We start from the raw sequence: 195,760 nt of genomic DNA on the forward strand, positions 1-195,760 counted from the left end.
AAATTATTTTTTCCTTCCCATTCTATACATAGTCTGGTCCGATACGCTGTTGGGGGATCGGGAACGGAAAATATTTCACCAGTTTGTGGACAGGATAAGCTGGCTGGACGATGCCGATAAGGAAAATTTGTTGGAAAGAATCGCCTCTAATAATCCCCCACAACGGGATGAAATAGAACAGTGGCACCAAATAATCCATGCTACGGCTTCGGATATTAAAGAACCGGAACGTCTTTCTGTATTGGGAATAACTCTTGCCAAAGATCAAACTGGGCTAAACATTTCTGCGGAGGAGAAGGATCAAATTCAAAAGGACTTGGAAGTGCTGGAACAGGATTTGGGAATTATTGGCAAATCTGCCATTTATTTGTTTAAGAAAGTACACCCCACCATTACCACCACACATCAGACTGCTGTAGATTTCGATATACAAGAACTAACAGCCTATCTAGACGGAAATCAAGCAGCTACCATCAAAAAGGTAAAAGACCTTCTGCAGCGGCCCGAATTCGACTATGTAGATCCGGGAAATTTAAAAAACTACCGTAACCAAGTGCTTGCCTGGTGCCAACTAATTGCCGATGCCGGTTTTGGTTCTATTGCATACCCCGAGGAAAATGGAGGTAAAGGCGATATGGAGGCATACTTTACGGTAATGGAGACGCTGAGTTACCACGACCTAAGCATGGTCATAAAGTTTGGTGTTCAGTTTGGTCTTTGGGGCATGAGCATTTTATCACTGGGAACCGGATCCCACCACGCCAAATATTTGCCAAAAATCGGAACACTTGAATTGCCGGGCTGCTTTGCCATGACTGAAACCAATCATGGGTCCAACGTAAAAGGGATTGAAACCATGGCATCCTATCAAGCTGTTGATAAAACCTTTATAATTCATACCCCCCACTCCCTCGCAAGAAAGGAATATATCGGAAATGCGGCCATGCATGGCAAAATGGCAACAGTTTTTGCAAAATTGGTTTTAAATGACAAAGATTATGGAGTATGTGCCTTTGTAGTACCGCTGAGAGATGATGAGGGAAATACGCTTCCGGGAATTACGATAACAGATTGCGGTAGAAAAATGGGCCTTAATGGCGTAGACAATGGGCTGATAGCTTTTGATCACGTGGTCATTCCCAAAGAAAACATGCTCAATCGGTTTTCGGATGTCACGGAAGAGGGGAAATTTGAAACGCCAATCGCCAGTGACAATAAACGGTTTTTCACCATGCTGGGCACATTGGTTGGAGGAAGAATTGGCATTCCGCGTTCTGCACTTTCAGCTTGTAAGAGTGGACTCACAATTGCCATCCGCTATGGGGATACACGTCGTCAATTTGGTCCTGAGGGAGGTGAGGAAGTTCCAATTCTTAATTACCGCATGCATCAGCGTAGACTTATGCCCTTATTGGCAAAAACCTACGCCGGACATTTTGCCATGCAATACATGACAAACCGGTTTATGAACCGAAAGGAAGAAGAAATGCAGGAAATAGAAGCATTGGCGGCCGGACTAAAAGCAACTCTTACCTGGCACACCACTGCATCTCTCCAAGAGTGCCGGGAAGCCTGCGGAGGTAAGGGTTATCTTTCGGAAAACCGGATAGATGCGTTAAAAAACGATACCGATGTTTATACCACTTTTGAGGGGGATAATACAGTGCTTATGCAATTGGTAGCAAAGACCAGATTGGGAGCTTACAGAGCACAGTTCGAAAATATGAACTTGGTTACTATCTTCAATTATGTAGCGTCAAGGACAAAAACATCTATTACTGAAAAAAACCCACTAATCGTACGAAATGTCGATGAGGGTCATTTGCTAGACTCTTCTTTTCATCTGAGCGCGCTAGAATATAGAGAAAAAGATCTGGTGGACTCTGCGGCAAAGCGAATCAAACGGCTAATTGATGAAGGCATGGACCCCTTTGATGCATTTAATGTGTGTCAGCATCATCTTGTTTCAGTTGGTAAAGCTTATATAGACCGGATTATGCTGGAGCAGTTTGTCTTTGCGGTTCAGGCTTCGGAGGGAAAATCCTTTTCCAAGGTGCTAAAGAAACTCTGTGACCTGTACGCCCTATCCAATATAGAAGAAAACAAAGGCTGGTACTTGGAACAGGGATATCTGGAAGGAGTCAAGACAAAAGGTATCCGAAAAATGGTCAATCAGCTATGTTGGGAAATCAGAAAAGACGCTGTACCTTTAGTTTCGGCTTTTGACATTCCGGACTCCTGCCTTTCGGCCCCAATAGCCTTTACCTAAATCATCGTATTTTTAAATATGGAACAAACCGTAGTGTTTGCCTCCTTAGGGGTGGCTTTGATACTTTTTATCTGGGGCAAACCCCGTTATGATATTGTGGCATTGTTGGTTTTGATATTTTTGACGGCTTGGGGAATTATACCTCGTGAGGAGGCTTTTCTTGGATTTGGACACTCGGCGGTCATTACGGTAGCCGCCGTGTTGGTAGTAAGCAAAGCATTGGAGAACTCCGGCTTGGTCAACATCATCGTGAGGATTATGGACAGGCTTGGGAAGAACACCACCTTGCAAGTCGCTGCACTTTGTACGGTGGTAGCCCTTGCCTCCGGATTCATGAACAACATTGGTGCCTTGGCCATCATGATGCCTGTCGCTATCCAACTCGCAAGAAAAAACAATTATTCTCCCTCCTACATCCTTATGCCTATTGCATTTGCTTCGTTATTGGGCGGCATGAACACATTGATTGGCACGCCTCCGAATATCATAATTTCAGCTTTTCGATCAGAAGCATTAGGGAGTCCTTTTAAAATGTTTGATTTCAGTCCAGTTGGTATTTGCATTACGCTTCTAGGGGTTGCGTTTATATCTTTCATCGGATGGAGGTTTTTACCTAAAAGACAGGCAGCGACTACGAGTGATGATTTTTTCTCCATAGACAATTACATTACTGAGGTAAGTATTCCCGAGGGTTCAAAACTTATCGATCAAAAAGTAAATGATATCAATACCAATAAAGACCATGATATCAAAGTATTGGGCATTGTGCGGTTTAAGCAGCGCATCCATGCTCCCAGACCCAATTTATTACTTAGGCAGGATGATATCTTGATATTGGAAGGTGACACAAATGACTTGACAAAATTTCTGGATGAGTCTGGGGCGGAATTGGTAGGTGATGAGGCTTTGTATAAGGATGCTGAGGGATCCAAGGATATTGAACTGATGGAAGGAATCATTCAAGAATATTCACCCCTTATTGGAGAAACTGCGGTAAGTTTAAATATGCGGTCTCGTTTCGGTGTAAATTTACTGGCTATTTCAAGAAGGGGCAAAACCTTCCGTCAGCGCATAGATCACGTACCATTTCAGTCAGGAGACGTATTATTATTACAGGGTAGGTCTGCGGATATGCCCGATATCTTTCAAACACTTGGTTGTTTTCCTTTGGCCCAAAGGAGTCTGTCCATTGGGAAACCCAAACGGACCATTTTCGCATTAACCATTTTTATACTTTCCATAGCGGCAGTTGTGCTGGAATTGTTGCCAGTAGCTGTTGCTTTTACCCTTGCGGCCATTTTAATGGTTATGAGTCGGATATTACCCTTAAAATCCGTGTATCAAAATATTGATTGGCCTGTTATTGTCTTGCTTGCCGCAATGATTCCCGTAGGTCTTGCCTTTGAAACCAGCGGTGCGGCTGAGACAATTACTGTACAGATGCTTAGGCTAGGCGATGGTTATCCTATTTGGGTGCTTGTGGGGATGCTGCTGCTGGTTACAATGCTTTTGTCAGCGGTGATCAATAATGCTGCTACTGTTGTTTTGATGGCTCCTATCGCAATTTCCATTGCCAATAGCATTGATGCATCTGCCGACCCCTTCCTGATGGCTGTAGCTATCGGAGCATCCGCGGCGTTTCTAACGCCAATTGGTCATCAATCCAATACCCTTGTGATGAGTCCAGGAGGCTATAAGTTTGGTGATTATTGGAAGTTAGGATTACCGCTTACTATTTTGATAATGGCTGCAGGAATCCCCCTTATCCTCCTATTTTGGCCCGCATAAATCTGCGAAAATCAGCGCAATCCCGAAAAACCGGAACAAGTTCTGCGGGCCATCCTTTTTGGAGATTAAATAGAACACGGATGATGCGGATGACTCGGATAATGCGGATCTTTTGGTTTCTGAATTAACAGTCGTCGTCTATGAAAACAATCTGCGGAAACCCGTACAATCCGTAAAATCTGCGTTCCCTCCAATTCATACCAAAATGGAACACGGATGAAGCGGATGATGCGGATCTTTTGGTTTCTGATTTAACAGTCATCATCTATAAAAACAATCTGCGAAAACCCGTACAATCCGTAAAATCTGCGTTCCCTCCACTTCAAACTAAAATGGAACACGGATGAAACGGATAATGCGGATCTTTTGGTTCTGAATTAACAGTCGTCTTCTATAAAATCAATCTGCGAAAATCCGTACAATCCGTAAAATCTGCGTTCCTTCCACTTCATAATTCAGATGCATATAACTTAAAGATTGGGTTTGGAACTCGGGAATTTTCCATTAGTGCTTTCATTTCTTTTATACGCTCCGGATATTGGGCAGCGAGGTTGGTTTGTTCTCCGGGGTCATCTGCCAAATTATATAATTCAATAGGCGGGTCCCTATCTTTGTTTAAATTCACCCGGATTGCTTTCCAATCCCCTTTTCGAATGGCTTGTTTTCCACCCTGCTCGATAAATTCCCAATATAGGTGTTCATGGGTTTTTTGATCGGATAGGTTTCCTGTTAAGGTAGGTAAAAGAGATATTCCGTCAATATCTTTGGGTGTAGCTTGATTGGTCAATGCTGCCATAGTGGGGAAAATATCCCAAAAAGCCGAAATATGGTCTGATGTGCCGGGGGTTATGCTCCCAGGCCAGTTTGCAACCATGGGAACCCTAATCCCTCCTTCATAAAGATCCCGCTTGTAGCCCTTCCACGGACCATTGCTGTTGAAAAAATCAGGGTCAGCCCCTCCTTCCCGGTGGGGCCCATTGTATATAAAAATGTGTATCCTGTGAAAAATAAAATAAATTGGAGTGATATGTAATTTCCCTTTGGTTTAGATTCAATCATTTTGAGATTTGATTTAAGAATTTTTTTTCTTGCAATTACAGTTTGTTTTTCTGTAAGTAGATCTTCACCTCCATTGTACTTTGCCAATTCTTACTTTGTAATTGACAAAAGTCACTATCCACTTAAGTTACAAGCTGATGCTTATTTATGTAATCGGGATCTATAATTATTCCTGCCCCCGGCCCGGTTGGCACTTTTACTATCCCCCCATCACTAGTCAAAGAGGAAGTCGGGCATTCCAACGGCATTTCGTTGTTAAATCCCTTGAATTCGTGAAATGGCCCTGCATTGGGCACGGCAGACACAAAATGCATCATGTAGAGATACCCAAGCCCCGAACCGGAAATATGCGGGGTACAAGGCTTTCCTTTAGATGCCGCCATGCGGGCAACACGCATGGAACGAATCATCCCCCCAAAATAAAAAATATCTGGTTGCACAATGTCCAGTGCATCATTCTTGATTAACCAGCGAAACCCGCGCATACTTGGTTCCTGTTCCCCTCCTGCGACAGGAATAGCCAGGGCGTTAGCAACTTCCAGTGTTTCCTCATACCAATCAAATGGCACAGGCTCTTCGTAAAAATCAAATTGATATTCCTCCATCAATTTGCCTATCCGAATGGCTTCATCCGAGGTATAGCTTCCATTAGAATCCGCATAGATTACCATTTCCTCACCAAAACGCTTACGAACAAGCGGAATGAGTAGGTCACTTCGTCCGGTAGGATCATCAGCATTATTGCTCATTCGACCACCCACCTTAAATTTTAAGGCTTTGGCCTGTGTTTCTTTCACATGGTTTTCTATCAGATCAATGGATTCCTCGGCTGATTTACCACGGTAGTTGTTAGCCTGGTAAACAGCGATATCCGTATGATGGATTTCCCCTATCAATTCCCCTATGGATTGATTCGCCATATTTCCAAGTAAGTCCAGCACCGCAAATTCCAAGGTTGCCAGCGGCACCCACAATGCCAGATTCTGCATTTTATAATTGCTCTGGTAGACATACACCTCATCCAGCAGCTTTTCCCAGTCTCTTAGATCTTTCCCCTTAAAAAAAGGTTGAATACGATTTACAAAAATGGGGTAGAGATGTACCATCATCATATTGTTGCTAACGGATATGCCCTCGGCTCCATCTGTGGACCTTACTCTACACAAAAAGTTGTTGCCATATCGCAACAGTTCCACACTTTCAACAATAATGGGATCCAAAAACCGCTCTGTTTTTAATACGGGCTGCTTCAGGATTTGGTCTAATACCTCATAGTTAGATTCATTTTGGGGCGGATACGCGTTAGAGTTGAGAATTCCTGCTCCGGACAAACCTCCAAGAGCAGCCTTCTTGATGAATTTGCGTCTGTTTAGGGACATGGTTATAATTTACCTGGGACTTTTACTTTAATACTATACAGACCTGTGCGGGCGGTTACAAATAATGTTTTCATATCAGGCCCGCCAAAGGCGATGTTTGCCGGTGATTCAGGAAATGAAATAGTGCCTAAATGCTTACCATCCTCTGAAAAAACCAATACTCCCCCGGGGCCGGTAGCGTATAAATTTCCTTCTGTGTCGGTCTTAATCCCATCCGGATTTCCCTGACCTTCTAAGGAGGAGGCATCAAAAAACAAACTTCCCTTACCTACCTTGCCTCCTTTGCTGACTGGATATTTCATGTATTTTTTAGGGCTGCCAGAATTGGCTACATAAAGGGTACGCTCATCAGGAGATAGTGCAAGCCCGTTGGGACGGTACAAGTCATCGGCTATTAATGTGGTTTTGCCCTTATAGTGCCTAAATACCCCATTAAACCCTAAGGTATCTACAGCAGCCTTATCCCTTCCATAGGGAGGATCGGTGAAAAGTATCGCTCCCTTGGAGTCTACAATCACATCATTTGGACTGTTAAATTTGATACCTTTAAAACTTTCCACCAAAGGTTGATAGGCACCACTGGGACTAAGCTTTCCGATCTTTCGACCACTATGCTCTGCAATAATCAGGTTTCCCTCCTGATCATATGTCAGGCCATTTGCATTGTTGCTGGGAGTGCGGAAGGGTTCAAGGTTGCCGTCAGGGCTCCATTTAAAAATGGTATTATCAGGAATGTCAGAAAAAAGCAGGAAATTTCCATCTGAATTCCAAACTGGACCTTCGGTAAATTTTAAGCCACCGGCAAGTTTTTCAATTGAAACATTCGGATCAACCAAGCGTTCCAAATCGTTGTTCAATACTTTCACATGTTGCCCGTACACTTGTTGAAAAAACAAAGTGTGAGAAACTAATAGGCTAATTAAAATTATGAGTGACTTCATGGTTTTGGGTTTTCTTGTCTGTCAATTGGTCAAAGAATTCATAATTTCACCCTTTTTTCTGACTAAACAAAACCCTAAGGGTTAAAAAAACACGTGTTAATTTGTCCCTGAAAACACTAAAAGGCCTGATTGGCCTTTTAGTTTTACAATTTTTAACTCCGACATAATAAACCAATAAGGATATTGGAAATGTAGGTAGTGTCAAGGCAACCGTGAGCTTTTCATATATTTCCCGTAGAACTTGTCCCGAATTTTCGGGATATACGCAGAATTTATCAGCGCAAATCAGCGGGAAATTAAACGTTATTAAATTCTTGACACGACTCTAGAATAAAATCTGGTTAAACTTTCTTTGGAGGCAAATCAAAGGCAACCGCCTCATGTTCGAAGTGGCCCTTGTGCGAACCGTCACAGAATGGTTTGTTAGCCGATTGCCCACATCTGCAGATGGACACAATTGTCCTTCCCTGAAGTCCATAGGCATTTCCTTGCATATCCACTATCTCAAAATCTCCGTCTATTTTTACAGATCCGTTGTTATTAATTGTTAATTTTACTTTCGACATGTTATTTTTTTTTATTTTGCTACGCAAAAATTAATTAAATTGAAGATAATTAATTTATTTATCATTCACCTAGAAAGAAAAACTAAATTTTAATTTAAGGTTAAATAAAAGAATATTACCTAATAGTTAGAATCTAGGATAAAACGTAGATTTTAAATTTAATCGGACAGCTACTTTGTTTATCCAAACCGGGAATTTTTAGGTATTTTCGGATATTAAATAATTTTCTTTCGATGAATAGACTTATACCATTAGTTCTCTTTTTTTCCTGTGTGGTTTGGCCTTTTAAAACTTTCGCCCAATCAGTAAATACGCTTTATGAAGTAACCGGTACTATTTACGCAAGTTCTACCGTTGCCAGCTCTTCCGCCAACTTGGCCATCGACGGGAATCTTAATACGTCCTGGGTGTCGGACAATCCTTTTCCGAATCTTTTCTATGCCAACTCGGATCAAAATATGCTGCTAAATAAACCCCTGTCCACACCTTCTGGTATCAATCTTTTGAACGCAACAGACGGAAACCTCGGGACCTTTACCCCCTCCATTCCGCTTGTGAATGGTAATGCGGTGGCAACCTTTTATTTCACGCAGCCTACACCTATTTATATAATAGGTCTTCGTCTTGGAGGAGTCACATCAGCAGTCAATATCGAACTATTGGATGAATTCGGAAATTCAACCAATCAGGTATATTTTCCATCCCAAAACAACGCCAACGTACGTTACACACCCAACCTCAACGGTATTGTTCAAATAAACCTTCAGAGTACAACCTCTTTTTTTATCTATGACATCGCTGCGCTGAATGCGCCTGCAGAAGAATTCATAACCTTGGACTTGGAAGAACCCCAATGGATAAAAGAAATCCATACCAGGCATTGGACAGGTACAGGAAATGCTAGCGCTACCTCAATGTTACTTGGAACCCATCTGGATAGCCTGGTGCAGGTGGCCACCCTTAATCCGGGAGACCTCACAGTTAAAGTCACCACTTTGCCGGAAGCTATAAAGGCTAGATATATACGGGTAGCTCACACACTAGTACAGGAGAATTTTAAAAAAGTAACCGTATTTGAAATAAATGCATTTGCCGAACCGGCACCAGAACCACCCTTGGCTGCAGTTTGGGATTCCTTTGCCGGCGTCTACCCATCACTTTCCTCCGGCGAAGCTGTAACCGCTTCAGCCAGCTCAACAGTGGGCTCCGGACCATTCAGTCCCGAGAGAGTGATAGACAATGATTTCTCCACATCATGGGTATCGGACAACCCGCTTCCGGATCGGTATGTCTCAAACCCCATGCAAAATATCCTCCTCGGCACTCTTGGAAGCTCCTCGAATCAGGCCAGCATGGGGAACGCCACGGACGGCTCTTTGGGAAATATGACTCCTATAATTCAACCTGCCGCCGGAGAATCTGTCGCTTGGTATTCACTTTCCATCCCAGCATCCCGCATTCACCGTTTGGGATTGCGGATCGCTGCCAATTTTAGCCACGATGTACAAATTCAGGTAATATCTACCACCGGCCAAGTCAAAAATCTCAGCTATCCGGTGGGCACTTCCGGACATCAGCGGTTTGTGGTAGAACTGGATGACGTAAACCAACTTTACCTTTCTTCCGCAGGGAATTTCAGCATTCAGGAAATGGCAGCCTACAGTCACCCGTTGACGGAACATGTCACGGTTGATTTGGGAGAGGTTAAACCTATTACATGGATACGCACCCGCCACTGGAACGGCAATAACAATTCTGTCGCAGCACAATTACTCGTGGGTGCTACTTTGGAGGATTTTACCGAAGTTGAGACCCTAGATCCTTCCCGTCTGGATTTTCAAAACATTATTCTTTCAGCCCCCATTAATGGCAGGTATATACGTATTGCCCATCAATTGGTAGACGAAAACTTCAAAAAGGCGACTGTTCAGGAAATCACTGTTTTTGATGAATTTGGGAATTACGGACCGGCTCCTACTCCAAAACCTCAGGAAAGAAGTTTTGGGGAATTGTTTGGGGTAAACACCGTTTGGGCTTGGGGCACCAATAAGGTTCCCAACATGCAAGGACCTACCGAAGGCGCAAATAAATTCAACCGTGTGGCTTCCCAGGCCAGAAACTACCACAATATCCACTGGGATACGGAAGATCCGGATATAGCTCCTAATTATGACCCTGCCAATCTTCAGGTGAGGTATGTCTGGACTCAATACCGTCAAGATTATTCCGACTGGCAAAATAAAGGATTTACCGTGGATGCCACCTTCACGTTTGACAGGTTTCCCGAATCAGCATGGAATACACCGTATGCTTCGGCCTACGCCTTGGGACAAGCATTTGGCAGTTATTTTGGCCCGTCCAACGAAAACCTAATCCGGACTGTTGAGATAGGAAATGAACCTTGGACCTACAGTGATTCGACCTATACCCAGATTTTGGAAGGAATGGCCCAAGCTATTAAATCTGAAGATCCGGAATTATTTGTATTGCCCTGCGCCCTTCAGGCATCCAATCCTGAGGCTGGAAATACGGGAACGATTAAGGATTTTATGGGATATAAGATTTCGGAAGCAGCGGCTCCCTATTTGGATGGAATTAACCTTCACTTATATAGTTATATCCGCAATGATCAAGGCATCAGGTTAGCAGTTCATCCCGAACATCCCGCTTCTGAGATGCGTGCGCTGTTTGCCGGTCTACGATTTAGGGATACAAATATGCCAGGTAAAGAAGTGCATGTAACGGAATGGGGATGGGATTCATCCAGTACCAACGAAACAGCTATCAACAGTGAGGCAGTCAGTGCGGTATCCCAAGCCGTCTATGCGTTGAGAGGTTTGTTTTGGCTAAGCCGTATGGGCGTGGACAGAGCGCATTGGTATTTTTTTGCAAATGTCAATGTAACTCGCGGCGATACGCCTAAAAACTATGACCGATCCGGCTTGACCGAATCCCTAAGAGAAAATTTTAAAGAAAAACGTTCATTTACGGCAGTGGAAGCTCTAAAAAACAAAATGGCAGACCTGCATTTTCAGGAGGTAATCAGGGAGGATGATACTGCTTATATTTATCTGTTGAGAAATCAAAACGGAGAAAATTCCCACCTAGTAGCCTGGCGACCAGTTGTTGGTGACGACACAGTTGCTATATCAACACCTTTACCTTATGATTTTGCAGCAGATTCAGCCTGGCACCTTTCAGGATTAGATCCTCAGGGCGAGGCTGTTTCGGTAACCTACGAAAACGGTAGATTAATACTACCCCTTTCGTCCAAACCCCTACTTATTCAACTGACTCACCCTAATGCGAGTGCACTGCGACAAGACCTCACGGCTACTTTAGCGACAAGCAAAGAGGAAACCAAACTTATTTTAAAGACCAGTGTCCCAGTCGATGATATTGGGCAAATTTCCTTAACTCAAGGAACTGAACAGGGGATTACTTCACTACTATGGGAAAAGCAAGACGAGCAAACCTGGACAACATCCATCAGCCAGCTAATTCCTGGAAACTACTCCACGCAAGCACTATTGGAAAAACACTTGGTGGAAACGAATACGGTACATTTTGAGATCGAGGGGTCTCTGGCCTTATTCCCCAATCCAACAAATGGACCTACCCAGTTGGTTTTGAAACAAACCTTTGAGCAGGCAAGTCAGGTAACTATCATCCGCTTAGATGGGTTGGTGGTCAAAGCCCTTACCGTCCCGGCACATACCAAGCAAATTGACCTCCCACTCGAAAACTTGCAAAAAGGCACTTATGTCCTTCAATTGGAAAATGGAAGCTACATAACAAAAGTGAAGTTCCTCAAAAAATAAACTTACGTATATCACGCTACAATTACAGAAGCCTGGAGGGCTTCAACGACAATTACCCAGGGCCAAACTCGGGGTTTGCGATCCAATCCACCCCCCTGACACCCTAGGGGGGTGAACAAAGTCCTGCCTATGATATACCCGATTTTGGATATTTATTTCTTTCCTTAACACTGCCTTATGTAAATAAGGTAAAGCAAAAACCCCAAGGAAAATATTTCCTTGGGGTTTTTAATTCCAACATTCGAAATAACCGGGCTCCTCATAAAAAAACCTAATACATTTATCCAGCTTTATTGGATTGAAAAACCCGAATGTAGTCTACTACCAACTGTTGGGGGAAAATGGTCGTAGCGTCCGGGCTTCCCGGCCAGTTTCCACCTACTGCCAAATTCACCAATAGGAAAAAAGGTTTCCGAAATTCATCCATAAACGCAGGGCTAATGTCTTCCCTGTGAAATTCTACGTCATCCAATAACCAAACGATTTTTTCCGCATCCCAGATGATGGAAAACACGTGAAATTTATCATTGAAGATACCCTCAGCAAGTGTATGTTGTCCCCCCGTATAGCGATAGGTTCCGTTTTCATCATAATGGATCGTTCCATGGACCGTATTGTTTCGACCGTTGGCATTTCCACCCACCATCTCCATAATATCAATCTCACCGGAAGCAGGCCAATTGATTTCAGTAATGCTTTCTCCAAGCATCCAGAAGGCTGGCCATATCCCCTGCCCTTTCGGCAACACAGCACGTATATCTATCCGTCCAAACGTAAAAGACTTTTTCCCCTGCGTTTTAAGGCGTGTAGATGTATAGTTTTTTCCACCAAATTCCTGCTGTTTGGCTTGGATAATCAAATATCCATCCTCAACAGTTGTATTCTCCCTTCGATAATATTGAAGTTCATTATTACCCCATCCGCATAGGTTTGGACAACCGTCTCCGATTTCATATACCCAATCTTCTGATAACGCTGTGCCTTCAAATTCATCCTGCCATACCAACGAATACCCCTCATAGCTAAGCGGGGACTCAAAGCCAGTTTCAGGAATTCCCTGACCTAACATTTGTTCTGTGATAACCACCTCCCTCGTGTCTGATATAAAATCAGCTTCCGTAGTGTGTGCTTGGACAGTAACTACAAAAGTGCCGGGAGTTTGGTAGCTATAGGTAACTGATTCTTCTTCTACCCTAACTGGAAGTTGCCCCGGCAATCCGTAATCGATTTTAAAGAAATTTGCGTTTGCGGCGTCAAAATTTATCGTCACCTGACCATTCTGAAGGTATTCCACATCAATTTCCAAATTGCTGGGAAGCTGCAAGGGAATTTCCTCTGTTGCTTCTTCACAGGCGTTACTTCCGCCCAAAATGGTAAGAAGCAAAGCCAGTGTTTTTAATTTAACTAACATAAGTATCATTCAGTTTCCGCAGGAACAAGTACGAAGGACCAAAAGACACCCCCATCAGGGGCTACGTCAATGGTTATGGTCACTTCTTCAGTTCCATCTTCGTTTATGTAGTTGATCACTTCATAAGTGACCGATTTATCATCCTCAGGAGGTCCGGCGGTATATTCACCACCGTTAAAGGCTTTGGGTAGGACTAAAAAGGCACCTGTTCCTGTCACAGTAATGGTGGGATTGGTGGCTCCACTGCCTGGGGTAAAAGAAAACTCATGAACTCCTGAAGCCCATTCAGCGCCCGGTAGACCTTCCAAATTGGACTCTGGCTGACATTCGTCGGAACTTACGCCCATATATACTTCACCAAATATATCCCCCTGCGCGTCATATTCCATTGAGCCATCCTCACCGAAAGAAAAGAGATCATTGAACAAGCAAGCCCTTTCTTCAGATAAATCAGCACCTCCGGGATACCATTCGTCGCTACCCGGATTGGGGCCAACCCCGAATGCTCCTGCGGCGGGCTTTAATTTCCACGTCTTTGAACCTTCACCAACAAGGTCGGCTAAGGTGAAATTAACATCCCCTGGCTCGGGTTCCGGTTCTGGTTCCGGTTCAGGTTCTGCACCCGAGTCGAAGCCTGCCGGAATCAAACGAATATACCATGCTAATCCTTCGTTGGCCTGATCAACAAAACGTAAGAACAGCTCATTCTCTTCTATATTAACGATCTGGTAGGTTCTGCCTCCGGCAAAATATCCGATAAACCCACCATTAGCGATAGTAAGTAACGGATAGTCATCAGCAGGCTCCACAATGGACCAAGAAAGTGTAGCTGGAGGCGTGTAGGGCGCCCTTAAATCCCCAACACCGGAATCTTCAGCTCCCGGAAAACTGGCCCCTTGCGCTGCATTGATGTAGACATCGCCGTTGGTTTGCATTACAAATCCAAAGTCTGCTAAAATAAACGTATATCTATCATCATACATTCCTCCTCCAGCTTTTTCGTTTGGTTGAGCTTGATACCACTCTGGGAAATCCCCTGCTTGGGATGGATCTGGACCCACACCAAAATGGCCGGACCTCGCAGAATCCAATACCCAAGTTTTACCTTCAGTAGCGGATGGACCTCCGGTAAGTAAATTATAAAGCGGCTTGTCCAACAAAACCGGATCGGTTTGATCGATCGTAATAACTTGGCTGTAGGCCGCACTGCCTCCTGCATTGAAAACGGTAAGGGTCACCGTGTATTCTCCCGCTAAAGGATAGGTACCTGTCACAGTTTTTCCTGATACTTGGCTTCCATTGCCCAGATCCCAATTCATCATGAAGAAGTCTCCATCGGCACTGAAATTCAATATATTGTCACTTTCTGTTGACGCGTGAAACCCAAATTGGGCATCCTCCGCAGACGGAGGAGGGGCATCCAGCGAATATTCTTCTACGCAGGCCCATACCAAAAACAGGGTTATGAAGCCTATAAAATAGCTATGTCTTTTCATGTGTTTATAATTGTTTTTTAATGGCCACATGGAATCTCGCAATAATAATCATCCTAGTGTGTGACGATCTCGTCATGCTCGATTTCATCTGTTTATAATTGTCTTTTTATGGTCACCCCGATTAGTCGGGGCATGCTATGAAATCTCGCCAGAATAATCATCCCATTGAGTGACTTCCATCATACTCGATTTCATAATAGTTTTTTATTAATACCCTGGGTTTTGTGTCCAATTGCCTCCAGCAAGGTCAATCTCAACCTGCGGTATAGGAAACAATTCGTTTCTGTTTGTCTGAAATCCTTCGATCTCAGCAGCGGCTCTCCCTGTTCTCACCAAATCAAAGAAGCGATAGCCCTCACCGGAAAGCTCAAACCTTCTTTCTAAGAGAATATCATCTAATAACTCAGCACCTGAACTAGTTACTGGGGACATGTCCACTCGCGCTCTTACTTTATTAAGTTCGATTCTCGCCCCTTCATCATTGCCAGTTTTCTGGAAAGCCTCCGCAGCCATCAACAAGACATCTGCAAAACGGATTACCCTGTAGTTCAACGGGCTCGTCAAGTCATCATCGGGCAGTCCACGTTCATCCAAACGCTTTATATACTTGTTGTTGTAATAACCGGTGTGGCCACCGCCGCCTATCGCGTAACTTATCGCATCGGGATTGGGTTGAGCTGCAATAAAGGCATCAATGTCTAAGATCGTAGCGTCTCGCCGGGGGTCACTTTCATCGAATGCGTCATAAAGATCCTGCGTAGGTAGATTGTAACTGTTTCCATCTCCGTAGAGTGGTCCGTTATATTGCCGAATGCTGTGAAAACCAACTGCCGCATTTCCTTCCAGACATGCAAAACAACCATAGCTACCACCTTCCTGACCGGAATATTGAATCGTAAAAACGTCTTCATTTACATTTTCATTTTCCAAATAAAACAATCGGCTGTAATCATTAAAGAGGCCATATCCGGCTTGATTGCTGGTGATCAAATCACCCAAAACAGCCGCTGCCTCGGTATTTTTACCCTGATATAAATACACCTTACCCAGTAAAGCCATTGCAGCTCCCTTGGTTATGCGACCGATTACGGGGACATTCCATTCCAATACATCGATTGCAGTTTGCAGATCGCTCTCAATTTGTGCGTAAACTTCCGCTTTGGGTGTTCTGTCCAAACCGCTAAGCTCATTAATGGAAGTTCTTCTATCCACCAGCAAGGGCACATCACCAAAATAGGAAACGAGCACGAAGTAATAGTATGCCCGAAGAAATGAGGCTTCGGCCATAATTCGTTCCTTGCCATCAAAATCGATGTTGTCTCTATTTTCGAAAATATAATTGGTTCTGGCGATTCCTGCGAAATTAAACCGCATCAAGCTCCTCAGTTCCTCATTTACCCCTCCGTGCGTCATGCTTTCTATTTCATGAAGGCCTCTGCTGTCGTTCACACTTTCTCCGCCTGCGATGGCATTGTCAGAAGCGATTTCTCCTATCCAAACCTGCAGGTAGGAAGTCTGCATCAAATCATATGCTCCAATCAAAGCCCTTTCATAATCCTCAGGAGTATTGAAAAAACTTTCAGCATCCTGGCTAAATTCAGGATCAATGTCCAATAATTGATCGCAGGAGGAAAGAAGTCCTAATACAATCAATAATTTTAAATATATCGTTTTCATGTGTTTATAATTGTTTTTTAATGGCCACATGGAATCTCGCAATTATAATCATCCCTCCGTGCGTCGCCTGCGTCATGCTCGATTTCATCTGTTTATAACTGTTTTTTAATGGTCAGACCTGACTGCCGTCAGGCAGGTGGAATCTCGCTACGATAATCACCCCACTTTGTGACGTTCTCTTCATGCTCGATTTCATGTATATCAGAATTTAAAGTTAACACCCCCCATAATCGTTCTGGCTTGCGGATAAATTCCCCCATCAACGCCAGCGAACAACGGATTGCCGGATCCCACATCGGGATCAAAACCCATATAATTGGTCAGAGTGATCAGATTGTTGGCCGCTACATAAAACCTCATGGATTGAACGCCGATTTTTTGACTAATTGAATTGGGTATGGTGTATCCCATCTGAACATTTCTCAACCTGACAAAAGAGCCGTCCTCCACATAGAAATCAGAAAACACGTTGTTTCTGGTTGCTCCAGTAGTCAGTCTGGGATAGGTATCTGTAGTCCCCGGTCCAGTCCAGCGATTAACGTTATAGGCAAGTTGATTGGCAAAAGGCTGTTGGCGCTCGTAATTTCTGATAATGTCATTTCCGATAGAAGCAAAAACTGCCGCTGAAAGATCAAGCCCTTTGAAATTAACTGAAAGGTTCATTCCCATTATCATATCTGGAATGGGTGAACCAATCATCGTTCGGTCCGCATCATCTCCAAATGAAATCATGTTGTCTCCATTCTGGTCTACAAAGCGAAGATCTCCAGGCTGCGCTCCAGGCTGTGTAACCGGACTGGAAGCGATTTCTTCCGCAGACTGGAATATTCCGTCGGTTTGGTAGCCAATAAAATAACCAATGGGAAACCCTTTTTCGAACCTTGTCGCTACATTCCCTCCTACGCTGAATCCGGCACCGGGAATAAAGTCAAAACCATCCGGTACTTTGGTAACTTCATTGTGAAGAAGCGTCAGGTTGTAATTGGCTTGAAATCCAAAGCCAGAGGAGAAACTTTTGGCGTATCCCAATTCAAGTTCCAAGCCACGGTTAAGCACATCTCCCGCATTAATAACCGGAGGAGATCCTCCCGCCCCATACGTTCCCAAAAGGGCAGAAACTTCTGGTTGAAATAACAGGTCACGGGTGTTTTTGATAAAATAGTTGGCGGTGATATCCAAATTTCTAAATAAGGAAAAATCCAATCCTATATTGGTTTGTATAGTTGTTTCCCACTTAAGATCCGGATTGCTAGCTGCTCCAATTGCCGCCCCACGAACTATCAGGTTGTTGAGTACATAATCACCCTGTCCATTTAACAAGCCCCTATATCGGAATAAACCGATCTGGTCGTTTCCTGATATTCCAAAGCTGGCCCTGAGTTTCAAAAAATCTATAAAGCTGGCGTTGAAAAATGACTCGTCAGAAACAATCCACGCAGCGGAAATGGAGGGAAAATAGCCGATACGGTTGTTTGGTCCAAAATTGGTAGAACCATCCCTTCTCAAAATTCCCGAAACAAGAATTCGCTTTTCATAATCGTATTCAGCCCGGACAAAGCTGGAAGTCAACCGCTGACGGGTTTGAAAAGAACCTACATTATTTAAAAAACCACCCGGCGCTTGGTTGGCTGAGATATCAGCAAGGTCTAAGGAATTATTAGGAATATTAAAACCTGTGCCATTTAACCCCAAACTCCTATTCCCGATATAGGATACGCCCAAAGTACCCCGTACACGGTGAGAATCCCCAAATGTTTCGTTATAGTTTACGAATCCTTCAAAGTTATAATCCAGGTAGGTGGACCGTGACTCGCTTACATTCGCACCTCTTTCGATTTCCAATTCCCCTATTTCAACTATAACAGGATCTAAATTGGCATTTAATGCACTGTTGGCAAATTTGCCGGTTCCGTACCATACCAATGGAGAAAACGTCTTGGTATCTACCAAGGCATAATTATAACCGGCTCTACCTGTTGCCGTAAATTTGTCATTGATCGTATATTCTATCTCTTCCTTGCCCACAAGTTTGTTTACCCATGCATCATTATAGGTGTTTTCCACCTGCGCTAGGGGATTGATAATATCGGCTACATCATCAAGGTAAGAATACCTGCCATCGGTAAAGATGGGTTCTGTGGGATACGCATTGACGGTATTATACAAAACAGATCCAATTCCTCCTTGCGCAATACTGTTGCTGTGCTCATTGGTATATAGCATCACATGCGTCAATTTTACTTTAGGAGCGAGTTCGGTAGTGAAGTTGATACGGCCGTTATACCGCTCAAAATTGGCTTTTGATCCTCCGACGATCCCCTGTTGGGAAAAATAAGAACCCCCTATGGAATAGGTGGATTTTTCTGATCCCCCCGTGACGGTCAAATTGTATTCTTGAATGGGAGAATCCGTAAATACCGCCTGTTGCCAATCTGTACCTTCTCCCAAATTGGTATTGTTAAACGGCATCGGCTGACCGCCCGCTGCAAACGCTTCGTTTTTTAGGATGGCATATTCCCTGGCATTGAGCAAATCCAGTTTCCGTGCAGTTTGCTGGGTACCATAATAAGCACCAAAATCCACACTGGGCTTGGTATTGGCCTTACCCTTTTTCGTTTCAATCAAAATTACCCCATTGGCAGCACGGACACCATAAATACCTGCTGTACCGTCCTTAAGTACGTTTACGGATTCAATGTCACTGGGATTCAATGCATTTAATCCAGCAGCGTCATAAATGACTCCATCGACCAAAATGAGTGGGTTGTTATTCCCGAAAGTTCCAATACCCCGAATTCGAATATTGGAAGTTCCGCCAGGTGCCCCGGAGTTGGTAGATATGTTTACCCCCGCCAATTGTCCTTGTAGCGCCTGATCTACCCGGGGCATATTCATTTTTTCAATGGCATCTCCCCTAACCTGAGAAGTTGCACCGGTCAGTTCCTTTTTCGTAGCGGTGCCATATCCTACTACAATTACCTCACCTAATGAAGTAATTTCAGATTCCATCGTAATTTCAAGTAGCTGACTGCTACCTATAGCTATCGACTGGGACCTGAACCCTATATAACTTAATCGAAGAACATCTCCTGTAGCCGCCTCGATTGAGAAATTGCCATCCAGATCTGTTACTGTTCCCGCCGAAGAATTCTCCTTGATGATACTGACACCAGGTAATGATTCTCCTTGCTCATCGGTGACTCTGCCCGTTACTGTTCCAGTCTGCGAGTAACCACTTACTCCTAGAAACATAACCAAACAAATCCATAAAACTTTTTTCATACTTTATCTTGGATTACGTGAATAATTGAGGTCACAAGCAAGCCAAATTTTATTGTCAAAGCAAAAAATTGAATACTACATAAATACATCATAGGGCATTTTTAACCTATACAAAAATTCATCAAATCGGAAGAAAAACGGCTCATATAAGTCTTATAACATGTTATTATTGTTTTTCCTAGATTCTCAAAAAACCTATAAGGTATACATCATTAAAATAATTCTTATCTTGTTGCCAAGAGTAATAGAATCGCTGATGAGAAATTTTATTTTCACATTAATCTTGTTGTGTTTTTATCAATCCGCATCCGCACAAGTTCCGGGGTACCCGTTTTCGACTTACTATTCCAGCCAAATTTATCAAGGGGGAATTCAAAACTATGCCATCTCCCAAAATGAATGGGGATTGATCTATGTGGCAAATAATTTTGGTATGTTGGAATATGATGGAAGCTCTTGGCGTAGGTTTTCATTGCGAAACAGTACCAAGGTGCGGGATGTACTGGTGTTGGATACGCAAACTATCCTTGCTTCGGGTCAGGGAGAGTTTGGTTACTTTCAACTAGGTCAGAATGGAAGACTTGATTATCATTCACTAATAGACCAGCTCCCTGACTCCCTGCAAAACCTCGATGAGGTCTGGAAAATCTACAGATTGCACGATCAGATAATTTTTTGCACGCTGGACGTATTATTGTTGTTCGATCACCAATTAAACTTCGTATCTACGGTTAAAAAGGAGGGCGGTGCATTTGAAAGCTTTCATTTTCAAAACAACCAATTGATCATTAACCATAAGGAGGCTGGGCTACTAATTTTGGAAAATGGCACCCTTTCAGGGTTGGAAATGGCTACGGATTTTAGGGAGAATATCATAACAGGAATTCTAAGTCTTTCCAATAGCAGGAAATTGATCTTCACCCGTGACGACGGCATTTTTCTATACACACCTTCCGGACACCAGGCTTGGAGTTCTGATTTATCAAAATTATCACTGCAGATTAATAACGCTATTAGACTAAAAAGCGGAGATATTGTCATAGGAACCCAACGCAACGGCCTTTTTATATTAGATGAAACAGGCAGTATACGTATGCATATGGATAAAAGCAGTGGGCTGGAGAACGAAACGGTACTTTCACTTTTTGAAGACCTCTCAGGAAATCTCTGGGTAGGGCATAACAATGGGATTTCCCTTATAGAACTCTCCCTACCCTTTAATCGGATTGATAGATCCATTGGTCTCAGCGGGACCGGATATACTGCAAACTTTTATGATGGCAAACTCTACTATGGCACCAACAACGGTCTCTCCTATCAGCAATTGTCACAAGGTGGATTTGAACCATTAAAAGAAGTTTCTAATACAACGGGACAGGTTTACCAAGTTGTAAGCGTTCAGGACATCCTTTTGGCCGCCCACAATGACGGGGCCATGCAAATCAAAGACCCTTCTGCGGAAAAAATTGAAGGGCAGTCAGGAGTGTGGAATTTTATTCCACTAAAAGACCATCCGAATTATTTGATAGGTGGATTGTATAGTGGTCTTGCCCTTTACGAAATTGATGGACAACAAGTGAGGTTTGTCCGGAAAATAAATGGATTTAATGAATCCTGTAGGATTCTTCAGCAAGACAGAGATGGCATTATTTGGATGACTCACGGATATAAGGGGGTATATCGGCTTGAGTTAAATGATTCGCTCGATGAAGTAGAAGCTTCTTTTTATGGCTCAGAAAATGGGCTCCCCTCCCAGCTTTTGATAAGTGTATGGAAAATAAACAATCGACTGCTTTTCACTACCGAATATGGAATTTATAGGTATAATGCCCAACTTGACCGCTTTGAAAAGGATCGCTTTTTTGCTCCCTATTTCGAAGATGATCTGTTGATAACAAGCATGGTGGAAGACCCTCTTGGAAATATATTCTATATTGGCAGCCATGAAGCCGGGGTTTTAGAAAAAAAGATCAATGGCGAATATCAAAAAAACACGGCCATTTTCAACAAAATCCTACCCTATCTAAACGATGACCTACAAAACATTTCCTTGTTGGGTGCCAATGAAGTTTTGTTCGCGGCAAAGGACGGGTTTATTTGGTATAAATTGGGAAGTAACAGCCTGCCAACTTACAGCTACCCCACATTGATTCGCTCCGTGGTTTTAACAGGTTCAAGCGACTCGTTGGTTTCATTAACCACCTCTGCTTATTCCAATTCGGATAAGACATTAAAAGTGTCCTATAACCAGGCAAACTTTCGATTCGAGTATACGAATGCAATTCCCAACCAGGAGAATAATACCCAATTTCAGGTTTGGTTGGAAGGCTTAGAAGAGGGTTATGGAGAATGGACAAACAGCCGAGTGAAGGAATATACCAACCTGAGGGAGGGCCAATACCTGTTTCATGTCAGGAGCAAAAATATTTATGGCCAGCTTGGGTTGGAAGATTCGTATTCCTTTGTTGTCAGGCCCCCTTGGTATCGGTCACGAGTGGCCTACTTAGCCTATATTTTGTTGGGACTTGCAGGCGGGGTTTTGGGATATGTGTGGATAGAGAAAAGTTATCGGAAAAAAACCGCAAGGTTCAAAGCAGTGCAACAGAAAGCCCTTCAACAAAAGGAATCCGCATTAAAGACTTCCAAGGAGGAAATAGAGCGATTGAAATTTGAAAAACTGCAAGTAGAAATCAAAGGGAAAAATAAGGAACTGGCTTCCGCAACCATGCACTTGATCAACAAAAACAGCTTTATCGACCATGTGAAACTACATCTCAACTCTATCATAAAGAAGAGCAAAAACAACGAGGTAAAGAATGAACTGCAAAAAGTAGTTGTCAGCATAGACAGGAATATTGCCGACGATAAGGAATGGGAACAGTTTGAGATTCATTTTGATCAAGTGCATGGTGACTTTATTCAGCGGTTTAAGAAGTCACATCAGACCCTCAGCCCGCAGGAAATCAAACTTAGTGCCTATCTACGGATGAATCTTTCCTCCAAAGAAATTGCCGCATTGATGAATATTTCTACCCGGGGAGTGGAAATCGCAAGGTATCGGTTACGGAAAAAACTTGAGATGGAAAGGTCTGACAATCTGCAGGAGTATATTTTGAAGTTTTAGGGAGGAAACTATCTTTTGATCCAAAGATCTTGGCAGTTTCAGTGTTGGAAAAGGGGGTTTTTTCAAACTACCTTATCTAACTTAGCGTTATTCCAATTGGTGTTGTTTTGGTTAGGTATTTCTAGCAAATAAAGTAGTTTTAAAGAATACACCATTAATAGTATGAACTTTTGAAAATATTACTTCCTAACCCCAAAGATTTTGAAAATAGTAGCTATAGAAATTACATGAAAATACTACTGGACATAAATGACGAAAAAGCTATGCATTTGCTGGAAGTACTCAAAAGACTTTCAGACGTGAAAACCAAGCAACTTACCGATGCCAGAGACTCAGCTTATGAGTGAGATCAGGGAGTCAGTAGAAGAAATGAAGCAAATCCGAGCGGGTAAAAAACAGGCCCGTGACGCAGAAGATTTTATCAATGAGTTGTTTTCCATATCATGAAATCGAGCATGGCACAAGCGACACACAGTGGGATGATTATCATAGCGAGATTCCATCTGACCATAAAAAGACAATTATAAACAGATGAAAAAAATTACAATAAACATACCCGATAACAAGTATTCCTTCTTTCTGGAACTGGTCAAAAATCTTGGACTGGAAAAGGTGAAGGAAGAACCAGTAAACGCAAACCAAGACGCTTTGAAAGGACTTGAACAGGGCTTCAAGGAAGTAAAAATGATCCAAGACGGTAAGATGAAGGGTACACCGCTTAACGAATTTCTTGATGAGCTTTAGTGTAAAGGAGAAGGATTTAAACCCCCAATACAATAGACGCTTCAATATCCAATTTTCGGCTTATTTCACGGGCAACTTTTAGGGTTGGTTCACTTTTACCGTTAAGATATTCGCTAATCCTAGAACTACTTACTCCCAAATATTGGGAGAGTGCTTTTTGGTTTAATCCCCGTTCATGCATTCGAAGCTTTATGGCTTCGGAGAGTGTTGGAGGCTGAATAGTATGATACTTTTCTTCGTAATCCGCAACCATATCGGACAGTAGATTCAGCTCAACGTATCCCTTGGCCTCTGGATTTTCAATATTTTCAGGAACAGAAAGTAATTCCTCGATTCTCTTCACTATAGCAGAATATTTAATTTCGGATTTGATCATGGTTCCAATACTCGCAATAAAGTTACAAAATATAAATTTCATCTTCAATTATACCTTAAACGTTTTAGATTCAGCCAGTCAAAAAAAGAAGTGCTGCGATCTTCTTCTGGACGGTAGGTAGATATTACCTAATAGAATCAGTCATTCAAGTCCTTAACAAGACTATCTCTTCAGCTTCCCCAACTGATTGGATTTTTTCTAATATCAGGATGTTGTGGAAATCAACCCAATTAAGGAATCATTTTTTATCAAAAATTTCTCGGTAAATAAACTGTGGAATTAACTTTTTGGCTTGTTTTGGTGAGACTTTATTGAACCGCTGAAAGGACTGCTCCTCTTTAAATTTTTCTAAGCCTCCTTTTCTTTTTAAAAGTACATCATTATCATGTCCATTTAGAATATAATTTAAAGAAACGGAGTCGCCTATCTCCGTTACATTAAAACTTTTATAGTCAACCCATAGATCATTAGTCCATGAATGTATTTCGCCTTGTTCTCCGTTGATTAAAATCGCATCACCATGAATAATTCTTTTGTGATGGATATAGATGCCACTTAACTCTTTGTTTGATGAACAACTTAGAGAAAAGAGAAAAACTACCAAGAATTGAAAAAGCTTCAAACCATCCATTTACAACCTAGTTTATAACTCCACGCTGATATGCAATTTTCCTCCCAAACCATCTTCAACAATCTTTTTCAGCGTTGAGATTCTAATATCACTGACCGCTCTTTCAATTTTGGAGATATAAGTCCTTTTAACATTCAACCGCTGAGCCAATTGTTCCTGGGTTAAATCAGCCTTCAATCTGGCATCCTTCACCAATTCAGCAATCATAAACGCCTGGGCCTTTTCCTCAAACGTTTCCCTAGTACTACTGCCAACCTCACCATATTTTTGGTTAAAATGGTCGTTAATCGTTTGTGGATTTTTTATCTTCATAATATTCTCGTCTTAACCGTAAAGCTTTTTCTATTTCATTTTTAGGTATCTTTTGAGTCTTCTTTTGGAAACCGTTCAATAGGATCACCAGTTTACCGTCATCAAAGAAGCAAAATATGCGGTAAATGTCGCTTCCAACTTTTACCCGTACCTCGTAAATCCCATCCTCTACGTGTGTAAAGAATTTCTGTGGGATATGGTGAACGTTCATCACAATATTCAACGCATAATCTATTTTCTCCCGAACAGCCAGTTTTTGACCATTATAAAACTCCCAAAAGTAGTCCCGGAAAACTTCGATGATTCTCATAGTGTAATACAACAAATGTAACCAATTAGTTTCTTTTGAAAGTCACTTTTTGGTTTCTTTTTTTCATAATGGATAATATATAGTTGGTTTTTAAAAACAAAAACATGAAGATGAAATCTTCGCTCGGCGCAGAAGCTTATAATTACTTAAAATTGAACACCAATTTCTACCACCTCACCTTCTCAAATTTCCATTCAGGATGATATTTCTGCATCTCCACCTCATCGTCCCTTTTTGTAAATCCGCAAGCCAAATAAGTCTCATGCAGTTTTTGAAGCGCGTCTCTATCAAGTTCTACGCCTAATCCCGGTCCACTTGGAACGGCAACGGCACCCTCCTCTATGGGTAGGTGGCCGCCTACGATAATCTCTTCCGACTGCCAGGGATAATGGGTGTCCAAGGCATAAGGTACCTCCGGCAAAGCCGCTCCCAGATGAACCATTGCAGCCATGGATATCCCTAAATGGCTGTTGGAATGCATGGAAAGATCCCTGCCAAAGGTCTTGCATAACTTACTCAACTCCATAGATGCCCGCAATCCACCCCAAAAATGGTGGTCACTTAGAATAATATCCTCCGAACCCAATTGGATACTTCTGGGGATATCTTCAAAGGAGGTCGTACACATATTAGTCGCCAAAGGTGTCTTTAACTGCTTTCTTAGATTGGCCATATTTTCCTGGCCCCTCACTGGATCTTCCAAATACTCCAATATCCCCTCCATCTCTTTGCCATATTTAAGCCCGGTCTCCGGTGTCCAGATGGCGTTGGGATCAAAACGTAGAGGAACCTGATCCCCAAATTCTTTATGCAAGGCCAACATACAATCTGTTTCCAACCGGGGCTCAAAAGCGCCCCCCTTTAACTTGATCGATTGAAAGCCAAAATGTTTGCACATTGCAATGGCCTGATCTACTATTCCTTTTGGATCTACAGCGGCTTCTTGGCGTGCCGCAGCCCAACCCATAGCATTTGGATCCTTCCCGTTTCCCCAACTTCCGCCTGCTCCTTCATACTTGAAAAACAGATAAGCTGCAAAGGGTACCCTATCCCTCATTTTCCCCCCTAGCAAATCAACTACCGGACGATTCGTTAGCTTACCGATGATGTCCAGACAGGCAACTTCCAACGAACTAAAAACATGGACCAGCTTGCGCTGATCCCAAGGAGCATCCCCGCGTTGGGCGGCAGTTTCCGTTCCGAAATGGGCCTCCAGTTCCCGCTGTAGTTGGTTAAGGTGATACGGGTCTCGGCCGATCACCAAAGACCTTGCAGATGCCAAAGCGTCGTCAATGGCCTTATTCCCGGGTATTTCGCTGATGCCGGATATGCCGTCCTCCGTGACTAGTTCCAATACCGTCCTGAGAGCGTAAGGTGCGTGAATACCGGCTGCATTAAGAAGTGGTGGATCCGAAATGGCTATGGGCGTAATATGCATTTCCTTAATCTTTGGAGCCTTTCCGGAATTCTTAAATAATTGATTCATTTGTTGGTTGTTGGAGGGCAGAAGTTATTTTATATTTGCAAGTTGCTCCATCAGAAGCGCTAGTGAACTGTGATCGTATTCTCCTTTGCCGGAGGCCAAGACCGCATCCATATGGCTGGCGACCAAGGCAGAGCCATAAAGTGGAACGGAAAACTCCTTACCTGCCTCCAAGGCAATATTCATATCCTTTCTATGAAGTTTGATTTTGAAACCAGGGTCAAAGTTTCGATCAATAATTCGTTGCCCGTGAAGATCTAAAATCCTGGACTGGGCAAAGCCGCCTAGCAGGGCTTCTCTCATTTTTTCCAAATTCACTCCGGCCTTTTTAGCCAAGGTAAAGGATTCGGCAACTGCTTGAATAGTCATGCCCACGATCATTTGATTGCAGGCTTTAGTCATTTGTCCCGCTCCGGCATCACCTATCAGGACGGCACTTTTGCCCATCACCTGAAATAGTGGCATAACCTCGTCAAAAGCAGCTTGACTTCCTCCACACATGATGGAAAGGGTGCCTCCCTCTGCCCCTACTTGACCACCGGATACTGGCGCATCCAATGCTTCTACTCCCTTTTCTTTTAATGAATCATACACCTCACGAGCAGTAGAAGGGGCTATCGTGGACATATCTACGAAAATAGCTCCAGACTTAATCCCTTCCAAAATGCCGTCCTTTCCATAGACCACTTCCTTTACCTCGGGCGAGTCTGGAAGCATGGTGATAACAATATCTGAATTGGCGGCAACTTCTTTGCAGGTGGAAAAAGCCTCAGCTCCCTTGTGCGTCAGGTCTCCGGCTGATTTATTGGTATCCAATACAATCAGGGAGTACCCCGCATCCATTAAGTTTATTGCCATGGGCTTACCCATGATTCCCAATCCTATAAATCCTACTTTCTTCATTTTTATGTGGCTTTAACTCAAAATCTAAATTTCATTATATCTTTTCAAGAACAATTTCAACAAAACAAATGACTAAAACGAATATAAACGCCAAAATTGGCCGATTTCCTTACAGGTTACCGACCAATCTTGAAATTTTTAAAACATCTTTTAAAATCAGCCTTCCGTATCCACCGCCTGAAGCAACGCACTGATGTGCCCGTATGCGAAGGAAAAGGCTTGGAGGTTTGCTCCAGGAGCATCTGAATAAGGAACATGGTCCGGCATAACCATTCCGTCAAACTCCACATCCCGAAGTGCCCTCATCACATGGAAGAAATTCATATCCCCATTGTCCGGATAAACTTCTTGGAAGTTGTTCCAGCCTCCCTTAATATTCCTCAAATGAATATTGAAAATTTGCTTGCGCTGACCTACCCATTCGATAATTGGGAAAATTTCCGTGGCCGGATCTTTAAGCCCTTCCGCAATGGAACCGATGCAGAAGTTAAATCCATGATAAGGGCTGTCATATAACTGTGCAAACCGCTTGATACCCTCAAACACATTCGGACTATTCCAACGGGTAATCCCTCTAAACCCTTCCGGAGCAGGCGGATCAGCAATATGGTTGGCAAGCTTTACCTTATACTCTTCGGCAACTGGGAGAATCCTGTCCAATAAATAGGTAATCCGCTCAAACATATCGTCAATACTTACATTTCCGGCAACAGTGAGCGGTTGCTCTTTCTTTATGGCTTCCTCATAAATCCAGGTACTATAAGACGCATTCCCTCGCTTAGGATCAATTGTGCGCTCTGTCCGCAGTACGGGCAAGATGGTGGTGTTATAGTTTAGGACCTTAATTCCGGTTTTTGCGGAAACTTCGATCATCTGCTGTATCATCTCAATTTCCCGGTCCCTTTCAGGACTTTTCCCAAGCATGATATTTGGGACTGAAACCCGGTCAATGCCTGCCGATGTGAGTGGTAGGTGATAAGCGTCCAGATTGATGTTATACTTTTCACAGGCTTCCTTTTTTCGCAGGGAATCTTCCAAATCCCAGCCTTTACCTTCTATCATAGCCGGCATTCCTCCATCCAAATGATAGACGCCATGTCTGGCTTTAAAGGCCAGGTTTTCTTCAGTTGTACCACCGGACTGACAGCCCAGCTTCATCAAAACTTTTTTCTTGGGTTGTGAGGTGCCTTCAATCGACTTTTCTTGGGGAGAGGCGCAACCCCCTAGGGTTTGACCTAGCGCAACCGCTCCCACAGAACCCGCGGACAGCAGCTTTACGAATTTTCTGCGCTGAATGTTTTCAGCGTTTTTTTCAGAGGATGTTTGGGTTTTCATAGCTATTTATTGTTAATCGTTTTATAGTTCAGTTTGATTTATATCAAGGGAAAGAGCTTGGCTGCAATAAGTATAGTCGCCAAGCCCGCAAACCCCATGATGGTTAGCAAGGGGGAAAAGGTGCGCAATGCCTCTTTTTCTGTCAGGTTGCTCATTTTGCATACAATCCAAAAACCGCTGTCGTTCATCCAGGGCACCAATTTGGATCCGCAGGCGATTGAAAGACCCAAATAGAGTTGATGATAATCCAGGGAGGTATTTGCCATTCCTGCCAGGATCCCGGAGGCGGTAATCATGGCGACAGTGGCTGACCCTTGTGCGGTACGTACCAGCGCTGTAATGAAGAAGGCTAGCGGTATCAACGCCATTTGATATCCCTCTGTCAATCCTGCAATGCGGAGACTGATACCTGTTTGTTGCAGCATTGCACCGAAAGCACCTCCAGCAGCAGTAATCAATATAATAACCCCGGCACTCGTCAGGGCCGCCTGAACGGATGAAATCACCAGTTCCCTGTCTTCTCTCTTCTGAATAACTACCGTCAACAAGGCTGCTCCCGCACCAAGGATAAGTGCCAGATTTTTCTCTCCCAAGAAATTAACCGAATCTACCAACCAACCTACAACCAAATTCCCTTCCCCTGTTTCCGATCCGATGGCAAATGATTCCATCGCTGCTTTGGCGCTTATAAGGAAAAGGGGGATGAAGATTGGTAGTAGGGAAACACCAATGCCCGGTAAGAGAGATGTACTCTTTTCAGAAAGGGCTTGTATGTCTTTCAATGGAGCTTCCAATGAATCCCGTAAGGGGATTTCCCACCGCTTATTCGCCCATACCGCAAAGGCATATCCTACCACTATGGTAACCAAGCCTACCAAGGTGCCACCTACCATCATCATTCCGATAGGTATATCCATCTCCACAATGAGAAATAGGGGTCCCGGCGTTGGTGGAACCAAGGAGTTAGCCATGGCTGCACCTGCGGTCACACACAGTACAAGCAGTAGGTAACTTTTTTTAAGCCGCATGGCCATGGCCTTTGCCAAGGGTATCATCAGGTAAAACACGGTATCAAAAAACACCGGGATACCCAGAAAAAAGCTGCTGGTTAAGAAGGCTAACGGAGCATTTTTCTCCCCGGTGACCCCTAAGATGGATCGGACGATCCGTTCTGCCGCACCACTGACCAGCATGCATTTGCCGATAATTGCGGCCATAGCGATTAAAATCCCGATCTGACCAGCTGTGGTACCAAAGGCAGTAGCAATCCGATCGCCGATGGGGCGGATTGACAACGCTTGCGCAGCATCTTGGCTCATCCCTTTGCTCAATCCAAACTCAATAATAGAAGCAGCCGGAGTCATCCAGGCTACCACTAGCGCAGCAATCAATAGTGCCAAGAAAGGATTAAGCCGAAAACCAATGATCCCCCCCACAACGATAAACATTCCAACCAATAAAATAACTAAAGGATCATGCAGCATAAAGGCTTAGTTAGTCCCGTAGGTGGTTTTCATTTGATTTAGTTTTTTTGCCAATTCCGCAGCCCCGTTAGCTACAAATGTGGCATCCGAACCGCAGGCAATAAGCTGTATTCCCATTGCTTGGTAGGACTCAAAATCCTTGGGATCAAAAATTAGGATTCCCGTGGCTTTACCTGCTTTTTTTGCCGCCGCTATAATCCTGTCTAACGCCTTGATAAATAAGGGATGATCGAGTTGACCAAATATCCCAAGAGACATCGTCAAATCCGCTGGACCAATAAACAGCACATCGACACCGTCAATTTCAGCAATGGTTTCCACATTTTCCAGTGCTTCCACCGTCTCAATTTGGATGATGCCTACAATATCGGATTGTGTATTTGCAGCATAGGAGTCGAAATTTTTTCCGAATCCAGTCGCCCGCACCATTTTGGCCACTCCTCTGTGACCAAAAGGCGGGTAATGCATTCCCTTTACGGCGGTGATGGCATCTTCCACAGTTTTGATTTGCGGACACATTACTCCTTCCGCCCCTACATCCAGCACCCGGTGAATACGTTGTTTGGCAACACTCTCGACCCGAACAACTGGGGCAGCCGCAGTGTTGCTCAGCGCCTGAAGTTGGTGGAGCAGGTCTTTGGGTTCTCCTGCTCCATGCTCCAAATCCAGTAAAACCCAGTCAAATCCGGCTAGCCCGACAATTTCCGCTGTCAATGGGCTGCCCAGGTTTAACCAGCATCCGCTCAGGGTTTCCCCAGCGGCCAATCTTTTCTTCAATCCTTTCATCTGTTTGTTGTTTGTTTTTCAGCGGTCAGATGGAATCGCAAAACCAAGTTTTCATTTTTATGAATGTTTCGATTAATTGCGATTCCATGCTATTGGGTTTATGATTATTTGTTCGGCTTATAAATTAGCAATTAAATCTAAAATTCACTATTTCACATCCCACCAAACCCTTGTATCCATGATATTCGGTCCCTGACGGCTGATAGCGGCCTGAACGTTTGCCGCATTCACGTTGGATTCGGCATCTGTATAGCTTAATCTCCGAATAAAATCCTCTGTTTGTAAATCGCTGCCACCAAAGGTATTTGGTGAAAGCTCGGGGAAACCTGACCTCCGGAAATTAGCCCAAGATTCAGGCCCATGAAGAAATGTCGCCACCCAATATTGGGTATTAATTTGTTCCAATTCCCTTCCTGTTTCCAAGGGGTTGGCATCCAAATAAGTTTCAATAGCAGGCCCTGCTATTTCTGTGTTTTCACCATAGGTTGCCAATTGCTGCATATGGGCTTCGATACCTTGCCTATATGCCTCCGCAGCACTCCCCGGAGCCCAGTTTCTATGCCTCGCTTCTGCTAGCAGCAATTGTGTCTGCCCATAAGTCACCAAAAAACTTGGGGCCTGTATTGCCGCCATCCGTGTCCTGTCCAGCTGGCTGTAATCCCAGAGACTGGCTAACCCGCTTGCCTGCACTGCGGTTGAAACCGTGGTATTGTCATAGCCCAACGGCATGCCGATTTGCAAGCTTGGGTCTCTAGTGGCATTTCCAGGTACCTGGCCCGCTCCGCTGGTCGCACCCACATAGCGGACAGCAATCGCGGCTAATCTTGGATCGTCGTTGTCTATCAAGTAAGAAACAAAGTCCTCTGCCAAATAGAAAAAGGCTGACTGGCCGCCATTAAGCGAGGCACCAATGTTGTTGGTGAAGTTTGCCGTATGCCGAATTACGGCGTTGTCCGCATTGGACTGCATAAGGCCACCCGCTACTGCTTTGGCTACATATTCGGCAGCTTTGGTCGGATTAACCTTTGAATGCCGCATGGCAGCACGCAGCAACAGCGAATAACCAAGTCGCTTCCATTTGTTTAAATCTCCGGAGTATAATACCTCTGCAGAAACAGGGGCACCTGCAGGATTTATTGAAGCCGATGCGCTTTCCAATTCTTTAAGAATGTCGTCATATACCTGCTCTTGCGGATCATATACCGGATTGGTAATTCCCTCCAGAAATACCCTTCCCGCCTCAAAATAGGGTATGTCTCCATAGGTATCAGTCAATACCATAAAAGTGTACGCTTTATAAATACGGAGAATATGCCGGAGATTTTCATATTGGGGCATTCCCTCCGTGCGGTTAAGCGCATCCGCCAGGTTTTTAATCCCTTCCCTGTAGCCACGCTGCCAGTTTCCCGCCGCCACGTTCCGGTTGTCCTGATTAAAATTTGCTGCTGCCCCTACCCCACTAAACGGAGTAATCATCTGTTTGACGATTGTCGTCTCATAACTTAAGTTGCCATATTGGGGGGCGGATTCAACGATCGCCGTATTTAACTGAAAAACTGGCTCCACAGCGGTTAACGCATTGGGGTTGATGTTCATTTCATCAAATCCGCTGTCACACGCAACCCCAAAAATCACAAGGATTGCAATAAATAGTTGTTTATTAAAACGTCTCATTTTCTTGGATTTTGGGTGATTAAAACTTAAGATTCAGGTTAAAGCCTATGCTTCGGGATACAGGCAAGCCCGTCGCTTCCAAGCCCATCAGGTTATCGGAGGGAAATCCAAACTGATCGGGGTGGATATGGGGCACCCATTTTTTGATTACCGCCACATTGTTGGCTACCACATTTAGGCGAACTCCCCTCACGGGAAAGTTGGCAGGAAGCAGTTTGGTGAAATCATAGCCCAAACTGATTTGCCTCAACTGCCATGAACCCGCATTGAATACCGACAATTCAGAAAGCCTCAAACTTCTCATAACCTCATAATACTGTTGCACTGGAGCTTGAGCTGTATTTACTTCGCCATTCTGATTAACTCCTTCTCCGACTACATAGCCCACGTCCCTTCCAGGTAGAGTTGCTTTGTCCAATCCATGCCTATATGCGTTAATATGTGTACCGGAAATCATCTTATGTCCCAGTTTAAAATCAATTAAAAATGACAAATTGATTCCTTTATAATCAAATCCATTCGTTATACCACCTACCCAAGTTGGAATTGCACTTCCGAATTCAAGTTGGTCGGCACTTCTTAAGGGTCGTCCGTTTCCACTGTTATGTACCACTCTTCCCTGATCGTCCCGTAAGAGTCCAAACCCATAAAGTTGGGCCATGGGTCTTCCGACTACATGTCGAAGTTCTCCGTGAAAATCGGCGGTACCTACCGTAATGCTGTTGTCACTTACATCCGGCCCCAAATCAAGCACTTCTGTGATGTTATACGCCGCATTAAAACTTGAATTCCATCGGAAATTTTCGGTAGCGATCGGATTGAGATTAAGCATCATTTCGACTCCCTCATTGCTGCTTTCTCCCACGTTGATCAATTGGCTAAGAAAACCTGTCGCATCGGACATTTGCGCCTGCAGGATCTGGTCCTTGGAAATTTTGTGATAGTAGCTCACCTCAAATCCTACCCGGCTGTCAAACAACTGCATTTCCAAACCAAACTCCCTTTCCTGTACCATCATGGGTCTCAGGTTTGCGTTTGGCACAGTGGAGCCGGATATACTCGCCAAGGGCTGAGGGGTTCCGTTGGAATTGGGGAATTGCTGTGCATTAATTCCGTAAAACAGGTTGTTGGAATAGGGCTGTACATCGGTATCACTACCCACCTCGGAGTAACCGGCACGGATTTTACCAAAAGTTATCCATTCCGGCAAAGAAGCTCCAAACGCTTGGGAAAACACAAAGCTACCTGTAATAGAAGGATATAGAATGCTGCGATTTGCGGGTGATAGGGTTGAAAACCAGTCATTTCTTACTGTGCCGTTCACGTAGAGAAACTCCTTGTAGGAAATCTCTGCTGACCCATAGAGGGAGTTTACCTGTCGTTCGGAAAACTGATATATGGGATCCCTTAACCGGCTATTACCGATGGTATACAGATCCTGCGAGAAAAAATCCTGTACAAATACATTGTGTCTGCTAAACCTTCTGTACATCTGATTCCCCCCGGCATTTACCAATAAACCAAAATCGCCAAAGGTTTTATTTGCGCTTACAAGAAAATCGGCATTTATTTCCCGAACGTTAGTTGCATCCTGTACATATTGCCCATTAACAAATCCTGCTGGAGCAGGTACCTGCCGTTGGGTACCGTGGGGAAGGTTATATTCTTGCTCTCTGGCATAGAAGTCCTGACCTACACGTGCTTGGACAAACAACCAATCTGCCAGATCGTATTTTGCAGTAATATTTCCAAACACTCGATCCCGATCAATATTATCGAAACGCTTGAGTGCGAAATAAGGGTTGGTTCGGTTGGTAAACCGTGACCAAACGTTTTCGTTGCCATTCGGGGCTTCTGCATTATCCCTTAGTACGTCCATTGGCATAGAGTTAGCCAATGTATATATGATCACGGGGCTATAGTCCTGCTCGGCTAGGTTAGGTGGGTTTCTCCGTTGTTCTTTAGAATAATTGATATTTCCGGAAATAGTTAGTTTCTTGGCTAATGTCTGCGTAAAACCGAAGTTGACCGTTTTCCGATTAAAATCTGAGTTCGGCATGATTAACTCATTGTCCATATTGGAAATCATCAGGTTGAATCCGCCATTTTCTCCCGAAGAAGCCATGGAAACCGAGTTTGTCCAAGTATATCCTTTTCGGTAGAATTGATTGAACTGGTCTTTCTGAGGTTCATAGGGCACTTCCAGTCCGTCAAAAAGAACATGGGTCATTCCTGGCTGGAATTTTTCACCAAAGCTCCATACACCCGAGGTGGGAAAAGGAGAAGTTGGCCGGACCCCGTTCTCCCCCTGTCCGTATTCAAACTGATAATCCCTGAAGTCCATTGGGGTATCATGGGTGAAATTGGAATTAATTTCTAGGCTTACACCCCTGCCGGTTCCTCTGTTTTTGGTCGTAATCATAATCACACCGTCCTTGGCACGGGATCCATACAACGCAGAAGCTGCTCCACCCTTAAGTACGGTCATGGATTCTATGTTATCTGGATTGATACTATTCAACCCATCGCCACTGTCTGAAGTCCGGTTACTCCCTCTATCCGAAAAATCACCCCGAGCTCCAAAATTGGTGTTGTCAATGGGAACCCCGTCCACTACAATCAGCGGCGAGTTATTACCCCCAAAAGATGACTGACCGCGAATCCGGATTTTGCTGGTTCCAGAAGGCCCGGAGCCCAGGGAAGTGATGTTTACTCCTGCCATTTTTCCCTGCAGGGCATTCATGAAATTTCCGGTTCGGTTGATAGTCATTTCGTCCTGACTGACGCTGGAGGTGGCATATCCCAAGCTTTTTGCCTCCCGCTTAATACCCAAGGCCGTAACAACCACCTCATCCAATCCGGAAATATCTTCTACCATGGTCACATTGATCACGCTCTGGGTGCCAATAACCACACGCTGATTGCGGAAACCGATAAAAGAAAAGACCAATGCCCCACCATCAGGTGCGGTAATGGCATAATTACCATCCAAATCGGTCACTGTTCCCTGTGTTGTTCCCTCCACGAGGACAGATACTCCGGGGAGTGGGATGCTGTTGGCGTCTACTACTTTACCGGTGACATTAATATCTACGGCATTATCCACCAAAACACCATTTGACCCATTAACAAGCCTGACATTAATATGCTGGTTAACCTGCTTGAATCTAAAATCTGATTGGGAAGAAATCTTGTACAGTAAGTCATATACGGAGATCATATTTTCGTTTACCGAAATCAGCACATCGGATTGAGTAACTTCCCGATCAAACACAAATTTAGCCCCGGTTTTGGCTTCCAACAGTCTAAACAGTTCCTTGGCTCCGACATTCTCCACATTAATGGATACCCTATTCTCCATTAATGTAGATTTGGAAGACACTTGAGTTTTGGTACTCGCAACGGCAAGCGCGGTGACACTCTGCGCTAAACCTATCTGAGGCAGCATGATTTGAAAAACCAAACCAAAGATCACTGCCCATTTTAACTTACGATGGAATGGTACATCTTTTTTCATAATTTTGGGTTGTTAATTGATAAAATAAGTTAACTATAACTTGGCCTGATTAAGCCGGGTATTTGCTTCACCATGTGAAGCATTTTGAAGATTTCTTAATTATTTTCCCACATATTAATCATTTATTTTAATCCAAATATTTTTCCCTTTAACTTGATATTCAATGTTATATACAAATTTTAATCCTATTAGAATATCCTCCAGCATTTCGTTTTCATATCGGGCGTTTATTTTCCAAGGTTTACCGGGTCTGCCAAAAATCTGAATGTTTACACCATACCATTTTTCCAATCGATTAATAAATTCCGTCATGCTGGCATCCTGGAAAAGCATAATACCATCTTTCCAACCGACGATCTGTTCCACATGAAAGGTTGTAACTGTAAATTCACCGGACCTTCGATCTAACCCTACTTCGTGACCGGGGGAAAGTATTTGATTTTCCAAACCTTCCCGCTGATCTAAAAAATTGACCAAAACTTTTCCCCGAACTAAGGAAACCCGGGTTTGGTAATCCTCCTCCGAAGCCAACACATTAAAGCTTGTCCCCAATACTTCAATCGACATCCCCTCCGTCAAGACAATGAATGGCACACTATCATGATGGGCCACGTCAAAAAATGCTTCACCAACCAATTCTACCCGTCGGTCCGTACCACCAAATTGCCGGGGAAATGTAAGCGAGGATTCATAGTTTAGATGCACCTCGGTACCATCAGGCAAGGAAAAGGTAGATTTTAAACCCCTTGGGTTTTCAACGGTTCTGAGTGGGATTTCCACCGCAATGGGGTCTGCCTCCAAAGTCGGATATATCCGCTCTATAGAAATCCCGACCAAAAAACTTACCAACAAAATAGCTACTACCCTTATCCATTGTTTCTGGACCAACCGAGAAAACTGTAAGCTTGGTTTACTCCATTCAGCTTTATAGTAATATTCCTTGGCCAACACCTTACCTAACAGGTCATCCATTTCTTCCGGCAACAAATAATCATCTTTAAACTGTAGACGCTGTATAAATTCTCTCGCTCTGAGGATTTCATGATGCGCATCTGAATTGCTTAGACTCCAGTTTTGCCAAAAAATTTCTCTTTCCTCATTGGGATGATTGACCCAAAGAACAAAGTCTCTATTGGAAATCAATTGAATGAAAATATGGCTTAAAGGGCTTATCACAGGTAATTATATGTTCTATTTATATAAGGGAGAAATCATGAAAATGATACCGGAATTTTAAAACTTTTTTTTAATACTTTTTTGGTAGCATGAAAAACAATGAACAGATAGGGAAATATTTATGTTAACGGAGCAATGGAAATCGGATTAGGAATTAAGGATTCGCCTTTGAACTAGTATGAATTCGGCGGCTTAATTCTAATAAATGCGCCGGTCATTATTGCCGTCCCATAGATTATCCGTAATTTTAATTCTCAAAGAAAATAGTATCGGCATGGAAATAAAGTTGTTTGGAATCACCAAAGATATTGTTGGAAGAGATATGTTGCCGGTGCCTGCAAACATTCAGGTGCATACAGTTACGGAATTGAAAGAATGGCTGTATCAACAGTATCCCGGATTGGAAAAACTTTCCGCACTCGCTGTAGCTGTAAACCAAACCTATGCGGAGGACGGCACAGCCCTTGATTCCACGAAAGAAGTAGCACTAATCCCGCCAGTAAGCGGTGGATAAACCAATGATCAAACTAGTTACCACCATAGACATCAACGAAGCCTATTCCGCCCTTCAACATCCCGAAGCCGGAGGTATATCCCTTTTTATAGGAACCGTACGTAATCATGCATCTGGAAAATCCGGGGTTACCCAACTGGATTTTGAAGGCTATGAACCCATGGCGCTAAAAGAAATGGAAGCTTTAGCTGAAACCGCCAGAGTCAAATGGCCCATCAAAAAACTGGTTATGATCCACACCCTTGGCACCAAAAAAGTCGGAGAGCCAGTCGTTATAATCGGAACTTCTACTGCGCACCGAAAAGATGCTTTCGACTCCTGCAAATTTCTGATCGATGAGTTAAAAAAATCTGTTCCGATTTGGAAAAAGGAATATTTCGATGATCAGACAGTCTGGGTAAATTCCCATCCTTAATTTACCCAAACGACATTTCTGAATACCATTAACTCTATGACAAAGAAACTAATAGATCAATACGGAAGAACATTGAATTACCTGCGCCTTTCAGTAACGGACCGGTGTAATTTCCGGTGCTACTATTGCATGCCGGAGGAAGGGATGAACTTTGTGGACCGAAAGGATTTGCTTTCTTATGAGGAGCTTGAGTATCTGTTGGATATTTTCAGTTCCTATGGCGTAAACAAAGTCCGGATTACAGGTGGCGAACCCTTTGTCCGAAAAGGCATCATGGATTTTTTGGAAAAGATGAGCCAAATAGAAGGCATCAATCAAATCACGGTCACTAGTAACGGAACCCTCAGCAGGGATCAAATGATCGAGCTTAAACGTCTAGGCATAACCAAAATAAACATCAGCTTGGATTCCCTAAACAAACAGCGATTTTTCGAAATTACCAGAAGGGATAAATTTGATGAAGTTTTTCAGTGCATTTTGGATCTACTTGAGTTAGGGTTTGAAGTCAAGCTTAATGCCGTGGTGGCAGATGAAAAAAACATTTCCGATATTATACCCTTTGTGGAGTTGACGAAATATTACCCCCTGTCCGTTAGGTTTTTAGAGGAAATGCCGTTCAACGGGTCCGGGAAATTTGAAGTACCAAAGTGGAACCACGTCGTGTTATATGAATATATAGCCACTGCATATCCTACTATTGTGAAGCTTTCGGATGAAAAAAACAGTACTTCAGCCAATTATCAAATTCCCGGTTACAAAGGAAGTTTTGGCATCATAGCCTCCTTCAGTCGAACTTTTTGTGGGACCTGTAATCGCATCCGGCTATCTGCCACGGGTGAGTTCCGAACCTGCCTCTATGGACCTGCTGCTGTCAACTTACGGGATGTACTTCGATCGGGAGCAAGCCGTGAGGAATTGGTTCAGGAAATAATCATGGCCGTAGCTAAAAAAGAAAAAGACGGTTTTGAAGCAGAATCATTACAAGCAGAAGCACCTAAAAAGTCTATGTCATTCCTTGGCGGTTAATACATGCAGACCGAAAATAGATATATCCGACAAATTCAACTTCCCAATTTTGGAAGGGAAGGGCAGGTAAAACTTCGTTTGGCAAAGGTTCTTGTAGTTGGCGCTGGGGGACTGGGCGTACCGGTGCTTCAATACCTCGCAGGAATGGGAATAGGAACTTTGGGCATAGTAGATGGGGACACCGTAGCTGTTAGCAACCTTCATCGACAGGTAATTTACGACATGGAAGATGTTGGGACATTGAAAGTGGCAGCCTGTAGGAAAAAGCTCTCCCGGCAAAATCCTGAGATTATCCTGCAGACCTATCCATTTTTTTTGACCACCGAAAATGCCCTGGAAGTAATGTCCGATTACGATGTGATCGTGGATGCTACCGACAATTTTGCCGCCCGTTACCTGATTAATGATGCCTGTATAATTTTGGGAAAACCTTTTGTGTATGGAGCGCTCCAATATTTTGAGGGACAGGTCAGCGTATTCAACTATCAGGGTGGTCCCACCTACCGCTGTCTTTTTCCTACACCGCCCGATGCAGGACAAATTCCTGATTGCAATCAGGCAGGCGTCCTGGGAATTGTTCCCGGGATTATCGGTTCCTACCAAGCGTTGGAAACAGTGAAAATTGTTGCAGGTCTTGGCAAGGTGCTATCCGGTGAGTTACTCATCCTTGACCTTTTGGGACACCATAACTATAGGATGAAATTGAAAACCAATCCTGAAAATCAACTTATAACACGGTTGGCAGATGATTACGATTCTCCAATCTGTGAAACTATTGCATCCATCAGTCCCGAAGAACTTCTGACTTGGTATGAAACAAGGCAGGATTTTTTATTAATCGATGTGCGGGAATCCCATGAGTTTGCTCAAGGCCATTTGGAAAACGCACAATCTATTCCCCTTTCAAAGTTGGAAAGAATTCCAATGGTTGACCTAAGGAAGCAGCCCGTGGTCATTATGTGTCAAATGGGATCAAGAAGCGAAAAAGCTATTCAACTAATTCAAAACAAACTACCTGACGCAACTTTACTCAACCTAACCGGCGGCATTAATCAATGGTATCAGGAAATCGGTGAAGCATATATTCAATAATAATGATTCAAGTAAAAGAAGCCCAAAAACTCATTCTGTCCCAAGATCTTCCAAGCAGTACTAGCAAGATACCTCTTCAGCAGGCCGTAGGCAGGATCTTGGCCCAAGACATTAATGCGGACAGGGATTCCCCTCCTTTTGACCGGGTGACCATGGATGGAATAGCCATTCAGGCATCCCGATTTTCCCCAGAAAAATATTTTTTCATAGAAAATACCCAAGCGGCTGGGCAGCCACCGCTTACGCTTTCTGATCCGGAGCATTGCCTAGAAGTTATGACAGGGGCTGTATTACCCCTTCAGACAGATTGTGTTATTCCCTATGAATGCGTGGTAATCGCTGATGGGAAAGCCCGCATTGATTTAAGCGATGTAAGTGCCTTTCAAAACATTCATGGCCAAGGTACAGATGCCCGCAAAGGAGACGTACTTATCCCAAAGGGAAGTACAATTACTGCCGGTATGGTCGGGGTTATGGCTGCTGTTGGATATACGCATGTTTCCGTTGTTTCCCCTCCTAAGGTGGTAGTATGCGCTACCGGCGACGAACTGGTACCCGTGGATCAAACGCCTCTACCCCATCAGATTCGCAATTCTAACTCCTATATGTTGCAGGCAGCCTTATTGGCATTGGGAATAAAGGCCGATACCGTCCAAATTGCTGACGATAGGGATAAATTACGGGATGGATTGAAAAAACTTGTCGGAAACTACGACGTGTTGATGTTTTCCGGAGCGGTATCGAAAGGGAAATTTGATTACCTACCCGAGGTTCTTGAGGAGTTGGGTTTGGACAAAAAAATCCACGGAGTAGCCCAGCGGCCCGGAAAACCCTTTCTATTCGGAACCGTCGGCAAAACCCTAGTATTTGGCTTTCCGGGCAATCCCGGCTCCACCTTGGTCTGTTTTCATGCCTACTTTAAGCCTTGGCTCCGAAAATACCAAGGTCTGGCTGAAAAACATCTTTATGCAACGCTCACGTCAGACCTGGTTTTCAAAAAGCCACTGACCTACCATTTACTGGTCACTTTCGAAGACAAAGATAGCGTTCTTCTTGCTTCCCCGGTTGATCATTCAGGATCAGGAGACTTGGTTCATCTGGGGCTCGCGGATGGATTTGTTTCCCTTCCCGCAGGAAAAGATTTTTGGAAAGCGGGCAGCCTTGTACCGCTTATTCGATTTGATTAAATCGCTACAAGCAATTTGAATTCTTTGTTCAAATTGAAAAAATATTTGCATTAAGCACCCAATCGATGAAAGAGATAAAAGAAATTATCCATGCCTTTGGCCGGGCCCAAACTCTGGGAGAACAGACTGCTTTGGCAACAGTAGTCAAGGTAGACGGATCTTCATACCGGCGTCCGGGTGCCCGAATGCTTGTAACGGAAAACGGTGCCCTAACAGGTGCCATCAGCGGGGGATGCTTGGAAGGGGATGCACTGAAAAAAGCCCAATTGGTAATCTTTCAGAAAAAATCCATGGTGGTGACCTACGACACCACCGATGACGATGATGCCAAATTTGGGGTAGGTCTCGGATGTAACGGAATCATCCATATCTTGATAGAACCAATCGATCCCGAAGCGACTGACCATCCCATAGCATTGCTGAAGCAAGCTATGGAAACTCGGGAACCAAAGGTATTGGTGACCCTTTTTGATCTAAAAAACAAAAGGGAAAAACAAGTGGGTACCTGCCTGCTTTTCACTAATGGCAATTTTTCGTCCGTTCCTACGGCTGTTACGCCTTGGCTGTCTGAAATTGAACGTGGCATATCCGATGTGCTCAAAGTCAACCAATCCATTATCAGCCAATATCCCGGTTCCCAACCCATTAATGCATTTATAGAGCTGATCCAAGCTCCCATATCGTTAGTAGTAGTAGGTGCGGGAAACGATGCCATACCCCTCTGCAAATTGGCCGATGTCCTAGGCTGGGAAGTGACCTTGATAGACGGGCGTTCCAACCATGCCACAGCTGCGCGTTTCCCTACCGTTCACCAAATCCATGTTGCCAATGCAGAGGAAGCCATTACCCGCTTTGCAAAAGACAGCCGAACAGCCGTGGTGTTAATGACCCATAATTTCAACTATGACTTGGCCATTATGGAAGGCCTTTTGCCGATAACCCTCCCCTACCTGGGTGTTTTGGGTCCGAAGAAAAAGTTGGAAAAGATGCTGGAAAATCTGGAACACAAAGGTGCAGTGGTTGGATCTGAAGATCTGAAGAAAATTTTCGGTCCGGTTGGGCTACACATTGGTGCCGAGGCACCGGAAGAGATAGCGCTTTCCATTGTCAGTGAGATAAAAACAGTATTGGGAGGTGGAGATGCCGGGTTTCTTCGGGATAGGGAAGGGCCGATTCATAGGGAGGAGAGGATTAATTAGGTTTTTTGATATTTATGGATATTGGATATTTGTGGATATTATTTAATGGAAATATGGTTGATATATGGCCTATGGCCGAAATATAGCCTACGGCTGAAATATGGTGGAAATATAGTAGAAATCGGAGCGAAGCGGTGACCCTCGCGGTTCAGGGTATGGCCTACGGCCGAAATATTTGTAACTAATATTTGTGGATATTAGATATTGATGGATATTTGGGAGGATTGAAATATAAAGGCATTGTCCTGTTTAAGGTTAAATTTACTGTATTCGATACACAAAAAGATGTTTGGACAAACTTCTGGTTTGGCATTTTTGATTCTCTGTTGAAATCTAACGATATTTGGATAAATTTCTAAGAAGGCGTGAGCCCTGACTCAGCAAACGGCTTAACTTAAAGTTTAGAAAATAATCCCTTAAAAAACTGATGATAAACAGCTCCGAAATATTGTCATTTTTAAAAGAGAATAAAGCGTTACTATTTGATGAATGCCAATTGGTTAGTATTGGTTTGTTTGGATCATTTTCAAGAAATGAGGGAACAGAAAACAGTGATATTGATTTGATCGTTGAATTTCAGCCCAACACAGAGAATTTGTCTGAAAAAAAATCCAAAATTAAAGATTTGGTCGCTAGAAGGTTTGACAGAGATGTTGATTTGTGCAGAGAAAAATACATCAAACCTTATTTCCGAAACCAGATAATTCAATCCGCAATTTATGTCTGAGAAAGATAAAGGGAATTTATTGGCAATAATTGATAGTTGCTTGAAAATCGAAAAATTCGTTGAAGACATATGCGATGTGGATGCATTTTTTGAAGATGAAAAGACATTTGATGCAGTACTCATGAATTTTGTGATAATTGGAGAGGCAGTCGGAAGATTATCAGAGCAGTTGAAAGAAAAAGAGCAGCAAATCCCTTGGACAAAAATCCAAGGTTTCAGAAACATTGTGGCACATGATTACTTTGGGGTTGATGCGGAAGAAGTATGGCAAATCATAAAGAATAACCTTCCTGAATTAGCAATCCAAATTAAGATAATAATAGAAGAAAATTAGCCCCGTGAGCAATCGAAGTAATGTATTCAATGGAGGTTAATATGTGAATTCTTTTTAGAAGTTAACGTTACCGTCCAGTACCTTCGGGTTCCCCCGCTAGGTGTAGTTTGGAACCCTCCCTATCAATAGGAGTTTTTAATTCCAGTTAGTATATAAATATGATGTGGCAAATAGCAATTCGAATTTTTATATATTGCAATATGACAGAGCTAACGACGATAAAGCATATATTGACTGGCTTAAAAGGCGAATTAGCCGCCAAGTATCATGTTAGTTCTCTAGGCCTTTTTGGATCTGTTGTACGTGATGATTTTAATCCTGCAAGTAGCGACATCGATATTATTGTAGACTTTTCCAGTCCCATAGGTATCGAGTTCATTGATTTAGCCGAATATCTCGAGAGTGAGCTCAATAATCCGATTGATCTAGTATCTAAAGCAGGCGTAAAGGATAAATATTATAAAGAAATAGAGCCTGAGATTATTTATGTCTAAGCGTAATGCTGAGTAGTTAATAGAGGATATCATTGACAGTGGCAATAAGATACTTTCTTATACAAAAGACCTATCATTTGATGAGTTCGTAAATGACAGCATGGTTGTTGATGCTGTTGTTCGAAATTTTGAAATAATTGGAGAAGCTGCGAATAGGCTACCGACAGAATTTAAGGACCTATATGCTGACATCGATTGGCATCGAATCCGAGGTTTTAGGAACAGGATCGTTCATGACTATTTTGGCGTTGATTACCAGATTGTTTGGGTTGTGAAAGAATCATTTCTTCCTGACTTGATTTCAAGACTGCAATTATTAGGCAAATGATATTTGACACATACCTCCCTGCGGTTTCCATGAGGATGGTGGAATACAGTTATTGATGTATCCACCGGAACTACTCTCAGATAATACAAAGGAAGAAACCAAATAGCTTAATCATCTCCCAGCTACCCGTAGTCTGACCCCCGCTAGGTGTAGTTTGCAAACACACCTCCCTATCAAAAGGAATTTGCAATTCAGGTTACGATGTAATACCTCCATCATCGAAGAGAAAAGAGCTTAGAAAGAAATATGAAGAAAAGTATCTCCGAAAAAAAGATCCGGAGTGGACGGTTTTTGACAGGGATAGCTTCCCTTCCAATAATTTTAACAATGCAGTTAACAAAGGTGAAAATTCAAGACCAAAAATTAATTGTGCATGAAAATTTTATCTTAACAAAAAAAATCCCGGCAGAAAACTTCTACCGGGATTTTTTAATACCTGATCCACAATTACCGATTAGGGATAATCAGGATTTTGAGGAGTCAAGTTCGGATTGTTTTGCATTTCAGGAAGCGGATAAGGCATCAATAAATGCATGTTTCGGAGCGTCTGATTGGAGCTTAAGTTGACGTGGCCCACGAAATCATCGAAACCGTCTGTCAACTCATTATATGCCTTCCGCAAACGCAGCATGTCAAACCATGTAATCTGCTCGTAGCAGAGCTCATGCCATCTTTCTTTCCATACAGCTTCCCTAAAGGAATCCGTTGTAAATTCACCCAAGGCAGGTGTCTCAAGTTCTGCCCGGTCACGGATCCTCTTAAGGCCTTCATGAGCCAACGCATTGGGTCCGCCTACTTCGTTTTGAGCCTCTGCATACATTAATAACACCTCAGCGAATCGAATCAACGGCACATTGAGGTTATTCGCCCGGTTGCCGGGAACCCCAGCCGTACCCAAAGCAGCTCTGTTAAAATGTTTGAAAATGTAGGGAGCACCCAGATCAAACGGTTCGCCGCTTCCATTGGTATAATAAGACGTGTAAAAGAAGCCCTCCTGGTTTACCGCTCTCTTATCCCCCTCTTCAAAGGATTCATAGAATGCAATGGTAGGAACGGTACTTCCTGTACCCCCTGGTCCCTGGAACGTAACAGGCTTAAAGTTAGGGAACATATTATTCATGGGATTGCCTGCTACAATCACATTGTATTGAATCATGAACAAATGTTCCAATCGGTTACCGTTTGTCTCATCGTGCAAGTCTCCATATTCGGGGAACAGATTGATAGAGCCGGGGTTTCCGTTGGCATACTCGATTACTTCTAGCGATTTGTTTGCAGCTAGGGTATAGTACTGTGTGCCAAGGTTAAGGGGGAAACCTGCCATAGTCAGGTAGACTTTAGCCAACTGGGCCTTGACAGCGGCCTGAGAAACACGTCCACTTTGGTCCATCCAAGGCAAGCCTGCACTTTCGGCTGCCAGCAAGTCTTCAACAATCAAGTCGTAGATTTGCTGCTGTGGAGCTGGAGAAGGCCTAAAGTCTTCTGAGCTTGCCGTTTGTGGAGCTGTAATCAACGGAACATTTCCCCAGAGCCGTACAGCGTAGAAATAAGCCCAAGCTCTAAGAAATCGCGCCTCTCCCAAGATTTTTCGCTTTTGGTTCTCGTCCATAGGTGTGATCGCAGGAACTCTGTCCAATACCAAATTTGCTTGTGCAATTACCCTATAGAGACCATTCCACCAGTTAATCACGTGTTGCGTCCTGCCGTCATAAATCAACCCATATAAGTTGTTTAAGTCGGAATTCTGAGCCGTCTCCGTTGTTGAAGTACCAGTAGTAGCCTCCATAAGCTGCCACGTAGAAGAGAAAATACCTCCATCACCTCCATAAAATCGCATGTCCGCGTAAACTGACGCAAGTGCAGCTTCTGCATGATCCGGAATGGTATAAAATGACTCCGGTGTCAAGTTGGATGGGTCCTCCTCGCTGAGGAAATCCGCACATCCAGTATTAAAGGTAAGAAGCGCCAACCCTAGGGAAAGGAAGGAAAGAGCTTTTCGTTTTATATTAAATTTCATCTATGTTATCATTTTAGGTTATTACCGAAGGATTAAAGAGTTACCTGCAGGCCTAGCATATAGGTTGTAGGCTTGGGATAAGCATGCCAATTCATACCTTGGGAAAAGGCATTCTGCGCATTTCCTCCACGAATCGGAGCCACTTCCGGATCACCGATAATGTCGCTGCCAGTCAGTAAGAAGAAATTTTGAACAGTAGTATATACCCTCAATCTGCTTAACTTAACCCGGTTAGCCACTTCGGAGGGGAATGTATATCCAAGAAGTACGTTTCTTCCCCTTAAAAAGGATGCATCTTTTACCCAGTGGGAATCAACATTCGTAACGTAACCCGCCCTAGTATCTCTAATTTCCGCAACCATTGTATTTTGATTGGTAGGAGTCCATGCGTTTAAAACGGTACGATAGCTGTTTGCAAGGGCTTGTCTATCTTCACTTGGATGCAAGTTCATGTCCAACAGGTCATTTCCATACATATACTGTAGTTCAAGTGTCAAATCCCAATTTTTAAACGTAACATTATTGTTCATGGCTCCCCACATATTTGGGTTTCCGTTTCCTATGATCTGCCTATCGGAATCATTGATAGCTTTGTCTCCATTTATATCCAGGTACTTAATATCACCGGGAAGTATGGTTAACCCGTTTCTATAACTTACGTATTCGGCAGCTTCACTTCTTTCAGCCTCACTCCAAGTACCCAATCGAACTAGACCCCAGAATGAACCTACAGGTTCTCCTACACGAATGATATTTGTCTGGTTGGTGAAATTGGGCCCACCCACTCCGAAAATATCCGCAGGCGTAGCTAAGGACAATACCTTGTTTCTGTTTGCCGAAAGGTTAAAAGATGTATTCCAAGTGAAGTCACCCTTTTCTACATTGACGGTATTAATGGTAAACTCAATCCCTTTATTCTCCATGGAGCCTACGTTGCTTCGGATAGTGGCGTATCCGCTGGTTCTCGGAACTGGAGAATCCAATAACATGTCTGTAGTCTTTCTGTAATAAAAATCCAATTCAACGGACACTCTGTTTTGGAATAATCCCAACTCTAATCCAATATCACTTTGTGCTGTTTTTTCCCATCTAAGATTAGGATTGGCTAGTCGGTTAAGACCTGTCCCTCCTACCTGCGTTTCATTGTAAATCGCAGAGTAATTGGAACTAAGCAAAGCAAGGGAAGCGTAAGGGGGAATTTCAGAGTTGCCGGTAAGACCATAGCTGGCTCTCAATTTCAAATTTGAAATTGTAGCATTACCTTTCAGAAATCCTTCCTCAGAAAGTCTCCATGCCAAAGCTGTGGAAGGGAAAAAGGCATATTTGTTATTTTCACCGAATTTGGACGCGCCATCGGCTCTACCTGTTGCTGTAAACAAATACTTACCATCCAAGCTGTAGTTTATTCTGGCAAAATATGAGTTGAGTGCATGTCTATTCGCGCTTGAACCTACCCGGGGCAACTGGGAACCAGCTCCCAAGTTATCGAAGGTAAAGAAATCCGTGGCGAAGTTCTGTATACTGGCACTCATGGAGGTGAACGTATTTTCCTGCCAGGAGATACCCAATAATCCAGTAAAGGAATGTCGGTCTGCAAACACTTTATTATAGGTCAGGTAATTTTCCAACGACCAAAAGCTATCTCTCATCATGCTTTTTGATGCCGTACCGTTTTGGGCGATAGCCAAGGTCCGTGTACTTGATTGACTGTTTTCCTGGGTCATGATATTGACGCCAAGAACAGTCCGCATTTCCAACCCTTCGGCAAACTTGATATTGGAGTATGCACTACCCAAAGTCGTTTGTGTATTAAGAATATACCTACGTCCGTAAAGCCGGTGCATGGAACTCATAGTACCTTCAGCAAAAGGATAGTCCCTGTTGTTGGCAAATACTCCGTCATCATATCTGACAGGCAAAAATGGGAAATCTTCCACAATCTGACGTGGAACTGCATCACTTACATCCACCAAATTTTCTTCCTGTGTGTTGTAGCTGAGGGTACCTCCAACGGTCAACCATGATTTTACCTTGTCTTCAATGGTAAATCGAGTGGCGTATCGGGTTAAATAGGAAGTCTTCAACAACCCCTGATCATCCCGGTATCCTAATGAAAGAGAATAAGTGGTTCTTTCATTGCCACCAGTAAACCCTAACTGATGGTTTTGTGAAATTTTATTTTGAGTAGTTTCTTCCAGCCAGTTTGTGTCATGTAAGGGGTTGCCCTGACTATCGAATACTCTGGGGTCAGTACGACGAAGGGCAGGGTTAAGGTATGCCCATCTGCCGTCATTCCATCCGACCGGATCATATTTTTCCATATTTCTCCATGCCAAGTCTTCAACCATCATATATTCCGCAGCGTTCAAAACCTCCGGTCTGTTGGGACCTATAGTGTTTACACTCATGTCCACATTGTAAGTCAGGGTTCCTTCACCCGCTTTTCCTTTTTTGGTGGTAACCAAGATAACACCATTTGCACCTCTTGAACCGTAGATTGCGGTGGATGAAGCATCTTTCAATACTTCCACAGACACGATATCGTTGGGGTTGATGTAATCGATAGGGTTACTGGCTTGGTCCATGGTACCCATGGGAAGCATTACCCCATCTACCACATACAAGGGGTTGTTGGAAGAGTTGATGGAGCTAAATCCACGGATCCGAACGTTTGTTCGTCCTCCTGGACGACCTGAGTTGGTGTTTACCTGCACACCCGCTACCCTACCTGCCAGAGCTTGGTTAAGTGATGGTGCAGGTCTCTCACTAAGTTCTGCAGAACTTACAGACCCTACCGATCCGGTAAGATCGGATTTTCTCTGGGTACCGTATCCAATAATGACTACCTCCTCAAGAGAAGATGAATCTTCCTTTAGCGTGACATTAATTACCGTCTGGTTTCCAACCCGGATCATTTGGGTTTCGTATCCGATAAAGGAAATAACCAAAGTAGCACTTTCAGCAACATTAATGGAATATCTACCGTCTATGTCAGTTACTGTTCCCTGAGTAGTTCCCTGCACAGAAATGGTTGCACCCGGCATGGGATCTCCCGCTGGGTCTGTAACGACACCTGAAACGACGACATTTACTTTGTCGCTCACCTCTGAATTAACGAGTAAGCGTTCGACTCGGTCCGTGGAAACAGCCGAGGCAGTAAACGTGAAAGCACCTGAAAGGCAAACTCCGTAGAGCATTCCCTTCGTTGATTTCAAGAATACATTTTGTAATCCTTTTTTCATTTTTTTAGGTTTTTGTAATGATAATAATTGACTTTAAATACTTGGCAGACTGAATTATTCAACTGACAGTAGTAGCAAGAAGATTACTTGCAGGCATTGAGAGGGATAGGTTATTACATATGCGACTTTTTAGGGTAATTTGGAGTAGAAGGATTCCCTCTGCTTTAATCGTTCGTGGTACAATAAGTCGATTTGGAAATATGCTGATTGCTTGGGAATTAGAGTTTATTTTTAAAAAAAATAATTCGCTAGATCAGTTTTTTTAGATTTTGGGTTATTTTATTTATTTTTAATTAATCAAAATATTTAATTGAGTTTTTTGTTTTTAAATAGATATCAATACTTTAATTACTAAATATCCAAATATTATTTAAATAAAACTTAAAATTTTTATAAGCAGTTTGAGATTGTTTGTTGCTTACAAGAAAATTTTACGAGGCATCCATCTTGCATCATTTTATTTCCAAATGTAAAAAATTTTCAAACAATACCCGTATAATAAATCCATTTTTTAGTTTATCTTTTTGTTAAATAAAGAATGCTTCCACTGCTGTAGAATTTTTTGATTCTGACGAAATGATTTTTAGCTATTATTGATGGTCAAGTTAATTTTAAAACCCAAAAACTACCTATTATTTCATATTATTTATGTTATATTTAATATTTAATGTAAATTGAATAAAATTAATTTAACTACCTTTTTTTAAATATTTAAAAATTCGACACCACTCCTTCGAATTTAAAATTCTTTTTTTAGACTAAAGGCAATTTTTCAATTTAAAAAAAATCGCTGGTAGGATAAAGTCTCACAAGCCAGCAAATTTAATTTTACACACCAGGCAATAGGAATATAAGTATTCTTCTACGTAAAAATTAGTCAATTTTAATTTTAATGAAATCGGTTGCATTATAAATTACCAATGTCTAATATTAGATTTTTTAAAACAAAATTTGTTTTGAGGATCAATTAATTTAAACAATAGCCTATGGGAAAATAAAGGGGAAAAGTAATTCGTGATAATATCAATTAACAGTTTAAACTCAAAAATTATGAAAAGAATGATACCCATTCAATTAAAAAATCAGAGTTGGGCTTGGTTGTTTTTAGCCATCCTGTATCTCAGTATTCCACATTACGTTCAAGGCAGCAATACCCCAAGTCTAATTAAGGAAGGAAGCTCTTCTAAATTATCTCCGGATGTAGCTGAAATCACCGTTACCGGAGTCGTCACCGAAGAATCGGGAGAGGGCATACCAGGTGTCACTGTTTTTATTGCCGGAACTGGTGTAGGCACTGCCACCGATATTGACGGACGGTATTCCCTCACAATACCCGAAGATTCAGAACTTACATTCTCCTATATAGGGTTTGTCACCCAAGTCATCCAGGTAGGAAACCGAAGTGAGATTAACATTACACTGATGACCGATATGGCTTCCCTAGAAGAGGTTGTCGTAATCGGTTATGGAACGGCAAGAAAGCGTGATATTACCGGTGCCGTATCCTCTGTGACAGCTACCCGATTGGAAAATGAAAACCCAAATTCAGTACAAGATGTACTTCGCGGAAACATCGCTGGACTCAATGTAGGACTTAATACTTCTGCAAAAGGTGGGGGTGGTCTCGAAGTACGGGGAAGAACTTCTCTAAATGCAGGAGGAAGCCCGCTTATCGTTTTAGATGGTGCAATTTACTACGGTCAACTTGCAGATATAAATCCCAATGATATTGAAACGATAGATGTATTAAAAGATGCCAGCTCTGCGGCTGTATTCGGAGCAAAGGCCGCCAATGGGGTGGTCCTTGTAAATACAAAAAGAGGTAAACTGGGTAAGCCTGTTATTAAAATAAACACCAACTGGGGAACTCAGGGAATGGCCAAACATGAGCCAGTTTATGACGGCCCTGGGTTTCTTTCTTGGAGAGAGGATGTGATGGAAAGTATCAACGCAGGTGGTTTTGAGCCATATCGGTTTTCCAATCCCAGCACATTACCATCAGACATATCTATGGACACCTGGTTATCCTACGACGGTTCCGAAGGTGATCCCGAAACTGTTTGGCTTCAGCGCTTAAACATGCAGCCACTTGAAATCGAAAATTATAAAAGGGGCCAAACCACAGACTGGTACAGCATGATGTTTCAGAACGGCTTGCGGCAGGACCATACAGTTAGCCTCTCCGGCAGAAGCGAGGACTTTCAGTATTACTGGTCGATGGGGTACTTGGATAATGACGGCTTGATCGTGGGAGACAAATTCACCACTATCCGAAGTCGGTTTAATATTGAAGGAAATGTAAACAAATGGCTGACTGTAGGCATGAACACGCAGTTCGCTGACAGGGACGAAAGCCAGGTTCCGGTAGCATGGGGAAACCTGACAAACCTTTCACCTTGGGCGGAACCTTTCCTAGAAGACGGTAGTCTTCGATTTATGCCTAATGAAGAAGTGAGCGGGGGAAGACACCCTTATTATACTCCAAGTTTTACTGATAGGCTTCAAAGAGAAACTACCATAAACTCTACCCTATTTGCCGCAATAAAACTCCCTTTTGGTATTAAATTCCGAACTAACTTCACACCTAGATATGAGTTTTACGAGCGATATAATCATGAGATGGCGGGTCACCAGGATTTCGAAAATATGGGAGGTCGTGCAAGCAGGCAACAACGCAAGGTATACTTTTGGCAAGTGGACAATATTCTTAGCTGGAATAAAAGCATCAATGACATCCATAACTTCGACGTAACCTTTTTGGCCAATGCAGAAAAATTTCAAAGCTGGGACAACACGATGACCAATACGGGCTTTGAGCCGCATGACAGATTGGGTTTTCATAATATTGGAGCAGGAATCAATCCCATCATCTCAAGCAATGACCAGTATCATACCGCTGATGCCTTGATGGGAAGGTTAATTTATTCCTTCAATGACAAATACGTCACCACTGTGTCAGTTCGAAGAGACGGGTATTCAGCGTTCGGTCAAAGTAACCCCAGAGCTACATTTACATCGGCTGCTTTTGCGTGGATGTTTACTGATGAGGACTTTGTAAATATTCCTTGGTTGGATTTCGGGAAGTTGAGAGCCTCCTGGGGTAGCAATGGTAACCGGGATATAGGTCGGTATGCAGCATTATCGGATCTAGCGACTGGCAAATACTTTTACCAGCGACCAGCCGGTCAGCTATATTTTGTCAGCCAATTATATGTCAACAGAATGGCAAACCAGAATCTGCAATGGGAAAGGACTGCTTCCGTCAATTTAGGGCTTGATTTCTCCATGTTCAAAAATGTAATTGACGGATCAATAGAAATATACCAGATGAATACCACCGATCTTCTTGTAGAAAGAAGCTTACCGGATATTTTAGGTTTTAATTTTGTGTCTTCCAATTTGGGCGAAATACAAAACAGAGGAGTTGAAGTATCCCTCAATAGCTTGAATATGCAGCGGGCTAACTTTACATGGCGGTCCAATTTGAATTTTCAGATGAACCGAAATAAGATCTTACGTCTTTACGGTGATTTGGATAAAGATGGCAACGAATTGGACGATATAAGAAACCGTTGGTTCATCGGAAGGCCCATTGATCAGATTTGGGATTATAAGGCTCTGGGAATATGGCAATCGGATGAAGCCGAACAGGCTGCTGACTATGGGGTGAAACCCGGCGATTTCAAAGTGGAAGATGTCAACAACGACGGGGTATTTACAAATGATGATAGACAGTATTTGGGGTACAGCCAACCAAGGTCCCGCTGGAGCTTAAGAAATGAATTTAAGCTGTACAATAATTTTGATATTTCCTTTATGATGTATGCTTATTGGGGGCATATGGGAACATTCAATCAGCTGCAAAACCGGCAGGGATTTTTGGACCGTTCCAATTCCCACATTTTGCCTTATTGGACAGAGGAGAATCCAAATAACGAATGGGCGAGACTATACTCCAGTCAAGGAGGTGCCAGTCCGCTTAACGTCTACAGAATGCGTTCATTTATTAGGTTTGAAAATATCTCATTTGCGTATTCAATGCCAAAGCAAATTGCAGAGCGGCTTAGTATGCAAAATGTCCGGATTTATGGCAATGTCAGAAACGTGGGCTTTTTTGCCCCAGAGTTCAACTTCTGGGATCCTGAAACTGCCGCACCAACTCCGCGCCTATTTACTATAGGTTTGGATTTGACCCTGTAATTGTTGGAAACCAAAAAGAAGAAAAAATGAAAAATCATATAAAACAATCATCAATACTGCATTGGATGCTTGGCTTGGCTGTCTTGCTCTTCACTCCCTCATGTGATGACGAATGGCTCCAGCCTAAACCTTTGTCCTTTTATGCTCCGGAAAACACCTATAATGCAGCCAGCGGGCTTTGGGGAGCCCTCGTAGCCTGCGAAAGAAATATGAGGCACGAATATACTGGCGATGGACCTCCGATACTTACCGAACATATATTTTCGGAAGTAGCCATAGAAGGTACCACCGACAAGTCAGGGCCCGCACAGGATCTTAATTTACTGATAACTCCGGATGCTAACCTAAACAGCACTGATTTTAATCGTATAGGTTGGTATTGGTATGAAGGATACAGAGGTATAAGATATGCGAATACGGTTATTTCCCGTATCGATGAACCAACCGACTATGCCAACGAGGGAGAGAGGAACCATATCTTGGCAACCGCCTATTTCCATAGGGCCATGAGATACTATCGCCTTACCAATCAATTTGGCGATGTACCCCTAATCCTTTATGAAATCACGGAACCCCGGTTGGATTTCTTCACTACTGACCGGGAAGTCATTCTTCGTAAAATGAAGTCCGATTTGGAATGGGGGGAAGAGTGGATTCCTGACGTTATGGACCGAGGTCAAGTTCCAAAGGGAGCACTTCAGCATTTGTTAACTAAAGTTAATTTGGCATTGGGGGAATTTGACGATGCCATTGCATCTGCCAATCGATTGATTGACGGAGGGACACATGCGCTAATGACAGAACGTTTCGGCTCTGTAGCCAATGACCCTACCCGTAATATCATTTGGGATTTGCACCGTCCCGAAAATAAATCTTTAGGAATCAACAGGGAAGGGATTTTGATGGTGATGGACCGTATCGAAACAGAGGGTAATTCAGGTGGTATGCAATCCATGCGACAAGCTCTTCCTTTTTGGCATACAAATATAAATACCCCGAATGGAAACCGTGGAACAATAGATCAGCCGGGAATTGAATTTGATCAGGTGACCAACTACGGAAGGGGCATTGGGAGAATGCGTGGCACATGGTACCATCAAAGTATGATCTGGGATGATGATGACGACTTGCGCCACGCACCGGGCAACTGGATGAATATGGAAGATCTGGTATACAATAATCCAGCTCTTAAAGGCACGGATGACTATTATGGTAAGCCACTTCAGTTTAGAAATGACGCCGGACAGGTTCTGGTAGTTGATTCCATAAGAAGCTGGTTTTCATGGCCTCATTACAAAGTATTTGTGCCACAGCCACAAAATATTCGACCAGGCGGTGGACACAGTGACTGGTACATCTTCCGGCTGGCTGAAACTTACCTTTTGCGGGCGGAAGCCCATATGTGGAAAGGAAACGCGGCGGCCGCTGCCGCTGATATCAATGCAATCAGAACCCGTGCTGGTGCCGCTCCTTATGGGCCGGAAGAAGTTACTTTAGCGACAGTACTGGATGAAAGAGCCCGAGAGTTGTACTATGAGGAACCTAGAAATACGGAATTGACTCGGATTGCTTTTATCTATGCCAAAACAGGTATTCCAGCCTATAATGGCAAAACCTATAATATGTCCACATTCTCGGAAAATAATTTCTATTACGACCGGATTATGGAAGTGACAGACTATTACAATAAAGGTGTATTCACCCGTCACGGTGATACCTACACCATGAGTCCATACCATGTATTATGGCCAATCCCCGCCAATGCGATCAATACGAACACGCAGGGAATCATTAACCAAAATAAAGGGTATTCCGGTTATGACAACAATGTTCCACCATTGACTACTTTAGATGAAGGGAAATAATTAATGAATTGATTAACCACCCAACTTTTGCCTCCAAAAATTCTGTTTTGATTTTTGGGGGCTTTTTTTATTTCACCTAAAGCCTGCAAACTTTCAAGGTTTTGGTAACAACAGTTAATTGTTCAAGTAAACTGGTGAAACCTGGAAGGTTTTTATTCATCCTTCAAAGGCATCAAATTTTCCAATGCCTCTTCTATTTTAATCCCGTCACCAAGTACTCCCAGAAATAGGTTCGGCATGGCTTTTATCCGTTCTGGCATGGTAAAGATAGTGAAGTCCCTCATATCAAGTCCCGCTTTTACTTCCTTCCATTCCAAAGGAGCTGAAACGGTAGCGCCTGGCTTCGGCCGGACACAGTATGGTGCCGCCAAAGTTTGCCCTTTTCTGTTCTGTAGGTAATCGAGGTATATTTTCCCTCCCCGCTTATCTATTGTTCTTTCCATGGTGCACAGCGCGGGAAGTTTCTCCTCTACCAAATAACAAAGTACCTTGATAAAATCCCTAACGTCTTCATACGCATACTTCGCTGAAAAAGGCACATAAATATGTAACCCTTTGGAGCCGGAGGTTTTGCAATAGGCATCTATTTTACCTTTTTGAAGAATTTCATAAGCCATTTGCGCTACTTCGATTACCTCCTCAAAAGTAGTTTTCGGGGATGGATCCAAATCAATAATACCGTAATCGGGGTTTTCAAGAGATTCAATTCTGGAATTCCACGGGTTAATTTCAATACAGCCCAAATTTGCCATATATAGAAGGGTAGCTTCATGTTGGCAGATAAGGTATTCAATATCCTTTTCCGACGAAGAAGAATAAATTTGGACAGTTTCTATCCAAGGCGGAAATATGCCGGCTGTATCTTTGTGGTAAAAACTGGGAGCGTCAATTCCATCCGGATGGCGGTGCATATTTTGGGGTCTGTCCTTCAGGAAAGGTAATATATATTCCGAAATGGAAAGATAATAATCCAGCAGTTGAAATTTGGTAATGCCTGAATCTGGCCAATACACTTTATCAAGGTTAGATATAGGCACTTCAAACCCATCTATCTCAAGAATTTCTGATTTGGAATGTTTATTTTTACTACCTGAGGCTGATTCCACCGATTCTACCGGATGTATTTCCCTAGCTAGCTTGTCAGTTCTTATCCCTTTGAAAGAGGGATGTCGCATCATGCCACTTTTTGTCCAATTGGCAAACTTTACCTCCACTATAAGCAGAGGCTCCAACCAATGGGGTTTTCTGCCTTTGAGGTTAATTTTTTCGTCAAAAGGGGATTTGTCTCTTTTGAGAGGTTGAAACTTTTCCCACAGTTCCTTCTGCGTCTGATCATCGAATCCAGTGCCACAGTTTCCCACATAGGCCAATTTACCGCTCTCGTAAACAGCTAAAATTAAAGATCCAAAATGCCTACCATCTGATTCCGTATATCCTGCTATCAAAGCCTCTTGACTTTCAACAGACTTAATTTTTAACCAGTTTTCCGTTCTTCGGCCAATATCATAAGTCGAATCAGCTTTTTTTGCCATTACTCCTTCCAGGCCGGAAGAGACTGCCTGTTCATAAAACGCATTTCCCAGACTCTCGATATGGTCACAATAATAAACAAGCGGTATACCTTCTATTACTTCTTTAATCAGGCTTTTTCTTTCCAATAACGGTAAATGGGTTATGTCGTGCCCGTTCAGGAAAAGCATGTCAAACACATAATACCTTAACTCTCCCTCTCCTGTCTCCGCATAGTGCTGGAGCTTTTGAAAATCCGGCTTACCTTCTTCGTCCACGATTACTACCTCTCCGTCCAACACAACATCGTGTGGTATGCCGCTTAAGTTTTGGTGGAGGGATCGGAAGTGTTGGTTATAGGATATTCCATTCCGGGAGTAAATTTCAGCTTTCCCATTGTGAATATTTGCTAAAATTCTATACCCATCCCATTTGATTTCAAAAATCCATCCTGCTTTGCTAAAAATAGAGGTTGTCTTTCCTGCTAGCATTGGGCTAACCATCCGACGGATATCCAGGCCTGAAGATCTGGTTGAGCTTTCATCTTTGGTTTCTAGCCATTCTTCGGCATCATAGGCAAGTCCTGTTGCAAATTCATCTTCCTTTTTGATCAAAAGCCATTGGTCATTTTTTTCCCCTCCCCTTGTATGCACCAAGGCAAAATTCCCAAGTAGTTTGGTGCCAAAAAATTCAAGCTTTAAGTCTCCCCTACTATATTGATCCGACAAATCCCCCTTGCTTCCTGGTGCCAATCTAAATGTTCCTTCATCCCATATCGCCATACTTCCCGCACCGTAATTTCCCTTGGGAATGATCCCTTCAAATTTCAAATATTCTATAGGGTGATCCTCCGTATGAATGGAAAGCCTTTTATCCTTGGGGTTCATGGAAGGACCCTTGGGGACCGCCCAGCTTTTAAGGACTCCTTCCATTTCCAATCTCAAGTCATAGTGCAACCTCCGAGCCTTATGCCGCTGAATTACAAACCTGGACTTGGCGGTTGGTATTTCTAAATCTGAACCGGAAGGTTCAGGTGTTTTTGAAAAATCCCGTTTATCAGCATATTTATCAAGTGCCATTAGGAAGCTTTTTTCTTTTTCTCCAGACTGGCTTTAAGTTGAGCCATTAGGTCTTTCGCGGGGGTGGTTTCTCTATCGAATTTTGTCTTCTCCAACTTCTTTCCACTTGTTTTGGATTCTATAATTTTCATCAGCTGGTCATTATATATATCCTTGTACTTGCCAAAATCGAACTTCTCCGTATACTGTTCTATCAGCGAAAGTGCCATATCTACCTCTTTTTTAGAAACCTTCGTTTTCGGTAATTTCAGTTCTGCACCATCTCTAATTTCATCGGAAAAGCGAATTACATTTAATACCAAGATGTCATTATAAACACCAATCAGACTCAGGTTTTCTTTTTGACGCATCACGAACGTTGCTAATCCAAGTTTTTTCGTTTTCTTCAAGGCATCCCTTAGTAAATTATACGATTTCCCTCCTTCCTTTTGAGGTTCTAAAAAGTAAGGCTTTTTGAAAAGGACATCCGCTACTTCATCTTGGTTTACAAAAGCCTCAATTTCAAGAGTTTTACTTTTTACAACATTGGCCTGTTCAAAATCTTCTTCTTCAAGTATAATGTAATTATCCCCCTTTTTATACCCTTTCACGATATCTTTCCATTCTACTTCTTTGCCTGTATCTTCATTTATGCGTTTGTACCTGATTCTAGCATGGTCATGACTATCCAACATGTCCAACGACAATCGCCTGTCCTCTGAGGCAGAATACATTTTGATCGGAATCGTAACTAAACCAAAACTAATTGAACCATTCCAAATTGATCTCATAAGTCACTAAATGTATATTTTACGGGAGAAATTCCCATGTTGAAGAATAGCTAAATTTATACCAAAAAATAATCGTAGATAACGGCAACTAATTAGGGAATGTATCAAAATTGCGGTACTTTTAAACTAGTCCATTCTTATGGTTAGCCTAGATTATCAATGTTTTCAAGGCGATTTCAGCTACACAAGGCCTATTTATTCTTACTTGTTCACCCTGTTTGATTGGGAAAAATAATTCCGCATTTGAGGAAAAATGGCATGTTAAAATGTTTAAGTGAAAAAAATTAAATTCTAAAAAACAGCCTGAATAATAAAACATTAGTCCTATTTTAATGTCTAAAAATGATAATTTCAAAAAGTTTTTCAATTTGGTAAAACAATTGTTAATGGGATATTAAGTATTGATTAAAAAACTACGATATGAAAACGAATAAAATTATGTTTGTGGGTGCAGCCTTTTTGATAATGATATCCTGTGACAATAATTCTATTTCCAACAATAACGAAAACGGTGGAGTTGCAGACCTCTCCCACATCCAAACCGAAGGGGAACACTCAATTTCCGTCAGACCAACCGATGTATCCTATTCATCTTTAATCAATGATTTACGGGCCCTTCATTTCTAAGCACGGCCTTTGCCAACGCACTGAGTTAATCAAATTCATGGGTCTTCTATCATATTTTGACAGGCCCGGGAAAATCGACATAAGGCGGAAAATTTTAGTTAAACTATTCAAACAAATTTTTACAAGTATATGGAAACATCGAAATATCCCGGGATGGGAGCAGTAGTTACTCCTGAGGGCATCACATTTCGAGTATGGGCACCTAATGCGGAGCGTTTATTCGTGATGGGAAGCTTTAATGATTGGAATGAAGAAAATTGCCCTATGGCCCATGAAGATAACGGATATTGGAGTTGTCATTCGACGGATGCCAAACCCGGGGACGAATATAAGTTTGTTATACACAATCATGAGAAGGTGCTGCATAAAACTGATCCGTATGCAAAAAAAATGATACACAGTGATGGAAATGCGGTTATCGTTAATCTGAGGAAGGATTGGAAAGATCATGAATTCAAACCTGCCCCACTGAATGAATGGATCGTGTATGAACTTCATGTGGGCACATTTAACAGGGAGGGGGTGGAAGATGGTAAAGTGGGGACTTTTTATTCGGCTGCCGAAAAACTGGATTATCTACGGGATTTGGGAATAAATGTAATCGAGTTAATGCCGGTTTCAGAATTTCCCGGAGACAATTCTTGGGGTTACAATCCTTCCCATCCCTTTGCAGTGGAGACATCGTACGGCGGTCCGGAGGGGATGATGCATTTTATTTATGAGGCGCATATCAGGGGAATCGCCGTAATGTTGGATGTGGTATACAACCATTTTGGTCCAAGCGACATGGATCTCTGGCAGTTTGACGGTTGGGAAGAAAACGGAATGGGAGGCATTTATTTTTTTAATGATTATAAGGCAAAAACTCCTTGGGGGGATACGAGACCAGATTATGGAAGACCCGAGGTCAGGAACTACCTTCGTGATAATGCGATAATGTGGTTGGAAGATTACCAATGCGACGGATTACGGTTGGACGCCACCGCTATAATCAGACTATTGGATCATGAAAATGGTGATGATAGTGATGAATTGGTAGAAGGTGGAGCATTTCTGCGGGAGCTAAACGGAGAGATCCGGGAAAAATTCCCTTATAAGATAATGATGGCCGAAGATCTTAAAACTAACAGGACGGTAACAGAGACGGTTGAAAATGGAGGATTGGGATTTCATTGCCAGTGGGGTAACGGTTTTGCCCACACAATTAAAAAAATATTAACTGAACAGGAAGATCGGAATATAAATCTTCAGTCTCTAGTGGACGTTTTGTTTAGAAATTTCAATAATGACGTATTCCAGCGGGTGATATTTGGTGAGTCCCATGATGAGGTTTCCCAAGATTTCTCCCGCTTGCCTGATGAGATCCAACCCGGAGAAGCGGAAGGCGAATTTGCCAAAAAGAAATCCACCTTGGGTGCACTGACATTACTTACAGCACCTGCCATACCGATGCTTTTTCAGGGTCAGGAGTTCTTGAGCTATGAATATTTCAATGATGAAATACCTCTTGATTGGAGCAGGGTAGAGAATTTTGACGGGATAGTGACTATGTATAGAGACCTGGTAAATCTGCGAAAATCCAAAGATGGATTAACAAGAGGACTAAATGGCCAACATACCGAATTGTTTCACCACAATGACGAAGGATTAGTATTGGCGTATTCCAGGTGCCATCAGGACGATGTACAGAATCCGGTCATCGTGATTCTCAATTTTGCATACGAAACTAAAAAAGGATATCGAATAGGATTGCCTTATGAAGGCAACTGGAAGGTGGTTTTTAACAGTGGTTGGAAAGGGTACGATGAAGTATTTGCCCAGGTAGAATTGTCTGAAATAAATAGTATGGAAGGCGTAGACGGATTGCCACATTCTATCATGGTAGACATACCCTCCTACGGAGGTTTAATCTTGTCAAGGTGAACCCGTTAATTCTTCACATCGGCGATGAATCCATGTGCCTTCAGCGGAAAAAAAGAGGGAGGGGTTTTATTTACCTAGATGAAAAAGGCGAAAAATTGACGTCTAAAAAAGTATTGAACAGAATTAACGCTTTGGTTATACCACCGATGTGGACAGAAGTGAACGTATGCAAATTTGAAAATGGTCATATTCAGGCAACCGGAAGGGATTTAAAGGGGAGGAAACAATACATTTACCATACAGAATGGGAAAGGCACCGGCAGGAAGAAAAGTTCTTCCGGATGGCAAACTTCGGCAAAAAACTTCCTAACCTCCGGAAACAAGTTGCGACAGATTTGCGGAAAAAAACGTGGATGAAGGAAAAGGTACTTGCCTTAATGGTGGAGATATTGGACGAGACTGGTATTCGGATTGGAAATAAAATCTATGAAAAGACCAATCAGACCTACGGCCTTTCTACCCTACGAAGAAAACATCTACAGATCGAAGGAAGCCGGTTAGTGTTAAAATATAAGGGGAAAAGCAATAAGGAACGGGAAATCTCCATTGAAGATCAAACATTAGCGAGGTATATCAAGAAAGTTTCCCAAATACCGGGTTATGAATTATTCAAATACTTGGACGAAAATGGCAGAACACAGAGCTTGGACAGCCAAGATGTGCAGGAATATATCCAGGAAATAATTGGCAATACATTTTCCTGCAAGGATTTCAGAACTTGGGTGGGTAGCCGTCTGGCTGTCGAATTATTACCCGTGGCAATGAAAATCCAAGCAGCCTCCCCTAGGAAAAAGTTAGAACCAACACTCATCCAGCTTGTATCAAAAGAACTAGGCAACACCCCGACCATTTGCAAAGGATATTACGTACATCCTCTGATCCTTTCCAAAATGGAAGCGGGTGAAATACCCTTAAAAAACCCATTTCGGGAAAGCAAATCCCCAACTGGGCTTTCCGCTTCTGAAAAATTACTCTTGAAATTGCTGGAAGAATAGAGCTTTTCTGCCTTCTACTTATTTTTTAGAGGATTTGTGATTTTTCCATCATGAAAAGTTATAATTCCACTTTTTGGAATGTGCATTGCAAGTTGATAGTATTGCCAGTTTTATTAGTTCTAATCTAAAATAAGAGTTTGATTTTCAAAAATCTTATCACAGTCCCAGAACTGAGCTCTATTTCTTTTACCCAAAAAATAAAAAAACCATGGAAGAAACACCACAATCAGAAAACCCTAAATTAAGAGATCTGGAAAAAAACATCCTGAAACACGAAGAGTCGGCAATGACTACGGATCAGGGTCTGAAAATTAACGATGATCACAATAGCTTGAAGGCGGGGGATCGGGGACCCTCACTTTTGGAGGATTTCATCTTAAGAGAAAAAATTACACATTTTGATCATGAGCGTATCCCTGAGCGGATTGTGCATGCAAGAGGTTCAGGTGCGCATGGAGTTTTTAAGCTCCATGAATCGCTAAATAAATATACCAAGGCGAAATTGTTTTCAGAAGTCGGAAAGGAAGTTCCTGTCTTTGTGAGGTTCTCTACTGTTGCTGGTTCTAAAGGCAGCACCGACTTAGCCCGGGATGTACGTGGTTTTTCGGTTAAATTTTATACTGAGGAAGGCAACTACGATCTGGTGGGAAATAATATTCCCGTATTTTTTATCCAAGATGCCATGAATTTTCCGGACTTGGTTCATGCAGTGAAACCAGAACCCCATAATGAAATCCCACAGGCAGCATCGGCACACGATACTTTCTGGGACTTTATTTCGCTTATGCCTGAAAGTATGCATATGATAATGTGGGCCATGAGCGATCGGGGTATTCCAAGGAGTCTTCGGATGATGGAAGGTTTTGGCGTACATACGTTTCGATTTATCAACGAAAATAACCAGTCTACATTTGTTAAATTTCACTGGAAGCCAAAGCTCGGCGTTCACTCTGTAGTTTGGGATGAGGCTCAAAAAATTTCCGGAAAAGATTCAGACTTTCACAAAAGGGATTTGTGGAATGCCATCGAATCAGGAGATTTCCCTGAATGGGAACTTGGTGTACAGTTGATAGCGGAGGAAGATGAACATAAATTTGATTTTGACATATTGGATGCTACCAAATTAATCCCGGAATCTGAGGTTCCCGTACATTTAGTGGGGACAATGACGCTGAACAGAAATCCTGATAATTTTTTTGCGGAAACGGAACAAGTAGCCTTCCATCCCGGACATCTTATTCCAGGTATCGATTTCACGAACGATCCGTTATTACAGGGGAGACTTTTCAGTTACACGGACACCCAATTGAGCCGTCTAGGCAGTCCAAATTTTCATGAGATCCCCATTAATCGGTCTATTAACCCTATACGAAATAACCAAAGGGATGCCCACATGCGCATGCAGATAAACAAGGGTGCAGTTAGCTACCATCCAAATACAATCGACGGAGGTTGCCCTTTTCAGGCAATGATGAAGGACGGCGGGTTTCACAGCCATGAAGAACGAATCGATGCCAAAAAAATCAGGAATAGATCAAAATCCTTTATGGATCACTTCAGTCAGGCAAGATTGTTTTACAATAGCCAAACCAAAACGGAACAACAACACATTATCAATGCCCTACAGTTTGAGCTTTCCAAGGTTGAAAGACCCCATATTCGGGAAAATACAGTCAATCAACTGACCAACATTGACTTGAAAATGGCCCAGGAAGTAGCAAAAGTGCTTGGCATACGCGTACCTGAAAACCGGGTAGCCCCTGTGAATGAAAGTAAACCGGCTGGTGCGGATGAGTCTCATTACGCTTCGGAAGTAAGAGACCCCAAAACCAAATCTGACGATGCCTTAAGCATTATAAAAAATGTGAAAAACGCATCCAAATCCAGGAAAATTGCCTTTATCTCCATTGGAAACCATACCGCTGAAAAATTGAAATCCATATCAAATCAATTGGAGGAAGCGGGTTCAAAATTAAAGGTAGTTTCCTCCCAACTAGGAAGTCTCAAAAGCCGGGAAGGACATGAAGTGAAGGTGGACGAAACTTTATTCAATACCGCTTCGGTCCTTTATGATGCAGTTATAATCGGCGATGAAAGCAGGTCGGGTAAAGAAATCCTCAACAATGGTAAAGTTAAAGAATTCGTCATGGATGCCTTTAACCATTGCAAACCTATACTTGTCCTGAGTGATAGCAAGACTTTCATAGAAGAAATGGGATTCCCTTGTTGTAAAAATGAATTGAAAAGTGCTGAGGAACTTTATATTGATACAACAACAGAAGGTTTTCTTAGATCCTTAAGTAAACATAGGCACTGGGACCGCGAAGAGCTCATCTGACCTATTCTATCCTGTATTAAAATAAACCTACTTCACCGCCCATTCTGTTTGCGACACACAGAATGGGCTTTATTGTTACATTATGACCAAATCAACAAAATTTCCAGCACAAAGTCAGGACTTGCCCGGCAAAGAGAGTAAGATGAATCCAGAGCCGGAAGTCATCCGGAAATCCTACAAAGGAGGGGGAAAACTAAACGGCAAAACTGTGTTAATTTCAGGCGGAGATAGTGGGATCGGAAGAAGTGCAGCCGTACACATGGCTAGAGAAGGAGCAAATGTTGCGATAGTTTATCTAAGTGAAGAATCTGACGCATTAGAAACCAAATCCATGGTTGAAAAAGAAAAAGCATCTTGCCTTTTAATAAAAGGAGATCTTCGAAAAGAATCTTTTTGCAAATTAGCAGTTAAAGAAACCTTGGAGGAATTTGGGAGTATAAATGTGCTTGTAAACAATGCGGCAGTTCAACATCCAAAAGATTCAATAACCGAAATCAGTAAGAAACAACTTGAGGAAACATTTGAGACTAACATTTACTCTTTCTTTTATTTGGTGAAAGAGGTGCTGCCACAAATGAAAAAGGGTGACACGATCATAAACACCACGTCGGTAACGGCATATAGAGGAAGTGAACATTTGTTAGATTACGCTAGTACGAAAGGGGCAATCGTTTCCTTTACACGTTCATTGGCCGCAAATCTCGCCGAAAAGGGAATTCGAGTAAATGCAATAGCACCCGGTCCCATCTGGACTCCATTGATTGTAGCCACTTTCGATGACATTGAAGAATTTGGAAAAAAAACACCAATGGGACGCGCCGGACAACCGTCAGAGGTCGGGCCAGCCTATGTATTTTTGGCCTCAGATGACAGCAGCTATATCACTGGCCAAGTCATTCACATTAATGGGGGGGAAATAATTGGGGGCTAATTACCCCCAGTTGTTTGATTGGGAAATAAATTCTCATGAAGCGTATTTCCTGAGGAAAATTATTCCCGATATTAATTTTTTAAAAACAATTTTTATAGTTTTAGTTATATTTAAACTAAATAAATTATATTAGATGACTTTTTATATAGGATCATAAAATATAATCCATTTGGTATTCTTCTTGCAACCTTAGTTATAAAATTAACTATTTGCACTTATGAAGTTTTCAAATATATCAAACTCCACGAAAAATGGAATCCCCTCATTAATAGGAGACACTCCGTTGGTTCATCTTTCCAAGCTTTTTCCGGAATATGAGATTTACGGTAAAATGGAAATGCTAAACCCTGCAGGTAGCATCAAGGACCGGACGTCGAAATTCATTATCGAAGAATCATTAAAAATGGGATTGATAGATAGAGATACAATTATCTTGGAAAGTACCTCCGGGAATATGGGTATCGGATTGGCTCAAATATGCATGTATCACGGTTTAAAGCTGCATTTGGTGGTAGACCCTTATATCAACCTACAAACATTTCACCTCTTGCATGCTTATGGGGCTAAAGTAGAAATTGTAACGGAAGCCGATGAATCAGGTTCTTATTTGAAACAGAGAATAGCCCGTGTTTACGAATTGTTGGATGAATATCCCAATTCATTTTGGACCCAGCAGTACGAAAACCCCTTAAATCCCCTCACCCATCATCAGACTGCTAAGGAGATTGTTTCCCAACTGGGAAATGCTCCGGATTATATATTTGTCGCTACAAGTACCTGTGGTACTTTGATGGGATTTGCTGATTATTGCAGCCTATACCATAATAACACCTCGGTAGTTCCGGTAGATGCCCAGGGAAGTGTAATCTTTGGGGGGAAATCGGGAAAAAGAGTTATCCCGGGTTTTGGCGCATCCAAACCCTCTAGTTTTGTGAATAGGGAAATATTGGCAGAGCCAATAATGATTGAAGAATGGGAAAGCATAACAGGCTGCAAGCAACTATTGAAGCACGAAGCCATTTTAGCAGGCGGATCTACAGGAGCTTTGGTAGCGGCCGTTAAGAAGTCAGGCATAATGCCCGGGCAAAATGCTGTCATTATTATCTGCGACAGGGGTGAACGCTATTTGGATACCATTTACTCGGATGATTGGATCCGAAAAAATTATGGTAACAAAACCTTAGAAAAAATAAACAAATCCGTACATGAAGATCTGGTCCAAACAGGCGTTCTCCAAGATTAACCGACGAAACCAAGAAATTCTTCAAGAAAACTTGTTCAAAGAAATGAAACCCACTTCGAGTTTTCGAGTTGGCATTGTCGGGGGCGGGCCGAAAGGGGCTTACGCCATAGAGCGGCTGGCCAGTTTTTGGCATTCGCATTTGCCTGACGAAAAGCTTGAAATTATTTGTTTTAACAATAATGAACACTTCGCAAGTGGTCCCAATTATTTACCTGAACAGCCTGATTATTTGTTGATTAATTACAGTTTGGGAAATGTTAATTTTTGGACCGAAGAACCTGAACAGTTGGTGAAGGATAGAGTTTCTCTCCTAGACTTCATAAATAAATATCAGGAAAAGGGTGGGCTTGTTGCCCATCCGGAAGATTTTTGCTCAAGAGCATTAACAGGCATCTATTTACAATTTTGCCTTTGTCAGGTAATCTCCTCACTGCCCGATACAATTAGCGTGAAGTTGGTTCCAGGTGCCATAACTTCCCTGGATATTGATGGTGAGGTACTGTCCCTTTCTTCGGGAAATAGGGAATTTCACTCCTTTACGGAAGTCATTCTATGTACTGGCCACAGTTACTCTTTCCAGGATGAATTGTCCAAGAAACTAAAAAGCGATGCGGCAGATAACTCTTATTTGGAGCACATTTATCCAGTTACGCGCTTTAGAAGAATTGATTTTGCCGGAAAAGACGTGCTTATTCAAGGGATGGGATTAACGTTCGTGGATGCGGTATTAGGCTTGACTGAGGGTCTGGGAGGAAGATTCGAATCTTCAGAAAATTCAATGACCTATATTCCTTCAGGATTAGAGCCAGCTACAATATATCCTTTCTCGAGATCGGGTCTTCCGATGCTTGCACGTAAAGCAGGGGGATCTGAAAACCTTCCATTAAAATATTTTACTGACAGCTTTGTCGAAAAGTTACTAGAATCCGGTAATAAGCTGGACTTTAATGCGGATATCTATCCAAATATTGAAAATGAATACCGCTATCAATTTGCCAAAAAATATCTGAACCAATATGACGGCTTATTGCAGTCAGCGGATTCAAGCCTTGAGGAATTGGAGGATTTGGCCCATTCGGTAATACCGGATTTCGTACCCTTCGATCTGGAAAAATTTTTATTGCCAACAAATACATCAAAGTTTGATCACAATGCTATTTTAGAATATATAAAGCAATCTATCGCACCTGACCGGTTTTCCACTGAGAATCAGTCCACTCAGGAGATGTCAGCGGTATGGCGTGCCATATATCCTGGCTTTCGCAAACTCTATAATTTCGGAGGCTTGTCAGGGAAAAGTCAGGAGCAGGTAGATCAAATCTATTTCGGGAGATTCCAGCGGGTCAGCTATGGTCCCCCCATATGGAACATGCGAAAAATCTATGCGCTTGCGGAGGCGGATATCATTCGCTTTGATATTGGACCAGCTCCAAAACTGGACGTTGATAGGAAAACCCAAATGTTCAACATTAAATCAAAAGATTCGTTAAAGCCTATTAAAGGGGAAATTCTGATAAACGCACGCATTGCCAAGATGGCCGATTTCAATTCACAGCCACCCATCTACAAACATCTTCATGAAAAATATAGAATTGGAGCCTATCAAAATGGCAACTATAGTCCGGGCTGCTTCAAACTAGATAAGGAAGGAGCCCTGTTAAACTTAAAGGGTGTCACCCTAAATGGCACCCCTACAGAGGGTTGGACTTTGGACAATGAAAGTCTCTCCCGTACTAATAATAATTTCATCACGCCATGGGCAAAAAAAATCATCACTAATTATGTCAACACAAGCTCCCAAATTAACCCCTATTGTTCATCCATGGATTAAAGACCTAACATCTCATGGTTCATTACTCCATAGTTGGATTGAGAAATACGGCTCTCCGATAAATATCCATAATCTTATTTCATTTGGTCAAAATTATTTAAGGTTCAACCGAATATTCCACAAATACGGTGTGAGCAGTAATGTGTTTTTTGCCCGCAAAGCCAATAAGTGCAAATGCTTTGTATGGGCAGCAAAGGAATATGGATTTGGAGTAGACACGGCGAGTCTAAATGAGATTAAAGAGTGCATTCAAGCTGGATTAAGTTCCGAAAGGATTACCATAACCGCAGCGGTTAAGAACAGGGAACTGCTAACCTATGCTGTGGAACATCAAATCCCGGTTGTCTTAGACAATGAAGATGAATGCGATTTGCTGCAGGAAATATTAGAGGAGAAAGAAAATACATTGTCGGTGGGTTTTAGGATAGGGGGATTTATCCATAATGACAAAAAATTATATTCGAGATTTGGTTTTGATATAAGTGTATTACCTCAATTTCTTCGAAACAATCTACATCCGTCCGGTAAGTACAACAGGTTTAATTATAAAGGGTTGCATTTTCATTTATCCGGATATTCAATTGAAGATCGAACAGCGGCACTTTCACAGGCACTTGATTTAGCAAAATTAATCTCGAAAGACAAATTTAAAACTTCATTCATTGATATGGGAGGAGGCATATTGATGAACTATCTGCGTTCTTCCTCAGAGTGGCATCAATTTCACCAAGCTCTAAGAGAATCCCTCAGTCCTGACAACGAAGAAATTACGTTTAGAAAAGAGCCATTAGGGCTTATTCAGTTAGAAAATAAGGTTTATGGGGAAGCTAAAGTCTACCCATACTTCAATGAAATTAACCAAGATAAATTCATTGAAAAGATAATAACTGGTCAGAAAAATGGTCTTCCTCTATTTCATCATCTCAAGCAAAAGCATATTGAACTAAGAATAGAGCCAGGTAGATCCCTTTTAGATCAATGTGGGATAACTGTTGCAAAGGTGGCGTTTCGTAAAAAGGATGCCGAAGGCCGAAACCTAATTGGTTTAGAAATGAATAGGACTCAAATGTTCAGTTCTAGTGCTGACTTTCTACTAGATCCACTGTTTATCCCGAAAACAAAAAAGGATACGGAGGAATGTGAGGTCTATTTTGTAGGTGCCTATTGTTTGGAACAAGAATTAATTTTAAAGCGAAAAATAACTCTTTCCCAATTCCCGGAAGTTGGAGACTTGGTTTGCTTTGTAAATACGGCAGGGTATATGATGCACTTTTATGAGAGCGAAGCACACCGTTTCGATTTGGCCAAAAACCTAGTTGTAGAAAAAATCGACAAATGGCAGGTTTTTGAAGATGATAATTACATAACAGCTGAAGAATTAGTCTAAAAAACATTAACCTTAAATCATTAATCCCTCGATATTTATCGGTTTGTATAAGTAAATAGTTTATAACTTTCATCAAAAACGAATTATATATAAAAATTAACTCTATAAATGAGTTAAAATAATCCCAGTAACTTATATGGATTTACCATATTAAAATTTCGAAACGACGTAAAAATAAATTAACTTGTAATTACAAAAAAAAAGGCTACTAGAAATTCTGGTAGCCTTTTTATATTATTTAATATTTAGTCTAACTTAACATACAAAAGTAGTCAAGTTAGTATTAAATACTGTCAATAAACTTCTGAACTTTCTCTTTGGATTCTCCAGTTTTCTTCTGGATCCTGCCAATAAGCTCATCTTCTTTACCTTCAGCATATGTAAGATCATCATCGGTAAGATCAGCATATTTCTGCTTTAACTTACCTTTTATGACATTCCAATTTCCTTTAAACTTATCTCCTGTAGCACTCATTTTATTATTATTTAAGGTTTAAAATGATTTAATTAATTAAAAACTGATCAGGAACTGTGCCGATTAATCATAAACTTAATGATTCCATACAATTATCTGTATTTCAAATAGTTGAATAATATGAAATGTTAAAAAAGACAAGTTTTTCTTGTATTTCATATTGGAAATAATTCCTCAAAATGGGGAATTAAATCAAAGATCAATTGATTCTTAAATAAAATGTCCGGTCGAAAATTTGATAATTAAAATCAGTTCAATTTATAATTAAAACACTATTCAAATAAATAATTTAAAAAAAATTGAATAATAGGTTAATGCAATAATTGAGTTAAAAGAATAAATTAAAATACCCGAATCAATAATATCAACATGTAACCTAATTTAGCTTATTCGGTAATTTGAGGTAATCACTAATTAAACTGAACATTTGATAATGAGATTTTCATCAGTTATGAGGAGAAATTTCCTCATAATAATATAACGCTTAAAAAAACTATTGTGAAAAATATTTTTAATCATATGCCCATCAGTAACTTGCGTTATGATGAGTTTTTAGTTTATCTAAATAGTTGTTTGGTACATATTTTGAGTAAATATGTAGGAAAGGGCAAAAGGGGATACTAGTCCAGATACGTCGGATCATGAATCAACCTTTCACACTGAATCCCTTATCCATATGGATAGAATAGAATCAATATTAAGACAAATTCTAACGTTCAGCAAAGTACAGACGATACGGTAGATATTATGGAAGATGGAGAAACGACGGAAGTAAGTTTACTCTGGTTGGAAGAATACTTCGAATGGTTGACTCCCTACCTCCAAGAAAGATACAATAAGGTGAAAGCAGCTCTCAGAGTTAATTAGAGACCTGCTTTTATGTAAGACAGGGTGATTTTTATGCTATTTAACTTTTTAAGGCTGAGGACAATTTAATAAGACATGGCCTCATTTTTAGAATATTTTTCTTAAAGCCTTTTTCTGCTTTGAATCTTTCAGGAGAAATCAAACGTGATAAAAAAAGTAGTCCCTACATTCACTTTACTTTTCACCCTAATGGAACCCCCATGGCTAAGGATTATATTTTGTGTATTTGTCAAACCTAGACCTGATCCGGTTGGTTTGTTTGTGTAAAAGGGTTCAAACAGTCTATCTACGTGTTCCGGAGATATTCCACTTCCATTGTCTGTAATTTCAACGATACATTTTTTGTCTTGGGATTTGGTTTTAAGTTTCAGAATTCCCTTTCTCTGCCCCATAGCTTCTATTGCATTTACAATAAGGTTTGTAAATGCAATCTTTACCTTTTCGCCATCAACTTTTATGGAACAAATTTCCTTTTCATAATCCTTAACAACCTCTATTTTTTGTAGAGAAAGTCTGTCTTTTGCCGTTTCAAGTGACTCATCCAGCAGCGTATTGATATTATAATCCTGAATATCCAATTCTGTAAACCTGGTTGATTCTAGTAACTGCATAATAAGTTGATTGATTCTTGTACAGTTTTTCTTGATTACTTCTACCAAATCACCACTTTCCTTCAAAACGTCCTCGGGTAGCTCAAAACTTAATTGTTCTGCGGAAAGTAGTATCGTGGTCAGTGGGTTTTTTACCTCATGCGCCAATATTCTTGCGATCCTTCCGGTAGAAGAAAACTTCTTCATGTTAAAATGATCCTCCTCTTGTGCTTTAAGTTGGGTTAAATCCTTGATCATCAACTGGAAGAGTTCATGGTTGGCCTCATCCTGAGCAATACTTATAAGCGCTTCAATATTCTGCCCAGAGGGTATTTTTAACTTTGCCTGAAAATCGGAAAAATCGGAAATACACCCTAGAAGCAGGGTGAAATTTTCACTATCCTTATCCTCAACGAATAAATTCCTAAGGTAAAAGGGATAAAAGTCCTCCTTAGAAGGGTCATATCCGAATTTTTTACTGAAAGAGGGATTGGCATCCAGAACCAATGAATCTGCGTTTACCAATACTATGGGGTCAGCAGATCGTTCAAAGATATTTTTGAATTTCTTCCCTGCTATTTCAAGGCTTTCATGCAAGGCCGCATCTCGGATGGCATATCGGATGGTTCTTTCAAGCATGGGCGCGTTGAAGCCGCCTTTTACCAAATAATCCGAAGCCCCAAATTCCATGGCCTCCCTATCGGCATGCCCACTATCCATTCCAGTTAGGATGATTACCGGTGCATGCTTAAGTTTACTCCTTACCGCCTCCAATACATTTATTCCCGTTTCCTTTCCCAGTTTGTAATCTACCAGAAAAACATCGAATTCCTGATTAAGCATCTGCAATGCCTCTTGGTAATTGATTGCGTTTGTAAGCTCAAAACGGGTTGACTGGCACTGCTTTAACATGGACTGCACCAACAAAAAATCATCCATGTCATCGTCTACATAAAGAACTCGAATTAACTTTTTATTCATTTAACAATTTCAATTTAAGCTGGCAATAAAACAGTGTTTCCCCAATATTTTTCCAATTCTTTTCCAAGTGCTAGCAACCCTTCAAACGATCCGGGCTTTGTTATGTAACTGTTGGAACCCATATTGTAGGTTACTGTAATATCATCCTCGTGTTTTGAAGTAGTAAAGATAATAACGGGTATTTTTTTCAGTAGATTGTCAGATTTTATTTCTTTCAATGCTTCTCTTCCGTCCTTTTTAGGCATATTTAAATCCAGAAGGATTAATTGGGGAAAAGGAAACTTGACATCATCCTGATATTTTCCCTCTCTGCGAAGATACTGTAGTAGGATTTCGCCATTCTCCACGCACCTAAGGACTGCTTGACTAAAGCTTTCTGTTAAAGCTTTGGTAATCAGCATTCTATCATCTACATCATCCTCAGCGATGAGTAGCGTTAATTTTTTTCCGGTTTTCATGTGGAGATATGAATGTGAATTACCTTTATAAAGTGTGAATTATGCAAATTTACAACGAATTTCTACAAAACCTTAGTGATGATTCATTTATTTACATTTAAAATACCTTTATATACATAGTTACTGTCATCATCCATATAATATTCTCTATATATACCTTTTTAATTTTGATCATTTGGGATTTGCTCGAAAGGCACCAGAATATGAAAAGAGGACCCCTTTCCTATCTCCGAAGTTGCGAAAATCGTCCCTCCGTATCTTTCTACAATTTTTTTACATATCGCTAGACCTATCCCGGTTCCCTCGTATTCATCTTTACCGTGTAATCGTTGAAATATTGTAAATATTTTGTTTGCATATTCAGTATTGAAGCCTATCCCATTGTCTCTCACTTCCAGATGATGAAAGGCCATATTCGGTGAGTTGTTCGCAACATACTCAGATACCGTCTTTTTCTCGGCGATTCTGTAGGTTATCCTTAATCTGGGGTGCTCGTTTGATTTACTGAATTTCAACGCATTACTGATAAGATTCTGAAATAGCATCCTCCAGTCGGACTGATGGGCAAATATTTCCGGGAGTTTGTCAACTTGAACCAATGCGTTTTTTTGCTCGATCTGAATACTTAAATCATCTAAGATTTCATTGACGATCGCATTTAGATTGATTAACTCTTTATCCTCGGCATATCTTCCAGCACGACTGTACTCCAGTAAATCTGAGATCAATTTCCTCATCCTTGTCGCCGCATATGCTATTCGCTCCAAGTAGAGCTTTCCGTCACCTTCTAATGCGTCCTTGTATTGATCTTGCAACAAATCATTAAACGAAGTTATTTTTCGAAGTGGCTCTTGCAAATCGTGTGAAGCTACGTAAGCAAATTGCTCCAACTCCTTATTCGTACTATTAAGTTGTTCAATTTGAATTTTTAATTTATTTTGATAATCCTTTATTTCCTGATCTGATGCCTTTTGCGCCAAATTATATTGATAAATGGAATAAAAATTCAATACAGCTGCCGATATACCTCCCAACGTAATAGTTAGAATGATGATGCTTAATGCAGACAAATTGGTAAGTACACCTAGATCCCTCTCCATTAATTTTTCACGTTGTTGAATAAGAATCGCATCGGTTTGTTCCCTTATTCGCTTGCCAAATCGGAGATAATTTGTTTTTCTGTTGATTCTGACATTTTGCAGGAGATCTTCAGCTGTGGGATTATTCATAATAGAGGAAGCAAAAACATGATGGCGTCCGACCAGCAACGATCTAATTGAATCCAACCTGTTTTCCTGAAATTCATTATCCCTTACCAGATTAGACAGATCCTCAATATCCAAGTCCATTTTGGTTCTGATCACACTCATACTGTCTAGAAATACGGAATCGTATGTAGTCGCAAAACTTAAAATTGTGATTTCATATTCCAATACTTTAGTTTGAAGATCATTGGTAATCCTAATAATTTGTTCGGTCGTTTTACTTTCGCTGTTCAAAAAATTGACCCGGTAGATGGTATAAACTGAAATTGACCCACATAAAAATATAAGGGCTAAGGTGATTATGGTGTACGATTTAATCTCTTTCATAATATTTGGGGAATAAAATCCCCACTTAAATTATTGTTTAAATAAATATTCCCCAACAATGTTTGAATAGATCAAATCAGCCCCCATTTCTTAACGGGCATGCTATTTGGATATTGGATATTAACTGAAATGAAAAATATACATTAAAACTAAACTTAAAAAGAAATGGGAAATTTATTGTATTTAATAGCTGTAATTTTAATAATCGGATGGATTCTAGGAGCATTTGTTTACAGCGTTGGCGGACTTATACACATTTTACTGGTATTAGCAATCATTGCGATTCTTTTTAGGGTAATCAGCGGTAGAAGGCCTGTTTAGATTTGTTTGGCAAAAAATGATTGGGTTTTGACCAAAAAGTGATCATTTAGCTAAACTGGTAAAGCATACCAACTTTCAAAGATAGAGATGAAGCTTGTTTTCAACGGATTTGTGGGAAAGGGAAAACACAAAAGGTGCTGATGGCACCTTTTGTGTTTTTGTTTCATAGGCTTGAATAACATAAAGTAAATAAGTTTGTTTTTACATTATACTTTATTTAGTTCAATTATGGATTTAATGGATAAAGCAGTCATACTCCTAGTAGATGATGAGATTGAGATCCTCGGACTTTTATCCAGGTTTCTCAAACGTCAGGGTTTTGAGGTATATACTGCTAATTGCCTTGAGGACGGTAAAGAGCAACTTCTCGACAAACATCCTGATTTTATGTTTTTAGATGTAAACTTGCCTGACGGTAATGGATTGAAGTCTATTCCTGATTTTAGGAAAATTGATAAGGAGGTGAACATCATTCTCATGAGTGCGTACAATGATAACGAAATGCAAATCCACGCCAGAGAGCTTGGGGTAAAATCCTTTTTGAACAAACCTTTCACATTCGACGAAATTAACCGAATTATATCTTAAATTTCCAACATGGCAAACATTCTAGTTATTGACGATAATCTGGACATCTGTCAACTATTGAAAAGATTCCTCTCGAAAAAAGGACATGAAGTAGACACCACACTTACTGGGCCTGAAGGAATCGATTTGATAAAAAATAAAAATTATGATCTGGTACTTTGCGACTTCAAACTAAGAAAAATGGAGGGCCGTGAAATACTTCAACAAGTCAAAACAATCAGCCCAGAAACCAAAGTAGCGATTATTACCGGTTACGCTGATGTGCGTATTGCCGTCGAGGTGATGAAGAAAGGCGCTTTTGACTATGTGGTTAAACCTTTGATTCCGGATGAAATTCTCAGTTTAATAGACCGAGCAATTAAAGAACCGTCAAAGGTCATTCAATCTGATACCACAAAAGCATCTACCCAAATTAATTCAGCCCGCAAAAGCGGAACAAACCCTGAATATATCTGGGGAAAAGATAAGGCTTCCGCGCAGCTGTTAAATGAAGTGAGCTTGGTGTCGCCAACCAATTTTAGCGTGATTATTTATGGCGAAAGCGGGTCTGGAAAGGAGAATATTGCCCGGACTATCCATGAAATGAGCGAAAGAAAAGGGAAACCCTTTGTTGCGATAGATTGCGGCGCACTCACTAAGGAACTGGCTGGCAGTGAACTTTGGGGGCATGAGAAAGGGGGCTTCACTGGTGCGGTAAGTGCGAAACCGGGCCAGTTTGAAGTAGCAGACGGGGGTTCGATATTTCTGGATGAAATATCCAACCTTTCTTACGAAACCCAAGTGGGGTTACTCCGGTTGGTACAAGAGAAAAAACTTCGGCGAATAGGAGCGATTAAGGACAAAGAAATTGATGTGCGGATCATTGTCGCGTCCAATGAAGATTTGAGAGAAGCTGTCAAAAAAGGGAAATTCCGTGAAGACCTCTATTACAGGTTTAATGAATTTACGATTAACGTGCCTCCTTTACGGAAAAGAGGTGCGGATATCATGGAATTTGCCAACCATTTTCTGGGGCTTGCAAATGAGGAACTCAATAAAAACGTTTCGGGATTTTCGGGCGAGGTGATTAACTTATTCAACACCTATGATTGGCCGGGAAATCTGCGGGAAATGAGAAACGTAATCAGACGATCACTTTTATTGACCGATAAAGGTGAAATTAAGCTCTCCTGTATTCCCCAAGAAATAGTACATTCATCCAAATTCACCTTTGCTGATGATGAATCCAAACCCGAAATATCGAATAAGTTCGACTTAGAGGATACTCAAACTGTACAAAAAGAAAAAACCAATGAACCAATAAACTTAAAAGACATCGCAGCGAATGCCGAAGCCGAAGTAATTAAAAAAGTGTTGGAAGAGACCCATTACAATAAAACAAAGGCTGCCCAGCAATTGGGTATTGACAGAAAGACCCTTTTCAACAAATTGAAGCAGCATAATATTCAGTCGTGAAATAATTGAATATTTGTTGTCAATTTCACTCGGATCTAGAAAGTAGATTCAGATAAGTTGAAATAGCAAGGAGACCCTTCATCTTGCAGTGGCATTTTTGAAGGGCCTTCCTCTTTCCTTAATTCGATACTCTAATGTAAAGGCAGTTTTTTGATTATGTGTTAGATTTTAATTTTCTTTAGTGGATCAAAGGCATTTAGTTTATCGCCTTCGATAGTTTGGATTATTGATATTTCTCCTGTGGTTTCCAATATCATTATACCCACCTTAGAAATATCTTCTATTCCTTGATTTCTGGCAGCCATTTTTATTTCTTCAATAGTAATCCGTTCCTTTTTCATCACTTCTTCCAGCGTCTCTCCTTTATAAACCAGCATTGAAGGGCTGCTTGTTATTAGATTTTTAACCGTTTTACTTCTAACGGACAGCCATGTCAAAATAAATTGCAAGAAAATCAATAGAAAAAAGCATGTCATCCCATCCACCAAGGCAATGTTTTTATTCAGACAGACAGCCGCCAAAGTGGACCCTAACGCCACTGTAATGATGAAATCAAACGCATTCATCTTAGTCAATGTCCTTTTACCGGAAATCCTGAGAAAGAAAACCATACCTATATAAGCGAGAATCGTAATTACTACGGTTCTGATTAAACTATGCCAGTCATCAAAAAAGATATTTTCCATAAATTCAGATAGTTGTATGTGATCTCTCCGCTAATTCCGAAAACTACATGTGCCAAAATCAAATGAACGTAATAATGTTTAAAGTCCAACTTGGGGGGGTTGGGGTGAATCCAAAAAGTAAATTGCCACCCGATTACTCCCAAAATTCCCGCAGCAAACCCCATTATACCTCCGGATAACAGCGTTGCCTCAATTTCCATAAATTCCCAAATCAAATAGAAAACAAACATGAAAAAGACTCCGACCAAATAATGAATAACCCAACCTAACAAACTGCTTTTTGTGAGTTGTCGGAATGCATTTGTCCACCTCATCAAAAGAATATTCAATAATTCCGGCTCACGAAATTGCTTTTTCACGATTGCACTGAAAATGTAACTAAATACTGTCATTGCAGAAGTAGCAACTAGTGCCGGGATTAACACCAAAGTCATTTCCATTTCAAATAATAATGAGTCCGTTATCTCAGATGCAATAGTAAAGCCAAAATTGAAAAGTCTAATTAGTTTATGGCTTAGTATCCTCTGCTCCCGTTTGACTTAGGAAAAATGAGAAGCTGCTTTGTAAACTTATATTTCAACCACTACAATTAGAAATTCAGATCTATCATTTCGCCTAATTATTTATCGGCGTCATAGGTAGCAGACTCCCCAAATGGATTCACATCTAATACAATTCCTACCTTATCCATCTTTCCTTTCAATTCTCCGTAATTCAAAGATTGTAAGGGGATTTGACGCCTGATGGCCTGGTCTGCCATTAGTGCTGCGGACTGCCCCAACACCATGAACGTCCATTCTATCCGTATGGCACCATAAGCGATATGGCTACTGGAAATGCATGTAGGCGTAATGAGATTGGTACATTCGGACGCGTTAGGAAGCAATGCACGATAGGAAATAGGCAAGGGCCTCCAAGCATCCCCACCAAAAACAAATCCCTCATTGTAAGCATATCCATCCTTCACAATTCGTCTTACATGATGAACATCAGGCGGCCAAAAAGCCAATGCCACTGCATCAGTTACGGGCTTAGGGTTAACATTTCTAACGTGGTGCTCGGTAATTACATAGTCCGAAACCATCCTTCTTCCATCACGCACATAAAAATTCCTGGGCCATCCTTCATTGTCTACGAATTCGTCCTTTGCCAAGCCCCATGTGGCCCAGGCCGTTTGAAGGGTTGAGTCAAGTGTTCCCACCTCGGAATCTGTAGCCAAAAAGAAAAAGAGCCCTTGGGTAAATTCCCGATGATAATCTACAATTTCCTGCCTTCTCTGGTAGGAAGCTTCCGGATAACCCCTATTCATCCCATACAAATTATGGGAAAGGTCGTGCCAAGCTCCCAGATCGGTTTTACTATTCGGTAAAGTTGCCCTTGGGGTATAGAGTTTGCCTCCTGCACGTAGATACCTGAGGTAAATTTCATAATCCCCTCTCTGATAAGAAGGAGGTGCTTGAAATGGTAGTTGATTGGCTGGATCTTGGGTGAGGCATACCCGAAAGCAAAATGCCTGCAACCGATCATCTCCCTCACCTGGTATTCCAAAAATTTCGTCTTGAACAGTGGGAATAAGGCCACTTTTAGGATCTCTAGGAATCCGGTAAGGATCTACATTGACTTCAAACTGGCGGTATGTATTTTCACCCCGGATGCCATTGAGCGTTTCTCCATAGGTTGCATTGCTCTCCCGACCTACAGTATAACTGATTCCAGCAGCAGCCAACAAATCCCCTTCGATCGTTGCGTCAATGAATACCTTTCCATCAATTTCCATCCCACTTTCAAGGGAGATGGAAATAATTCTTCCATCGACCAAGGTTACTGCCCCCTCCCCTTCTATAAGCCTTTGGCCGGATAGAATTTTTATTTGGGGATATTCAGCCAGCCATTCCATGATGACCTGTTCTGCTACACTACTTTCAAAGCGCCAAACCGAGGGGTCCTTTATTCGCTCTGCAACAACCTGATCAAATTTTTCGAGTCGGTTATACTTTTTGGCTAACCTGCGGTGAAATTCCAGTGCCAATCCGCTTACTGCAAAACTATTTTGAAAATTGCCGTGATTGTCTATGTCTGAACCACCTAAGCCTTCAACAAGCATTCCTCCTAAATGATCGGAGGGTTCAATCAGCAGGACCCTGTGCCCCAACTTTGCACCCTGAATACTGGCGGTGACACCTGCTGATGTCGCCCCATAGATGACCAAATCCTGTCCCAGCAACGGGAAATTGACGGTTACAGCATAAGCTAGTAACAGCCCAATTAACATCCCGTAAAACCGAAATTTTCTCACTTTAAACAGCTTATTCTATGACAAACTTCATCGAACCTTTATTTTTTGGATCAATCAGTTCGAAATTAACCCGATAAATAGTGTCCCCCCATTTGGTGAGAATCCCCTTATCCTCAGGTGCTACCAAGGGTATCTTTTCGATCTGGGGTGTCATACTTTTGGCATCATAAGTTAGAGTAAAGTTGCGGGTACCTCCATTTTTATCTTTGAAAGGTATGGTTAATGTTCCCGGGCTGGTAACCTCCGGCGGATAGATGGTCATCAGATGCTGGGTAATATTCTCAGCTTTGGACAAATCAAAGCTATCACTTATTACCACATTTTTACCCCGGTTCAGCGTGACGGTACGCTTCCAAGAGTTGAGCGCAGTGTTCCTTGGATAGGCATTTGAAATATCCAAGGTCATGCTTGAAGCATTTGTTTTGGCGGAATGGGAAACATTGGTTGCTTTAAACTGGCTTCCATCCACTTGGGCCTGCCTATTGATGCTTGGCAAATTGTGGTAATCAGAACGGTTGTACCAAATGGAATAGCGCTCCGGTCCGAAGGTTTTGCGGGTATAGGTTCCCCTTCCCACATCTATTAGAAGCGGCAACCCATCGTAGAACACCACAAAATTCCCAATATCGTTGTGATTATGGCTCTCGTCATTATGCCCGCCCTTGGCGGCAACAAAAAACCCGTCCGTACTCCCTTCCACATCCCTGGCTACCATCACCTGAATGTCTTTTAACCACACATCTTTGGGCAAGGGTAATCCCTGTTCGGCCTGTTCAAACTCTTCCTGCAAAAACAACTCAAAGAAATTTCTGAAATAATGAAAACGGGCTAAGGTACCATCGTGGGGTTTACGATAGAATGCACCGAATTTCATCATATCCGGGTCTTCAATATCTTTGCCGTAGCGGTATATCATAGCGGCAGACATTTTGGGTTGGGGATCGGCGTCAGCGAAATTCAGGAAATAGGTTTCACTGATCTGCGAGCGGTAAATAAACCTACCCATATTTTTTACTTTTTCATCGGCATAGACATACCGGAAGGAATCATTGGAGGCTAAATTTAACAGCGAAATATTATCGTACAATGACGCCGCAGCAGCACCCCAATAGCTGGGACCTTCGTCACATCCTCCGTCCTCAGGATAGGGATCCAAAAATTCATCGAGAACCTGAATGGCTTTATATACAAGCGCAGTACGTTTTTCATCGTCATCCTCCAGCAGCAATGCCGAATTGATCCAGTTGGAAACGATCCATGGATTCCAGTTATTGGGTGGCCTACCATTTTCATTGGCAGACATCCATCCGTGATGTTGGTTCATCAGCGGCTCAAAAATCCGAAGATTTGTTTCATGCCTTATTCGCTTCCTGATCTGTGGGGATACGGCGTCAAACTGATCTCCTAGGAAATAGTCTGCCCATGCTAAGTAAGTGGCTGTCTCAGCAGCAAAAAGGTCTACGAAGGGTTTGGACACATCCATCAATCCGGAGTATTCGTCGGTCTTCGGCAAATGGGCCGGAACACCCCAAAAGGATTCCTCGCAAATAGACCAGATACCGTTAATGATTGGGTCAATGAAACGGCCTTCGTTTTCAAAGATTTCCGCCATTATCATACTACCCAGTACCTGCCGTTTTTGAAAAGTAATCGACTGGTATTCGTCCCGGTCACCAGTCCTATGAATCAGAAGGGATTTGGTGGCTGGGATATAGGGCCATTCGAAATCGATTTGCTTGTTAGCTGTCTCCAAATATGCCTGCATGGCTTGCTGATCTGCCGTATTCCACGACGCCCGGTCATTGATCTTTGGAAAGGGCATCCATTCACCAATAGGAACCAATATTTCTCTCAGCTCTTCCTGGCTGAATTTACCGCTGACCAGACTTTGGGCGGGCAGTGTGACTGACATACCTAGCAGGGCAATCAGGAGGATAGTCGAACTTTTCAGGTACATTGGGTATTTCTAGGTTAATTGACGTTTTTTCATAAACTATTAAATTTACCCCCACTGGAGCTAAATTTCTATTGCTAATTAAATCTCGAGACATTACTAGCTCTCTCAAAGTATTAAAGCTTGGCTATTTCTGACAATATTTTCCCATCCTGCATAGTCAGCATGCGGTCCGACATCTGGGCCAGTGCCTGATTGTGGGTGACAATAACGAAGGACTGCCCAAACTCATCCCTTAGTTTAAAGAAAAGTTCGTGAAGTGCCTGCGCATTGTTTGTATCCAAATTCCCACTGGGTTCATCGGCAAAAATTATTGAAGGATTGTTGATCAATGCCCTGGCTACAGCCACACGCTGCTGTTCACCCCCCGATAGTTCAGATGGCTTGTGCTGCAACCTGGAGCTGACTCCAAGGAGTTCCCCCAATTCGGCCGCCCTCGCCTTCAATTGCTTCTCATTCTTTCCGGCAATCAGACCGGGGATGATTATATTTTCCTCCCCGGTAAACTCCGGAAGAAGGTTGTGAAACTGGAAGATAAAACCAATACGTTCATTGCGGAATGAAGCGAGCTTATCCCCTTTCAGTTTGGAAAGTTCCACATTATCGACTGACAAACTGCCCTGATCCGCCTCATCCAATGTGCCCAGAATATGCAGCAGTGTACTTTTTCCCGCTCCTGAGGCTCCTACAATGGATACAATTTCCCCACTTTTGATGGTCACATCTACGCCTTTCAGAACATGAAGATCCCCGTAGTGTTTGTGTATGTCTTTGGCTATTAACAGCATTGGTTATTATTATACAATTGAAATCCGGTTTTACATGCAGCAATAGCCGCAGGCAACAAAAGTTAAATTTATATTATTTTTTTGAATTTCTGAGACCGGGACGAAGTATTGGAAACAAGTCAAATCTATCCCCTTGATTGCTAACCTCATACACCTGAATAGATTTGAAGGTAACAGAAAAAATTAATACTTTTTAGGAAAAAGCCCAATGGAAACCTTGAATAATCGAAGTTAAGCCGTTAACTTCGGGCAAAAATTTTACAAGGATGAATATACACGAATATCAGGCAAAAGAAGTTTTAAAGTCTTTTGGTGTGAAGATTCAGGAAGGTATCGTAGCAGATACACCGGAACAAGCACTTGAAGCAGCCAAAAAACTAAACGCGGAAACAGGTACGTCATGGTATGTATTGAAAGCGCAGATACATGCAGGTGGTCGTGGAAAAGGTACCGTGAAGGAAACAGGATCCCGGGGAGTGGTGTTGGCCAAGTCTCAGGAACAGGTAGCTGAAATCGCGAAAGACATCCTTGGAGGAACCTTGGTAACTATTCAGACAGGTGAAGAAGGTAAAAAAGTAAAGAAAATCCTTGTTGCGCAGGACGTTTACTATCCCGGCGACTCCAAACCCAAAGAATATTATTTATCCATACTTCTTGACCGGGCAACCGGAGGAAATGTAATCATGGCTTCTATTGAAGGCGGGATGGACATTGAAGAAGTGGCCGAGCATTCTCCAGAGAAAATCATCAAGGAATGGATAGATCCGCAGCTGGGAATTCAGGGTTATCAGGCTAGAAAAGTGGCCTTTAAGTTGGGCTTGGAAGGCAATGCCTTCAAAGAAATGGTGAAATTCATCATCTCCCTGTATAATGCCTATGACAGCATAGACGCTTCCCAGATTGAGATCAATCCGGTATTGAAGACATCAGATGATCAGATCCTGGCTGTAGATGCAAAGGTCAACTTGGATGACAATGCCTTATATAGAAATAAAAAATTAGCCGCACTTCGCGACCTGGATGAAGAAGATCCGTTGGAAGTCGAAGCCGGAGAATCAGGATTGAACTACGTCAAGTTGGACGGAAACGTGGGCTGTATGGTCAACGGTGCAGGCTTGGCAATGGCAACCATGGATATGATCAAGCTTTCCGGCGGTGAGCCTGCCAACTTCTTAGACGTAGGAGGTGGAGCAAATGCCCAAACAGTAGAAGCTGGATTCCGTATTATTTTGAAAGATCCAAAGGTAAAAGCTATCCTAATCAATGTATTCGGCGGCATCGTAAGATGTGACCGCATAGCTAGCGGAGTAGTAGAGGCCTATAAGTCTATTGGTGACATCGCTATCCCAATCATTGTACGTCTTCAGGGCACCAACGCAGAGGAAGGCGCTAAAATAATTGATGAGTCAGGCTTAAAGGTTACCTCAGCAATTACATTGAAAGAGGCTGCGGAAAAAGTTCAGCAAGTTCTTCAAGGAATTAACAAGTAAATTTCAAAATGGTGCAAAGATTTCTTACCTTTGCACCACAATTCGCACTCGTAGTTCAACTGGATAGAATATCGGATTTCGGCTCCGAGGGTTGAGGGTTCGAATCCTTCCGAGTGCACAAAAGCCATCTTGTCTGACAAGGTGGCTTTTTTTAATTCTTGGCGTTGCCTTATCTGTGCTGATCTATCAAAATCGGATTGCCATCCGGATCGGTGATCATCATGCTGGCAGGACCTTGATGGGTCTCATCTACCTTATTCTGCGGTTCGATTCCATTTTCCTTGAGATGTCGGTAGATTGACCGAATGTCATCAAAGGGATCAACGTCTTTTGCGTTTTCATCCCATCCCGGATTAAAAGTCAACATGTTTTTTTCAAACATCCCCTGAAAGAGTCCGATGATGGCATTTCCATTTTTCAGTATCAGCCAGTTTTGAGAAATATCCCCTGCAAATTCAGAAAAACCCAGCTTCTCGTAAAATGATTTTGACGCTTGGATATCCTTTACATTCAAGCTTACGGAAAACGCTCCCAATTTTAATTGATTCATGATTGCAGTCGGTTAAATTGTACAAAATCTAATCATTACTTCGAATAGCGAATTATCCAAAATTAGTATATCGACCCGCCCTATCTCTTCAACACCTTAAATCCTATATCCCTGCCATGCCCCTGATTTAATGCCAAATTGATCCAAAACCGGGCAAATTGTTCCATAAGGTCAAATTTATCATTCCCGCCAATATCATAACAAGCCCCAAATCCGGCATCATGGGCCAAATCAATGGCGACCAACTTACCGTGGGGACTGTCCCCGGCCACAAACATATCAAGCTTTTGATCCCCATACGCCGGGTCTTTCATATTGTTGTAACCCGTGGTGTTAAAACATTTCACCACATCGTCTGTCGCCGTATAGGCTATAATGGCTTCAGTCACGGATTCAAACCCTCTTGGCCCCCTTCCGTTGACAATATTCGCCGCATCAATAATCACTTTTCCCATGGTATCACCAAGGGATTTTGTTGTTTCAATTGCCGTAATGGCTGGAGTGGCCATTAAGACAACTTCACTTAGTGCTACTGCTTCCTGAATTGTATGTAGGCTGGTAGTTGGATTTTGGAGAAGGTCCGTACCTTTGAAGTTAGATACATCCCTGACCCCAAGAAAAATTTCATGGCCGGCATGAGCCCATTTTGTTGCAAGCGCTCCACCTACATTTCCAGTTCCAATAATTGCTATTTTCATAAGATATGACTTTCAATTTTTCGAGTAGTTCTATTTACAAAGGAATATTTTTCAAGCACAACAACTTAGGGTTGAAAATTAAAGAGGCAGGTTTGGCGCAGTAATATAGTGAATTTCAAAAAATAAAAAGCTATTTTTTTGCTTCCATCACTACTCTAAATCCCACATCATATCCATTTCCTGGGCCTGCACCATGGAAAAAATAATGGGCATTGACCACGTCTGAGGTAAAGCTGCCTCCCTTAAGTACATGTTGGGTTCCTGTAGTGGGTGGTGTTGGCGAGGCAAAGAGATCGTCGTTGTAAAAATCCTCCACCCATTCCCAGACATTTCCCAACATATCGTACAATCCCCAAGCGTTTGGTTCCATCTGGCCAACCTCCTGTGGACTTCCCTTATCAGTGTCTTGAATCCAAGCAACCTTTTTTGTAGCGGCCCAAGACAACAACTCGGACTCCCCTGCCCTAGCCGCGTATTCCCATTCAAATTCAGTAGGCAACCTATAATGGGTTGAAGAATCCAGTTCATTCAGTTTTTGGGTAAACTTCTGCACATCTTTCCAGGTTACTTTTTCTACAGGAAAATTATCGGTAGACACCCCCAGCTTATTCTCCTGAAATACTGACGGGTTATCTCCCATAACCGTTTCCCACTGTTTTTGCGTCACCTCAAACTTACCGATATAATAGGGGTTTTCGATCTTCACGCTAAATCCCGGCTGGGAATGCAATGCGATTAATTCCTGACATTTTATGTAATCGAAATCCATCCAGTCGGCATCTGAAGGTGTATATGGGCTTTCCGGTGGATCTGGACATTGTAACTCAAGACGCCCTACAACCATAGTGCCCGGTTGAATCAGTATAAATTCCATCCCAAGCATATTTGTTTGGGTTGGTGGGTTATTCTCCTGCGCCAAAACAACCTGGGGTTCCAGTAGCTGCATGAGGAAAAGACCTATTAAATATATAATACATTTTTTCATACCCTCTATCTTTCCAGTAACCGAATATTCCTATAGGAATGACTTGCGCCGGGTTTCCAAGAATAGGCACAGCAACTTCCGCCAGGGACGGGAAGATGGGTCGAGCTCCAATGAAGCTGCAAGCCAATCATCCCCTCGGTGACATCGCCCAGGAGGTCATTTCTTTCCATTTGGATTTCCCACATATGTACGCCATTGATCCATAAATTAACCAAGGGAACGATGCCTTTAATCTCAATATGAATGGCATTCCAATCTCGTTTTTTCCAGATATCCGTCAGGTTTGGCGCAGGAACAGTAGTCGAGGTCCGCAGCATTTCGCCAAAAAAAGCCCCCGTACCCTTTTCTCCATCACCGACAATTTCCAGCTGATACCCAGATCCACTTTCTGATGACCTCAGGATAACCCCTCCGTTGGTACCCGGCGTACCTTTATAATCTAGATATAAATCAAAATCCGTATAGGCACTATCCGTCAACAAAATTCCTCCCATGCCGTAGGGATTCTGCTTCATCACTAATCTGTCGCGCTCCCAGTGAAAATCACCCTTAGTTCCATGATGTGTTGTCTTGCTGGCATGCCAGCCGGACAGATCTTTGCCGTTAAAAAGTGCCTTTTCTTCATTTAAAGGGCGCTGATTTGGACCTTTGCTACTAGCGCATCCTACTAGAACAAGAAGTGATATCCACCAAATGGAATTTAATGAAATTATTCTGATACTTATTTTGATCGACTCTACCACTTCCTGCATTTAATTATTGATGAAGAAATTCAATACCAGTAATGATCACCAAAGCGTCACTTTCCTTAGACGAAGCATTGCTAATACGGATATAAATATCCTGCAACCCTTGGATATCGGACACATCAACCGAAGCCGGTTTTCCCGATGCCTCTCCAAAGAAGGGTCCTTCTCCATCCTTTGTCGGGATAGGCAATATGTCTTGCGGAGATCCAACCAAGGTACCAGAAGGTGAGCCAAGTCTTATTTCCAGAGTACCCCCAATAAAGTGAGACCAATGCCAAAACCTCGTTATGGCTCCAACCCGGATGGTATGAACTCCCGTCAGGTCCACTTGATGAAAACCGAGATACCCACCCTTTCCGGTAATGATAAATCCTGGATCATCCGTAGAGGGAGTAAAGGAGATTCCCTCATCGGAAAATTCATCCGCAGATTCCGGCGCAAATAATGGATAACGAAGCAGCCTGATATCCTGACCTGTCAAATTTAGCCCAGGTACTCCTTCAATACCCTGATCTTCATATTGGGAAATAAACAGGTAGGCTCCAGGTTCAATATCAAACCTATAAAATTTACCCAACCGATCTACCGGCCTAGTTAATTCCCGTGGTGACAACTTGAAATTACCAGCTCTTTCCAATTCCGTCAGGGACGATTCATTTCCTGCCAAACTTAGTATATAAGCTGAAAGTTGTGCCCGTTCGCTGTCTGAAATCATTGGATGGGGTGGCATATGTGCATCGCCCCATTCTCCAGTACTTCCCTCAGCTATGCTTTTTACCAATATCTCATCAGCATTGGCCATTCCCATATATTTTCGGGAAACCTCCCGATAGGACGGACCCACTAACTTTTCCTCCTTTCGATGGCAGCTCAAACAGTTGAAATTTTCCATTAATGTTTCGGCTTTGAGGTGGGTGACCGGTACTCCCGGCTTAAGCAAATTATCTTTGCGCAACTGATTTAATTGCCCGATAGTCAATCCGGACGGAATATATTCCGCAGTCACGGTTAGCCTACTTTGGGAAATCTCCGGATCCTCCCTGTCACTTACCTGAACCCGAAAATCTATGGATTCATTCGGGAAAAAGAAGGTTTGATTCCCCTTTATTATATCGAAGTTTACCACAGGAGGCTGGTTTCCCACCACTAGTTCCAACATTGTAGTGTCGGATAACGCTTCCGGATCTGAGACTTTTAAGGTTACTGTGTAAAGTCCTTCTCTATCCGCCTTCCATATAGGATTGGGGGAATCGAAAAACACCTCCTGCCCCATCCCGGTTATCGTCCAATTGTAATTCAATTCACTTCCATCATAATCTAGGGAACCTTCCGCAGACAATTTTACAGCCATGGGATCATCTTGGTATCCGCTAATCGCTGTTGCTTGGGCAATGGGCGGGCGATTACCGTCATTATAGACAATTTTTGAAATCTGACCAGATATGCCATATTCTACTATATATAAATCTCCCGAAGGACCAAAATCCATGTCTAACGGCTGTTTATGTTGCAATAGATCTTGGGGCAGTAAAGGCTCAATATGCAGCACCTTTGACCTTTCTTCATCCATTGTCAACACCATGATCCAATTCCTGACATAATCCGTAACCAGCCATTTCCCTTCGTAATAGGAAGGGAAAACACGTTTTCCCACCTCATCTGAAAAATCGGCCTGTCTAAATACCGGTCCCCCTACAGCGGAACGGGCCGCACTTCCCAAAATCGGCCAGTCTTCATCTACCCTGTAGGGATAGGACACCAAAGAAGGCTGTGCTGCAGGAAGCTCCTTTATTCCAGAATTGTTCGGAGACTTGTTGACAGGATTCTCAGGATCAAACGGCTCCCCATAAGACTCCTCCAAATAATCATAACTGGAATAGGGAAGGTTTTCTCCGATAAAGTAAGGCCATCCAAAATTTCCGGGACCTTTCGCTATATTAAATTCGTCATACCCCATAGGTCCTAAACGCTCTGAATCCATTCCCGCATCAGGCCCCACTTCCCCCCAATGTAAATATCCTGTCTTTGAATCCATCGAAACCCTCCAGGGATTTCTATTGCCCATCACATAGATTTCAGGCCTGGTATTCGGTGTTCCGGGTGGGAAAAGATTTCCATCCGGAATGGAATAAGTCCCGTCAGGATTTGGTCTGATACGGAGAATAGAACCTCTAAGATCGTTGCTATTGCCTGCTGAACGTCCAGAATCCTGACCTCTGCCCCCTTCATTCGTAAAAGCGAACGGAGCATATTGAGAAGGTGCCGTGTCACACCCCACTGACAAAAGTAAATTCCCATCCTGGTCCCAAGTCATACCCCCGCCGAAATGCTGGCCATCCGGTTGTTCCCAGAAAATTTTCAACACGACTACCTCTGATCCTTTAACCAAGTGGCCCTCATCATCCAAATCAAACCGACTCAAACGCATATACTCACCTTTATCCACCGCAGCTGAAAAATATAAATAAATCTGCCGAGTACGTTCAAAATCTTTATCAACCAACAATCCAACCAAGCCCGGAGCATCTTCCGTGGCAAGAGCCACTCTTCCAAGTACGCTAATTTGACCCAGCGTTTCATCTAACCGCTTTACTGAACCCGTCCGCTCTATCCAATAAACCCTCCCCTTTTCGTCAAAATCCAATTGGATTGGTTCTTCCAAGTCTTCGGCCAAAAGTTCATAAGTAAACCTTGTTGGTTCGGGTTTAATTGAAGGTTCCGGATTTTGAGGGGCACATGAAAAACACAAATAAAAATATATGACTGGTAAGCCTATTCTATAAAAAGGGATGAATATAGATCTCATAATGTAAAATTAACCCATTACTTTAGTTAATTGAACCATTCTGATAAAAAATATAGGTATACCGACTTCAGCTACCTTATTTTACTGATACATCGTCCCATTCTACCTAGCAAAACGAATTTTTTAATTTTTATTAAATTTTTAGTTGTAAACTAAAAAATTCTTATTAACTTTATCATGCCGATAGAAAGATTTAGTTCCCTTAATTTTTGCTTTATTAAAACTAAACGATTAATTTGTAAAAAAAACACCATGAAAACATTAACTAGAGCAGAAGAACAGATTATGCAGATCCTTTGGGAGTTGAAGGAAGCATATGTAAAAGACATCCTGGAGCGGATGGATGACCCAAAACCCGCTTACAATACGGTATCAACGTTTATCAGGATACTTGAAACGAAAGGCTTCGTAAAGCATCACCCGATCGGGAAATCGCATCAGTACTATCCTATTGTCACCAAAGATGAATATAGAAGCTTTTCCATAAAGCGGCTGTTGTCGGGTTATTTCGGAGGTTCATTTACCAAAATGGCAAGTTTCTTTGCCAAAGAAGAAAATTTGAACTTGAAAGAATTGGAAAGAATCATGGATGAAGTCAAAAAGGATGTAAAATGATCAGGTGATGGCTGAATTTATCAATTACTTTTGGCAAAGCTTTTTCTGTCTTTGCTTCTTTTTCGGGATCTATTGGGTCTTTCTGCGGGATGAGAAATCGTTTCGCTTCAACAGGGCCTATTTACTGATCACCCCTGCCCTGGCCCTTTTATTTCCAATGATGGAAATCCCCGTAAGTTTTGATAAACCCAGCATCTCCCTCGAGCACACCGACCTATTAAGGGCACTGAAAGAACAGGCTGATGTCGAAACCATTGGCACCTTCGGTCTTCCAGAATTCACCGTGACAGACACCAAACTTCCTCTGCTGTGGGAAATCAAAGATTATCTGCTTTTCACCTACCTAAGCATTGTGGTTCTATTGTCATTCAAATTGTTTTGGCAATACCTACAACTACGGCAGATGCAGGAAAAAGGCTGGTATCAGACGGTCTTCAAATTAAAAGGAGACTATTTTCTGATACCAACCTTTGGTCTGGCACCGGTGTTTTCATTCTTCAACAGGCTGTTTTGGGACGATACCCAGGTACTCACACCTGAGGAAGAATCCCATATCATTCAACATGAACTCGAACATATTCACCAAAAACATACTTGGGATGTGCTCTATTACCAGGCACTGAGCATCTTGTTTTGGTTTAACCCCGTCATCCACCTGATGCGGCTTTCGCTGGTGGATCTGCATGAATACCTGGCAGATGAAAAGGTGCTGGGAAAAATCGAAAACAAGTCTAGCTACCCCAAATTGATCGTCAAAATGGCATTTAAGGGACTGGATCTTCCTATCGGCAATTACTTTATCCGATCTACTACCTTAAAGAGAATAATGATGATGAAAAAGTCAGCTAAAATAAACTGGTTTAAACTGGCCATGGTATTGCCCCTCACGGGGATGCTGTTTGGCCTGGTAAGTATGAAAACCGAACGCGGGTTGGTGCTTTTCACCAATTACGAGACAGCAAATATCCGTACGATCAAGCAGCAGATGCTGGATTTCCAGGATTCCCTTAATGTGGGGATAAAGGTTAGAAGTTTGAAAAATCCCGTACACTATGAAAAAATAAATCCTCTGGAAAATGGCATCCTCAAATCTCAACTGGGTGAATTGGAGTATGAGTTTTCCGGTATTAAATCCGATGCAGACTATCTGAAAGTCCGGGAGCTTATCCAAATCCTGCGGGCTAATTCCCAAATGAAGAAAACCTACGAAAATGCCATGAAGCCAATGGAGGTACAGAACATACCCAAACCCGTTGATGGCTGGAAGGCATGGGAAGATTTTCTCAGGTCCAAAGTGACTGTTCCTGAAAAGGAGGAAGCCTTGGGCCTTGCCGGGGTCGTGGAACTGGAATTTATAGTAGATCAGGAGGGAAAGATACAGCATCCGGTCATTCGCAGAAGCTTTGGAGGCGGATTGGATGATCAACTAATTGCCGCCTTGAAAGGCAGTGAGGTTCCTGCCTGGGAGAACGGTACAGCTGATCAGAAACCTGTCGCTGTCGTCATGACCTATCCTGTGGGATTTGATTTCCGAAAGGATGACCAACCCCAAACTGCCTTTTTCCCCCAACCAAGTTCTGTACTGAGGTCACAAAACTACCCTCGAGGAGGATCTAATGATACTGAAATTTTTGACGTGGTTGAATCCATGCCCGTACCTCCCGGAGGAATGGAAGGTTGGAATGCTTACTTGAAAGAAAACCTGAAGTACACGCAGACAGGCAAAGATCAAAAAGTAGAAGGTACCGTCTACGTGGTTTTCGTAGTGGACAAAGAGGGTAACTTGCAAAATCCGGAAATTCTCAGGGGAATCGGAGCCGGCTTGGATGAAGAGGCTATTCGGGTGGTAAAAGAATCTCCGACATGGAAACCCGGAATGCAACATGGCCAATTGATGAATGTGAAAATGCGACTGCCTATACGATTTAGATTGCCTGAAAAACCCGTCGGTCAGGACGACCGTGTGGAAGAACTCAAAGCCGAAAATGCCGATTGGAAAAACGGAGCTATACAACCTGGAGAAGTATTTAATAAATATTTGCAACGGAACTTTAACTTTCCTAAGGAATCCCGGAATCAAGGTACTACTGGGACCGTACTCTCCCGACTTTCTTTTGACAGTAACGGGAAAATAAATAATGTCACTGTAATCAAAGGACTGGATGATGATATTAACGAAGAGGTAATCAAGCAAATGAAATCCGCTCCAAATTGGGAGGTAAAAGAGCCAAAAGGCAGTTTCGAGGCCATCTTTCCCGTTACCTTTAAACTAAACAATCAACCCGTTGATGGGCCAGATTTTCATTCTGTACTTGGTAAGGGTTTAGTAGTTCATGGGTACGGCCCGCAATCAAAATTTCAAGAACCCAGTGCAAAAAACAACAACATCATTACCATTAAACTAATCAATGACCAGTTGGTCAACTTCAATGGATTGATATTACCGGTTAATCCGAAACTATCTGACGCCATCCAAGCAACATTGGATGAAACCGGATTAAATCCCACTGATATAACCGCCCACCTCAGCGCAGAACCTGATGTGAAAATGGGAGTTATCCAAGAAGTGCAAGCCGCCCTGAGAACAAATCGGATTAATAAGTTGCTCTACACCAGCTCCAGACTAAATGACGGTCGTCCGAAGAACAACGGTTCATTTACCCCGCTGGAAAACCAACCCTTGGTTGTCCTTGATGGAGTTGTAAACGCCTCCTTGGATGACATTGATCCAAAAAATATAGAAAGCATTTCCGTCATAAAAGATGGAAAAGCAATAAACCTTTATGGCAGTGCTGCCAAAAACGGAGTAATATTAGTTACCTCAAAGAAATAACCTATTTATACCAACTATTATTGGGTACCTTTTGCCACCAACATTTATCCGGGCTGTTCTTCGAAGATGCAGCCCGGTTTTTTTTCGATCAAAGAGAAGCCCCTCCACATTGGTGTTCTTTGATATTTCCCATATGCGGTAATGACCCATTCAAATTATTTTTCCGTCCTTAGATCATAATTTCCCTTTTTTGGGATCTATATAAAACTGAAACTTTGGGATTGTTGATAACTCAGTTATATACCTTAATTCCGCAGTACTTCCCAGTAACTAGTGATCCTTATGATGAAAAACCATCCAGGTCTCACCCGTTTAAATTGAACAACTAGCAGATTATCAACAAAACCTAGCAGGTTTGCGGATTTTAGGTATATATTTGAAATACTTCAATTACAACTAAACTCCCCCTTCGATGAAAATAAATGCGTTGAGCCTACTAATTTTTTGTTTCTTTTTGATAGGAAATATTTCAGTAATAGCACAGGATGAGTTCAACTACGATGAATCCAAGGTGCCGGCCTACTCACTACCAGACCCTTTCGTTTCCCAGTCCGGAAAAATAATTACCAACGCGAATACTTGGGAGTTTGTCCGCCGACCGGAAATCATAACCCTATTTGAAGACCATGTCTACGGACAAGTTCCAAAAGATTTTGACGCCATTACCTTTGAATTAGCTGGTGAAGACAAATCTGCCATGGGAGGCCAAGCCCACCTGAAAGAGGTGGATATCACTGTCACCAAAAATGAGAAACAAATAACCATTCGGCTAATCCTTTTCTTACCAAACGGGCAAACCACACCGTCACCTGTTTTCCTATTGATCAATCACCGCAATCATGAAAACATTGACCCTACCCGTCAGGTGAAAATGGACTTCTGGCCTGCGGAAAAACTTATTGAACGGGGGTATGCAGCTGCGGCATTTCATGTGCAAGACGTTTCCAACGACAACAAAGATACCTTTAAAGAAGATATTCTGGAGACACTCTATCCCGAACAACTGCAAATGGCAAACGGCATGCGGGGATTGGGAGCCTGGGCTTGGGGTGCGATGCGTGTCATGGACTATTTTGAGCGGGATCCGCAAGTAGATGCTTCGAAAGCCGGTGTGGTGGGTCACTCAAGGGGAGGTAAAGCATCCCTTTGGACCGGGGCTCAGGATACCAGATGGGCCATCACCCTCAGCAATGATTCCGGTTGCGGAGGCGCAGCCATCTCCCGAAGAAAATTCGGGGAAACGGTAAAGCGAATTAACACCAATTTTCCGTATTGGTTTACAGACAATTTCGACAAGTACAACGACAACGAGGATGCCCTTCCCATTGACCAACATATGCTGATTTCAAGCATCGCTCCCAGAGCGGTCTATGTTGCAAGCGCCGTTGAGGACGAATGGGCTGATCCCAAGGGTGAATTTCTTTCTTTAAAAATAGGAACCAGAGTTTATCGGGATATATTTAATCTTCCGGTTGACCTGCCTGCACAACTTCCCGCAATCAACCAACCGACCCATCTCCCCTATGTAGGTCATCATATCCGTGAGGGAAAACATAACCTGACTGCCTATGATTGGGAACAGTTTATGGATTTTGCTGATTTGCTTTATGCCCGTTAACAAACATGCCCATGAACCGAAGAAGATCATTCCTGAAAAAAAGTGCGGCTGTAGCAGCCCTCTCCCTAACCGCTTCACCTAGATCCATCGGTAGCAATAGGAGTATATTTGAGTTAACTGCAAAAGATATGGGATTGGACATGTGTTTGGCCTATTTCTGGGGAATTGAACCCCGCAAGGTAGCTTTGGCGAAACAAATGAATGTACTGGGTGCAGTGGGAGGAATCAATCCCGGTATGGCTAACCACCAAGGATCAAATCCATGGGACTTGGACGTAATCAAAGGAGTCAAAGCTTCCTGGGAAAATGTGGGATTACGGTTAAAAGTAATTGAAGGGCCTCCCACCTTAGGTACAGCCACCAAATTGGGGTTAAGCAGCCGTGATGAGGAAATTGAGAATTTCATTACCCTAATGAAAAATCTTTCCTCAGTGGGCATAGACATTATCTGCTATAACTGGATGCCAGTAATCAACTGGGCAAGAACTTCCTTGGATAGGCCTTCACGGGGTGGAGCATTGGTCAGTGCATTTGATATTGAGGATATTCAGGATCAGGAAAAAATTACGGAATTTGGCGAGTTATCACACGATAAGATGTGGGAAAATCTAGAATATTTTCTCAAGGCAGTTATTCCGGAAGCCGAAAAGCACGGCGTCAAACTGGCCTTACATCCCGATGACCCACCGATAAGTGATATGCGGGGAATCCCCCGGATAATGACCTCGGTAGATGCGTTTAAGCGTCTTATTGATATTTACCCCAGCCCTAGCAATGGGTTAACCTTTTGCCAGGGGAGTTTTGCCTCCATGGGAGAAATGGATAAGGGAGTAGATATTCCCGCCGCCATCCGCTATTTTGGAAAGCGGGATACCATCCATTTTGTTCATTTCCGGGATGTTCGGGGGCATGCGACCAACTTTGAGGAAACCTTTCATGATGACGGCAAGACCGATATGTATGAGGCCATGAAATGTTATTATGAAGTTGGATTCCAAGGACCTATTCGCCCTGACCATGTACCGACGATGGCGGGCGACAGCAACGACAAGCCCGGCTACAGTACCATCGGAACCCTATTCGCCATCGGCTATATGCGCGGATTGATGGAAGCTGTGGTTAAAGAAAACGGATAAAAGAACAATCCATAGGAGAGCATGCCCAACAACAAAATCACAATAAGAACCACCTTCAGTACTTTTAAAATCATAGGATAATAAATAATTATGAAGGTTTTTTTCAGTTTATCTAAGATCCGAAAGACTTTCCCCTAACGTGGAAATTCTTAATAAAGAAAAACCTTCCAGGTTTCACCTATTTAATTGCCTACCTAGAGAATTATCAACAAAACCTGAAAGGTTTGCACAGCTTAAGTATTACTTAATTTCCCAAACACACGGCCCTTAAGCAATGGCTATTTGTTCCATTATTAGTTTTTCCAGCGATAAAAATCCATTTAGTTATCAAGGAATTGAAAGGTTTTTTGCGATTTTGTCGCATTTCTTAGGGTCTTACGCATGGGAATTGCTATATTGGTTTGCCTAAAATAACTTCAAAAAACTAACCGATTTTTATACATGCTAACCACAGAACAGAAAACTCAAATCCAAAAACAGGGCATGGACCTGATATTGGTGGAAGAACAGATTAAGAATTTTCGGGATGGATTTCCCTTTCTTCACATTCACACCCCAGCCGCCATTGGTGATGGTATCAGGGTGTTGGACGAAAAAACACTGGAAGCCGCTTTGGGGACCTATAAAGAATACTCCCCGCAAAAATCCATTGTCAAATTCGTCCCCGCAAGCGGTGCTGCCAGCCGTATGTTCAAAGACCTCTTTGGGTTTTTGGAAAGCGGACACAACGATTTGGAAAAAGACACCTTTACAAAGAAATTCATCGAACAGCTTGGAGGCTTCGCCTTTTATGAAGACTTGGATAATAGTCTAAAAAAGGCAGGAAGCAGTATTGAGCAGGCGATTGCTGAGCAAAACTACCAGCTGATCGTCCAGCATCTACTCAATGAGGATGGATTGGAATATGGAACCCTGCCTAAAGGATTGCTGAAATTCCACGCTTATCGGGATGGAAGTAGAACGCCGGTACAAGAACACTTTGTTGAGGGAGCGCAGTATGGACTGGGGCAAGGCAAAGTAGTGCGGCTGCACTTTACTGTTTCCCCGGAACATCAGGAAAAGTTCGAGACACATATAGCGAATATTAAACCTAAAATGGAGCGCCATTTTGGGGTTACTTTTGATATTTCCTTTTCCCAACAAAAAACATCCACGAACACGATTGCGGTGGATATGGACAATAACCCGTTTGTGGAAGAAGATGGGGAAATCCTTTTCCGGCCAGCCGGACACGGCGCGTTGCTTGAAAACTTAAACGACATCGACGGTGATATTATATTTATAAAGAATATAGACAACGTAGTTCCTGACCGTCTAAAGGAACCAACAGTCAGATTCAAACGTGCAATAGGCGGCGTATTGTTGGATGTACAACGTGCAGTCTTTAGGTCCTTGGAATCTCTGGACAATGAGGTGAGCGAATCCACCGTTCAAGAGGCAAAAGAAGTCTACACAAAGAAAATCGGATCCAAGCTTCCTGATGGTTTTGAAAGCCGTACGCTGGAGGAACAAGCTACATTCCTTCGCAACAAACTAAACAGGCCGATTCGGGTATGCGGCATGGTGGAGAATACAGGTGAGCCTGGCGGCGGTCCATTTTGGGTCAAAGAACCGGATGGGTCACTCTCGCTACAGATCGGAGAGACCGCTCAGTTGGACCTCGACAATCCAGAGCAAAAAGAAAAATTCAAAAAGTCCTCCCATTTCAACCCCACCGATCTGGTATGCGGAGTGCGTGACTATAAGGGCAACAAATTTAACTTGCTCAAGCACCGGGACCCGAAGACGGGTTTTATCACTGAAAAGTCAAAAAGTGGCCGTGCCTTAAAAGCCCAGGAGCTGCCCGGCCTATGGAATGGTTCCATGTCGGACTGGAATTCAATTTTTGTTGAAGTCCCTTTGATTACCTTCAATCCGGTAAAAACAATCAACGATCTTTTAAGAGACGTGCATCAATAATTCACAAAAAAATGGCAGCAGGTTTATTTCTCATAACTAGCTGCCATTTCTCCCTTTAAATCCCAAACTAATTCATCCATGAAGCTAAACCCTATTCTACGACATATTGGTCTCTTTTGTGTTTTGATATTTATCAATGGTATTTCATTTGCCCAAGTCGGGGTGGGTGTGAAGCCTCCTAAAGGAGCGGAGATGCTTATTGACGGATCGAAGAAAATGCTGCATAAAAAATGGCAATATTGGGAAGGACCCCGGTTTTCGGCGGAACCTCCTATCAAATGGGAAATCGTAAAAGACCCTGTGGACAAAGGTAATGCTGTCAGTTCAAATGACCCAGCAGGGGCCGGTGGAAAGTATGGAGCAGCAGACATAGTAACCAAAGAGGAGTTTATGGATTTTAGGCTGCATGTGGAGTTTTTGATTGCCAACGAAGGTGGTAACAGTGGTGTCTATTTGCAGAATCGGTATGAGATTCAAATTTTAGACGGGGACACTACTTCTCACGGCATGGCAGCCATCATCAACGAACACGCCGCCCCTTATCATCCGTATAATGGAGTTGGTGCCTGGAATGCCTATGACATTACCTTTAAGGCAGCCCGCTTTGACGACAAAGGCAAGCTGACTGAAAAGGCACGTGTAACCATCTATTTTAATGGTGAGAAAATTCATAGTGACCAGTCCATACAGCAGGTCTGGGGAGGACCTAATTCCGGAATGGACGGGGGAAACGACGGAGGTAAGGGAATAACCGATCGGCCTGGAGGTATAAAACTCCAAGCGGAGGGTCACGAAGTGCTCTATCGAAACATATGGATTAAAAAACTAGACTTAGAGGATAATGACACGGATTTTTAATATAGTATAATTTGGAAAGCGTATTAATTACAATTTTTTACTTTAAACATTAAATTATCACGTTTGGAATCAATTTTGTTTAGTTAAATCTGAAACGAAAAGTTAACTAACAATCTATTCCATGAAAAATTTATTATTTAACACGAAAAGATATAGTAAAAGCTTAATTGCATTTGCTGTATTATTTCAAGCTTCTATATTGGGTTGGGCCCAGGTTGAGGCCACCAATGAAATTATTGAAGAAAATATCTCAACAGAAGACGCATCTGTCAGCATCACCAAAGTCGTAAAAGGCTTGGAACACCCCTGGGCAGTTGCTTGGCTTCCTGACGGAAAGATGTTGGTCACAGAAAGACCCGGCGGCCTGTATCTGATCGATGGCGAGCGGGTGATTAAACTTGAAGGGATTCCTAAAATAGATCCCACCGAGGATGACATCTCCCCTACGGAGGGTGGTAATCAGGGTGGATTATTGGATGTGGTTGTGCATCCGGATTATGCCTCTAACGGATGGATTTACCTCACTTATTCAAGCCCCGGCGATGATGACTCGGTTACCAGTGGAGAAGATGACTATGGAACAGGTACTGCCCTTGCACGTGCTAAAATCGATATTGATAACGCAACACTAACAGACCTGGAAACCATTTATGCGCAGGTACCAAGGACTAATCCTGGAAGGCATTATGGTTCAAGAATATTATTTCCAGGTGACGGAACAGTATTATTTTCCATTGGCGACAGGGGGTTGAGATGGAATTCCCAAGATCTGACTGATCCTGCCGGGTCAATTATTAAAATTGCGGATGATGGAAGTATCGTAGAGGATAATCCATTTGTAGGCGTGGCACCGGGAAACCTCAGACCGGAAATATTCAGCTATGGACACCGGAACAACCAAGGATTAGCCATGAATAAAGAAACAGGAGAAATCTGGGCTACCGAACATGGTCCAAATGGTGGGGATTTACTTCACCGTATTGAGGCAGGTAACAATTATGGCTGGCCACAAATTACTTTTGGGAAGGAGTACTCTACAAATGAAAAAAGTGGATTAGCAAAAAACAAGGCACCGGGAATCACCCCGCCAGCGCATATATGGGAGGAAAATATGGCTCCTTCGGGACTGGCATTCTACCATAATGGGAAGATTAACTCCTGGGATGGAAACCTGTTTGCCGGGTCATTGCTTAAGGAGCAAGTTCAGCGCCTGGTAATCGAAGACAACAAAGTTGTTCATGAAGAAATACTCTTCACTGAAAAAATCGGTAGAATAAGAGATGTTAGACAAGGCCCTGATGGGTTCCTTTATTTGGTTACTGACGAAGAGGACGGCGGAGTGTACCGGATTATCCCTGCTGAATAATGCTTGAAAAATGATCTTTTATTTAACCACATAGTTCACAGTAGTTCACATAGATATTTTTGATTTCCTTAGCGGCTTCTGAGAAACCGTTGCGTCCGCCGCGAGAAAAAAAGTGAACCACAAAAGGGAAGGAAGTTACTCAAAGGACATGGAGGAGTTTCATATAAAACTTTGTGGTCTTTTTTACTATGTGTACTATGTTACTATGTGGTAAAAAAATCATTTGGACCGTCCAGGTCTTCGTTGCACCCGTTGCGAGAAAAAGGGGAACCACAAAGAGGCCACGGAAGACACGTAGGATTTAAAAAAAACTCTGTGCCCTTTGTGAATTCTTTGTACTCTCCTTTGTAGTCATTTTTTAACCACATAGTTCACAGTAGTTCACATAGATATTTTTTCTATACTTTAAAGATATTTCCGCTTATCAAAATCGCAATAATCAAAATTGGATGTTTGGGGAATTAGAAGTATGTTTAAGCTATAACTTTGAACATGATCGTTTCTTTTAAAGTCGATGACCTTCCGAATAAACCCAAAAATTGGTTTGGCATGTATCTTATTGGCTTGCCAGCCTAATCAGGACAATTCCTATGACTCCACCTATGTGGAAGAAGAGCCTGACCCCATTTACGCTGAACACGTAAGAACTACTAAATTCCAGACCCCGGAGGAGGAGATGGCCAGTTTTGAGCTTCCCCCCGGATTCGAAGTCACCCTCTTTGCGTCCGAACCGGATATTACCAAACCGATTAACATAGCCTTTGATGACCAGGGCAGGCTTTGGGTAACCCAATCTTCTGAGTACCCCATCAAGGCAGGACAAGGTGAGGGAACTGACAGGATAAGCATTCTGGAAGATACGAATGGCGACGGAAAAGCCGATAAAATAATTGAATTTGCGAATGACTTAAACATTCCCATTGGAATCATCCCCGTTAAAGATGGAGCCATTGGATATAGCATTCCGAATGTCTATCGGTTCTACGATCTGAACGGTGATGGCAAATCCGAAAAAAAGGATGTGTTAATCCGTGATTTTGAGCACAAAGACACCCACGGTATGGTAAATAACCTATTTCGGGGGCTTGACGGATGGATTCACGCCTCCCATGGGTTCTCCAATATTTCTACCGTCTCAGGTTCGGATGGGGATTCCATTACAATGACTTCGGGCAATACCTTCCGTTTCAGGCAGGACGGAAGTCGGGTGGAAAAAACCACCGATGGCAGGATTAATCCCTTTGGATCAGACCTGGACAAGTGGGGGTATCACTATTCTGCTGATTGCCACACATTACCTATTTACCAGTTGATATGGGGAGGCAATTACACCCAGTGGGGAAAAAAGGACCCTGTCATGGGCTTCGCTCCTACGATGATGGATTACGGTCTGAACTCCACCGCACTTTCGGGTTTGGTATATTATACCGACACACAATTTCCTGAAGAATATCAGAATAGTTTTTATTCCGGTGATGTGGTGACTTGCCGTGTTAGCCGCAGTGTGATGGATTTTACCGGGACCACGCCAACCGCTACCCGGAAGCGGGATTTTCTGGTAAGTAAAGACCCTTGGTTCCGCCCCGTGGATATTAAAATCGGACCCGATGGAGCCATGTATATCGCTGATTTTTATAACAGCATAATAGGGCATTACGAGGTTCCCCTTGACCATCCGGAACGGGATCGTGTGAGTGGTAGAATTTGGAAAATAACCTACAAAGGGAAACAGCGAAAAACTATTGACTGGTCAAAGGCTAATGTCAACCAAATCATTAAAGGCATGGACGATGAAGTGCTGCAGACACGAATGGCTGCAACCGATGCCTTGGTAGACTATCATGAAACATCCGCTCCTGAACATTTGCGCAAATTGGAATCAGACAAAAACATATCTCCTGAGCAGCGTGTGCAAACATTGTGGGCCCTATTTCGCATAGAATCTCTAACTCAGGAACAGCTTCTATCAGCCTTGAAGCACAACGAACCCGTCGTTAGGGTGCATGCCCACCGCATATTGGCCAACTTTCCAAGCTGGACAGAAGAACAGACTGATTGGGCATTAGCGGGTCTTTCAGATGATAATCCCCATGTAAAACGGGCAGCGGCAGAAGGAATTAGCCGACATCCCCACCCAAAAAATTATCGTGCGTTAATTGAACAACATGAGGCTGCAGAATCTGCGGATACCCATTTGCTTTACACGCTGAAGCTCGCACTTTTCAATCATATGCAGCAAGATCAGATTATCAAATTGGCTTTGGCTGAAAATTGGTCTGAAGAGCCCTCTAACTTGCTCGCCATGGTGTTGGCTGATACCGACAACCCCTTGGCAGGTCAGTTTTTATTTGAGCACCTTCGGGAAGGAAAAACTGAGAAGGACAAGACATTGGGTTTTGTCCGGAGTATAGCCAAAAACCTCCCTGAAAATCAACTTAAATCCTTTGTGGATTTTGGTATTTCAGCTTCCAATACTTCGGAAAATCCATCTTATCAATGGGCCCGGGCCATCGAGGAGGGTTTTGATCAACGGGGCAAACCTATACCCGATTATTTAATCAGCTGGTTTCAAAACTTGAGCGAGGTAACCGTTCGGGTATTTGCTGACAACTCTGAGGAATTGAAAGAGGACTTCAAAGATCAGCTTGCGTTTGCGATAAACATGGCCGGTAAATATAAGTTTTCAAGGCTTAGCAATTCGCTTAAAATAGTAGTACTCCACCCCCAGTCTGATGATGCCATGCGTGGTGACGCAGCCTTAGCTTTAATGCGGATAAATCCAAACATGCATCTTACCTATTTAGGGGAGGTCATGAATAACCCGGAAGGCACTGTTGCGTTTCGGCAGCGGATGGCCAATTCCATTGGTCAGGTTACTGGGCCAAATGTGAGAAAAGTTTTAGGCATTGGATTGAAAGGTTCCCCAATCGAACTGCAAACTACCATTGCCGCAAATTTAGTCAAATCCCCGGAAGGTAAAACTGAACTTTTGAACCATATCCGGGAGGGTGACGCACCAGCCCGAATCCTGAAAGCCAGAAATGTGGAAGAGAGTTTTCTTTCCAACGCTTCTCCCTCACAAATAGACGGATTCACCTCCCTCACTGAAAATCTTACACCAATCAGCGAAGAACGGCAGCAACTGATAGCAGAGCGGATCGATGGCTTCCAATCTTCGGATGACGCACTGATAAACGGCAAAACATTGTATGAGGAAAATTGCAGCATTTGCCACCAGGTAAATGACGAAGGCGGTCTTATCGGGCCGCAGTTGGACGGTGTGGGCAATTGGGGCATACAGGCATTGGCCACCAAAGTACTGGATCCCAATCGAAACATCTCCGAAAATTTCCGCACCTACAATATCCGGCTCAATAGCGGAGAAGTCAAGTCGGGGCTTTTCCGAAGGGAAGAAGGTCAAGTCCTTGTGATGGCCGATCAATCGGGAAATGAATTTACTATTCCCAAAAATGAAATCAGTGAACAAATTGCGTCAAAAATCACGCTGATGCCTGATACTTTCAGCAATACCCTGGATCAGAACCAGTTTAATGACCTGATGACCTATCTATTACAAGTCAGGTAAAAACCCAGTACATAATGAAAAATAACCAAAATAAATTGTTTCCGAAAGGGTTAACGAATCCCTTTCTCTTCCTTATCTTTGCTACCGTTTTGACAAGTTGTGGGGAAAAGGGTCCGCAGGCCATTTCGGGTGAATTGATTTCTTTTAAAAAACATACCCTTTTGACAGACTTCATTGCCGAAGGGGCCGCAGTTGGCGACATCAACCAAGATGGGCTGATTGATGTTATGGCAGGACCTTATTGGTTTGAGGCACCGGATTGGAAAATCCACGAGTTGGCACCTGTAAAAACCTTCCACTATGACAAAGGTTATAGTGATGCATTTATTAGTTACGGCATGGATGTGAATCATGACGGTTGGGTGGACTTTGTTAGAATTGGATTTCCGGGAAAGGAAGTACAATGGTTTGAAAACCCCAAAAATGAACCGGGACATTGGAAGGTACATGTCATTACAGAATCCCTGGGGAACGAATCTGCCGTATTTTACGATATCGATGGAGACGGACAAGTTGATTTAGTCGGTAGTATCCCCGCAACCGGAGAGATGGTATGGTTCAAATCACCCACTTCAGATTCGGATTTGACTTGGGAAAAATACACCATCAGTGAATCTGAAAGTCCCGGAACATCCCAATACGCACATGGATTGGGAGTCGGCGACATGAACCTTAACGGTCGAATGGATGTCATCATCACAGAAGGCTGGTGGGAAGCTCCAGAAGACCCTACCAAAGGCCCTTGGAAGTTTCACCCTGCTGACCTAGGCGAAGCTGCTGCGCAAATGTATGCGTTCGATGTGAACGGAGACGGCCTTCAAGATGTTATATCAACTTCCGCCCATCAGCTTGGCATGTGGTGGCACGAGCAGATTAAGGATAGCGAAGGAAATACCTCTTGGAAAACCCATGATATTGACGATCTGTTTACCCAAACCCATGGCTTGGAGCTTGTGGATATCAACAGTGACGGGCATTTGGATCTGGTAACCGGAAAACGATATTTCGCACATATGGGAGCTGATCCCGGGGAGTTTGACACACCTTATGTGTATTGGTATGAATTTCGGCCGGGTGAGTCCCCTCAATGGATCGGTCATGAGGTGGATGATGACTCCGGGGTAGGAGTACATGTTATCACCCAAGATATTACCAACGACGGCTTGGTAGATATTATAGTCGCAAATAAAAAAGGTGTTTTTGTTTTTGAACAACAACGCCCTTAGTCTAAAATAAAAATCAATTTAAAACTCCTTATGAAACATTCAAATCGCTTATTTTTTTATCTGGCACTGTTTTTCATGTCAGGAATAGTCATTTCTTGTAATCAAAAGAAAACCGCAACAACCTCGGATGGTCAGGAATATACTTATATCCAAGAAGGTACCGAACCACCCAATGACGGTGACTTTATAATCTATCATTTGGCTGTTCAAAACTCAAATGACAGTACCTTTATCTCCACCAAGGATCAGGGAATGCCCGGATACCTGCAATATTACGACTCCCTCTCAAAGGTTGGTTTTATGGATGAAATCTTCATCAACTTAAAAAAGGGAGACAGCATAGTTTTGGAGGCTCCCGCTGCCAAAATTTTCGAAGACAACATACCTCCATTTATACAACAAGATGAAAACATCAAAATTCAGATAGGAGTAATCGATGTGTTGGATGAGGAAAAAACAATGGCTTATTTCAATGACCTTCAATTAAAGGCCCAGGAAGATGAGGTAGCAAAGGCTTCTGGCCAGCTTGAGCTTGAAGACAAGGTCATCGAAGAATACGTAAAGGACAATAACCTAAAAGGGACAAAGACTGAGTCCGGCCTTTATTATATCATCGAAAAAGAAGGAACTGGTCCAGCTATTGAAGAAGGTGATCAGGCATCAGTCCATTATGCCGGTTATTTACTTAACGGGCAGATTTTCGACACAAGCATCAAAGAAGTGGCCGAAGCTAACGATATTTACAACCCGCAGAGGGACGAAGGCGGAGGATATGGCCCGTTTGACTTACAGGTTGGCGTTGGTCAGGTGATTCCAGGATGGGATGAAGGGCTGAGTCTACTCAAAAAAGGAGACAAAGCCAAGTTCATCATACCCTCTCCCCTAGCCTACGGCAGCAGAGGAGCCGGTGCGGATATCCCCGCAAATTCCATCTTGATCTTCGACGTTGAGATCATGGATGTGAGCAAGAATTGATTATCACCCTACGAAGGAATTTTATAACGAACAATTTTAAAAGGGAACCACAGAGGACTCGAAGGTTTCACAAAGGACACGAAGTTTTTTTAAAGCTTGGTGTTCTTTGTGCCTTCTTTGAGTTCTTTGTGGTCCTTTTTTTTAAACCACATAGGACACAGTAGTTCACATAGAAATTTTTGAAGTCCGTTGCGTCGGCTGCGCAATCATTGCACCCGTTGCGTGAAAAAAAGGAGCATGCAGAATTTAAAAAAACTTGGTGTCCTTTGTGCCTACTTTGTGCCCTTCGTGGTCTTTTTTATTGCTTCATAGTTCACATAGAGTTTTAGAAAATCGTTGCGTCCGTTGCGTGAAAAAAGGAGTATGCGGTATTTTAAAAATCTAATGTCCTTTGTGCCCTTTGTGGCCTTTTTTTTGCCTCATAGTTCACAATATGGTACGTAGAGTTTTAGAAAATCGCTGCGTCCGCTGCGCCATCGTTGCGCTCGTTGCGTGAAAAAAGGAGTATGCGGTATATTAAAAATCTTAATGTCCTTTGTGCCCTTTGTGGCTTTTTTTTGCCTCATAGTTCACAATATGGTACAAAGAGTTTTAGAAAATCGCTGCGTCCGCTGCGCAATCGTTGCGCTCGTTGCGTGAAAAAGGACTTGACCTTATCATTCCAGAACATAAAGGTAAAACGCACTAGGTCCAGGCAGGGGTTCGGGGTGGGGTCTGTCCCTGTTTTGAGGCAAGGTTTCCCACTTCAACAAATAGGTCTTTCCATCTTCCGAAGTTCCTTTATCAGCGGCAGACCTAACTAAAAGACCCGGAAAATCTCCTTCTGGCTTCTGTTCAGCTATAAAGGAAGCTGGCTTCAACACCTCTCCAATCGGATTCAATTGCCCATCCAACAGTATAGTTCCCTCCCCGTATTCGACATGCGAATAACCCAATTCGTAGTTTCCGTCAGACCTTCGCTTAAAATCCCCCAACCTCACCTCAAAGACGATGCTTCCCCTGCCCGAAAACTCCCAGCGGTAATCCCAATCGGTTACTTGCTTTTCTCTCCATCTGCCATCCTCGATCCAAGTTACGTAAAACTGCAGGTTGCCTTCCTCATCGTATTTGTGAAAGGCCATGATAGGATTTAGCTCTTCATCTAAAACTAACTTTGCAGCGAGGTTAATGATCCCCCCGCCCGCAGGAACTGGGGCTACAATGACTGATTTTTGATCGAAGGTTACCGGCATGGGGATCATTTTCCCAAAGGCGTTGTACCAACTTTTCATATCCGGGCTTTTGATATAGGAAAGGTCATGGTTGGTTTCACAGTCCGGGGTGTCCCGCCACACCCAATACATGTGGTACCAATTGTCTTCTAATAATTCCGGTTGGGACGCATAGGCATTCATCAATCCCTGCCCATCAGTGAGTGGGGAATCTAGCAGTCTTTCCCAATTTCCCGATTCCGTGTTGTAGATATTGTAAATCTCGTTACCATTTCCACTTCCACCATCACGATAATGAAATATAAGGTCCCCTTCCTTGGTTGTCATGAAATTGGGATAGGTACATCTGTCTTCGTTAGTACCCACCATACCCGGCTCCTGGACCAACATTGTAATATCATTAGGTTTGGTAGATTTAAAGTAGGTTAGCGGGTGTACATGCATATTCCCGGATAAGTGTATATAGCCCTTTTTATCTATCCCAAATGTAACCGAATTATGACTATCCCAACCCAATATGGTGCTTGTGCCCTTTCCTTCTTCCCTGTCGAAAACAGGCAAGGTATGAAGTTGGAACGTATCGTCTGCTAGGTTCCGCTGACCTACCGTCATGTGCCTGTCTTTATTATAATAAGCAATGTACTGTAGATCTCCATGGGTCATCAACGTAAATCCAACGGGGTGTCCGGCCCATACGCTATCTATCAAAATCTTATGTTGAACACTTTTCTGTTGATCCCTTTCATCCACCACAACCGGCCCTTTGGGAACTCTTTCTCCACAAGATGTCAGTCCAAATACTACAATTCCAAACAGGTAGAATAACCGATTTAACATATTTAAGTATAGATGGCTTTTAAAGTAAATAATTTTATATTATTCTAATTTAGTTTATTTTCTTAAAACAAAAAACTGTAATTCAACAAAAATGATAATAAATCCACAACTAACAAAAAAGAGTCTTTAGTTCTAAAACCTTATGCCGTCTACTTTTTGGAGGCTGTCCAAAAACGCCATACATACGAAACACTTAATTTGTAAGGATAGCGTAAGTATGACTTTTCGCTGGAATGGTCACTTCCAACTCTACGGTATAATCTCTGGATATGGTAAGATTGTGATTTTTACCATCGCTTGTGGTTAGCATCAGCTTTTTCCCGAGCCCTGTATAGTAAACCGGAACCGTTATGTTGCGGGTTATGCTTTTCTCTAAGGGGTTATAAAGCATTAGGAAGCCTTTCTCCTCTCCCTTTGGATTAACATGTAGCAAACCATCCCAATCCCTTCCGTCAGGCCGGCGCAGGTGGATGATGTCTGAATCAAGGATCTCCCTGTGTGTTTTGTAAAAAGACACCCATTGTTCCACCATTCTTTTGGTGCTGTCCGTATCATAAAGCCTCGGCCCACGGTAGCAAGCCTGCACACCTGCCCCAAACAAGTTGGCCATACGCTGGGAATAATGCGCTAAATGTTCCTCCAAGGGCTCAATCGTAGCCGCAGCTCCTCCCCCCTGATACTCAGTCAGCGGCACAAACATCCAACCCATACTGGGAGTCTTGGTCCAAGTGCCGTCATAAATATTCTGTCGCTCAATAATCTCCTGCTGTGCCCGGGGTAGTGACCAGTTCACCTCCCTATACCCCATTGCGATCTTTGAAGAACCGTTCATAAAGTACCAATCCGGAACGTTCAAGTAAATGCCTTTCGATCGGCACCAGGCATACAGGTCACTGATAATTCGGTGCTGATTCCACTGGGAATCTTCCAAGCCTTTATGACCGGGATGGTCGTGGGAGGCACAGATGTCGCCGGGGTAATTCCCATCATGCTCAATGATATCGAGGCCTGTAGCTTCATACATTTCCCTGATCCTTCTAAAATATTCGATACCCCATTCGGACGCCAAACAGGGCGAGTTTCCGTATTTGGCAATACCGCCGGGCTTGCCTGTCGCCGGGTTAATAATATCATGTTCCTCGCTGATCGAACGGCTGGCGAGCAAGGAATATCCACCAAGGGCAATCCCTTTTTCGTGTGCATACTTGGCCAATTCTTCCATCTTCCGATAATAGGCTGTATCTCCTGTTTCCATATCGAAACCACTGCCGAATGTCATGATCGCCATTTCAAAACCTACCTCAGCAGACTGGTCTATCGCCAATTTTACCGATTCGGGATCGGCTTTTCGCACGTGCATGAGGATGGGGTTTTCCGTTACCCAAGGGGAAACGGTCCGATACATTTTTCGGATAGACAAGCCCTTGCGCTCTTTGTCAAAGGAATCAAAAAACAGCTCCCAGGTGCGGAAGGATTCAAAAGTGCTTCCTGGCGCCACCTCCTGGGCAGGACCATAACTTGGATGAACTTCCAAAAGTGCCGGCGTTTCCAATGCGTAATTTACCTGAGAGGTGAAGGAAGGATCCTTTTTCCAATGTACCGTACTCTTGTTGGATTCCCTATTCCCCATGGAACCAAAGGCAAAATCTGTCTCTACATGGATATTCGGTAGCTCCCAGCGCTCCTCCCCTTCTACACTGGATTCACCCTCTACAACAGCCAATACCTCACTGACAAACTTGTCCACCCTAACTGGTTTATCCGACTTGTTTGTATAGGTAATCCACTTGGACATCAGGGGAAGGCCGTCATACAGTTCATAGTGTACCGTCACCTGCGAACTTCCCGATCCTCTTTCCATTCCAGATTGCTGATGCGATTCACCAAAAAACTCTACATACTCCACCTTTCCACGTTCTGTATTGCCCAATTCAATCCCATCTGAATTACCACCAGATCTGTCACTCTTACCAACTCGGACTGCATTCGGCCTACCTGATACTTGCACCTCTGCTAAATCATTCCAATTGGTACCGTCTTCAGAAATAGACCCAACGACTTTGCTTTCAGTAAGCTCCAGCTTCAAATAATAGGATCGGCCTTCATCTATCTCCCCAAGTTCCTGCTCACTTTTACCATCCCAGAAGCCTACTGTTCCTTTTCCAGGTCGAAGGTTGATCTTTATATTTTTATCAGAAAAAACGAACACCAATCCTGCCCCCCAGCTAGTACTCTTGTCCGTACCGGGATTTATTCTGCCGATCACACCCTTTGCGTCCTGCGGAAAAGGACGTTCCGCAAAAACGGAAGCCTGTTCATCAGCCATGATTTCTCCGGGTTTACCCTCATTGAAAAAGGAATTCCTTGGATTGCTTTCGCTGGCATAAATTTCCCAACCGCTTTCCAACTTGCTAAATTCATCTGAGTAAACAGATGTCCTAGAACTGCTCTTACCTACAGCTATCGGGGATGTAAATGTAATGGCCAGCTCCTTCCCTTTGGGCGGCCAAACAGCATCCGCAGGCATCCACTCCGGACGCTTTTTCCATGCCATGCGGGGACGGATATCCTTTATTTCATACGTTGCAAACTGAAATGCCTCCTCATCATTAAGCAACCCGTCTTTCCATTCTTCCAAAAGGTAATTCTGAATGGGCTGCCCAACAAGCCCGCCAATTGGAAACTCCTCGCCGTCCAAGGTAATTTTAGCTTCAGGCCGTACGGAACGAAGATAGGTTTCTCCGGTAACCAAGTTGTTCAGACCTACGGTGGCAAAATTCGGGGATATACGAAACCGTCGCTCCAACAGTCCATTGGACATGACCAACTCCTTGCCGTCCTCAGACATATCTACTGCAGAGGTGTATCTGCTTCCATCAATCAGCCAATCGAGTGATTGCTTGTCTAAAGGAGCAGGTGAAGAACAGGAAATAAGGTAAGTGATGGCCAAAAGGAATAATTGGATCCGCTTCATGTAAATTTGGGTGAGTGGTTGGAAAGAAAGTAAAAATATGGGAATATTTTCTTTTACCAACTTTTTTTATGTGAGTTAATGGGTTGATGGGTTGATAAGTTTATAAGTCTATGGGTTTATAGGTTTATAGGTTTATGCGTTTATGGGTCAATTTGACGCTTTCCCGAAAAATATTGACCCGTCCAATTCCAGTATTTCGGCCGTAGGCCATATTTCTACCTTATTTCCACTATATTTCAATTTCGTTATTTCCACCTTATTTCAATTCTCCCTAATATCCATCAATATCTAGTATCAATGAATATTCAATATTTCGGCCGTAGGCCATATTTCTACTATATTTCAACCATATTTCCCTTGAATAATATCCAAAATCTAGTTAAAATGTATTACAGGTCATTAAAATATAAACACATCATACCACCCGACTTTTTGTCTGCCAGAGATCGGCATTATCTCCCAAGACCACCTTTAAGGGTTGGGTGACTTCATTAAGTTTGTCAATCACTTGCTGAGATAAGTTCACAGTCAGCACTTCCATATTTTTCCTTACCTGAGCCGGATTTCTGCCTCCCGCTATAACTCCCCCAACTCCCTCTTGGGATAAAAGCCAAGCCAAGCTCAAGCTGCCCATGGATATGTTTAAATCCAAGGCAACCTCTTCGATTTCGGCAATGGTTTTGAAGGTGAGGTCCTCACAACCGTCCTCCTGATGTCTGGATTGGGAACGGTCCTTGGTAAAGTGCCGGGTTCTTGCCCGGTCATCCGGCACTGATTCCGGCGTGGTGAATTTTCCTGTCAGCAATCCCTGCATAATGGGTGAATAGCATAATATGGGAATATTTTCCTCTACACATTTTGGAAGTATGCTATATTCAATTGCTCTAAACAGCAGGTTATAGGCCATTTGGTTGGAACTTACCGAAAACCCAAGGGACTTGCATGCCTCAAGACTTTCTGAACCAAAATTCGACACGCCATACGCACGGATTTTTCCAGATTGTTTCAATTTATCCAAGGCCTCCAAGGTATCCTCCAAGGGTATTTCGGGATTGGGCCAGTGGAGTTGGTAGAGGTCTATATAATCGGTTTGGAGGTTTTTCAGCCCCCGTTCGCAGGCATTTATTACGTTATCGGGAGCAAAATCCTGGGGCCCAACTTTGGAGGCGATGATTATATTATTACGTTCTCCCTTTAGGGCTTTTGCGAGTAAATTCTCTGAGGCACCGTTACCATACGCTTCGGCGGTATCAAAACAGGTAATTCCCAAATCATAGGCCTCCTTAATGGCATCTAGGGAATCACGTTCTTCCTGATGTCCCCAGTTAAATCCCCCGACTATGGCCCAGCAGCCAAAAATCATCCGTGAAATTTCAAAATCTGTATGGGGTAGTTTTATTTTCGTGTTCATAGTAAGGATAAAATTAATAAAAGGTAGTATATGGGTTTGGTACAAATATAAAAGTTCCATAGAGAAAAGAAGGGAAAAGCTACCCTTTATCTGAATCAATATTGACTTAAGAATGAAAACTCACTGTCACTCATCATTTGAAATGAGCCAAAAATCCCGCAATAAAAGCCGCTTGTTTTGCCCTAACCTCCTCACCATAATGGACATGATCTATAAAGATATCTTCACCCAAATTTTTGGTGAACTGATATAAATCGATAATGGGCACCTCTCTGGAACGGAAAATAGCATCTGCCGCCTCATTATACGCTTCCAAGTCCGCCGCAAACCGGTGGAAAGACTGCTGCCTGCTGTTATGCTGTTCATCATCCACCGGGGTAGTCCGAACCCAAACCAATTTAATGCCTCTAGATGTCAAGAGATCGAAAATTTCAACGAGATTACTTTTGTAGGTATCGAGAGATACTTGCTTTTCGGTGGTGCCTATCGGCGTTTTTATATCGTGTAATCCACAATTTAGCACTAATACATCCGGCTTGAAATTGGGATCCTCAAGCTTGATTTTCACATAATCCAAAACCATCCCGGAATCTCCACCATTCGCTCCTGCAGGATTGTCCAAATTAGCGGATGACTGACCGTCATCCCGCTTCCGGTCATATTCAAAAACCCCCTGAAGATACTGTTCCAAATACGGCCCATACTGGATTGAAATGCTGTCTCCTATCACGAATACAGAAGGGAGAGAAAGCTGGATTTGTGCGGAAAGCAGGCCAACCAATAAAACAATAACCGCAGGTATCTTGAATTTGGACATAGGAATTTATTAAGGAGGTAAGTTATAAAAATTCTATTAAATCGTCGTCTTACGTTGATAGTAAACCCAGTGATGCAATTAATTACAAATTAAAAATTGCGGATTACGAATTGGCAATTACACATTATTATTTAATCTAGTACATAAATCCCTTCTAGGTCTATGCAAAATTCCCTATAATTCATTATTTTCACCCTCGAACTTAAGTGTTCAACATTTTCAATTTTCTACTTTTAATTTTTCACCCCATGGACCGGAAAGCACGTAACATAAACCCCTTTACGGATTTCGGCTTCAAAAAGCTTTTTGGCGAAGAGGTTACCAAAGACCTGCTTTTGGATTTCATCAACTCCGTCCTGGAGGGGGTGGCGGATCCCGTTGTGGAACTTTCCTTTTCCAAAAACGAACACTTGGGCCAACTGGAATTAGACCGCCATGTGGTTTTCGACATCTACTGCATGACAGGCCGGGGAGAACGAATCATCGTGGAGATGCAAAAGGCTTTTCAAGTCAACATGAAAGACAGGTCGCTTTACTACACCACTTTTGCCATACAGGAACAGGCGATAAAAGGGGCTTGGGATTTTTCGTTAAAAGCGGTATATTGTATCTCGGTACTGGACTTCAAACTTTCCGGTGAACAGGACAACGGAAATTATCTCCACCGGGTGGGAATGGTAGATCTGCTGTCAGGGAAACTGTTCAGTAACAAGCTGCATTTTATCTATTTGGAAGTTCCCAAGTTCCTGAAAAAACAGGAAGAATTGGAAACCAAATTCGACAAATGGATGTATGTGTTAAAAAACCTCGAATATTTGGAAAGACTTCCCGGGGCGATTCAGGAAAAGATATTCTCAAAAGTTATGGAAATGGCAGAATTGGTAAATTTGGAAAAGAAGGATCGGAAGGCCTACGAGGAGAGCCTCAAAAATTACCGAGACTTGAAGAATGCATTGGACGCTAGCGAAGCGATGGGGATCGAGAAGGGAATAAGGGAAACTGTGGTTAAGTTTTTCAAGGCAGGTGTCTCACTCGAATTGATTTCACAGGCACTTGGCATGGGGATCGAGGAAATTAAGGGTATTTTGAAGGATGTAAGATGATTTCTGGAATTTCGAATTTTAGATTTAAGATTTTAGAATAAACTTATCAACTCCCCCTCCATACACAGTCTTTCAAGAGGAAAAAACATTAGACATTGGTGTTGCAGCAGCGGGGATTCGACTACGCTCACCCCACTTGATTACAAAAGCTAGGTTTTGTTTTTGCAGCGGCAATAATCTAATGGCCAACCAAATTCCGCCAAAACACTACCTGCGAATGTTTGCCCATGCCATGTTGGACGGAACACGGATTAAGTGAATGTTTCTCCTTAAAGTGGATTGAGTCTATTGGAAATTCTTAATTCTTAATTCGTAATTTTTAATTCATATTTTTTACTCCGAAATTTTTAATTTGTAATTTTTTACTCTATGTTTGTAGAACATAGTCTATAAAAATAGAGAATGAATCTTTCTAACGCTGAAGAGCAACTTATGAATTTGATTTGGGAAAAAGGCAGAGCCTTTATGAAGGATATATTAGAAGCCTACCCCGACCCCAAACCAGCCAACACGACGGTAGCAACTTTACTTAAACGGCTGCAAGAGAAAAATGCCATCTATTTCGAGCTTTATGGAAACTCCAGGGCATACTTCCCATTGGTGGACAAGAACCAATATTTTTCCAAAAAGGTAAACGTTATGATCAAAAACTTCTTTAACGATTCCCCTGCCCAATTTGCTTCCTTTTTCACCAAAGAGACGGAGTTGGACATGAAGGAATTGGAGACACTAAAAAAAATAATCGAAGAACAACTTAAATCCCAAAAGCCATGATCGAGTTTATCGTTAAGGTCAGTATTGCCTTGGTTATCTTCTATGCTTTTTACCGAGCCTTTTTGGCCAAAGAAAGCATGTTTCGGTTCAACAGATTTTTTCTGATTTTTGCGCTCAGCTTTTCCCTGATTGTTCCATTTATTCAAATGCCTTTCGGCGTCCAAATCTCGGAAAATATATTTTCTGAGCAAACTGCGGCATTGCCCTCGGTGGAAAAAGAGAGAAGTCAGACAGAAATAAATGCACAGCCAGTTACCTTGGATCAGGAGGAAAATGAAGTGCACTTCCAACCTCCAACCGTAAATACCTTAAACTGGAATGCTATTGTTTTAGGTATTTATTTGCTGGGTTTTATCTTCTTTTCAATCCGCTTTAGCTTTCAACTTGCACAACTTATTCGGTTGGTACGAAATAATCCCACCTTAAAGGATAATGAATGCACCTATGTGATGCTAACCGATCAAACCATACCCTATACATTTTTGAATTATCTGTTTGTTGAAAAAGAATCTTTCCAAAAAAACACGATTGAAAAAGAGATCCTGTGTCATGAACTCACCCATATTCGGCAAAAGCACAGCTGGGATATTTTGCTAGTGGAATTTCTTAAAATAGTTTTTTGGTTTAATCCACTTTACCTGCTTTATAAACAAGCTGTACAACTTAATCACGAATTTCTGGCGGATGAGGCTGTGAATGCCACGTTCCGGGAAAAAGCAACATACCAGTGGCTTTTGTTAAATAAAACAACCGGAACGCAAGTTTCCTTGTCCATGAGCAGTCCATTCAATTTCTCCGCCACCAAAAGCCGGATAATTATGATGGGGAAATTCAGTTCACCGCTAAAAACCAACTTGCTTAAATCAGTCAGTATATTGATAGCTGCTTTCCTGACAGTTTTTTTATCATCCAGCCAACAATTTGAATCCACGTCATTTCAATCCACACCATTTCAATCCACGCCATTTCAATCCACGCCGTTTCAATCTTCAAACGAGTTTGAAAAATTGCTTTCCGAGGGATTTAAAGATGGCGATCAGTATGAATTGGATCTTAATAAATTGGATTTGTATGCACTCCGGGAGGCCTATCTAGCTTTGGATGAAAATGAAAAATTTACCGGTACAGAGTTTCCGTTTTTTGACGAGTTGGCATTTGATAAAATGGTAGAATTGCAGCAAGCTTATCCCGAAGTAAAAACGAGCATTCTATATGAAAGGTCTCCCGAAAAAAAGGAAATAAAAAAAGAGGTTTTCGAACAGTGGAAAAAAACAAAGAATATCTCATTGACCATTGATGATATAGAAAAAGAGGTGTCGGAGTTGAAGAATTATCAACCGGAGGATTTTGCCATGTTTCTCGTTCGTGAGACGGAGAAGAAAGGTTTTCTGAAAAAAGCAGCTTATAATGTTTCATTAATGACCCATGAGTATTTTCATGGGAAATTTTTTAAGGCGGTGAAAAAAATTGAACGGGTCCAAGCTGAATATCCAAGTTCTCACAAAGTGCAGGTAGGCTATAGGCGCAATAACATCGTTGAGATAGATGGGAAGATTACCAAAACGGTTCCTGAGAACTTTGAGGCCACCATCTTTCATCAATTGCGAATAGTTGATCCTGCTGAATTAATAGCGAGTATGAGAAACAGTATGCAAGATAATAGACATCCAAGCCTTATAATAGCTATCTTGAGTAATGAGGGAAGGGGAGTAACTGTAATGCGTTTACCAATCAAATGAGACAATTTCCCGGGGGATCCTTTAGTGCCTTCTCGATTAATATATAGATGCGGAGCTAATCCTCTTATATCCGTTTGGGATTCTTCAGATAACCTAAGTGGGATACGTCATCAGGTTCATCATATGAGCGGCCACTGTTCAGTTCGGTCGAACAACACAAATGAATTAACCAATTTCATTTAACGGAGGATCTACTGATCCGCCACTCTTTATATTAAAATGATCCAAGGTGAAATAAAATGAATTTTAGACTCCTGATATTTTATTTGACGTTACCGTTTTTGATCTCGGGTTATAACGGAATCGCAAAGTCGGAATTGATGACCATACAAGTCCCCAATAAAACAGATGATGCTATTCTCTTGTCTGAAATGGCAATCACAGTTAAGAAAATTAAATTGGAGACAAGGGATGGGGTTTTTCTCGGACATATCAAAGATGTCAAACTGCATCGGGATAGGTTATTCGTTTCAGATTCCAAGATTTCAATTTTTGATGTGGAAGGGAATTTTATGCAATTTTTGGGGAAGCAAGGAGAGGGTCCGGGAGAGTATCAAAGGGTTAATTCTATGGATATAGATGGGGACTCCGGGCGTATTTTTGTTTCAGCATACAATAAGTTATTAGTTTATGGGCCGGATTATAAGCTTATAGAGGAAAGAAAGTTAGACTATCCAATTGGCTATGTAAAAGTTTTGGATGGAGATGTATGGTTAGTTTCGGAGAAAATAGGAATAAAGATCGGCGATCATTTTGCGAATCAGACCAATATTTACAAGCTGAATGATAACTTTGTAATTTCAGATACCATTCCATTTAGGACGATTATATTAGACCAAAAAATAATCGGAGGTTATCCGTTTAGATATTGGCTTTCTAATATTGAAGAGGGATTATTTATGTTTATGCCTGTCCTTACTCCTGAAAATATGATGCGGGACACGTTATATCAAGTATTGGGTAAGACGCTAAAACCAGCCGTCAAGTTCCGTTTTGAGCGCCCCCAGTCTCTCGGTGAGCGGGAGTACCAAACCCTCTTGTTGTACAACATGGTGAATAGTTCTTCTTATTATTTGTTAGAATATGATCAGGACTGGAAGCGATTTATGTTTTTGTATGACAAAAAAAAAGAATTGGGATACAATCTCAGTGAGGGCTTGCTCGATGATAATGGAGAACCTGTTTTTGTGAGACCTTTAGACCTGAAACAGGATGTTTTTTATTACATTAAAAAGGCAGCATATATTGACAGTTCCATTGAAGAGCAAAATCCGGAGATCACGATAGTCAAGTTAAAATAAGATCCTATTTCTCGCCAATAGAGATGGACGGTCTCCGAGCAAAAAACATCTATCTCAAATGCTACCTTTTTTCCCATAATTTAAAAATGTAACAAAAATATATATGCGGTATCTATTCTGTTTAATTCTTGTAATGTTAATTTCCTGTAAAGAAGATATTGTTAAAAATAGCTCGGGGTATTTTTCCAACCTGCAATTTTCGGTAGATACCGTGATCATTGATCCAGGTGATGAAATTATTTTTTTAAAACACCAACTTTTGAATTCGGACATGGGAAAGGGCGAAAAGTACTTATATAACTTTAATGTTGATGACCATACCCTTGAAAAAATCAATTTGGATGAGCTTCGCCTAGAGGAAAAATTTCCTTTCGAAAAAGAAGGACCTAACGGAACTGGTCCTGGAATAGGAATGATGAGATTTATCGACGAAAGTCATGTTTCCATTACGGGTATGTATCTGAGCTCATTATTCTCTATGGAAGGAGAAAAGTTAATGACTGTCTATTATGAAAACTTCTCTTTGGCGGAATGGCATAATGGGGGAGATCTGTTAATGGGAGGTAGTGTGTTATTGGATCCCGATTCCAAGCGATTATATGGATTGATCCAAGGATATGAGGATAAGAAGTTTGTATTGGGAGTGCTCCATTTGGAGAAATATGAAACATCAAGGGTGGAGCTAAAAAGCTTTAATAAGATGCCTGAATATAGCTTTATGCATTATATTGGAAAGAGTACAATGCATCAAACACCAAAAGTGGGTATAGAAAAGTTCGGTAGGAAAGTGATTTTGTCAAATGAAATTACGAGTGATTTGATGTGGTATGACACGGCGATGGACTCCTTTTTTATGAAATCATATACAAGCCAACTAACAGCTAACAAAAAGGAGAAAACCTATAAAAAAGAACATGAAACTCCCCAGGAATATAGGGTTGAATATGCCAGGTATAAACAAGAGGTTAATTTCATGCCGCCATTTTGGGATCGGGACGGTCAACTATTTCTCCGGTTTTCCTATATTGAAAATGAAAGCAGAACAGATGTTTATTTAACAACGTATGACGAGGAATTAAATCAACTTGGAGAGACATTAGTCCCGCATTTGACCAAGAAGCCGACAAAACACTTTGCCAAGGACGGTAAAATATGGATTTATGAAAATATGAAGGATGAGATGGGATTTGTCCGTTTGAAGATGGAAAAAATTAAATAAATTTAAACAGGCCTTTCCTCGGAAAACCGAATTCCCCTTTTTACAAACATCCTTCTAGTCCCTTTGATGCAAGGCTTTCCAAATCTCTTATCCGACCTTATCTCGATGTAATCCTGATAGTTCATAGTCCAAATATACGCAAATACAGGGGTGAATGGATAATTGTTGGCTTGTAATTTGTTAACCGGAAATAATATTTCACTTCCACTACCCGAGTTGCAAGATGACGTATAGAGGCTTTTTAGCAGGAGGCATGGCAATTTCGCCCACCCATTCCTGGCAATCATTAAAGGTTCAATCTATTTCGGCCGTAGGCAATACCTGGCATGACGGCAGTCAGGGAAGACCGGAGTCCATAAACCTATAAACCTACCGACTTATCAACCTATCAACTAACACTCCCCTTAACATCTTTTCACAATATATAATTTTTCCGGAGCCAACGTCTCTGAAAATTTTCAGGTTCCAACTTTTGAAAACGAAAATATCATTTGGAAGAGCCGGAAATTATATCAGGATTTTCTGACAGATGTTAGCGGTGAAATTGGGCTTCACCTCAATCATAAGGGGATTTTAAGAAATCAGTTTTATGTTTCGAACAACCTGATGTTTTCATTCGATGCGGAAAATAGGGCAGTGATAAACAATTTCACCAATGTGGGGTATAGAAGAAACTTTTCCAACCAAAAAGACAAGTCGAATTGGCTGGGTATAGAACTTGGCACCCTGACAAAGCAGCGCGGCGATATTTTCAAGCCAAACATGATGCGCCTAGGCATAAACTGGGAAGCAGGAAAACATATCACGGTATCCCCGCAGTTGTACTTCAACGGTTTCTTTCAACAGGTCAGTCCGGGTTTTAGGATAGGGATAGGACTCTAGCTAGGAAAAAATCACCCGACCTTTTTGACCACAAGAAGGCGCAAAGGATTTGTAAAAACTCTATGTGAACTACTGTGAACTATGTGGTTTAAAAAAAAGGGAGCAAAGTTCACCAAAAAAACTTCGTGCCCCCTGTGAAACCTCCGAGTCCTTTGTGGTCCCTTTTGTTTCACGCCACGGACGCAACGATAGCGCAGCGAACACAGCGATATTTACAAAAAAACTTGGTGTGCTCTGTGCAACCTCCGTGGTCTCTGTGGTTCCTTTTTTTTTGCTCTCCGCGGAAGTTTGGGTATACTTGGCATCTGACAAGGATATCCAAAAAAGGTCGACGAAAATTGAAGCACTCTTTTTAATGCATTTATCTAGGAAAGGTTTATTAACCAGAGCTTCCTTAGGCGATTTGCTTTTTGATTTTGAAAGTCATTAAAAAAAAGTACACAAAGCCAATCTGCGGAACGGTCAATAAGATTATATTGGGTAAGAAAGAACCGGCTGAATTACCGATTTCTATTCCCAAGAATTTAAATACAGCAAGCAAAGCTACTACCGCCACCAGGGCAAGAACATTTGCCAAAATTAATCTCGTTAAATTGTTCATGATTTATAAAACGTTTAAATACTAAAGGAAATAATCAAAATTTTATTGTTTCAGAAGGGAGTTGAATTCACAAATTTCCTTCAATTCATTTCAAAGATGATATAAAATCATTGATTTCCAAAACTTTCTAAATACCTATAAACCAGATATGTATAATTGTAAATAAACAAATTATCAAATATGCATTTATGTAAAATAATATTTGTATGTTACTAAATGGAATTTGCATTTGGGCAAAAATCAGTCCACTAAAAAAAATAAAATGGAAAAAAAAATTCTGCCAAAAAATTTTTTTTCCATATAAGGCAAATAAGAGCATATGAGTTTTGGATGTAGCGGTAGTGTAACCCATGGATAAGAGTAAATAGTATGTTCCGTTTTGGCAGCCTATATGGTTGTGGTGAAATTCCTTTCGCTCCAAAACCCGATCCTGTCCAGTTCTGTCTTTTCTTTTTCGATATTTTCGATAGCCTAGGAAAAGACACCAGACCCACTATTTCTAATAAGCTTAAAAACAAAAAACCCGGCCAATTGACCGGGTTTTTATATTGTAAGTTGTTATTTCAAAAACAACATCTCTCTGTATTTGACCAAAGGCCAAGACTCGTTGTCAACTAGCAATTCCAGCTTGTCGACTGCGTATCGGATCGGCTCAAAATAAGCCTCCTTTACATCAGTACTGTATTGCTTAGCTTTTTTAACAATATCTTCTTCTTTGTTAATCCGCTTTCTCGCTTCAGTCATTTCACCCACGTTGGCCTTCAGGGACTCAATGTGCTTACTTACCTGTTCGATAGTTTCTATCGCTGCTCTGTGATCCAAGCCAAGCCCTTTAAGCCCGTTTGCGTTTTCGATCAGCTTATTCTGATACTGTATAGCGGTTGGGATGATGTGGTTTAGGGCCAAGTCACCCATTACCCTCGATTCAATCTGCACCCGCATGATATAGTTTTCAAGCCTGATTTCGTGACGGGCATGAAGTTCCTTGTCATTGAGAACGCGATGCCTCTTGTATAGGTCAGCCGTTTTCTTAGTGGTAAGGGCGTCCAGGGCAAATGGCGTACTCTTCAAGTTGGAAAGACCCCGTTTTTTAGCCTCTTCGGCCCACTCATCGGAATATCCGTCACCTTCAAAACGTATATGCTTACTTTCTTTGATGTATTTTCTCAACACATCAACGATGGCAATTTTCTTTTCCTTTCCGGCTTCCATCTCATTGTCGATGTCCACTTTCATGTCTTTGAGCACGTCGGCTACGATGACGTTTAACGCAGTCATTGGGCCGGCTACGTTGGCGCTTGATCCAACAGCCCTGAACTCAAACTTGTTGCCTGTAAAGGCAAACGGAGACGTTCTGTTTCTGTCTGTATTGTCCAGTATGATTTCAGGTATTTTTGTAATACCCAATTTCATATACATGTTGTCGCCTTTTTCAATTTTGACATTGCCGTTTTGCTCCAACTCATCCAGGATACTGTTCAGTGTAGTACCTAAGAATACGGAGATAATTGCGGGAGGAGCCTCGTTGGCACCCAATCGAAAATCATTGGCAGCAGATGCTATACTGGCTCTCAACAAGTCCGCATAGACATAAACCGCCTTGATGGTGCCTACCAAGAAGCAAAGGAACTGCAAGTTTTCGCGGGCAGAATTGCTAGGTTGAAACAGATTCACTCCCGTATCGGTGATTAGAGACCAGTTGTTGTGCTTGCCGCTACCGTTAAGTCCAGCAAACGGCTTCTCGTGGAACAACACCTTTAAGTTGTGCTTATCGGCAACTTTTTCCATCAAATCCATCAACAACAGGTTGTGGTCCGAAGCTTTGTTGATCTCCTCAAACAAAGGAGCTACCTCATACTGTCCGGGAGCTACTTCGTTGTGACGGGTAGATACGGGAATCCCCAGTTTCCAAGCTTCGATTTCGAAGTCTTTCATATACTGCTTCACCCGCTGCGCGATGGAGCCAAAGTAGTGGTCGTCCAACTGCTGACCACGCGCGGGATTATGGCCGAATACGGTCCTTCCAGCCATGACCAAGTCAGGTCGGGTAGCGTAAAGGGCTTTGTCAATCACGAAGTATTCCTGCTCCACACCCAAGGATGGGGTTACTTTGCGAACATTTCTGTCAAAAAACTGACAGATGTCCACTGCGGCGTTATTAATTGCCTCTGTAGATCTGATCAGTGGGGTTTTAAAATCCAACGCTTCGCCTGTAAATGACACGAAAATCGTAGGAATACAAAGGGTCTGATCGTAAATGAATATGGGAGAACTTGGATCCCATGCGGTATAGCCCCTGGCTTCGAAGGTAGTTCGGATGCCTCCACTTGGAAAAGAAGACGCATCGGGCTCCTGCTGTACCAACGCAGACCCTTTGAACTTTTCCATGCCGGATAGGGCATCAAAAAAGGTGTCATGTTTCTCGGCAGTAGATCCGGTCAATGGCTGGAACCAGTGTGTATAATGAGAAGCTCCTTTAGACATCGCCCAGCTTTTCACTGCAGTGGCTATCTCCTCTGCGGTGGACATGTCTATTTTTGTACCCTTTTCTATAGCACCGCTTACCCGTTGGAATACGGAAGGAGCAAGGGATTCCTGCATTTCCTTTAATCCAAACACCTGCGTGCCGAAATAATCTGAAATTTTAAGTGAAGGAGCTTGGGGGATAATCATCTCCCGCTCCTGCACCTTCATCAACGCTAGTTGTCTTAATGTTGCCATTGTTTAAATTTGTGGTTTAAAAACGATACACAAAAGTAGAAAAATATCTCATATAACAAGGTTTTTGGTAAAAAATTGAAGCCTTCTTACTAAGAAAAACAGATATTTCTATAAAATATCCGTAAATATCCAACCAAACTGCCAAAACCGGCCCCATTTCCGCAAATTTTACGAAAATTGAAAAACCCGGATTTATCGCTAAATTTGCAACCTTATTTAAAAATGATCCGGTTTTGAAAAAAGTTGCCTTCTATACCTTGGGATGTAAGTTAAATTACTCCGAAACTTCCACGATTAGCCGCATGTTTGAGCAAAAGGGCTATCAGAAGGTTAGCTTTGAGGAAAATCCGGACATCTATATAATTAACACCTGCTCGGTGACGGAAAACGCCGACAAGAAGTGTAAAAAAATAGTCAACGAAGCAAAAAAAATCTCCCCCAACTCCTATGTGGCCATCATCGGCTGCTATGCGCAACTTAAGCCACAGGAGATCGCCGAAATTAAGGGGGTAGATGCCGTTTTGGGTGCCGCGGAAAAATTCCGGCTAATCGAGTTGCTCGATGATTTTGCCCATGCCCAAGAAACCAAAGTCCTGGCCTCGGAGATTGAAGAAGCCACTGTTTTCAATACGGCTTTCAGCATGCACGACCGCACGCGGACCTTTTTAAAGGTACAGGACGGATGCAACTATGGCTGTGCATTCTGCACCATTCCGCTCGCCAGGGGCAAAAGCCGGAGTGACAGTGTGGAAAACATTCTGCAGGCGGCCCGGGAGATTGCCGATACCCCGGTGAAAGAGGTGGTCCTTACTGGAGTGAATATCGGAGACTTTGGTATAGTGGACGGTAAGCGGAAAGTGCGGTTTGCCGACTTGGTTCGAGCTCTCGATGAGGTTGACGGGATCCCCCGCTTCCGGATTTCCTCGATAGAACCCAATTTGTTGACCAACGAAATCATTACTTTTGTGTCACAATCCAAGCACTTTGTGCCCCATTTTCACATTCCCCTACAGTCCGGCAGCAACACCGTCCTGAGAAAAATGGGTAGAAGGTACCTGCGGGAACTTTATGAAGACCGGGTTGCCAAAATCAAAACCCTGATGCCCCACTGCTGCATCGGCGTTGACGTCATCGTCGGATTCCCCGGTGAGACGGATGAACATTTCCTAGAAACCTATCAGTTTCTCAACGAACTCCCCATCTCCTACCTCCACGTATTTACCTATTCAGAACGGGCGAATACCCGCGCCGTAGAGATGGATCAGGTGGTTCCTATGAAAAAAAGAAATGAACGTTCCAAAATGCTCCGCATCCTATCAGAAAAGAAACGGAGGAAATTCTACGAAGAAAACTTGAACGAATCCTTTGCAGTTCTCTTTGAAGAAGACATCGAAGATGGTATGATGCACGGCTTTACGGAAAATTATATACGGGTCACTGCCAAATATGATCCCTTACTAATTAACGAAATCAAGACTGTCACGTTGAAAGAAATTAATGAACGGGGGGTGGTAGAAGTGATGGAGCCGGAATTTCAATACGAAAAACACTGACCCAAGTTCTTCTGGAAATAGAACTCTGTTGCTGGCAGGGGTTTGCTTCCGTAGACTAAAAGCACCCCATTTATCCTCTTTTTTACCACTCCTTCATCATTTATGGTGCTTGAAAGGATAATATCTCTTATTTTAGAGGCTAGATTGATCGCTAATCCGAAACACCCATGACCTCAAAATTTCTTTTCATTCTACTTTTTTCTGTAAGCAGCCTTCACTCCACAATTCTCTTGGGACAAAAATCAGCCGCAACGGCTGTCAGTCTTGGTGAAACCGTACGCCTGTCCGAGGATGGCAGCTGGTGCTGGTTTCAAGATGACCGGGCCCTTTTGCTGGAGGATAAAGTAATCTTTTCGGGAGTTACTTCTTCTGGCACGAATACCGTCACAGAGTGGGATCTCCGCAAAAATCAAACGAGTGAATTTTCCCTCTCAGAAAACGTCCTACCTGCCGACGACCACAATGTAAGCGCCTTGATGGTAAGGCCGGATGGAAAGCTCCTCAGTGTATACGCGGGACATTCCATCGATTCGCTAGTCCGGTACCGTATCAGCGAAAATGTCGGAGATATTAGCTCCTGGTCGGAGGAAAAGATTGTGAAAACCAATGGCAGGGTCTGCTATTCCAATGTGTATCGCCTTAGTGATACCGGGGAAACTTTTAACTTTTACCGGGGAAATGAAAGCAATCCCCATTTCCTGATTTCTACCGACGAAGGGGATAGCTGGGAATTTGGAGGAAGGCTTTTTGAGGATTTTGGACGGGCATATCTCCGTTATGCCTCCGATGGCAAAAGCCGGATTCATTTTATCACAACTGAGGAGCACCCCCGCCACCATAACAACAGCATTTATCACGGCTACTATGAGGATGGCAACTTATTCCGCTCCGACGGTACCCTGGTAGGTCCCATCAGCCGAAACACCAAAAGCCCCTATAAACCCACAGATTTTACCGTGGTCTATGATGGCGATGCCAGCACGCGGGCTGATGTCGCATGGACTAGCGATATTAAGTTGGATCCCCAAGGCCGTCCGTATATTGTCTTTTCAGTCACCAAGGATCCAATTACACGAGGCGAAACCCGCAATACTTCCTTGGGAGGATTTGACCACCGCTATCACTACGCCACTTGGGACGGAACGAACTGGTCCCAACAGGAGATTGCCTTTGCCGGAAGCCGTCTGTATCCGGGAGAAAATGAATATACGGGACTAATCAGCCTACATCCCTCCAATTCACAAGTGGTCTACCTCTCCGCCGATGTAGATCCGGCTACCGGTAAACCGCTAGAGGTTGACGGGCAGCGAAGGTATGAAATCTTCCGGGGCGAAAAGTCTTCAAATTCCCAAGCTTGGACTTGGGCTCCCATCACCTATCAATCAACTACAGACAATATTCGCCCCATCGTCCTGGCAGATGGAGAAAAAGAAGTGGTGCTGTGGTTAAGTGGACGATATACCACCTATAGGGACTATCAGTTGGAAGTAAATGGTAAGGTCAGCTATTATCGGACGGCATCCACTGCGCAGGAAAAAAGCCAAGCTGCTAAAAAGAAAATCACCTTCTTGATCAGCGAAGACCCACACAACTACGAGGCAACTTGGACCATCCCTGGATTTGCAAATCTGCTGGAAAAAGAAAAAGGCTACCAAACCTCCGTCCTGTTAGGCAAAGGTCCTAGGGAAAGCTATACACTTCCCCAGGTTGAGAAAATTGCCGATGCTGACCTTTTGGTGGTATTTATCCGACGGGTAGCTCTGCCCCATGACCAGTTGGAACTGATAAAAAACCACCTTGCCCAAGGTAAACCTTTGATCGGTATCCGCACCGCCAACCATGCTTTTTCCCTGCCTGAGGAAACGGTAGAGACAGGACACGAAGCTTGGTGGGAATTTGTGCCCCAAATCCTCGGCCACGAAAACCAAGGCTACGGTCCGGCAACCTCCCCCACCACAGTAAGCGTTAACAGAAAAAACAAAAACCACCCTATCCTAAAAGGAATTCCCAAACAATCTTGGACAAGCCGGGGAAATATCTACCTAGTCAGCCCTTTGGCCGATGACAAGACCACCAAAATCCTTTTGCATGGAACCTCATCATCACACGCCGAACCGGTGGCATTTACGCGGCAGATCGGCGAAAGCAAAATCTTCTACACCTCCCTGGGTTTCCCCACCGATTTCAGCAGCCCACCGTTTATCCATTTACTCACCAATGCAGTAGATTGGGCACTTAAATAAGATTTTCCATGACACCCGTGTACACGTTTCAAATTAGTTTACTACAACCCTCTATGAAAATACTACTGATAGTGCTTCTATTGATCCCGCTATTTTGTCCGGCTGTTTTTGGCCAGTCGGATCCCTCCTACACCTGGCAAGCAGGGGTAAGCAAAGGAATTATTACCCCCGAAAAACCCATGTGGATGGCAGGCTATGCCGCACGCACCCATGAGGCAACGGAAACCTACCACGACCTGTATGCCAAGGTGCTTGTATTGGAGGATCAGGAGAAAAACCAAGTCGTGTTAGTTACGGCAGATATACTTGGATTTCCCAAGAAGATGTCGGACCGCATCCGAACCCACCTGCAGCAAAAATTTGGGTTGGAAAAAAGCCAGATCATACTCAACGGTTCACATACCCACTCCGGCCCCGTGCTGGCAGAGGCGCTTTATGACATTTATCCGCTGGATCAACCCCAACGGACCTTGATAAACGACTACAGCCAATGGCTGGAGGTAAAGATGGTGGAACTGGTAGCTGCCGCCATGGCCGAAAAAACATCAGTTAGGCTTGCATCTGCTAACGGGGTTTCCCGCTTTCAAGTTAACCGCCGCAACAATCCTGAAGCGCAAATCACCAAAGTCAAAGACCTAGCCGGACCTAACGATTACGCAGTGCCTGTTATCAAGGTGGAGAGCGAAAGCGGGGACCTTGTGGCGGTGGTTTTTGGTTATGCATGCCACCCAACCGTTTTGGACCATTATGCATGGTCGGGTGATTATCCGGGTTTTGCCCAGATCGAATTGGAAAAAACATTCCCGGGCACTGTCGCCATGTTTTTCCAGGGTGCTTCTGGTGATCAGAATCCAATGCCCCGAAGGACCCTGCCTCTTGCAGTCCAATATGGAAAAAGCCTCGCGGCGTCCGTAGAGCGGGTTTTGGCTGAAAAAATGACACCACTACCCGCCCAAGTCAAAACCGCCTACCGGGAAATTGACCTTGCCCTGACGCCAGCACCCAGTTCGAATGAACTTGTCAAAATGGCCAATAAACAAAATGGATACATGCAACGCTGGGCCAACCGCATGCTAAAGGAATCTACCGAGGGCAAAGCCTTTTTGGAAAACTACCCCTACCCCCTTCAAATCTGGCAACTGGGAGGGCAAACATTATTCAATATGGGCGGTGAAGTAACCATCGCATACACCATCGCACTCAAGGAAAAATATGGGGAAGATATATTTGTAATGGCGTACAGCAATGACGTCATGGGATACATCCCTTCTGAATTAATTCTGGAAGAGGGAGGCTACGAAGGATATTCTTCCCAAATGGTCTATGGCCTCCCCAGTGCTTGGGAAAAAGGTATAGAGGCACACATCCTGTCAAGCTTCGATGAACTGGCAGGTTCCCTTGGTATTAGGAATAGTCCAGATTAGCCCCATCTATTTGATTTACAGTATAGTTAGTATAAAACAGCGAACCATGAATACCCCTAAAAAATTCAGTGCTTTTACAGCCATTTTGGTTACCCTATTAGTCGTAAACCAGCCCATTCATGCCCAGACAGATTGGGAAGTCCTTTTTGACGGAACCAGTATGGACAAGTGGCGCGGAAAAACAGACCCTGCCTTCCCCGCCCATGCCTGGAAATATGCTGACGGCGTACTGTACCTCGACGGCAAAGGCGGAGACATCATTACCAAAGACACCTATGGGGATTTTGAGTTGGAATTTGAGTTTAACCTCACCGAAAACGCCAACAGTGGGATCAAATATTTTGTCGGCACGCTGGTAAATGAAGAAACAGGTGCTTCTATGATCAACGGTCCCGAATACCAAATCATCGATGACTACAACCATCCCGAAATCAAAAAAGACCCCAACGGACTGAGCTCCACCGGTGCCGCCTACCTGCTTTATCCCCCAAAAAACAAAACGCTACACCCCCAGGGCGAGTGGAATTCCGGCAGGATAGTGGCCAAAGGAAAAAAGGTGGAACACTGGCTGAACGGCGTAAAACTCGTCAGCTACACCCGCGGAAGCAAGGATTACAAAAAACGAAAAGCAGCCACAAAGTTCAAACACGACACCAATTACGGCGAACTGGAATCCGGCCATATTCTACTCACCGACCACGGGGATCAGGTGTATTTTAGGAATATAAGGGTTAGGAGGATTGATTAATACTAGATATTCATGGAAATTAAATAGGTCAAAATAAAGTTGAAATCGGAGCGTAGCGGAGACCCTCGCGGTTCAGGGTATAGTAGATATATGGCCTACGGCCGAAATATGATAGAAATATTGGAGTCGGGTGGAATCGACCCGAAGAGCGTAGCGGTTACGGGGTATGGCTTTTGGGAATTTCGAACTCCGTAAATACTACAAAAGCATCTTCATCAATTCACATGCCTAGCCATTTATTCCCGATGCAGTCAAGCGTAAGTGCATCGTAGTCTGTATGTGGATCTATCCTTCCGTTGGTACGATATCCATCTACAAATGTATAGATTTTGTCCTCTCCTTCCTGTTTTAGGAGGGGGTTGGGGGGTGGTTTTTAAACAAACCTACTACTCCTCCCAAGTACCCTTTTGCCCTACCCAAACAAACTTTCTTCTCACCCCATAAATTTCCTGCTAGGGAGCGGTTGCTCTATGGCCCTTCCACATCTCCGTCACGAAAGGGTCAAAGGTATCTCCCTCACCCTTGGGCCGGGGAAAATTACCACGTTTACTTATGTAAGGGTCATCCTCCCGCATCCGCCGGTCTATACCGGGCGGTCAAATGTCCAAGTAATCCCATACTGACTGATTTCAGATCTTATATTGGTACTATCTGCATAATACGTTTTCCCTGATGCAGTAGAAATCACCAACATCAACAATCCTATCAAACTCCTAATTATCGACTTTATCGTTTTATTGAATCCTAAAAATAGCATAAATGTGTTAACAGTCTAATTAAAAAATTTCAACCTTCAAAATTATTGTATGGACTCCCTCAGAACAATTTTAATGACATCCAACTTTTAATTCAACCAAAAAAATCCGTGTCATCCGTGTTCTATTTTACCATGAAGTGAATTGAACGCTGATTAAACGGATTGGACGGATATACGCAGATTGTTTTAATTGAAGTTGAAAATTAGGACACCACTCAGAAAAATCCGCATTATCCCTGCCTACCGCCTTTAGGCAGGCGTGTCATCCGCAATTTCCGTGTTCAATTTTACTTTGTAGGGAATAGTACGGATTAGGCAATATCCTGCAACCACTTCTCTACAACGTCTCCCCTTCGTTCCGAATACTATTATATTTCAACCATATTTCGGCCGTAGGCCATATTTCTACTATATTTCTACTTTATTTCCACCATATTTCAATCCTCCCAATATCAACAAATATCCAGTATCAATAAATATCAAATTTTAATATTTCAACCGTAGGCTATATTTCCACCATATTTTTATTTCTAAATATCCAGAATAAATATCAATCACACGGGTTCTCCCCTTCGCTCCGGTTTCTATAATATTTTAACCATATTTCAGCCGATAGGCCATACCTGCCTGCATGTTTCTACTAATATCCATTAATATCGAGTATCCATCAATATCAAAATTTCTTACCAACGGATTTTATTTTTATCAAATAAACCTTACTTTTAGAAACATTGATAATCAACCCAATATACCTTGCGGAATTACCTTTTTATAGCGTTGGTTGGTATTGCCCTGCTTGGGGCACTGTTGGTGCTTTTTTCCACCATAAACCAGCCCGATCTAGGGCCATCTCCCGCAAAAACTCCTCAAGATGAATTAAAGACTTTCCAACTCGAACCTGGTCTAGCCATACAGTTGGTTGCTTCAGAACCGCTGGTCCAAGATCCGGTATTCATTCAATTTGATGAATTCGGCCGGCTATGGGTAGTTGAGATGCGTGGGTTTATGCCGGATATTGAGGGATTGGGAGAAAGCGAACCCGTTGGCCGTATCAATATTCTGGAAGACACGGATGGAGATGGGACAATGGATATCAGTACCATCTACCTGGACAGTCTGATCATGCCCCGGGCACTTGCTGTTGTAGGTGATGGAGCATTGGTTGTGGAAAACATGGCACTTTGGTGGACCAAAGACCTGGATGGAGACGGCAAGGCGGACACGAAAGTCATGGTAGATCCGGACTATGCAGGAAACCACCTCCCCGAACATTCCGCCAACGGGCTGCTTCGTGGAATGGATAATTGGCACTACAATTCTAGGTCACGTTTTAGATACAAGAGGGTAGATCCGGAGTGGATCCGCGATACCACCGAACTACGTGGCCAATGGGGAATCAGCCAAGACAATTTCGGCCGCCTAGTATACAACTACAACTGGTCCCAACTACATGCTGATTTGGTTCCACCCAACTACCTAAGCCAAAATCCTTATCACACTCCTACCACAGGCATAGACCATGGCCTTTCCGTTGACCGCCGCATCTATCCTATCCGCCCCAACCCTGCCATTAACCGTGGCTATATACCGGGTATTCTGGATGAAGAGGGCAGGCTACAGGAATTTACAGCAGCTTGTGCTCCTTTCTATTACAGGGGCACAGCCCTTCCTGAAAGCTATTATGGCAATGTCTTTGTATGTGAGCCTTCGGGGAACCTAATAAAACGAAATGTGGTAACTGAAGATGGCATTGTCTTACTCGCCGAAGACCCAAACCCCGGCAGGGAGTTTTTAGCCTCCACCGATGAACGTTTTCGCCCGGTCAATCTGGCTTCCGGCCCGGATGGAGCACTGTATATTGCAGACATGTACCGCGGATTGGTACAGCATGGGGCTTATATCACCCCTTACCTACGGGAGCAAACACTCAGCCGCAACCTGCTCCTTCCAGTCAACCGGGGGAGGATCTGGCGTATTGTACCGGAAGGATTGGAACCCCAGCTTATTCCCAAGCTAGCTACATATGCCTTAGATGAATTAGTTAACACCCTTTTCCATATAAACGGATGGCATCGGGACATCGCCCAACGGCTGCTTGTGGAGCGGAATGATCCCCAAAGCATTCCCATGCTTTGGAAGGCAATCCACAAAAAGGAAGGGAATTGGGGAAAAATTCATGCATTGTGGACCTTGGAAGCACTCGGCGGATTAGAGCCAGGTAGATTAACCAACTTGCTTTTATATCCTGACCCGTATGTCTCCGCTACCGCATTACGGTTGTTGGAACCCTCTGCCCAAAAAAATCTAGAACTCGAACCCATTATTCTCTCAAGAATAACTAAGACTTCGCTCAGTAGTCTGAATCCCTTTGTTCTTCAGCTCGCGTTAAGTGCCCCAATACTTTTGCCTATCTCTTCTTTAGATATTTTGGGTAAAATAATTACGCTGCACGGTGACTCTCCCCTCATTCGTGACGCTGTTCTTAGCGGATTGGAAGACCAGCAGTTTGCCTTTTTACAATTTCTACTTCGCCACCCTGAATGGGACGCCTCCAATCCGGAAAAAGAAGTTGTTTTGGAAATGCTCACTGGAGCAATCATCACCAAAGGCGACAGCAAAGAGGTAGAGCAATTGTTAGTGTTTTTGGAGCAACATCCACCTGCCCAAAACTGGAAATATAAGCCAATTTTAACTGCCTTGACCATTGGAGGTGGGAATAGGCTGGAACCCATCCCTCTCACACAGGCACCAGAAATAACAAAAACAGTAGGTAGCAATAGTCTCTCTCCCCATCAATATACCGCTTTGGCAAATCTTTTTACATGGCCAGGAAACGAAAAAAAGAAGGAACTACTGGCTCAATCTGTCAAATTGACCGCAGTGGAACAAAAACTTTTCGCTCTAGGCCGTCAACATTACCTAAGTACCTGCTCTGGTTGTCACGGAAATGCTGGGGAAGGGGTTAATCGCATGGGACCTCCTTTGGCAGGTTCCGAATGGGTGACGGGAGACCAAAAACAACTTTCGCTGATCGTATTGCACGGCATGGAAGGTCCACTCGAAGTTAAAGGCAAGACCTATGATACTCCCGATATATTACCCGTAATGCCGGCACATACGAGTTTGGATGACGGAACACTTTCGGCGATTTTGACCTATATCCGAAATGAATGGGGAAATAATGCCGGAGCAATAGATAGGAGGTTTATCGCCACCACCCGCAACGTCACCCAAGGACGGGTTATACCCTGGGGTGCTGAGGAACTTAAAACCTATATCCAATCCGAACAAGAGAAATCCCAATAATGCAGAACCCCAATAAATTTAATCGAAGAAATTTTATCCGCCTAGCCAGTTTGGGAGCGCTAGGCCTTCATATTCCAAACTTTCCGGCATGGGCAGCGGGAAAAAAAATGGGGATTGTTGTGCATTCCTATGCTGCACGCTGGCAATCTAAGACCGCAAGTAATCAATATCCTGGGTTCCGGGATGCGGTTGATTTGCTGCACCACTGCCATAGTATCGGAGCCGGGGGAATACAGGTTACTGTCCGGGGTTGGGCATCGGATTTTGCCAAAAAAGTCCGTGATGAACGGGAAAAGTCAGGGCTCTATCTGGAGGGATCGATCGGGCTTCCGAAAAGCGAAGCTGACATGGACCTATTCGAAGAAGAAGTCAAACTGGCCAAAGAAGCAGGAGCCGAAGTTTTACGATGTGTAAGCCTTGGTCCCCGACGATACGAAGCCTTGCATAGTTACAGAGAATTTCTGGAATTTCAGGAAAGAGGATTGCTTGCCTTACAACTTGCTGAACCGGTTTTGAAAAAGTACCGGATAAAACTCGCCGTAGAAAACCACAAAGACTGGCGCTCAGAAGAATTGGTTGCCATCCTGCATAAGCTGGATTCCGAATGGATCGGGGTGACCCTGGACTTTGGGAACAGTATAGCCCTTTTAGAGGATCCAATTTATACCGCCAAAGTATTGGCGCCCTACGTCTATTCCACGCACATCAAGGATATGGCCGTTGAGACTCATGAGCAGGGTTTTCTAATGTCCGAAGTACCTTTGGGTGAAGGTATCTTAGACTTGGGTAAAATTGCAGGCCTTTGTCAAAAATTCTTTCCTTCGATTACCTTTAATTTGGAAATGATCACTAGAGATCCTTTACTTATTCCTTGCCTTACGGCATCGTACTGGCCTACCTTCCATGATCAGATTCCTGCCAGTGCCATGGCACATATACTCGAAATGGTAAAAACCCATCAAACGACACTTCCCAGAACCCGTCAGATGGATATGGAAAGTTTGTTGGCGTTGGAAGAAAAAAATGTACGCCAATCTTTGGCCTATAGTGAAAGTACGCTTAATTTTAATCGTTAACCTTAAACCAATGACTCAAAAATTACCTGGCATCAAACAATTTGACCTAAGCGGCAAGACTGCCGTCATTACCGGGGGCTCAAAAGGTCTGGGTTTGGCTATGGCGGAAGGACTTGCCTCTGCCGGAGCGAATATCGCCCTAGTCAACCGAAATGCAGAGGAGGGCAAAACTGCCGCATCTTACCTAGCTCAATCGTACCCGGTGAAAGCAATGTCCTATGCAACGGACATCACCAAAGAAGACCAAGTTAATGGGATGGTGGATAAAGTCGTAGCTGCGTTTGGCCGCATTGATATTCTAATCAACAGTGCCGGAATTAATATCCGGGGCCCCATCGAAGAACTCAGTCTGGATCAGTTCAACGAGGTCATGCAGGTCAACGTCACTGGAACTTGGCTTTGTTGCAAGGCCGTTATCCCCCATATGAAAGAACAGAAACGGGGAAGCATCATCAACCTAGCGAGTACCTTGGGGTTGGTTGGTTTAGCCAACAGAACGCCCTATACTTCCAGCAAGGGTGCAATAGTGCAAATGACCCGGGCCTTAGGCTTGGAATTGGCTCCCTTTAATATCAATGTCAATGCAATCTGTCCCGGACCCTTTCTCACAGAAATGAATATTCCGGTAGCCGATACCGAGGAGGTCAAGAACTTTATTGTTGGTGCCACGGCATTGGCAAGATGGGGAGAACTACGGGAAATCCAGGGTGCGGCCATTTTCCTCGCCAGCGAAGCCTCCAGCTACATGGTAGGCTCCATGCTCACAGTCGACGGCGGCTGGACTGCAAAGTAAGGTGGTAAAATCTGAATTCAAAATAGCTAAATTTTTCTCAATCATAATTGGTTCTTATCTTTAGATACTACTATTAGTTTCAAAAAAATTAACCATACTTATGATAGAATATCAGAAATACCTCACCATTCATCCTGACCAGCGTTCTGGACAGCCGGGGATAGTATGGAGGAGATTTTGGCACATTTCCCGATGCTCACCCGTGAAGATTTATTAGCCTGCTTGGCGTATAAAAATAAATTATTTTAATTCTTCGTTAATTAAATTATTCAAATACAGATGAGAGGAATTGTTTTCGTGTTTTTTCTACTCCTGACTTCAGCAACTGAGGCTCTGTGTCAAAATATTTATTTTGGTGCTAGGGTGGGTGGATTTATTGCTGATTGGGAAAATTCCGGCTCTCTCTCAACTTTTCAATCAAGAAGTTCCGCAATGTGGACTTTTAACCTTTTTAGCCGACAGGAAATCGTTGATGATTTCTATATCGGAATTGATATCGGCTACAATCGATCTACTGCGGAGCTTAATATTTTACAACCTGAACGAATGGTAGCCAAAGGCAACGGTCCAACACTTGCATTCTGGTCAATTGGGCCAACAGCTAGGAAAGATTTTAATTTTTCCAATGGTAAAATCGGATTTCAAACCTCACTTTCCTTACCTCTAAGTTATATCAGGTTTAACAGGTATAACTATTCTGGCGATGAATTTAGAAGCATAATTAGAGTTGGAGACAAGCAACCTGTCAGGGATATCTTTGTTTATGGTGAAGCGCATACCAATAAAAAATTTAACGTGTTTTTGAGACCTGAGATTGGTTTTTTCTATAGGATGAACCCCAGAAGCAGACTTTCCATAGATGCAATGTGGGGGATCAATACCGGTGAACCCCTCGCTACCAGAAATTTTCATGAGATTATTTACGAAGGCCAAACGTTTACAGAAAACCGTCACACATATGACGGACTATATTTAAGCTTCACAATTGGATATGAGTTAAAATTATTCCAATAAACAAGCATTTGTTAAAAATACCCAGTTGAAGAAATCCCATAGTCAATAAATTTTGGCCGTTCCCATTCTGCGGCAATCTGCGCCATCTGCGGGAAACAAAATCTTCGGTAGACACCATTGATTTTGTCCCAGATAAGCATCAACTATCAAAACCTCCTCTTATTCGGGTTTAAAATCGAATAGCCAATAAGCTCATCATATCTAGAACCCATCTCGCGGTAGTAGAAAAAAACCTCGTACTCGTTTTCTGTCTGAAAGTGGGATCCCTCTAATGCCTCGGTATCCCAACCATCAGAAGTCTTGAGCCCATATTGATAATCGTACCAGCCCTGCTTCAAAAACAAAGTAGACTGGTACATGCCCTTCTTTTGGTCATAGACCATCTTGGCCTCCGGAAGTTTTCCCCAGTTGGTAAGAGCACCAAGGACATAGGGCGGTTCTGGAAGGGGTGGAGATTTTAGGTTTAGAGTCAATAATATATATTCACTTTCGAGTTCGTGATTTTGCCGCTCGGCGTTCATAATCATAAACTGTCCATTCAAATCCAAGTATTCTAGATAACCTTGTCCCTGTCGGGATGCATCTATACCTGCCTCAGCAAATACCACATCTTCTTCCATCCTAACTGCGGTCACATTTCTACCCACAGTCCGCACAAAGCGTATATCCACGAAGCGAAATTCATTGCCCGCACTAAACGTATTGGTGCCGTCGAACAGCTGGTATTGAATTTCTTTCCTATCCTCCCGAATTGCTGTGGGCTTAAGGCCTACGATAGCCAGGTCATCACGTTGGTTTTGGCGGATTACGATTTTGGTTGCGTTCAGGGGATCAAACAGTTCCCTGTTATTATAATTTACGTTAACATTGATCTGCTGGGAATCCCTTCTGTCCTGAGTCCGACTGGGCGGCACTACGGCAGCTCCCAGGGTAACCTGGTTTTGGAACACCATAAATTTTTTCGTAAATACCGTTTGGGATTCATCTCTCCCCCTATATACTTGGATAATGTAATTGCCGGATTTGGTGACTGGGGGTATGGCAAAGGTATAATGGATATAGGGTACACGGGTATTAATGGCGTATTCGTACTGATTGACATTAAATTCGTTGTATTGTTGCAAAAAATCAGCATCCCGAAGTCTTGAAGGCGTCCAGTCCACGTTGCAGTGAATGATTTTTGCCGAAAACATTTCTGCTTCGTATGCAATGTCATCAAAATGCAGGACTAAGGACGCCGCTCCACTCATGGATATAACTGGTGGATTAGTCTGGGTGGAAAAATCCGCTCCGCCTGGGTACAGCCTTACTGCCTGAATATTTTCGTCAAAGACTTGGTCTTCAAAGGATTTCTGCGCAAAAGATGGTCCCTGTGCCAACATGACTGACACTATTACCAGAAAAATCAAACGTACATTTAATCCCATAATTCCTGTTATAATCAAACACCCTGCCACTTCATGTTTGCGGATTTGCTACTTGACTGCCAATGAACCCTGCAATTCCTCAATTTCCTCAGCAAGCTCTTCCCAAGCCCCATTCAAAGAGGCTTCTTTAGTCACCGCTGTCTGATACCGATTGTTTAACTTTTCGAGCTCAGGAAGATCTTCAAATACCTTAGGGTCTGCCATCAATACCTCAAGCCGTTGCTTTTCTTCTTCTGTCTCCATGATCTGCTCTTCGAGTGCCGCAAGCTCCTTTTCCTTCAATTTCAATTCCTTCTTCACCCGGTTTTGTTCTTCAACGGATACACTTACTGGGACAGGCTTCTTTTCCTTTTTCACGGGAACGACTACCTGTTCTTTCTGTTTTTGCTGTGATTCCCAGTAGATATATTCATCGTAGGTCCCGGGGTATTCCTTAATTTGATGGTCTTCTATATACCAAATTTTGTTGGCAACACCTTTGATAAAATGCCTGTCGTGGGACACGGTGACGAAAGTTCCTTCGTATTGTTGCAATGCTTGGATTAGGATATTGACTGATTGCATATCCAAGTGGTTGGTAGGTTCATCCAACAACAGAAAGTTCGCTTCTGAGATCAGCGTCTTAGCCAAGGCGACCCTGGATTTTTCACCACCGGAAAGTACCTTTATCTTTTTAAAAACATCGTCATTCGAAAAGAGAAAGCAGCCTAGTACACCTCGGAGTTCGGTTTCGCTTTTACTGCTACCAGCCTGTACCATTTCCTGCAGGATCTCGTTGTTGAGGTCCAGCGCTTCCAGCTGATGTTGGGCAAAGAACGATTTGATCACATTGTAGCCTTCTTCCCTATGCCCGGTGAAGCTCTCAGATCCGTTAATAATACGAAGAACAGTAGATTTCCCCTTTCCGTTGGCTCCAATCAGGGCAATTTTATCTCCCCGCTCTATCCGCGCATGGGCCAGGTCCAGAATCTTTATGTCTCCAAAGGATTTGGATATTTTGTCCAAAACTACAACGTCTCTGCCCGATTTTTGGGAAAATTTGAATTTGAAATTGACGGAAACATCATCACTGACGACTTCTGAGATCTTATCCATCCGATCCAAGGCTTTGATCCGGGATTGGACCTGATTGGACTTTGTGGCTTTGGCCCGAAACCGATCAATAAACTTCTCCGTCTGCTTGATCATCTGCTGCTGGTTCTCGAAGGCATTCTGCTGGATTTCTTCCCTGGCGGTCTTTTCCTTCTTATAATAATCGTAATTTCCGGGATAGCTGGTTAGTGTCTGTCGGGAAACCTCCACGGTGACTTCGGTAGCATTGTTGAGAAAGGTCTGATCATGTGAAACGACGATAACAGACCCCTCATAATTTTTCAAGTAATTCTCTACCCACTGAATAGACGGAAGGTCAAGATGGTTGGTAGGTTCATCAAGCATCAGCAGGGAGGGCTTTTCAAGCAGCAGCTTGGCAAGCATGACCCGCATACGCCAACCCCCGGAGAAAGTCTTCAACGGTCTGTTTAGATCAGCTGTCTGAAATCCTATGCCTTCGAGCACTTCTTCTGCTTTGGCCTTGATGGTATAACCTTCGTTGGCTTCGAACTTGTCCTGCAAAGTGGCTAATTTCTCCATGATGGCATCGGAATGGTCAGTCTCCATCTTTAGGAGAACCTTATCTATTTCCTTTTGTAGATTAAGGGTTTCCTTAAAAGCTTCCAAGGCTACATCCAAAATGCTGTCTTCTGACAAATACGAAAGTAGATCCTGGTTCAGAAATCCGATAGTGCAATCCTTGGCTTTTTGGATGTCCCCACTGCTGGGAAGAATATCTCCGTTTATAATTCGGAGCAAGGTGGACTTTCCGGTACCGTTGAGTCCCACCAAGCCTATTTTGTCTTTTGGTTTGATATGTAAGGAGGCATTTTCATACAATGCCCTTCCTCCTATGAAATAGGAGAGGTTGTTTATTGAAAGCATGGTGCAAAATTAGAAAAAGCTGGGGATAAATGGAAAGTTTGAGTAGGATTGTATTATTTTCATTGGGAATCTCCCTTTCCAGAAATTTTTTTCCAAAGGTTCAACACCCCTCCAGTCACTGTGAAATCGGTGATTATTTTCCGACCAATTCTTCAAAATCATCCCGAACATAGATAATGTTCCTTCCCAGCTCAATCCATTTTTTTTTCTCCAACTGCTTCAAGAGCCTCGAAATAACCTCCCTTGATGTCCCCAGTTCGTTGGCTATTTCCTGATGGGTGGTATGCAGTTCGTTTGCCTTTAGTTGCTTCATTTTAGTCACTATATAGCGCATCAGCCGTTCGTCCATCCGCTTGAAGGCAACTGCGTCCAACGTAGAAAGCAACTCTTGGAAACGGTATTGATAGGTACTGGAGACAAAATCCTTCCATTGCTTAAATTCATCTGACCATTGTTCATGCCGCTGCAGGGGTATGCCTAAAAGGGTTGTTCTCTCCTCGGCCACCGCCCTTATTTCACTGGGTTTTTGGGCACTGCAGCAAGTAAGGGAAAGTGCACAGGTCTCTCCTGGCTCCAAGTGGTAAAGAAACAATTCCCTACCATCCTCATCCATCCGTAGAATCTTGATAGAACCTGACAGTACAATAGGAACCATTTTTATAAATTGCCCCGGATCCTGGATCGTAGCACCTTTCTCAAAAGTTAACAGATTGCCTTCCTCTGCCATCAATTCCAATAAACGGGGATCAGTTATTTGAGGGATTTTTTCTCTAAGTTCACTGCTGTTTATTCTCATAAAGATTAAATTTGGAATGAAGAATTTATTTTTTTAAGTAGGCGTCCAATGCTATATAGTTATTGGATGCTATAAATTGAAGAAGCACAATGAAAAAAGAAGCGTGGATCATTTGAGAGGGTAGTGCGCTCCAGTTTTCGATTATTGAAGTGCCGAATATCAGTAGTACCATCAGCATCCCTCCTGCCCGGGCAAAGAACACGGTCTTAAAACCCATAAACAGGAAGAGTCCAATAATAAATTCCAGAAAAGGCAGGGCATAGCTAAATGGCCGCACCAGCAAAACAGGCAACAGTGATCCTTCGAAGTTGGCTACCATCCCTTCGCTAAAATCTGTTAACTTGGGTATCCGGACTAATCCGTGACCGAACATACTCATGCCAATAGTAAGCCGAACAAGTAGATATGCAAATGAATTCATACAATATACGTTTCAGATATTCAAATATAACCCCATCCAACAAAGAATTTCGCCGATGTTAGGGGGAATTTTATGTTTCGATGTAAATGAAGGGCACAATACACTTGAAAAACCTTCCTGAATTACCCGCTCTGACTTCTTTGCCGAAAATCAAAAACCGAGACTATACGGGTTCCCTGGTTGGTCTCGGGATTCAAGTTGAAGTAGCTTGAGTTTACGCCATAGCCCACCGGCATATCCGTTGAGCTCACCTGTCTGGGAAATGATGCGGTGGCAGGGAATAACTACTAAAATGGGATTCAATCCATTTGCTCCTCCTACAGCACGTACCGCTTTAGGAGAATCTAGCCGTTTTGCTATCTGCTGGTAGGAGGCGGTTTTTCCGTAGGGAATTTTATTCACTTCCATCCACACCTTTTGCTGAAACTCCGTCCCCCCTAGGGCAACGGGAATATTAAATATTTTGAGATCTCCCTGAAAATACGCATCCAACTGCGACTTTACCTCCAGTAGAAAAACATCCATTGTACCCAGATCCTCGGGATCTTCTGTAAATTGCAAAGACAGCAGGTAACCATCCTCAGCATGTAGCCGAATATTTCCCAACGGAGAAGCAATTACCATAGTCTCTTTCATCTGTTTATAATTTTTTTCCAGTGGTCAGATGGAATCTCGCATGTTTGACAATCATCTTTATATATGACCCTTTCGTCATGCTCGATTTCATATGTCTTACAACTTAGAAGTAAAAACCAAGGTTTAAACCATCATCATCCGGTATCTCCAGACTTCTTTGATAGATTCCATTTCTACACTAAACGGCTTATATGCAGGATTAGTCGAACAGAGCAGAAGCCTGTTCCCCTCTCCCTGCAGCATATATGCCAACTTGAAGGTCACTCCATCTTGTGCCGTGACGACCACATACTTTTCACCATCCTTAATTACTGTCCAATCATCCACATATTCGCAGATGATCCAAGCGCCATCTGGGATGGGATCCATGCTATCTCCATCCACCTGAAAGACACGGTATTTTTTGTCTTCTGACAAAAACGGCAATGAAAACCGGGGCAATTCTCCAATAAAATCCGGATCTGCAAATCCTGCCAAATAGCTGGCTTTGGCCCGTTGGGAAACTACTTCGATAAACTCCTTGCCGTCCGCATCTACAGTAGTCGCCAAAATGCGTAAATCTTTTCCCCTGAAAAAGCGGTTCGTTTCCAATATCTCCCTGATTCTGTGCTCAGCATAGACGTTGAGATCCTCCTTCAGCAGCAGGTCAACTGAAACTTCCAGATATTCCGAGAGACGCACCACTACATCCAGGGGTGGATTTACGTTGAGCTCATAGCCAGCAAGCTTAGACCGGGTGATTCGGACCGCCTCCGCCATGATCGCCTGCGTCACTCCTTTCTTTTTACGCAGAAATTTAATATTTGAATGAATATACATCATAAAAATTTAAGCGGGTGACTCGGGGGCAAAGATAGTTTATTATGATTATATTATTGGCGTAAAAATGTTAACTAAATAAACATTTCAATTATTATTCAGACATTTTACCTTTTATGAGTAGCTCAGCAATGGGATATAAGAGAAACATCGTACACTTGGATATGGACAACTTCTCTGTCTCCTTAGAGCGGCTCTATGACGATCGGGTACACAGCAAACCCATCCTTATCGGAGGGAGTGGTGACCGCGGTGTGGTGCATGCAGCTATGAGGAACGCAGCTTCGGCGTACACTCCGCCATGCCCATGCGTACAGCGCGATAAATGGAAAATATGGGAGCAAAACTGAGTGCCGGACTGTAGGGGCTTCCATATCACGACGACATTTCAACCCCTTCAACGGAATGGATATAAGTTAGAAAGCTCCGTATATCAATAGTCTTAATAACAAATTCTACAGAACATCCAAATTTTACGTGTAACCATTAAAGATTTAGGCCACTACTTTATTCCACTACTGTCCGAGCATAAAACCTATAATCGGGCATCAACCAAATCTTTTTCCAACACAGACTTCACATCAAATACTACCTGTTGATCTGATTTACAGATGTCCAACGCTTTAAACTCGCGATGAGCTACCGCGAGTATGATGGCGGAATAGGCAGTGAGATCTGGAGCGGTTTGTCCATCGATAATCTCTATCTCGTACTCATGGAAAACCTCCTCTTTGCTGGCCCAGGGATCATATACATCCACTTCCATATCAAAGGATCTCAGTTCCTTATAAATATCTATCACACGGGTATTCCGGACATCCGGACAGTCTTCTTTAAACGTAAATCCGAGAATCAAAACCCTGGCATCTATCACCTTGAGGTCCTTCCGCATCATTAATTTGATGACCTCAGTCGCCACGTGCTTACCCATGCTGTCGTTTAACCTACGTCCAGCTAGGATAATTTCGGGATGATAGCCTACTTCCTGTGCTTTCTGGGCCAGATAATAGGGATCTACGCCGATACAGTGACCACCTACAAGTCCAGGCCGGAAAGGTAAAAAATTCCACTTAGTACCCGCTGCGGTCAATACCTCTTGGGTATCAATGCCCATCAAGTTAAATATTTTGGACAATTCATTGACAAAAGCAATGTTTATATCCCTTTGTGAGTTTTCGATAACCTTAGCTGCTTCAGCTACTTTGATGGAGGTTGCTTTATATGTGCCTGCTGTAATAACACTTTTGTAAAGTTCATCCACGTATTCCGCGACTTCCGGAGTACTTCCGGAGGTTACTTTTAGTATTTTCGAAACAGTATGCTCTTTATCACCCGGATTAATTCGTTCCGGAGAATAGCCCACATAGAAATCCTTATTGTAGGTAAGTCCAGAAATATTCTCCAACACAGGCACGCATTCATCTTCCGTTACCCCAGGATAAACAGTGGATTCATAAATGACCACATCTCCCCTCTTTAGCACTCTCCCTACCGTCTCCGATGCTTTGAGCATGGGCGTAAGTACAGGACGATTATACCTGTCTGTCGGGGTGGGCACAGTTACTACGAAAATATTGGCCGACTCAAGACCTGCAGTTTTGTCTGTCGAAAAGAGGCCTATTTGCGGACTGTGGTCCTTTAAAAGAACAGCCTTTAAGTGTTCATTGGAAACTTCCTGTGTGGTGTCTTTACACTGCTGGAGTTCGCTGATACGTCTAGCGTTGATGTCAAACCCAATTACGGCATACTTTTTGGCAAATTCCACAGCAAGCGGCAGTCCGACATATCCCAATCCTACTACGGCTATCTTGGATTGGTTAAGGGGTGTTAATAAAGCATTCATAGAGATGAAATAATGTTTGTTAGTTGATTGATTTATAAAATTTCCAAAAGTTTGGCAACAATTCGATTGGCTGTTTTGCCATCCCATTTTTCAGGTATTTGGCCGGTCTTCCACTTTCCGCCAAAAAGCGTTTTCATGGAGGGAGCTATAGCTTTAGGATCGGTACCCAGCAGTTCATTAGTTCCTTGGGTGATGGTTTCGGGACGTTCTGTATTGTCCCGGAGAGTCATGCATGGGACGCCTATTACCGTAGTTTCCTCTGTGATGCCTCCCGAATCAGTAATCACTGCTTTTGCCCTTTCGACCAAGTAATTGAACTCCAGGTATCCCAAGGGGTCAATCATATGAAGGCGTTCATGTGAAATACCGGCGGTCCGCAGCATAATTTTGGTTCGGGGATGTACGGGGAACACCAGCGGCAATCCCTGCGTGTGGTCGATTATTTCTTGAATCAGGGATTTGAGCTTTTCCTCTTGGTCTACATTGCCTGGTCGGTGAAGAGTCATTACGAGGTATTCCTTGTCACGAAGACCAATCTTATCCCAAACCTCAGGTTTCTGAAAACGGGGCCGATGCTTTATCAACGTGTCGATCATAGTGTTTCCTACAAAAAATATCTGTTCCTCACCGATTCCTGACTTCCGGAGATTTTCGTTTGCCACAGTCGATGTTGTGAAGAAATAATTTGTAATGCTGTCGGTCACCAAGCGGTTGATTTCCTCAGGCATACTCCAGTCACCCGAGCGAATTCCTGCTTCGACATGAGCTACCTTTACCTGTAGCTTCTGGGCGGTGATAGCACAAGCCATGGTGGAGGTCACATCTCCGACCACCAGACAAAGAGCAGGTTTTCCCTGATCGAATAGTAACTTTTCATAGCCAATCATTATGGCGGCCGTCTGCTCGGCTTGCGAACCTCCACCCGCCCCCAGGTTGACGTCGGGTTGGGGGATGCCGAGCTGGTCAAAAAAACTATCGGACATGTTTTTGTCGTAATGCTGTCCTGTGTGTATAAGACGAAACCGAACGTCCTTTCCTGCCGCTGCCGCACCTTGTATGGCGTCGATGATCGGGGAAATTTTCATAAAATTGGGACGAGCTCCCGCAATAAGATCAATCAGCATATCTGCTTACCTATTTAATATTGAAAATTTGGGACAAAGGTAGGGTAAAATAAAATATTCCCTTTATAAATTTGGCATTTTAACCGAATTGTTTTTTCTATTACTGAATTTGGGGATTTTTCCCGAAACGAAGAATCTTTGCTGTCAGTTCATCCCGGCTACTTTCAAGGTTACCAATACGCAAAAACAATCAAACAATTGGGAGTGATTTTCTAGGGGGTATTGGATCTAAATATAACAAAACAGTTTTCCTTTGATGGATCTATCTTAATGATTCTTGGAGGACAATTAACCAAACAGGTAAGGTGAAAATGAAGGTCCAAAAAACATCCGCGAATTTCAGAGCTCTTTCTTACCCGCAAAGTAAAAAAAATGGTTTGCATTAGCAAAAATAATATTTTTTACGGTTTTCATAAATTCCATATTTGTTGTAATTTTCCTATACTCTGCAAACCAATTTAGATTGTTAGGTTAATTAATCAACCTATTCTAGCAGGCGAATGAAGTATCATTTACCGTCTCAATTTTGCGGGTATATATATACATTTTTTTGTCGCTTAAAACAATTTATTTGTTTTTACAATCAGCTATTGATTTTTATCAAAATAAATGATTGAAATCATTGATAATCTTAGGGAATATTTTAATTTTTGCCCCAACATAACATCAATTGGGTTTCCATTTTTAGTACTATGACTCACATCAGTTCGATACCTTTTCCACCCAATGAAGTCGCACGGTTGAAAGCCCTTGAGGCTTATAAAATCCTAGACACTTTGCCTGAAGTATCTTTCGATAATCTGGCGGAGCTGGCAGCAACAATCTGCGAAGTGCCAGTGGCCTTGATCAGTCTGATGGATAAAGATAGGCAGTGGTTCAAAGCACGCCATGGTACGGACGCGGAGCAATCTCCCCGTAACATTACATTTTGTCAATATACCATCCTCAGCGAGGAGCTATTGGAAGTGGGAGATGCCGCTCTCGATCCTCGTTTTTGTAATTTTCCTGCGGTGACTAGCGATCCCAATCTGCGATTTTACGCAGGCAAATCGCTTATGGATCCCGAAGGGCATGCTCTCGGCACCATCTGCGTAGTTGACTATCAGCCGCGTTCGCTGAATTCATCCCAGATCAGAGCATTGGAAATACTAAGCAAGGAGGTAGAAAATTTACTGACCCTTCATAAGGAAAAACAACATCTGGAGCGGCTTACCTCACAATTTCAGGATATAAACAAATACATACAAAAACTATTAGACCATGTGGGTGATGTTGTGTTTATTCTCAATGAAAATCGAATAGTAAAGGAGTCTTATGCGGATAATAACAAGTCACTTTTAATAGATCCCGAGAAATTCAAGGGATTGGGGCCTGATGATGTGCCGTTCCTCAAAGAATCACTTCCTCTGATCAACCAACAGATAAATCAGGCATGTCAAAATATCCGGAGGGTAACGAGAGAATATTGTCTGGAAATTGGGGGATATTTCCGTTGGTATGAGATCAGTTTTGAATGTATTAGTAACGAGACGGATACCATTCTCTGCGTTATCAAAGATATTAATTTTCGTAAAGAGAAGGAAATTCTTGTACAAAACAGAGAAAAGGAATTCAGCCATTTTTTTGAAAACGGAAGAGGTCTTTTATGCACCTATGAGCTTGACGGACAAATTATCAGCATCAATACACCAGGAGCAAGATTACTTGGATATGGCAAGGAAGATATCATTGGAAAGAATTTTGCGGAATTTCTAGCTTGTGAGCCAGATAAAATAGGTAATTTTCAGGTAGAGCTTATGCGGCAAGGCTCCTTTTCGGGTATACTTAAGCTTTTTGATAAATCCGGAGAATTTAGGGACTTTCAGCTTCATTTTTGCCTATCTCAACCTACGGCAAATAAACCCTATGTCTTGGTGAACGGTGTGGATGTCACCGATATACTGGCTACCCAACATATGTTGACCGAAACAAAGAAATTATTTGAGGACACGAGCAGGCTCGCAAAATTGGGTGCTTGGGAAATCAATATAGAAAATGGAAATGCCACTTGGTCGGAACTTGCCCGAGGAATTTTTGACGTGGGTCCTGAATTTCTTCCTACGCTAAACGGAACCGTTAGTTTTTTCAAAGAGGGAAGTCATAGACAGCAATTTCAAGAAGCAGTAGAATGTGCAATCACAAAAGGTAAGGAATTTCGACTTGATCTAATCTTAATTAATTCCCAAAATAGGGAAAGTTGGGTCCGTATCAACGGTCAGTCGGAAATGAATAACGGAACTTGCGTCAGGCTTTTTGGTTCTATCCAAGATATAAACGAGGCAAAAGTAAACTCCGAAGCTTTGATTAAAGAACGTAAATTGCTGCGTACGATAATTGACAATATTCCCATTAATATTTTCACCAAAAATTCCTCCTTCCAGAAAACGCTAGTGAATAAGGCGGAACTTGATTACCTGGGTATCCAGGATGAGGAGCTGGCATTGGGCAAGACGGACTTCGAATTCTACCACGGAGACACCGCCGAACTGACCCGGGAAGAAGATCGGCTGATTCTTGAGAAAGGCGAAAAAATCATCAACAAAGAAGTAATCCAAATAAAAAAGGGTGGGACGAAACGGTATTGCCTAATCTCCAAGCTCCCACTTACCAATGAACACGGGGATGTGGAGGGCATAGTCGGGATCAGCAACGACATCACTGCGAGAAAAGAGGCCGAGATTGCACTCTCCGACAAGACCAAACGCCTTGATTACATCATCAAAGGAACCAATGCGGGTACTTGGGAATGGAATGTTCAAACAGGCGAAAGTCGGTTTAATTACCGCATGGCTGATATGATGGGTTATACCTTGGATGAAATTAGGGAAGTAGACAGGAAAACCTGGGAGAGCTACTGTCATCCGGAGGACTTGGCTGCTTCCAGCCTCCTACTCCTTCAGCATTTTGCAGGAAAGTCCGATTTTTATCAGACGCAGATACGGCTAAAACATAAAAATGGACACTGGGTATGGGTCATGGATCGTGGCAAAGTAGCTTCCTGGTCCGGTGATGGAAAACCTCTTCGTATGTTCGGGACTTGTCAGGATATTTCTTACAACAAAAACCTTGAAAATGAAATCAAAGCTAACTTTGAGAAATTCAAGCAACTTTTTGATTTATCCCCGGTTGGTATAGCCCTTAATGATTTTGAATCTGGAAAGTTTCTGGAAGTCAACACAGCATTTGCCGATCCCACCGGATACACCAAAGAGGAACTAAGATCTTTATCCTCTAATGACATTACTCCTGCTGAGGAGCTGCAAAAGGAAGAAAAGAATTTAGCGGATCTTATAGCAAAAAATAAACATGACCTCTTTGAAAAGAATTTTATACGCAAAGATGGTTCTACATTTCCTGCTCTAGTTCGTGGTATACGCTTTTTAAATGAAGATCAACAGTGGGTAACGCTCTCAGTTATACAGGATATCTCTGAACAAAAACGACATCAGACTCAACTTCAGGAGGCCAAGGAGTCAGCCGAACGGGCCAATATGGCCAAATCGGAATTTTTGGCCAACATGAGTCACGAGATACGCACCCCACTCAATGGTGTGATTGGTTTCACGGACCTTCTCATGCAAACTCCTCTTTCTGATACCCAGCTTCAATACATGAAAACCGTCCACCAGTCGGGACATGCGCTGCTGGATTTAATCAACGACATCCTTGATTTCTCTAAAATTGAGGCGGGCAAAATGGATCTGTCGGTGGAACGTTCGGATTTGTTTCTTTTGGGGGAACAAGTTGCTGACATAACCAAATATCAAGCCCACTCCAAGCAGTTGGAGTTGCTGGTAGATATATCCGCAGCCTTGCCCAGATACCTGTATGTAGATGATGTAAGGCTTAGGCAGGTTCTGGTGAACTTACTCACCAACGCCATTAAGTTCACCTCAAAAGGTGAGGTGCTGCTACAGGTCTCTGAAAAAGAGGATTTGGGTGAAGGGAAAAAAGTCTACCGCTTTGCGGTGAAAGACACAGGAATCGGCATTGCCAAAGACAAACAGAAAAAAATATTTGAGGCCTTTTCACAAGAAGATGCCAGCACCACACGTAAATTTGGAGGCACCGGACTTGGGTTGACGATTTCGAACAAGCTATTGGGCCTTATGGGTAGTCAACTGCAAATAGAAAGCAAACTCGGTGTAGGCAGCACCTTCTTTTTTGACTTAGAGGTTTCCGCAGAGGAAGGGGAAAGGCAGGTTTGGACAGGCATCGGCAACATTTCCCATGTTCTTGTAGTGGATGACAACGAAACCAACAGGCACCTGCTACGAGAATTGCTTACTGGTAAGGGGATCAGAGTCAGTGAAGCAGAAAATGGATTTGATGCTATGCAACTCCTAGAACACGAGAGTGACGTTGACGTGATCCTGATGGATTTGCGCATGCCTTACCTAAGCGGTCTGGAAACGGCAGAAAAAATCCGCAAATTAAACACCTCCCTCGCTTCAGATATCCCTATAATCCTACTGTCAAGCGCGGGTGATGAAAGACAAGACCCTGAACTCATGGCGAGGCTGAATATTGGCCAAAAACTTGCCAAACCCATCAAAGCCGATCAGATCTTTGAAGCCTTCCGCAAAATTCTCGCCCCTGAAATCAATCTTGATCAGGCAAAGCAAAAAAGCTTACATGAAGAGCTCTTTCTGAGTAAGCCATATAGAATCCTCGTTGCCGAAGACAATCCGGTGAATATGAAATTGACCAAAATCATCTTATCCAAAATCAGCGAGCATATCGAAATCATCGAAAAAAACAATGGGCTGGAAGCTTATGAATGGGTGGTAAGGGAAACACCGGACATAATCTTGATGGATGTTCAGATGCCTATTATGAACGGATATGAAACAGCAAAAGCTATCCGAAATCTGGAGACCGGTAAGGAAGTGCCGATCATCGCCCTAACCGCAGGTACGGTAATAGGAGAAAAAGAACGTTGCATCCAGGCTGGCATGAATGATTATGTCAGTAAGCCCATAGTCCAGGAAACCCTTACAAAGATGATGGGGAAATGGTTGCGCGCCGACTTGGAAGAAGTGTCTGACGTAATCACATTCCAAAAACCCCACAAGCAGGTTCGATTTGACAAAGTGCATTTATACAACCTATTTGATGGTGATAAAACAACCAGCCAAGAACTGTTGCGGATCGCAAATGGGACTTTGCTAGAATGCTATGATGCGCTGGAAAAGCATCTAATCGAACGCAATTATGGTGAAATAAAGTCAGTTGGACACCAACTTAAAGGTGCCGCAGCCACTGCTGGATTTTTCATATTACTACCATTGACAGACCAGATGGAAAATTTGGAATATCCAGAAAACGAGCATCAAATACTACATGTAGGAAAGCAGTTATTGTCGGAAATCTCCCACCTGGTGAATGAACTGAAAAACCATTTACAATAATTGTGTACGTTTCATCTTAATCCGGCCCATTTCTTCCCGCTAATGAATTTTTTCCATCAATCATTATTTTGGACTCCCATTAAGGCAGTAACTTCCAAATAGCCGGATGAAACCCGTCAGTCGGCCCGTAAAATTTTGTTTTCCATAAAATCAAATCCATCCATCCAATCTTCCTTTTCACGAATAATACTCCTTCATTCACATGCGTGTACAATTTTTATTACCTTTGTCGGAATATATCAAGGAATCCATCCACCAAAAAATCCTTTTACAACATGCCAGAGGTAAAAATTTTCTCCGGGACCAATACGGCTGAATTAGCATCGAGAATTGCAAAAGCGTACGGTCAGGAATTGGGAGAATTGACGCTTAGTAAGTTTAGCGACGGAGAATTATCTCCAAGCTATAACGAGTCAATCCGAGGCTGTAATGTGTTTTTGATCCAATCTACCAATCCGTCGGCTGATAATCTCCTGGAATTGTGCCTGATGATCGATGCTGCCAAGAGAGCTAGTGCGTACAAAGTCTGCGCCGTTATCCCCTACTATGGATATGCGCGTCAGGACCGAAAGGACAAACCAAGAGTATCCATTGCAGCCAAGTTGATAGCAAACATGTTGACATCCGCAGGGGCTGACCGAATTATGACGTGCGATCTTCATGCTGGACAAATTCAAGGATTTTTCGATATTCCTTTGGATCATTTGAACGGATCAGCTATTTTTGTGCCCTATTTGAAAAGTCTGGACTTGGGGAACCTCCTTTTTGCCTCACCTGATGTGGGTGGTGTTGGAAGAGCAAGGGCTTACGCCAAGCATTTTAAAGTAGAGTTGGTGGTCTGTGACAAGCATAGAAAAAGAGCCAATGAGGTGGCTTCCATGCAGGTAATCGGAGATGTGGAAGGTATGGATGTGGTGTTAGTGGATGACTTGGTCGATACTGCGGGAACTATCTGCAAAGCTGCTCAGATAATTCTGGATAAAGGAGCGACCTCTGTCCGCGCCATTGCCACTCACGGAGTGCTATCAGGCAATGCGTATGAAAACATAGAAAATTCCGTCTTGTCCGAACTTGTCGTTACCGATACTATTCCGCTTAAGCAACAATCCTCAAAAATCAAGGTGCTTACAGTAGCTGACCTTTTTGGCAAAGCAATTCATGCAGTCACTGGGAATGAGTCAATCAGTGCCCTGTTTATTTAACCGAATTTAATTTTAACTATTTTATACCAATTACTTATGAAATCAATAGAGATTATAGGGTTTAAAAGAGCAAATCTCGATAGCAGAGAACTTACCCAAATTAGGGAAGAGGGAAATGTTCCTTGCGTGGTTTATGGACCAGGCATTAAGGAGCAAATCCACTTCTATTCACCCATCATCCTTTTCAGGGATTTAATCTATACCCCTGAAGTTCATATGGTAGAGCTGAACATCGAAGGCACGATCATCAAGGCAATCTTAAGAGAGGCTCAGTACCATCCGGTAAGTGAAATGATCCTGCATGCTGATTTCTTGGCTTACAGTGACGGCACGCCTATTAAAATGGATATCCCAGTCAATTTCAAGGGATCTTCTCCAGGTATTATGAAAGGTGGAAAACTGGAAGTAAAAGCAAGGACACTTTCTGTAAAAGGCCTTGCTACGGATCTTCCTGATAGCATTACTGTAGATATTTCCAAGCTCGACTTGGGTAAGTCTGCAAAGGTGTCTGATCTGAAAGCAGAAAATTTTGAAATCCTAACTAGCCCTAATGTAACGATAGCAACTATCGGTATTCCAAGGGCCCTTAGAGGTAAAAAAGCAGGCGAAGAAGAAGTTTAATACCTGCCTTAAAATGACTGCAACATCCTGCCTTTTTCAGAAGAGGCAGGATTTTTTATTCCAACGACTGCTACTATTCTGTTTATGAAATATCTGATTGCCGGATTGGGAAACATAGGTGCCGAATATGAACTTACCCGGCACAATGTGGGATTTCTGACCTTAGACCGCCTCGCTGATGTGAAAGGACTGACCTGGGAAAGTAACCGTCTTGCATTCACTACATCATACAAGGTGAAAGGAAGGCAACTTTTTCTGATCAAACCTACTACTTACATGAATCTAAGTGGTCGGGCAGTGAATTATTGGCTAAAAGAACTTAAAATCGAAAAATCTAATTTATTGGTCATTGTCGATGATCTTGCCCTGCCATTTGGAAAGCTTCGCATGCGGCCCAAAGGATCAGCTGCTGGACATAATGGCTTGAAAAATATCGAAGAAACCCTCAACGGAAGTGATTACCCCCGGCTACGCTTTGGTATCGGAGATGATTTCCCGAAAGGCCGACAAGTTGAATACGTTCTTGGAAGGCTGGGAAATCGGGAACTGAATGAACTTCCGGAGGCGATGGACCGGGCCATTGACATGATAGAGGCTTTTTGTACGGTGGGCATTAACCAGGCCATGAGTCAATTTAACCAATAACCTATGTATAGCATCAACCTAGGACTTCAAATAGTCCCAAAAAGTAAAACAATCGATACTTATTCTTTAGTGGATGAGGCCATTCGGGTAATCCAGGAATCCGGAGTTCCCTATTCTGTCACGCCTTTTGAAACTGTCATGGAGGGCCCTCAGGACATACTTATGGCTATTGCCCAAAAGGCTCAGGAAGCTGTGCTTTCCGCAGGTGCCGATGAGGTTTTGGTCTATTATCGCCTTCAGGTCAGAAAAAACGGGGATGTCACGATGGCGGAAAAAACCGGAAAATTCCTAAAATAAAAAAGCAGACCGGAAATCCCGGCCTGCTTTTTTTTATTATCATAAATCCCGTTGCTTATACTACTTCTGTTTTGATGAGGTTTAGTGCAGAACCTGCCTTAAACCAGCCAATCTGTCCTTCGTTATAGGTATGGTTGACTTTGATTTCATCCACGCTTCCATTGGCATGGTTAAGCACTACTGTCAATGACCTGCCCGGCTTGAAAGTATCCAGTCCAACGATATCTATGCTGTCGTTTTCCTGAACCTTATCGAAATCCGCAGTATTGTCAAAGGTAAGTGCAAGCATGCCCTGCTTTTTCAGGTTTGTTTCGTGGATTCTGGCGAAGGATTTTACCAAGATGGCCCTTACTCCCAAAAACCTCGGTTCCATCGCCGCATGTTCCCTAGAAGATCCTTCTCCATAGTTTTCATCTCCCACGACTATGGAACCAACTTGGTGCTGCTTATATTGCCGCTGTACGGCAGGCACCTCTCCATATTCCCCGGTAAGTTGATTTTTCACCTTGTTGGTTTCTCCGTTGAAGGAATTGACCGCTCCGATGAGCATGTTATTGGAGATGTTATCCAAGTGTCCGCGGAACCTCAACCAAGGACCAGCCATTGATATATGGTCGGTAGTACATTTACCCTGTGCTTTTATGAGCAGCTTTAATCCTTTCAAATCCTGTCCTTCCCATGCTGGGAACGGATCCAATAATTGAAGACGCTCAGAAGCAGGGTCTACGACCACTTGCACTCCCGTGCCATCAGCCGCTGGCTCTTGATATCCAGCATCCTCTACGGCGAAGCCCAAGGCAGGTAGTTCCAGCCCCAATGGCTCATCCAGCATGACTGCTTGACCCTCTTCATTGATCAAGGTATCCGTCATGGGATTAAAGGTAAGGTCGCCTGCAATCGCTAAAGCGGTAACCACTTCCGGGGAAGCAACAAAGGAATGGGTGTTGGGGTTGCCATCGGCTCGCTTGGCAAAGTTCCTGTTAAATGAAGTTATGATCGAATTTTTCTCCTGCTTTTCAGCTCCGTGACGGGCCCATTGACCGATACAAGGCCCACAGGCATTTGCCAACACGACCCCGCCCATATCTTCAAAAGTCCCAAGGAACCCATCTCTCTCGACGGTGTAGCGTACCTGCTCCGATCCTGGAGTAATTGTATATTCGGATTTTGCTTTTAACTTCTTATCAACGGCCTGCTGCGCTAACGAGGCCGCACGGGATATGTCTTCATAGGAAGAGTTGGTGCAAGACCCGATCAAACCCACTTCAAGCTTCTGTGGCCATCCGTTGCTCTTTACAGCTTCTGCAAATTTCGACAAAGGCCAAGCCAAATCCGGAGTAAACGGTCCGTTGATATGTGGTTCCAGTTCAGATAGGTTAATTTCAATAACTTGGTCAAAGTACTTCTCTGGACTATCATAAACCTCGCTGTCACCGGTAAGATGTTCTTTGATGCCGTTGGCCAGGTCCGCAACTTGTGCCCTACCCGTTCCTCGAAGATACGCCTCGGATTTTTCATCATAACCAAAGATGGAGGTCGTTGCGCCAATTTCGGCACCCATATTACAGATAGTACCTTTTCCCGTAGCAGATAGTGAGCGTGCCCCGGAACCGAAGTATTCCACGATGCAGCCTGTTCCGCCTTTAACAGTAAGGATCCCGGCTACTTTGAGGATTACATCTTTGGCCGATGTCCAACCAGAAAGCTTTCCGGTCAATTTTACACCTATCAGTTTTGGGAATTTCAGTTCCCAAGCAAGTCCTGCCATTACGTCGCAGGCATCTGCTCCGCCTACTCCTATAGCTATCATACCCAGACCACCAGCATTTGGGGTATGCGAATCAGTGCCTATCATCATGCCTCCGGGAAAAGCATAGTTCTCCAGCACTACCTGATGGATGATACCCGCACCTGGTTTCCAAAAGCCCAACCCATATTTATTGGATACGGATGATAAAAAATCGTAAACCTCCTTATTTTTATTTTTTGCCTTTTCCAAATCGGTAGTGGCTCCGATTTCCGCCTGGATAAGGTGGTCACAATGCACGGTTGACGGCACAGCTACCTGCGACCTTCCCGCCTGCATGAACTGCAATAGGGCCATTTGGGCTGTGGCGTCCTGCATGGCTACCCGGTCGGGTTGAAAATCCACGTAGTCCACACCTTTTTCAAGCGCCTGACTTGCAGCTCCTTCAGATAAATGTGCATACAGTATTTTTTCTGTAAGGCTCAACGGCTTACCTACCGCTTTCCGGGCTGCTTCGATTCGGGCGGGATAATTGCCGTATACAGCCTTGATCATTTCTATATCAAATACCATTGGAAATGTATTATATGATTATGTGTTTGAAAATTCAATTGCAGGCAAAGATATAAAAATCACGCATATAAAGCCCAAAATGGGCATTACTTTGCTTGATTTAATACCTAATCAAAACAATCTTTTGTTCGGAGAGATACTACCCAGTGAATTCAGATTAATCTAAATCCAATAAAAACTTCAGCGTATCCTTCTGGTCCGCATAGTCGCCCAATGAAGGAAACTGTGCCTGACCCATGGATACCGATCCCGGAAACCAGCCTTGCCGGCTGACTGTGCATTGGATCTTATGGGCAACTGAGTCTAACATTAAGGATAATTCTTCCTGACTGTTGTATAGTTCGTAAAAAAGCACTGCAATTGGTGAAACCAACTCTTTGCTTTCCCGAACTAAGAGAAACCCGTTATCCAAATGGGGTTCCTGATTCACCAAATAGATCGATTTATTGTACTCGTAGTTGTTCAGGTATTTATGGTGATCAATGATTTTTGCTTGTTTATCCGCTGCCTGAAGCAATTGCTGGAGTTGGATTGGGTCTTTGATGTAGATTTTGGAAACATTTCGGCAACCAAGTCCAAAATACAAAAAAATATCATCGGTAAGTTTCGCCAAGTCATCATCAGTTTCTTTGCCGTCCAATATTGCCACCGAAGTGCGGTTTTTGCGGATGATGTGCGGGTATTTACCAAAGTAATAATTAAAGTAGCGTGCAGAATTATCACTTCCGGTGGCAATATAAGCATCCATGCCATTCAACCTTTCTGACCATACCACCTGCCGTTCAATTTCTGGTGAGATTGAAAAAAGCTTCTCCATCAGCCAAGGGATCAACACCCCATCAGTGGCACTTAATTTAACATGTGCAGTATGTCCGGCAATGAGGACACACAGGAGGTCATGGAAACCGACTGCAGGTACATTACCTGCCATAATGAGCCCCACAGATCGACTGTTTTGAGCATTCGCCTTGGGGTAGGGTAAGAGCCAATTTCTCAACTTATTTTCTTCCAATAAATTGCTTAACCCTGCCAAAGCAATGCGGGTATGTTCTGGAGTAAACCAATTGTTGTTGTTTACCACCTTGTAAGCCAACTCATCAAACGTATGGTTGTCAAGTTTTTTCAGGAAATTACCCAATGCGTCAAAGGAGGATATTTTTTCTTCTAAAAACATAGATTTCTAACTAAGGATATATGGCCGGCACATACGGCCCACTTCCACCCTGCTGCAAATGGGGCGGGGTGCAAATATAGTTCGAATCAAGCACAATCCCTCGCCATGTGCGGACGTCTCTTCCGGATTTACTTAGCATAACAAATAATGTAGGGAATTATTTTTAAGGTAAGTATAACCAAATAACTTGTTCAATTGTATTATGGTTATTAGTTTTGTATCCAACATTAAAGAGAAGTATCGACATGGCAATAATGATAACTGATGAATGCATCAACTGCGGTGCATGCGAACCCGAGTGTCCCAATACCGCTATTTATGAAGGTGGTGTATCCTGGACATGGGCAGGGGGCACCAGCCTAAAGCAAGTCACTTTGGAAGACGGAAGTGTAGTTGATGCCACGGAAAAGCAAGAACCCGTTTCCGACGAATTTTATTACATCGTTTCGGACAAATGCACCGAATGTACCGGATTTCATGAAGAACCTCAGTGTGCTGCGGTATGTCCAGTAGATTGCTGCGTAGACGATCCTGATCATCGGGAGAGTGAAGATGCGTTAATGTCTAAAAAAATATTCATGCATGGTGAATAATCCGCACGATGGAAACCACACACTTATAGATATAAAAATGTGTGGTTTCCATCGTATATTTTGTTGGTTGCCCCATTTTTTTATTAAAAAATTCTACCTAATTTTGAAATAAGTATTCTATTTACTTTATCTTGTCAAAAATTATTTTTGACAAAAACCAAAAAGTTTAGGATTGTGGAAGACAAAAGAGATTACGATAGAGATGAGATCTTCTCAAAAAAGGTGAAGGCAGGAAAAAGAACATATTTTTTCGATGTCAAATCTACCCGCTCCAATGATTACTATCTCACCATTACGGAGAGCAAGCGCAAAATGAAAGATGATAGTTTTTTTTATGAAAAACATAAAATTTTTCTGTATAAAGAAGACTTTGCCAAATTTGTAGATGCCCTTCAAAACACCGTAGACCATGTGAAAAATGAATTAATGGCGGATTTTGATTTTTCCCAATTTGATATTGAGACGAATGAGGACTCCGATAAATTTGGAGATGACCTTAAATGGGAGTAATTAAATACCCAATTCGTTCGGTTCAACTTTTCTCTGTACTTCTTTAGCATTAGTTAAGAAGATCTTTCTCTTTAAACCTCTTGATAGAATAATTCGGCCGAAAAAAGGCTACCTTATTTTACCAAGAGGTTCTTTTTTGTACTTTTGGTTTCTATGAACAAAGGGGTACTAAAGGCATTATTTGTAGCTATATTGGTCATCCTGCTAGGTGTCTATTTTTCGAACATCAGCATGTACCTAGTGTTTTCTCTGGTCATTGCCGCTGTACTCCGCCCACTTACCAACAGGATAAGTAACCTCTACCTCCTTGGGCAGCCTGTACCGCGCGTTGTGGCCATCCTTGTATCTTTTGGATGCGTCATTACGGTTGTTACCATGTTGGTGTTTTTGTTCATACCCCTGTTTAGGACTCAATTTGAATTACTTCAAGAGTTGAATGTCAATTACCTGTACGAGCAGATGCAAAAACCTGCAGGATATATCGAAAGGATTTTGATCAAATTTAACCTTATAGCCAACGAACCGGGTTATTTGCTTCAGCTTATTAAGAGTAACCTTCTAAATACCCTGAGTGGAATAGATCTTCAGGGGTTCGTCAATCAGTTCATCTCGACGACAAGCTCCTTGTTGATCAGTATTTTAGCAATTTCATTTATTACGTTTTTCCTATTACTGGAAAACGGCCTGTTGAGAAGAAACCTCATCAATTTCGTGCCTAATCCTTATTTTGAACTATCCGTTGCCACTGTACACAAGATTGAGCGTCTACTGTCCAATTACCTGATTGGTCTTCTCGTTCAGATGTCCTCCATATTTTCCCTTGCTTCTATAGGTCTTCTGTTGGCCAACATAGAATATGCGATGAGCATTGCCGTTTTTGCGGCAGTGGCGAATTTAATACCTTATGCGGGTCCCATTTTGGGAGCAACGTTTGGGATTTTGGTGGGTCTTGCTACAGGTAATTTTTCAGAAGCCAATGATATCTATTTCCTCGTAGTCAAAATCCTTGGGGTTTTTGCTGTGGTGCAGCTCTGTGACAACATCTTTTTACAACCAATGATTTTTTCTAAATCCGTAAAAGCGCATCCGCTTGAAATATTTGTTGTTATCTTTGCCGGAGCAAAATTGGCTGGAGTCATGGGAATGATATTTGCTATTCCCGTTTATACCATTTTCAGGGTTTCCTTCAAAGAATTTTACAAAGGGTATAAAGATTACCGGATATTTAAAATTGATAAGATATAATTTACATTCATGGGATTAAAATGCGGGATAGTTGGGTTACCCAACGTCGGTAAATCAACTTTGTTTAATGCGTTGTCAAGTGCGAAAGCAGAAGCGGCAAATTTTCCTTTTTGTACCATCGAACCAAATGTAGGGGTGGTTACAGTTCCAGATAAGAGACTTCAAGTTCTTGAAAAGCTGGTCAATCCGAAGCGCGTACTACCAACTGTGATTGAGTTCGTCGATATCGCTGGACTTGTAAAAGGCGCAAGCAAGGGAGAAGGTCTTGGAAACAAGTTTCTAGGAAATATTCGCGAAGTGGATGCAGTTATCCATGTCATTCGGTGTTTTGAAGATGAAAACATTGTTCATGTGGCAGGTGGTGTAGATCCTCTTTTTGACAAGGAAGTAATAGATACGGAGCTTCAGCTGAAAGATTTGGAATCTATAGATAAGAAAATCCAAAAAAACGAGAAAATCGCAAAATCAGGAGATGCCAAAGCCAGAAAAATTCTTTCAACGCTAATTACGTTCAAAGAAGCCCTCGAAGCTGGGAAAAATGCCCGGTCAGTCGACGTAGAAGAAGAGGATCTGGAAGCTGTAAGAGACCTTCAACTACTCACTATTAAACCGGTGCTTTATGTGGCTAATGTTTCGGAAGAAGAAATACTAAAGGGCAACGCACATACGGCCCGCTTGGCGGAAGCGGTAAAAGAGGAAAATGCTGAGGTGGTTATACTTTGCGCAGCCCTTGAATCCCAGATTGCCGAGTTTGAAGAGGAAGAAGAGAAGCAACTGTTTTTGTCCGAATACGGTTTGGAAGAGAGTGGCTTGAACCGACTGATTTCCGCAGCCTATAAATTATTGACCCTGATCACCTATTTTACAGCCGGAGAACAGGAAGTGCGCGCATGGACCATCAAGCAGGGGTGGAAGGCGCCTGCGGCAGCCGGAGTGATTCACTCCGACTTTGAAAAAGGATTTATCAAGGCAGAGGTGATCAAGCTATCCGATTATGAACAGTTCAAATCAGAAGCGGCGTGTAGAGAAAACGGAAAAATCGCGATAGAAGGAAAGGAATATGTGGTAAAGGATGGGGATATTATGCATTTTCGGTTCAACGTATAAAAATAATGAAATTTTATTGTTAAGTTTGTTGCAACTTAATTACCCAAAAATAAGTTACTTGTATATGAAAATGTATAAAATCATTGTTTAACTTTTCATTTTTAACGTCGTGAGAATCAGATTAATATTTTCTTTAAAAAACAAAGGTGCCTATTTGCCCTTTCATCACCAGTATATCCTTGCCCAGTTCCTTAAGGGACTGATAGTCAAGGGAGGAAATGAATCGTTTTTCAACTACAATTACTTCAACTTCTCTGGACTGAAAGGTCAAACTAAGGTAAGTCGAAGCGGTTTACACTATTATTCAAGTTTGGTCACGTTGGTTTTGTCAGCTCCTGACCAAGATTTTCTTGATTATCTCTTGGAGCAAGTGTTTAAAACGCCAAAAATTGAGTTGGGAAATCTGATTCTGTCCCCCGAATACACGGAGAAAGAAACAGAGCCGGAATTGGAAACCTCCAATAAGTTCGTTTGTATTTCCCCATTGGTGTTGTTAATGCCCACCTTTGATGATGAATCAGGAAAGCGATTTATCAACCCGGATACGGATGAATTTTCCGATTTGCTCTATGAATCCACACTTACCCGAATGGAGAAGTCAGGATGGTATTCACAAGAACAGATGGAATCCTTCTACAAGTTCCAAGTAGTTCCTGACATGAATTATGTCAATAAGTTGCGGGAACAACAGAAAAAGTTCGCAAGGATTTATTCTGTGTACGACATGGATGTGAAGTATGAAGTGAGGGGTTATACCCTTCCTTTTACCCTTTATGCTGCTGCTGAGGTTCAGGATTTCGTTTTTAAATGTGGATTGGGGGCTTTTACCCACAAAGGATTTGGCATGCTGGATTTGGCAAATAATATGCCCAGCCAGCGGACAGAATCTTACCGCTTTAAACGGGAAGGTTTCGTTCCCTACAGATCTCATGGAAATGAGAATTTGCCAAAGAGGGAATCCGGAGCCCCGGATACAGAAGAAAGTGATGCTGCTGACAGTATCGAATAAAAAGAAGGGAGCGAAATGCTCCCTTTTTTTATTTACAAAGGATTATGGATCTCACTCTTTAATCGAATTTAAGTACAAGTACTTCTCCACCAATTCCCTGGCCGCGGCAAGTGCGGATTTCCCCCCAGTTTGAACCAGGGATTTTTTCTGCGCGATTTCTTTTGACATTTTTTTATCCGAATAGAAACCTACTTCAAGTAGTAAATGGATTTGCTCTTTCATCCAATGAACCCGCTGTAACGCTCTGTTCTTATAAAAAAATCCATTGATTTTCATTTTCTCTTCGAAAGACTCAATTGTATTCCAAATGCTTTCCATTCCTACTCCCATCAAGGAGGAGCAAGTGGATACCTCGGTGATCCATCCGTTTTCTTTTTTTGGAAAAAAATGAAGTGCTTCTACCAGTTGTCCTTTTGCCCGTTCTACCGCCTTCTGGTTTTCTCCATCGGCTTTGTTAATGACAATCAAATCCGCCATCTCCATGATTCCTTTTTTTATTCCCTGAAGTTCGTCCCCAGCACCTGCCAATGCCAGTAACAGAAAGAAGTCCACCATACCTTTCACTGCTGTTTCCGACTGGCCTACACCTATAGTTTCTATTAAAATTATATTGTACCCTGCTGCCTCGCACAGTAGAGAACACTCTCTTGTTTTGGCCGAGACGCCCCCTAAAATTCCGCTTGATGGGGATGGACGGATAAAGGCATTTGGAGAAGTGCTCAACTGCTCCATCCTTGTCTTGTCTCCCAGAATACTCCCCTTTCCAGCCTCACTACTTGGGTCTACTGTTAGTACCGCTACCCTATATCCTCTTTCTATCAGCAATTGACCAAATCGGTCAATAAAAGTACTTTTCCCCACTCCCGGTACCCCACTTACTCCAATACGTAACGAATTACCCGTAAAAGATAAAACTCCCTCCACAAGTTCCTCGGCTAACCGCTGATCTTCCGGCAAGGTACTTTCTACCAACGTTACGGCCCGGCTTAGAATTTGTCGGTCGTTCTTGACTATCCCCGCTACATATTCTGGTACTGAATATCTATTTCTCCGGCTCATTAATATATGTTAAGTCACTTTTCAATTGTCACTATAGGGGTATTTGATAAATTTGACCTCACCCATGGCTGTTTTCTCATACTTCGCAACACACAGACCGGCCAAATCTGAAGAAACAAAGGGTTCATTTGGAAATACATTAATAGATTCGGACAAATCTTGAAGGAAAAAAAAGACTTTGGTATTGCCATATTTCGTATGGGGCATAAAATCTCCATAGGCTCTCATCTCTTCCCATAGTGTGTCCGCGGCATGAACCGCAAAAATTCGGACGACGGGCCCAGTATTATTTTCGTTTCTGAACATCGCCATTTCAGTATAATTCCCCTCCAGATCCGAAATTCCCGGCTGGGTAATGGTATCCCCTATAATCCACCATAATACAAGAAAAACAGCCAACAAAAGGGCGTAGTACAAATAATTACTTCTCATGGATGATCCTTTTTAATAGTTAAACCATTAATTTAGGACAAATTTTCGGGAATGGCATTCGAATACATCAAAGCACTACATATAATTTTCATCGTTACCTGGTTTGCGGGACTATTTTACATCGTCAGGCTGTTTATTTATCAAGTAGAAAGTCTAAACCGGCCGGAAGCGGAAAGAGCTATCTTAAAACCCCAACTGGACCTAATGGCATACCGTCTTTGGTACATTATCACGTGGCCTTCCGCTATTCTCACATTAATCTTTGGAACCTGGGTCTTGAGTTATCGATGGGGATATTTGGAACTCCCCTTCATGCAAGCCAAACTTTTTTTTGTGATACTTTTGTATGGTTACCACATTGCCTGTCATTTTATATTTAAACAACTACAGTCCGGCACCACTACATGGACGGGTACCAAGCTGCGTATATGGAATGAAGCTTCAACCTTATTACTATTTGCTATTGTTTTTCTAATTGTCTTAAAGAACCTGGTGAGTATGGTTTGGGGTATAGTGGGGCTGTTAGCATTGGGTATCATCCTTATGTCGGGGATTAAACTTTACAAAAGAATTCGTGAACGGAACTAATAACCGCCCTTCATTGTCATGTTTAAAAGTAAAATTCATGACAGCAACCACCTATTGGATCAGTTTCATTTGTCTAATTTTAATTATTTCCTGTACCCCCAATTCTGAAGAAAAGGGGAAATTACCTATCCTAGGGAATAGATATACCGAGGAGATTATGATAAATGGCCAAAAAAAGATAGATACCGTATATCATCAAATCGCCCCTTTTTCTTTTTCAAACCAGGAAGGGAAGACTTTTACCCAGGCAGATGTACTTGGAAAGGTTTATGTAGCTGATTTTTTCTTTACCAGTTGTCCCACTATTTGCCCAGTGATGAAAACCCAAATGCTTCGGGTTTATGAAAAATTCAAGGACAATCCGGATTTTCTTATTCTCAGCCATTCTATTGACCCTAATCACGATACGGTAGAATTGCTAAAGGATTTTTCGGTCCGTTTAGGAGTACCTGATGCCACAACATGGAATTTTCTTACTGGGGATCAAGAGCATATCTTTGAAATAGGACAGACCAGCTACCTAACCACGGCAATGGAGGATAAAAATGAAGCCGGAGGATACCTTCATAGTGGGGCCTTTGTCTTGGTAGATCAGGAAGGACGCATCCGGGGAGTGTATGATGGCACAAAGGAGACACAAGTAAACAGACTAATGAGTGACATCCCTAAATTATTGGCTAAAAATGCGGATTTGGATAGTTAATGTTTTTTTCATTCTCCTTATAGTAGGTTTTTATGTGAGTTGTAAACCTGAAAACAAGGGAGATAACCTCAATGCCATAATTGATCTTAAAACAAAACAATATGCAATAGCCGGACGGGAATTATACCTTATCCACTGCGCCAATTGTCATCAGGTAGATGGGAGTGGCCTTGGGTTGGTCATCCCACCCTTGAAGGGTGCGGACTACCTCAAAGTGGATATCGCCCGGTCTGTCCATATCATACGATACGGCCAAAAAGGAGAAATCATCGTCAACGGTGCAACCTATAACCAACCCATGCCTGCCAATCCCAATCTAAAACCTATCGAAATTGCCCAAATCGCCACTTATATTCATACACTCTGGGGCGATGGGGAACAACTGATCTCCATTGATTCGGTGAATGTTTATTTGAAATAATTCCTCATTCATCGCTCCAAGAGTTTTTCTGCATCCTCCAATGCCTGCTTGATGTCCCGGTTTACCTGATTGACTTTGACCCGTTGATCCTGAAGGTAAGAAAGCGATTCCTCTTCATCCATTCCTTCAAGTTTGGAATCAAACTGCCTCATCCAAACAAACATCCCCTCGTAGGCTTCATCGCAGGCCAATGCTGCCTGCCTATATAGTTGAATTTCGGATGAATCAGCGGATGTCTCTCGAAGTTCTTCTTGCTTAGCCTCCAGCAATTTTTGATTGGATCTCAACTCGCCCATTTTGGGCATTACCTCATCGTGCACGGCAATGACTTCGTTCTTAAGTTTTGCAACTCTGTCTTCTTTGACAGTGCAAGCTTCAATGCCCATCCAAACAATAAATAAACCTGCCCAATAGTGGATTTTCATTTTTTTCTAGTATGTTTAATGCGTGACAAAGATAAAGAAATTGGGCTTAGCATGCCCATCTTTTACTTCATTCAGCTAATAAGCAATTTACTTCTAACCAGCAACCATGAAACCATTCTGTTTTGCCAAAAACGAAATTATAGAATCAAAGTTTGCATCCTGTCACCCATTGGATATCGGAATGATACGGGGGTATGCCATTTTTGATTTTTTCAGAACAGTAGGCCCCAATCCACTTTTTTTGGATGACTACTTGGCTAGATTTACCGACTCAGCCAAAAGTGCCCATTTACCACTATCCTATTCGAGGGAGGAACTTGCCGGTATCATTCACGAACTTATCGCCAAAAATGAATTGGAATATGGGGGAGTACGGATGATCTTATCGGGAGGAATTTCAGAAAATTTTTTCACTCCAGCATCTGGTGACTTATTCATTTTCTGTGAACCCTTAAAATTGCCAAGTGAGGAAAAATATAAAAAGGGGGTGAAACTGCTTCCTGTGGAATACGTGAGGCCTATACCGAGAATAAAAACAACCAATTATACCTTACCCTGCTTTCTAAGTGTAGACTGGCCATCCCAAGGTGCCGAAGATGTTATTTATCACAATCAAGGTCTGGTTTCCGAGAGTTCGAGAAGTAATATTTTTATGGTAAAAGAAGGAGTCATCAGTACTCCCGCTTCTCATATCCTAGAAGGTATCACACGTAAAAAAGTTATGGAACTCGCCGAAAATGTAAGTGTCAGGGATATCCAACTTGATGAATTGCTTGATGCTGACGAGGTATTTATGACGAGCACAACAAAAAGAATACTCCCGATTACGACAATAGGAAATCAGGTCATAGCCACAGGAAAACCGGGCAACCAAACAATGTCCCTGATGAGTGCTTTTGAAAAAATGGAAAAAAACATGGTTTTCAGCACTCGTTAAACCCCACATGTCTGTAAATGGTGTAAAAAATAAAACCTGCTTACCAAGTTGGTAGCAGGTTTTATTTTTTTGCCGTTTATATCTTTTAATTCATCAATTGCGCATCGGTAAGGATATACATAAGCTTTTCAGGGTCCTTGTCGTTTAAAGTTAGTGTACCTTTTACCTTCACCCGTTTAGAGGTGTATTTCACAGGCGTGGAAAGCATGACCTCCATGACCGTTTCGGGGCCCCCTGATCCGCAAAAAAAACATTCAGCAAGCGGCAAGGAGGATAGGATTATATGTTCCGGCTTGAACATCCCTTCGAATGGAATAATATATCCGTCTGCCTCAACTACCTTTCCTTCCATGTCTTTGATTTTAGGACCAAAAACAGGTAGATATAATTCGCCCCATTCGTCCTCCCCAATTTTATAGGTCACTTCCGAAAGGTCTTTCCATACAGAGGTTTGGGCATTTACTTGAAGCGAAAGCATAGTAACAGCTATGCACACCAATAGATATTTCATTTTCATTTTATTTATTTCGTCAATTGTTTAGCAATATCGGTTCTGTAAGCATTCCATGCCGGCAGCAAAGATGCCAATACCCCAATTAAGATCGCAAAGAAAACCAAATATAATTCTTCAACTAAGAAAACATCTGCACGTAAACCGGCAATGGCTCCTTGATCATAATTTACAACCAAAATAAGAAGGAAAAGGTGCCCAATAAGCAAACCAAGCAATGCACCTAAAAAGGTAAGTAACACCCCCTCAAGCAGAATATGCCTAAATAGTAACCCCTTAGATGCTCCGATGGTCCGCATCACTGCCAAATCATACTTTCTTTCCTTTAACGAATTGTAAAGTGCAATGAATATACCCAGCCCGGAAATTACAATAATGATTACCGCCAAGCCCTGTACCAAGGTCACTCCAATACCAAGTAGTTCAAATAATCTGGAAATCTCAAACGATGGCGATGCTGCCTGCAGGGAACTTCTACTATTGATAAATCGCGGCAACTGTACCGCTGCAATCGGATTTCTATACTGAACCAAAAGAGACGTGATTTCTCTCGGTTCAGTGGTTTCAGGAAAGCCAGTAGTAGTCACAGGCAGTTCCATTAACGCATGGTCATGATCTTCATCATGGGTAAACCAGACGGATTCCATGCTGGTAAGTATAAGCTGATCAACGACGCTTCCCTGCTTTTCCATCACACCGGTAATGACATAGTCATGCTCATCATGATCGTGGCTGGCGGAGCCTATCCCATGCGAACCTACAAAAGTATCTCCTACCTGTAATCCCAACTTAGTGGCCACATCATGACCTATGACAACGTCAAAGGGTTTTTTCCATGGAGATCCAGCAGCAAAGCTAACCGCATAGAGCTCCAGATAATCGTGATTAGTTCCCACTATCCTGAATCCCTGATAATTATCTCCCATTCCCAACGGAATGGTATTTTTTATCAATCGGTTTTTTGATACGCCGATTGCCTCTTCCAGATCTATATTGCCAGTGGGAAAATCAATATGATATACCGAAGACAAAACCAGTTGAAGAGGACTTCCTTTGGCCCCTATGACCAAGTCTATTCCAACGGCATCCTTTGTCATTTTATTTTCAAACTGATCTTGCATAAGAAGCAAAACAGTAATTATCGCCAACCCTAAAGCCAATAGTAAGATATTTAGACTTGTATTTAGCGGCTTGGCTATCAGGTATTTCCAGCTTAATTTAAGTAAATTCATCGATACACCTCCCCTATCGTCAATTGGTTAGCAATATGATTTTTTACCCGCTGGTCATGGGTAACTACAATAAGAACTGCCTGCAAACGCTTGGCCTGAATTTTAAGCAACCGAATCACATTTTCCGCATTTTCATCATCCAGGCTAGCGGTAGGTTCATCCGCCAGAATCACCTTAGGTTCATTGGCCAATGCCCTGGCAATGGATACCCTTTGTGCCTCACCCTCACTGAGCGTGTCCAGTTTAGCGGATTTCTTATCCGATATACCCAATTCCATGAGGTTTTTTTCGATGGTGTTCTGTTTATTTTTGCCTACAAAATAATTGGCTATCTGGAGGTTTTCCATGACGGTAAGCGCAGACAGAATGTGAGGTTTTTGAAAAACTATACCAATCTTTTCTCCCCTGAATTTATCAAGCGCATTTCCCTTCAGGGAATAAATACTGGTGCCGTCTATGATGACGTCTCCGGATTGCGGTTTTAACAAGCCCCCTAAAATATGTAACAGAGTGGTTTTTCCTGATCCTGATTTGCCCAATACAAGCAATTCATCACCGGGGTTTAAATGGAGGTCCGGGAGGTCAAATGGGGGTAAATTTTCGTATTTAAAATGTATGGATTTGGAAATTAACATGTTGTTGGTTTTGTCTTTACTTAATCGGAATTTCAAGGAGGAAGGTTGTCCCTTTTGAAAGTTCAGTATGAAATGTGATTTTTCCACCGATTACTTCCACACATTTTTTCACTATGGATAACCCGAGTCCGGATCCCTCTCTCAATCCTACGTTTTTACCCCTGAAAAAGCGGTCAAACAACTGGGACTGTTCAGCAGGGGATATTCCTATCCCCTGATCTCTGATCGATGCCTTTAGCAAGTTATCCTCTACCCAAACCTGAAATTCCACAAGTCCCCCATCCCTGGAATATTTTACTGCGTTGGATAGAAGGTTTTCCAAAATCTGATACAGTAAATCCATGTCGGAGGTGATCATCCTTGGTAACTTATCGAATTGGGTAACAATTTTGACGTCATTTTCCACTCCTGCCTTTACCATATCCACTACTTCATTAAGAAATGAAGCGGTGTATATCCGTACAGGCTTATAGTTCATCTTGTCAGCGTCTGCTTTTCCAAAGAAGAGTACAGAAGTCAGCAAACTATTCAGACTTCTTACTGAATTTTCAATTTTTCCGGCATGTTTGGCGATCTTTACTTTAAAAGGATGGTCCTTTTCCGCATATTTTTGTAACAGCTGAGCTGAACTGAGGATAGATGTAAGTGGTGTCTTAAACCCATGGGATACATTCTGAACGATCCTTGACTTCAGTTCACTTAGCTCCCGTTCCTTTTCCAGGGCTTTCTGCAGTTCTTTGTTAGCCTCGTTAAGATCCGCGGTCCGTTGCCTTACCTTTTCCTCTAGTTCGTTATTTAGATTTTGGAGTTCCTTTTCCTTTTTGTCTTTAAAGATGGCCAATTCGATGACCATATTTAACTCGCGGATATTGAAGGGCTTAATGACGTATGCACTGGGGTTTGTTACTGCTACCTTTTGGAGCGTTTCTGCGTCAGAACTTGCAGTAAGGTAAACCACGGGGATGTTATATTTCTCATTGATAATTTCCGTCGTCTTTATCCCGTCTAGCTTTCCAGATAGATTAATATCCATCATGACGATGTCCGCCCTGTTGTTTTCCAGAATTTCCAAAGCCATTTCACCCGAATCAGCCATCCCAATAATTTCATGATGATTTTTTTCAAGTGCCTTTTTTAATAAAAGGGCTGAAACAGTATCATCTTCAGTAATTAAAATTTTTAAAGAAAACATGTAGCTAAAATTTGTTATGTCTGACTCGATTTCAGAAATTTATGTAAACAATGGTATTTCAATAATTACTTCCGTTCCTTTTCCCTTTGTACTTTTTATATCAATAGTGCCCGATAGTTGGTCCAAAAGCTGCTTGGTCACCGCCAATCCGAGACCTGCGCCTTCGAATTTCCGGTCATATCCATTACTTTCCTGCTCAAACGGTGAAAATAATTTATCTAAGTATTCCTCACCGATACCAATACCCTGGTCCGTTACTTTTAGGAAAAGGTTTTCCCCTTTCTTCTCTATCTCAATGGTAACCACCCCTTCATTAGAGTATTTTATTGCATTTCCGACTACATGATTAATTATCATAGTAATATACTCCCGTTCAATATTGCCAACAAAAGGCTTGGTTCGGTGCTTTACGGTCACCAATATGCCTTTCTTAATTGCCGAAGATTTGTGGGGCAGCAAGATTTTAGAAAAGAAATCATTGATATTCGTTACTTCATAATTGATGTCTCTTTTGTCCGACTGAATTTTAGACAAATCGAGAATTGCATTTATAGTATGGAGCAACCTCTCTCCGCTTTCTTGGATTATTTGAACCTGGGAAGCGAGGTGGGGTTGGTCCTGAATATTTCCAAGAATGTTTTCTGCGCTTCCCAAAATCCCGTTTAGGGGTGTACGAATTTCATGACTCATATTTGCTAAGATACTACTCTTTAACATACTTACCTCCTCAGCCCGGTCTTTGGCTAACTTTAAACCTTCTTCATATTCTTTCTTTTGCGAGATATCCCTAAAAATATTAAGCAAAAATGCATTATCTTCAAAGTCTGATTGCATGCGTGCAATAAATAATTCCACCTCTTTGTCCCCGGACTTAAATGGCATCCGCATCTCCCGTTTAAATCCGCTGCCGTTCATCCTTTCAATTTCAGCCAACATAGTCGCACGCTCCTTTTGGTAAAAGGTTGGATCGCGGAAAAGGAATGACAGTCCATTTTCAATCAACTCCTCTTCTTTCACGCCGGCAAGCCTACAAAGGGCAGGATTCGCCGCAATTACTATACCACCAGCTACAGAAAGCATCAATCCGTCTACGGAGCTATTCCACACATTTTTGAACTGATCCTCCGTTTTTTTAATTTCCACTTTTTTTCTAGCAAGGTCACTTTTGAGTACTCCCTGATATCTGAACTGCACGAATAAAAAGTTTAACAAAATGCCCAAACCAACAAATACGATTACCACCAACGCTATAAACCAACCCTGAAGATAATAGGGGTAATTTACGGTAAACGGATCTGCATAGGTCACTTCTGAATTAACCTGCTGGCCCAAACTGGATTTTAGCATGAGTTGGTATTCGCCGGGAGGAAGGTTGTTGAAGTAAATCCTGTTTTCTCTGGGATTTTCAATGGTTCGCCATTCATCATGCAAGCCAATTAATTTGTAACTCACTGTTAAATATGGCCATGACGCAAAACTCACAGCCCTATAATCTACAGATACATTGTTATATGCATAAGGTATATTTGAGGTTGATGTTGGAATAGACACATCCGAGACTACCGTGATTTTTTCTATATACGTTTTAGGAGCAGTGATTCGCTGATTATCCTCCTCCGGAATATAAACTGATACTCCATTTTGTGTGCCTATAAAAATTCTGCCTGCCCCAGCCATCTGCAAAGCACCACGACTGACTTCATTCCCGATCAGACCGTTCCGTTCGTTAAATTGACGAATCCGGTTATTTTCAAGTACAAAAACTCCAAAATTAGTCCCCAGCCAAAGTCTAGCCTGATCATCCTCCAATATGGTGTACACCGGATTTCTAACAGTATCTCCATTCAAACTGAATAGTTTTAATTTGTCATCTTCCAAAAAAAACAAGCCGTCTTCAGTTGCAATCAGCAAAGTATCATTTCTCAGGAGGTAGTCATAGCCTGAAATCCTAATATATGATAAACCTATGTCTGGATCGTTGGAATAGGTATTCTCTCCATTGTCCAAGATTATCCACTTATCCTGAATTTTCCCTGTTTTTCTGATAAAATTTCCGGAGAACCCTTCTTGCTGAGTTATGTTTTCTAAATATTCCTCAAAGGGAGCTGTGGGACCATTTTCGTCGATTGGTGCTTTCCAAAGGTGATTGTGCGTAATGACGAATAGACTGTCTTCCCTTACCTCCACGTAGTTAACCGGTTCGTCTGTAGGTAGGGATACTTTTTGCCAGTCAAAGCTTTCGGGATCTATAAACCCAAGTCCTGTTTTATAAGCTCCAAACCAGATTTTCCCAAATTTATCCCTGGAAAAATTCATCACCCTATTTAATTTTGCTTCATATGGGTCAGAGAACTCAACTGACTTAAGTATTTGGGTGCCATCCCAAATTTGATAGCCATTGTTATATCCTAAAATATAAGTAGTGGGGGCCAAATAATGTATAGCTGAAATATCGGTCTCCGGCAAACCGATACGCTTATCAAAACTTTGGAACCTGAGACTTGATAGTATCGCGGCACCCCTATATGTACCCAACCAAGTAGCACCTTCCCTATCCACAAAAGTACTTTGCACATAATTTACATTCAATTCGTCGCTGACTGATAATTCCGTAATAGCCTTGGACCTGAAATTGCGTTTGTATAATTGGGAATTATAAAAAAAATAAAGATCCCCATTATTTTCAAAAAGTCCGTAGGAGTCTTTTTCTGAGTTAATTATACCTGAAAAACCATAAAATATCGGCCCATCAATTTGGCCCAGACGGTCACTTTTGTAGAGCGAATTCTTTGAGAGGTAATAATAGGAGCTATCCAGATCATTATATACCACCTGTAATACAGGCTCCGGAAGATTTTCTGTGGATAAGGTAACTTCCTCAAAAGTATCATCAGTTAGTTTAAAAACACACTTATTGAAAACAAAATGCAATTCCCCTTCAGCAGATGTAAAGATCGAAGTGAACCTTCCAAATGAACCAATATCAATGTCATATTTTCGGATCAACTCTCCAGCCATGTCCTGCACCACTAATTGGTCCCCTACCACTAAAAAAAGTGATTTCTCCTTCCCTGAACCTCCAATATATAGTTGAGTATTTGATTGGTTGGATTCCTCCACATCCTTAGCTATGGATAGGGGGATGCGGTGCCATGCTGACAAATCATAATAATAGACAACTGGTTTGCCTCTGGATTGGTAAATCCATACATGTCCATCCTGATCTATAGTAAGTAGCTGGGTGGCGTAGGATTGCAAAAGTAATTCTTCTGGCAATAGCTTCATGGATATGCCGTCCGAGTACCTGACCCCCTTATCCGTTGCCAACCAAATAAATCCATTAGCATCTTGGTTTATTGCATAAATCGACTCGGAAGTTAGGTCAAAACCCCTAATCTGTTTGGAAGATTTAAAGGTTTGCCCCGACGAATTCCCGAACACCCACAAAAAGATTAATACAAAAGAGATGCACTTATTCATGATTAGCTGTTACGAGGTTAAATTTAGAAAAAGTTATCAATACTCTAAATTAAATTGATAATGTTTCGCATTTCTTTTTGTGGTAGGCCTTATTCTTATAATTTTGTAGCAAATCTTTAAAAATCGCATTATGAGTGTTTTGATAAATAATAGTTCAAAAGTAATTGTGCAAGGTTTCACCGGAAACGAGGGTTCTTTCCATGCACAACAAATGATTGAATACGGAACCAACGTTGTTGGTGGAGTTACACCCGGAAAAGGAGGATCAACTCACCTGGGCAAACCCGTGTTCAATACGGTGGAAGATGCAATTAGCTCTACTGGAGCAAATACATCCATTATTTTTGTTCCTCCTGCCTTTGCCGCTGACGCCATCTTAGAAGCAGCAGATGCCGGCATCAAAGTGATCATAGCGATTACAGAAGGTATTCCAGTCAAAGATATGATGAAGGTAAAACCTTATGTCAAGAAAAAAGGAGCCACTCTAATTGGGCCTAACTGTCCGGGAGTAATTACACCGGGACAAGCTAAAGTGGGAATTATGCCCGGTTTTGTATTTCGGTCAGGAAGAGTTGGAGTAGTCTCTAAGTCAGGAACACTGACCTATGAAGCTGCCGATCAAATTTCCAAGGCAGGCTTAGGTGTCTCTACAGCCATCGGTATTGGCGGTGACCCGATAATCGGTACGTCTACCAAGGAGGCTGTGCAGCTCCTGATGGAGGATCCTGAAACCGATGCCATCGTAATGATCGGCGAAATCGGCGGAAATTATGAGGCTGAAGCAGCCAAATGGATCAAGGAAAACGGGAATAAAAAACCAGTGGTCGGCTTCATAGCGGGACAGACTGCTCCTCCAGGCCGAAGAATGGGTCACGCAGGGGCCATCGTCGGAGGCAAAGATGATACCGCCGAAGCGAAAATGAGAATTATGAGAGAAAATGGTATCTATGTAGCCGAAACCCCAGCAGAAATTGGGGAAGTAATGGCAAAGGCCCTTGGGGTTGATGCATAATCGTATTTGAAATATGTTTTAATAACTGGAGAGGATAATTCAATTATCCTCTCTTTTTTTATGTACCTATTGACACGAAAGCTTTTTCTTGAGGTAACTATATTTAAGCAAAAACAGAGCGATTATGCTGTCCTTCCCCTTTTCTTAACCTGTTGTCAAGGATTTGCCCCATTTTGTCAATAGCTTCAATCTCCCACCTATCACAATCCCATTGATTATATCGTGATAATTATCTATATTTTGATTCCAATTAACACATCATAACCAATTGATTAATTGTCCTATGTCCCAAAAATTGCTCATTGGAGTCTTTTTATTTATTCAGGTCACTACGCTACAGGCGCAGGGGACCTTAGACTATACGAAGGATATAATTCCCACGCTTAAAACTCACTGCTACTCCTGCCACAACGTAGGAAATTCAAAAGGGGGTATCAACCTGGAGAAATATGAAGAAGAGGGGAGAATCATCAAAGACGGGCAACTTTGGCTTCATGTGATCGATCAAGTCAAAACCAATGCCATGCCTCCCAGCCACAAGCCGCCACTTTCTGCGGAGGATTACCACATTCTGGTGGACGGAATCAACGATATCTTGGTAAAGTCATTGCAAAACAAAACCCCTGGAAAAGTAATCATCCGAAGGTTAAACCATACCGAATATCACTATACGGTCATGGACTTGACTGGCATCTCCTTTGATGCCAAAAACAGGTTCCCCTCAGACGGTTCTGGGGGCAGCGGATTTGATAATCAGGGAGGTTCACTTTTTTTCACTCCTCTAAAGATGGAAAGATATTATGATGCAGCGGAGGAAATTATTGAAGAAGTATATCAGGACCGGGCGAAATGGGATAAATTGGTTCCCTTTACGTACAAACTTACCCTTTGGCAGCGGTTTTTAACTTGGATCAAAAGCACCTTGTTTTCCTCCTTCAATCCGGTAAATCCTCCGGTGGAGGCAGCAGAGAAGGTTATCTATCCCTTCGCCAGCAGTGCTTACCGGAGATTTTTGAAAAGTGAAGAAAAAGAGAAGTTGTTGACCCTCTTTGAAAAGGTGTATGCGAACAACCACTCCATGCAAAATCCGGAACGGTTCGACAGAAGTGTCGGCGAAGTATTTAAAGCCGTTTTGATTGCTCCTTCCTTTCTTTACAAAATGGAAGAAGAGCCTGACGTGGAAAAACCGGTTCCAGTAAGCGATTTTGAAATGGCCACACGCCTATCCTATTTTCTTTGGTGCAGTATGCCGGATCAGGAACTCTTTCAATTGGCAGCATCCGGCAAATTGCAGGAAGACGAAGTGTTGGAACAACAGGTTACCCGGATGCTTGAAGACCCCAAAGCTCTGCGTTTCGCGGAATCGTTTGTTACTCAGTGGTTAGGTATCACGAAATTGAAAGATCCAAATGCTCCTCTGGGGGATTTGGCTAAATTCCCCCTATTTACCGAAGCAATCAAAGATGCCATGTATAGGGAGACAACAGCCTATTTCTACCACATATTAACAGATGGAGGAAATTTTCTGGACCTCATCAAAAGCGATTATACCTTTCTGAATGAAGACCTAGCTGAATTTTACGGCGTAAAGGGAGTAAAAGGAGAGGAATTTCAACAGGTCAATGTGACGGATGGTATACGTGGTGGGTTGTTGGGCATGGGCAGTGTATTGGCCGTGACTTCTTTACCTACGCGTACCAGTCCCGTACTTCGTGGTAAGTGGGTAATGGAAGAAATTTTGGGTATCTCTCCACCTCCACCCCCACCAGACGTAAGTGAGCTATCCGAAGATGAAAGTTTGCATGAGGATCTGGGATTAAGGGCTTTGTTGGAGCGGCACCGCTCTGATCCGGCCTGTCAATCCTGCCACGAAAAGATGGACCCACTAGGGATTGGATTGGAAAATTTCGACGCTGTCGGAAGATGGAGAGATTCCTATGGCAATACACCCATTGATGCGTCAGGAGTCTTGTCAACTGGCGAAAAATTTCAAGGGCCCGTAGATCTCAAACTCTTGCTGATGGAAGAAAAGGAAAAATTTGCCCGTAACCTCACCATCAAGTTCCTGTCCTATTCTGTAGGCAGAGGCGTGTTATTTACAGATGAGACCGCCGTTAGGGAGCTCTCTGACAAATTGATCGCGACGAACTTTCAACCCAATCTGTTTATTGCGGATTTAGTAAAAAGTTACCCTTTCCGAATGAAAATAAAGGATTTCCAAAAAAGATCCACTGAAATATAAAATTTACTGGACATAATATTTGTGTTGGTATAAATCGAAAACTTCGTTAACTTGCTCATATTGACAAGCAACGACCAAATAAATAACCGAGATGATCAAAAAGTGGCAAATTTCCAGGCGCAAAATGCTCAAAGGTATGGGCGCAGCAATTGCTCTTCCATTTTTGGAAGCCATGAGTCCGCTTACCCTTGCAGCACAGGGAAATCCGCAGTTTCCTGTAAGATCTGCGTTTATTTTTATGCCCAACGGTGTACATCCCGACCGTTGGACACCCCAAGCAATTGGAACCCACTTCGAGCTGTCGCCTACACTTCAACCCTTAAGGAAATTGAAGGATGATATATTGGTGTTGGGGCAGATGATGAACAAAAATTCCATCTTTCAGGGAGCTGATGGCCATTATGCGAAGGATGCCAATTTGTTTACCTCCATGCCGATTACTAAAACCGCTGGAGACAACATTAATGCAGGTGGCATATCCATCGATCAATTGATCGCAAATCATTATAAAAATGAGACACTTTTCCCCTCTTTGGAGTACGGATTAGACAGAATAGCCACGGGAGTGGACATTAATGTGGGTTTCACCAGATTATATGCCAGTAGTATCTCCTGGAAAAATGCCACTACCCCACTTTCTAAAGAAATTGATCCACGTCTAGCTTTTGACAGATTGTTCCGTTCATTCGTGACCGGAAATACAAAAACCGACAATCCGCACAAAAGCAGTATTTTAGATGCTGTCATGGATGATGCCCGCTCGCTTAAAAACAATCTGGGCAGATCTGACCAAGACAAATTGGAAGAATACTTGGAGTCCATCCGCTCTATTGAAAAGCGAATTTCCAATCAGGATAGTCTGAAGGATTTTGAAAGCAAAGTCACTCCAGACATCCGAAAAGAACTTAACCGTGTCAATATTAGCATAGAGGAATTTGTCGACGCCCATGCCGGAGTGAACATCACCGAGAAAACCCGGCTGATGTATGACATCATGGCCTTGGCTCTCTGGAGCGATGCATCTAGGGTGATATCGTTTATGTATGGCAACTCGGTAAGCAACCGTAACTTTTCCTTTTTGGACGGGGTGACGGGAGCACATCACTCCCTTTCCCATCACATGAACAATGAAAGCAATCTCGACCAATATGACAAAATTACCATGTGGCATTTGGAACAGTATGCTTACTTCTGCGAGAAATTAAAATCCATCAAAGAAGGAGACCGTACATTGCTTGACAATTCTCTCATTATGTTTGCCTCCGGATTAAGAGACGGTAATCGACACTCGCCAAGGGACCTTCCCGTAATTGTAGCTGGCAAGGGTGGCGGCAGAATCAAGACCGGACAAAACCTTATTTTTGAAGACAATACGCCGTTGGCAAATCTGTATGCCACTTGGCTTCAAACCGTGGGTATTGAAACCAACAAATTTGCCGATAGCACGAGAACACTGCATGAGATAATGGTTTAGTTTTTTACCCCAATGTTTTATTGAAAAATCCTGCTTCAAAATTCTTCACCTTTAGCGATCAAAGGCTGGTAATCTATGTCTAACCCGTATGCAACGTTACCCCTATCTTCAAATACCTTTAAATCGGTAAAGAGATGGGGATTCATTTTGTGCTTAATTTTGAGTGCTTTTTTTTTGAGTGTTCCTTTCCTACCGGAAACTATTGATAACGATGCTGCCTTGCCCCTCTTGATAGGAAGGTTTCATCCCCTTGTGTTACACTTTCCCATTGTATTAATCCTGCTTACTTCCGTCTTTTTAATTCTGGGTATTTTCCATGCACTTTTCAGGCATCCTTTAGTCATCGGAAGCCTGCTTTTCCTGTCTTGTGTGAGCAGTGCCATAGCCGTAGTAGCTGGCTATTTGCTTTTTGCAACGGATGACTATTCTGGGGATATGGTCCTAAACCATCTTTGGGGAGGTATATGGACAGGAGTAGGAATTTGTTTGAGCAGTGCCGTGTACGTATTGTGGTTAGAAAAAAACAGTAAAATTTTATCCTATTTTTTTTATACTGCACTTGGAGCGACGACTGCCTTTCTGGGATATACAAGTCACTTGGGGGGATCTCTGACGCACGGCCAAGATTTCATCTCAGAACCCATGACTGCACTTTTCCCGCCCAAGGGGATGCCTGAGAAGCCTTTGGAAGAGGTCTTACTTTATGAAGATCTAATCTACACCATTCTAGATTCCAAATGCATCAACTGCCACAATGAAAACAAAACCAAGGGTGACCTGCTGATGACAAGCCACGACAATTTGATAAAAGCAGGGGAAAGCGGCAAAAATGCCGTCATACCGGGCAATTCTGCCGAGAGTGAACTGATGGTAAGAGTTCACCTGCCTTCATCTGACGAAGACCACATGCCCCCCGAAGGCAAACCGGGGTTTTCTGCTGAAGAACTAAAGCTATTGACATTTTGGATTGATGAAGGTGCTGAAAAAAATATTAAAATTGTTGAATTATTAGACCATCCTGAGGTGGGTCCAGAAATAAATATCCTCTTACCAAAAATCCGTAAAACCCAGCAGCGGTTGTTTTTAGAAAAGGAAAAATTTGAACAAGTCTATCAAGAATTATTGAAGATTGCAGAACCGTTAGGTATAGAAATCATGCCCGATAAAGATGCTGAACAGCTAACCTTTGCACTTCGCATGACATTCCCTCCCAAACCATTCTCCACGGAAGAATTGTTGAAATTGGAGCCCTATTTCTCCTTTTTTTCAAGCGTATCCCTTGCCTCGGCGGATATCACCGATGATGAGCTGTTTTTTATCAGCAAAATGGAAAATTTACGACATCTCTTTGTTCAAAAGACCGGCATAACGGGAACAGGCCTTCCCTACCTCCATTCACTGTCCCAATTGGAGACTTTAAACATATCATTCACGCCAATGATAGACGGCAATGCGTTGCATTTATTGGAATTCCCAGCCCTCAAAAAGATTTATTTTTTCGGTACTCCCGTGAAGAAAGAAGTGATTGCGGCATTACAGGCCTATCGTCCCGATTTGGAGATTGTTTTGGAAGAAGGACCCTTATTTTAAAAATAGCCCTATCTTGTTGTTTGTGAGTATTTAATAAGGTAAATAAAAAAACCACTTAATCTTCTGATATTTCTATGAGACCAAAAAATTGGATTTGCTTCATATCGAAGCTTTTCGTAAATATTTGTGTAATTGTACTTTTTTCCCAGTGCCAACAAGCAATAGAAACCAGCGATACACTATCGCAAACCCACAAGGTAAGTCCTCTGGAAACCTATGTGAATCGTGTAGACCCCGCTACATCCTACGAATTGGTTCATGAATCAAAAGGCGAGGGATATACCTACTATGTGATCCGTTCTGTTTCCCAGAATTGGCTAACAACCAATGAAGTGACGGAGACAACTTGGTGGCATTGGGTATCTTTTGTGATCCCTGACAAATTGGAGCATGATGTTTCATTCTTGATGATTTCTGGTGGCAGTACAAACACCAAGCTCCCCGAAAGCCCAGACAAGATGCTTGTTGAAGCGGCTTTAAATACCAATTCTACGGCAATAAAGGTGCATAATATTCCCTTTCAACCTATAACTTTTGTTGGTGATACAGTGGAAAAAAGGACAGAAGATGGACTGATCGCCTATGGCTGGAGAGAATTTATGGAACGGGGAGCAAAGGATGAAGATGCGATTTGGCTGGCTAGACTTCCCATGACCAAAGCGGTAATCACAGCCATGGATGCAGTCACCGACTACACCAACACTAAACTTGGTATGAATTTGGAAAAGTACGTGGTAGCTGGAGGCTCAAAAAGAGGATGGACCACGTGGACTACCGCTGCCCTGGATGACCGTGTGGTGGCTATGGCACCCATTGTGATAGATGTATTGAATGTAATCCCTTCCTTTCAGCATCATTGGAGAAGCTATGGTTTTTGGGCACCTGCTGTAAAAGATTATGAACGGGAAGGGATCATGGACTGGATGGGAACTAAAGAATACGACCGCTTGCTGGAAATTTCGGATCCCTATTCTTTCGTGGATGATTTTGCCGATATTCCAAAATTATTAATTAACGGTTCTGGTGATCAGTTCTTTTTGCCGGATAGTTGGCAATTTTATTGGGATGACCTAAAAGGAGAAAAACACTTGGTCTACATTCCCAATGCAGGTCATTCTCTAGACAATTCGGATGCCATGGAGATCCTTTTGGGATTCTACAAACGGATTTTAACCGAACAGTCTCGACCGGAATATACTTGGGAGGTTTCAGACACTCACATCAAAGTATCAGTAAATTCCAACAATCCTCCTACAAAGATAAAACTTTGGGAAGCTAACAATACGGAAACAAGGGATTTTCGGATTGATGTATTTGGCCCTGGCTGGACAGAAACGGAAATTCCCTTCCAGGAAAATGGTATCTATGAGATACCCATCAGCTCTCCGGCAAAAGGCTGGAAAGGCCATTTCGTCGAACTCACCTATGGGGGAAGTGCCCCGTTAAAAGTAACTACCGGGATTAAAGTTCTGCCTGAAACTTATCCATTTGAACCATTTGTCCCAAAAGTTCAAAAACGAACCAAAGCAGACTAAAAAACAAGCTGAACACGACAATCAAGTTCAGAGTGGATTCGGTTGTCGTGTTTTAATGCTTCCTGGCTGTTTTGATTGGGCTTTGGGCAGAATGGAACTTCCATTTAATGTAAGACACAGTGATGAACAAATAATTCAAAATACCTGCTTTAGTTTCTGTTTTTCCAAAAGCCCCCCAATTAAGAGACATGTTGACCTGTCCATATTATTTACTTTCCATTCTCGCATTGTTACTGGTTTGTATGTTGAATCAGGTCTCAAGTAATGAAGTTGTTACCGTTGACAACCAACCCATTTCGGCAATCGTAGATCAATTTAACAATCTTCCCTCCCAGCCTATGGCTTTACCGCTTAAAAGGGATTTAGCATTTGATGAAAGTGGCGGACATATACAGGGTATTCAACTATTCCTACAGGATGGAGAAATATCAGCATTCCTTGCTGGGTCTTCAAAAGATGCGGCTTATGTTGCCCAAGTTAATCTGGGGAAAGAAGCTCAGGTAGAGACCATCGACACCTTAATGCTTTCTCCCTTCAGACATGCAGGTGGTTTCCAGATCTATGATCATTTTTTGGCGGTGGGGATTGAAGACAATTACGCAAGGACTACCTCCAAGGTAATGATTTACGATCTAGGAGTGGATAAAAATTGGAAAAAGCCAGTTTACACACTAGAACGAAATGGTCCCTATGAACGGTCCACAGCCGGAGCTATTGGAATTACCCGGTACAAGGATGAATTCATCTTAGTGGTGGCGGACTGGAACGCCAGAAACCTAGATTTCTATTCATGTCCCTTCGTATCCTTTGAAAAGAAGACAGGGCACTTTACGCAAATTGGGAGTTTGGAAACCGCCTCCATGGAGAGGTATTCATGGTCAGATACCCTTTGGCACTCCTACCAGAATATTAACTTGCTTGCGGATGAATCAGGACTATATGCCATAGCAATGGGGAGAGATCTTCAAGACAATCAGGTTGCGGACCTGTTCACCATTACTTTGGAGGCTTCTATCGGGAACCAAATTATTTCTCCGGTAGAAACAGAAAGCCTAAACCAATTAACATCCCTAGAACTAGTAAATAAATTTTCCCCCCGGGAAATATCCCTTAATAAAATATCCACCAAGCAATTTCAATGTCAGGGTGGAGCAGATTTTAGAGCAGGGGCTGGAGTTTTCCATTCAGGATCGGGCCTTGTACTAGCAGCGTCTCCCAATCACATGGACAATTTAAGCTCTATTAATTTATTCGCCATTCCAGCAGATTTGTTGATTTCAACGCCTATCGGTACCCTTCGTGTTAATGATTAACTGTTATAGGTATTCTTCCAAAAATGCATCTATATAGTGCTGACAATATTCATTCACCTTAACAGCCAAATCCATGGTATGCGGCCAGCCTTTCAGTCGATGATAATGATGGGGCACTCCAACTTCTTCAAGCCAAACAGCCAAGGAATCGGATTGAGAAACAGGAACTACTGAGTCTATGGTGCCATGGAAGATCAACGTTGGTGGTGCAGCAGGAGTGATGTAGAATCTTGGAGATGCCTGTTGGTATATATCTGGCTGTTCTTCATAGCTCGCCCCTAAAAACGAAATTGGCTCGCTCCTATCTTTAGCCTCATCAGTGGTCAAGTCAGTGGGGCCATACAGGTTGACAATTGCCTTAACTGAACTGTTTTCATCAAAGGCACAATCCCCACCAAACAAATGGTCATCACCTCCGTATCCAACCATCATAGACAAGTGACCACCTGCCGACCCTCCAATCAATACGATCCGCTCCGGATCAATACCATACACTCCTGCGTTTGCCTTGACCCACTTTACCGCACAGTTTACATCCTGTACTGCCGCTGGAAATTTAGCTATGTGTGACAAACGATACGACACGGTAATTGTGACATAGTCCTTTCTGGCGTAATCAATCAGGTATGGGAGGTAATCCGAGCGCTTACCGCTTTTCCAAGCCCCGCCATGGATAAATATCATTACTGGTTTGGGGTCGCCAATAGCTTCTTTTTTGCGATAAATATCAAGCTCCAGAGAAACCGAGTCGATGGTTTTGTAGGTGATATTTTCCTCAGCTAATATATCATCAGAGACTACCGGAGCCCGGTCAATCAATTTTAATGTCCCCAACCCATAGGCGATCTTCATAGTGGTTTCGTTCCAATAACCCGGTGGAGGCTGAATGTTTCCTTCTTGAGTGGAAGAATTCACACAGCCCATAAGTAAAATGAACGGAATCAAATAACTCTTTAATCGTCTGCTCATATCTATTTTTGATTAAACTCCAGTAGGATAAGGGACATCATGTTTTTACCCTCCTGACAATGTATGGTACCTTAACATTAAAGTCACCCTCTATTGGAAGATAGCTTTTAATATTATTCCTTAATCTTTACTTTTTCTGGACACCTTCTTTCTGGTTCAAAAAATCCAATACCCACCTATATGCACGGGAGGGAGTATACAAAAATTGAACGATCATGGGGATATGTTTTTTTCTTTTTTGAAAATAATAGAGCGGTTGGGGGTCAAAAGGTTTATAGGCTTCCCTAAACCGTTCTACACCAATAGGAATGCTCGGCTCAGTTCTACCACCTACCATGATCATCATGGGAGGCATCTCCGCATGCAAGTGGTATAGGGGCGACGTATCTTTCCAGACCTGCGGGTCATCGGTAAATGCCCTTAGATGCGAAGTCCCTGGGGCATTATTGGCCTGTTCCAAATAACTATACATATCCAACCCTGCTGGATCTATCAAAACAGCTCCGGCAATGGGGTTATCGATGCCCAAGGTATCGAAATACTCATCCCTAACGGCTATCAATGCCGACAGGTGTCCACCTGCGGAATGTCCCGAAACATAGATTTGGTTGGGGTCCCCTCCGTAGTCAGCGATATTTTTCTTAACCCACTCAACGCCCTTTGCCGAGGCTTTGGCCATAGCATGTACCTTGTATTCCGGCGCGAGTGGGTAATCCATGATGACCATAACAACTTTGCGACGAGCAAACCTATTCCCTATGCGGGTGTAAAGCTCCTTTTTCCCCGATCTCCAACTTCCCCCATGGATAAATAACATTACGGGATAGGTGTATTTTTGATTCCTCGGAGCAAAAACGTTCAGTTGCTTTTCCGGTAGTTCTCCAAGGAAGCCCTCCTCCATATAGGTGATATCCATAGACCTAATAACCCTATTGAGCGAGCATGAGGAAAAAAACACAAGTGTTATAGGTATCCAAGCGGAAAGGAAAATGATTTTCATAGGCGGTAAAATCTTTCATCAAATTATGCAGCATACACTAACTACCTGTTTTTTCACCGTCAGGCTACTGGTAATCCCTAAATGCTTTCCAAGAAAATAAATTCTGGTTACTTTTACTAAAAATCAGGAATTATTTAAAGTTAACGACGGGTCTAAAATTGCTTTGGTTGATTTTGAATTCTTCCTTCCAGTTACAACAAAGGGGTAGATGATTAAATTTTTGGACCTTCAAAAAGTCAACCGGCAATATGCCGCTGAATTGAAAACCGCCGCAGCGGAAGTTATTGATTCAGGCTGGTATCTCCGGGGAGAACGTACCGATAAATTCGAACGTGAGTTGGCGGACTATCAACGGGCCAGTCATGTAGTTGGTGTCGGCAATGGATCGGACGCTCTCCGACTGATTTTCAAAGGGTATTTGGCTTTGGGAATCATGCAAGAGGGAGATGAAATCATCGTTCCTGCCCACACATTTATAGCTAGTATTCTGGCCATTACCGAAAACCGTTTAAAACCTATTTTTGTCGATATTGACCCAAAAACATGGAATCTGGATTTATCCCTTTTAGAGGAGCATATTACCTCCCGGACAAAAGGAATTTTACTGGTACATCTTTATGGAAGAATTTGCTGGGACAACAAGTTGTCCATTCTGGCGGAAAAACATAACCTTAAGTTTGTAGAAGACAATGCCCAAGCAATTGGTGCGGAGTGGCAGGGCGTAAAAAGCGGTTCCCTGGGTGATGCCGCCGGTTTCAGTTTTTATCCTGGGAAAATTTTGGGTGCTTTGGGAGATGCTGGTGCCGTTGTCACCAACGACGCCGCACTGGCAGAAATAATCAGGGAATTGGCCAACTATGGAAGCACTGAAAAATACATCTATAATTTGCAGGGGATTAACAGCAGAATGGATGAAATCCAAGCTGCATTTCTATCGGTTAAGCTCAGGCACCTTGATCAGGAAATCACTGTCAGACGAAAAATTGCCTGTTATTATTTGGATCAAATCTCCAATCCCGAGATTACGCTTGCGGAATTTCCACAGCCACTGGGTAACCCCTCCCATGTTTGGCATTTATTCTGCATACTGTGCGGTAAACGGGATCTATTCCAAGAATATCTCTGTAAGCACCAGATAGAAACTGTTATTCATTATCCCAAGCCACCTTATTTGCAAAAAGCATATAGCATTTATGACCAATTACAATTTCCCCAAACCGAAAAAATAAGCCGTGAGGTCATCAGCCTCCCCATCAGTTCTGCTCTGACTGAAAAAGAAATAAAAGCTGTAGTAGGTATAATCAATGGATTCAGGTCATAAATATTTACTAAGTTGAATCTGTGCTGAGTTTTAATTCGTTATTTGTATAAGACTGCGAAAATTGATCAGAAATATTTTGGAGGATATTGGTGGGTTGAGAATCGGAATAGCAGTATACTTTAGCCAATTATTTTCGATGGCAAGAGATTCAGGGTGATACGGTAATTATATTGTGTTAGGCTACTCCTGCCTTAAATAAATGGTGTGTTTTATGTTGAGAAGAATTGTTGATTTTTCTGTAAGTCTGATTGCCTTGGTTGTTACTTTCCCGATTTGGATAGGCGTGGCCTTGCTTACGCTGTTTTTTCATGGACCTCCTGTAATATTCTTCCAAGTAAGGCCGGGAAAAATGGGGAAACCTTTTAAAATGTTAAAGTTCCGAAGCATGGCCAATAGCAAAGGAAGTGATGGGATATTACTCTCCGATGAGCAGAGAATTACCGAATTTGGCAGCTGGATAAGGTCTACTAGTTTGGATGAAATTCCCAGTCTTTTGAATGTGTTGAAAGGAGAAATGTCGTTGATCGGACCAAGACCGCTATTGGTTGAATACAATGAACTCTACAATGATTTTCAACGAAAACGCCTTTCTATAAAACCGGGGATTACTGGCTGGGCGCAAGTAAACGGCCGTAATGCAATCTCATGGGATCGGCGGTTCGAACTGGACGTATGGTATGTTGAAAACCGCTCTTTTTTGTTAGACTTGAAAATACTGCTCAAAACCGTGAAAAAGGTATTCAAAAAGGAAGGCATTAGCCATGAAGGAAATGTGTCAATGCCTATTTGGAAGGGCAATAAAGATTAAAAAAATCATCCCAAATCCCTTAATTTCTACATCAAGGCCATCGGTTGGGTACGGTATGTTAGGACAGGATTCGCTTAGCTTTGGGGAGCATCAACTAAAGACGGCTCAAAAAAATATACCAAAACTATCCGACGACCCGATTCCAATGCTGCCCCTAGTGGATCATGATCCGATAGTCTAAGGTCACGTTTAACTACAACTATCTGCTCCATACAAATGATAAACCTTTTGCTGGTGTATAGGTTTTAATTTAATGAAAAAAGAACTATCAATGAATTCGGCAGATATAGACCGAATAATAGAAATGGCATGGGAGGATCGGACACCATTTGATGCAATTATGCGCCAATTTTTGCTCACAGAACAAGATGTTATTGAACTAATGAGAAAAGAAATGAAACTTAGTTCTTTCAAAATGTGGCGGAAACGGGTGCAGGGCAGAAGTACCAAGCATATGGCCCAAAATGTAGATCACCGATTTAAATGCTCCAGGCAACGAAACATCACCGGAAATAAAATCAGCAAAAGAAAATAAGGCATGTCCATTTAATTTTTTTGACGCAATAACGTCTGGAATTCAAATTTCACAAACCTAAGCCTAGAGAGCACATGCTCCACATTTTTCTAGATTTAAATGAAATCTAATTCGTTATGTGGTTTTTGTTTTTTACCTAGATTTATGAGACATCCGAATAGATCTACAAAACCATAATTAAATAGTTTGTATTACAAATACAAGAAATCTTATATTTGTAATACAAACTATTTATATTTAAATGATAATCAGTATAATCATGCTTTCAAAAAGTGACTTAAACAAAATAGTAGAGGATCAATCCCTTTTCAAATCCAACAAGAAAATAGTGCCCAGGAAATTAACATTTCCAATGGGCTCAAAAAGAATTGTCATCGTTTCCGGAGTCAGAAGATGTGGCAAGAGTGTTTTGATACGGCAACAATTTATAGAGTTCAATGATGCCATATATGTTAATTTTGAAGATCCCCGATTAGTGGGCTTTGAACTGGAGGATTTTACGAGACTGGAGGAGCTCATGGTTGATAAAAAAAAATCCAATCTATTATTAGATGAAGTTCAAATCATACCGAACTGGGAAATTTATGCCCGAATAGCTAACGAAAAGGGAACGGCATTATATATTACTGGATCAAATGCAAGCATGTTAAGTAGGGAATTAGGCACAAAATTAACTGGGAGATACAGTCAATTTGAGTTATTTCCATTTAGCTTTCTTGAATTTCTGGATTACATGGACCTTGACAAGAATAAAGAAAGTTTCGATGAATATTTTGAATTAGGTGGGTTCCCGGAATACATCACTGATAAAGAAAGTGATTATTTTGGGACTTTGTTGAGGGACATTCTTACAAGAGATATAGCTGTAAGAAAAAATATCAATAACGAAAAGCAGCTAATACGGCTTGCTGTTTTTTTAATGAGTAATATCGGCAAAGAACTAAGCTATAATAAAACCTCAAAACTGCTCGAGTTTAAATCAGTCCGAACTGTTATTGACTATTGTGATTATATGCAAGAAAGCTATTTGATGGAATTTATTCCTCTTTTCACTACATCTATCAAAAAGCAAATAGCAAATCCTAAAAAGGTTTACAGCGTAGATCCGGCATTTGCAAAGGGGAATTCTCTTTCATTTAGTCAAGACTTGGGCAGAAGACTGGAGAACTTTGTTTTTTTACAATTACGAAGAAAATACAAAAATATATATTACTATAGAAATCAAAAATCTGAATGTGATTTTCTAGTAAAAGACCGAGAAGCAGTTGTCTTAGCTGTTCAAGTGTGTTGGGAGGTGAATTCAGGGAACCTTGATCGGGAAATAAAGGGAATCAAAAGAGCAATGGAGGAAACCGGAGCAACGGAAGGTTTCATCATCACCTATGATCAGATTGATTATATAGATGAAATAGAGTTGATACCCGCTTGGCAGTGGCTGGCTGAATCCTGAGAAAATTGGCCGCTTCATCTGACCTTGACATGTAGAACATTTTCAGAATATCCAATAAGGCCAGCTATTAGATTGCCTAAATTCTCCTTTGTTGTTAGGTTCCTCCGTAGTTGATTCAATCCTAACAGTACTCGATCCAAAGATCGAGTACTGTTATACCTTTGGTTCTTGCTGACTGAGGCAATGAAAAGATCCCAAGCCCCAGATTATATCAAGGGAGTCAACTCCCACCACATCTCTATCAGGGAAACAATCTGCAATTATTTGCAAGGCCTTTTCGTCATTTTTATCCCGAAAGGTGGGTACAACTACCGCAGAGTTGGCAATATAGAAATTGGCGTAGCTGGCTGGAAGCCTCGTATTTTCATAAATGACAGGTGCCGGCATAGGCAATTCAACAACATTTATTGCCTTTCCATTTAGCAATCGAAATCCTTCCAGCATCTTTAGATTTTCTTTTAGAGGCTGGTAATTCTCATCATTTTTATTTGACTCAATGGCTGTTATTACAGTATCTGCTGAAACAAATCTAGTGATGTCATCAATATGTCCGTCCGTATCATCTCCAATGATGCCTTCCCCGAGCCATAGAATTTGCTTTACGCCATAATAATCTCTCAAATAGGTTTCAATTTCCTCCTGGTTAAGATGGGGGTTTCTGTTTGGGTTTAGCAGGCAGGCTGTGGAAGTAAGAAGCGTTCCTTCCCCATTAAAGTCAACAGAGCCTCCTTCCATGACGATTCCGGGATGAAAGCATGGAATACTTAAGTAATCTGCAACTTTCCCAGGTATCAAGTTATCTAAATCGTAAGGTGGATACTTGTCCCCCCAGGCATTGTACTTCCAATTTACGACCACTTTCTTCTCATCAGCATTAGGATTAATCAAAAATGCAGGCCCATGATCTCTGCACCAAGCATCATTGGTGGGGAAAAAATGAAAGTGGATATTTTCCATAAACGCTCCAGCCTTTAACAATTCCTCGGATGCGAAATTCATCATGACCTCGTCGGTAAGCATAATATTTACCGTTTCACCTCGCGAAATGTAAGCTACAAATTGGGCGTAAGGTGGGTAAATCAGCGATAATTTACCCGGCCATGATGCTTCCTTGTGTGGCCAACTTAGCCAAGTAGCTTCATGATCAGCAAATTCAGCCGGAAAATAATAGCCCAAATTTGCCGGGACTATTCCTTTTAATTCAGCCATGCCGGACGCCTTATTCTTCATCCAGATATCTGTTTAAAAGTGGTTCATAGGAATCAATTCTACGATCACGGAGAAACGGCCAATGAGTTCTATACCGATCCGATCCCTCTAAGGATATCTCTACTACCTGAAGTATTTCTTCGTCATGGGGAGCTTGGTAGACTACCTTGCCAAACGCATTGGTCACAAAAGAACCACCCCAGAATTTCATGTTTGCCTCGCTGCCCACTCTATTTACTGAAACTACCGGCACTCCGTTGGCTACGGCATGCGAACGCTGAATGGTTTGCCAAGCCTGATATTGTTCATCATTGGTATCGATATCCTGATCCTTATGCCAACCTATAGCAGTCGGGTAAAATAGAATATCAGCACCTTTAAGAGTAGTTATCCTTGCCGCCTCGGGATACCATTGATCCCAGCAAATTAGAATTCCCAAGTTCCCAAAACGGGTTTTAAAAACCTTGTAGCCTAGGTCTCCGGGTGTAAAATAAAATTTCTCATAATAACCGGGATCATCCGGGATATGCATTTTTCGATATTTACCCAGATATTCCCCGTCGGCATCAAGAACGGCAGTGGTATTGTGATAGAGACCTTCTGCACGTTTTTCAAAAAGCGAGGCGATTATTACCACTCCCAATTCTTTGGCCAAACCTCCCAAAGTATGCGTAGATGGCCCCGGTATGGACTCTGCCAACTTGAAGTTTTCATAATCTTCCACATCACAGAAATAAAGGGAACGAAACAATTCCTGCAAGCAGATAATTTGGGCACCTGCCTGTGCCAAATCCCGAATTCCCTTTGCTGTCTTTTCCATATTTACCTGTGGGTCCTTATCACAGGCTATTTGTAAAACCCCAACGTTAACTACTTTTCTTTTCAAAATGAACTTAGTTTTTAATTGTCTACTTTTTCCGATTTTGGTTAGATTGCTAATTTCCCACTTTGTTAGGAAATAAGCATCTTCTGTTGGTTAATAACAGGATTGGCATACATGGCGAGGAAATTTTGAACAGCAACGGGATTGTCGATATCTACTCCCTGTCTGAGTCGATTTTCAAACTGCTCCTTCTCTTCTGACGTATAATGACCCCTGTTTTCAGACGAGTTATTTAACATATCAAGGGCGATATAATTGGTGGGCCACAGTTGATAATTGGAAATAATTGCCTTATCAATTTCCTCCGAGAGAAGGCTCATTTGTCGGTTGAGATTTAACTCACCACTGAAGATTTGATCAATTTCTTTATCCAACAAATTGCCCAAAGCAATATGAATGCGCTTCTTTTGACCCATAATGCCACTTAACAGTGTTCTGAAATCCTCATTCTTCTCCTTGACGTATATTTCCGCCCTTGACTTTGCCAAAAGTTCAGGCATTTTCAAAACGTCCGTAGGATCATTTTCGTATGAGATGGAAACGGGTACTATTTTCAAATGTTTGAAAAAGCTTGCCATGTTTTCACCATCTTCACAAGCAAGGGAAAGCATCTTAAGCACTCCCTTCTGTGTCCGGTCATTTCCATCTTTAGTTCTACCTTCGCGTTGGGCTATCCATACGGAACGATTTTCGTAGAAAATCGAGTTCATGATATACTCGGAATTTAGTTTGGAGCTATCGAACATAGCTCTGGAACTTAATCCCCTGAAAACTATAAAATTACGAGTTAACCTGGCTAAATTTCTAAGAAAGGGCTTTTTAACTAAGTTATCCCCAATGGCTGACGTGGTCATTTTCCCGCCATGCTCATACAACATAGCATTTAGAAGGGAAGTATCTAGAATAATATCCCGATGATTAGAAATATACAGATAGGCCGTGTTTCTATCGATCTTTTCAAATCCAGAAGTAGTTAAACCTGCTGAAGTTTTCTCCAAGACTTTTAGAACAGCGTGATATATAAAGTTTACCTGAAAATCCCTAATGGAATGTGTTCTCAGTAACTGTTCCACCCATTTTTCCTCCGGAAGTTCCGGAAAAGTAAAGTGCATAATCGCCTTCATCATAGGGTGATCAACAATCTCCCGCAAAGCGTCATTCACTTCACTATCATAAAAGGGTCTAATCGAATCAAATTTGGACATATAGGTTTACTTACGAAGGCGCAAATTACAAAAAATGATTAAGGTATCCTGTATTTCATCCATAATACGTACACACTATTCACTCGAATACCGCCACATTTTTCATGATTGCCTCCAATCAAGTAAGTCTAAGAAGAAAAATCCCAGATCAAAATCAATCTGATCTGATTAATATCGATTTGATTAACCGATCAAAAATGCATATTGAAATAGCAAGGCCTCCAATTGGAGGCCTTGCTATAGCTATTTTATTATAGTTTCCTAAGTACTAAATTCTTCCAAGAGATCTTAAGGCCTCCCCCGCTATGGATTTGAAGTGCTATTTGGCCTTCACCTTCTCCAATTTTCTCATCAGAAAAATCCACCATTTCGACTCCGTTCAGCCAAGTAATTACGCGGTCACCCTGTACCCTTATTTTGATTGTATTCCATTCTCCAAATTTGAGATTTTTGTCCTTTTCCGGATCTGGCTTTATGAGCCAACCTCTCCCATAAGACTCGTATATCCCGCCAGTGTCATCGCCGGGAGGAGCTACTTCCACCTGCCAACCTGACACTTTAGTTCCTTCAAAATTAGATCGAAAGAATATGCCACTATTCCCGTCTCTGTCTTGCTTAAAATCCCCGGTAAGTTCAAAATCTTTATAGTTTTCCGTAGTGCCCAAATATCCGTACTCCGCATCAGGACCGCTTTCAGAAACTAAAATGCCGTCTTCCACATACCATTTTTCTGTTCCATACACTGTCCACCCTGACAGGTCTTTTCCATTGAACAATTCTACTTCGTCAGAAGAAGCACATCCCATCATGATGGCGATGGCCAATCCTAAAATCATCGGTTTCTCTATCAATTTCATCATTTTATAGTTGTTGTTTAAATAAGTTTCATGTTAACTGGATCCCAGCTTATAAATTTATCCTGGAAATAACTGTCATTGCAAAGTAATGCAGGGGCAGCGGCCCGAAAGCCAAAGACAGGGTCTTCAACGACTGAACCACCTTCACGTATAGCGGTGAAAAATTTCCCAAAATGATCGTAGTGGGCTCCTTTATATCCCTGCTCTACCTTATAGATCATTTCTCTCGGCGGTAAAATCCTCTTACGGTCATCCGAAGCTTGGTTTAACTTTGCCTGCTGCTCAAGAAATGGATCATCACTTACTGCCTGCAAATTAGATTTCACGACAACTTCATCCCATTTGACATCCATGGATCCCTTACTCCCTACCACTTTCAAGTAAGTAGATCCACTCGTTCCGTCTACAAAATTACAACGCAAAGAAAGATTGAATCCGGGGTGTTGCTCGCTATCCGGATACTGAAACATTCCTAGCAAAACATCAGGGACTTCCCGACCATCTTTCCAATATCTCAATCCTCCCATTGCGGAAATCTTATCAGGTCCATAGGAGTCGGTAATAAAATGAAGACTTGTGAAAAGATGGACAAAAAGGTCGCCTGACATACCAGTTCCATAATCCAGGTAATTTCTCCATCTAAAAAATCTCAATGGATCATAAGGCCTACTTTGCGTATTGGAAATATATCTATTCCAAGCCACATTTTGTTCAGAAGCATTATTGGGGATGGCGTACTGCCAAGCACCTTCAGGAGAATGCCTTGCCCAGAATCCCTCCGCATAATTAAGATCTCCTATGGCACCTGCAGCAAGCAATTCTTTTGCCTTTTCATTACCAAGGCTGGAAATCCCCTGACTCCCGATAATGAATACCTTGCCTGATTTCTTCCAGGCATTAATTACCTCATGGCCTTCCTTTACCGAATGGACCATAGGTTTTTCACAATAAACATGTTTACCAGCATTCAAAGCATCAATGCTAATCTGCTTGTGCCAATGGTCTGGAGTACCTATAATAACAGCATCTATGTCCTTCCTTTTTAGGACCTCCTTATAATCCATAGTGGTGTAAAGGTGGTTCCCCCACTTTTCTTTGGCCGTTTCAAGCCTTCCCTGAAACAGATCACATACAGCTACGACTTCTACATTTTCATGTTGAAGAGCCGTATTAAGATCTTGAGATCCCATAATCCCCGCTCCTATTAAAGCAATACGGATAACATCATTGGTTTGAAAAGCAGATTTCCGAGTAAGAATAGAAACCTGTGGCAAATCATCCGAGGCAAACACTTCGGGGACAACTGCGGAGGCAGCACCGGCCAAACCCAGTTTCTTCAAAAACGATCGTCTATTATTTTGCATTAAGTTTTTCATTAAATTCGATACAAGATAAGAATAATGCGTTTTATTCTTATAATTTTTTACAGAATTAAGCCAACTTAGCTAATATTTTTGAACAAATGACATCTATTTTCAGCAGGTCCGCAGTTTATTTACTCTAAAAAAAATCAATTTAAGAAAAATTAATGCAATATGAGTAAAAAAATAGTATGACTGTTAAAAGCAAACAATAAATAGTTGTTTTTACATAAGTTGAAATAAAAAAAGTGTTCAAAACCTATAAACGCAAAAAAGCCCCGAACGTATGTTCGGGGCTTGTGATAGGTAAGGCGGCGACCTACTCTCCCGGGTGTAACCCCAG

General features: G+C 42.5%; 150 protein-coding genes, 1 tRNA gene and 2 pseudogenes (1 of these 153 only partly in view). 82 read left to right on the plus strand and 71 right to left on the minus strand.

The genetic code is table 11. The features are described 5' to 3' along the window. On the plus strand, positions 1-2,269 hold the 3' portion of the coding sequence (locus tag FQ608_RS10025) for an acyl-CoA dehydrogenase family protein (RefSeq protein WP_158858016.1). It extends 38 nt beyond the left edge of the window; 2,269 of the gene's 2,307 nt are visible here — the last part of the coding sequence; its start codon lies beyond the left edge, outside the window; the stop codon is at positions 2,267-2,269. Positions 2,270-2,287: 18 nt separating this feature from the next. Beyond that, the gene (locus FQ608_RS10030; RefSeq protein ID WP_158858017.1) at positions 2,288-4,057 is read left to right on the plus strand and encodes an SLC13 family permease; all 1,770 of its coding nucleotides are present in this window, start codon (positions 2,288-2,290) and stop codon (positions 4,055-4,057) included. Positions 4,058-4,505: 448 nt separating this feature from the next. Here the strand turns inward: FQ608_RS10030 and FQ608_RS10035 are convergent, their stop codons facing one another. The 5 genes from FQ608_RS10035 to FQ608_RS10050 all read right to left on the minus strand — a co-directional run bounded on the left by FQ608_RS10035 (position 4,506) and on the right by FQ608_RS10050 (position 8,002). Beyond that, on the minus strand, positions 4,506-4,931 hold the full coding sequence (locus tag FQ608_RS10035; RefSeq protein ID WP_394351645.1) for a sulfatase/phosphatase domain-containing protein: 426 nt from the start codon (positions 4,929-4,931) through the stop codon (positions 4,506-4,508). Next, positions 4,904-5,203: a hypothetical protein gene (locus FQ608_RS28015; RefSeq protein ID WP_394351646.1), complete on the minus strand. Its 300-nt coding sequence runs from the start codon at positions 5,201-5,203 to the stop codon at positions 4,904-4,906. Before FQ608_RS28015 ends, FQ608_RS10035 begins: the two co-directional genes overlap by 28 nt. 35 nt (positions 5,204-5,238) lie before the next feature. Continuing rightward, a complete protein-coding gene (locus tag FQ608_RS10040; protein ID WP_158858019.1) occupies positions 5,239-6,495 on the minus strand; it encodes a mandelate racemase/muconate lactonizing enzyme family protein in 1,257 nt (418 codons plus the stop codon). Positions 6,496-6,497: 2 nt separating this feature from the next. Further along, positions 6,498-7,436, minus strand: coding sequence for an SMP-30/gluconolactonase/LRE family protein (locus tag FQ608_RS10045; protein WP_158858021.1), 939 nt, complete (start codon positions 7,434-7,436; stop codon positions 6,498-6,500). A 341-nt stretch (positions 7,437-7,777) separates the two neighbouring features. After that, positions 7,778-8,002, minus strand: a complete 225-nt coding sequence (locus FQ608_RS10050; protein ID WP_158858023.1) for a CDGSH iron-sulfur domain-containing protein — start codon at positions 8,000-8,002, stop codon at positions 7,778-7,780. Positions 8,003-8,235: 233 nt separating this feature from the next. Between FQ608_RS10050 and FQ608_RS10055 the strand changes: the two genes are divergently transcribed. After that, positions 8,236-11,823, plus strand: coding sequence for a T9SS type A sorting domain-containing protein (locus FQ608_RS10055; protein ID WP_158858025.1), 3,588 nt, complete (start codon positions 8,236-8,238; stop codon positions 11,821-11,823). A 280-nt stretch (positions 11,824-12,103) separates the two neighbouring features. On the opposite strand, the gene FQ608_RS10060 is transcribed toward FQ608_RS10055, so the two are convergent. The 4 genes from FQ608_RS10060 to FQ608_RS10075 all read right to left on the minus strand — a co-directional run bounded on the left by FQ608_RS10060 (position 12,104) and on the right by FQ608_RS10075 (position 19,689). Then, positions 12,104-13,234 (minus strand): glycoside hydrolase family 16 protein, encoded by a 1,131-nt coding sequence (locus FQ608_RS10060; protein WP_158858027.1) that lies wholly within the window; start codon positions 13,232-13,234, stop codon positions 12,104-12,106. Positions 13,235-13,239: 5 nt separating this feature from the next. Further along, complete coding sequence (locus tag FQ608_RS10065) at positions 13,240-14,730, minus strand: PKD domain-containing protein (RefSeq protein WP_158858029.1); 1,491 nt, start codon at positions 14,728-14,730, stop codon at positions 13,240-13,242. Between the two features lie 207 nt (positions 14,731-14,937). Continuing rightward, the gene (locus FQ608_RS10070) at positions 14,938-16,407 is read right to left on the minus strand and encodes a RagB/SusD family nutrient uptake outer membrane protein (protein ID WP_158858031.1); all 1,470 of its coding nucleotides are present in this window, start codon (positions 16,405-16,407) and stop codon (positions 14,938-14,940) included. A 201-nt stretch (positions 16,408-16,608) separates the two neighbouring features. Next, positions 16,609-19,689 (minus strand): SusC/RagA family TonB-linked outer membrane protein, encoded by a 3,081-nt coding sequence (locus FQ608_RS10075; protein ID WP_158858033.1) that lies wholly within the window; start codon positions 19,687-19,689, stop codon positions 16,609-16,611. Between the two features lie 256 nt (positions 19,690-19,945). On the opposite strand from FQ608_RS10075, the gene FQ608_RS10080 reads away from it, so the two are divergent. From FQ608_RS10080 to FQ608_RS10090, 3 genes are all read left to right on the plus strand, one after another. Further along, positions 19,946-22,813, plus strand: coding sequence for a regulator (locus FQ608_RS10080; RefSeq protein ID WP_158858035.1), 2,868 nt, complete (start codon positions 19,946-19,948; stop codon positions 22,811-22,813). Positions 22,814-23,134: 321 nt separating this feature from the next. Next, on the plus strand, positions 23,135-23,260 hold the full coding sequence (locus FQ608_RS27770; RefSeq protein ID WP_262885495.1) for a hypothetical protein: 126 nt from the start codon (positions 23,135-23,137) through the stop codon (positions 23,258-23,260). An 84-nt stretch (positions 23,261-23,344) separates the two neighbouring features. Beyond that, positions 23,345-23,557, plus strand: coding sequence for a hypothetical protein (locus FQ608_RS10090; RefSeq protein ID WP_158858037.1), 213 nt, complete (start codon positions 23,345-23,347; stop codon positions 23,555-23,557). Between the two features lie 16 nt (positions 23,558-23,573). On the opposite strand, the gene FQ608_RS10095 is transcribed toward FQ608_RS10090, so the two are convergent. The 12 genes from FQ608_RS10095 to FQ608_RS10150 form a co-directional block, all read right to left on the minus strand. Continuing rightward, positions 23,574-23,900 (minus strand): helix-turn-helix domain-containing protein, encoded by a 327-nt coding sequence (locus tag FQ608_RS10095; protein ID WP_234364157.1) that lies wholly within the window; start codon positions 23,898-23,900, stop codon positions 23,574-23,576. Positions 23,901-24,171: 271 nt separating this feature from the next. Further along, a complete protein-coding gene (locus FQ608_RS10100; RefSeq protein ID WP_158858041.1) occupies positions 24,172-24,564 on the minus strand; it encodes a hypothetical protein in 393 nt (130 codons plus the stop codon). A gap of 12 nt (positions 24,565-24,576) precedes the next feature. Further along, complete coding sequence (locus FQ608_RS10105) at positions 24,577-24,876, minus strand: helix-turn-helix domain-containing protein (RefSeq protein WP_158858043.1); 300 nt, start codon at positions 24,874-24,876, stop codon at positions 24,577-24,579. Beyond that, positions 24,848-25,186, minus strand: a complete 339-nt coding sequence (locus tag FQ608_RS10110) for a type II toxin-antitoxin system RelE/ParE family toxin (RefSeq protein WP_158858045.1) — start codon at positions 25,184-25,186, stop codon at positions 24,848-24,850. Before FQ608_RS10110 ends, FQ608_RS10105 begins: the two co-directional genes overlap by 29 nt. Before the next feature lie 166 nt (positions 25,187-25,352). Beyond that, positions 25,353-26,672 (minus strand): enolase C-terminal domain-like protein, encoded by a 1,320-nt coding sequence (locus tag FQ608_RS10115; protein ID WP_158858047.1) that lies wholly within the window; start codon positions 26,670-26,672, stop codon positions 25,353-25,355. Positions 26,673-26,696: 24 nt separating this feature from the next. Further along, positions 26,697-27,572 (minus strand): 2-hydroxy-3-oxopropionate reductase, encoded by an 876-nt coding sequence (locus tag FQ608_RS10120; protein ID WP_158858049.1) that lies wholly within the window; start codon positions 27,570-27,572, stop codon positions 26,697-26,699. Between the two features lie 156 nt (positions 27,573-27,728). After that, a complete protein-coding gene (locus tag FQ608_RS10125; protein ID WP_158858051.1) occupies positions 27,729-28,907 on the minus strand; it encodes a mannonate dehydratase in 1,179 nt (392 codons plus the stop codon). Positions 28,908-28,945: 38 nt separating this feature from the next. Next, a complete protein-coding gene (locus FQ608_RS10130; protein ID WP_199856354.1) occupies positions 28,946-30,391 on the minus strand; it encodes a GntP family permease in 1,446 nt (481 codons plus the stop codon). Positions 30,392-30,397: 6 nt separating this feature from the next. Next, entirely contained in the window at positions 30,398-31,177 is a 780-nt protein-coding gene (locus FQ608_RS10135) for an HpcH/HpaI aldolase family protein (RefSeq protein WP_158858053.1), read from the minus strand. Between the two features lie 147 nt (positions 31,178-31,324). Then, complete coding sequence (locus FQ608_RS10140) at positions 31,325-32,851, minus strand: SusD/RagB family nutrient-binding outer membrane lipoprotein (RefSeq protein ID WP_158858055.1); 1,527 nt, start codon at positions 32,849-32,851, stop codon at positions 31,325-31,327. 19 nt (positions 32,852-32,870) lie between these two features. Next, positions 32,871-36,368, minus strand: coding sequence for a SusC/RagA family TonB-linked outer membrane protein (locus tag FQ608_RS10145; protein ID WP_158858057.1), 3,498 nt, complete (start codon positions 36,366-36,368; stop codon positions 32,871-32,873). 114 nt (positions 36,369-36,482) lie between these two features. After that, positions 36,483-37,544 (minus strand): FecR family protein, encoded by a 1,062-nt coding sequence (locus FQ608_RS10150; RefSeq protein ID WP_158858059.1) that lies wholly within the window; start codon positions 37,542-37,544, stop codon positions 36,483-36,485. Positions 37,545-37,818: 274 nt separating this feature from the next. On the opposite strand from FQ608_RS10150, the gene FQ608_RS10155 reads away from it, so the two are divergent. From FQ608_RS10155 to FQ608_RS28020, 10 genes are all read left to right on the plus strand, one after another. After that, positions 37,819-38,058: a MoaD/ThiS family protein gene (locus FQ608_RS10155; RefSeq protein WP_158858061.1), complete on the plus strand. Its 240-nt coding sequence runs from the start codon at positions 37,819-37,821 to the stop codon at positions 38,056-38,058. A 4-nt stretch (positions 38,059-38,062) separates the two neighbouring features. Continuing rightward, positions 38,063-38,473 carry a molybdenum cofactor biosynthesis protein MoaE gene (locus FQ608_RS10160; RefSeq protein ID WP_158858063.1) on the plus strand — a complete coding sequence of 137 codons (411 nt, stop codon included), beginning with the start codon at positions 38,063-38,065 and terminating at the stop codon, positions 38,471-38,473. Positions 38,474-38,509: 36 nt separating this feature from the next. Further along, on the plus strand, positions 38,510-39,499 hold the full coding sequence (gene moaA, locus FQ608_RS10165; RefSeq protein ID WP_158858065.1) for a GTP 3',8-cyclase MoaA: 990 nt from the start codon (positions 38,510-38,512) through the stop codon (positions 39,497-39,499). Between the two features lie 3 nt (positions 39,500-39,502). Next, positions 39,503-40,591, plus strand: a complete 1,089-nt coding sequence (locus FQ608_RS10170) for a HesA/MoeB/ThiF family protein (RefSeq protein WP_158858067.1) — start codon at positions 39,503-39,505, stop codon at positions 40,589-40,591. A 2-nt stretch (positions 40,592-40,593) separates the two neighbouring features. Then, positions 40,594-41,778: a molybdopterin molybdotransferase MoeA gene (locus tag FQ608_RS10175; RefSeq protein ID WP_158858069.1), complete on the plus strand. Its 1,185-nt coding sequence runs from the start codon at positions 40,594-40,596 to the stop codon at positions 41,776-41,778. A 65-nt stretch (positions 41,779-41,843) separates the two neighbouring features. Beyond that, the gene (locus FQ608_RS10180) at positions 41,844-42,977 is read left to right on the plus strand and encodes an XdhC family protein (protein WP_158858071.1); all 1,134 of its coding nucleotides are present in this window, start codon (positions 41,844-41,846) and stop codon (positions 42,975-42,977) included. 427 nt (positions 42,978-43,404) lie between these two features. Beyond that, a complete protein-coding gene (locus tag FQ608_RS10185) occupies positions 43,405-43,704 on the plus strand; it encodes a nucleotidyltransferase family protein (protein ID WP_158858073.1) in 300 nt (99 codons plus the stop codon). Further along, complete coding sequence (locus FQ608_RS10190) at positions 43,697-44,038, plus strand: HepT-like ribonuclease domain-containing protein (RefSeq protein ID WP_158858075.1); 342 nt, start codon at positions 43,697-43,699, stop codon at positions 44,036-44,038. Before FQ608_RS10185 ends, FQ608_RS10190 begins: the two co-directional genes overlap by 8 nt. Before the next feature lie 200 nt (positions 44,039-44,238). Further along, on the plus strand, positions 44,239-44,532 hold the full coding sequence (locus FQ608_RS10195; protein WP_158858077.1) for a nucleotidyltransferase family protein: 294 nt from the start codon (positions 44,239-44,241) through the stop codon (positions 44,530-44,532). A gap of 31 nt (positions 44,533-44,563) precedes the next feature. Continuing rightward, positions 44,564-44,860 (plus strand): HepT-like ribonuclease domain-containing protein, encoded by a 297-nt coding sequence (locus FQ608_RS28020; RefSeq protein WP_394351654.1) that lies wholly within the window; start codon positions 44,564-44,566, stop codon positions 44,858-44,860. A 454-nt stretch (positions 44,861-45,314) separates the two neighbouring features. On the opposite strand, the gene FQ608_RS10205 is transcribed toward FQ608_RS28020, so the two are convergent. Continuing rightward, positions 45,315-46,877, minus strand: a complete 1,563-nt coding sequence (locus tag FQ608_RS10205) for a RagB/SusD family nutrient uptake outer membrane protein (protein WP_158858079.1) — start codon at positions 46,875-46,877, stop codon at positions 45,315-45,317. A 32-nt stretch (positions 46,878-46,909) separates the two neighbouring features. Further along, positions 46,910-50,119 carry a SusC/RagA family TonB-linked outer membrane protein gene (locus FQ608_RS10210; RefSeq protein ID WP_158858081.1) on the minus strand — a complete coding sequence of 1,070 codons (3,210 nt, stop codon included), beginning with the start codon at positions 50,117-50,119 and terminating at the stop codon, positions 46,910-46,912. A 1,050-nt stretch (positions 50,120-51,169) separates the two neighbouring features. Between FQ608_RS10210 and FQ608_RS10215 the strand changes: the two genes are divergently transcribed. Together FQ608_RS10215 and FQ608_RS10220 are read left to right on the plus strand one after the other, a co-directional pair. Further along, positions 51,170-54,319 (plus strand): SusC/RagA family TonB-linked outer membrane protein, encoded by a 3,150-nt coding sequence (locus tag FQ608_RS10215; protein ID WP_158858083.1) that lies wholly within the window; start codon positions 51,170-51,172, stop codon positions 54,317-54,319. Positions 54,320-54,345: 26 nt separating this feature from the next. Next, entirely contained in the window at positions 54,346-56,184 is a 1,839-nt protein-coding gene (locus tag FQ608_RS10220; protein ID WP_158858085.1) for a RagB/SusD family nutrient uptake outer membrane protein, read from the plus strand. Positions 56,185-56,336: 152 nt separating this feature from the next. Here FQ608_RS10220 and ligD read toward each other — a convergent pair whose 3' ends face one another. Beyond that, entirely contained in the window at positions 56,337-58,772 is a 2,436-nt protein-coding gene (ligD, locus tag FQ608_RS10225; RefSeq protein ID WP_158858087.1) for a DNA ligase D, read from the minus strand. Further along, positions 58,772-59,542 carry a non-homologous end joining protein Ku gene (ku, locus tag FQ608_RS10230; protein ID WP_158858089.1) on the minus strand — a complete coding sequence of 257 codons (771 nt, stop codon included), beginning with the start codon at positions 59,540-59,542 and terminating at the stop codon, positions 58,772-58,774. The genes ligD and ku overlap by 1 nt, the downstream gene beginning before the upstream one ends. Positions 59,543-59,962: 420 nt before the next feature. Here ku and FQ608_RS10235 point away from each other — a divergent pair, with 420 nt between their 5' ends. The 8 genes from FQ608_RS10235 (at position 59,963) to FQ608_RS10270 (ending at position 70,817) form a co-directional block, all read left to right on the plus strand. Further along, a complete protein-coding gene (locus FQ608_RS10235) occupies positions 59,963-60,169 on the plus strand; it encodes a hypothetical protein (protein WP_158858091.1) in 207 nt (68 codons plus the stop codon). A gap of 129 nt (positions 60,170-60,298) precedes the next feature. Continuing rightward, positions 60,299-62,092 carry an alpha-amylase family glycosyl hydrolase gene (locus FQ608_RS10240; RefSeq protein WP_158858093.1) on the plus strand — a complete coding sequence of 598 codons (1,794 nt, stop codon included), beginning with the start codon at positions 60,299-60,301 and terminating at the stop codon, positions 62,090-62,092. Beyond that, entirely contained in the window at positions 62,089-63,087 is a 999-nt protein-coding gene (locus FQ608_RS10245; protein WP_234364158.1) for a DNA topoisomerase IB, read from the plus strand. The genes FQ608_RS10240 and FQ608_RS10245 overlap by 4 nt, the downstream gene beginning before the upstream one ends. A 208-nt stretch (positions 63,088-63,295) precedes the next feature. Then, positions 63,296-65,425, plus strand: coding sequence for a catalase (locus tag FQ608_RS10250; RefSeq protein ID WP_158858095.1), 2,130 nt, complete (start codon positions 63,296-63,298; stop codon positions 65,423-65,425). Between the two features lie 82 nt (positions 65,426-65,507). Next, entirely contained in the window at positions 65,508-66,356 is an 849-nt protein-coding gene (locus tag FQ608_RS10255) for an SDR family oxidoreductase (RefSeq protein WP_158858097.1), read from the plus strand. A gap of 217 nt (positions 66,357-66,573) precedes the next feature. Next, positions 66,574-67,599: a 2,3-diaminopropionate biosynthesis protein SbnA gene (gene sbnA / locus FQ608_RS10260; RefSeq protein ID WP_158858099.1), complete on the plus strand. Its 1,026-nt coding sequence runs from the start codon at positions 66,574-66,576 to the stop codon at positions 67,597-67,599. After that, positions 67,562-69,430 (plus strand): FAD/NAD(P)-binding protein, encoded by a 1,869-nt coding sequence (locus tag FQ608_RS10265; protein WP_158858101.1) that lies wholly within the window; start codon positions 67,562-67,564, stop codon positions 69,428-69,430. Before sbnA ends, FQ608_RS10265 begins: the two co-directional genes overlap by 38 nt. Further along, positions 69,315-70,817 carry a type III PLP-dependent enzyme domain-containing protein gene (locus tag FQ608_RS10270; protein WP_158858103.1) on the plus strand — a complete coding sequence of 501 codons (1,503 nt, stop codon included), beginning with the start codon at positions 69,315-69,317 and terminating at the stop codon, positions 70,815-70,817. Before FQ608_RS10265 ends, FQ608_RS10270 begins: the two co-directional genes overlap by 116 nt. A 283-nt stretch (positions 70,818-71,100) precedes the next feature. Here the strand turns inward: FQ608_RS10270 and FQ608_RS10275 are convergent, their stop codons facing one another. From FQ608_RS10275 to FQ608_RS10290, 4 genes are all read right to left on the minus strand, one after another. Further along, entirely contained in the window at positions 71,101-71,292 is a 192-nt protein-coding gene (locus FQ608_RS10275; RefSeq protein ID WP_158858105.1) for a CsbD family protein, read from the minus strand. A 995-nt stretch (positions 71,293-72,287) separates the two neighbouring features. After that, complete coding sequence (locus FQ608_RS10280; protein WP_158858107.1) at positions 72,288-73,730, minus strand: hybrid sensor histidine kinase/response regulator; 1,443 nt, start codon at positions 73,728-73,730, stop codon at positions 72,288-72,290. Positions 73,731-73,744: 14 nt separating this feature from the next. Further along, positions 73,745-74,188 (minus strand): response regulator, encoded by a 444-nt coding sequence (locus FQ608_RS10285; RefSeq protein WP_158858109.1) that lies wholly within the window; start codon positions 74,186-74,188, stop codon positions 73,745-73,747. A 161-nt stretch (positions 74,189-74,349) separates the two neighbouring features. Next, a complete protein-coding gene (locus tag FQ608_RS10290; RefSeq protein ID WP_158858111.1) occupies positions 74,350-75,780 on the minus strand; it encodes a sensor histidine kinase in 1,431 nt (476 codons plus the stop codon). A 165-nt stretch (positions 75,781-75,945) separates the two neighbouring features. On the opposite strand from FQ608_RS10290, the gene FQ608_RS10295 reads away from it, so the two are divergent. From FQ608_RS10295 to FQ608_RS10305, 3 genes are all read left to right on the plus strand, one after another. Beyond that, positions 75,946-76,101, plus strand: coding sequence for a lmo0937 family membrane protein (locus tag FQ608_RS10295; RefSeq protein WP_158858113.1), 156 nt, complete (start codon positions 75,946-75,948; stop codon positions 76,099-76,101). A 237-nt stretch (positions 76,102-76,338) separates the two neighbouring features. Then, positions 76,339-76,689 carry a response regulator gene (locus tag FQ608_RS10300; protein ID WP_158858115.1) on the plus strand — a complete coding sequence of 117 codons (351 nt, stop codon included), beginning with the start codon at positions 76,339-76,341 and terminating at the stop codon, positions 76,687-76,689. A 9-nt stretch (positions 76,690-76,698) separates the two neighbouring features. Further along, complete coding sequence (locus FQ608_RS10305) at positions 76,699-78,144, plus strand: sigma-54-dependent transcriptional regulator (RefSeq protein ID WP_158858117.1); 1,446 nt, start codon at positions 76,699-76,701, stop codon at positions 78,142-78,144. Between the two features lie 161 nt (positions 78,145-78,305). On the opposite strand, the gene FQ608_RS10310 is transcribed toward FQ608_RS10305, so the two are convergent. From FQ608_RS10310 to FQ608_RS10330, 5 genes are all read right to left on the minus strand, one after another. After that, on the minus strand, positions 78,306-78,830 hold the full coding sequence (locus FQ608_RS10310) for a DUF421 domain-containing protein (RefSeq protein WP_158858119.1): 525 nt from the start codon (positions 78,828-78,830) through the stop codon (positions 78,306-78,308). After that, complete coding sequence (locus tag FQ608_RS10315) at positions 78,794-79,189, minus strand: hypothetical protein (RefSeq protein ID WP_158858121.1); 396 nt, start codon at positions 79,187-79,189, stop codon at positions 78,794-78,796. Before FQ608_RS10315 ends, FQ608_RS10310 begins: the two co-directional genes overlap by 37 nt. A 260-nt stretch (positions 79,190-79,449) precedes the next feature. Further along, positions 79,450-81,126, minus strand: a complete 1,677-nt coding sequence (locus FQ608_RS10320) for an FAD-dependent oxidoreductase (protein WP_158858123.1) — start codon at positions 81,124-81,126, stop codon at positions 79,450-79,452. Positions 81,127-81,136: 10 nt separating this feature from the next. Further along, entirely contained in the window at positions 81,137-83,083 is a 1,947-nt protein-coding gene (locus FQ608_RS10325) for a heparinase II/III domain-containing protein (RefSeq protein ID WP_158858125.1), read from the minus strand. A gap of 113 nt (positions 83,084-83,196) precedes the next feature. Beyond that, a complete protein-coding gene (locus tag FQ608_RS10330) occupies positions 83,197-83,865 on the minus strand; it encodes an ABC transporter ATP-binding protein (protein ID WP_158858241.1) in 669 nt (222 codons plus the stop codon). A 269-nt stretch (positions 83,866-84,134) separates the two neighbouring features. Between FQ608_RS10330 and sucC the strand changes: the two genes are divergently transcribed. Then, the gene (sucC, locus tag FQ608_RS10335; protein ID WP_158858127.1) at positions 84,135-85,358 is read left to right on the plus strand and encodes an ADP-forming succinate--CoA ligase subunit beta; all 1,224 of its coding nucleotides are present in this window, start codon (positions 84,135-84,137) and stop codon (positions 85,356-85,358) included. 44 nt (positions 85,359-85,402) lie between these two features. Further along, positions 85,403-85,476, plus strand: a tRNA-Arg gene (locus FQ608_RS10340). 51 nt (positions 85,477-85,527) lie between these two features. Here the strand turns inward: FQ608_RS10340 and FQ608_RS10345 are convergent. From FQ608_RS10345 to FQ608_RS10365, 5 genes are all read right to left on the minus strand, one after another. After that, complete coding sequence (locus FQ608_RS10345) at positions 85,528-85,908, minus strand: VOC family protein (protein WP_158858129.1); 381 nt, start codon at positions 85,906-85,908, stop codon at positions 85,528-85,530. An 80-nt stretch (positions 85,909-85,988) separates the two neighbouring features. Beyond that, the gene (locus tag FQ608_RS10350) at positions 85,989-86,606 is read right to left on the minus strand and encodes an NADPH-dependent F420 reductase (protein ID WP_158858130.1); all 618 of its coding nucleotides are present in this window, start codon (positions 86,604-86,606) and stop codon (positions 85,989-85,991) included. Positions 86,607-86,736: 130 nt separating this feature from the next. Next, the gene (locus FQ608_RS10355) at positions 86,737-87,552 is read right to left on the minus strand and encodes a formylglycine-generating enzyme family protein (protein WP_158858132.1); all 816 of its coding nucleotides are present in this window, start codon (positions 87,550-87,552) and stop codon (positions 86,737-86,739) included. A 44-nt stretch (positions 87,553-87,596) separates the two neighbouring features. Further along, the gene (locus tag FQ608_RS10360) at positions 87,597-88,343 is read right to left on the minus strand and encodes a 3-keto-disaccharide hydrolase (RefSeq protein ID WP_158858134.1); all 747 of its coding nucleotides are present in this window, start codon (positions 88,341-88,343) and stop codon (positions 87,597-87,599) included. Between the two features lie 4 nt (positions 88,344-88,347). Beyond that, positions 88,348-91,146 (minus strand): PQQ-dependent sugar dehydrogenase, encoded by a 2,799-nt coding sequence (locus FQ608_RS10365; protein WP_158858136.1) that lies wholly within the window; start codon positions 91,144-91,146, stop codon positions 88,348-88,350. A gap of 252 nt (positions 91,147-91,398) precedes the next feature. Between FQ608_RS10365 and FQ608_RS10370 the strand changes: the two genes are divergently transcribed. The 10 genes from FQ608_RS10370 to FQ608_RS10415 all read left to right on the plus strand — a co-directional run bounded on the left by FQ608_RS10370 (position 91,399) and on the right by FQ608_RS10415 (position 107,318). Then, the gene (locus tag FQ608_RS10370; RefSeq protein ID WP_158858138.1) at positions 91,399-91,761 is read left to right on the plus strand and encodes a BlaI/MecI/CopY family transcriptional regulator; all 363 of its coding nucleotides are present in this window, start codon (positions 91,399-91,401) and stop codon (positions 91,759-91,761) included. 7 nt (positions 91,762-91,768) lie between these two features. Beyond that, positions 91,769-94,594 (plus strand): TonB family protein, encoded by a 2,826-nt coding sequence (locus FQ608_RS10375; RefSeq protein WP_158858140.1) that lies wholly within the window; start codon positions 91,769-91,771, stop codon positions 94,592-94,594. A gap of 412 nt (positions 94,595-95,006) precedes the next feature. After that, the gene (locus FQ608_RS10380; RefSeq protein WP_158858142.1) at positions 95,007-96,212 is read left to right on the plus strand and encodes a glucuronyl esterase domain-containing protein; all 1,206 of its coding nucleotides are present in this window, start codon (positions 95,007-95,009) and stop codon (positions 96,210-96,212) included. Between the two features lie 11 nt (positions 96,213-96,223). Beyond that, positions 96,224-97,348 (plus strand): mannonate dehydratase, encoded by a 1,125-nt coding sequence (locus FQ608_RS10385; RefSeq protein ID WP_199856355.1) that lies wholly within the window; start codon positions 96,224-96,226, stop codon positions 97,346-97,348. 441 nt (positions 97,349-97,789) lie between these two features. Further along, positions 97,790-99,307 carry a DUF4301 family protein gene (locus tag FQ608_RS10390; protein WP_158858144.1) on the plus strand — a complete coding sequence of 506 codons (1,518 nt, stop codon included), beginning with the start codon at positions 97,790-97,792 and terminating at the stop codon, positions 99,305-99,307. A gap of 78 nt (positions 99,308-99,385) precedes the next feature. After that, the gene (locus FQ608_RS10395) at positions 99,386-100,165 is read left to right on the plus strand and encodes a 3-keto-disaccharide hydrolase (RefSeq protein ID WP_158858146.1); all 780 of its coding nucleotides are present in this window, start codon (positions 99,386-99,388) and stop codon (positions 100,163-100,165) included. A gap of 121 nt (positions 100,166-100,286) precedes the next feature. After that, positions 100,287-101,531 carry a PQQ-dependent sugar dehydrogenase gene (locus FQ608_RS10400; RefSeq protein WP_158858148.1) on the plus strand — a complete coding sequence of 415 codons (1,245 nt, stop codon included), beginning with the start codon at positions 100,287-100,289 and terminating at the stop codon, positions 101,529-101,531. 544 nt (positions 101,532-102,075) lie between these two features. Beyond that, the gene (locus FQ608_RS10405) at positions 102,076-105,117 is read left to right on the plus strand and encodes a PVC-type heme-binding CxxCH protein (protein WP_234364159.1); all 3,042 of its coding nucleotides are present in this window, start codon (positions 102,076-102,078) and stop codon (positions 105,115-105,117) included. A 14-nt stretch (positions 105,118-105,131) separates the two neighbouring features. Further along, complete coding sequence (locus tag FQ608_RS10410; protein ID WP_158858152.1) at positions 105,132-106,343, plus strand: FG-GAP repeat domain-containing protein; 1,212 nt, start codon at positions 105,132-105,134, stop codon at positions 106,341-106,343. 30 nt (positions 106,344-106,373) lie between these two features. Then, the gene (locus FQ608_RS10415) at positions 106,374-107,318 is read left to right on the plus strand and encodes an FKBP-type peptidyl-prolyl cis-trans isomerase (protein WP_158858154.1); all 945 of its coding nucleotides are present in this window, start codon (positions 106,374-106,376) and stop codon (positions 107,316-107,318) included. 656 nt (positions 107,319-107,974) lie between these two features. Here FQ608_RS10415 and FQ608_RS10420 read toward each other — a convergent pair. The 4 genes from FQ608_RS10420 to FQ608_RS10435 form a co-directional block, all read right to left on the minus strand. Then, positions 107,975-109,366: a BNR repeat-containing protein gene (locus tag FQ608_RS10420; protein ID WP_158858156.1), complete on the minus strand. Its 1,392-nt coding sequence runs from the start codon at positions 109,364-109,366 to the stop codon at positions 107,975-107,977. A 193-nt stretch (positions 109,367-109,559) separates the two neighbouring features. Continuing rightward, complete coding sequence (locus tag FQ608_RS10425; RefSeq protein WP_158858158.1) at positions 109,560-112,340, minus strand: hypothetical protein; 2,781 nt, start codon at positions 112,338-112,340, stop codon at positions 109,560-109,562. Between the two features lie 415 nt (positions 112,341-112,755). Next, a complete protein-coding gene (locus FQ608_RS10430; RefSeq protein ID WP_158858160.1) occupies positions 112,756-113,751 on the minus strand; it encodes an aldo/keto reductase in 996 nt (331 codons plus the stop codon). A 133-nt stretch (positions 113,752-113,884) separates the two neighbouring features. Continuing rightward, complete coding sequence (locus FQ608_RS10435) at positions 113,885-114,568, minus strand: SGNH/GDSL hydrolase family protein (RefSeq protein WP_158858162.1); 684 nt, start codon at positions 114,566-114,568, stop codon at positions 113,885-113,887. A 248-nt stretch (positions 114,569-114,816) separates the two neighbouring features. On the opposite strand from FQ608_RS10435, the gene FQ608_RS10440 reads away from it, so the two are divergent. The 7 genes from FQ608_RS10440 to FQ608_RS10470 all read left to right on the plus strand — a co-directional run bounded on the left by FQ608_RS10440 (position 114,817) and on the right by FQ608_RS10470 (position 121,586). Further along, complete coding sequence (locus FQ608_RS10440) at positions 114,817-115,671, plus strand: Rpn family recombination-promoting nuclease/putative transposase (protein ID WP_158858164.1); 855 nt, start codon at positions 114,817-114,819, stop codon at positions 115,669-115,671. Positions 115,672-116,073: 402 nt separating this feature from the next. Beyond that, positions 116,074-116,445 carry a BlaI/MecI/CopY family transcriptional regulator gene (locus tag FQ608_RS10445; RefSeq protein ID WP_158858166.1) on the plus strand — a complete coding sequence of 124 codons (372 nt, stop codon included), beginning with the start codon at positions 116,074-116,076 and terminating at the stop codon, positions 116,443-116,445. Then, positions 116,442-118,184 carry a M56 family metallopeptidase gene (locus FQ608_RS10450; protein WP_158858168.1) on the plus strand — a complete coding sequence of 581 codons (1,743 nt, stop codon included), beginning with the start codon at positions 116,442-116,444 and terminating at the stop codon, positions 118,182-118,184. Before FQ608_RS10445 ends, FQ608_RS10450 begins: the two co-directional genes overlap by 4 nt. Positions 118,185-118,504: 320 nt before the next feature. Beyond that, positions 118,505-119,485 carry a 6-bladed beta-propeller gene (locus tag FQ608_RS10455; RefSeq protein ID WP_234364160.1) on the plus strand — a complete coding sequence of 327 codons (981 nt, stop codon included), beginning with the start codon at positions 118,505-118,507 and terminating at the stop codon, positions 119,483-119,485. A gap of 133 nt (positions 119,486-119,618) precedes the next feature. After that, on the plus strand, positions 119,619-120,704 hold the full coding sequence (locus FQ608_RS10460; RefSeq protein ID WP_158858172.1) for a DUF4221 family protein: 1,086 nt from the start codon (positions 119,619-119,621) through the stop codon (positions 120,702-120,704). Between the two features lie 223 nt (positions 120,705-120,927). Then, complete coding sequence (locus tag FQ608_RS10465; protein ID WP_158858174.1) at positions 120,928-121,071, plus strand: hypothetical protein; 144 nt, start codon at positions 120,928-120,930, stop codon at positions 121,069-121,071. 239 nt (positions 121,072-121,310) lie between these two features. Then, positions 121,311-121,586 carry a hypothetical protein gene (locus FQ608_RS10470; protein ID WP_158858176.1) on the plus strand — a complete coding sequence of 92 codons (276 nt, stop codon included), beginning with the start codon at positions 121,311-121,313 and terminating at the stop codon, positions 121,584-121,586. Positions 121,587-121,980: 394 nt separating this feature from the next. Here the strand turns inward: FQ608_RS10470 and FQ608_RS10475 are convergent, their stop codons facing one another. Next, positions 121,981-122,187 carry a hypothetical protein gene (locus FQ608_RS10475; RefSeq protein WP_158858178.1) on the minus strand — a complete coding sequence of 69 codons (207 nt, stop codon included), beginning with the start codon at positions 122,185-122,187 and terminating at the stop codon, positions 121,981-121,983. A 558-nt stretch (positions 122,188-122,745) separates the two neighbouring features. Then, positions 122,746-124,908, minus strand: a complete 2,163-nt coding sequence (locus FQ608_RS10480) for a glutamine synthetase III family protein (RefSeq protein WP_234364161.1) — start codon at positions 124,906-124,908, stop codon at positions 122,746-122,748. A gap of 233 nt (positions 124,909-125,141) precedes the next feature. Here FQ608_RS10480 and mtaB point away from each other — a divergent pair, with 233 nt between their 5' ends. The 9 genes and pseudogenes from mtaB (at position 125,142) to FQ608_RS10525 (ending at position 137,822) form a co-directional block, all read left to right on the plus strand. Next, entirely contained in the window at positions 125,142-126,461 is a 1,320-nt protein-coding gene (gene mtaB / locus FQ608_RS10485) for a tRNA (N(6)-L-threonylcarbamoyladenosine(37)-C(2))-methylthiotransferase MtaB (RefSeq protein ID WP_158858180.1), read from the plus strand. A 167-nt stretch (positions 126,462-126,628) separates the two neighbouring features. Further along, positions 126,629-128,704 carry a BNR-4 repeat-containing protein gene (locus FQ608_RS10490; protein ID WP_158858182.1) on the plus strand — a complete coding sequence of 692 codons (2,076 nt, stop codon included), beginning with the start codon at positions 126,629-126,631 and terminating at the stop codon, positions 128,702-128,704. A gap of 53 nt (positions 128,705-128,757) precedes the next feature. Next, the gene (locus FQ608_RS10495; RefSeq protein ID WP_158858184.1) at positions 128,758-130,128 is read left to right on the plus strand and encodes a neutral/alkaline non-lysosomal ceramidase N-terminal domain-containing protein; all 1,371 of its coding nucleotides are present in this window, start codon (positions 128,758-128,760) and stop codon (positions 130,126-130,128) included. Between the two features lie 46 nt (positions 130,129-130,174). Then, entirely contained in the window at positions 130,175-130,876 is a 702-nt protein-coding gene (locus FQ608_RS10500) for a 3-keto-disaccharide hydrolase (protein ID WP_158858186.1), read from the plus strand. A 1,510-nt stretch (positions 130,877-132,386) separates the two neighbouring features. Further along, on the plus strand, positions 132,387-134,939 hold the full coding sequence (locus tag FQ608_RS10505) for a DUF7133 domain-containing protein (protein WP_158858188.1): 2,553 nt from the start codon (positions 132,387-132,389) through the stop codon (positions 134,937-134,939). After that, entirely contained in the window at positions 134,939-136,015 is a 1,077-nt protein-coding gene (locus FQ608_RS10510) for a sugar phosphate isomerase/epimerase family protein (protein ID WP_158858189.1), read from the plus strand. The genes FQ608_RS10505 and FQ608_RS10510 overlap by 1 nt, the downstream gene beginning before the upstream one ends. Before the next feature lie 10 nt (positions 136,016-136,025). Beyond that, complete coding sequence (locus tag FQ608_RS10515; protein WP_158858190.1) at positions 136,026-136,808, plus strand: SDR family NAD(P)-dependent oxidoreductase; 783 nt, start codon at positions 136,026-136,028, stop codon at positions 136,806-136,808. A gap of 159 nt (positions 136,809-136,967) precedes the next feature. Further along, positions 136,968-137,057, plus strand: a pseudogene (locus tag FQ608_RS28025) (DUF433 domain-containing protein); the annotation flags it as partial. Between the two features lie 30 nt (positions 137,058-137,087). Beyond that, entirely contained in the window at positions 137,088-137,822 is a 735-nt protein-coding gene (locus tag FQ608_RS10525; protein WP_158858191.1) for a hypothetical protein, read from the plus strand. Positions 137,823-137,968: 146 nt separating this feature from the next. On the opposite strand, the gene FQ608_RS10530 is transcribed toward FQ608_RS10525, so the two are convergent. The 6 genes from FQ608_RS10530 to FQ608_RS10555 form a co-directional block, all read right to left on the minus strand. Further along, entirely contained in the window at positions 137,969-139,249 is a 1,281-nt protein-coding gene (locus tag FQ608_RS10530) for a type IX secretion system plug protein (RefSeq protein WP_158858192.1), read from the minus strand. 48 nt (positions 139,250-139,297) lie between these two features. After that, positions 139,298-141,226, minus strand: coding sequence for an ABC-F family ATP-binding cassette domain-containing protein (locus FQ608_RS10535; RefSeq protein ID WP_158858193.1), 1,929 nt, complete (start codon positions 141,224-141,226; stop codon positions 139,298-139,300). Between the two features lie 133 nt (positions 141,227-141,359). Continuing rightward, complete coding sequence (locus tag FQ608_RS10540; RefSeq protein ID WP_394351650.1) at positions 141,360-142,022, minus strand: Crp/Fnr family transcriptional regulator; 663 nt, start codon at positions 142,020-142,022, stop codon at positions 141,360-141,362. A gap of 25 nt (positions 142,023-142,047) precedes the next feature. After that, positions 142,048-142,443 (minus strand): DoxX family membrane protein, encoded by a 396-nt coding sequence (locus FQ608_RS10545; RefSeq protein WP_158858194.1) that lies wholly within the window; start codon positions 142,441-142,443, stop codon positions 142,048-142,050. A 150-nt stretch (positions 142,444-142,593) separates the two neighbouring features. After that, positions 142,594-143,079 (minus strand): methylated-DNA--[protein]-cysteine S-methyltransferase, encoded by a 486-nt coding sequence (locus FQ608_RS10550; RefSeq protein ID WP_158858195.1) that lies wholly within the window; start codon positions 143,077-143,079, stop codon positions 142,594-142,596. A gap of 123 nt (positions 143,080-143,202) precedes the next feature. Continuing rightward, the gene (locus tag FQ608_RS10555) at positions 143,203-143,901 is read right to left on the minus strand and encodes an XRE family transcriptional regulator (RefSeq protein WP_317168913.1); all 699 of its coding nucleotides are present in this window, start codon (positions 143,899-143,901) and stop codon (positions 143,203-143,205) included. A 128-nt stretch (positions 143,902-144,029) separates the two neighbouring features. Between FQ608_RS10555 and FQ608_RS10560 the strand changes: the two are divergent. Continuing rightward, positions 144,030-144,220: pseudogene (locus FQ608_RS10560) on the plus strand (Y-family DNA polymerase); the annotation flags it as partial. 213 nt (positions 144,221-144,433) lie between these two features. On the opposite strand, the gene FQ608_RS10565 reads toward FQ608_RS10560, so the two are convergent. Both FQ608_RS10565 and wecB read right to left on the minus strand, forming a co-directional pair. After that, positions 144,434-145,741, minus strand: a complete 1,308-nt coding sequence (locus tag FQ608_RS10565; protein ID WP_158858196.1) for a nucleotide sugar dehydrogenase — start codon at positions 145,739-145,741, stop codon at positions 144,434-144,436. Positions 145,742-145,773: 32 nt separating this feature from the next. Beyond that, entirely contained in the window at positions 145,774-146,865 is a 1,092-nt protein-coding gene (wecB, locus tag FQ608_RS10570; RefSeq protein ID WP_158858197.1) for a non-hydrolyzing UDP-N-acetylglucosamine 2-epimerase, read from the minus strand. A 692-nt stretch (positions 146,866-147,557) separates the two neighbouring features. On the opposite strand from wecB, the gene FQ608_RS10575 reads away from it, so the two are divergent. The 5 genes from FQ608_RS10575 (at position 147,558) to FQ608_RS10595 (ending at position 155,080) form a co-directional block, all read left to right on the plus strand. Continuing rightward, the gene (locus tag FQ608_RS10575) at positions 147,558-152,315 is read left to right on the plus strand and encodes a PAS domain S-box protein (protein ID WP_158858198.1); all 4,758 of its coding nucleotides are present in this window, start codon (positions 147,558-147,560) and stop codon (positions 152,313-152,315) included. 275 nt (positions 152,316-152,590) lie between these two features. Continuing rightward, the gene (locus FQ608_RS10580; protein WP_158858199.1) at positions 152,591-153,517 is read left to right on the plus strand and encodes a ribose-phosphate pyrophosphokinase; all 927 of its coding nucleotides are present in this window, start codon (positions 152,591-152,593) and stop codon (positions 153,515-153,517) included. Between the two features lie 36 nt (positions 153,518-153,553). Further along, positions 153,554-154,138: a 50S ribosomal protein L25/general stress protein Ctc gene (locus FQ608_RS10585; RefSeq protein WP_158858200.1), complete on the plus strand. Its 585-nt coding sequence runs from the start codon at positions 153,554-153,556 to the stop codon at positions 154,136-154,138. Between the two features lie 84 nt (positions 154,139-154,222). Continuing rightward, on the plus strand, positions 154,223-154,783 hold the full coding sequence (pth, locus tag FQ608_RS10590) for an aminoacyl-tRNA hydrolase (RefSeq protein WP_158858201.1): 561 nt from the start codon (positions 154,223-154,225) through the stop codon (positions 154,781-154,783). A gap of 3 nt (positions 154,784-154,786) precedes the next feature. After that, entirely contained in the window at positions 154,787-155,080 is a 294-nt protein-coding gene (locus tag FQ608_RS10595; RefSeq protein WP_158858202.1) for a thiamine-binding protein, read from the plus strand. A gap of 55 nt (positions 155,081-155,135) precedes the next feature. Here FQ608_RS10595 and FQ608_RS10600 read toward each other — a convergent pair whose 3' ends face one another. Further along, positions 155,136-157,400 carry an aconitate hydratase gene (locus FQ608_RS10600; RefSeq protein ID WP_158858203.1) on the minus strand — a complete coding sequence of 755 codons (2,265 nt, stop codon included), beginning with the start codon at positions 157,398-157,400 and terminating at the stop codon, positions 155,136-155,138. A 157-nt stretch (positions 157,401-157,557) separates the two neighbouring features. Further along, positions 157,558-158,574 (minus strand): acyl-CoA reductase, encoded by a 1,017-nt coding sequence (locus FQ608_RS10605; protein ID WP_158858204.1) that lies wholly within the window; start codon positions 158,572-158,574, stop codon positions 157,558-157,560. A gap of 245 nt (positions 158,575-158,819) precedes the next feature. On the opposite strand from FQ608_RS10605, the gene FQ608_RS10610 reads away from it, so the two are divergent. The 5 genes from FQ608_RS10610 (at position 158,820) to cas6 (ending at position 163,038) form a co-directional block, all read left to right on the plus strand. Beyond that, the gene (locus tag FQ608_RS10610) at positions 158,820-159,167 is read left to right on the plus strand and encodes a 4Fe-4S dicluster domain-containing protein (RefSeq protein ID WP_158858205.1); all 348 of its coding nucleotides are present in this window, start codon (positions 158,820-158,822) and stop codon (positions 159,165-159,167) included. Positions 159,168-159,341: 174 nt separating this feature from the next. Then, positions 159,342-159,677 carry a DUF3276 family protein gene (locus FQ608_RS10615; protein ID WP_158858206.1) on the plus strand — a complete coding sequence of 112 codons (336 nt, stop codon included), beginning with the start codon at positions 159,342-159,344 and terminating at the stop codon, positions 159,675-159,677. Positions 159,678-159,830: 153 nt separating this feature from the next. Continuing rightward, the gene (locus FQ608_RS10620; protein ID WP_158858207.1) at positions 159,831-160,922 is read left to right on the plus strand and encodes an AI-2E family transporter; all 1,092 of its coding nucleotides are present in this window, start codon (positions 159,831-159,833) and stop codon (positions 160,920-160,922) included. Positions 160,923-160,931: 9 nt separating this feature from the next. Beyond that, complete coding sequence (gene ychF, locus FQ608_RS10625; RefSeq protein ID WP_158858208.1) at positions 160,932-162,029, plus strand: redox-regulated ATPase YchF; 1,098 nt, start codon at positions 160,932-160,934, stop codon at positions 162,027-162,029. A gap of 109 nt (positions 162,030-162,138) precedes the next feature. Further along, entirely contained in the window at positions 162,139-163,038 is a 900-nt protein-coding gene (gene cas6, locus FQ608_RS10630; RefSeq protein ID WP_158858209.1) for a CRISPR-associated endoribonuclease Cas6, read from the plus strand. A gap of 51 nt (positions 163,039-163,089) precedes the next feature. On the opposite strand, the gene meaB is transcribed toward cas6, so the two are convergent. Both meaB and FQ608_RS10640 read right to left on the minus strand, forming a co-directional pair. Then, positions 163,090-164,097: a methylmalonyl Co-A mutase-associated GTPase MeaB gene (gene meaB, locus FQ608_RS10635; protein ID WP_158858210.1), complete on the minus strand. Its 1,008-nt coding sequence runs from the start codon at positions 164,095-164,097 to the stop codon at positions 163,090-163,092. A gap of 21 nt (positions 164,098-164,118) precedes the next feature. Next, positions 164,119-164,529 (minus strand): hypothetical protein, encoded by a 411-nt coding sequence (locus tag FQ608_RS10640; protein ID WP_158858211.1) that lies wholly within the window; start codon positions 164,527-164,529, stop codon positions 164,119-164,121. Between the two features lie 51 nt (positions 164,530-164,580). Between FQ608_RS10640 and FQ608_RS10645 the strand changes: the two genes are divergently transcribed. Genes FQ608_RS10645 through FQ608_RS10655 form a run of 3 tightly spaced genes read left to right on the plus strand, consistent with a single transcriptional unit; the run spans position 164,581 to position 166,241 of the window. Continuing rightward, complete coding sequence (locus FQ608_RS10645) at positions 164,581-165,117, plus strand: CopD family protein (RefSeq protein ID WP_158858212.1); 537 nt, start codon at positions 164,581-164,583, stop codon at positions 165,115-165,117. A gap of 37 nt (positions 165,118-165,154) precedes the next feature. Next, positions 165,155-165,820, plus strand: coding sequence for an SCO family protein (locus tag FQ608_RS10650; protein ID WP_158858213.1), 666 nt, complete (start codon positions 165,155-165,157; stop codon positions 165,818-165,820). Further along, positions 165,801-166,241, plus strand: coding sequence for a c-type cytochrome (locus FQ608_RS10655; RefSeq protein WP_158858214.1), 441 nt, complete (start codon positions 165,801-165,803; stop codon positions 166,239-166,241). The genes FQ608_RS10650 and FQ608_RS10655 overlap by 20 nt, the downstream gene beginning before the upstream one ends. Positions 166,242-166,249: 8 nt before the next feature. Here FQ608_RS10655 and FQ608_RS10660 read toward each other — a convergent pair whose 3' ends face one another. Continuing rightward, positions 166,250-166,666: a hypothetical protein gene (locus FQ608_RS10660; protein ID WP_158858215.1), complete on the minus strand. Its 417-nt coding sequence runs from the start codon at positions 166,664-166,666 to the stop codon at positions 166,250-166,252. Between the two features lie 106 nt (positions 166,667-166,772). Between FQ608_RS10660 and FQ608_RS10665 the strand changes: the two genes are divergently transcribed. Further along, positions 166,773-167,603 (plus strand): aminotransferase class IV, encoded by an 831-nt coding sequence (locus FQ608_RS10665; RefSeq protein ID WP_158858216.1) that lies wholly within the window; start codon positions 166,773-166,775, stop codon positions 167,601-167,603. 85 nt (positions 167,604-167,688) lie between these two features. Here the strand turns inward: FQ608_RS10665 and FQ608_RS10670 are convergent, their stop codons facing one another. From FQ608_RS10670 to FQ608_RS10690, 5 genes are read right to left on the minus strand one after another with little or no spacing between them, the layout of a single operon-like run. Then, positions 167,689-168,114, minus strand: coding sequence for a hypothetical protein (locus FQ608_RS10670; RefSeq protein ID WP_394351651.1), 426 nt, complete (start codon positions 168,112-168,114; stop codon positions 167,689-167,691). A gap of 11 nt (positions 168,115-168,125) precedes the next feature. Beyond that, positions 168,126-169,346 carry an ABC transporter permease gene (locus FQ608_RS10675; RefSeq protein ID WP_158858218.1) on the minus strand — a complete coding sequence of 407 codons (1,221 nt, stop codon included), beginning with the start codon at positions 169,344-169,346 and terminating at the stop codon, positions 168,126-168,128. Beyond that, positions 169,343-169,981 (minus strand): ABC transporter ATP-binding protein, encoded by a 639-nt coding sequence (locus tag FQ608_RS10680; RefSeq protein WP_158858219.1) that lies wholly within the window; start codon positions 169,979-169,981, stop codon positions 169,343-169,345. The genes FQ608_RS10675 and FQ608_RS10680 overlap by 4 nt, the downstream gene beginning before the upstream one ends. Positions 169,982-169,997: 16 nt before the next feature. Next, entirely contained in the window at positions 169,998-171,173 is a 1,176-nt protein-coding gene (locus FQ608_RS10685) for a hybrid sensor histidine kinase/response regulator (protein WP_158858220.1), read from the minus strand. A gap of 39 nt (positions 171,174-171,212) precedes the next feature. Then, positions 171,213-174,653: a sensor histidine kinase gene (locus FQ608_RS10690; RefSeq protein WP_158858221.1), complete on the minus strand. Its 3,441-nt coding sequence runs from the start codon at positions 174,651-174,653 to the stop codon at positions 171,213-171,215. A 130-nt stretch (positions 174,654-174,783) separates the two neighbouring features. Here FQ608_RS10690 and sucD point away from each other — a divergent pair, with 130 nt between their 5' ends. The 6 genes from sucD to FQ608_RS10720 all read left to right on the plus strand — a co-directional run bounded on the left by sucD (position 174,784) and on the right by FQ608_RS10720 (position 183,819). Then, positions 174,784-175,665: a succinate--CoA ligase subunit alpha gene (sucD, locus tag FQ608_RS10695; RefSeq protein WP_158858222.1), complete on the plus strand. Its 882-nt coding sequence runs from the start codon at positions 174,784-174,786 to the stop codon at positions 175,663-175,665. 283 nt (positions 175,666-175,948) lie between these two features. Continuing rightward, positions 175,949-177,907 carry a DUF1592 domain-containing protein gene (locus tag FQ608_RS10700; protein ID WP_158858223.1) on the plus strand — a complete coding sequence of 653 codons (1,959 nt, stop codon included), beginning with the start codon at positions 175,949-175,951 and terminating at the stop codon, positions 177,905-177,907. 136 nt (positions 177,908-178,043) lie between these two features. Then, positions 178,044-179,381, plus strand: coding sequence for a DUF1552 domain-containing protein (locus tag FQ608_RS10705; RefSeq protein ID WP_234364162.1), 1,338 nt, complete (start codon positions 178,044-178,046; stop codon positions 179,379-179,381). Between the two features lie 159 nt (positions 179,382-179,540). Further along, positions 179,541-180,971, plus strand: coding sequence for a c-type cytochrome domain-containing protein (locus tag FQ608_RS10710; RefSeq protein WP_234364163.1), 1,431 nt, complete (start codon positions 179,541-179,543; stop codon positions 180,969-180,971). A 74-nt stretch (positions 180,972-181,045) separates the two neighbouring features. Beyond that, positions 181,046-182,506, plus strand: a complete 1,461-nt coding sequence (locus tag FQ608_RS10715; protein WP_199856356.1) for a PhoPQ-activated pathogenicity-related family protein — start codon at positions 181,046-181,048, stop codon at positions 182,504-182,506. A gap of 242 nt (positions 182,507-182,748) precedes the next feature. Then, complete coding sequence (locus tag FQ608_RS10720) at positions 182,749-183,819, plus strand: hypothetical protein (RefSeq protein ID WP_158858225.1); 1,071 nt, start codon at positions 182,749-182,751, stop codon at positions 183,817-183,819. Between the two features lie 3 nt (positions 183,820-183,822). Here the strand turns inward: FQ608_RS10720 and FQ608_RS10725 are convergent, their stop codons facing one another. Both FQ608_RS10725 and FQ608_RS10730 read right to left on the minus strand, forming a co-directional pair. Next, positions 183,823-184,788, minus strand: a complete 966-nt coding sequence (locus FQ608_RS10725) for an alpha/beta hydrolase (protein ID WP_234364164.1) — start codon at positions 184,786-184,788, stop codon at positions 183,823-183,825. A 127-nt stretch (positions 184,789-184,915) separates the two neighbouring features. After that, positions 184,916-185,788, minus strand: a complete 873-nt coding sequence (locus FQ608_RS10730) for an alpha/beta hydrolase (protein ID WP_158858226.1) — start codon at positions 185,786-185,788, stop codon at positions 184,916-184,918. A gap of 208 nt (positions 185,789-185,996) precedes the next feature. Here FQ608_RS10730 and FQ608_RS10735 point away from each other — a divergent pair, with 208 nt between their 5' ends. Together FQ608_RS10735 and FQ608_RS10740 are read left to right on the plus strand one after the other, a co-directional pair. Further along, complete coding sequence (locus FQ608_RS10735; protein WP_158858227.1) at positions 185,997-187,109, plus strand: DegT/DnrJ/EryC1/StrS family aminotransferase; 1,113 nt, start codon at positions 185,997-185,999, stop codon at positions 187,107-187,109. A 211-nt stretch (positions 187,110-187,320) separates the two neighbouring features. Continuing rightward, on the plus strand, positions 187,321-187,917 hold the full coding sequence (locus FQ608_RS10740; protein ID WP_317168915.1) for a sugar transferase: 597 nt from the start codon (positions 187,321-187,323) through the stop codon (positions 187,915-187,917). A 74-nt stretch (positions 187,918-187,991) separates the two neighbouring features. Here the strand turns inward: FQ608_RS10740 and FQ608_RS10745 are convergent, their stop codons facing one another. Next, positions 187,992-188,129 (minus strand): deoxyribodipyrimidine photo-lyase, encoded by a 138-nt coding sequence (locus FQ608_RS10745; RefSeq protein WP_158858229.1) that lies wholly within the window; start codon positions 188,127-188,129, stop codon positions 187,992-187,994. 41 nt (positions 188,130-188,170) lie between these two features. Between FQ608_RS10745 and FQ608_RS10750 the strand changes: the two genes are divergently transcribed. Next, positions 188,171-188,452, plus strand: a complete 282-nt coding sequence (locus FQ608_RS10750; protein WP_158858230.1) for a TIGR03643 family protein — start codon at positions 188,171-188,173, stop codon at positions 188,450-188,452. A gap of 352 nt (positions 188,453-188,804) precedes the next feature. Continuing rightward, a complete protein-coding gene (locus FQ608_RS10755; protein ID WP_234364167.1) occupies positions 188,805-189,902 on the plus strand; it encodes an ATP-binding protein in 1,098 nt (365 codons plus the stop codon). Between the two features lie 153 nt (positions 189,903-190,055). Here the strand turns inward: FQ608_RS10755 and FQ608_RS10760 are convergent, their stop codons facing one another. The 5 genes from FQ608_RS10760 to FQ608_RS10780 all read right to left on the minus strand — a co-directional run bounded on the left by FQ608_RS10760 (position 190,056) and on the right by FQ608_RS10780 (position 195,420). Further along, a complete protein-coding gene (locus FQ608_RS10760; RefSeq protein WP_234364165.1) occupies positions 190,056-191,132 on the minus strand; it encodes an agmatine deiminase family protein in 1,077 nt (358 codons plus the stop codon). Continuing rightward, the gene (locus FQ608_RS10765; protein WP_158858232.1) at positions 191,122-191,997 is read right to left on the minus strand and encodes a carbon-nitrogen hydrolase; all 876 of its coding nucleotides are present in this window, start codon (positions 191,995-191,997) and stop codon (positions 191,122-191,124) included. The genes FQ608_RS10760 and FQ608_RS10765 overlap by 11 nt, the downstream gene beginning before the upstream one ends. 65 nt (positions 191,998-192,062) lie before the next feature. Beyond that, the gene (locus FQ608_RS10770) at positions 192,063-193,199 is read right to left on the minus strand and encodes a 1-acyl-sn-glycerol-3-phosphate acyltransferase (protein WP_158858233.1); all 1,137 of its coding nucleotides are present in this window, start codon (positions 193,197-193,199) and stop codon (positions 192,063-192,065) included. A gap of 251 nt (positions 193,200-193,450) precedes the next feature. Next, entirely contained in the window at positions 193,451-194,059 is a 609-nt protein-coding gene (locus FQ608_RS10775) for a 3-keto-disaccharide hydrolase (protein WP_394351653.1), read from the minus strand. A 14-nt stretch (positions 194,060-194,073) separates the two neighbouring features. Continuing rightward, positions 194,074-195,420, minus strand: a complete 1,347-nt coding sequence (locus tag FQ608_RS10780; protein WP_158858234.1) for a Gfo/Idh/MocA family protein — start codon at positions 195,418-195,420, stop codon at positions 194,074-194,076. Positions 195,421-195,760 lie beyond the last annotated feature (340 nt).

Source organism: Lunatibacter salilacus (assembly GCF_009797935.1).
Lineage (GTDB): Bacteria > Bacteroidota > Bacteroidia > Cytophagales > Cyclobacteriaceae > Lunatibacter > Lunatibacter salilacus.

Coding starts and splice junctions, on each gene's coding strand:
- sbnA (WP_158858099.1), top strand. CDS start 66,574: ATGAAGTTTTCAAATATATCAAACTCCACGAAAAATGGAATCCCCTCA.
- FQ608_RS10545 (WP_158858194.1), bottom strand. CDS start 142,443: ATGAATTCATTTGCATATCTACTTGTTCGGCTTACTATTGGCATGAGT.
- sucD (WP_158858222.1), top strand. CDS start 174,784: ATGAGTGTTTTGATAAATAATAGTTCAAAAGTAATTGTGCAAGGTTTC.
- FQ608_RS10535 (WP_158858193.1), bottom strand. CDS start 141,226: ATGCTTTCAATAAACAACCTCTCCTATTTCATAGGAGGAAGGGCATTG.
- FQ608_RS10190 (WP_158858075.1), top strand. CDS start 43,697: ATGTCTGAGAAAGATAAAGGGAATTTATTGGCAATAATTGATAGTTGC.
- FQ608_RS10495 (WP_158858184.1), top strand. CDS start 128,758: ATGAAAATACTACTGATAGTGCTTCTATTGATCCCGCTATTTTGTCCG.
- meaB (WP_158858210.1), bottom strand. CDS start 164,097: ATGAGCCGGAGAAATAGATATTCAGTACCAGAATATGTAGCGGGGATA.
- FQ608_RS10350 (WP_158858130.1), bottom strand. CDS start 86,606: ATGAAAATAGCAATTATTGGAACTGGAAATGTAGGTGGAGCGCTTGCA.
- FQ608_RS10275 (WP_158858105.1), bottom strand. CDS start 71,292: ATGAGTGCTACAGGAGATAAGTTTAAAGGAAATTGGAATGTCATAAAA.
- FQ608_RS10620 (WP_158858207.1), top strand. CDS start 159,831: ATGAACAAAGGGGTACTAAAGGCATTATTTGTAGCTATATTGGTCATC.
- FQ608_RS10715 (WP_199856356.1), top strand. CDS start 181,046: ATGAGACCAAAAAATTGGATTTGCTTCATATCGAAGCTTTTCGTAAAT.
- FQ608_RS10195 (WP_158858077.1), top strand. CDS start 44,239: ATGACAGAGCTAACGACGATAAAGCATATATTGACTGGCTTAAAAGGC.
- FQ608_RS10730 (WP_158858226.1), bottom strand. CDS start 185,788: ATGAAAATCATTTTCCTTTCCGCTTGGATACCTATAACACTTGTGTTT.
- FQ608_RS10305 (WP_158858117.1), top strand. CDS start 76,699: ATGGCAAACATTCTAGTTATTGACGATAATCTGGACATCTGTCAACTA.
- FQ608_RS10455 (WP_234364160.1), top strand. CDS start 118,505: ATGACCATACAAGTCCCCAATAAAACAGATGATGCTATTCTCTTGTCT.
- FQ608_RS10555 (WP_317168913.1), bottom strand. CDS start 143,901: ATGATGTATATTCATTCAAATATTAAATTTCTGCGTAAAAAGAAAGGA.
- FQ608_RS10665 (WP_158858216.1), top strand. CDS start 166,773: ATGAAACCATTCTGTTTTGCCAAAAACGAAATTATAGAATCAAAGTTT.
- FQ608_RS10160 (WP_158858063.1), top strand. CDS start 38,063: ATGATCAAACTAGTTACCACCATAGACATCAACGAAGCCTATTCCGCC.
- FQ608_RS10750 (WP_158858230.1), top strand. CDS start 188,171: ATGAAAAAAGAACTATCAATGAATTCGGCAGATATAGACCGAATAATA.
- FQ608_RS10780 (WP_158858234.1), bottom strand. CDS start 195,420: ATGCAAAATAATAGACGATCGTTTTTGAAGAAACTGGGTTTGGCCGGT.
- FQ608_RS10435 (WP_158858162.1), bottom strand. CDS start 114,568: ATGTCCAAATTCAAGATACCTGCGGTTATTGTTTTATTGGTTGGCCTG.
- FQ608_RS10135 (WP_158858053.1), bottom strand. CDS start 31,177: ATGAAAGGATTGAAGAAAAGATTGGCCGCTGGGGAAACCCTGAGCGGA.
- FQ608_RS10720 (WP_158858225.1), top strand. CDS start 182,749: ATGTTGAATCAGGTCTCAAGTAATGAAGTTGTTACCGTTGACAACCAA.
- FQ608_RS10480 (WP_234364161.1), bottom strand. CDS start 124,908: ATGGCAACATTAAGACAACTAGCGTTGATGAAGGTGCAGGAGCGGGAG.
- FQ608_RS10040 (WP_158858019.1), bottom strand. CDS start 6,495: ATGTCCCTAAACAGACGCAAATTCATCAAGAAGGCTGCTCTTGGAGGT.
- FQ608_RS10125 (WP_158858051.1), bottom strand. CDS start 28,907: ATGAAAACCCAAACATCCTCTGAAAAAAACGCTGAAAACATTCAGCGC.
- wecB (WP_158858197.1), bottom strand. CDS start 146,865: ATGCTGATTGATCTTATTGCGGGAGCTCGTCCCAATTTTATGAAAATT.
- FQ608_RS10705 (WP_234364162.1), top strand. CDS start 178,044: ATGGGCGCAGCAATTGCTCTTCCATTTTTGGAAGCCATGAGTCCGCTT.
- FQ608_RS10650 (WP_158858213.1), top strand. CDS start 165,155: ATGACAGCAACCACCTATTGGATCAGTTTCATTTGTCTAATTTTAATT.
- FQ608_RS10280 (WP_158858107.1), bottom strand. CDS start 73,730: ATGAATAAAAAGTTAATTCGAGTTCTTTATGTAGACGATGACATGGAT.
- FQ608_RS10055 (WP_158858025.1), top strand. CDS start 8,236: ATGAATAGACTTATACCATTAGTTCTCTTTTTTTCCTGTGTGGTTTGG.
- FQ608_RS10445 (WP_158858166.1), top strand. CDS start 116,074: ATGAATCTTTCTAACGCTGAAGAGCAACTTATGAATTTGATTTGGGAA.
- FQ608_RS10140 (WP_158858055.1), bottom strand. CDS start 32,851: ATGAGACGTTTTAATAAACAACTATTTATTGCAATCCTTGTGATTTTT.
- FQ608_RS10640 (WP_158858211.1), bottom strand. CDS start 164,529: ATGAGAAGTAATTATTTGTACTACGCCCTTTTGTTGGCTGTTTTTCTT.
- FQ608_RS10220 (WP_158858085.1), top strand. CDS start 54,346: ATGAAAAATCATATAAAACAATCATCAATACTGCATTGGATGCTTGGC.
- FQ608_RS27770 (WP_262885495.1), top strand. CDS start 23,135: ATGCCAGAGACTCAGCTTATGAGTGAGATCAGGGAGTCAGTAGAAGAA.
- FQ608_RS10755 (WP_234364167.1), top strand. CDS start 188,805: ATGGGCTCAAAAAGAATTGTCATCGTTTCCGGAGTCAGAAGATGTGGC.
- FQ608_RS10130 (WP_199856354.1), bottom strand. CDS start 30,391: ATGCTGCATGATCCTTTAGTTATTTTATTGGTTGGAATGTTTATCGTT.
- moaA (WP_158858065.1), top strand. CDS start 38,510: ATGACAAAGAAACTAATAGATCAATACGGAAGAACATTGAATTACCTG.
- FQ608_RS10235 (WP_158858091.1), top strand. CDS start 59,963: ATGAAAACGAATAAAATTATGTTTGTGGGTGCAGCCTTTTTGATAATG.
- FQ608_RS10770 (WP_158858233.1), bottom strand. CDS start 193,199: ATGTCCAAATTTGATTCGATTAGACCCTTTTATGATAGTGAAGTGAAT.
- FQ608_RS10370 (WP_158858138.1), top strand. CDS start 91,399: ATGAAAACATTAACTAGAGCAGAAGAACAGATTATGCAGATCCTTTGG.
- FQ608_RS10700 (WP_158858223.1), top strand. CDS start 175,949: ATGTCCCAAAAATTGCTCATTGGAGTCTTTTTATTTATTCAGGTCACT.
- FQ608_RS10440 (WP_158858164.1), top strand. CDS start 114,817: ATGGACCGGAAAGCACGTAACATAAACCCCTTTACGGATTTCGGCTTC.
- ku (WP_158858089.1), bottom strand. CDS start 59,542: ATGAGATCAATTTGGAATGGTTCAATTAGTTTTGGTTTAGTTACGATT.
- FQ608_RS10375 (WP_158858140.1), top strand. CDS start 91,769: ATGGCTGAATTTATCAATTACTTTTGGCAAAGCTTTTTCTGTCTTTGC.
- FQ608_RS10110 (WP_158858045.1), bottom strand. CDS start 25,186: ATGAGAATCATCGAAGTTTTCCGGGACTACTTTTGGGAGTTTTATAAT.
- FQ608_RS10355 (WP_158858132.1), bottom strand. CDS start 87,552: ATGCAGCTACTGGAACCCCAGGTTGTTTTGGCGCAGGAGAATAACCCA.
- FQ608_RS10250 (WP_158858095.1), top strand. CDS start 63,296: ATGGAAGAAACACCACAATCAGAAAACCCTAAATTAAGAGATCTGGAA.
- FQ608_RS10525 (WP_158858191.1), top strand. CDS start 137,088: ATGAGAGGAATTGTTTTCGTGTTTTTTCTACTCCTGACTTCAGCAACT.
- FQ608_RS10420 (WP_158858156.1), bottom strand. CDS start 109,366: ATGTTAAATCGGTTATTCTACCTGTTTGGAATTGTAGTATTTGGACTG.
- FQ608_RS10100 (WP_158858041.1), bottom strand. CDS start 24,564: ATGGATGGTTTGAAGCTTTTTCAATTCTTGGTAGTTTTTCTCTTTTCT.
- FQ608_RS10400 (WP_158858148.1), top strand. CDS start 100,287: ATGAAAAATTTATTATTTAACACGAAAAGATATAGTAAAAGCTTAATT.
- FQ608_RS10365 (WP_158858136.1), bottom strand. CDS start 91,146: ATGAGATCTATATTCATCCCTTTTTATAGAATAGGCTTACCAGTCATA.
- FQ608_RS10410 (WP_158858152.1), top strand. CDS start 105,132: ATGAAAAATAACCAAAATAAATTGTTTCCGAAAGGGTTAACGAATCCC.
- FQ608_RS10060 (WP_158858027.1), bottom strand. CDS start 13,234: ATGTTAGTTAAATTAAAAACACTGGCTTTGCTTCTTACCATTTTGGGC.
- FQ608_RS10465 (WP_158858174.1), top strand. CDS start 120,928: ATGACGTATAGAGGCTTTTTAGCAGGAGGCATGGCAATTTCGCCCACC.
- FQ608_RS10515 (WP_158858190.1), top strand. CDS start 136,026: ATGACTCAAAAATTACCTGGCATCAAACAATTTGACCTAAGCGGCAAG.
- FQ608_RS10395 (WP_158858146.1), top strand. CDS start 99,386: ATGAAGCTAAACCCTATTCTACGACATATTGGTCTCTTTTGTGTTTTG.
- FQ608_RS10690 (WP_158858221.1), bottom strand. CDS start 174,653: ATGAATAAGTGCATCTCTTTTGTATTAATCTTTTTGTGGGTGTTCGGG.
- FQ608_RS10675 (WP_158858218.1), bottom strand. CDS start 169,346: ATGAATTTACTTAAATTAAGCTGGAAATACCTGATAGCCAAGCCGCTA.
- FQ608_RS10145 (WP_158858057.1), bottom strand. CDS start 36,368: ATGAAAAAAGATGTACCATTCCATCGTAAGTTAAAATGGGCAGTGATC.
- FQ608_RS10500 (WP_158858186.1), top strand. CDS start 130,175: ATGAATACCCCTAAAAAATTCAGTGCTTTTACAGCCATTTTGGTTACC.
- FQ608_RS10325 (WP_158858125.1), bottom strand. CDS start 83,083: ATGTACCTGAAAAGTTCGACTATCCTCCTGATTGCCCTGCTAGGTATG.
- FQ608_RS10595 (WP_158858202.1), top strand. CDS start 154,787: ATGTATAGCATCAACCTAGGACTTCAAATAGTCCCAAAAAGTAAAACA.
- FQ608_RS10680 (WP_158858219.1), bottom strand. CDS start 169,981: ATGTTAATTTCCAAATCCATACATTTTAAATACGAAAATTTACCCCCA.
- FQ608_RS10580 (WP_158858199.1), top strand. CDS start 152,591: ATGCCAGAGGTAAAAATTTTCTCCGGGACCAATACGGCTGAATTAGCA.
- ychF (WP_158858208.1), top strand. CDS start 160,932: ATGGGATTAAAATGCGGGATAGTTGGGTTACCCAACGTCGGTAAATCA.
- sucC (WP_158858127.1), top strand. CDS start 84,135: ATGAATATACACGAATATCAGGCAAAAGAAGTTTTAAAGTCTTTTGGT.
- FQ608_RS10575 (WP_158858198.1), top strand. CDS start 147,558: ATGACTCACATCAGTTCGATACCTTTTCCACCCAATGAAGTCGCACGG.
- FQ608_RS10115 (WP_158858047.1), bottom strand. CDS start 26,672: ATGAATCAATTATTTAAGAATTCCGGAAAGGCTCCAAAGATTAAGGAA.
- FQ608_RS10215 (WP_158858083.1), top strand. CDS start 51,170: ATGAAAAGAATGATACCCATTCAATTAAAAAATCAGAGTTGGGCTTGG.
- FQ608_RS10610 (WP_158858205.1), top strand. CDS start 158,820: ATGGCAATAATGATAACTGATGAATGCATCAACTGCGGTGCATGCGAA.
- FQ608_RS10450 (WP_158858168.1), top strand. CDS start 116,442: ATGATCGAGTTTATCGTTAAGGTCAGTATTGCCTTGGTTATCTTCTAT.
- FQ608_RS10510 (WP_158858189.1), top strand. CDS start 134,939: ATGCAGAACCCCAATAAATTTAATCGAAGAAATTTTATCCGCCTAGCC.
- FQ608_RS10380 (WP_158858142.1), top strand. CDS start 95,007: ATGAAAATAAATGCGTTGAGCCTACTAATTTTTTGTTTCTTTTTGATA.
- FQ608_RS10605 (WP_158858204.1), bottom strand. CDS start 158,574: ATGTTTTTAGAAGAAAAAATATCCTCCTTTGACGCATTGGGTAATTTC.
- FQ608_RS10295 (WP_158858113.1), top strand. CDS start 75,946: ATGGGAAATTTATTGTATTTAATAGCTGTAATTTTAATAATCGGATGG.
- FQ608_RS10460 (WP_158858172.1), top strand. CDS start 119,619: ATGTTAATTTCCTGTAAAGAAGATATTGTTAAAAATAGCTCGGGGTAT.
- FQ608_RS10045 (WP_158858021.1), bottom strand. CDS start 7,436: ATGAAGTCACTCATAATTTTAATTAGCCTATTAGTTTCTCACACTTTG.
- FQ608_RS10345 (WP_158858129.1), bottom strand. CDS start 85,908: ATGAATCAATTAAAATTGGGAGCGTTTTCCGTAAGCTTGAATGTAAAG.
- pth (WP_158858201.1), top strand. CDS start 154,223: ATGAAATATCTGATTGCCGGATTGGGAAACATAGGTGCCGAATATGAA.
- FQ608_RS10645 (WP_158858212.1), top strand. CDS start 164,581: ATGGCATTCGAATACATCAAAGCACTACATATAATTTTCATCGTTACC.
- FQ608_RS10205 (WP_158858079.1), bottom strand. CDS start 46,877: ATGAAATTTAATATAAAACGAAAAGCTCTTTCCTTCCTTTCCCTAGGG.
- FQ608_RS10065 (WP_158858029.1), bottom strand. CDS start 14,730: ATGAAAAGACATAGCTATTTTATAGGCTTCATAACCCTGTTTTTGGTA.
- FQ608_RS10185 (WP_158858073.1), top strand. CDS start 43,405: ATGATAAACAGCTCCGAAATATTGTCATTTTTAAAAGAGAATAAAGCG.
- FQ608_RS10300 (WP_158858115.1), top strand. CDS start 76,339: ATGGATAAAGCAGTCATACTCCTAGTAGATGATGAGATTGAGATCCTC.
- FQ608_RS10670 (WP_394351651.1), bottom strand. CDS start 168,114: ATGAAATATCTATTGGTGTGCATAGCTGTTACTATGCTTTCGCTTCAA.
- FQ608_RS10105 (WP_158858043.1), bottom strand. CDS start 24,876: ATGAAGATAAAAAATCCACAAACGATTAACGACCATTTTAACCAAAAA.
- ligD (WP_158858087.1), bottom strand. CDS start 58,772: ATGGCACTTGATAAATATGCTGATAAACGGGATTTTTCAAAAACACCT.
- FQ608_RS10760 (WP_234364165.1), bottom strand. CDS start 191,132: ATGAAGAATAAGGCGTCCGGCATGGCTGAATTAAAAGGAATAGTCCCG.
- FQ608_RS10530 (WP_158858192.1), bottom strand. CDS start 139,249: ATGGGATTAAATGTACGTTTGATTTTTCTGGTAATAGTGTCAGTCATG.
- FQ608_RS10550 (WP_158858195.1), bottom strand. CDS start 143,079: ATGAAAGAGACTATGGTAATTGCTTCTCCGTTGGGAAATATTCGGCTA.
- FQ608_RS10735 (WP_158858227.1), top strand. CDS start 185,997: ATGATTAAATTTTTGGACCTTCAAAAAGTCAACCGGCAATATGCCGCT.
- FQ608_RS10070 (WP_158858031.1), bottom strand. CDS start 16,407: ATGAAAACGATATATTTAAAATTATTGATTGTATTAGGACTTCTTTCC.
- FQ608_RS10180 (WP_158858071.1), top strand. CDS start 41,844: ATGAAAGAGATAAAAGAAATTATCCATGCCTTTGGCCGGGCCCAAACT.
- FQ608_RS10415 (WP_158858154.1), top strand. CDS start 106,374: ATGAAACATTCAAATCGCTTATTTTTTTATCTGGCACTGTTTTTCATG.
- FQ608_RS10490 (WP_158858182.1), top strand. CDS start 126,629: ATGACCTCAAAATTTCTTTTCATTCTACTTTTTTCTGTAAGCAGCCTT.
- FQ608_RS10725 (WP_234364164.1), bottom strand. CDS start 184,788: ATGAGCAGACGATTAAAGAGTTATTTGATTCCGTTCATTTTACTTATG.
- FQ608_RS10035 (WP_394351645.1), bottom strand. CDS start 4,931: ATGGTTGCAAACTGGCCTGGGAGCATAACCCCCGGCACATCAGACCAT.
- FQ608_RS10685 (WP_158858220.1), bottom strand. CDS start 171,173: ATGTTTTCTTTAAAAATTTTAATTACTGAAGATGATACTGTTTCAGCC.
- FQ608_RS10385 (WP_199856355.1), top strand. CDS start 96,224: ATGAACCGAAGAAGATCATTCCTGAAAAAAAGTGCGGCTGTAGCAGCC.
- FQ608_RS10390 (WP_158858144.1), top strand. CDS start 97,790: ATGCTAACCACAGAACAGAAAACTCAAATCCAAAAACAGGGCATGGAC.
- FQ608_RS10425 (WP_158858158.1), bottom strand. CDS start 112,340: ATGAAGCGGATCCAATTATTCCTTTTGGCCATCACTTACCTTATTTCC.
- FQ608_RS10430 (WP_158858160.1), bottom strand. CDS start 113,751: ATGAACACGAAAATAAAACTACCCCATACAGATTTTGAAATTTCACGG.
- FQ608_RS10155 (WP_158858061.1), top strand. CDS start 37,819: ATGGAAATAAAGTTGTTTGGAATCACCAAAGATATTGTTGGAAGAGAT.
- FQ608_RS10470 (WP_158858176.1), top strand. CDS start 121,311: ATGTTTTCATTCGATGCGGAAAATAGGGCAGTGATAAACAATTTCACC.
- FQ608_RS10360 (WP_158858134.1), bottom strand. CDS start 88,343: ATGCAGGAAGTGGTAGAGTCGATCAAAATAAGTATCAGAATAATTTCA.
- FQ608_RS10270 (WP_158858103.1), top strand. CDS start 69,315: ATGAAAGTCTCTCCCGTACTAATAATAATTTCATCACGCCATGGGCAA.
- FQ608_RS10255 (WP_158858097.1), top strand. CDS start 65,508: ATGACCAAATCAACAAAATTTCCAGCACAAAGTCAGGACTTGCCCGGC.
- FQ608_RS10745 (WP_158858229.1), bottom strand. CDS start 188,129: ATGGAGCAGATAGTTGTAGTTAAACGTGACCTTAGACTATCGGATCAT.
- FQ608_RS10175 (WP_158858069.1), top strand. CDS start 40,594: ATGATTCAAGTAAAAGAAGCCCAAAAACTCATTCTGTCCCAAGATCTT.
- FQ608_RS10080 (WP_158858035.1), top strand. CDS start 19,946: ATGAGAAATTTTATTTTCACATTAATCTTGTTGTGTTTTTATCAATCC.
- FQ608_RS10285 (WP_158858109.1), bottom strand. CDS start 74,188: ATGAAAACCGGAAAAAAATTAACGCTACTCATCGCTGAGGATGATGTA.
- FQ608_RS10210 (WP_158858081.1), bottom strand. CDS start 50,119: ATGAAAAAAGGATTACAAAATGTATTCTTGAAATCAACGAAGGGAATG.
- FQ608_RS10310 (WP_158858119.1), bottom strand. CDS start 78,830: ATGGAAAATATCTTTTTTGATGACTGGCATAGTTTAATCAGAACCGTA.
- FQ608_RS10290 (WP_158858111.1), bottom strand. CDS start 75,780: ATGAAAGAGATTAAATCGTACACCATAATCACCTTAGCCCTTATATTT.
- FQ608_RS10585 (WP_158858200.1), top strand. CDS start 153,554: ATGAAATCAATAGAGATTATAGGGTTTAAAAGAGCAAATCTCGATAGC.
- FQ608_RS10600 (WP_158858203.1), bottom strand. CDS start 157,400: ATGGTATTTGATATAGAAATGATCAAGGCTGTATACGGCAATTATCCC.
- FQ608_RS10660 (WP_158858215.1), bottom strand. CDS start 166,666: ATGAAAATCCACTATTGGGCAGGTTTATTTATTGTTTGGATGGGCATT.
- FQ608_RS10030 (WP_158858017.1), top strand. CDS start 2,288: ATGGAACAAACCGTAGTGTTTGCCTCCTTAGGGGTGGCTTTGATACTT.
- FQ608_RS10475 (WP_158858178.1), bottom strand. CDS start 122,187: ATGAACAATTTAACGAGATTAATTTTGGCAAATGTTCTTGCCCTGGTG.
- FQ608_RS10090 (WP_158858037.1), top strand. CDS start 23,345: ATGAAAAAAATTACAATAAACATACCCGATAACAAGTATTCCTTCTTT.
- FQ608_RS10075 (WP_158858033.1), bottom strand. CDS start 19,689: ATGAAAAAAGTTTTATGGATTTGTTTGGTTATGTTTCTAGGAGTAAGT.
- FQ608_RS10775 (WP_394351653.1), bottom strand. CDS start 194,059: ATGATGAAATTGATAGAGAAACCGATGATTTTAGGATTGGCCATCGCC.
- FQ608_RS10120 (WP_158858049.1), bottom strand. CDS start 27,572: ATGAAGAAAGTAGGATTTATAGGATTGGGAATCATGGGTAAGCCCATG.
- FQ608_RS10740 (WP_317168915.1), top strand. CDS start 187,321: ATGTTGAGAAGAATTGTTGATTTTTCTGTAAGTCTGATTGCCTTGGTT.
- FQ608_RS10655 (WP_158858214.1), top strand. CDS start 165,801: ATGCGGATTTGGATAGTTAATGTTTTTTTCATTCTCCTTATAGTAGGT.
- FQ608_RS10565 (WP_158858196.1), bottom strand. CDS start 145,741: ATGAATGCTTTATTAACACCCCTTAACCAATCCAAGATAGCCGTAGTA.
- FQ608_RS10540 (WP_394351650.1), bottom strand. CDS start 142,022: ATGAGAATAAACAGCAGTGAACTTAGAGAAAAAATCCCTCAAATAACT.
- FQ608_RS10050 (WP_158858023.1), bottom strand. CDS start 8,002: ATGTCGAAAGTAAAATTAACAATTAATAACAACGGATCTGTAAAAATA.
- FQ608_RS10240 (WP_158858093.1), top strand. CDS start 60,299: ATGGAAACATCGAAATATCCCGGGATGGGAGCAGTAGTTACTCCTGAG.
- FQ608_RS10170 (WP_158858067.1), top strand. CDS start 39,503: ATGCAGACCGAAAATAGATATATCCGACAAATTCAACTTCCCAATTTT.
- FQ608_RS10265 (WP_158858101.1), top strand. CDS start 67,562: ATGAAGATCTGGTCCAAACAGGCGTTCTCCAAGATTAACCGACGAAAC.